The following is a 225,734-nucleotide window of genomic DNA, read 5'->3' on the forward strand; positions in this document are numbered from 1 at the left end:
CCTTCGGTGTTTCTTTTGTTCTTGCGTTTCCGACTCTATCAGACTCTTTCGTGTCCGATTTCCTCGGTGCCTTTCCGGTTCCCGCTCCGGCCTTTCGGCTTTCGCGTTTCCCTTTCCGGCGGTTCCGACTCTATCAGATCCTTTCGGGCCTGATTCCCAGTCAGCGGGGGTTGTCTTCGCGGCTGTTGGGCCGTTCCGACGAGTGAGACTTTAGCGGAATCCTGGCTCCCGACCTAATCGGGGGCGTCCTTTCGAACACCGATTCCTCATTTCGCAAATACGCATGGAAACGAGCCGAAGGCGGATCCCGTACGGGAACGCGACGTCGATCGCTTGAATGGTTCTTGCGGAATGGCCGCCCGGGGACCGACCAAGTGGTCGACGCTCACGTCGGGCAACTCGGAGAACACTACGTACGGCCCCCAGGTGTGTCAACTCCCTGCCGCGAGGGCCCCTGAGGAGTACTCTCTGCGGCATGACAACGCATGCGCACACCCAGCTGTGGTGGGCCGCCTGAGGGCGGCCGTACATACGCATGTACCCAACGGCCGCCGCCCAGGCGGCCGTTCTTGTTTCTCCCCCTGGAGGACCCGGAGCCCGGCCGTCGGGCCGGCGGTCCTGAGCAGGAGGCGGAGAGATGACAAGGATCTTCAGCGGGGTCAAGCCGACGGGGCACCTGACGCTCGGGAACTACCTGGGTGCCATCCGGCAGTGGGCCGAGGTCGACCAGCATCGCGCGGAGTCGCTGTTCAGCGTCGTCGATCTGCACGCGCTCACGGTGGACCACGATCCCGGCCGGGTGCGCAGACTCAGTAGGCAGGCGGCGACGCTGTTGCTCGCGTCTGGCATCGATCCCGAGCGGGCCACCGTCTTCGTACAGAGTCATGTGGACGAGCACGCCCGGCTCTCGTACCTGCTGGAGTGCGTCGCCACGGACGGCGAGATGCGGCGCATGATCCAGTACAAGGAGAAGGCCGCCCGCGAGCGGAGCCGCGGCGGAAGCGTGCGGCTGTCGTTGCTCACCTATCCCGCGCTGATGGCGGCCGACATCCTGGCGTACGGCGCCGACGAGGTGCCGGTGGGTGACGACCAGACGCAGCACGTCGAGCTCACGCGGGATCTGGCGGTGCGGTTCAACCAGCGGTACGGGCAGACGTTCATCGTGCCGCGGGCCACTCCTCCCAAGGTGGCGGCGCGGGTCATGGATCTTCAGGACCCGACGTCGAAGATGGGCAAGTCTCACGAGGCCGGGGCCGGGATCGTCTATCTGCTGGACGAGCCCGAGGTCGTACGGAAGAAGATCCTGCGTGCGGTCACCGACAGCGGCAGCGAGGTCGTCTACGACCGGGCTGCAAAGCCGGGGGTCTCGAATCTGCTGGAGATCCTCGCCGCTTGCCGAGGTGGGAACCCAGAAGCCCTGAGCGGTGTATACGAGTCGTACGGCGCACTGAAATCCGACACCGCCGATGCCGTGGTGGAGCTGCTCCGCCCCGTACAGGAGCGGCACAAGGAGCTGATGGCGGATCCCGCGTATGTAGAGGAGGTGTTGCGGCGGGGAGCTGAGCGGGCCAGGGGAATGGCCAAGCCGACGGTGGACGGCGCCTATCGGGCGATCGGCCTGCTGCCGCCGGTCAACGAGGCGCGGTAAGCACGGGGGCCGGGAGTGAGCGACGACGGCCCGCAGTCGCGAGCGCTCCTGAGGGGACGTGGGGGTATGTGCGCGCGGAGCACAGTGGAACCCCGTGACAGAACCGACGAGCACCCGGGCGCCCGCGCCAAGATGGCGAGCACGGACATACCCCCACGGCCCCGCCCCCCAGACGAACCCGAGGCGACCCCGGGGCGACCCCGAGGCGACCCCCGGCCCAGGCTCAGCTGTTGTTGCCGGAGGCCAGCTCGCGGCTGCGGTCGCGCGCGGCCTCCAGGGCGGCGATGAGCGCCGCCCGTACGCCGTGGTTCTCCAGTTCGCGGATGGCGTTGATCGTCGTACCGGCGGGAGAGGTGACGTTCTCGCGGAGCTTCACCGGGTGTTCGCCGCTGTCGCGGAGCATGACGGACGCGCCGACCGCCGCCTGGACGATCAGGTCGTGCGCCTTGTCGCGCGGCAGGCCGAGCAGGATGCCCGCGTCGGTCATGGCCTCGACGAGGAAGTAGAAGTAGGCCGGCCCCGAGCCGGACAGCGCCGTGCAGGCGTCCTGCTGGGTCTCGGGGACGCGGAGCGTCTTGCCGACCGCGCCGAAGATCGCCTCGGCGTGGGCGAGCGCGTCCGCGGTGGCGTGGCTGCCGGCCGAGATGACGGACATGCCCTCGTCGACGAGGACGGGGGTGTTCGGCATGACGCGGACGACGGGGGTCTTCTCGGCCAGGCGCTCTTCGATGAAGGAGGTGGTGATGCCAGCGGCGGCGCTGATGACGAGGCGGTCGGAGGTGACGTGCGGGGCGAGTTCGTCGAGCAGCCTCGCCATGTCCTGGGGCTTGCAGGCGAGGATGAGGGTGTCGGCCTGCTTGGCGGCGTCCGCGTTGCTGACGGGGGTGACGCCGTAGCGGGTGCGGAGTTCGTCGGCGCGTTCCTGGCGGCGGGTGGTGACGAGTAGGTCGGCGGGGGCCCAGCCGCCGCGGATCATGCCGCTGAGCAGGGCTTCACCGATCTTTCCGGTGCCGAGGACTGCGACTTTCTGGCTCGTGTTGCTGCTCATGAACGGGGCCTCCGGGGTTGCGTCGTCCGGCGGCCATCCTCGCATTGGGGGGCGCCGGACAGAGGGCGCGTCCGGTGGGCGGACGGGGCCCTCAGGCCTTGCGCTTCTTCCGCGAGGGGTTCCCCGTCCGCCGCGACGCGCGCTTCGCGTACTGCTCGCGGGCGCTCTCGTACTCCTCGCGGTGGAGCTGTTCGCCCGGGGCCTCCGTGAGGGAGCGGAAGAAGTGGGCGAGGAGTACGCCGACGAAGCCGATGGTCAGCAGGCCGCGCATCGAGGCCTGGGACGCCGGGTCGTGGCGCTTGGTGAACCCCTCCCACGTGCGGCGGAAGGCGATCGCGCTGCAGATCGCGAACATCACGACGACGAGGAGGTTGACGAACGTGCCGACGTTCGCGATGGACAGGCCTTCGTAGGCGAAGCGCAGTACGAAGCAGCCCGCGGCCGCCGCGAGGAGTGAGCCCACGGCGACACCGGCGCGGCGGATGCCGTAGCCGCCGTCGTGGGCGAGCCACGTCGTTCCGAAGAAGCGGATGGGCTCGGGCTGCGGGCCGGGAGTGGTGGGTTCTTCGCTCACCGTTTGATTATCGCCCGTCGGCGCCGTGCCCCGAGCGAACAACCGCCCGAGGCGTCACGAGGCGGCGCGCCCTATTCGTCCCCCTCCTTGTCCTCCCCTGTCACCCGGCAGCTAGTTTGGGCCGGGTAAGTCGTAGCGGGGGATCACGGGGAGGTCGGGACAGTGTCACTCCGTGGAGGAGATCCGAAGGAGATCGGCGGCTATCCGCTGGAGGCACGGCTCGGCTCCGGCGGCATGGGCACGGTCTTCCTGGCGCGTACGGCTTCGGGGCGCCCCGTGGCGATCAAGCTGATCCACCAGCAGTTCGCGGACGACGAGGAGTTCCGCATCCGCTTCCGGCAGGAGGTGGCGGCCGCCCGGCGGGTCAGCGGCGCGTTCACCGCCGCCGTGATCGACGCCGACCCCGAGGCCGCGCACCCGTGGATGGCCACGACGTACATCGAGGGCCACACGCTCGCCCAGCGCATCGCCAAGCAGGGCCCGATCGGCGGCGCCGAGCTGCGCACCCTGTCCATCGGCCTCACCGAGGCCCTGCGCGACATCCACCGCGCGGGGGTCGTGCACCGGGACCTCAAGCCGTCCAACGTGGTCCTCTCCCCCGAGGGGCCGCGGGTCATCGACTTCGGCATCTCGCGCGCGGCGGACCAGCAGACGCTGACGATGACGGGGCGGGTGATCGGCACGCCGCCGTTCATGTCGCCGGAGCAGTTGCAGGCGCCGCGCGGTGTCGGGCCGCGCTCGGACGTGTTCTCGCTGGGCACGCTGCTGGTCTACGCGGCGACGGGGCAGGGCCCCTTCGACGCGGACAGCCCGTATATGACGGCGTATCAAGTCGTGCACGAGCCGCCGTCGCTCGGTTCGGTCCCGGCCGCGCTGCGGGCGGTGGTCGAGCCGTGCCTGGCGAAGGATCCGAAGGACCGGCCCTCGGCGGACGAGCTGCTCGTACGGCTGCGGGACCTGCCCACGGATCTGGGCGGCGTGGCGGCCGAGGGCGGCGCGCGCTGCACACGTGAGACGGACACGCAGCACCACCTGTCCACGCAGGACACCCCACCGCCGAGCACGTCCGCCCCGCCGGACGCCACCCACACCAGTCCCGCCCCGCCGGACGCCTCCCCCGCGCCGAGCGGTCCCCCGCCCGTCGGCATCTCACCTCACGGCAAGAGCGAGGACGCCAAGAACAACAACCGCCGCCGCGTCCGCCGGGCGCTCGCCGCCGCCGTCGCCGTCGTCGCGATCGGCGGCGGTGTCACGCTGATGAACACCGGCGTCTCCGGTGATCCGGGCGGTACGGGCGGCTCAGGCAAGGAAGGCAAGGGAGGCCGCAACGTCGCGGCGACCGGGGCGCCCCTCCCCGACGGCTTCAAGCCGTGGCACAAGACCGTGCTCGGCGGCCGCGCGGACATCCCGGACGAGCTGCGCTGCGAGGCGCGCGGCGACGCCCTGTTCTGCGGGGGCGGCGGTGTCGTCGCGACCCGCATCAGGGCCTCTGACGGCTCCCGCGTCTGGACGGAGAAGAGCCCCGGCGTCCCCGTGCAGGGCATGCACCTGGTGGGCGTCACCGACGACACGGTGCTCGGTTACCGCTTCGCGGCCGAGGACGCGCCGGGCGATCCGCAGACCGAAGTGGTGGCCGTCGACGCGGACAAGGGCACCGAGCTGTGGTCCGTGCCGTCCGGCGCCCAGTCGACGGCCGTCACGGGCCGTACGCAGGACGCCGTGGTGCTGAACTCCACCGTGGTGACCGTCGACGCGTCCAACTCGCGGTTCGAGGCCCGGCGGGCGCACACCGGGAAGGTGCTCTGGCGGCGGCCGTTCCCCGAGGGCACGCAGTGCGCCCCGGTCCCTGCGGGCACGCGGCTGTACGCGATGTGCGCGCCGGACGCCGAACTGGCCGCGGGCGCGGTGCGCCACCCCGTCCTGTACGTCACCGACCTCGCTTCGGGAGATCTGGGCAAGGCCGTCGCCGTCAAGGGCCCCGTCCAGCCCGTCGGCACCGCCGACGACAGTCTCGTACTCCTCCACCAGCGCCAGGAGGGCCCGGCGACGGTCGGCTACGACGAGATCGTGCGGGTGGACCGGACCTCGCACAACATCATGTACGCCCGGCTGCCGAAGGTGTACGACGGGACGCCCGGCATGGCCGACGGCACCGTCTTCCTCAGCGGGCGGACGGGTCTCGTCACGGCGTTCGACCCGGCGACCGGCAGGAAGAAGTGGGCCCGGCAGACGGACGTCGAGGGCGCTTCGGGGCCGGTGCCGGGCGACGACGGGGCGCTGTACTTCAGCTCGGCCAGCGGCCGGGTCGCCGTGCTCTCCTCGCGCGAGGGCCGGCCGCTGCTGTCGACAGGGCCACGGGCCGACGGCGTGGCGGGCGAGACGAACGCCGAGCCGCGCGTCGTCGTCGCCGGCCGCATGGTCGTCGTGACGGCAGCCGAGAACACCGTGTTCGCCTTCGACGTGACGAAGCCACCGAAGACCGGCTGAGAAGCCGGGCCCTCGGTGGCCGGGTCGCGTGGGGTCAGCAGCGCGGCGCCACGTAGCCGTTGCTGCCCGTGCGGACGTAGGTGTCCGAGACGTAGCGGCCGCTGCCGATCCGGTCCCAGAGCTTCGAGGTGCCCGTCGGCCCCGTGACGGTCTCGCCCGGCTTCTGGCACTGGATGGTGACGCGGGTGCCGGCGCTCAGGCGGCCGACCTTGGAGTACGACGTGCCGGGCCCCGAGCGGACGTTGACGTCCGCGGCGATCGCGTACGTCCTGGCTGCCGCCGCCTCGGCCACGACGGCCTCGGCCACGACGGCCTCGGCCACGATGGTCTCGGCGCCCTCTGGTGTGATGACGTTCTCGCTCATGGTCTTCCCCCGTAACCGGCGGCGCGGGCCGCCCTTGGCGTGTTCCTCACACCAAGGACGCGCCCGCGCCGCAAAAGGTTTCCCGGGTTCAGCCGAGCTTCGACACGTCCCGCACCGCGCCCTTGTCGGCGCTCGTCGCCATCGCGGCGTACGCGCGCAGGGCCGCGGAGACCTTCCGCTCGCGGGCCTTCGGCTCGTACACGCCGCCCAGGGCCTCGCGGCGGACGGCCAGCTCCTCGTCGGACACGAGGAGCTCGATGGAGCGGCCAGGGATGTCGATGCGGATCCGGTCGCCGTCCTCGACCAGCGCGATCGTGCCGCCGGACGCCGCCTCGGGCGAGGCGTGGCCGATCGACAGGCCCGACGTACCGCCGGAGAAGCGGCCGTCGGTGACCAGGGCGCAGGCCTTGCCGAGGCCTCGGCCCTTGAGGAAGGACGTCGGGTAGAGCATCTCCTGCATGCCGGGGCCGCCCTTGGGGCCTTCGTAGCGGATGACGACGACGTCGCCTTCCTTGACCCCCTTGTTGAGGATCTTCTCGACGGCCTCTTCCTGCGAGTCGCAGACGACCGCGGGGCCCTCGAAGGTCCAGATCGACTCGTCGACACCCGCGGTCTTCACGACGCAGCCGTCCACGGCGATGTTGCCCTTGAGGACGCCGAGCCCGCCGTCCTTGGAGTAGGCGTGGGCGACATCGCGGATGCAGCCGTTCGCGGCGTCCGTGTCGAGGGTGTCCCAGCGCTCGGACTGGGAGAAGGCCTCGGCGGAGCGCTTGCAGCCGGGAGCCGCGTGCCACAGCTCCACGGCCTCCTCGGAGGCGGAGCCGGAACGGATGTCCCAGGCGTCCAGCCACTCCTTGATGGAGGGCGAGTGGACGGTGTGCACGTCCTCGTTGAGCAGCCCGCCGCGGTACAGCTCGCCGAGGAGCGCGGGGATGCCGCCGGCGCGGTGCACGTCCTCCATGTAGTACGTGGTGGTGGGCGCGGCGTTCGGGGCGACCTTGGCCAGGCACGGGACGCGGCGCGAGACGGCGTCGATGTCGGTCAGGTCGTAGTCGACCTCGGCCTCGCGGGCGGCGGCGAGCAGGTGCAGGATCGTGTTCGTGGAGCCGCCCATGGCGATGTCCAGGGCCATGGCGTTCTCGAAGGCGGCGTGGGTGGCGATGTTGCGCGGCAGGACGGAGTCGTCGTCGCCGTCGTAGTACCGCTTGGTGATGTCCACGACCGTGCGGCCCGCGCGCTCGTACAGCTCCTTGCGGGCGGTGTGCGTGGCGAGGACCGAGCCGTTGCCCGGCAGGGAGAGGCCGATGGCCTCGGTCAGGCAGTTCATGGAGTTGGCGGTGAACATGCCGGAACAGGAGCCGCAGGTCGGGCAGGCGTTCTCCTCGATGCGGAGGATGTCCTCGTCCGAGATGTTCTCGTTCACCGCGTCGCTGATCGCGTTGACCAGGTCGAGCTTGCGGACCGTGCCGTCGACCAGCGTGGCCTTGCCGGCCTCCATGGGGCCGCCGGAGACGAAGACCGTCGGGATGTTGAGGCGCAGGGCCGCCATCAGCATGCCGGGGGTGATCTTGTCGCAGTTGGAGATGCAGATCAGGGCGTCGGCGCAGTGGGCCTCGACCATGTACTCCACGGAGTCGGCGATCAGGTCGCGCGAGGGCAGGGAGTACAGCATGCCGCCGTGGCCCATCGCGATGCCGTCGTCCACCGCGATGGTGTTGAACTCGCGGGGGATGCCGCCGGCCTCGCGGATCGCCTCGGAGACGATCCGGCCGACCGGCTGGAGGTGGGTGTGGCCCGGCACGAACTCCGTGAAGGAGTTGGCCACGGCGATGATCGGCTTCCGCCCGATGTCGGCCCCGGGTACACCGGAGGCGCGCATAAGGGCGCGGGCGCCCGCCATGTTGCGGCCGTGGGTGACTGTGCGGGACCTGAGCTCGGGCATCGTCGCTCGCTCCTTCGTAAGAGATGGGGCTGCTGTCGAGCGTACGCCGCGGCTCCAGGATCTGGACAGGGTGTCCGGATGACGGGACGGGCGTCTCGGCGGACGAACGGGGTCGGTCGTACGCCGGTCAGCTGCCCCTGCGCCACGGGCACGATCCGTGCCACGATGCGGCGGGCCCCGAGGGCGCGCCGGAGGTCATGGGCGGGGCACCCGCACCGCCGACGCCAGATGCAGCCGCGTGAAGGCGAGCGCCTCGGCGAGGTCGGCCTCGCGTTCGGCGCTGGACATGGCGCGCCGGGTGTTGACCTCGATGACGACGTGCCCGTCGAAGCCGGTGGTCGCCAGGCGCTCCAGGAGCTCGGCGCACGGCTGCGTGCCGCGGCCGGGGACGAGGTGCTCGTCCTTGGCGGAGCCCCGGCCGTCGGCGAGGTGGACATGGCCGAGCCGGTCGCCCATGCGGTCGACCATCTCCATCGCTTCCGTGCGGGCGGTCGCGGTGTGCGAGAGGTCGACGGTGAAATGGCGGTAGTCGTCCTTGGTGACGTCCCAGTCGGGGGCGTACGCGAGCATCTCGCGGTCGCGGTAGCGCCAGGGGTACATGTTCTCGACGGCGAAACGCACGTCGGTCTCGTCGGCCATGCGCCAGATTCCGTCGACGAAGTCGCGCGCGTAGTTCCGCTGCCAACGGAAGGGCGGGTGCACGACGACCGTCGACGCGTCCAGCTTCTCGGCGGCGGCCTTCGCGCGCTGGAGCTTGACCCACGGGTCGGTCGACCAGACGCGCTGCGTGATCAGCAGGCACGGGGCGTGGACGGCCAGGATCGGGATCTGGTGGTAGTCGCTCAGTCTGCGCAGGGCCTCGATGTCCTGGCTGACGGGGTCGGTCCAGACCATGACCTCGACACCGTCGTAGCCCAGGCGTGCGGCGATCTCGAAGGCCGTCGCCGTCGACTCCGGATAGACCGAGGCCGTCGACAGGGCGACCTTCGCATCCGGGATGCGCACCACTGGTTCTGCCACGAAGGACAGGGTACGGGCCGCGCCCGGACGCCGGGGAGGTGGCCTCACCCCCCTCCGCTCAGGCGGCCGGGGGGAGGTGGTCGAGCCGCCGCAGGATCACGCCCTCACGCAGCGCCCACGGGCAGATCTCCACGGATTCGACCCCGAAGAGGTCCATCGCGCCCTCCGCGACGAGTGCCCCGGCGAGCAGCTGGCCGGCCCGCCCGTCGGAGACGCCGGGCAGCTCCGCGCGCTCGTGGGTGGTCATCGCGGCCAGCCGCGGCACCCAGTCCTCCAGGGACTTCCGCTTCAGTTCGCGCTGTACGTAGAGACCGTCCGCCGAGCGTGCGGCGCCCGCAAGGCGGGCGAGCTGCTTGAACGTCTTCGACGTCGCCACGATGTGGTCGGGGGCGCCGAAGCGGGCGAACTCCCCCACGGTGCGGGCGATCTGGGCGCGCACGTGCCGCCGCAGCGCCTTCACGTCGGAGGGGTCCGGCGGATCCTTCGGCAGCCAGGCCGCGGTGAGCCGGCCGGCGCCGAGCGGGAGGCTGACCGCGCAGTCCGGTTCCTCGTCCATGCCGTACGCGATCTCCAGCGAGCCACCGCCGATGTCGAGGACGAGCAGCTTGCCCGCGGACCAGCCGAACCAACGCCGGGCGGCGAGGAACGTGAGCTTGGCCTCCTCCTCGCCGGAGAGCACCTGGAGATCGACGCCGGTCTCCTCTCTCACCCGGGCCAGGACCTCGTCGGCGTTGGTCGCCTCGCGCACGGCGGAGGTGGCGAAGGGCAGCACTTCCTCCACGCCCTTGTCCTCGGCGGCCTCCATGGCTTCCCGCACGGTGGCGACCAGGCGGTCGACGCCGTCGGGGCCGATCGCCCCGGCCGGGTCCAGGAGTTGGGCCAGGCGCAGATCGGCCTTGTGCGAGTGCGCGGGCAGGGGGCGCGCGCCGGGGTGGGCGTCGACCACGAGCAGATGCACCGTGTTCGACCCCACGTCGAGGACACCGAGTCTCATGCACGGAACGCTACGCCGCATGGGGCGCCCGGCTGGCCCCGGGCGGCCCACCGCACGCATACCCTGGAGTTGTGCCAAAGACGAAAAAGACGAAGGCCGACAAATCGAAGTCGGGGAAGTCGTCGCCCAAGCCGCCCGGGTCCCAGGAGCCGACGAAGCAAGGGGAGCTGGAGAAGGTGGGAAGTCCGGGCAAAAACGAGAAGTCGGGCAAGCAGGCCGAACCAGGCACGTCGGGTAAGACAGAAAAGCCGGGTAAGGCGGATAAGCCGGGTAAGGCCGGGAATCCGGAGCGGGCCGCGAAGGCCGAGGAGTCGGAGAAGGCCTCGAAGCCGCAGCAGGCCGCGAAGCCCGGGCGGCCCGAGAAGGCCGAGGAGATCGGGAAGTCCGGCAAGCCGGCGCGGACCGGACTGGGCGAGCCGGACGAGAAGGGTCTGGACTTCGCTCGGGCCTGGGTGGAGTTTCCCGACCCCGCGGACGACGAGCAGATCTTCCGCTGTGACCTGACCTGGCTGACCTCCCGCTGGAACTGCATCTTCGGCAGCGGCTGCCAGGGCATCCAGGCGGGCCGCGCCGACGACGGCTGCTGCACGCTGGGCGCGCACTTCTCCGACGAGGACGACGAGAAGCGCGTCGCCGCGTACGTGGAGCGCCTCACGCCCGACATCTGGCAGCACCACGACGTGGGCCGGGAGACCGGCTGGGTCGCCACGGACGAGGACGGCGACCGCCAGACCCGTCCGTACAACGGCTCGTGCATCTTCCAGAACCGCCCCGGCTTCGCGGGCGGCGCGGGCTGCTCGCTGCACATCCTGGCGCTCCGGGAGGGCCGCGAGCCCCTGGAGACGAAGCCGGACGTCTGCTGGCAGCTGCCGGTGCGCCGGACGTACGAGTGGATCGACCGGCCCGACGACACGCGCGTCCTCCAGGTGTCCATCGGTGAGTACGACCGGCGCGGCTGGGGCCCTGGCGGCCACGACCTGCACTGGTGGTGCACGTCGGCGACCTCGGCGCACGGCGCGGGTGACCCGGTGTACGTCTCCTACCGCCCCGAGCTGATCGAGATGATGGGCAAGGAGGGCTACGACCGCCTGGTGGAGCTGTGCGAGGAGCGCCTCGGCGCCCAACTCCCCCTGCTGGCACCGCACCCGGCGGACCCCGCCGGGTAAGGCTCAGCCCTGGCTGGGCGTGCCCCCGCCCTCACCCGGCGGCGGCGATGAATCCCCCGGCCCCGGATCCGACGGCGTGGGCCGCGGGTCCGGCGGCTTCGGTGTGGGATCGGGGTCGGAGGGGCCGGGGTCGGAGGGACCCGGGTCCGAGGGCCCGGGATCGGAAGGGCCGGGGTCGGAGGGGCCGGGATCCGAGGGCCCCGGGTCGGACGGCCGGGGGTCGGTGGGCCGCGGCCCCGGACCCGGCGGCGTCGACGGGCGGCCGTCGCCGTACCCGTCGATCGAGATGACCGCGCCCGAGGGGGCGATGGCGACCCGGGCGCGCCAGTGGCCGGACGGCTCGCGGTTGTGGTCGACGTAGACCTGGATGGTGACGGACTCCCCCGGCGCGAGCGTTCCCGACGAGCGGCTGAGGTAGAGCCAGGACGCCTGCTCGCTCACCGACCAGCGGACCGGTGAACCTCCGGACGCCGTCAGCGTGATGAGCGTGGTGTCACCGCTCGGCTGCGCGTCGACGGTCAGGCGCCCGGGGCCCGTGGCCGACCCGGCCGCGGCCCCGCCGCTGATGACCTCCACGGAGACGTCGGACGAGCGGCCGCCCGCGGTGAAGCGGGGCCCGTCCTTCTTGCGGGCATTGCCCGCGTTCTCGTAGCCGCGTACGTCACCGCTGACGAGGCCGCCGGGGCCCCCGCCTTCGCTCGCGGTGACCGCGCCGCCGTCGTGGCCCTCTCCGGTGACCGGCGCTCCCCGGTAGGCGGCCCAGAGGGCGAGCACCGGGGCGGCCACCACGGTGGCGACGACGGTCGTCGTGACGGCACGCGCGCGTAGGCGGTCGCGGCGCGCGGCGTGGTCCTTGGGGTCGATCGGGAAACCGCGCCGGTCGTAGCGGGGGAGGGCGCCCCGCGCGCGGGGGCCGTGCGCCATGGCTGCGGGCAGGGCGTCCCGCGGGGCCTCGACCACGGGGAGGGCGGCCGGGCTGACGGCGGTGCCGGGCCAGGCGCCCGCTCCGGCGCGCTCGGCGGTGCGGCGGCAGCGCGGGCAGTCGTCGACGTGCCGGACGAGCTCGCGGCGCAGGGCCGTGCCGAGCAGCACCTGATTGTCGCCGGTCAGGCGGGCGACGATGGGGCAGCTGCCGGTCTCCACGACGGCGAGCGCGGCGCGGGTGCGCTCCACCTCGCAGGCGGCGGAGGCGAGCAGGCCGCGGGCCTTGGCGAGGTCCATGCCGAGGACGGCGGCGATCTCGGCGGGGGCGAGCTGGTGGCGCACGGCAAGCTCCAGGGCCTCGCGCTGCTCGGGGGTCGTGCCGGCGGCTTCCGGCCAGGCCAGCTGAGCCAGTTCGCGGTGGCGCCGCTGCTCGGTCTCGTCCGGGGCGTGCGGGGCGCCCGGCGGGGCGCCCGGGGCGGTCTTCGCGGCGCGGGCGGTGCCCGCGCCCCGGGCGGCGTGCGCGCCCTGGCGGTCGCGCTTGGCCTCGGCCAGCCGGCGCAGGCAGACCCAGCGCGCGAGGGCGTAGAGCCAGGGGCGCAGCTCGCGGCCGGCTTCGGGGCCGCGTGAGCCCCGCCGCTCCGCCAGGTGGAGCACATCGCCCAGCGCCGCGGTCGCCGCGTCGTGATCGCACAGGACGGACAGGCAGTACGTGAACAGGCCGTCCAGACACGGTTCGTAGCGCGCGGGCGGGGTCGTCCGGGGCGCCGTGCGGGGCGCCGTGCGCTTGCGCGCGTCACGGTGCGCCCGGTGTGCGCCGGTTGCGTTCGCGGGAGTTTCCGGCCTGCTGCTCATCACCCGTGCGAAGTTAGGCGGATGATGCAGGCCGCTTCCTCCCCCTCGCACACATTTAATCCTTACGGGTGAACAGATCCCTCAAAAGGGGACAGGAACCCACCATTCCGCAGTCTTGACTTGCGCGTGGAACCTGTCGGCGCGCTCTCGTGGAACCCGTTGTCAGTGGCCTCGGCTACGGTTCCGAGCATGGCTGCCCGTACGAAAACCGCTAAGGACAGGCCGTCCTACCGCTGCACCGAGTGCGGCTGGCAGACGGCCAAGTGGCTCGGCCGCTGCCCAGAGTGCCAGGCCTGGGGGACGGTCGAGGAGTACGGCGCGCCCGCGGTCCGCACCACCGCCCCCGGCCGCGTCACCTCCTCCGCCGTCCCGATCGGCGAGGTCGACGGCCGCCAGGCCACCGCCCGCTCCACCGGCGTGCCCGAGCTGGACCGGGTCCTTGGCGGTGGCCTGGTCCCCGGCGCCGTCGTGCTGCTCGCGGGCGAGCCGGGCGTCGGCAAGTCCACCCTGCTGCTCGACGTCTCGGCGAAGGCGGCCAGCGACGAGCACCGCACCCTCTATGTGACCGGCGAGGAGTCGGCGAGCCAGGTCCGGCTGCGCGCCGACCGCATCGGCGCCATCGACGACCACCTGTATCTGGCCGCGGAGACCGATCTGTCCGCCGTCCTCGGTCACTTGGACGCGGTCAAGCCCTCACTCCTGGTCCTGGACTCGGTGCAGACGGTCGCCTCGCCCGAGATCGACGGGGCGCCCGGCGGCATGGCACAGGTCCGCGAGGTCGCGGGCGCCCTGATCCGCGCCTCCAAGGAGCGCGGCATGTCCACCCTCCTGGTCGGCCACGTCACCAAGGACGGCGCCATCGCGGGCCCCCGCCTCCTGGAGCATCTCGTCGACGTGGTGCTCCAGTTCGAGGGCGACCGGCACGCGCGCCTGCGCCTGGTCCGCGGCGTCAAGAACCGGTACGGCACCACGGACGAGGTCGGCTGCTTCGAGCTGCACGACGAGGGCATCACCGGCCTCGCCGACCCCAGCGGACTCTTCCTGACCCGCCGTGCCGAGCCCGTCCCCGGCACCTGCCTCACCGTCACCCTGGAGGGCCGCCGCCCCCTGGTCGCCGAGGTCCAGGCGCTCACGGTCGACTCGCAGATCCCGAGCCCCCGGCGCACGACCTCCGGCCTGGAGACCTCCCGCGTCTCGATGATGCTGGCCGTCCTGGAGCAGCGCGGCCGGATCACGGCCCTCGGCAAGCGGGACATCTACAGCGCGACGGTCGGCGGCGTGAAGCTCTCCGAGCCCGCCGCGGACCTCGCCGTCGCCCTCGCGCTCGCCAGCGCGGCGAGCGACACCCCGCTCCCGAAGAATCTCGTGGCGATCGGGGAAGTGGGCCTGGCGGGCGAGGTCAGACGGGTCACGGGCGTCCAGCGCAGGCTGGCCGAGGCGCACCGGCTCGGCTTCACCCACGCCCTCGTACCGACCGATCCCGGCAGGGTCCCCGCCGGTATGAAGGTCATCGAAGTCGCCGACATGGGGGACGCCCTGCGCGTCCTTCCGCGATCCCGTCGCCGAGAGGCCCCACGGGAGGAGGAGGAGCGCCGGTAGACTTTGCCCTGGTCTCGCCCATCCGTACGAAGTCAGACGTACGCAAGAGGCTTGGACAACCTGCGACCGAGGGAGTGCAGTGGCAGCCAACGACCGGGCAGCGAACCCCGGCAAGTCCGGCGGTGGCTCGGCCGCCGATGTGCTGATGCGCGCCTCCCTGAGCGCCGTCGCGCCCGGCACGGCCCTGCGCGACGGCCTCGAACGCATCCTGCGCGGCAACACCGGCGGCCTGATCGTCCTCGGCTGGGACAAGACCGTCGAGTCGATGTGCACGGGCGGTTTCATCCTGGACGTCGAGTTCACGGCGACGCGTCTGCGCGAGCTGTGCAAGCTCGACGGCGGCATCGTCCTCGACAAGGACATCACCAAGATCCTGCGCGCCGGCGTGCAGCTGGTGCCGGACCCGACGATCCCCACCGAGGAGACCGGCACCCGCCACCGCACGGCCGACCGCGTCTCCAAGCAGGTCGGCTTCCCGGTCGTCTCCGTCTCGCAGTCCATGCGCCTGATCGCGCTGTACGTGGACGGGCAGCGCCGCGTCCTGGAGGACTCGGCGGCGATCCTCTCCCGCGCCAACCAGGCCCTCGCGACCCTGGAGCGGTACAAGCTCCGTCTCGACGAGGTCGCGGGCACGCTCTCCGCCCTGGAGATCGAGGACCTGGTGACGGTGCGGGACGTCACGGCGGTCGCCCAGCGCCTGGAGATGGTGCGCCGCATCGCCACGGAGATCGCCGAGTACGTGGTCGAGCTCGGCACGGACGGCCGCCTTCTCGCCCTCCAGCTGGACGAGTTGATCGCGGGCGTCGAGCCCGAGCGTGAGCTGGTCGTCAGGGACTACGTGCCCGAGCCGACCGCCAAGCGCTCCCGCACGGTCGACGAGGCGCTGTCCGAGCTGGACGCCCTCACCCACGCGGAGCTGCTGGAACTGTCCACCGTGGCCAAGGCCTTGGGCTACACCGGCTCACCCGAGGCCCTGGACTCCGCCGTCTCGCCGCGCGGCTTCCGACTGCTCGCCAAGGTTCCCCGGCTTCCCGGCGCCATCATCGACCGCCTCGTCGAGCACTTCGGCGGCCTCCAGAAGCTGCTGGCCGCCAGCGTGGACGACCTACAGACCGTGGACGGCGTGGGCGAGGCCCGTGCCCGCAGCGTCCGCGAGGGCCTCTCGCGCCTCGCGGAGTCGTCGATCCTGGAGCGGTACGTCTAGCCCCTGGCTCTCTCGCCGGCCGCCCTCGGCCCCTGACCCTTCTTCTAGTCCTTCTCCAGGACGAAGGAGGCACGGGCGGTGCCGAGGCCGGGGGCCTTCGCCTCGACCAAGTAGGTGCCCGCGGGTGCCGATGCCGGCGAGGGCGTCGCGCACTGCGGGGCGCCCGCGTGCCGGTCCCACTGCACGGTGTGCGTGACGCGGCCCTCGGCCGGCACGCGCACCAGCAGGCTGCCGCTCCCCGAGGGGCAGTCGTCGGAGGACCAGAACTCGTCCTCGCCGTCGGCCTGAGTGATCGTCAAGACCGTTCCCTTGCCGCCCAGATCGACCTTGCAGGCCTTGCCGCCGGTGTTCTCGGCGATCAGCTCGAACTTCGGCTTCTCGTCGATCCCGTACTCGTTCTGGACGCTGCGCACCTTCAATTTCACCGCGCCGCCGGTGCAGTTGGGCAGTTTCGTACCGGCCGGGAGGCGGTCGCCCGAGCCGGCGCCGCCCTTGGCGTCGTCCGGACCGCCACCCGCGGTGCCGTCCGAACCGCCGGAGCCACCGGAGCCGCCCGATCCGGAACCCGAACCCGAACCCGAACCGGAACCGGAGCCCGATCCATCGTCCGACTCGTCCCGCCCGCCCGGGTGTTCACTGATCGCGGGCCCGGAGCCGGATGGCCCGGGAGTGATCGACGTGGCGGGGCCGTTGCCGCCCGGCCCGTCGGCGCCGTTGTTTCCGCCGCCGCCCCCGGAGGTGGCGACCCAGACGGCGAGTAGCACCAGCAGGCCGAACACGGACAGCAGAACGGCCCTCCGACGCCAGTAGATGGTGGAGGGAAGCGGCCCGACCGGATTGCGCAGAGATCCCACGCCCAAACCTTACGAGAGATCCGACGCGTGTCCTGCCCCACCCGCCGTCCTGGGCAACAAAGTTTGCCGATCATCATCCCGGAACCGGCTCCCGGACCTGTCCATCGTCAGGGGGTCCCACGGGTCGATCGCCAGATGTGACGATTCGGACTCACTCCGTACCGTCCGTAATCATGGACACCATGGACGACGATCTCTACCGCGACATCACCGGCTTCGCCCACGACACTCCCTCGTGGTTCCAGCACCTCGCCGAGGTGTGGACGGAGCTCGGCCTGCTTCTCTTCGGCGTGCTCTTCATCATCGCCTGGTGGCGGGCCCGGCGTGGTGACCCCCGCGCCCTGGCCGTCGCGGTGCTCGCCCCGCTCGCCACGGCGGTGGCGTATGTGTGCAGCGAGCTGCTCAAGTCGGTGATCGACGAGGAGCGCCCCTGCCGGGCGGTGTCCGGCGCGCTGAAGCCGCTCGTCGAGTGCCCCGCCTACGGCGACTGGTCCTTCCCGAGCAACCACTCGACGATCGCGGGCGCCGCCGCCATCGGCCTCGCGCTCGCCTGGCCGCGCATCGCGGCCCTGACGGTCCCGATGGCCGTGCTCATGGCGTTCTCGCGGGTCTTCGTCGGCGTGCACTACCCGCACGACGTGGCGGTCGGCCTCGTCCTCGGCGCGGTGCTCGCGTTCGTGGTGGTACGGATCGCCACGCGTCCCGTGGCGCGGGTCGGGCAGGCGATGCGTGGCTCGTCGACGGGCATCGTGAAGTGGTTCGCGGGTCCGGGCCCCGCTCTCGCGCCGTCGCCCGCGGCGGATCCGGCGGCGTACGACTCCCCGACGATGACGTTCCGCCGTCACGACTCGCACCGCCACTGACGCCGACGCGCTACCGAAGCACTACCGACGCGCTGACGCGTTCGCGGGGCTCAGTCCGCTTCCGGGACGAGCCCCGCCTCGTACGCGACGATCGCCGCCTGGACGCGGTTCTTTACTTCGAGCCGTTCGAGGACCGCGCTCACATACGCCTTGACCGTGCCCTCCACGAGGTGCAGGCGGGCGGCGATCTCCGGGTTGGAAAGGCCCGCGCCGACCAGGCCGAGGACCTCGCGTTCGCGCGGGGTGAGGCTCTGGACGCGGGCGCGTGCGGCGGCGCCGCGGCCCATGCGCCGGGCGCCGAAGCCGTCGATGACGTGCCGGGCCACCTTCGGTGAGAGGAAGGCGGCGCCGCCCGCCACCGCCCGTACGCCCGCGATGAGTTCATGCGGGTCGCCGGACTTCAGCAGGAAGCCGGTGGCGCCGCCGCCCAGCGCCCGTGCCACGTACGCGTCTTCGGAGAACGTCGTCAGCATGGCGACGGCGGCCCCCGGCACGGTACGGACGATCTCCTCGCCCGCGGCGAGCCCGTCCAGGCGCGGCATGCGGATGTCGAGCAGCGCCACGTCGGGGCGGTGGGCCTGCGCCAGAGAGACGGCCTCGCGCCCGTCGGCGGCCTCGGCGACGACCTCGATGTCCCCGCCCGCGGCCAGGATGGCGCGCACGCCCGCGCGGATCATGGCCTCGTCGTCGGCCAGCAGGACCCGGATGGGCATCGTCTGGTTCACCGCGCACGCTCCTTTTCCATCTCACCTGCCGTGGGGATCACGGCCTTGTCCACGAGGCGGTTCCCGCTCTCGCCGCCGAAGCAGATCCTGAAGTAGGGGACGGCGGTGAAGAGTTCACCGCTCGCGCGGTAGTACGCGCAGTCGGCACCCTTTGGCGGCGGGGTCGGCGCGCGCTCCACGGGCGGGTCGGCGGCGGCCTGGTCGGGCAGGACGCGGGCCGCCTCGGCGCGGGGTGTACCGACGCGCAGCCGCGCGTAGTCGGCGGGGTCGAGGACCGAGTGGGTGCGTGAGTACGCGTACCAGGCGAAGGTCCCGCCGACGAGCAGTGCCCCCGTGGCGACGGCGCCGCCGAAGGCCAGGACCGTGCGGCGGCGCGCGTACGCGAGGTGGGCGCCGAAGCGGGGCGGCGCCGGGGCGCTCCCCTCGGCGGGAACGCGCGCGGTGACCCGGAAGCCGTCGCCGTGCGGCCCCGCGTCGAAGGTGCCGCCCAGGTCGGTGACGCGGGCGCGCAGACCACGTAGCCCGCTGCCACCCGCGGAGGCCGAAGCGGGCTCCTGGGGACGGCCGTTGGTGACGGTGACCGTCGTCGCGTCACGGCCACGCGCCACGGTGACGGTGACGTGGGCGCCGGGCGCGTGCTTGGCGGCGTTGGTCAGGGCTTCCTGGACGACGCGGTGGACGGTGCGGTCGGTGGGGGCTGCGTTGGTGGGGGGTGCGGGCTTGGCTTCGGGGGGCGCCGCGTCGGTCGCGGGCACCACCCCCGCTTCGACGACCCCCGCCGCCGACCCCCCTCCCCGCTCCTCCTCGTACACGATCCGCAGTCCCGACTCCGACGCGCGGGCGATGAGGTCCGCGACGGTCTCGCCGGTCGGGGAGAGGGGGGCCGGCTCATCGTCGGCCTCGCGGAGCAGGCCGATGATCGCGTGCAGGCGGTCCGTGGCCTGGGAGGCCGCCGCGCGGAGGTCGGCGGCGGCCTCGCGGTGCGGGGTCGGCAGGTCGGGGGCGACCTGGAGGGCGCCGGCGCGGACGGCGATCAGGCTCAGTTCGTGGCCCAGGGAGTCGTGCATGTCCTGGGCGATGCGGGCCCGTTCCCGCAGCCGGGCGCGGTCGGCGACGATGCGCTGCTCGCGCTCCAGCTGGTCGGCGCGGGCCCAGCCGGCGGCGGCCAGTTCGCGGCCCTGGCGCCAGTAGCGGCCGGTGAGCCACGGGAAGACCGTGCCGAACACGAGCGTGCCCATGAGGACCAGCCACTCGACGACGGGGTCGACGTCGCGCACGGCGATCTTGACCGTGCCGACCAGGGCGATGGCGCCGAAGGCGAGCAGGGCGGGGCGTGCGCGGTCCGCGCGGCGGCCGAGGAGCAGGGCGAAGACGGCGAGGGCGGGCCCGTAGGAGAGCGTGAAGAGGGACGAGCCGGTGGCGAGGCCGAGGGCGGCCGCCGCGAGGAAGGCGGGCAGCGGCCGGCCGCGGCGGATCGCGACGGCGGCGGCGAGGACGGCGAGCGAGGTGATCTGCTGCCAGGCCGGGCGGGGTTCGTTCATGCCGAGCCGGTCCACCGACACCACCGGGACGGCGAGCGCCGCCCACAGCAGCACGCTCCTCGTACGTCTCTCCACCGACCCGACGCTACGTGTCCGGTGGCACCCGCCGCCCCTGCCGATCGTCAGGTGCGAGCGGGGCCACACCTGACACACCCCGCCCCGAAGAGCCCGTGGATCCGTGGAACCGCCGGGGGCCGTGGCAGGATCGGTGGTGCCATGACTGCTCCCACGAAGCCCACGCCGAACAGCCCGGCCCCGGGGGACTCCCCCGAGCCCACCGGGGACGCCCTCCACACCCCCGTCATCGCCTGGTTCGACGCGCACGCCCGTGATCTGCCGTGGCGGCGCGAGGACGCCGGGCCGTGGGGCGTGATGGTCAGTGAGTTCATGCTCCAGCAGACGCCCGTCAGCCGGGTCCTGCCCGTGTACGAGCAGTGGCTGGCCCGCTGGCCCCGCCCCGCCGACCTCGCCAAGGAGGCGCCCGGTGAGGCCGTCCGCGCCTGGGGACGGCTCGGCTACCCGCGCCGCGCCCTGAGGCTGCACGGCGCGGCCGTCGCCATAACGGAACGGCACGGCGGCGACGTACCCACGCAGCACGCCCAGCTCCTCGCACTGCCCGGCATCGGGGAGTACACCGCGGCCGCCGTGGCGTCCTTCGCGTACGGGCAGCGGCACGCCGTCCTCGACACGAACGTCCGCCGGGTCTTCGCGCGGGCCGTGACCGGGGTGCAGTACCCGCCGAACGCGACCACCGCCGCCGAGCGCAGGCTCGCCCGCACCCTGCTGCCCGAGGACGAGCGCACCGCCTCGCGCTGGGCCGCCGCCTCGATGGAGCTCGGCGCCCTGGTGTGCACCGCGAAGAACGAGGACTGCGGACGCTGCCCGATCGCCGGCCGGTGCGCCTGGCGCGCGGCGGGCAAGCCCGCGCACGACGGCCCGGCCCGCCGCGGCCAGACGTACGCGGGTACGGACCGCCAGGTGCGGGGCAAACTGCTCGCGGTGCTCCGCGAGGCCCTGACACCGGTGCCGCAGGCGACGCTCGACCGGGTGTGGGACGAGCCGGTGCAGCGGGCCCGCGCGCTGGACGGCCTGGTCGCGGACGGTCTCGTCGAGCCGCTTCCCGACGGCCTCTACCGGCTGCCTCTGACCTGACGGCAAGGGCGCCCCGGGCCCTTACAAACGCAGGTATTTACGCTGGCCCTACTTCTGTTACACAACCTACGCACAGCCGTGCGCCCGCCGCTGGCTGCTCCGCACAACCCCGTGACACGGCCTCCGTAGCTTCTTGCCTGTACCGCACAGGCAAGGACCGCGGTCGGCACATGGGGACGGAACGGAGGCGGTTTGATATGGCGCACGGCGAGGTGCTCGAGTTCGAAGAGTACGTCCGCACTCGGCAGGATGCCCTGCTGCGCAGTGCCCGGCGCCTGGTCCCGGACCCCGTGGACGCCCAGGACCTGCTCCAGACCGCGCTCGTACGTACGTACGGCCGCTGGGAGGGCATAGCCGACAAGCGCCTCGCCGACGCCTATCTGCGCCGCGTCATGATCAACACGCGGACCGAGTGGTGGCGGGCGCGCAAGCTCGAAGAGGTGCCCACCGAGCAGCTGCCCGACGCCAGCGTGGAAGACTCCACCGAACAGCACGCCGACCGCGCTCTGCTCATGGACATCATGAAGGTGCTCGCACCCAAGCAGCGCAGCGTCGTCGTGCTGCGACACTGGGAGCAGATGTCCACAGAGGAGACGGCCGCCGCGCTCGGCATGTCGGCCGGAACGGTCAAGAGCACGCTGCACCGGGCGCTCGCCCGGCTCCGGCAGGAGCTGGAGAGCCGGGACCGCGAGGAACTGGTTGCCGGCGCGCTCGGACGTGAGGAGCGGGAGCGTTGCGCGGCCTAGGCCCTGAGGCCAAGTCAGGCGTGAAGGCGGTGGGCACGGCGGTGGCCGTGCTCACCGCCGTCGGCCTTTCCCTCTCCGCCTGCTCGACCGGCGGTTCCGGCGCGCGCGACGAGGGCCCGGCCCGCAGCGAGCCCGTGGTCTCCGCCTCGCCGTCCGGGTCGCCCTCGGTCTCCGTGCCGTCGGAGAAGATCGACGCCGTGCGGCTCGTGAAGAACGACCCGAAGGTCAGCCCGGCGGTCAAGCGGGACCTGAAGCCGTGCGCGGGCAAGACGTACCCGATCGACGTGTCGTACGGGGACCTGACCGGGGGCTCCGCCGCCGACGTCGTGGTCAACGTCCTGACCTGCGCGGACGCCGTCGGCATCGGCAGTTACGTGTACCGCGCCGAGAGGGGCGGGTACAAGAACGTCTTCACGGCCGAGGAGCCCGCGTCCGTCTACGCCGAGATCGACCGGGGCGACCTGGTCGTGACGAAGCAGCTGTACGAGAAGGGCGACTCGGTGGCGTACCCCTCCGGCGAGGAAGTGATCACGTACCGCTGGTCCTCGAACCACTTCACCGAGACCGAACGTACGCGCAGCGACTTCAGCAACGCGGTGGGCGGCGAGGAGCCCGCGCCCTCGGTGGAGTGACGGCGGCACGCCCCCCCTGCCCGCACAGAACGCACAGACGCACAGACGCACAGAGCACCGAGAAGGACTGAGAGCATCCGATGGCAGAGCAGACCCATGTCCTGTTCGTCGAGGACGACGACGTCATCCGCGAGGCCACCCAGCTCGCCCTGGAGCGCGACGGCTTCGCGGTGACGGCCATGCCCGACGGACTGGCGGGGCTCGAGGCGTTCCGCGCGAACCAGCCGGACATCGCGCTGCTCGACGTCATGGTGCCGGGCCTGGACGGCGTCTCGCTGTGCCGCCGCATCCGTGACGAGTCGACCGTCCCCGTGATTATGCTGTCGGCGCGCGCCGACTCCATCGACGTCGTGCTGGGCCTGGAGGCGGGCGCCGACGACTACGTGACCAAGCCGTTCGACGGAGCCGTCCTGGTCGCCCGTATCCGCGCCGTCCTGCGCCGCTTCGGGCACGCCAGCGGTTCTGGCTCGACGGCGGCCGCCGCGGACGCGGGGTCCTCGGCGGACGGCGGTGTGCTGCACTTCGGCGATCTGGAGATCGACACGGAAGGCATGGAGGTCCGCAGGGGCGGCACCCCGGTCGGGCTGACGCCGACCGAGATGCGCCTGCTCCTGGAGTTCTCGTCCGCGCCCGGCACGGTCCTGTCCCGCGACAAGCTCCTGGAGCGCGTCTGGGACTACGGCTGGGGCGGTGACACCCGCGTCGTCGACGTCCATGTGCAGCGGCTGCGCACGAAGGTGGGCCAGGACCGCATCGAGACGGTCCGCGGCTTCGGCTACAAGCTCAAGGCGTGAACGGACGCGTGACGAACGGCGCACGGTGGCGGCCCCCGGGGCCGCGGACTCAGGGGACGTACATGAACGGGGGCCAAAGGACGGTCGAGCGCGTCCGTGAGGCGCTCCGGCCCGGTGTGGGCACACGTCTGCGTGTCCGTGAGGCGCTCCGCTCCGGCCTCGGCACACGCCTGCGCGCCGGTCTGCGCACCGGTGTGCGCTGGAAGATCAGCGCGGCGATCGCGCTGGTCGGCGCGCTGGTCGCGGTGGCGCTGAGCCTGGTCGTGCACAACGCCGCGCGCGTCTCGATGCTGGACAACGCGCGAGACGTGCAGGACGAGCGCATCCAGTTCGCCCTGCGGCTCTACTCCGCCTCGCAGCGCCAGACCCTCCAGTTCGGTACGAAGGTCGACGACCCTGAGCTGCCCGGGGAGCTGCGGCAGAAGGTCCTCACGGGCCGCCGCGCCACCTTCGTCGAGGACAAGCCGGACGGCGTGCCGGACATCTGGGCCGCCGTGCCGCTCGCCGACGGGCACGTCCTGTCGCTGCACTCCCGCTTCACCGACCGCAGCGCCACCGTCATGAAGGACCTCGACCAGGCCCTGGTCATCGGCTCGATCGCGGTCGTCTTCGGCGGCTGCGCCCTCGGCGTGCTGATCGGGGGCCAGCTGTCGCGGCGCCTGCGCAAGGCGGCGACGGCGGCGAGCGAGGTCGCCCAGGGGCAGACCGACGTCAGCGTCCGCGAGGCGATCGGCGGTGTCGTCAAGGACGAGACCGACGACCTGGCGAGCGCCGTGGACGCGATGGCCGACGCCCTCAAGCAGCGCCTGGAGGCCGAGCGCCGGGTGACCGCGGACATCGCGCACGAGCTGCGCACCCCGGTGACCGGGCTGCTCACGGCCGCCGAGCTGCTGCCGCCGGGCCGCCCGAGCGAGCTGGTCAAGGACCGCGCCCAGGCCATGCGCACCCTCGTCGAGGACGTCCTCGAAGTCGCGCGCCTGGACTCCGCGGCCGAGCGGGCCGAGCTCCAGGACATCACGCTCGGCGAGTTCGTGGCGCGGCGGATGGCGTCCCTGACCACGGACGTGACGGTGACGGTGGTGCACGAGTCGGAGGTCACCACCGACCCGCGCCGTCTTGAGCGCATCCTCGGCAATCTCGTCGCCAACGCCGCCAAGCACGGCAAGCCGCCCATCGAGGTCAGCGTCGAGGGCCGCGTGGTCCGGGTGCGCGACCACGGGCCCGGCTTCCCCGAGGCCCTCCTGGACGAGGGGCCGAGCCGCTTCCGCACGGGCAGCACGGACCGGGCGGGGCACGGCCACGGCCTGGGCCTGACGATCGCGGCGGGGCAGGCGCGGGTGCTCGGGGCGCGGCTCACCTTCCGCAACGTACGCCCGGCGGGGGCCTCGCCCGAGGAGCCCTCGGAGGGCGCTGTCGCGGTGCTGTGGCTGCCGGAGCACGCGCCGACGAACACGGGGAGCTACCCGGTCCTTCAGCTGCCGGACAATCTCTGACAGGCGGCGATCAGGGGGTCAGCAGGACCAGTCCTTGTCGAGGTCGAGGCCGCCCTCGCGGCGCTGCGTGAACGAGAACCAGTTCCCGGAGTCGTCGCGGAAGAGCGCCTCGATGCCGTACGGGCGCTCCTGCGGCTCCTGGAGGAACTCGACGCCGCGCGCCTTGAGCTTCTCGTAGTCCCCGTGGACGTCGTCGGTGACGAGGACACCCGCGCCGAGGATGCCCTTGGCGACCAGCTTCTTCATGGCCTCGGCCGACTCGGGGTCCATGGCGGGCGAGCCCGGCACCATCAGCGTCAGCTCCACGTCGGGCTGGTCCTTGGCGCCGACCGTGAGCCAGCGCATGCCGCCGTCGCCCATCGTCATGTCCGTACGGACCTCCAGGCCCAGCTTCTCGGTGTAGAACTCCTTGGCCCGGTCCTGGTCGAGGACCCAGACGGTGGAGATGGCGAGTCCCTTGATCATGGCGTGCTCCAAGCGGGAGGGGTGCGCGGAGCGGGGTTCCGCCCTGCCCGGACACCGTAGGCAGCCCGGGCCTCAGCCCGCTTCTTCAGAATTGCGGCTCTCCTGGCGCCGTCCCGGCTCGGGGAAGCCGCCGGCCCAGAGCATCGCGTAACACCCGGGGATGAGGGCGGCGCCGCGGCCCACATGCCGCGCGCGGTACTCGCTGGGGGTCAGGCCGGTGCGGCGCTTGAAGGTGGACGAGAACGTGCCGAGGCTGCTGAAGCCGACGAGCACGCAGATCTCCGTGACGGACAGGTCGGCCGCGCGCAGCATGTCCTCGGCGCGCTCGATCCGCCGACGGGAGAGGTACTGGCCGGGCGGCTCGCCGTACACCTCCTTGAAGGCGCGGACGAAGTGGTAGCGGGAGTAGCCGGCGTGGGCCGCCACCGCGTCCAGGTCGAGGCGCGGGTCGGCCCAGTCGCGGTCCATGGCGTCCTTGGCCCGGCGCAGCAGCCGCAGTTTTTCCACGCCTCGATGCTGGCACGCGGCACTGACAACGGCCCCCGGCGCGAGGGCGCCGGGGGCCGTGGGACTGCCTGGAGGTGTGCGGCCGGGTCAGGCCGGACCCGAGCCGCGCAGCGGGGTCTCCTTCACGAAGAGCGAGGCGAGGAGCGCCGCGACGCCGACGGCGGCACCGAGCAGGAACGCCGCGTGCGTGCCGGAGGAGACCGCGAACTTGTACGCGTCGCTCACCTGCTCCGGCAGCTTCGCGAGGCTCGCCGCGTCGAGCTGCGCCGACTTCTCGGTGACCTTGCCGCCCAGTTCCCCGGCGCGCTCGGCCATCACGTGCTGGACGCGGTCGTTGAAGAGCGCGCCCATGATCGCGACGCCGAAGGAGGAGCCGAGCGTACGGAAGAGCGTGGCCGAGGACGAGGCGACGCCCATGTCCTTCATCTCGACGCTGTTCTGGGCGACCAGCATGGTGATCTGCATCAGGAAGCCCATGCCGGCGCCGAGCACCGCCATGTAGAGGCCCGAGGTGAGCCGCGAGGTCCCGGTGTCCATCTGCGCCAGCAGGAAGAAGCCGACGATCATCAGTACGGTGCCGACGACCGGGAAGGCCTTGTACTTGCCGGTGGCCGTGGTGAACCGGCCGGCGAACATCGAGACGACCATCATCGAGAGCAGCATCGGGAGCAGCAGCAGCCCCGAGTTGGTCGCCGACGCGCCCTGCACCGACTGCTGGTAGAGCGGCAGGAAGAGCATCGCGCCGAACATCACGAAACCGGTGATGAAGCCGATCACGGCCATCAGAGAGAAGTTGCGGCTGCGGAAGATGTGCAGCGGCATGATCGGCTCGGCGGCCTTCTTCTGTACGAAGACGAAGCCGACGAGGGAGGCGACGCCGATCGCGACGAGCTCCATGATCACGGCCGAGCTCCAGGCGTACTCCGTGCCGCCCCAGGTGGTGACGAGCACGAGCGCGCTGATGCCGACGGTGAGCAGGGCCGCACCGAGGTAGTCGATGCGCCCCTCCGCCTTCTTCTTGGGCAGGTGCAGGACGGCGGTCACCATGGCGAGCGCCACGGCGCCGAGCGGGAGGTTGATGTAGAAGGCCCAGCGCCAGCCGAGGTGGTCGGTGATGGTGCCGCCGACGAGCGGGCCGCCGATCATCGCGACCGCCATGACGCCGGTCATCATGCCCATGTACTTGCCGCGCTCACGCGGCGGCACGAGGTCGCCGATGATCGCCATGACGCCGACCATCAGCCCGCCCGCGCCGAGGCCCTGGATGGCCCGGAAGCCGATGAGCTGTCCCATGTCCTGCGCCATGCCGCTCAGCACGGAGCCGGCCAGGAAGATGACGATCGCGGTGAGGAAGGCGCCCTTGCGCCCGTACATGTCGCCGACCTTGCCCCAGATGGGGGTCGAGGCGGCGGTCGCGAGGGTGTACCCGGTCACGACCCACGACAGGTGTTCCAGGCCGCCGAGGTCGCCGACGATCGTCGGCATCGCGGGGCTCACGATCATGTTGTCGAACATCGCGAGCAGCATCGCGATCATCAGTGCCATCAGCACGACGCGCACGCTGCGCGGCTGCGGTCCGGCCTTCCCCCGTGGCTCGGTCTCCTGCTCCGGTTCGGCTTGCGCCGTGCTGTTGTCCACCATGATCCCCACTCCCCGCGCCTTCCAGGGCGCCCCTGACGCCCCCCTGAACCCACCCGACGCCTTACTTGCCGCCCGGCTAGTTGACTACACTGAGGGAAGGTAGACCCCTAACTAGCCGGGCGTCAAGTAAGTTAAGTGGAGCCGAGGAGCACCCGATGGGCACGGGCACAGGCAAGCAGCAGCGCCGCGGGGACACCCGCCAGCGCATCCAGGACGTGGCCCTCGGACTCTTCGCCGAGCAGGGGTACGAGAAGACGTCACTGCGCGAGATCGCGGAGCGCCTGGAGGTCACGAAGGCGGCGCTGTACTACCACTTCAAGACCAAGGAAGACATCCTGAACAGCATCTTCGAGGACCTCACCAGGCCCATCGACGAGCTGATCGAGTGGGGCCACCAGCAGCCGCAGCCGCCCTCCCTCGACATCAGGAAGCAGGTTCTGCGCCGCTACAGCGAGATCCTGGTCGACGCGGCGCCGCTCTTCCGCTTCATGCAGGAGAACCAGGCCACGGTGCGCGACCTGAAGACGGGCGAGAGCTTCAAGGACCGCATGATCAGGCTCTACGACATCCTCAAGGACCCGGGGGCGCCGATGGCGGACCAGGTGCGGTGCTTCAGCGCGCTCTTCACGATGCACGGCGGGATGTTCGTACTCAAGGACATCGAAGGCGACCCCGAGGAGAAGCGGAAGGCCATCCTCGAGGTCGCCATCGATCTGGTCACGCAGGCACACTCGGGCGACTGAGCCCGGCGCGCCCCGGCGGAAGCGGGACGGGGCGGACCTTCACGCCCGGCGCGCCCCGGCAGGAGCCGTACGGGTCAGACCTTCACGCCCACCGAGCGCAGGAAGGCGACCGGGTCCACGGCCGTGCCGTAGTTGGGGGTCGTACGGATCTCGAAGTGCAGGTGCGGACCGCTGGAGTTGCCGGTGTTGCCGGAGAGGGCGACACGCTGGCCGGTGGTGACGTTCTGGCCCACGCGGACATCGACCTGCGAGAGGTGCGCGTACTGGGAGTACGTGCCGTTGCTGTGCTTGATCACGACGGCGTTGCCGTACGCGGGGCCGTCGCCGGCGCCGTTGGGGCCGGCCTTGACGACGGTGCCGCCGTGCACGGCCGCGACCGGGGTGCCCACCGGGACGGCGAAGTCCTGGCCGGAGTGCTTGTGGGACCACATGCTGCCGCCGAGACCGAAGCTCGCGGAGAGCGTGTAGCGCTGGACCGGGTGGACCCAGGAGGCGGCGGCCGGGGCCTTCGGAGCCTTCTTGGCCGCCGCGGCCTTGGCCTTCGCGGCGGTCTTGGCCTTCTCGGCGGCCTTGGCCTGGGCGGCGGCCTGCGCGTGGACGGAGTTCACCGTGACGCCGGGCAGCGCGCCGCCGCTCTGGGCGCTGTCCGCAGCGACCGAGACCCCGGCCCCGAGAACCGCCGACATCCCGAGGCCCGCGGCGACGACGGCCGCCCGCGTACGGGAGAGGGACGGGCGGGGATGGTGGGACTTGGTGCGCTTCGACATGAGGACGTCCTTCGGAGCTTGGTGACGAGACAGGCGTGAGAGAACCCGGCGGGCGGAGAGCGGGTGAGGCCCCGCTGAGCACACTTCGCCGGGTCGGCCATCCCTTGGTAACCCGCCCTCGCCATACGCCCAAACCCCCCATCTACTACCTAAAGCCGTAGGAGACCGTCTGGATTTTGCCCTCTTGACACCATCAAATCCGGACAATTCCACCGATGCACGATCATGGGATTCCGCACCACCGCAGAGGTTTAAGCCCACGTAGGACCGCCCCGCCGCCCGCGTGCCCGCCCGGCTCCGGCCCCGGACCGGCCGACGCGGCAAAGGTCCCGGGGGTTGCGGGCCGAAGGTCCCGCGTCCCCCCGCACCCGGTCCCACTATTCCGGCTAGTACCGGACAAAACCCCTGTGCGGCATGTCACCGGCCGACAAGATCCACCCCACCGCGGATGTGACGCCCACTACGCTCACGCCCATGGATCCCGCGGTCATCGGCACCCGCCTGGCATCGAGCGTCATCGGCCCGCTGATCAAGAGACTGTTCGTCCGGGAAGGGCCGGGGGCGGGCCTCGCGGAGCGGCCCGTGCGGCTGGGCGGGCTCGTCTCCTTCCGGGGCGAGAAGCGCACGCTGACCGAGCCGGACGTGCGCCGCCTCGCGCAGCGCCTCGTGAACCGGTCCCTGGCCGCCCCCGGTGAGGCACCCTTCCCGTCCGACGAGGCCACCGCCGTCACGGACGCCCTGGCCCGCGTCCTCCTCGCCCTCGGCGACCTCGACATGGACGACGTCCAGGCGGTCCGCCTCGGCCACCAGAAGCTGGCCCGCGAGCTCATCCACAGCGCTTCGAAGGGCGGCTTCCCGGTCGCCGCGGGGCTGTCCGCGGACAGCGCCTCCTACCTGGACTCCGTCACCGAGTGGGCCTGCCTGCACATCCTCCAGTTCTTCACGCAGCGCTCCACGTTCGTGGCGGCGACGCTGGTCGCGCAGAGCCGCGGCCAGGACGAGCTGATCGCCAAGGTCGACGAACTGATCGCCCGCGACCCACGCCCCGGGGCGCTGGACACCGCCTTCGAACGCCGCTACCTCGCGTACGTGGCGAAGAAGCACGGCAAGCTGACGATCTTCGGCATCGACCTGACGGACACCCCGGGCAAGTGGCCGCTGGACGTGGCCTACCTGTCCCTTGAGGCGACGGCACCCGGACGCGTGACGACGGCCCGGTTCCTGTCCGGAGCGGAGTACCACGCGGAAGAGGTGGAGGTGGTCGAGCACACCGCCCCGCTCCCCGCCGACCAGGCCCTCGCCGCCCACGACCGCGTCCTGCTGCGCGGCGAGGCCGGCTCCGGCAAGACGACCCTCGTGCAGTGGCTCGCGGTGAGCGCCGCCCGCCAGGAACCGGCCGAGGGCCCCATGACGTACCTCTACGACCGCGTCCCCTACGTGCTGCCCCTGCGCGCCCTCACCCGCCACGGCGAGCGGCTGCCCGCCCCCGCGGACTTCCTCGCGTCGGTCGGCTGCCCGCTCGCCGGGACGCAGCCCGCGGGCTGGGAGGCGCGGGTCCTGTCGGCGGGCCGCGCCCTGGTCCTTGTCGACGGCATCGACGAGATCCCGGACGCCGAACGCGCCCGCACGCGCGCGTGGCTCACGGATCTCATCGACGCCTACCCCGGCAACCACTGGCTGGTGACCTCGCGCCCCTCGGCGGTCCGCACCGACTGGCTCGCCGAAGAGGGCTTCACGGAGCTGACGCTCCCCGCGATGAGCGAGCCGGAGGTGGCCGCGTTCATCGAGCGCTGGCACACGGCGGCGGCCACCGGCAACGCCGAGGAGGACGTGCTCCTCAAGGCGTACGAGAGCCAGCTCCTCGCGGCGGTGAAGTCCAAGCCGGACCTCGGCCTCCTGGCCACCAACCCCCTGATGTGCGGCCTGATCTGCGCCCTGCACCGGGACCGCCGGGGTTTCCTGCCGCTGGGCCGCAAGGACCTCTACACCGCCGCCCTCTCCATGCTCCTGGTCCGCAGGGACCGGGAACGCCACATGACCGTCCCCGAACTGCGCGAGGAGCCGCAGCTCCAGCTCCTGCAACGCCTCGCGTACTGGCTGATCCGCAACGGCCGCACGCAGATGGACCGTTCACGCGCGGAGTCGATCATCGCGGACGCCCTCCCGGCCGTCCCGGAACTGGCCGCGCTCGGCGACGCGGAGGCCGTCTACGGCCACTTCCTGCACCGCAGCGGCCTGCTGCGCGAACCGGGCCCCGGCACCGTCGAATTCGTCCACCGCACCTTCCAGGACTTCCTGGGCGCCCGCGCGGCCGTCGACGAGGGCGACTTCGGCGTCCTCGCCCGCCACGCGGCGGACGACCAGTGGGAGGACGTCATCCGCATGGCGGTGGCCCATGCGCGGCCACGGGAACGGACGGAGATCATCCAGAACCTGCTCGCGGCCGGTGACGCGCACCAGGAGGACCGCGGCCGGAAGCGGATCCACCTCCTGGCGGCCGCCTGCCTCGAACAGGCGGCGGAACTGTCCCCGGAGGTGCGGGCGGAGGTACAGCGGCGCACGGCCCAGCTGATCCCGCCGCAGAGCCGCCGCGAGGCACGCGAGCTGGGCGCGGTCGGCCCGATGGTGCTCGACCTGCTGCCGGGCCCCGACGGCCTCGACGACGAGGACGCCCGGGACGTGGCGATCACCCTGACGCACATCCGCTCGGACAGCGCGATCCCCCACCTCGCGCGCTTCGCCCGCCACCCCGCCCTCGCCGTACGCGCCCAGCTCATGTGGGGATGGAGCCGCTTCGAACGCCGGGCCTACGCCGAGCAGGTCATCGCGCGGCTGGACGACGGCACGACCCACTTCTCGATCCGCGACGACCAGCAGGTGGCGGAGCTGGAGCGCCTGGGGCTGCGCCCCAAGCACCTGGACATCCGCGAGACCGTGTCGCCCGAGGCCGCCTGCCGCCTGCTGGCCGCCACGGCCCCCGGCTACCTCTCACTCGGCATCTCCCCCGCCCGCCTCACCGACGCGGCACGCGCGGCCATACGCGGCGTGACGGAGCTGCGGCTGTGGAACATCCGCGAGCCCTACACCCTCGCCCCGCTGCCCCCACAGGCCCCGCTGCGCACCCTCGGGATCTACGACCCCGACCGCCGGCTGGGCGACCTGCACCACGTGGACCGCTGGCCGCACCTGGCGGGCCTGATGATCTCCCACGAGAGCGCCGCGCTCGACGGCCTGCCGTGGGACACCTTCGCGCGCCTGCCCCGCCTCACGATGATGACGCTCCCGTCCGGCTGCCTGACCGACGCGCCGCCCGGCGTGCGCCTGCCCGGGGTCACCGAGCTCACCCTCAACGTCGAGAGCGGCTGGGAGGCCGCCCATGCCCGGCTCGGCGAGCTCTTCCCCGGCGTGCGGCGCCTGCGCCTGGCCGTGCTCCCCGACCGGGAACCGATCGACATCGCCCCACTGCCCGCTCTCCTGCCGGACCTCGACCTGGTGAGCATCCCGGTCGTCCAGGCGTTCGGTTACGAAACCTTCCCCATGCACATCAAGGTCGACGCGTACGCCCTGCTGACCGACGACTGAGCCGCCGCCCATGCCGAAAGGGGCTGCCCCGGAACCGTACGGAACGGTCCGGGGCAGCCCCTTCAAGCGATCAGCTCGGTGCGAGCGTCACGCCTCCTTGCTCAGGTTCGGGCCCGCGCCGCCACCGGCGGCCGACTCGATCGGCGGCACGTCGGGCAGTGCCGCCTTCTCCTCGCCGCGGAAGGTGAAGGTCTTGTTCTCGCCCTCGCCCTCCGTGTCGACGACCACGATGTGGCCGGGGCGCAGCTCGCCGAAGAGGATCTTCTCGGAGAGGGTGTCCTCGACCTCGCGCTGGATCGTGCGCCGCAGCGGACGCGCGCCGAGCACCGGGTCGTAGCCCTTCTTCGCGAGCAGTTCCTTCGCGGACTGGGAGAGCTCCAGGCCCATGTCCCGGTCCTTGAGGCGCTCGTCCACCTTGGTGATCATCAGGTCGACGATCTGGAGGATGTCCTCCCGGCTGAGCTGCGGGAAGACGACGACGTCGTCCACGCGGTTCAGGAACTCCGGGCGGAAGTGCTGCTTCAGCTCGTCGCTGACCTTGTTCTTCATCCGCTCGTAGTTGGACTTCGTGTCGCCCTGGGCGGCGAAGCCCAGGTTGAAGCCCTTGGAGATGTCACGCGTTCCAAGGTTGGTCGTCATGATGATGACCGTGTTCTTGAAGTCCACGACGCGGCCCTGGGAGTCGGTCAGACGACCGTCCTCCAGGATCTGCAGGAGCGAGTTGAAGATGTCCGGGTGGGCCTTCTCGACCTCGTCGAAAAGCACGACGGAGAACGGCTTGCGGCGGACCTTCTCGGTCAGCTGACCACCCTCCTCGTAACCCACGTAACCGGGGGGCGAACCGAAGAGACGCGAGACCGTGTGCTTCTCGCTGAACTCCGACATGTCGAGGGAGATCAGCGCGTCCTCGTCACCGAAGAGGAATTCGGCGAGCGCCTTGGACAGCTCGGTCTTACCGACACCGGACGGACCGGCGAAGATGAACGAACCACCCGGACGCTTCGGGTCCTTCAGACCCGCACGCGTACGCCGGATCGCCTTCGAGAGCGCCTTGACGGCGTCCTTCTGGCCGATGACGCGCTTGTGGAGCTCGTCCTCCATGCGCAGCAGGCGGGAGGACTCCTCCTCCGTGAGCTTGAAGACGGGGATGCCGGTGGCCGTGGCCAGGACCTCGGCGATCAGCTCGCCGTCGACCTCGGCGACGACGTCCATGTCGCCGGCCTTCCACTCCTTCTCGCGCTTGGCCTTCGCGGCGAGCAGCTGCTTCTCCTTGTCGCGGAGAGACGCTGCCTTCTCGAAGTCCTGGGAGTCGATGGCCGACTCCTTGTCGCGACGGACGCCCGCGATCTTCTCGTCGAACTCGCGGAGGTCCGGCGGCGCGGTCATCCGGCGGATGCGCATCCGGGAACCGGCCTCGTCGATCAGGTCGATCGCCTTGTCCGGCAGGAAGCGGTCCGAGATGTACCGGTCGGCCAGGGTGGCGGCCTGGACCAGCGCCTCGTCGGTGATCGAGACGCGGTGGTGCGCCTCGTACCGATCGCGCAGGCCCTTGAGGATCTCGATGGTGTGCGGCAGCGACGGCTCCGCGACCTGGATGGGCTGGAAGCGGCGCTCAAGGGCCGCGTCCTTCTCCAGGTGCTTGCGGTACTCGTCGAGCGTGGTGGCGCCGATGGTCTGGAGCTCACCGCGGGCCAGCATCGGCTTCAGGATCGAGGCCGCGTCGATGGCGCCCTCGGCGGCACCCGCACCGACCAGCGTGTGCAGCTCGTCGATGAACAGGATGATGTCGCCGCGGGTGCGGATCTCCTTGAGGACCTTCTTCAGGCGCTCCTCGAAGTCACCGCGGTAGCGGGAACCGGCGACCAGCGCGCCGAGGTCGAGGGTGTAGAGGTGCTTGTCCTTGAGGGTCTCGGGCACCTCGCCCTTGACGATGGCCTGCGCGAGGCCCTCGACGACGGCGGTCTTGCCGACGCCGGGCTCACCGATCAGGACCGGGTTGTTCTTGGTCCGGCGGGACAGCACCTGCATGACCCGCTCGATCTCCTTCTCGCGCCCGATGACCGGGTCGAGCTTGGACTCACGAGCGGCCTGGGTCAGGTTCCGGCCGAACTGGTCGAGCACCAGGGACGTGGAGGGCGTGCCCTCGGCAGGACCGCCGGCGGTGGCGGTCTCCTTGCCCTGGTAACCGGAGAGCAGCTGGATGACCTGCTGCCGCACCCGGTTGAGATCGGCGCCCAGCTTGACCAGGACCTGGGCGGCGACGCCCTCGCCCTCACGGATCAGGCCGAGCAGGATGTGCTCCGTGCCGATGTAGTTGTGGCCCAGCTGAAGGGCCTCGCGGAGCGACAGCTCCAGGACCTTCTTGGCACGGGGGGTGAAGGGGATGTGCCCGGACGGAGCCTGCTGGCCCTGCCCGATGATCTCCTCCACCTGCTGGCGGACCGCCTCGAGCGAAATCCCGAGGCTCTCCAGGGCCTTAGCGGCGACACCCTCGCCCTCGTGGATCAAGCCCAGGAGGATGTGCTCGGTGCCGATGTAGTTGTGGTTGAGCATCCGGGCTTCTTCCTGAGCCAGGACGACAACCCGCCGCGCGCGGTCGGTGAACCTCTCGAACATCGTTAATCGCTCCTCAGAGCGGTCAGGCAGTAAGGGGTCGGTCCCCTCCCTGTCCTTCCGCAGCTTAGTCCCGCAAGCGGGGACCGCTCATTCCAACTGCCGACACCCGGCCCTCCTCTCGGAGGAACTCCTAGACCCCGAACGCCGACAACTGCCTCAACCCGATGGTGCGAGACGATGTTCCCGCAGGCCAGGCAGTTACCCCCACCACCACTACGCCGATGGCGAACGTGAGACGCCCGGAACTGCGTGTCGCCCCTCCCCACTAGGGATGTCTTACCCGTCAGGACCGACAGTCCATGCGGCGCGCACCGGTTCCCTCCGCTACGGGCGAACACTCTTGCGCCGCCGAACACGCCTTTACGCCCCCTTACCGGACACCGTACGCATCCGGACCGCGACGCTGCGTAACCCGGGCGGCCCTCGGACTGTTGCTCGTACATGGCCCCCACAGTTCCTCAGCCCCGGACCCCGGTCGAGCAGAGCGACCCGGTGCGGCAGTGGTACGAGAACGAGCTCGGCTGGGCGACCGCGCCCGGACCCGGTCCGGTACGTCTGGTGACGGGACTGCGCTTCGACGTCCTGGAGCTGCCCGCGGAGGCGGGCTTCGCGGCGCTGCGCCACCTCGGGCCGAAGGCTCCGGTGGCGCTGCGCGGGGAAACGATGCGCCTCTTGGTGGGCGCGGGAAGCGCGGACGAGCTGCCGGGACTGCTCGACTGGCTGGAGTGGGGGGACATCCCCCTCGACCTCACCGCCGTCGGAGCGGGCGGGCGCATCGACGCGCCCACGCCTCCGGGGTGGTCCGGCTCGCGGGGGGCCGCCGTCTGGCTGCGACCCCCGGAGCCCGGGTGCGAGGTGGAGCCGACGCTGCCGGCGCTGGTGTCCCTGCCCGCGGTGGGGGGAGGCGGGACCGCGCACCACAGCGACCCCGCCGTGGGCTCCGATCTCGTACGGCTCGTGGACACGGCGGCAACGCAGTGCCACCGGGTCCGGCTGCGACGTCGCAGCCGTCAGCCGTTGGCCTTCTCGTAGGCCTCGCGGATCGAGGCGGGAACACGGCCGCGGTCATTGACCTCGAAACCGTTCTCCTTCGCCCAGGCGCGGATCGCGGCGGTGTCCTGGCCACCGCTCGTCGACGCCGAACGCGCCTTGCCGCGGCCGCTCGAACCCCGGCCACCGGTACGCCGACCGGCCTTGACGAAGTCCTCCAGGGCGCCACGGAGCTTGTCCGCGTTGGCCGTGGTGAGGTCGATCTCGTAGGACTTGCCGTCCAACGCAAACGTCACGGTCTCGTCTGCCTCGCCGCCGTCGAGGTCATCGACAAGAAGGACCTGAACCTTCTGTGCCACCGGATTTCCTTTCATCGATAACTTCGAGGCCGGCCCGCACGGCGTACGCCGCCGATTCACCGGCCCCTGTTATATGCAGTACTGCAGTACGTCGGAAAGCAAACCGCTTTTGCACGAAAAACACAAACCCCTGGGAGAGACCGGAGACCCCGAGAGGCCTGGAAACATGCGCGTTTCGGACATAGGCCCCCAGGGCAGCGGGCCGCGCGGAATACCACGGCGGCGATCACAGATGCAGAAGCATCCGACTGTTGCCCAAGGTGTTCGGTTTCACTCGTTCGAGGCCGAGGAACTCGGCGACACCCTCGTCATAGGAACGCAGGAGCTCGCTGTAGACATCTGTGTCGACCGGAGTCTCGCCGATCTCCACGAAGCCGTGCTTCGCGAAGAAGTCGACTTCGAAGGTGAGACAGAAAACCTTCCGGACGCCGAGCCACCGGGCGGTCTGAAGCAACTTCCCGAGCAGCTGATGCCCCACTCCGGCGCCCTTGACCTCCGGATTCACCGCGAGGGTGCGTACTTCCGCGAGGTCTTCCCACATCACGTGCAGGGCCCCGCAGCCGACCAACTCGGCGTTGTCGTCCCGTTCCGCCACCCAGAACTCCTGGATGTCCTCGTAAAGCGTCACCGTCGCTTTGTCCAGGAGGATGCGCTCACGGACGTACGAGTCGAGGAGCCGGCGCACGGCCGGCACATCGGAGGTTCGCGCCCTGCGGACCGAGACCGCTTTTGCGCTGAGTTCGCTGAGTTCGGACCCCTCTGCTGCCATGAGCGGACGCTATCGCTCTGCGTCCGGCTCCGCGGCGCCGGGGTTCTCCGGGCCTTGGACGATACGCATGGCGTCGGTCAGGGCTTCGCGCTGTTCCGCCGACATCATCCCGAAGAAGGCGACGAGAGCGGCGGCGGGGTTGTCGCTCCGTGACCAGGCTTCGTTCATCAGTGCGGCTGCGTACGCGGCACGAGTGGAGACCGCCTCATATCGATAGGCGCGGCCTTCCGCTTCGCGGCGCACCCAGCCCTTCTGATGGAGATTGTCCAAAACGGTCATCACGGTGGTGTAGGCGATGGACCGTTCCTGCTGAAGGTCTTCCAGGACTTCTCGAACGGTCACGGGGCGGTTCCACTTCCACACCCGTGTCATGACGGCGTCTTCGAGTTCTCCCAATGGACGAGGCACAGCAGAACAATAGTGGGAGACGTCACTATTGGTGTGATGCGTACGGGACGTGGCGTAGGCCTAATCAGGCAACATTACGCAACAAAAAGGGCGTACGACTCGAAGGGGGGAACGAGTCGTACGCCGTCGTACGCCGTGGAGCGGGCGCGGTCGGGAGCCGGGCGGGATCACGCTCCGCCGGTCTTGGAGGCCTGGTGGAGGGCCTCGGAGCGGCTGATCGCGTCGGCCGCCGCGTCCTCCTTGGCCTTGTTGGCACCGCCCTGGGTCTTCACGATCGTCACGATGAGACCGCTGAAGAACACGGCCATCACTACGGGGGGCACGAGCGCGGAAACGTAGTCCATGCCCCCCAGAGTAGCTAGCCCGCGACGAGCTGCTGCGGCGGGCCCGCAGGGGGTGTGGGCGGCGTGGGGGATGCGGGAGGCGGGGGCGGTGGTGCGGATGGTGCCGGCGTCGGTGGTGCGGGGCGCCTGGGCGGGAAGACCTCGGCCGGGGTGGGGACCGGGCGGGCCGGTTCCTGCTCGGCGGCGCCGAGGCCGCCCGGCAGGGAGCGCAGGCGGGTGCGGGACGCGGGCACGGTGGGGCGTTCCTGGGCGGGCACCGGGAGGCGGCCTGCCAGGCGGGCGCGGACGGACCGTTCGGCGAGCGTCCGGCAGCGGTCGAGCAGGGCGGCGGCGAGGGGGTTGCCGCGTAGGGCGCGCAGGGCGGCGAGGTCGTCGGGGCCGGGCTGGTAGCCGGTCCCGAGTACGTCGCCCAGGAGGGCGAGGTAGCCGGTCGCGGTGCCGGGCAGCGCGGCCCGGTAGCGGGACAGGTCGGCCACGAGGAAGGCGCGGAGCCTCGCGCTCTCCCGCATGGCCTCGTCCACCGATTCGGCGAGGCGGAGACAGTCCTGGACGTCCTCGTCGGGGACAGGGCTGGGGTTCAGGGCGAGGGCCAGAGCGCGACGGAGCACACGCAGCTCCTCCGCGCTGAAGGCCATGCCGCCGCGGGATCCGTATGGCGTGGGCATGAGCTGACGATACGCGCCAAACGGACAAAATCGGCTTAACGCCAGTGTGTGTGGCGCGGCGGGGCGACGGGGGTTCGCCTGGGGGCGGGCGGGGCCGTGAGGCGCTTGGGGCGCGTCTTGAGGGCGGGGCCGTGGGGGTATGTCCGTGCTCGCCATCTTGGCGCGGGGCCTTGCTGCTTCGGCCCCCTCATGACCACCACTGTGCTCCGCGCGCACATACCCCCACGTCCCCTCAGGAGCGCGAGCGACTGCGGGCCGGCGCTGCTTCCTGCCTGTCCGTGTTCTGTCCGTGTTCTGTGCCGGGTAGCGGGCGTCCCCGCCCGCTACCGCCTTGAGGTCCCGCCCTGCTTCGAGGGGTCCGACGCCGAGTGACGGGCATCCCCGCAGAGATGGTCGGCGCGGAGCGGCGGGGTGGGGGGTGCCGCCGGGCACGGGGTCAGGGGCGGGAGACGTTGCGTTCGTAGACCAGGCGGAGCCCGATCAGCGTCAGCCACGGCTCGTGTTCGTCGATGACCGACGCCTCGCCCAGCACCATCGGCGCGAGGCCCCCCGTCGCGATCACCGTCACGTCGTCGGGGTCGCCGCCCGCCCCCACCAGCTCCCGCGCCATGCGGTTCACGACGCCGTCGACCTGGCCCGCGAAGCCGTACAGGATGCCCGCCTGCATGGCCTCCACGGTGTTCTTGCCGATGACACTCCGCGGGCGGGCCAGCTCGATCTTGCGGAGCTGCGCGCCCCGTACGCCCAGAGCCTCCACGGAGATCTCGATGCCGGGGGCGATGACGCCACCCGCGTACTCCCCGCGCGCGGAGACGGCGTCGAAGGTGGTGGCTGTGCCGAAGTCGACGACGATCGCCGGGCCGCCGTAGAGCTCGACGGCCGCTACCGCGTTGATGATGCGGTCGGCGCCGACCTCCTTGGGGTTGTCCATGAGGATCGGGACGCCGGTCTTGATGCCGGGTTCCACGAGGACGGCCGGCACGTCTCCGTAGTAGCGGCGCGTGACCTCGCGCAGCTCGTGCAGGACCGAGGGGACCGTCGAGCAGATCGCGATGCCGTCGATGCCGTCGCCGAGTTCCTCGCCGAGCAGCGGGTGCATGCCCATCAGGCCGTTGAGCAGCACGGCGAGTTCGTCGGCCGTGCGGCGGGCGTCGGTGGAGATGCGCCAGTGCTCGACGATCTCCTCGCCGTCGAAGAGGCCGAGGACGGTGTGGGTGTTCCCTACGTCGATCGTCAGCAGCATCAGTCGCGCACCGCTTCCCGCAGGTCCAGGCCGATGTCGAGGATCGGGGAGGAGTGGGTGAGGGCGCCCACCGCCAGGTAGTCGACGCCCGTGGCGGCGTACGCGCGGGCGTTCTCCAGGGTGAGGCGGCCCGAGGACTCCAGGAACGCGCGGCCGCCGACGATGGCGACGGCCTCCTCGGTCTCGCCCGGCGTGAAGTTGTCCAGGAGGATCAGGTCGGCGCCCGCGTCGACGACCTCGCGCAGCTGGTGGAGCGTGTCGACCTCGACCTCGATCGGTACGTCCGGGAACTGCTCGCGTACGGCCTTGAAGGCCTGCGCGACGCCGCCCGCCGCGACCACGTGGTTGTCCTTGACCAGGGCCGCGTCGGAGAGCGACATGCGGTGGTTGACGCCGCCGCCCATCCGTACGGCGTACTTCTCCAGGGCGCGGTAGCCGGGCGTCGTCTTGCGGGTGTCGCGGACCTTCGCCTTCGTGCCGTCGAGAACGTCCGCCCACGCGCGCGTGGCGCTCGCGATGCCGGAGAGGCGGCACAGGATGTTCAGGGCGCTGCGCTCGGCGGTGAGCAGGTCGCGGGTGCGGGTGGTGACGCTGAGCAGCACGTCACCCGCCTCGACGCGGTCGCCGTCCTCGACGTGCCGCTCGACCTCGAACTCCTCCTCGCACACCACGGAGACGACGGCCTCGGCGACGCGCAGGCCCGCGACCGTGCCCGCCTCGCGTGCGACGAAGTCGGCGGTGGCGACGGCGTCCTCGGGGATGGTGGCGACCGTCGTGACGTCCACGCCGCCCGCCAGGTCCTCCTCGATGGCCATGTGCGCGATGTCCTCGATCTGGAGGGGGTCAAGGCCCGCCTCGGCCAGGAGGCGCGCGAGAGCGGGGTCGAGGCCGCACTCCAGAGGGTCGAAGGCGTCCTCCCCGCCGCAGCCGCAGGCGTCGCCGCAGCCGCCGCCTGCTGCTGTGGGGGCGAGGGGGAGGTCGTCGGGGGTGCTCACGGTCACTGCTCCTGGGGACTGGGGCGGGTCGGGGGGAAGTCGTGGGTCTCGGTGGTGTGGGCGGCCAGGGTCCTGTCCGGGTTGAGGCGTACGACGATGTGGCGCCGCCAGGCCTCGTCGTCGCGGTCGGCGTGGTCCTCGCGCCAGTGGCAGCCTCGGGTCTCCTCGCGCCGCTGGGCGGCGGCCACCAGGACGCGGGCGACGCACAGGAGGTTGGTGGTCTCCCAGGTGTCGACGCCGGGCTCGGCCGTCTTGCCGTGCTCGGCGAGCGCCCCCGCGGCTTCGGCGTGGATGCGGGCCAGGCGGGCCGCCGCCTGAGTGAGGGAGTCGGCGGAGCGGAGCACTCCGGCGCCCTCGGTCATCACACGCTGGATGGCGAAGCGGGCCTCGGGCGGCAGCAGGGGGTGGGAAGGGGTCTCGGGGTGGGTGACGGGGTGCGGCACGCGCGTGTGGAGGGTGTTCCGCGCGTGTTCGGCCGTGATGTCCGCGGCGATGCGCTCGGCGTAGACCAGGCCTTCGAGGAGGGAGTTCGAGGCCAGGCGGTTGGCGCCGTGCACGCCGGTGCAGGCGACCTCCCCGCAGGCGTACAGACCCGGGACGGTGGTGCGGCCGTGCGGGTCGGTGCGGACGCCTCCGGAGGCGTAGTGCGCGGCCGGGGCGACGGGGATGGGCTCGGTGACCGGGTCGATGCCGTGGGCGCGGCAGGCGGCCAGGATCGTCGGGAAGCGGGTGGCCCACATGTCGGCGCCGAAGTGCCGGGCGTCGAGGTACATGTGATCGGTGCCCCGCTCCTGCATGCGGCGCGTGATGCCCTTGGCGACGATGTCGCGGGGTGCCAGCTCGGCCAGTTCGTGCTGGCCGACCATGAAGCGCACGCCGTCGGCGTCCACCAGGTGGGCGCCCTCGCCCCGCACCGCTTCGGAGACCAGCGGCTGCTGTCCCTCGGCGTCGGCGCCGAGGAAGAGCACGGTGGGGTGGAACTGCACGAATTCGAGGTCGGAGACCTCGGCGCCCGCGCGCAGGGCGAGCGCGACGCCGTCGCCCGTGGACACGGACGGGTTGGTGGTCGCCGAGAAGACCTGGCCCATGCCGCCGGTCGCGAGGACCACGGCGGGGGCGTGGACAGCGCCCACCCCGTCGTGCTGGCCCTCTCCCATGACATGCAGGGAGACACCGGCGGTGCGGCCCTCGGCGTCGGTGAGCAGGTCGAGGACCAGAGCGTTCTCGACGGTCGGTATGCCACGCGCGCGGACCGCCTCGACGAGGGCGCGGGAGACCTCCGCGCCGGTCGCGTCGCCGCCCGCGTGCGCGATGCGGCGGCGGTGGTGGCCGCCCTCACGGGTCAGCTCGATGGCTCCCCCGGGACCGGTGTCGAAGTGGGCGCCGGTCTCGATGAGGCGGCGTACGGCGCCGGGGCCCTCGGTGACGAGGGTGCGCACGGCCTCCTCGTCGCACAGGCCCACGCCCGCCACCAGCGTGTCGTCCAGGTGCTGTTCGGGGGTGTCGCCCTCGCCGAGCGCCGCGGCGATGCCGCCCTGCGCCCAGCGCGTGGAGCCGTCGTCCAGGCGGGCCTTGGTCACCACGACCGTGCGCAGGCCGGCGGCCGAGCAGCGCAGGGCGGCGGTCAGTCCGGCCACTCCGGAGCCGACGACCACGACGTCGGCGTCCAGGGACCAGCCGGGCGCGGGTGCGTGCAGCCGTATTCCGGTGGCACTCATACGGCGACTCCGAACGTCAGCGGGATGTTGTCGATCAGCCGTGTCGAGCCGACCTTGGCGGCCACGGCGAGGATGGCTTCTCCGGTGTGGCCGGGGCGTACGTCGGTGAAGTCGGCGGGGTCCACCAGCGCCACGTAGTCCAGCTCCAGCGGGGGGCGCAGGCGCGCGGCCTCGTCGAGGACGTGCCGGGCCGCCGCGACGACGGCGGCGGGTCCGCCGGGCGTCGAGGGCGCCGCGGACTGCGCCACGGCGTGGGCGTCGGCCGCCGCTCGGGACTCGCCCATCGCGCTGAGGGCGTCGGCCCGCGCGCGCGTGGCGGGCGCGCTGGCGGCACGCGCGCGCAGCGCCTCCTGCGCGGCATGCCGGTCGCGGCCCGCGAAGAGGGCCCGGGAGAGGGCGAGGGCGGTGCGCCGCTCGTCCGGCGAGAGGTAGCGGTTGCGGCTGGAGAGGGCCAGGCCGTCGTCCTCACGGACGGTGGGGACGCCGACGATCTCCACGGGGAAGTTGAGGTCGCGGACCATGCGGCGGATCAGGGCGAGCTGCTGGGCGTCCTTCTGCCCGAACAGCGCCACGTCCGGAGCGGTGAGGTGCAGCAGCTTGGCGACGACGGTGAGCATGCCGTCGAAGTGCCCGGGGCGGGTGGCGCCTTCGAGGACCGTGCCCATGGGGCCCGCGCCGACGCGGACCTGGGGCTCGCCGCCCGGGTAGACCTCGTCCACGGAGGGGGCGAACACGGCGTCCGCGCCCGCCTGCTCGGCGATCTTGACGTCGGCTTCGAGGGTGCGGGGATAGCGGTCCAGGTCCTCGCCCGCGCCGAACTGGAGGGGGTTCACGAAGACCGTGACGACGACCTCGCCGTCGGGGCCCGCGTCGCGGCGGGCGGCGCGGATCAGCGAGGCGTGCCCGTCGTGCAGGGCGCCCATGGTCATGACGACCGCGCGGCGGCCGCCTCGCGCGCGGGTGCGCAGGGACTCGGCGGTGTTCAGGAGGGTGGTGGGCGTGCTGTGCGTGCCGCTCATCGGGAGCCCCCTTCGGTCCCGGTTCCGCCGGCGCCGCCCGCGCCGTTGGCCAGCACACCGAGGAGGTCCTCGGCGAGCTCCGGCTTGAGCAGGCCGTGGGCGAGGGCCCGGTCGGCGGTGGCGCGGGCCATCGCGAGGTAGCCGGCGACGGTCTGGGGGGCGTGCTTGCGCAGCTCGGCGACGTGCGCGGCGACCGTGCCCGCGTCGCCGCGCGCGACGGGGCCGGTGAGCGCCGCGTCGCCCGAGCGCAGTGCGTTGTCCAGGGCGGCGCCGAGCAGCGGGCCGAGCATCCGGTCGGGGGCTTCGACGCCCGCGTCGCGCAGCAGGTCCATGGATTCGGCGACCAGGGTGACCAGGTGGTTCGCGCCGAGGGCGAGCGCCGCGTGGTAGAGCGGGCGGTTCTCCTCGGCGATCCACTCGGGCTCGCCGCCCATCTCGATGACCAGGGCCTCGGCGGCGAGCCGCAGCTCCTCGGGCGCCGTCACGCCGAACGAGCACCCGGCCAGGCGCTGCACGTCGACAGGGGTGCCGGTGAACGTCATGGCGGGGTGCAGCGCGAGCGGCAGGGCGCCGGCGCGCAGGGCGGGCTCGAGGACCTTGGTGCCGTACCGCCCGGAGGTGTGTACGAGGAGCTGGCCCGGGCGCACCGCGCCGGTCTCCGCGAGGCCTTCGACCAGGCCGGGCAGCGCGTCGTCGGGCACGGTGAGGAGCACCAGGTCGGCGCGTTCGAGAACCTCGGCCACCGGGACGAGGGGGACGTCGGGCAGCATGACGGCGGCCCGGCGCACTGAGGCGTCGGAAACCCCCGACGCGGCCACCGGGCGGTGCCCGGCGAGCTGGAGCGACGCGGCGAGCGCGGGGCCGACACGGCCCGCTCCCACGACTCCCACCGTGAGCCTCGCGGGGCGATCCCGCGGGTCCGGCTGATGCGATGCGTTCACGCGATGACGCCTTCCGTTCCAGTCCGCTCGGGGTACCGGACGATTTCTCGTCATGCTAACGCGATTGCCCGGCGCCGCGTCTTCCGCTGTCCACAGGCTGTGGTTATTCATATGACCGGTGGTGGCGGACGGGTCATCCTCGGGGGATGACTGCGAACGACGTGGACCAGACGCCCTCCGAGGACCGGCCGAGGGACGGTGAGCCCGACGGCCGGGCCAGGCACGTGGCGGCGGCGCGCGGCGCCGCCCGCACCCTGCACCGCTCCCCTCTCCACGTCCCCCTCACCGAACGTTTCTCGGCGCTGGCGGCGGCAGCCCCCGAGGTCGTCGGCGCGGACGAGGCCACGGATGTGTACGGGGACGGTGTCGTCGCCACGCTGGAGGACGAGGCCGCGCGTCTGCTCGGCAAGGAGGCTGCCGTCTTCTTCCCGACCGGCACGATGGCCCAGCAGGTCGCCCTGCGCTGCTGGGCGGGCCGCACCGGGAACGCGACCGTCGCGCTGCACCCCAAGGCGCACCCGGAAGTCCACGAAGGAGGCGCCTTCTCCGCCGTCAGCGGCCTGCGCACGGTGCACCTCACGGATGAGCCGCGGCTGCCCACGGCGGACGAAGTGCGGGACTTCCCCGAGCCCTTCGGGTCGCTGATGCTCGAACTGCCGCTCAGGGACGCCGGTTTCGTCCTGCCGACGTGGGAGGAGCTCAAGGCGGTCGTGGAGGCGGCGCGTGAACGGGACGCGGTCGTACATGTCGACGGCGCCCGCCTGTGGGAGTGCGCGCCGCACTTCGGCCGTCCCCTTCCCGAGATCGCGGGCCTGGCGGACACCGTGTACGTGTCGTTCTACAAGTCCCTCGGAGGGCTGAGCGGCGCCGCGCTGGCCGGGCCGCGCACGCTCGTCGAGGAGGCGAGGGTGTGGCGTCACCGGTACGGAGGGCAGCTGTTCCAGCACTTCCCGGCCGCGGTCTCCGCCCTGTTGGGTCTGAAGCACACGCTGCCGCGGCTGCCCGATTACGTCGCCCACGCGCGCGTGGTCGCCGAGGCGCTGAGCGACGGGTTCACGGCCGCCGGGGTCGCCTGGTCCCGCGTTCACCCGCGACGGCCGCACACCCACCAGTTCCAGGTCTGGCTGCCGTACGCGCCCGACGTGCTGGACGAGGCCTCGCTCGGGCAGGCCGAGGAGACCGGGACCCTGCTGTTCGGCCGCTGGTTCGCGGACGGGCCGCCCGGCCTCTCGGTCACGGAGGTCACCGTGACCGAGGAGGGCCTTGGCTGGACGGCCGACGACGTCAAGGAAGCGGTCGCGGACTTCGTGCGACGGATCCCCCGCTGAGGCGCCCGCCGCGGGCGAGCCGGGCCAGGGCGGCGCGGAGCCTGCCGTGGGCGGGGCGTTCCTCCATGACGGCACGGAAGCGGCCGTACTCGCGCACCTCGCGGACGGCCTGCCAGTCGTTCCGGCCCGGCGCGGGCGGCGTCGGGCCGCCCTGCTGGGCGGCGCGGTAGGTGTCGAGCAGGTACTGCTGGGTGACGCTCATGACGTTTCGCCTCTCGGGATAAATGTTATTTAACGGGCATCGCGGGGCCGTGGGATCCCCGTGCCGTGCGGACAGCTGAAGGGAGGGGGCCCGGAGACCTCGCGGCTCCGGTGATGACCACAGATTGCTCCCGCCGGCCCGTCCCCGTCGCGTCGATTGACGGCGCTCGTCAATCGACGGCGGCGCTGTCAGTGGCGCGGTGCACCATGGGGGCCATGAGCGTGAGCATCGACATCAGCGGCCTGTCGCGGGAGCGGATCCACGTCGTGCCCTCGCCCCTGGGCGAGCTCGGCATGGCGCTGCACGCACTGTCGGAGCCGGGCCACCACCCGGGGCTCCAGGGCTGGGCGACGGCCGTCTCGGCGCGCCTGGACCCCTGCCTGGCGGACCGCATGTGCGAGGCCGACTTCCTGTGGCGTACGACGTTCTCGGACGTGTTCGCGCCGTTCGCCGGCATCCAGGGAGCGAGGGCCCTGCCGGGCGCCACGCTCACCGAGGAGCTCGACCAGCTCGACCAGCTGACGGACGAGCAGTTCGTCGACGCCGCCCTTGAGTTCACCTGCCAGTCGACGTACTCGGACCCGGACCGCAATCTGTTGTCCGATCCCGCCGTGCAGCAGCGCGCGCTGGATCTGGCCGCCGCGCGCGGCCCTCACCAGGTGCGGTTCACCAAGCGCCTGCTGGACGACCCGCCGGTCGTCCGCGCGTGGCTCCGGGCGCTCCTGGAGGACTGCGACGAGGCGTTCTTCGCCGACACCTGGGCCCGTGTGAACCACCAACTGGCCGCGGACGCCCGGCACAAGACGGAGCTGCTGCGGCGCAAGGGCCTCGCGGAGGCCCTGAAGGCGATCTCCGGGGCGGTCTCCCTGGACGAGGACGCCCGGGTCATCACCGTCGACAAGATCAGCGAAGGGCGGACGACGTCGGGCACGGGCGGCCTGGTGCTCGTGCCGACGAGTCTCGGGTGGCCGCACCTCATGGTCCTGCACCGCAAGGGCTGGCAGGCCGCGATCACGTACCCGATCAGCACCTCGGGCCTCACCGCACCGCCGACCGTGGAGCAGCTGACCCGCCGCATGTCGGCGCTCGCCCACCCGGTGCGGATGCGGCTCTGCCGGCACCTCGCGCGCGGGTCGTACACCACGGGCGAGCTGGCGGACGCGCACGGCATGACCGCGCCGGAGATATCCCGGCACCTGACCGTCCTGAAGAAGGCGGGCCTGGTCACCACGCGCCGCCGCGGGCGCTATGTGCAGCATCAGCTGGACATCGGCGTGGTGTCCCGCCTCGGCAGCGACTTCATCGAGGGCGTGCTGCGCTAGGAAGCGCCCCCGGCCCGTACGAGGCCCGTCTCGTACGCGAGGACGACGACCTGCACCCGGTCGCGCAGGCCCAGCTTGGTCAGGATGCGGCCGACATGGGTCTTCACGGTGGCCTCCGAGAGCACCAGCCGGGCCGCGATCTCGCCGTTCGACAGGCCCTGCGCGACGAGCACCATCACCTCGCGCTCACGGCTCGTGAGGCGCTCCAGCTCCTGGTGCTGCGGCTGCCCGCCCGCGTTCGGCAGCATCGGCGCGAAACGGTCGAGCAGGCGCCGCGTGGTGGACGGCGCGACCACCGCGTCACCGCTGTGCACGGAGCGGATCGCGGCGAGCAGCTCCCCCGGGGGCACGTCCTTGAGCATGAACCCGGAGGCGCCCGCCTTCAGCCCCGAGAAGGCGTACTCGTCGAGGTCGAAGGTGGTCAGGATCAGCACCTTCGGCGGGTTCGCGTCCTGGCAGACGCGCCGGGTCGTCTCGACGCCGTCCAGTTTCGGCATGCGTACGTCCATCAGCACGACGTCGACCTTGGTCGAGCGCAGCACCTCAAGGGCCTCGACGCCGTCACCCGCCTCGGCGACGACCTCCATGTCCGGCTGCGCGGCGAGCACCATCCGGAATCCGGTGCGGAGCAGCACTTGGTCGTCGACGAGCATCACGCGGATCGACATCTTGGAGTCCCTTCGGGGGTCAATGCGGGGGGCCAGCACCGGTGACAGGTGTCATCGCCGGACATGCGAGATCAGTGTGCTGGTTTGAGGGGCAGCAGCGCGCTGATCCGGAAGCCTCCGCCAGGACGCGGCCCCGCGTCCAGCGTGCCGCCGACCATGCCGACGCGCTCACGCATGCCGATCAGACCGTGCCCCCTGCCGTCGGCGCCGCCGTCCTCGTACAGCTCGTGCGGGGCGCCCTTGCCGTCGTCCTCGACGAGCAGCCCCAGGCCGTCGTCGAAGTAGACCAGGCGCACGCTCGCGCCCGCGTTCTCGCCGCCGTGCTTGCGCGTGTTCGTCAGCGCCTCCTGCACGATGCGGTACGCGGTGAGCTCCACGCCGCTGGGCAGCGGGCGCGGGGTGCCCTCCACCTTGTAGTCGACGGGCAGACCGGCCGTGCGCACCTGTTCGATGAGCTCGTCGAGCTGCTCGACGTCGGGCTGCGGAACGTACTCGGAACCCTCCTCGGGCTCCCCGGTGCGCAGCACTCCGAGCAGGCGGCGCATCTCGGCGAGCGCCTGGCGGCCGGTCCCCGAAATGGTCTCCAGGGCCTTCTTGGCCTGGTCGGGCGCGGTGTCCAGGACGTACGCGGCGCCGTCGGCCTGGACGACCATCACCGAGACGTTGTGCGCGACGACATCGTGCAGTTCGCGCGCGATACGGGCCCGCTCGGCCGCCACCGCGACCTTCGACTGCGCCTCGCGCTCCTTCTCCAGCCGGTCGGCGCGCTCCTCCAGCTGCGCCAGGTAGGCGCGGCGGGTGCGGATGGAGTCGCCGAGGACCCAGGCGAGCGCGAAGGGGACGATCTGGAAGATCGTGAAGAGGACGCTGCCGAATACGGAGACGTTCCCCGCGGACCAGCGCATCATCGACAGCGGCGCCGCGCACAAGCCGCCCACCAGGGCGAACCGCGAGGCCCACTGCGCCCCGTCGGCCGCCGCGGTGTAGATGATCACGAGCATGGCGAAGTTCGCGGGCATCGTCTCCACGTCGAAGACGAGCTGGAAGACGCCGATGACCGCGACGAGGACCAGCATCGGCTCGGTCGCCCGCCGGCGCAGCGCGACCGCCAGGCAGAGTCCGAGGGCGACCGGGACCGCCAGGAGGGTCGGCTCGTGTCCGTTCCCGCCGGACATCGACACCAGACCGAGCCCGGAGATCCCGAGCAGGACGAAGGCCCAGAAGCCGTCGACCCATGTCGGGTGTCTGCGGAGGAAGTCATAGAGGCGCTGCACGTAACCCAGCGTAGGCAGGCCCGTGGCACCCCGGGGTCAACCGGAGGTGCGATCCGTATCGAGCGGGTGTACTCCCCAAGGTGGAGGTCCCCTTAGCCTGCGGTCTGTGACGAACGACGACCGCGCGCCGGGAACAGGCGCCCCGCGGGGCTGGCGCGAGGCCGCGGAGGCCGCCCTGTACGGCCCTGACGGCTTCTATCGCGGCCCCGGGGGACCCGCCGCGCACTTCCGCACCTCCGTCCATGCCTCGCCCCTTTACGCCGCCGCCGTGGCCCGCCTCCTGTGCCGGGTGGACGAGGCGCTGGGCCACCCGGAAGAGGTCTCCTTCGTGGACATGGGCGCGGGCCGCGGCGAGCTGACGACGGCCGTCCTGGCGGCGCTGCCCGCCGACGTGGCGGCACGCGTGCGTGCGTACGCGGTCGAGCGCGCGGAGCGCCCCGTGGGCCTCGACCCCCGTATCGCGTGGCTGCCCGCGCCGCCGGCCGGTGTGACGGGCCTGCTCTTCGCCAACGAGTGGCTGGACAACGTCCCCGTGGACGTCGCCGAGGTGGACGGCGACGGAACGGCGCGCCGTGTCCTCGTACGCGATGACGGCACCGAGGTGCTCGGCGGTCCCGTCGAGGGCCCGGACGCCGCGTGGCTGGCGCGCTGGTGGCCGCTGGACGCGGAGCCCGGACTGCGCGCGGAGATCGGCCGCCCCCGGGACGAGGCCTGGGCGGTGGCCGTGGCGACGCTCACGCGCGGCCTCGCGGTCGCCGTGGACTACGCCCACGACCGGGGGTCCCGCCCGCCCTTCGGGACGCTCACGGGCTTCAGGGCGGGCCGGGAGACGGCACCCGTGCCGGACGGCGGCTGCGACATCACCGCGCATGTGGCGCTGGACGCCTGCGCGGGTGAGGGCGCCGCACTGCTCACCCAGCGGGCGGCGCTCGGCGCGCTCGGGGTGAGCGGCGGCCGTCCCCCGCTGTCCCTGGCCTCCGAGGACCCGGCGGCGTACGTACGTGCTCTCACGCGCGCGGGAGAGGCCGCGGAACTCACCGCGCCCGGCGGGCTCGGGGATTTCCGGTGGCTGCTCCAGCCCGTCGGCGTCCCCGAAGGCACCGCGCTACTTGTCGATGTCGCCGACCACGAAGAAGAGTGACCCGAGGATCGCCACCATGTCCGCGACCAGCTGTCCGGGAAGCAGCTCGGCGAGGGCCTGGATGTTGTTGTAGGAGGCCGAACGCAGCTTCAGGCGGTACGGGGTCTTCTCGCCCTTGGAGACCAGGTAGTAGCCGTTGATCCCGAGGGGGTTCTCGGTCCACGCGTACGTGTGGCCCTCGGGGGCCTTGAGGACCTTCGGCAGCCGCTGGTTGATCGGTCCCTGCGGGAGCTCCGCGATCCGGTCCAGGCAGGCGTCGGCGAGGTCGAGGGCGTTGTGGGTCTGCTCCAGGAGGCACTCGAAGCGGGCCAGGCAGTCGCCCTCCTGGCGCGTGACGACCTTCAGGGTGTCCTGGAGTTCGGGGTACGCGAGGTAGGGCTCGTCGCGGCGCAGGTCGAAGTCGACGCCGGAGGCGCGGGCGATGGGACCGCTCACTCCGTAGGCGTGCGCCGCCTCGGGGGTGAGGACGCCGACGCCGCGCGTACGCCCCCGGAAGATCTCGTTGCCGAGCACCAGACGGTCGTACACGTCCATGCGCGAGCGCACCGACGCGACGGCCTCCCGCGCGCGGGAGGTCCATCCGGCGGGCAGGTCCTCCTTGAGGCCACCCACGCGGTTGAACATGTAGTGCATGCGGCCGCCGGAGATCTCCTCCATCACGTTCTGGAGCTCCTCGCGCTCACGGAACGCGTGGAACACCGGGGTGATCCCGCCCAGTTCCAGGGGGTAGGACCCGAGGAACATCAAGTGGTTGAGCACGCGGTTCAGCTCGGCGAGCAGCGTGCGCGTCCACACCGCGCGCTCGGGGACCTCCATGCCGAGCATCCGCTCGACGGCCAGCACCACGCCGAGTTCGTTCGAGAACGCGGACAGCCAGTCGTGGCGGTTGGCCAGCATCACGATCTGCCGGTAGTCCCGCGCCTCGAAGAGCTTCTCGGCGCCACGGTGCATGTAGCCGATGACCGGCTCCGCGTGCTGGATGCGCTCGCCGTCCAGGACGAGGCGCAGGCGGAGCACACCGTGCGTGGACGGGTGCTGAGGGCCGATGTTGAGCACCATGTCGGTGCTCTCGGCCGCGCCGCCGATGCCGAGCGTGGTCTGCGTGGTGGTCTCCGTCGTGGGACTCATGGACACAGTCTCTCGCACGCTCCCCGCGCGTACGCGACCGTCGGGCCCACGCGGCTGTCGGAGGGCGTACGTAGGCTGGGGGCATGGAAACGGGGACGGCAGGGACCGCTGGACCGGCGGGGGCGCGGGTCGAGCCGGTGTGGACGGGCCTGCCACGGGGTCTGCTGAAGATGCGGCGGCTGCTGCTGGTCGCCTGGCTGGTGCCGCTCGCGGCGGCGGTCGGCGTGCTGCTCGGCCTCTTCGCCGGCCCGGCGTGGGCGGCCTTCGCGCTGCTGCCGCTGGCCCTGGTGGCGTGGGGCTGGCCGATGCTGGGGCGCAACTGGCGCTCGTGGCGGTACGCCGAGCGCGACGACGACCTGCTCATCAGCCGGGGCGTGCTGTGGCGCGAGGAGACCGTGGTGCCCTACGGCCGGATGCAGCTCGTCGAGGTGACGTCGGGGCCCGTGGAGCGGCACTTCGGCCTGGCGAGCGTGCAGCTGCACACCGCTGCCGCCGCCACCGACGCACGTATCCCCGGGCTGCTCCCCGAAGAGGCCGAGCGGCTGCGCGACCGCCTCACGGAGCTCGGCGAAGCCCGATCGGCGGGCCTGTGAGCGGCGAGGGGCCGGTCCCGGGCGGCGGGGCCTCGGGCGGCGTGCGGGAGGCTTCGGACGGAGCGGTGGAGGCCGGGGCCGTGACCGAGCGGCGGCTGCATCCCGTGACGCCGCTGCGCCGCGCCTGGGCGCCCTTCGCGATCCTGGTGGGCTGGGCCGTCCACGACCCGAACGGCACGCAGCAACGCCTGTCCGCGCTGACGACCACCACCCTGCTCCTGGGCTGCGCGGCCGTGGTCCTCGGCGGCGCCGCGTACGGCTTTCTGAGCTGGTGGTTCACCCACTTCGCGGTCACCGACACCGAACTGCGCATCCGCACCGGCCTGTTCTTCCGGCGCACCGCCCACATCCGGCTCGACCGGCTCCAGGCCGTCGACGTGACGCGTCCGCTGCTCGCCCGCATCGCGGGGGTGGCCAAACTGAAGCTGGACGTCGTCGGCGCGGACAAGAAGGACGAACTTGCCTACCTCGGTGAGCGCGACGCCGCCGCGCTGCGGGCCGAACTCCTCGCGCGGGCGGCCGGTTTCGCCCCCGAGGAGGCGCGTGAGGTCGGTGAGGCGCCGGTGCGCGGCCTCCTTCACGTACAGCCACGCATGCTCGCCCTCTCCCTGATGCTGACCGGCGCGCCCTGGGCGATGCTCGTCGCCGCGGTCGCCGTGCCCGCCTTCCTCTGGTTCGCCACGCACAACCTGTGGACGGTCCTCGCCACCGGACTGCCCATGCTGGGCGGCGCGTTCGCGAGCAGTGGCGGCCGGTTCATCAAGGAGTACGACTGGACGGTGGGCGAGTCCCCGGACGGCCTGCGCATCGACCACGGTCTGCTCGACAAGGCGCACGAAACGGTGCCACCGGGGCGGGTGCAGACCGTGCATGTCGTACAGCCACTGCTGTGGCGGCGGCGCGGCTGGGTGCGGGTCGAGCTGGACGTGGCGGGCTCGGCCAACAGCGTGCTGGTGCCGGTCGCGCCGCGGGAGCTCGCCGAGGCGGTGATAGCACGGGTGCTGCCGGGCGCGCGCGTGCCGGATGCCGCCGAGCTGTCGCGGCCTCCCGCGCGCGCGGCGTGGTGCGTACCGCTCTGGTGGAAGGGTTACGGGCTCGCGGTCACGGACGCGGTCTTCGCGGCACGGCACGGCCTGCTCAAGCGCCGCCTGTCGCTGGTGCCGCACGCCAAGGTGCAGAGCGTGCGACTCTCGCAGGGGCCGTGGGAGCGGTACAGGGGTGTGGCCGACGTACGGGTGGACACGGGCGCCAACAAGACGGTGACGGCACGGCTGCGGCCGGCCGCGGAGGCGGCGGCCCTCCTCCAGTCCCAGGCGTCCCGCTCCCGCACGAGCCGCAAAGAGGCCCGCCCGGACCGCTGGATGACCAAGTAACCCGGCCCGCCAAAGCAGCGCCCCATCAGGGGCGCGGGGAACCGCGCGACCAGCCACACCCGACCCGCAGCCGACAACCCCACCCGCCGACCCCGGCCAAGGCCATCACCCCGCGGAACCCTCGGAGCACTACGCCCGGAGGGCCGTCCGCAGCACCCCCACGTCGATCTGCTCCGTCTCGTCATGCGCCGTCAGATCGATGACCTGCCCCACGCCCCGCGCCGCATCCCCCGCGGGCGCGTCCTTGAACTCCGCCTCGGTCTCCGCCTTGTGGACCGCGAGGGCCTCCTCACCCACCACATCGGCGAGGTCCGCGTTCTGCACGGACTCCAGCGCGGCCGGAGCCGCGCCCTTCGTGCCGAAGAAGTCGAATCCGCCCTGCGGCGCCTGGCGCCGGGCCTGAACAGGCGGCGCGACGGCGACCGCGCGCTCGTGCCCGCCGATTCCGTCGGCCGCCCCGGGCTTCCCCCGCGACTCGTCCTCCGCGTCCGGCCCGGCCTCCGGCTCCGACCGTGCCTGCGACCGCGGCTCGGGCGCCGTCCGGGAAGCCATGCGGTCGAGCGCCGCATTGGCCAGCACGAAGAGCGACGGCGTCGGGACCCCGTCCAGCCGCACGGAAGGCTCGGCGGCCTCCTCCGGGGACGGCGAAGCGGCGCGCTCCGCAGCCACCGCCGGACCCGAAGCCCGCACCGGCGCCCCCGCCCGCACAGCAGGCACCAGATCCGCGGCGCCACTACCGCCACCGGCAGCGGCACCGACGCCGGACGCCGGCAGCGCCGGTGCCGTGGACGACGCCTCTATGGCAAGCAGCCGCCGCCCCTCCAGGGCGCTGGCCCGCTCCGTCTCGGCGGTCGCGTACCGCCGCAGGAGCGCGGCGTGTTCGTTGCGCAGCGCGGCCAGCTCGGCCCGCTTGGCGCGCAGCTTCGTCTCCAGCTTGCCCCGCAGCTCGCGGGACTCCTCGAGGTCCGACTCGGCCTCGGCTATCCGTTCCTCGTAACGCCACTCGTCGCTCGCCCGCGCGCGCGTGAGCTCGGCGACGCGCTTGCCCGCCGCCTGGTCCCAGCGGCGCATGACGACCGAACCGACGACGGCAGCGGCGGCCGCGGCCGCGACGAGCCCGCGGAGCACGACCGGTTCCGCGAACATCCAGGCGCCGCCGGCGCAGAGAACGGAAACACCGGCGACCGCCGAAGGGGGAAGCAGCCTGTGCAGGGGTGGGGAATGGCGGTGACGTCCACGTGGCATGGCCAGAAACTTACCGCGCGTAGACGAAGTCTGGTGCCCTGCCCGCCAAAAAGCAGGTGCCACATCGGTAACTCGCCACAACTCCCCATCCTTCCTCCGCTTTGCCCGAGCGGCCGACTTCCGCTTCACCATCGGAGCCACCCGGGCGATTCCTTGATCAACTTCCGATCAGGCCCTTCGACTCCAGATACTCCCGCGCGACATCCGCTTCCTTCTGACGCTCCTCGTCGACCTTCCGGTTGAGTTCGATGAGGTCTTCCGTCGTGAGCGTCTTGGTCAGCTTCGCGAGCGCGTCGGCTATCTCCTTGCCGCCCGCTTCCTCGGCGTTGACGACGGGAAGGATGTTGTCCGCGTTCTGGAGCTTCTTGTCGTCCTCAAGGATCACGAGGTCGTAGTTCTTCAGCGTCGCGTCGGTCGTCGTGGTCAGCACCAGCTGGTCCGTGCCGTTCTTCACGGCCTGCTTGGACTGCGTGGTCCCGACGCCCTTGGGGTCGATTCCGGCGACATCGATCCCGTACTTCTTCTTCAGGCCGGGCGCGCAGAACGGCCGCGACTCGCATTCGTCGCCCGCCGCGATCGTGACCTCCTCGCCCGACCTGCCGAGATCCGACAGCGTCTTGAGCTTGTGCTTCTCGGCGTATTCCTTGGAGACCGCGAACGCGTTCTGGTCGACCGCCTCGCCCGCCGGGAGCACCTTCAAGCCCTGCGGCTTCGCGAGCTTCTCCAAGGCGCGCACCGTGGCGTCGAGATCACTGGAGGCGACGGCCTCGGCCTTCGGGCCGTTCTTCTCCAGGTTGAGGAATTCCGCGAGCGTCGCCGCGTATTCGGGCGCGACGTCGATGGAGCCCTTCCTCAGTTCGGGCTTGTAGATCTCGCGGTTCTGCACGGTCTTGACCTGCGTGTCATATCCGGCTTCCGCGAGAACGCCCGCGTACAGCTCGGCGAGGACCTTCTGCTCGGTGAAGCGCGCCGAACCCACCACGAGTGAGCCCTTCTTGCCGTCACCCACCTTGTCCGAGCCCTTGCCCTCGCTCTCCAGGCTCTCCCCGCCGCACGCGGCGAGCCCCGCGGTCAGCGCCACGACGGCCGCGGCCGCCCCTGCCATCCGTCGCGCGCGACGCGTTGTGCTGTTCATCGGTGAACCACCATTTCGAAAGAGAATGACGACAGAACTCACGGGGCCGGACGCGCACCTGGAAGACGACCAGGACTCACCGCACCGCACCGCCCGACCGCCGCATCGGGTCGAAGACGCGCCCCGCCACCACCAGGACCCCCTCCACCAGCAGGGCGAGCAGCGCGACCAGGAAGGCGCCCGCGACCACTTGGGGGGTGTTCTGGAGGTTGAACCCGGCGGTAATGATCCGGCCGAGACCGCCCTCGCCCGCCATCGCGGCGAGCGTGGCCGTCGCGACGACCTGCACCCCTGCGGACCGGACGCCGGTCATGATCAGCGGATACGCGAGTGGCAGCTCGACCCGCGCGAACAGCTGTCCGCCGCTCATGCCCATCCCGCGCGCGGCCTCCACCACCGCCCGGTCCACCTCGCGCATCCCCAGGTAGGCGTTGGTCAGCAGCGGCGGCACGGCGAAGAGGACCAGCGCGATCAGCGTCGGCGCGTCGCCGTGCTCACCGAGCGGGGTGAGCGTGAGCAGGATCAGCAGGGCCAGCGTGGGCACCGCCCGACCGACGTTGGAGATATTGACCGCGAGCGCCCCGCCCTTGCCGATGTGGCCGAGCCAGAGCGCGAGCGGCAGCGCGATCAGGCAGGCGACGGCGAGGCAGACCCCGCTGAAGTACAGGTGTTCGGCCAGGCGGTGCCACACCCCCTTCTCGCCCTGCCAGTTGGCGCCCGTGGTCAGCCAGTCGTACGCACCCGTGATCGCGTTCATACCGGCTCAGCCACCTTGGCCACGGCCGCCGCGCGCCCGGTGCGGCTCGTGCGTATGCGAGGGGCCCTCGTCCAGGGCGTCAGCCACCGCTGGAGGGCGAGCAGCAACAGGTCGGCGACGACGGCGAGCAGGACGCACAGCACGGATGCCGTGAGCACCTGGGCCTTGAAGGTCGTGTCGAGGCCGTCGAGGATCAGGGTGCCGAGGCCGCCGTAGTCCACGATGGCGCCGACCGTCGTCAGGGCGACCGTGGAGACCGTGGTGATGCGGACGCCGGCCAGCAAGGCCGGGAGCGCGAGCGGCAGTTCCACCTCCCACAGGAGCCTGAGCGGGCCGTACCCCATCCCCTTGGCGGCGTCCCTGGCCTCGTCGGGGACGGCCTGGAGCCCGGCCAGGATGTTCCGCACGAGGACCGTGAGGGAGTACAGCACCAGGCCCGTGACGACCAGCGAGGCGGAGAGTCCGAAGAACGGCAGGAGCAGCGAGAACATCGCGAGCGAGGGCACCGAGTACAGCACGGTCGTCACGCCGAGGATCGGTCCCGCCAGGAAGCGCCACCGCCGCGCGAGGAGCGCGAGCGACAGGGAGACGGCGAGGCCGATCGCCACCGAGGCGAGCGTGATCCCGATGTGCTGAAGGGTCGCGTCGGTCAACTCCTGGCTGCGCGTGCGGAGGTACTCCCCGCAGATCCAGTCGTTCGTCACCAGACAGTTCTGCTCGGCCACGCGGCCACACCTCCCCCGAATCCCCGGACGTATGCCGCACACACGTCCCCCCGTGTCTGGCGACCCTAACGCGCGGCACTGACAATCGCCGAGAGCCGTTGTACGGCCGCAACATGGCCGTGCACGGCCGCAACAGGGCCGTCACACGCGGCCCTCCACCGCCCACCGCCGTCCGTCACAATGGGGAAGCATGATCCGGTTCGAGCACGTGACCAAGCGCTACGCGGACGGCACCACGGCCGTCGACGACCTGTCCTTCGAGGTCGCCGAGGGTGAACTGGTCACCCTCGTCGGCCCGTCGGGATGCGGCAAGACGACCACGATGAAGATGGTGAACCGGCTCATCGAGCCGAGCGAGGGCCGGATATTCGTGGACGGCGACGACATAGCGGCGACCGACCCGGTCCAGCTGCGGCGCCGCATCGGCTACGTCATCCAGCAGGTCGGCCTCTTCCCGCACAAGACCGTCCTGGAGAACACGGCGACCGTCCCGCACCTCCTCGGTGTCAAGCGCGGCAAGGCCCGCGAGCGCGCCGCCGAACTCCTGGACCTGGTCGGCCTCGATCCGTCCGTCTTCGGCGACCGCTACCCCGAGCAGCTCTCGGGCGGCCAGCGCCAGCGCGTCGGCGTGGCCCGCGCCCTGGCGGCCGATCCGCCGGTGCTCCTCATGGACGAGCCGTTCGGCGCGGTCGACCCCGTGGTGCGCGAGCACCTCCAGAACGAGTTCCTGCGCCTCCAGCAGGCCGTGCGCAAGACCGTGTTGTTCGTCACGCACGACATCGAGGAGGCGGTCCGCCTCGGCGACCGCATCGCGGTCTACGGCCAGGGCCGCATCGAGCAGTTCGACACCCCCTCGACGGTCCTCGGCGCCCCCGCGAACGGGTACGTGGCCGACTTCGTCGGCGCGGACCGCGGCCTGAAGCGGCTCTCGGTGACCCCGATCGAGGAGGGCGACCTCGAACAGCCGCCGGTGGTGCACCTCGACGACACGCTGCCCAAGAAGCTCGACGCCCCCTGGGCCGTCGTCCTGGACGGCGAGAACAACCTGCACGGCTGGATCTCCGCCGAGCACGCGCGCGTGGGCGGCGGCACGGTCCGCGCGCACGCCCGCCGCATGGAGGCCTGGCTCCCGGTCGGGGCGAGCCTGAAGCAGGCGTTCGCGACGATGCTCCAGCACGACGCGGGCTGGATCGCGGTCATCGACAAGGACAGCGAGGGCCGCTTCCTGGGAGTGCTGACACCGGCCCGGCTGCACGAGGCGCTGCGCCGCTCGACGGCGGCGGACGCGCGGGACATCGCGCGGGCGGAGGTCGAACTGGAGACGGTCGCGGCCATCGGCTCCGACTGACAACCGGGCGGCCATCGGCTCGGGCTGACAACCGGGCGGTCATCGGCTCGGACTGACCCCGGCCGCATCCGCCGAAAAGAGCGGCTCAAAAGAAGCGGCTCAGTTGTCGTCGAGCCGCCCGCTCATCCACTGGAGGGTGGCGGGGATCTCCCTGCGCCAGGTGTTGAAGTTGTGCCCGCCGCTTTCCAGTGTGATCGACGACACGCGCGTGGGCTTCTTCACCTTGTCGATGAACTTCAGGGTGTCCTGGTAGTTGTCCTCGCCCTTCTTGCTGCTGGTGACCAGGAGGGAGGTCTTGGGCGCCGGCTTGTGGTCGAGGTACCACATCAGATCGGCCTCCCGCCGCAGCTGCTCGTCGCCGTGGAAGAGGTCGCCGGTGGTGACGTCGATGGGCGCCTTGTAGTACGCCGACAGGCCCGCCGCGGCGCCGTACTGACCGGGGTGGTGCAGGGCGAACTTCAGGGCGCAGTAGCCGCCCGTGGAGTCGCCGATGACGCCCCAGTTCCGGGCCTTGGTGCCTACCCGGTAGTGCTGCGAGATGGCGCCGGGCAGGTCCTTGGCGAAGAACGTCTCCGCCTGCGGGCCGTCGGGGACGTCCACGCACTCCGTGTCGCGCGGCGGCGCCACGGTCGGCCGCAGCATGATCAGGATCATCGGCTGCATCTTGCCCTCGGCGGACAGCCTGTGGGCGGTCTGCGGGTAGTGCAGCCCTTTGATGAGCGCCTCGGCGGTGCCCGGGTAGCCGGTGAGGACCACGGCCGCGGGGAAGGTGCGGTTGCGGTAGAACGACTGGAAGTACTCGGGCGGCAGGTAGACGTAGGCGGGTGAGCCTATGCGCGACTCCTTCCCGCCGATCTCGATCTTCTGGATCTGTCCGCCGGTGGCGGGACGGCCGCCACCGGGCACGTTCACGGTCTTGGTGTCGACGACCTTGACGGGCCCTGCTCCTTTGGCCGGATCGTGGTCCACCACGATGCCGGGGGTCGTCTCCTGGCCGAAGAGGTCGGCCCAGGTGGCGTAGAAGCCGAAGGCCTGGTTGGCCGCGAGGCCCACCGATGCGAAGATCGTCACCTGAGTGGCGAGGAGCAGGCCGACGCGGCCCGTGATCGCCTTCCAGGAGCGGCGGGCGAGCCGCGGCCAGAGCCAGATGGTGCCGAAGAAGAGCAGTACGGCCAGCAAGACCGCAAGGGCGAGGACCTTGTTGCTCGTGAGACCCATGGGGTTTTCCTGCCTGCGCTTTCTACTACCGTTGCCTCGGGCTTACCGCGGCGGGACCGGAACAGGGCTGTGACCTTGCCGGCACGTGCCGAAAGCCTTGCCTGCGCTTTTCCAGCGGTTTCCGGTCGGGAATGAACCCGTTTCCCCGAAGGACCGTCCTAGAGGACGCAATGGTGCCGGATGCCGTTTTGGCACCGGATTCAAGCTCTCTCGCAGAACTACGGGATGCGATGTCTGTCAGGATAGATGGCGAAATGTCGGGTGGGGTTCCGGGGAGTGAGGACCGCCACCGCGACGGCCGCCTCCACCGGATACTGCGCGGTCCGCGACCCGAGGCCGTGCCGACCCTCGTCGCCAGAGCCTGCACGCTCGTAGGTCTGCTGAACGTCGCGGCGGGTGTCTTCCCCCGCTTCCGCTACAGCCGCATGCACGCCATCGCCGAGGTGCTGCCCGGCGCGCTCGGCCCGTTCGCGGCCGCACTCGCGCTCAGCTCCGGCATCCTCCTGCTCCTGCTCGCGCACGGTCTGCGGCGCCACAAGCGGCGGGCCTGGCGGGCCGCCGTGGTGCTGCTGCCCGCAGGCGCTGTGGCGCAGTTCGCGTACCGTCACTCGGTGATCGGTGTCCTGATCTCGCTCGCGCTCCTCGCGCTGCTGCTGCGTCATCGTAGTGAGTTCACGGCCCTGCCCGATCCGCGCAGCCGCTGGCGGGCGCTGGCCAACTTCGTCCTCCTCGGTGCCGGATCGATCCTGCTGGGCCTCGTGATCGTCAGCGTCCACCCTGGCAAGGTCATCGGGGACCCCAGCATCACGGAGCGCCTGGAGCACGTCCTCTACGGCCTCTTCGGCTTCGAGGGCCCCGTCGCGTACTACGGGAACACGTCCTGGACCGTCGGTTTCTCCCTCGGCGCCCTCGGCATGCTCACCGCCCTCACCACGATCTACCTGGCCTTCCGCCCGGAGCACCCGGCCGCGCGCCTCACCGAGGACGACGAGACCAAGCTGCGCGCCCTGCTCGACAAACACGGCGCCCGCGACTCGCTCGGCCACTTCGCGCTCCGCCGCGACAAGGGCGTCGTCTTCTCCCCCAGCGGCAAGGCCGCCGTCACCTACCGCGTCGTCTCCGGAGTGATGCTCGCCAGCGGCGACCCGATCGGCGACGTCGAGGCCTGGCCCGGCGCCATCGAGCGCTTCATGGACGAGGCGAAGGCCCACTCCTGGACGCCCGCCGTCATGGGCTGCTCCGAGACAGGCGGCGAGGTCTGGACCCGCGAGACCGGCCTGGACGCCCTGGAGCTGGGCGACGAGGCGGTGGTGGACGTCGCGGATTTCTCCCTGTCCGGGCGTGCGATGCGCAACGTACGCCAGATGGTCAAGCGGATCGAGCGCAATGGCTACGAGACGCGCGTGCGGCGCATCCGTGACCTCGGTGAGCAGGAGCTGACCAGGATCCAGCGCGCCGCCGACGACTGGCGCGGCACCGACACCGAGCGCGGCTTCTCCATGGCGCTCGGCCGCATCGGTGACCCGAACGACGGCGACTGTCTGATCGCCACCGCCCACAAGGCCGACGAGGCCCCGGGGCCCTACGGCGACCTGAAGGCTGTCCTCCACTTCGTCCCGTGGGGCAAGGACGGCGTCTCCCTGGACCTCATGCGCCGCGACCGTTCCGCCGATCCCGGCATGAACGAACTGCTCATCGTGGCCGCCCTCCAGGCCGCCCCGAAGCTCGGCATCGCGCGCGTGTCCCTCAACTTCGCGATGTTCCGCGCGGCCCTCGCCCGCGGCGAGAAGATCGGCGCGGGCCCGGTGCTGCGCGCCTGGCGGGGCCTGCTGGTCTTCCTCTCCCGCTGGTTCCAGATCGAGTCCCTGTACAAGTTCAACGCGAAGTTCCGCCCCCGCTGGGAGCCCCGCTTCGTCGTCTACCGCTCCAGCAAGGACCTGCCGCGCATCGGCTTCGCCGCCATGCAGGCGGAGGGCTTCGTGACCCTCGCGCTGCCCCGCTTCCTGCGCAGGGGCACCCCGCAGCGCCGTCCCTGCCCGCACCGGACCACGGAACGCGAGATGCAGGCGGCGTAACCCGGCGCCGTCCGGGCCTACGCTGGAGGCATGAGTACGTTGAGCGGGCGGGGATCGGTCCAGGGGCTGCCGGAGTGGGACCGCTGCGCGGTCATGGGCGTCGTGAACGTCACGCCCGACTCCTTCTCCGACGGCGGCCGCTGGTTCGACACCACGGCTGCCGTGAAGCACGGCGTCGACCTGGTCGCCCAGGGCGCCGACCTGGTGGACGTCGGCGGCGAGTCGACCCGCCCCGGTGCCACCCGGGTGGACGAGGACGAGGAGCTCAAGCGCGTCGTCCCCGTGGTGCGGGGCCTGGCCTCCGAGGGCGTCACCGTCTCCGTGGACACCATGCGCGCCACTGTCGCCGAGCAGGCGCTCGCCGCGGGCGCCGTCCTCGTCAACGACGTCAGCGGCGGCCTCGCCGACCCCCGTATGGTCCCCGCGGTCGCCGCCGCCGGTGCCCCCTTCGTCGTCATGCACTGGCGGGGCTTCCTCACCGACATCCACGCCAAGCCCGTGTACGAGGACGTGGTCTCCGAAGTCGTCGGCGAGCTCCACGCGCGCGTGGCGGCCGCCATCGAGGGCGGCATCGCCCCCGAGCGCGTCATCGTCGACCCCGGCCTCGGCTTCTCCAAGGAGGCCGAGCACGACCTGGCGCTCCTGGCCCGCCTGGACCGGCTGCGCGAACTGGGCCACCCCGTGCTGGTCGCCGCCTCCCGCAAGCGGTTCCTCGGCCGGGTCCTCGCGGGCCCCGAGGGCGCCCCGCCGCCGGCCCGCGAACGCGACGCCGCCACCGCGGCGGTCTCGGCGATCGCCGCCCACCAGGGCGCCTGGGCGGTCCGTGTGCACGAGGTGCGGGCGACGGCTGACGCCGTGCGCGTCGCCCAGGCCGTGACGGACGCCGCGGGCGGCCACCGGTGACCGGGGCACGCACCGACGTCGAGCAGGTGGAACTCGCCAATACGGCCTTCTACGAAGCACTGGAGCGCGGTGACTTCGACGAGGTCTCCGACCTGTGGCTGGACTCCGAGGCCGACGAGGTCACCGGCGATGACGACGACCGCACGGACGAGAGTGTGGACGGGACCGCCGACGGAGACGCGATCTCCTGCGTCCACCCCGGCTGGCCGGTCCTCACCGGCCGCGGCGAGGTCCTCAGGTCGTACGCGCTGATCATGGCGAACACCGAGTACATCCAGTTCTTCCTGACCGACCTGAAGGTCGGCGTGGCCGGTGACACGGCCGTGGTGACGTGCACCGAGAACATCCTCAGCGGGGGTCCGCCCCCGGAGGGCGGCGGCGAGCTCGGCCCGCTCGTGGGCCAGCTCGTGGTCGCCACGAATGTGTTCCGCCGCACACCCGACGGCTGGAAGCTGTGGTCCCACCACGCCTCGCCCGTCCTGGCCGAAACCGACGACGACGAGGGTGACGAGACCCCCTCCTGAGTGGGTAGGGGGCGGAAGAAGAGCCGGATCGAGTGGGACCGCGGGGCCGCCGGGCCCCCTCGGAAGGCCCCGCGGGCGAGCACTGTCGGTGCTCGCAGGTAGATTCGATCGAGGCTGGTGTGCCGACCGCACTCGGTACAGGCCTGCCGATACCGACGATTGCAGGAGTGATTCGCGTGGATCGTGTCGCGCTGCGCGGCCTCAAGGCCCGCGGGCACCACGGTGTCTATCCGCGGGAGCGCGAAGAAGGCCAGACCTTCATCGTGGACCTGGTTCTCGGCCTGGACACGCGAGCGGCCGCGGCCGACGACGACCTGGCGAAGACCGTGCACTACGGCGTCGTGGCCGAAGAGGTCGTGGCCGTCGTCGAGGGCGAACCGGTCGATCTGATCGAGACCCTCGCCGAGCGCATCGCCCAGACGTGTCTGAAGCACGAGGGGGTCCTGGAGGTCGAGGTGTGCGTGCACAAGCCGGACGCCCCGATCACCGTGCCCTTCGACGACGTGACCGTCACCATCACCCGGAGCCGAGTATGACTGCGCCCTTCAAAGCGGGTCAGAGCGACCCCACCGTCCAGCCGGTGCCCACCTCCGTGGTCGAGCAGGTGGACGCCGCGGATACCACCCTGTCCAACCCCAAGCGGGCCGTGATCTCCCTCGGCAGCAACCTCGGCAACCGTCTGGAGACCCTCCAGGGCGCCATCGACGCCCTGGAGGACACGCCGGGCCTGCGGGTCAAGGCGGTCTCTCCGGTGTACGAGACCGAGCCGTGGGGCGTCGACCCCGGCACCCAGCCCTCGTACTTCAACGCCGTCGTGGTGGTGAAGACCACCCTGCCGCCCTCCTCCCTCCTGGAGCGCGCGCAGGCCGTCGAGGAGGCCTTCCACCGCGTCCGTGACGAGCGCTGGGGCCCGCGCACGATCGACGTGGACATCGTGGCGTACGCCGACGTGGTCTCCGACGACCCGGCGCTCACCCTGCCCCACCCGCGCGCGCACGAACGTGCCTTCGTCCTCGCCCCCTGGCACGACGTCGAGCCCGAGGCCGAGCTGGCCGGCCGCGGCGCGGTGGCCGAGCTGCTCGCCGCCGTCACCCGCGACGGCGTCGCGCCCCGCCCCGACCTGGAACTCCGGCTGCCCGAATAGTCGTTAGGGTCTAACGGGCCGGTACGAGGATGAGGGTGCCGCCGATCCGTACGAGGATGAAGGCAACGAAGGGTCACTCGTGAAGCAACTGCGCATCAGGACACTGGCCGGCCTCTTCGTCGTGGCCGGAGTGCTGTCCTGGTCGGGCGCCCGCCTGTGGGACTCCGTCGGCACGCTGCCCCGGGTCCCGCTGGCCGCGCCCATCGTGCTCGCGGTGATCGCCGTCGTGCTCCTGTCCACGGCGCTCTCGCTGCGCTCGCGCCTGCGGGCCCAGCGTGAGCGCCGGCCCGGCGCGAAGGGCGTCGATCCGATGATGGCCGCCCGCGCCGTCGTCTTCGGCCAGGCCAGCGCCCTGGTCGCGGCGCTCGTGGCGGGAATGTACGGCGGCGCGGGCGCCTTCCTGCTCGAATTCCTCGACATCCCCGGCCGCCGCGACCAGGCGATCTACGCCGGCCTATCGGTCCTGATGGGCATCGCGGTAGTAGCGGCCGCCCTCTTCCTCGAGCGGGTCTGCAAGCTCCCCGAGGACGACGACGAGGACGGCCAGGCGGCTCCGGCGTAGACGGTCACCACTGCTGCCGGGTCAGGTGACCGCTGATCAGGAAGCTGGGGCGGGGGTCGAGCTGAAACCCGTAGAGGGTGTAGGGCTTGTCCCCTGATGCGCGCCGGCGCACTTCGCGAACTTGAGTCCACGCCGACTCCCGTAGCTGTGCCGGGTGCTGCTCCGGCCTGAACGTCCCGCGTGCAGGCCAGTTATCGGTCACGATGAGCTTCGACGCCCTCCCATCCGTTCGAGGAGTGAATCTTGCCCCGACGATCTTGGCGAGTTCAGCGAGGAAGGGAACGTTGGCACTGATGAGCACGCGCCCGGCCCACCTGTTGATCGCGTAGCCGTCGCCGTCCATATAGCCGTCCAGGAAGCCCTGAAGGGTCTCCATGTCCCGTAACACCACGCGCGGGAACCCCTGCCGCATGTGGTGGGCGTCCCCGCCGACGTACTGCCTCATCAGATCCGCGAGGTACGACGAGACCACGCGGACCCGAAAGCCGGGAACTTCACGCCGTAAGTAGCCAGAGGGCCGCGACACCGACTCCAGCCGAGCTTGCAGGCCTGTGGCGGCGGCCAGGCAACGCAGATACCGCTCAGCGAACCCTTCATCGTTGACGACCAACGACACGTAGTTCGTACCGACAGTGCCATCCGAGCAGGTGGCGCCGATCATGTACCCGAACTCATAGCCCGGTCTGATCGTGAGGCGTGACCGGCACAACTTGCGAGCCGGAGTCCAGGCGAGCACCGTGCCTACGGCATCGCGTGCGTGAACCCACCCGTCGGGTGTCCCAAGCATCTGATCCGCCGCAGCAGTGAACGTCCCACCGTCCGTCACGACGTCAACGACGTCCCGGACCTTGACGGTGGCCACCCCAGTGACAGTCGTGTGCACAGTACGCTCGCCGTCCAGCGTCCAGAGCTTGGTTCCCACCTGAACGTCACACGCACGCCGCCGCCCGCCCACGGCATTCACTGGCTGCCTACTGGGCAGTCCGTACCCCATCATGAGCCCTTCGATCAGCCGTCGATCTCACTGATTCAGGACCGTAGAGGGAAGCACTGACAATCGGGCTAGCGGGCGATGATCAGACTCATCGCCTCATTGCGCGTCGCGGGATCGCGCAGCTGACCGCGGACCGCTGAGGTGATCGTCTTTGCGCCGGGCTTGCGGATGCCGCGCATCGACATGCACATGTGCTCGCACTCCACGACCACGATGACGCCGCGCGGTTCCAGGATCTCCATCAGCGAATCCGCTATCTGCGTCGTCATCCGCTCCTGCACCTGGGGACGCCGGGCATAAACATCCACAAGTCGGGCGAGCTTCGAGAGCCCCGTGATCTTTCCGCTGGTGGCAGGGATGTAACCCACGTGCGCGACACCCCGAAACGGGACCAGGTGATGTTCGCAGCATGAGGTGACCTCGATGTCCTTCACCAAGATCATCTCGTCGTGCCCGAGGTCGAACGTGGTCGTCAGCACGTCCTCCGGCTTCTGCCACAGCCCGGAGAATATTTCCCGGTACGCCCGCGCCACTCGTGCCGGAGTCTCCAGGAGGCCCTCCCGGTCGGGGTCCTCCCCCACGGCGATCAGTAGTTCACGCACGGCGTTCTCGGCCCGCTTCTCGTCGAACTCGCCGATCGAGCCCTCGCCGTCCAGGGTCACCGGGTCGGTCATGTTGTGCCTCGTTCCTGTGCGTCTCACGCGGGCGTACGAAAATGCCGCGCCCCCCAGGCTAAAACCAGGGGGACGCGGCAATCATTCCGGGCCTGCTGAGACGCGCGGTCAGCTCTCGGGGCGGTCCTCCGGGGCCACCTCGATGGGCTGCTCCGTGCTGCCGGCGGTCACCGCGGGGGTGGAGGCGCCGTTCGCACCGTTCGTCAGTGACAGCTCCTTGGGGGAGAGCACCGGCGGGCGGGTCGAGGGAGTGCGCCGCGAGGAGCCGGTCCACGCCGGGCGGGCCGGGCGCTTCACGATGCCGGCGAAGATCTCGGCGATCTGCTCCTTGCCGAGGGTCTCCTTCTCCAGGAGCTGGAGGACCAGGTTGTCGAGGATGTCGCGGTTCTCGACGAGGATCTCCCACGCCTCGTTGTGCGCGGTCTCGATGAGCTTCTTGACCTCTTCGTCGACCAGCGCGGCGACCTCTTCCGAGTAGTCCCGCTGGTGCGCCATCTCGCGCCCGAGGAACGGCTCGGTGTTGTCCCCGCCGAACTTGATCGCGCCGAGACGCTCGGTCATGCCGTACTGCGTGACCATCGCGCGCGCGGTGGCCGTGGCCTTCTCGATGTCGTTCGCCGCGCCCGTCGTCGGGTCGTGGAAGACGAGCTCCTCGGCCGCGCGCCCACCCAGCATGTACGCGAGCTGGTCGAGCATCTCGTTGCGCGTCGTGGAGTACTTGTCCTCTTCGGGCAGGACCATGGTGTAACCCAGGGCCCGGCCGCGGGACAGGATCGTGATCTTGTGGACCGGGTCCGAGTTCGGCGAGGCCGCCGCGACCAGGGCGTGTCCGCCCTCGTGGTACGCGGTGATCTTCTTTTCCTTGTCGGACATGATCCGGGTCCGCTTCTGCGGGCCCGCCACCACGCGGTCGATGGCCTCGTCCAGCGCGTGGTTGTCGATCAGCTTCTTGTCGCCGCGCGCCGTCAGGAGCGCCGCTTCGTTCAGCACGTTCGACAGGTCGGCGCCGGTGAAGCCGGGGGTCCGGCGGGCCACCGCGCCCAGGTCGACGTCCGGGGCGACCGGCTTGCCCTTCTGGTGGACCTTGAGGATCTCCAGACGGCCCTGCATGTCCGGGCGGTCGACGGCGATCTGCCGGTCGAAGCGGCCCGGGCGCAGGAGCGCCGGGTCGAGGATGTCGGGGCGGTTCGTGGCGGCGATCAGGATGACGCCGCCCTTCACGTCGAAGCCGTCCATCTCGACGAGCAGCTGGTTCAGCGTCTGCTCGCGCTCGTCGTGGCCACCGCCGAGGCCGGCGCCGCGGTGGCGGCCGACCGCGTCGATCTCGTCGACGAAGACGATCGCCGGGGCGTTCGCCTTGGCCTGCTCGAAGAGGTCACGGACACGGGAGGCACCGACACCGACGAACATCTCGACGAAGTCGGAACCGGAGATCGAGTAGAACGGCACCCCGGCCTCACCGGCGACGGCGCGCGCGAGGAGCGTCTTGCCGGTACCGGGCGGGCCGTAGAGGAGGACGCCCTTGGGGATCTTGGCGCCGACGGCCTGGAACTTCGCCGGCTCCTGGAGGAACTCCTTGATCTCGTGGAGCTCCTCGACGGCTTCGTCCGAACCCGCCACATCGGAGAAGGTCGTCTTCGGGGTGTCCTTGGTGATGAGCTTGGCCTTGGACTTCCCGAAGTTCATGACCCGGGAGCCGCCGCCCTGCATCTGATTCATCAGGAACAGGAAGACGACGACGATGAGGACGAAGGGGAGGAGGGAGAGCAGGATGCCGACGAAGGGGTTCTGCTTCGACGGGGAGACGGTGTAACCGTCCGGGATGTCCTTGCTCTCGTACTTGGTCTGCAGCGAATTGGCGAGGGCGACGCCCTGGTCGCCGATGTAGCTCGCCTGGATCTTGCTGCTGCCCTTGACCTTCTGGCCGTCCTTGAGCTCGACCTTGATGATCTGCTCGTCACCGGTGGTGAGCTTGGCGGACTCGACCTTGTCGTCGTTGATCGCCTGAACGACCTGACCGGTGTCAACCGTCTTGTAGCCACCGGACGAGCCGACGACCTGCATCAACACGACCACGGCAAGGACGGCCAGCACGATCCACATGACTGGCCCACGGAAGTATCGCTTCACGTCCATCCATACGGAGCGATGACGCCCCGTCCCTCCTGCCATAGTGAGTTTGATAAAGACTGTTCTTCGGACGGTACCCCAGCATTGTGACCCGAAGCCGCACGGGACGGCTGGCAAACCCGTCTTCGCAGGGTTCAACGGCGGGAAACGGGTGAGGGTTCCCCGCCGCCTCGGGCAGTCCTACGAAACGTCAGCCGCCGTAGACGTGCGGGGCCAGCGTTCCGACGAAGGGGAGGTTGCGGTACTTCTCCGCGAAGTCCAGGCCGTAGCCCACGACGAACTCGTTGGGGATGTCGAAGCCGATCCACTTCACGTCGATCGCGACCTTCGCCGCCTCCGGCTTGCGCAGCAGCGTGCACACCTCAAGGGAGGCGGGCTCGCGCGAGCCGAGGTTGGACAGCAGCCAGGACAGCGTCAGACCGGAGTCGATGATGTCCTCGACGATCAGGACGTGCTTGCCCTTGATGTCGGTGTCCAGGTCCTTGAGGATCCGGACCACGCCGGAGGACTGAGTGCCCGCGCCGTACGACGACACGGCCATCCAGTCCATCGTGACGGGGGTGGACAGCGCGCGCGCCAGGTCCGCCATGACCATCACGGCGCCCTTGAGGACACCGACGATCAGCAGGTCCTTGCCCGCGTACTCCGCGTCGACCTTCGCTGCCAGCTCGGCCAGCTTCGCGTCGATCTCTTCCTTGGTGATGAGCACCGACTTGAGGTCGGTGCCCATGTCTTTCGCGTCCACCCGCATCACTTTCGGTCGTCCCACCGGCCGACCGGCCCGCGATGAGCACGGGCCTCACGTCAGCCTTGCCGGATCACCAGTCTGCCACCCTGGCGCCGGGCCACGACTTTGCCCGGGAGATTGATGGCTCCCTGGCCGCGCCAACCGGTGATCAGACGGTCGACCTCTTCGATGTGCCGGGCGAAGAGCGACCCGGCGGGCGCCCCGGCCTCGATGGCGGCCCTGCGCACGATGCGGCGGCGTACGGCGGGCGGCAGGGCGTAGAGCTTGGCGCACTCCAGGAGGCCCGCGTCGTCCCGGACGGTGGCCTCGGCCCGGGCGGCCCATGCGTCGAGGGCGTCGGCGTCGTCACGGGAGAGCTGGGCCGTGCGGGCGAGGGCTTCGACGACGCCCTTGCCGAGGGCCTTCTCCAGGGCGGGCAGGCCCTCGTGGCGCAGCCGGGAGCGGGTGTAGGCGGGATCGGCGTTGTGCGGGTCGTCCCAGACCGGCAGCGACTGGACCATGCACGCCTTGCGGGCGGTCTGGCGGTCGATGCGCAGGAAGGGTCGGCGGTAACGGCCGGCGACCCCCGAGGTCGCGGCCATTCCGGACAGGGAGCGGATTCCGGAGCCACGGGCGAGGCCGAGCAGGACGGTCTCCGCCTGGTCGTCGCGGGTGTGGCCGAGCAGGACGGCGGCCGCCGAATGCCGTGCGGCGGCGGCATCCAGGGCTGCGTAGCGGGCGTCGCGGGCGGCGGCCTCCGGGCCGCCGGACCGGCCGACCCGGACGGCGACGGACTCGACCGGTTCGAGGCCGAGGGCGGTCATGCGGACGACGACCTCGGCGGCGCGCAGGTCGGATCCTGGCTGTAGTCCGTGGTCGACGGTGACACCGCCGGCGCGGATGCCGAGCCGGGGCGCTTCGAAGGCGAGGGCGGAGGCGAGCGCCATGGAGTCGGCGCCGCCGGAGCAGGCGACCAGCACGAGCGGCTGGGGGGGCTGCTCGTGTGGGCGGGGGGCGTTCTCGGAGCTGCGCTGTACGTCGGTCAGTACGTCGTGGAGTACGCGGCGGACCGCCAGGCGTATCGCCGCGACCGCAGGATGGGGACCCATGTCCGGTTCCCTTCATGAAGTTCGGGGGTGAGCCTCGGACCAATCACTCAGGACCCACTCCGGAGACCGAGTCTGGTCGACCGGACCAGACATCGATATCCCGAGCGTTTAGTCACTCAGAGTGTGTCGATGGTGACAGAACCGAGCCGTTCCCCGAGCATCGCACGCCTACCCCTCGCCCACGGTCCCTCGGACGGGTGATTGCTGGGGCGTTCTCCTGCCGTCGGCCGCATCCGGTCCCTCAGTCTCCCTTACGGTGCACCCTCGCGACCCAGTCCGCCGGTTTGGCGATCTCCGCCTTCGTGGGCAGCGTGTTCGGCGAAGTCCACACGCGGTTGAAGCCGTCCATCCCGACCTCCTGCACGACCGCGCGCACGAATCGCTCGCCGTCCCGGTATTGGCGCAATTTCGCGTCGAGCCCGAGGAGCTTGCGCAGCGCCTGGTCGAGGCGGCTGGCGCCGCGGGCCCTGCGCTCCTTGAACTTCTCGCGGATCTCCTCGACGGAGGGCACCACGTCGGGGCCGACGCCGTCCATCACGAAGTCCGCGTGGCCTTCCAGGAGGGACATCACGGCGGTGAGGCGGGCGAGGATCTCGCGCTGGGCGGGGGTCTGCACGAGCTCGACGATGGAGCGGCCTCCGTCGTCACCCTCCCCCTCCTCCCCTTCGGGGCGGCCACCGGCGAACGACTGGGCGGCCTCCCTGATGCGCTCAAGGACCGTCATCGGGTCGACCTCGGTCTCGCCGAGGAACGACTGGATCTCGCCTTCGAGGTGGTCGCGCAGCCAGGGGACGGCGGTGAACTGGGTGCGGTGCGTCTCCTCGTGGAGGCAGACCCAGAGGCGGAAGTCGTGGGGGTCCACGTCCAGTTCCCGCTCGACGTGCACGATGTTCGGGGCGACGAGGAGGAGCCTGCCGCCGCCGTTCGCCCCGGCGGGGAGGGCTCGGGTGGCCGGGGCGAAGGTCTCGTACTGGCCGAGGACGCGGGAGGCGAGGAACGACAGGAGCATGCCGAGCTCGACGCCGGTGACCTTGCCGCCGACCGCGCCGAGGACCGCGCCGCCGGGGCCGCCGCCGCGCTTGTCCTGCATCTTGTCCAGGAGGGGCTTGAGGATCTCCCGGAAGCCGGCCACGTTCGCCCGGATCCAGCCTGCTCTGTCGACGACGAGGACGGGGGTGTCGTGGGTGTCCTCCGTGCCCATGCCCGTGAAGGAGCGGACGTGTTCCTCCGAGGACTTGGCGTGTCGACGGAGCTCCGCGACGACGGCTCGCGCCTCGTCCTTGCTCACTTCTGGGCCCGGCCGCACGAGTCGGGTCGCGGTCGCCACCGCGAGATTCCAGTCGACCATCTCCGCACCACCGATGCTCGTCATGCGTCAACGGTACGTGCTCGGCCCCTCTGGTGGAGGGGGTTGACCCCCAGGTTGCCCTGGGGCGGCCCCTAGGGGGCGTGGCCTCGGTGACCGGGTGCGGGGCGTCTGTGGCTTGTCGCGCAGTTCCCCGCGCCCCTGACGGGGCGGGTCTCGGGTCTCGTCTGCGGGCCGTCCGTGGCTTGTCGCGCAGTTCCCCGCGCCCCTGACGGGGCGCCTCTTACGGGGGCGATCAGCGGCAGCCGCAGTTGGCCAGGGTGGAGGCCATGTGGTCCAGGGAGGACTGGGCCGCTCGGGGGTCCGTGGTGCCTGTGGTCATGAAGGCGAAGAGGAGGAGGCGGCCGTCGGCGTCGACCACCGTGCCGGCGAGGGTGTTCACGCCCGTGAGTGTGCCGGTCTTGGCGCGGACGACGCCCGTGCCCGGGGATTCCTTCGGGTAGCGGTCGACCAGCGTGCCGGTGAAGCCCGCGACGGGCAGGCCCGTCACCACGGGGCGCAGCTCGGGGTGGCCCGGGTCGGCGGCGCGGTCAAGGAGCGCGGCGAGCAGTTCGGCGGAGATCCGGTCGGCGCGGTCGAGGCCGCTGCCGTCGGCGATCTCGGCGTCCGAGACCGGCAGCTTCAGCTCGGCCAGCTCGGCGCGGACCGCGTCGCCCGCGCCGTCGAAGCTGGCGGGTTCCTTCGCCGCGAGGGCCGTCTGGCGGGCCAGGGCCTCGGCGATGTCGTTGTCGCTGTGGGTCAGCATCCGCTCGACCAGGGTGGACAGGGGCGGCGACTGGACCTCGGCGAGGGACGCGGCGCGGTCGGACGCCTTGGTCGGGCCGGGCTCGCCCTGCGTCGCGATGCCGTGGTCCTTGAGGAAGCCCGCGAACTTCTTCGCCGCGTCACCCGCCGGGTCGCCCGAGCGCGGCGCCGGCCCGCTGGTGGAGTCGTCGAGGCGGCCCTCGTCGGCCATCAGGGCGCTGACCGGGGTGATGTTCTCGTTCGGGCCGATGGGGTGCTGCGGCGGCCCGGAGTACAGCGAGGTGTCGTAGGAGAGCCGCACCTCGTCGATGTCGCGGTCCTTCAGCGCGCGGGCGGTGTCCTTCGCCAGGGTGCGCAGATTCGCGGCGGTGTCGGTGTAGCGGCCGTCCTTGCGGGCGGTCAGCGTGGGGTCACCGCCGCCGATCAGGACGAGGTCCTTCGAGTCCGGTTCCACGACCGTCCTGGTCGTGATGCGGTGGTCCGGGCCCGCCGCGGAGAGCGCGGCGACCGCCGTCGCGAGCTTGATGGTCGACGCGGGCGTCAGCTCCTCCCCCGCCCCCTTGTCGTAGACCCGCTTGCCGGAGACCGCGTCCAGCACGACCGCCGAGCGCTTCGGGCCGAGCGCCGGGTCCTTCAGGAGCGGATCCAGTACGTCCGCGAGAGCGCGGTCCGTGGGCCGCGGCGCCGTCCCCGCGGGCGCGCCGAGCCCGGCGAGCACCGCGGGGGCGCTCGGAGCCGCCTCTGGGCCCTGTCCCGACGTACGACCTTCGTGATCTGCGCCACCCCCGGCCTCCTGAGCGGCGGCCCACTCCCGCTCGGCCGTACGCTGACCGGAGGAGTCCCAAGGGCCGGCCGCGGCCACCGCCCCGGCCGAGATCACCAGGCCGAAGGCGGCGGCACCCGCCGTGAGCTGCCAGGTCTTGAGCTTCCCCGAGAACCGGGAAAGCTCGATGGCGGAAGGCTTTGCCAGCTGTCGCATCAGCTGTCGAGGCCGCTGCCAAGGTCTGAGCTCCGGCACGACGACCAGCCCCTTTCGCGATCACACATCTGCGTGAGGGACACTTAATCACCCGAAGTATGTGCTGATCATGGAGGAGCCACCCGTGGAGTTCGACGTCACCATCGAGATTCCGAAGGGTTCGCGGAACAAGTACGAGGTGGACCACGAGACCGGCCGGATCCGTCTGGACCGTCGCCTCTTCACTTCGACCAGCTACCCCGCGGACTACGGCTTCGTCGAGAACACCCTCGGCGAGGACGGTGACCCGCTGGACGCCCTGGTCATCCTGGACGAGCCGACCTTCCCCGGCTGCCTCATCAAGTGCCGCGCCATCGGCATGTTCCGCATGACCGACGAGGCGGGCGGCGACGACAAGCTGCTCTGCGTCCCGGCCTCGGACCCGCGTGTGGAGCACCTGCGTGACATCCACCACGTCTCCGAGTTCGACCGCCTGGAGATCCAGCACTTCTTCGAGGTCTACAAGGACCTTGAGCCCGGCAAGTCCGTCGAGGGCGCCGACTGGGTCGGCCGCGCGGACGCCGAGGCCGAGATCGAGAAGTCGTACAAGCGCTTCGAGGCGCAGGGCGGCCACTGAGCCTCCCGCCCCGTACGGGCCGCGCGATCCGGGACCCCCGGGCCGCGCGGCCCGTTCGTGTATTTGTGCCCATACTGGCCATACGGAGGGTGCGCACGAGTCGTATGAGAAGTGAGGGCAGTAGTGGCCGAGCATGAGGCCGAGGACCGAAAGCCTCAGTCGGACGAGGCCCGCAGCGCGTTCGCGCAGCCCAGCGGGGTGGCGCCGCAGCCGGCGGCTCCCGAGGACGAGTCACAGACCACCTCCGAGTTCGCCATCCCCGACGGTCTCGCCGCCCCGGCCCCGGCGACGGCGCAGGAGCCCGAGAAGTCGGCGTTCTCCACGCCGCACACCTACAGCGCCCGCAACGCCCCGCAGGCCTTCACGCCCGCGCACGGCGTCCCCCTGGTGAAGCTCACCAAGGAGGCGCCCTGGCAGGACCAGATGCGCACGATGCTGCGGATGCCGGTCACCGAGCGGCCCGCCACCGAGCCGGCGCAGAAGCACGAGGACGAGGCCGGGCCCGCCGTGCCGCGCGTGCTCGACCTGACGCTGCGTATCGGGGAGCTGCTGCTCGCGGGCGGTGAGGGCGCCGAGGACGTCGAGGCGGCGATGTTCGCCGTCTGCCGCTCCTACGGCCTCGACCGGTGCGAGCCGAACGTGACGTTCACGCTCCTGTCGATCTCCCATCAGCCGTCCCTGGTGGACGACCCCGTCACGGCCTCCCGGACGGTACGCCGCCGGGGCACCGACTACACCCGGCTCGCGGCGGTCTTCCACCTGGTGGACGACATCAGCGACCCGGAGATCGAGGTCTCCCTGGAGGAGGCCTACCGCCGCCTCGCGGGGATCCGCCGTAACCGTCACCCCTACCCGGGCTGGGCCCTCACGGCGGCCAGCGGACTCCTCGCGGGCTCCGCGTCCGTCCTGGTGGGCGGTGGCGCGCTGGTCTTCGTGGTGGCCGCTGTCGGCGCGATGCTCGGCGACCGGCTGGCGTGGCTGTGCGCGGGGCGCGGGCTGCCCGAGTTCTACCAGTTCGTGGGAGCCGCGATGCCGCCCGCCGCGATGGGCGTCGCGCTGAGCTTCGCGCACACCGAGGCGACGATGGCGTCCGCCGTCATCACCGGTGGGCTCTTCGCGCTGATCCCGGGGCGGGCCCTGGTGGCGGGCGTGCAGGACGGCCTGACCGGCTACTACATCACCGCGGCCGCGCGCCTGCTCGAAGTGATGTATCTGATCGTGGGCATCGTCTGCGGTGTGCTGCTGGTGCTCTCGCTCGGCGTCATGCTGGACGCGACGAACCTGACGCCGGAGACGGAGTTCGGGGTGTCGTCGACGCGTCCGGTCATCCAGATACTGGCGTCGATGGCGCTGAGTCTCGCCTTCGCGATACTGCTCCAGCAGGAGCGCAACACGGTCCTGATCGTGACGCTCAACGGCGGCATCGCCTGGGTGATGTTCGGCGCCCTGGCGCACACCCCGCTGGAGCTGTCGCCCGTCGCCGCGACGGCCGTGGCGGCCGGTCTCGTGGGGCTGTTCGGCCAGCTCTTCTCGCGCTACCGGTTCGCGTCCTCACTGCCGTACGTGACGGCGGCGATCGGGCCGCTGCTGCCCGGCAGCGCGACGTACTTCGGGCTGCTCGCCCTGGCGCAGAACGACCTCAACACCGGCATCAACTCGCTCACCAAGGCGGTCGCCACGGCGCTGGCCATCGCGATCGGCGTGAACCTGGGGAGCGAGGTCTCCCGACTGATCATGAAGGTGCCGGGCGCGGCCTCGGCGGCGAACCGCCGGGCGGCGAAGCGGACCAGAGGCTTCTGACCGCCCCTGGCCCCTCAGGTGGGCTACCGCTTGGCGTGGCGGCCGCGCGGCGCCGCGGGGGCGCCCTCGGCCAGTGCCGCCTTCTTGGACTTGCCGCGCGCCCGCAGGAACTCGATGGCGATCGGCACCACCGAGATGAGGACGATCAGGATCAGGATCGCCTCGATGTTCTTGTGGACGAAGTCGATGTTCCCGAGCCAGGCGCCGAGCAGGGTGACGCCCGCGCCCCACAGGATGCCGCCGATGATGTTGAACGTGATGAACGAGCGGTACCGCATGCCGGAGACGCCGGCGATGATCGGCGTGAACGTACGGACGATCGGGACGAAGCGGGCCAGGACCAGCGACTTGGGGCCGTACTTCTCGAAGAACTCGTGGGCCTTGACCACGTTCTCCTGCTTGAACAGCTTGGAGTCCGGGCGGTTGAACAGCGCCGGGCCGACCTTCTTGCCGAAGAGGTAGCCCGCCTGGTCGCCGAGGATCGCGGCGAGGCAGATCAGTACGCAGGCCAGCCACAGGGGCGTGTCCAGCTTGTGCGTGGTGATCAGCAGGCCCGTCGTGAACAGCAGCGAGTCACCGGGCAGGAAGAAACCGATCAGCAGGCCCGACTCGGCGAAGACGATCACCAGCAGGCCCCAGAGGCCGAACTGGTTGAGCAGGTAATCCGGATCCAGCCAGCTTGGTCCGAGCGCAAGCGTCGTCACGGTTCCGGGCTCCTGAGGGTGAGGGGGCGGTGCGGCGGCAGGTGCAGCCGACCAAAGTTATCAACGTGGGGCGGCACGGCCAGGTTCCACGGTCCAACTAGGCAGCATAGTAAGGGGCGCTCTCCCCCCGAGAACGCTGTGAACGCTGTGAACGCTGTGAACGCTCCTTACCGGCCCCCACCCCGTACTGATCAGCTGTTGCGCACCGCGTTCGCGAGGATCGCGTCCCGCATGAACACCGCGAGCCCGGGCCGGATGGCCTCGTAGAAGGCGGTGAACCGCTCGTCGGCGACGTACATCTCGCCGAGGCAGGTGTGCGTCTCGTACGCGCACTCGTAGTGGTGCCGGGAGATGAAGAGGCGGTGCTCCTCGGCGCCGTCCATCGCCTCCGGGGAGTCGGCCGCGCATCCCTGGGCGAGCAGGTCCCCCATGCGGGCGTGGACCGCCGCGAACTCGTCGTTGATCCGCTTCCAGTCGTCCTTGGTGTACGACGCGGACCTGCGCTGTGACTCGCGGTAGGCCTCGGTGTCGCCCCAGCGCCGCTCGACCTCCTCCGCGTACTGCTCGGGGTCGTGGTCCCCGAAGACCTCGAACTTCTCCTCGGGCGTGAGGTTGATGCCCATCTTCTTCGCCTCCATGGCGGTCTCGACGGCGGCGGCCATCTCCTGGAGCCGGGCGATCCGGGCGGTCAGCAGCTCGTGCTGGCGGCGCAGGTGCGCGCGCGGGTCCGCCTCCGGGTCGTCCAGGAGGGACGCCACCTCGTCGAGGGGGAAGCCGAGCTCTCGGTAGAACAGGATCTGCTGGAGCCGGTCGAGGTCGGCGTCGGTGTAGCGCCGGTGACCCGCGTGGCTGCGCTCGCCGGGCACGAGCAGGCCGATCTCGTCGTAGTGGTGCAGTGTGCGCACCGTCACTCCGGCGAAACCGGCGACCTGTCCCACGGAGTAGTTCATGGCTTCCGCCCTCCTTCTCGGTACGCGGATCAGCCTGCGTCCTCACGTCGCGTGAGGTGCAAGCCCGGACCGGGATCGCGGCTCAGCCTCGGTCGCCCGCGTGCGGCTCGCCCGCCGCGAAGGGGTTCTCCTCGCCGTCGGCGAGCACGCCGACGAACGGCTCGCCCTCGCCCGCGAAGGTGTAGGCGCCGCCCTCGATGCGCTCGATGAGGCCCCGCGCCCACTCCATGCCACCGTCGGCGGTGTGCACCCAGTAGTTCATGATCTCGCCGATGTGACCGAGCTGCCCGGGGCCCTCCTCGGGCGTGTAGTACTCCGTGACGGATGTGCGCCACGCCTCGATCGCCCGCACCCGCCCCTTGAGCAGCGCGACCGCCTCGTCTCGCGGCAGGTCCACGATGAAGCCGAGGGCGGACGTGAGCATGTCGGGCCGCTGGTCGTACGTGGCGAGGGCCTCGCGGAGCAGCGTGAAGAACTCCCCGGTGCCCTTCTCCGTGATCTCGTACTCGGTGCGCGGGGGCCCGCCCACGGTGGAGGGCGCGGTCTCGTGGGCGAGCAGGAAGCCCTGCTTGGCCAGCTGTTTCAGCGCGTGGTAGATCGAGCCGGGCTTGGCGTTGGACCACTCGTGGGCGCCCCAGTACTCCAGGTCGTTGCGGACCTGGTAGCCGTGGGCGCGGCCGTGCTGGCGCACGGCCCCGAGAACCAGTAGCCGGATCGCTGACATTTACCGCGCCCTTCCGCTAGCCCCCCAGTCATCAATTTTGACTAGGGTATCCCTGCTCCAGCGCCACGAGCTCGAAAGCCGTCTTTCCGTCCAGGGACTCCCGGATGATGTCGGCGTGGCCCGCGTGCCGCCCGATCTCCTCGACGAGGTGCAGCATCAGCCAGCGCATCGACACCTCCCCGTCCTTGGGGAACCAGGGCGCGTCGGGCAGCGGGAAGGTGTCGTCGAGGCTCGGCACGGCGCGGATGAACTCCTCGACCTCGCGGGCGACGCTGTCCCAGAAGGCCAGCGTCCCGGTGAGCGTCTCGCCCTCCACGAGGCGGAAGCTGTCGCCGTAGTTGTCCTGGGTACGCGCCCTCTCGTTCGGCTTCCGCTGGGCCATGCGCAGCCAGTTCAGCTCCATCTCGGCGACGTGCTTCACGAGGCCGGACAGGGAGAGCGCGCTGGCGCTCGGCCGCCGGGCGGCCTGCTCGTCGCTGAGGCCGAGCACCGCGCGGCGCAGGCCGCCACGCTGGGCCTCGACGAAGGCGAGGAGCGCGCCGCGCTCGTCGCCGCGGGCTTCGGCACTGACGTGGGTGACCATGGTGTCCGCCTTCTCTGGGGGCTCTGGGGGTGAGGGTCCGCCTGCTCCGGCTTCCCCCGACACCTCAAACGCTACGGACCCTTGCGGTCAGGTTCTGTCCGCAAGGGTCCGCGAGAACCGGCGAAGGGTGGAAGCCGGCGAAGGGTGGAAGAGGAAGTCAGAACGGGAAGCGGGAGCGCCCGTACTGCACCGAGATCCACTTCTGCGTGGTGAAGACGTCCACCGTCGACTCGCCGTTCAGCCTGCCGACGCCGGAGCTCTTCTCGCCGCCGAACGGCACGATCGCCTCGTCGTGGACCGTGCCGTCGTTGACGTGGATCATGCCGGTCCGCACGCGCTTGGCGATCCGCACACCACGCTCGATGTCGGCCGTGTGCACCGCGCCGCTCAGGCCGTACGGGGTGTCGTTGGCGATCCGCACCGCCTCGTCCTCGCCGTCGAAGGGCAGGATCAGGGCCACGGGGCCGAAGATCTCCTGGCCGAGGACCGGGGAGTCGGCGGGCAGGCCCGTCAGGACGGAGGGGGCGACGACGTTGCCCTCGGTGCTGCCGTGCAGGAGGGCGGTCGCTCCCGCGGCGACGGCCTGCTCGACGACGGCCGAGACGGCGTCCGCCTGCGAGGAGTTGATGAGCGGGCCGATGTGGGTGCCGGGCTCGGCCGGGTCGCCGACCTTGAGCGAGGCTGCCTTGGCGACGAACTTCTCGGTGAACTCCGCCTCCACCGACCGGTCGACGAGGATGCGGTTGGCGGCCATGCAGACCTGGCCCTGGTGCACGAAGCGGCTGAAGACCGCCGCGTCCACGGCGTAGTCGATGTCGGCGTCGTCCAGGACGATCAGCGCGCTGTTGCCGCCCAGTTCCAGGACCGAGCGCTTGAAGTGCGAGGCGCAGACGGTGGCGACGTGCCGGCCCACGCGGTCGGAGCCGGTGAAGGAGATGAGGCTCGGCACCGGGTGCTCGATCAGGGCGTCGCCTATCTCGGCTATGTCCGTGATGACCACGTTGAGCAGCCCGCCCGGCAGTCCGGCGTCCTCGAACACCTTGGCCACCAGGCTGCCGCCGAGCACCGGCGAGTTCTGGTGGGGCTTGAGGACGACCGCGTTGCCGAGGGCGAGGGCCGGGGCGACGGACTTGATCGACAGCAGGAACGGGAAGTTGAACGGGCTGATGACACCGACGACGCCCACGGGGACGCGGTACAGGCGGTTCTCCTTGCCGTCCTCCGGAGAGGGCAGGAGCCGCCCCTCGGCGCGCAGCGCGAGGTGCACGGCCTCGCGCAGGAACTCCTTGGTGAGGTGGATCTCGAAGGCCGCCTTGAGCCGGGTGCCGCCCAGCTCGGCGATGATCGCCTCGGTGATCTCCTCCTCACGGTCCTCGATGATCCGCAGGGCGCGCTCGAAGACGCCGCGCCGGGCGTAGGGGTTGGTGTCGGCCCACTCCCGCTGCGCGCGCTCGGCGGCGCGGTAGGCCTGGTCGACCTCGTCGGCGGTGGCGACGGTGATGGACGCCAGCTTCTCGCCGTTGTACGGGTTGAAGTCGATGATGTCCCAGGAGCCCGATCCGGCCTTCCACTCCCCGTCGATGTACTGGTGAGCCAGATCAGTGAAGAAGGACATGAGACGGACCCCTTGCCGTGACAGCGGACGGAAGCAGGCATCCGAACCGGTGGCAGACACCTGAGGTCACGTCATAGTACTGACGTTTCAGGTGAGTTGAAGGAGTCCACGCAGAAGGTCGCGGCTGTCCGCCGCATCCGGACTGTCCTTGTGCAGCTGCGTCGCCACCCGCTCGTACTGGGCGACCTCTTCCGCCTTGTCGAGATAGAGCGCGCCGGTGAGCTGCTCCACGTACACGACGTCGGAGAGATCGGACTCCGGGAAGCTCAGCATCGTGAAGGCGCCGCTCTCGCCCGCGTGGCCGCCGAAGCTGAACGGCATCACCTGGAGCGTGACGTTCGGCCGCTCGGAGATGTCGATCAGGTGCTGGATCTGACCGCGCATCACTTCCCGGTCGCCGTACGGGCGTCGGAGCGCCGCCTCGTCCAGGACGCAGTGGAAGCGGGGCGCGTGTTCGGAGGCGAGGAGCTTCTGCCGCTCCAGGCGCAGTGCGACGCGCCGGTCGATCTCGGCCTTGCTCGCGCCCTTCATGCCGCGCGCGACGACCGCGTGGGCATACGCCTCGGTCTGCAACAGGCCGTTGACGAACTGGACTTCATAGACGCGGATCAGCGATGCCGCGCCCTCCAGACCGATGTACGTCTGGAACCAGCCCGGCAGGACGTCGGAGTAACTGTGCCACCAGCCCGTGAGGTTGGCCTCCTTGGCGAGCGAGAGAAGTGCGCCGCGCTCGGCCTCGTCCGTGACGCCGTACAGCGTGAGTAGGTCCTCGACATCCCTGGACTTGAAGCTCACCCGTCCCAACTCCATGCGGCTGATCTTCGACTCGGAGGCGCGGATCGAGTAGCCGGCCGCTTCGCGGGTGATGCCCCGGGATTCCCTCAGGCGCCTCAGCTGCGAGCCGAGCAGGATGCGCCGTACCACCGAGCCACTCGACTCCCCTGCGGTCACTTCGCTCAATCCTCCCCATCGACTGGAAGCCAGCAGTCTGCCATTAAACGCTCCGGGCCGTACACGTCCGGTTACAGAAAGGGAAAGCCTCCGAAAGCCGTTCACAAGAAGTCTCAAGAAGTATGGGGAAGAAATGGGCAAGAAGTGGCACGGGAGCGGCCAAGTCCGGCGCGTGCACGTGCATCTGCCCTTGCATCTGCTGTGCGCATTCGGAACCATGGTCCGCGCGCCACTGCTGTACCGACCGTGTACCACCCGCACCATCGGCGACCGACCGCGCCACCGCTCCATCGCTATGTACCGCGAAACCGGGGAGTGCCTCGCATGGGGACGAATGGATCGACCATGCTCGAGCCGTTGAGGCAGGGGCTTCCTCCACTCGACCCCTCGGCGGTCTCCAGCGCGGCGTCCGTCGCTCTTCCCGCCCGCTACGAAGCGGTGGGCAGCGCACGGAAGTTCACCCGCAAGACGCTCGGGCAGTGGGATCTGGACGAGCGCTTCGACGACATAGCGCTGGTCGTCTCCGAACTCGTCACCAACGCCCTGCGGCACGCCCTGCCCGCCGACACCCCACGCGAGCAGCCGGAGCCGCCCGTGCGGCTCCATCTGATGCGCTGGGCGTCCCGTCTGGTGTGCGCGGTGCGCGACCCCAGCGACGAGAGCCCGGTCGCGCGCGACACCGACGACGACTTCTCCGCGGAGTCGGGCCGGGGCCTGTTCCTGGTGGAGTCCTTCAGCGACGGCTGGGGCTGGCACCCGCTCGCCGGCGCGGTACGCGGCAAGGTGGTCTGGGCGCTGTTCCAGCTGCGCTGAGCGGGGCAGGCAGGGCAGGCGGGGAGCAGAAGGCCTGGTGGGCGGGGGTGTACTAACCGCCTATGAGATGGTCGAACTCCCCGTCCTTCATCCCCAGCAGCATCGCCTCTATCTCGGCGCGCGTATAGACGAGCGCCGGGCCGTCAGGAAAGCGCGAATTGCGCACGGCGACGTCGCCGCCGGGCAGCTTCGCGAACTCCACGCAGGACCCCTGCGAGTTGCTGTGTCTGCTCTTCTGCCAGACCACCCCGTGAAGCTCCGTGGCCGCCATGCCGTTAAACGCGTGGTGCACAGATCGCTCCCCGGTGGTGCAGTGCCTGTAGTGGCTCTAGATGCAGTGGTCAACTGTCCCGGATCATAGCTGTGTTCACATGCCGATGCATGGGCAGATGCACGTGCACGCGGGGTGGTGCCTTGATTACAGCCTTGCCTAGACACAGACGCACACCGCGCCGGATGTGTTCCGTCCGGTGACGGAAAACAGCGGCGCGGTGTGCGGCGGGGGGAGGGGAATTCGCTGTGGACCGCGGCTCAGCGCGGAGAGCCGTACGGCAACAGCGCCATCTCGCGGGCATTCTTGATCGCGGCGGCGATCTGCCGCTGCTGCTGCGCCGTCACACGCGTCACGCGACGGCTGCGGATCTTGCCCCGGTCCGAGATGAACTTCCGGAGCAAATCGGTGTCCTTGTAGTCGATGTAGGTGATGCCTGCCTGGTCCAAGGGGTTGGGGCGGGGCTTCTGCGGGCGGGCGGTGGACTTGCGGGGGGACAAGGTCAGACCTCCAGGAGGGTGTCGAAGGCGGGCGGCAGGTTCTTCCAGGCGTCGCGCCCGGCGGCGTACTCCTCGTCGGTCAGCAGGCAGGACTCAAGCACCTCTTCGAGACCCGAGCGGTCCAGGCCGGGCGAGGTGAACACCAGGTGGTTGCAGCAGTCGCCGTGCTCCGGATGCCAGTCGAGGGCGGCGGCCGCGCGGCGCACCGGCGGCACCATCTCCCATGCGGCGTCCGGCAGCGAGGCCAGCCAGGGCCCGGCGGACTCCACGCAGAGCGCGCCGCCCGCCGCGTCCCAGCCGAGCAGGGTGTCCGGATGGTCGGCGAGCCAGAACCGGCCCCGGCTGCGGGCCGCCGCGCAGGTCAGGTCCTCCAGCGCGTCGTAGAGCCGCCCGGGGTGGAACGGCCGCTCCCGGTGCCATACGAAGGTGGAGACGCCCGAGGCGTCGGCCTCGACCGGCAGCAGCGCGCAGGACGGGTGCTGCGCCGCGGCGGCCGCCTCGACGTCGAACCCGGCCAGCACGGCGCCCGCCAGATCACCGTGGCCGATCGGGACCTGGCGGGCCGTCGGGTGGAGCTGGGCGAGCAGCGCGCGGTCCTCGTCGTCCGCCTCGGGGGAGTCGGCGACGGCGAGCACGGGGGCGTACTCGAGCTGGCGCGCCCAGGTGTCGGCGACGGTGCGCTGGTCGGTGGGGGCCGCGGCGAGCCCGGCCTCCATGAGGTCGTCGCCGTTGCCGAGGCAGGGCAGGAGCAGGGCGGGGTCCACCGCCGTGACCACACCGCTGAGCCTGAGGCCCTCGCCGCCGTGCGCGGCGATGACCTCGGCCATGGCCTTGGGCTCGACGGAGTCCCACAGCTCGACGATCGCGAGCCGGGTCAGGCCCCCGTCCGCGAGGCGCTCCAGCTCGGGCACGAGATCCTCGCGGAGCGCGCAGCACGCGCAGTCGTTGACGAGGGGGGCGTCGCCCGTGGAGAGCATGCCGGTGGTGTCGCGCACGGTGCGCACGACCGTGCCCCGCACCGCGGTCGACAGGTCGTGGTGGAGGGCGACGCTGTCGGGGACGGTGGCGAGGAGGTGCTCGACGGCCGCCCTGCGGGCGTCCGCGTGGAGCCCGCCGACGATCACGGTGTCCATCGGGCGGGCACCGTGATCGTCGTGGTTGTCGCGCTTGTCGTGCCGGTGGTCCATCAGCGCTTACCGAAGCGGCGCTCGAAGCGTTCGACGCGGCCCGCGGTGTCCATGACGCGCGCCGTCCCCGTGTAGAAGGGGTGGCTCGCGGACGACACCTCGACGTCGATGACCGGGTACGTGTGCCCGTCCTCCCACTCGACCGTCTTCGCGCTGGTGGTGGTGGAGCGGGTGAGGAAGGCGAAGCCCGCGGCCTTGTCGCGGAAGACGACGGGGGCGTACGGCGGGTGGATGTCCTTGCGCATGGCGGTCAGCGCTCCTCTCGGAAGTCGACGTGGCGGCCGGCCACGGGGTCGTACTTGCGCAGCGTGAGGCGGTCGGGGTCGTTACGGCGGTTCTTGCGGGTGACGTAGGTGTAGCCGGTTCCCGCCGTGGACCGGAGCTTGATGACGGGGCGGAGTTCGTTGCGGGCCATGTGGGTAGTATATGAAAACGACTCCCGTTTTCAATAGTGGGGGCCTCCCACCGACAGAGAGGTGCGTCACCTTGTCCGCCCACTGCCAGCTGACCGGCGCGAAGCCCGGTTTCGGCAACCACATCTCCCACTCCCACCGGCGGACCTCCCGCCGCTTCGACCCCAACGTCCAGCGCAAGCGGTACTGGCTCCCGAGCGAGGGCCGGCACGTGCGGCTGCGGCTGAGCACGAAGGGGATCAGGACCGTCGACTCCATCGGCATCGAGGCGGCCGTCGCCCGGATCCGCGCACGGGGCGGGAAGGTCTGACCGATGGCGAAGAAGAGCAAGATCGCGAAGAACGACAAGCGCCGCGAGATCGTCGCGCGGTACGCCGCGCGGCGGGCCGAGCTGAAGGAGATCATCCGCAGGCCCGGCACGAGCGACTCCGACCGGCTCGCCGCACAGCGGGAGTTGGCGCGCCAGCCACGCGACGCGAGCGCCACGCGCGTGCGCAACCGGGACAGTGTCGACGGGCGTCCGCGCGGCTACGTGGGCGCGTTCGGTCTGTCGAGGGTGAAGTTGCGTGAGCAAGCGCACGCCGGATTCCTCCCCGGTGTGCGCAAGTCCTCCTGGTAGCTTGGCGCGCGATTTCGCCGGAACCACCGGCGTGCGACAGCAGGCTCTCCAGGGGGACTTCACGTGCGTACGTACGTCCGTAAAACTCGTCGTGCCGGTCATGTCCAGCGCGTCCGGGCCGGAGCCGTCGCGGTCGGTCTGGTCGCGGCGCTCGCCGTGACCGGGTGCGGCGGTGACAGCGACGGCGGCGGCAGTGGCGATGGCGGCAGGAAGGACCGCGGTTCGTCCGGCGGGTCCGGCGGCTCGCAGGACGGCGGCTCCGGTGGCGGCGGCAGCCTGGAGGGCTCGTGGGTCTCCACGACCGGCGGGAAGCCGCTGGCTCTCGTGATCCACGAGAAGTCGGCGTCGCTGGTCGGCGAGGACGTGATGTGCAGCGGCACCGCGGGCGACGGCACGATCACTCTCAAGTGCCCGCAGGGGAACAGTGACCGCACGACCGGACGCGTCGAGTCCGTGGACGCCAAGTCGTTGAAGGTCGCCTGGGAGGGCGCCGGCAAGGACGAGTTCCTGAAGACGGACGGCGGCAAGCTGCCCGAGGGGCTGCCCACGGACATGCCGACGGATCTGCCGACGGATCTCCCCACCGATCTGCCCACGGACCTGTCCACGGATCTGCCGCAGCCCTGACGGCGCACCGCACCGCTTTGGCGGGAGTCAGCGGGCCGGGGGACCTTCTTGGTCGCCCGGCCCGTTCGACGTCTCGGAACCGTCCACGAGCATCGGGGGCGGCGCCGTGTCGAGAGCGTCGGTGAGTTCTTCGAGGGTGTCGAGGAGCAGCCCGGCCCCCCTGCGTACGACGCGGTCGGGGACGCCCTCGCCGTCCCACTCCGCCAGGGCCGTGCGGACCGCGTCCCACTGCGGCAGGCGGCGTTCACGCACCGCCTTCGCGCCCTGTTCCGTCGACTTGCGCAGCGCCTCGGCGAGGCGGGCCGCCGCGGGGACGGGGGTGGCGTCGCGCTCCGGCAGGTGCGCCTCCATCAGCATGGCCACGCGGCCCAGCTGGGCGAGGGCCCGCTCCGCGTCGGCGGCCGCGGCGCGGGACAGGCCGCGGTGGCGCACCGGCTCGTTCTTGGCACGGTCCGTCGCCTCGTGCCAGGCGACGCGGGCGTCCCGCGCGGCGAGCAGGGCCTGGCGGACGTCGGGGCAGGCCTTGCCCGCCGGGTGCGCGTAGTGGTCGACGACGGCGGCGGCGTAACGGCCGTCGGCGACCAGCCAGTCCGCGAGGCGGGTGCGCAGGCGCGGGGTCTCCCAGGCGGGGTACAGGGCGTACGCGATCATCGCGAGGACGCCGCCGAGGAGCGTGAGGATGACGCGTTCCGGGACGGTCTGCGTCCACTGCTGGCCGCTCATGCCGAGCAGGAACACGACGTACGCCGACACGCAGGCCTGGGCCGCGACCTGGCCGGTGCGCATGAGCAGGTACATCAGTCCGGCGCAGAGCACGGCGAGCGCGGCGGACAGGCCGGTGCCGGGGTGGGCCAGCTGGACCAGGGCCGTGGCGAGCGCGACGCCGACCAGGGTGCCGCCGAAGCGGGCCACGGCGCGGGAGTACGTCTGGGAGAAGTCCGGCCGCATGATCATGACCGCCGCCATGGGCGCCCAGTAGCCGTGCCCGAACGGCAGCCAGGTCCCGAGCAGATACCCGGCGGCGGCCACCGCCGTGACCCGGATCGCGTGCCGGGCGATGGGTGACTCGTGGCGCAGGGCGGCCCGCATGGCGCGCAGGGCGGAGGGGACGAGTGCGGGCAGGGAGGGCCGCAGGAGGGGGTTCTGCGGGACGTATGGCGTCGCCTTGTCGTGGGCCGGGGTGTCCTGGGTGCTGCCCGCCGTCTCCAGTACGTCGTGCAGGAGCGCGCCGAGGCGGGTCGCCGCGCGGTAGGCCGGGCCCGTCAGGACGGCGCCCGTGTCGGGGGTCTTGAGGGTGGCCATGGCCGCCGGCGGCACGCGCACCGGCTCGCCGTGGCGGATCGCGCGGGCGGCGGCGTCCAGGACCGCGCCCGCCGCCGCGAGGATCTCGCGCACCCGGTCGCGTTCCGTGCCCTCGGGTGGGACGCCGACCGCCGGGTCGGCGAGGGAGGCGAGGACCGGGCGGATGCGTTCGGCGATGCCCCGTGCGCCGTGCAGTTCGCGGGGGCGGCGGCGGGCCTGGCGCGGGGTGATCGTCGCCGCGGCGCGGGCCGCCATCAGGGGCTCGGGGTCGAAGGGGGCCACGGGGTCGTGGCGGAGCCTGCGGGCGTAGTCCGCCTCGGCGGCCAGGGCGTCGGCGAGGGCGTCGCGGTGGGCGCCCCATCTGCGGACCGGGAAGAGGATCACCAGGGCCGCCTGGACGCAGCCGCCGGCCACCATCATCGCCGCGTGGACCGCCGCGGCGGCGACCGAGGTCGGGATGGTGACCGTCACCAGCATGATCGCGACGTTGGACGAGGCGATGATGCCGACGGTCGGGCCCGCGGCCCAGCTCAGGCCCGACAGGAACGTCCACAGGGAGAGCAGGGCCAGGAAGAGCAGCAGGTGGGAGCCGGTGAGGTAGCCGAGGAAGGTGGAGAGGGCGAGGCTCGTGCCGGAGGCGAGCGCCAGCTCCGGGCGGGGCCGCCAGCTGCGCTGGAAGGTGGCGATGGCCGCCTGGAAGGCGCCGAAGGCCGAGCTCGCGGCCACCGCCGGGCCGAAGACGGTGAGGCTGACGCCGATGACGATGGCGAGGCCGGCGGCGCCGCGGGCGGCCACGAGGGGTTCGAGGCGTTTGCGTTCGACGGTCAGGCCTGAACGCGCTGTCACTTTCAGCGCTCGGAGCCAGGTCACTCTGTGATGATACGGGGGATCGTGTGATGGTACGGGGCGTTCTGTGCCGATACGGCGGGGTAGGAGGGCGGCATATCGGCACACGGGTCACGGCACGCTCAGCGCGACCGTGGGGTGCAGGCGGGCGGCGCGAACCGCCGGGTAGAGGCCCGCGGTCACGCCGATGAGCAGCGTCGCGCCGAAGCCCGCCGTCAGGGACCAGGGCGGGACCACCGGTGTCCAGCCCTGGGCGAGGGCGAAGCCGTAGGTCGCCGCCGTGCCGAGCACCGCGCCCGCCGCGCCGCCGAGCGCCGACAGGAGCAGGGACTCCGTCAGGAACTGGAGGCGGATCGCGTTCCTCGTGGCGCCCAGCGCGCGCCGCAGGCCGATCTCCGCGCGGCGTTCGAGTACCGAGATCACCATGGTGTTGGCGACGCCGACGCCGCCGACCAGGAGCGCCACCGCGCCGAGACCCAGCATCAGCGTCGTCAGGCCCTTGTCGGCCGCCGCGCTCGCGGCCAGCGCGTCCGAGGGACGGGAGACCTTCACGGAACCCTCGGAGCCGGGGCTGACCGTGCGGGCCAGGACCTCGCGTACGTCCTCGACGGCGGCGTCGGACGAGCGCTCGAAGACCGTGGTGGGGTGGCCGTCGAAGTCGAAGTACTTCTCCGCCGCCGGGAAGCCCACGAGCGCGACGCGGTCGAGGTTCGGGACCAGTTCGACGGGGTCCAGGATGCCCACGACGACCACGTACTCGTCGTCCATCATGATCTTCTCGCCCGGGACCGTGACGCCGAGGCGGTCCGCCGCGACCGCGCCGAGGACCGTCACGGGCAGCCGCTCACTGACCTCGGTGAGCCAACCGCCCCGGGCGACGCTCGCGTTCAGGGCCTCCAGCAGGTCGGTGCGGGCGGCCTGGGTCGTCACGCCTGCCGTCCGCTCCTCGGGGACCACGTCGCTGCGGCGGATGCGGGCGTCGACGTCCGCCGTCGCCGTGGCGTGCCGGACCGGCCCGATGCGCTCCACCATCGCCACCGCCTCCTTGGGGAGCCGGACCTCCTGGCCGAGGGGGTCCTTGCCGGCCTCGGCGGTCAGGAGGTTCGTGCCGAGCCGGTCGAGCTTCGCCCTCAGGTCGGATTTGCTGGACTGGGAGAGGCCGACGACGGCGACCATCGTGGCGATGCCGATCGCGATGCCGAGGGCGGACAGGACGACACGTGCGCGGCGGGCGAGCAGGCCGACGGCGCCGACGCGGAGGGTGTCCGCGAGGGAGAGCCGGGACGGCTTCAGGGTGGTGACTCCGTGGGCTCCGTGGGCGCTGTCGGTTACGTGGGTTCCGTCGGTTACGTTCATCTCGTCTCACCTGCCGTACGACGGTGTGTGCCGCTGTCGGCGGTGATCTCGCCGTCACGGAAGCGGACGCGGCGCGGCAGGGAAGCGGCTGTGTCGTGGTCGTGCGTGATCACGCAGATCGTCGTGCCCGTCCTGTTCAGCTCGTGCAGCAGGTCCATGACGACCTCCCCCGACGCCGTGTCCAGGGCGCCCGTCGGCTCGTCCGCGAGGAGCACGGACGGCTCCCCCACCAGCGCGCGGGCGATCGCCACGCGCTGCTTCTCGCCGCCGGAGAGTTCGCCCGGCCGGTGGCCGACGCGGTGCCCGAGGCGCACCCGCTCCAGGGCCTCGCGGGCGCGGGCACGGCGGGCCTTCGGGCCCACGCCCGCGTACAGCAGCCCGTCCGCGACGTTGTCGAGCGCGTCGCGGCCCGCCGCCAGGTGGAAGTGCTGGAAGACGAAGCCGATGTGGCGGGCGCGCAGGGCGGAGAGCCGGGCGTCCGACAGGGCGCCGACGTCGTGTCCCGCGACGCGGACCGTGCCCGAGGTGGGCTTGTCCAGCGTGCCGATGACGTTGAGCGCCGTCGACTTGCCGGAGCCCGACGGGCCGACGATCGCGAGGAGTTCGCCCGCGCGGACGGTGAGGGTCACCCCGCGCAGGGCGTGCACCCCGCCGGCGTACGACTTGGTGACGTCCCGCAGCTCGATGACGGGAGGTGGTGCGAGTGCGGGCGCGGCGGACTCGGTGGTCATGGGGCGGCCACCCCCACCTTCGTGCCCTCCGCGATTCCGGGGCCGCTGACCTCGATCCTGCCGTCGGCCGTCATGCCGGTCTCGACCCGGACCATGCGGGAGGTGCCGCCGCGTACGACCTGGAGGCCGTAGCCGCCGTCTTCGCCGCGCAGGGCCACCACCGCCTCCACCGGGACCGCGAGGACGCCCTTGCGGGCCTCGCTGACGAACTTCACGCTCGCCGTCGCCCGGGTGTCCTCGCCCTCGGCCGCCGTCCGGCCCGCGTCCAGGGTGACTTCGACGGTGATGGTGTCGCCGGGGCCGCTGTCCTCCCGCTCCCCGGCGGCGTCCGGCGCCGCCGTGCCGGTGACGCGGCCCGGCTCCGTCCTGCCACCGGCCAGGGTGACCTCGGCCTTCGTGCCCTTCGCGGTGAGCGAGACGTCGCCCTGGTCGAGTTCGGCGCGGACGACGGGCTTCGTGGAGGCGACCGTGAGGACCGGGTCGGCCGGGCCCACCTGGTCCGCGAGCGCCGCGTCCACCGCGGCGACCTTGACCTGGCCGGGCTGGAAGACGACGTCTCCCTTGCCGACCCGGCCCGTCGGCGTGCGGTTCAGGGACTTCTGCCACCGCTTGACGGCGGCCTCGGTCGTCCGGTCGAAGCGGGGATCCACGTACAGGCCTGCGCCATGGCCGAGGGCGACGAGGTTGCGTTCCAGCTGGAGGACGTCGCTGCCCCGGTCGCCGGCCCGCATCTCGCGGAAGGCCGGGACCGGGCCGTACAGCAGCGTCACGGGCTTGTCGTCCAGTTCGTAGAGCGCCTGGCCGCGCCGCACGGTGACGCCCTCCCGCGCGGCGACCGTGACCGTGCCCCCGACCGCCGCCTTCACCGGGCGGCGCCCCGCGAAGTCGACCTTCCCGTCGGCCGTCTTGGACCGCACGAGGTCGGTGCGGACGACGGTGGCGGTGGCGGGCGGCAGTCCGTCCGCCGCGCGTCCGGCGCCTTCGCCACCGCCGCCGATGGCGTACGCGCCGGCCCCGAGCGCCGCGACGGCCACCACGGCCGCGCCCGCCAGGAGTCCCGTACGACGGCTCATCACTGCATCCCGTCCAGGCCTTCGAGCAGCTTGTCCTCGCAGGCCTCGCGGGCTTCCTTGTACGCGGGCGAGTCGCGGTCCATCGTCGGATCGGTGGGGTCGGTCTCGCCGCCGGGCAGGACGTTGCCGCCGGACATCGTGGGGTTGCCGAACTTCGATACGCCGTTCTCCCGCATGCACTTGGCGTGCGCGAGCATCGACTCGTAGTCCTTCTGCGCGTCGCGCTCGGGCTCCAGGTTCATCGCGGCGCGCAGCTCGGGGACGCAGACGCCGTTCTTGCCGCCCTTGTACTCCTCGCCGCCGCCGTCCGGATCGACGAGCGCGTCGATCTTCGACCAGTCGAGGTAGCCGCTGAGCTTCGGGTCCGGGTAGTCCTTGAGCCCGGCCTTGCCGCGCATGCAGCGGACGTACTTCATCTGGGCGTCGAAGAAGGCGCTCTTGCCGGTGGCCGCGGGCTTCTTCTCGGCCCCGTCCTCGTTCCCGGGAGCCGACGCGACCTCGTCGGAGCTCCGCGCACCGCCCCCTCCGTCGTCCTGGCAGGCGACGGAGAGGGCGAGGACCGGGGCGGCGACGAGCGCGGCGATCCGCAGGCGGGCCGTGCCGCGCGGTGTGGTGTGGATGCTCATGGCATCACCGTCCGGCGCCCATATGGTGGCCGGTCCATGGCCACATGATGAGAACGTAACAATGCGCCGGGTCCGCCCGCCCGACGCTCCCGCCCGCCCTGATCCGCGCGGATCCTCGCCCATAATCGTCGCCATGCCCCGAGTGCCCCATGTGCTGCTGATCGAGGACGACGCGTCCGTGCGCGACGGAATGGAACTGGTGCTGCGCCGGCACGGGTACGGGGTCGACACCGCCGCCACGGGTGAGGCCGCCCTCGCCCTGCTCGCCGGGCCCGCGGGCCACACCGTCGAACTCGCCGTGCTCGACCTGATGCTGCCCGGCATGGACGGCTTCGAGGTCTGCCGGCGGATCCGCGCGAGGGGGTCGGCCGTCCCCGTCATCATGCTGACCGCGCGCGGCGACGACGGCGACATCGTGCGGGGCCTGGAGGCGGGCGCCGACGACTACGTGGTCAAGCCCGTGACCGCGCCCGTCCTGGAGGCGCGGATCCGGGCGGCGCTGCGGCGGGCCGAGCCGGTGCGGAGACGGCCCGACGAGGACACGTACGCGGGGCTCGTCATCGACCGCGCCGGGCTCACCGTCACCAAGCGCGGCACCGTCCTCGCGCTGCCGCCCACCGAACTGCGGGTCCTGCTCGAACTCTCCGCCTCACCGGGGCAGGTGTTCAGCCGCGAGCAGCTGCTGCGCTCCGTGTGGGAACACGACTTCCTCGGGGACTCGCGGCTGGTCGACGCGGCGGTCGGCCGCCTGCGCGCCAAGCTCGAGGACGTACCCGCCAAGCCGGTGTACATACAGACGGTACGGGGCTTCGGGTACCGGTTCGGGCCGGTATGAGGCTCCCGGGGGGCCGGTCCCCGCGGCCGTGGGTGCGGGGCGGTCTGCGGGTGCGGCTCGTTGTCGCCTTTGTGCTCGTCGCCCTGGTCAGCGCGGTCACGGCCACCGGGCTCGCCTACCGGGAGTCCCGCACCGCCGTTCTTGAGCGCAAACAGGACGCCGTGCGCACCGACTTCAAGAACCGTGTCGACCAGGTCGCCGCCGACCTCTCCATGCCGCCCGACGAGGTCTCCCTCACCCGCTTCGCCGTCAGCGTCGCCGACGGCCTCGGTGACGCGGTCGTCGTCGCCCGGTACCGCTCCCTGACGGTGTCCTCCGACGCCTCCGCCGACCGGTCGCTCATCACCTCCGCCCTGCGGAGGGCCGTACGCGAGCACAACCGCATGAGCCTCCAGCGGGTCGAGCGGCACGGCAGCCCCTACCTCGTGGCCGGCACGCCCGTCACCTTCGCCTCCGGGCCGCCGTCCGGCCTCGACGTCTTCGCCGTCACCTCGCTGCGCGCCGAGCAGGACGACACCGCCGCGATCCTCGACTCCGTACGGGACGGGCTCCTGCCCGTGGTGCTGCTCGCCACCGTGCTCGCGCTGCTCGCCGCGCGCACCGTGCTGCGGCCCGTACGCGAACTGGGGCGCGCCACCCGCAGACACGCCGCCGGGGACCTCGCCTCCCGGGTCGAGACGCCTCGGGGGCGGGACGAACTGGCCGAACTCGCGCGGGACTTCAACGCCACGGCGCAGGCGCTCGAAGCGTCCGTCACCGAACTGCGCGAACAGGAGGCGCGGGCACGGCGCTTCGTCGCCGACGTCTCGCACGAACTGCGTACGCCGCTCGCCGCGATGACGATGGTCGCAACCGTCCTCGACGAGGACGCCGAGCGGCTGCCGCCGGACGCGGCCCGGGCCGCCCGTACGGTCAGTGCCGAGACGGCGCGTCTGGCCCGGCTCGTCGACGACCTGATGGAGATGTCCCGCTTCGACTCGGGCGCGGCCCGCCTCACCCTCGGCGAGGTCGACCTCGCCGAGACCCTCCGGGGCACTCTCGCGCTGCGCGGCTGGACGGGGCAGGTGGAGTGCCGGCTGCCGGAGGGCGTACGGACCGTGGTCGACGCCCGGCGCATCGACGTGGTGGTCGCCAACCTCGTCGGCAACGCGCTGCGGCACGGCGCGCCGCCGGTCTCCCTCACCGCGCGGGCGGCCGGGGGCCAGGTGAGCGTCGAGGTCGCCGACCGGGGGCCCGGCCTGCCGCCCGAGGTGCTCCCCCACGTCTTCGACCGCTTCTACAAGGCGGACAGCGCCCGGACCCGGTCGGAGGGCAGCGGCCTGGGCACTGCCATCGCGCTGGAGAACGCGCGACTGCACGGCGGAACCATCGAGGTGGCGAACAGGGACGGGGGCGGGGCGGTGTTCACGTTGCGGATGCCGTGGCGGCGGGCGGGCGCGACGGACGGGGAGGCCGGGGCGTGAGGCGGGTGGTCGGGGCCGTGCTGTCCGTGCTGTCCGGGCTGTCCGTGCTCGTACTCGCCGGGTGCGGGGTGCGGCCCACCGGGGTGGTGGCCGCGGGGGATCCGGCGAGCGGGCTCACCAAGGGGCTGCGGCTGTACTTCGTCTCCGAGTCGGGCCGGCTGGAGGGCGCGCCCCGGCCGGGCCAGGAGATCCGGGAGCCTGCCCACGTCATCAAGCTGCTGATGAGCCCCTCCGACTCCGAGAAGCGTTCCGGTCTCACCACGCTGGTCTCGGGCGGGACGTGGGAGGTCACCGGCGCGGGCGACCGGCTCACGGTGCGGGTCCCCGACCGGGTGCTCGACCCGGCCTCCGTCCAGGACCGCAACCTCGCCGGGCAGTTGGTGTGCAGTCTGGCGCGGGCGCGGTCCGTCCTCGACGAGAGCGGGCGGACACGACCGGACGACGTACGGGTGACGGTGGTGTTCGTGGCGGGCGGCGGGAAGCTGGGGCCGCATGTGTGCTCGGACTTCTTGACGTAGCGCCCGGCAAGGAGGGGGTGGGGATCAAGGCAGGGCGGGGCCCCGGTCGCGGGGTGCGACGTGGGCGCGGTCGGCCGCCGCCGTGCCGTGCGCCCAGCCCTCGCCGTCCGTCGCGCCCCGCACGCGCGTGGTGGTCGTCTCGGGGAACATCCGCTCCGCGCGGTCGGTCACCGCGACATCGCGCGCCGCGAGCACGGGCAGCAGGGAGGCGGCGCTCCCCCCGGAGCCCTCGGCTGCTTCGGCAGCCTCGGCCGCTTCCCTGACCGCGTGTTCACCCGCCCGCGCCAGCCGTGCGCCGATGCGGTGCGCGTACGCCAGCAGGAAGGTCTGCCGGAACGTCTTCGTCCGCTTGCGGCCCGCCGCGCGCTGCCCCGCCTCCGCCTTCGTCATCGCCGCCGTGCCCTGCACGAGCAGGGAGGTGTAGAGCAGCTCCACGGCCTCCAGATCGGACTCGAAGCCGACGACGGTCGAGAAGCCGAACGCCTCGTTCCACACCGCCCGGCAGCGGTTCGCGGCCGCCACGGAGTCGAGCAGGATCGCCTTCGCCGTCTCGTACGGGGCGTCCACGCCGACGCGGCACGCCCCGGGGACGTCCTTCGCGTGCGTACGGGCGGCGAGCAGCGCCTCGTCGAGGGAGTGGCGCGCCATCAGCTCCTGCGCCTTCGCGGTGAGCGCCTCCGCCTCCTCCGGATAGCCGGTCGCCTCGGCCTTGGCGAGCAGCGCGCGGATGCGGGTGAGCGCGCGCGGCTCACCCTCGACGGGACCCGGCACGGTCTCACCGGGCGGCGGGCCCACCGGCTCGATGGGCGGGAGGCGCAGGAGCAGGCGGTAGAGCTGGAGGTGGGTGGTGGCGTACGAGAAGCGGTCGCGGGGCCGGGCCGGTTCCGAGCCGGCATCGAGGTCGGCGAGCTGGTCCGCCCAGCGGGGCGGCAGGTGCGCGTAGCCCCGCGTCTCGGCGAGGATCAGTTCGGCGGCCAGCCGTACGTGCGGCTCCGCCAGGTCGCGCCGGACGAGGCGTACGACGTCGGCGGGCTGCCAGCCGCCCCGCCACGCGCGGCGCAGGTACTCCTCACCCCGGCGGCGCAGCTCGGCGTCCGCGCCGGGCGCCGCCGCGAGGAGGGAGGCTCCGGTGTCCAGGCCCTCGTCGCCGTCGCCGTACAGCGCCGCCGCGAACGCGTCATCGATCACCGAATCCCTGGGGCACATGGAGCAAGGGTATGAGGCGCCGCGGACACCCCGGACGGCACGTGGGGGTAGGGCCGGCCCTACCCCCGGGACACCCCTCAGTGGTCGTGTGCGCGGGCGCGCCCGGCGGTTGGCTTGAGGGCATGAACGAGACCTCCTCTCCCGCCGTACGCCTCACCGCCCTCCGCCGCCTCCACGGTGACGTCGCCGCCCTCGACGGAGTCGGCCTGGAGGTGCCCGCCGGGACCTTCGTCGCGGTCATGGGACCCTCCGGCTCCGGCAAGTCCACGCTTCTCCAGTGCGCCGCCGGGCTTGACCGGCCGACGTCCGGGACGGTCGAGGTGGGCGGGACCGTGCTGACGGGGCTGAGCGAGCGCCGCCTCACGCTGTTGCGCAGGGAGCGGATCGGCTTCGTCTTCCAGGCCTTCAACCTCCTGCCCTCCCTGAGCGCCGCCCAGAACGTCGCCCTCCCGCTGCGTCTCGCGGGGCGCCGCCCCTCCCGTACGGAGATCCGCGACGCCCTCGACCGGGTGGGCCTCGCCGACAGGGCCCGGCACCGGCCGGGGGAGCTGTCCGGCGGCCAGCAGCAACGGGTCGCCCTCGCGCGGGCGCTGGTCAGCCGCCCCGCCGCGCTCTTCGGCGACGAGCCGACCGGCGCGCTCGACACGGTCACCAGCCGACAGGTGCTGGGGCTGTTGCGGGACCTCGTGGACCGGGAGGGGCAGACGACGGTGATGGTCACGCATGACCCGGTGGCCGCGGCGCACGCGGACCGCGTGGTGTTCTTGGTCGACGGCCGGGTGGCGGGTGAGCTGCGGGCGCCGGGTGCCGGGGCTGTGGCGGAGCGGATGGCGCTGCTGGAGGGCGGGGGTGCGGGTGGCGGGGCCGGGGTTGCCGGGGCCGGGGCTTCCAGTGCCGGGGGCGGGGCTTCTCGTGGCGGGGGCGGGGCTTCTCGTGGCGGGGCATCGGGCGTGGGTGCCGGGTGTGGGGGCCGTGTCCGTGTCGGCGAGAGGGACGGACTGTGATCATCTTCCTCGCTTCTCTCCGTGCCCGGTGGAGCAGCCTCCTCGGGGCCTTCGTCGCCGTCGCCCTCGGTGTCGGGCTCACCGCCGCCATGGGGCTCGGGCTCGACGCGAGCCTCGCGGGGCCGGACCGGCCGGTCGAGCGGTTCGCCGGGTCGCCCGTCGTCGTCATGGGGCAGGACCGGCTGACGGTGCCGGTCGAGCGGGGCCCGGGCACCACCCTCGTATCGAAGCCGCTCGCTCATCCACACCCTGTGGACACCGCGCTGCTGCGTGACCTGCGGCGGCTCGGGCCCGTCCGGGTGGACGGCGCCAAGCGGGACGCGGTCGGCATCGACGCGCCCGCCCGGGCGGTACGCGACGTGGTCGACGGACGGGCCCGCGTCCTCACCGGCGACGACCGCCGCCAGGCCGATCCCGCCACCGCTCGCGACGCCGAGGCGATGGTGGCCGTCAACTCCTTCCTCGGCACGGCGGGCGGGGTCGCCGCCTTCGTGTCGGTCTTCGTCACGGCGTCGACGTTCGCCTTCGTCGTCGCGCTGCGGCGGCGCGAGTTCGGTCTGCTGCGGATGGCGGGCGCGACGCCCGGCCAGGTGCGCGGGCAACTCCTCGGCGAGGCGCTCGCGGTGGGCGTCACCGCGTCCGTCGCGGGCTGCGCGCTCGGGGCGTGGGGCGGGCCGCGGCTCGGGGCGGCGCTGGTGGACGCCGGTATCGCGCCGGGGTGGTTCACCATCCCCGGCGCCTCCTTTCCGACCTCCGCGCCGCTCTCCTGGCCCTTCCAGCTCGCCTTCTGGACCGGCCTCTTCGTCGCCCTCTCAGGCGCCTGGGTCGCGTCCCGGCGGGCCGGCCGCATCACTCCGGCCGAGGCGCTGCGCGACGCGTCCGTGGACAGTGACGTCATGCCGTGGAGCCGCCGACTCGTGGGCGCCGCCCTGCTTGCCTGCGGGCTCGGGCTGCTCGTCTGGACGCTCGTCACCGACCCGTCCTCGCTGATGAAGCGCAAGACGTACACCGTCCAGCCGATGATCCTGATCACCGCTGCCGCCGCCCTCGCGCCCCTGCTCGTACGCCCCGTCGTCCGCGCCTTCCGGCTGCCCGGCGCCGTCGGACTCCTCGTCCGCGAGAACTCCGCCGCGTCCGTGCGCCGCACCGCCGCCGTCGCCGCGCCCGTCCTGGTCACCGTCGCCCTCGCGGGCAGTCTGCTGGGCTCCGCGCAGACCGTGAGCGAGGCGAAGGCGGCGGAGGCGCGGCAGCGGACGGTATCGCAACTGGTCGCCACGGGTGCGGACTTGGAGGTCGTGGCCCGCCGGGACATACCTGGGGCCGTCGCCGTCTCCGCGTCCGCCTCCACCGCCGTCTACGTCCGCGAGGAAGGCAGCGCGCTCGTCCGGTCCGACGCGCGCGCCGTACGCGACCCCGCCGCGCTGGCGGTGACGTCCCGGCTGCCGGTGGTCGCCGGTGACGTACGCGACCTGGACGACCGGTCGATCGTCGTCAACGAGGAGTGGGAGAAGCGGCGGGTCGGCGAGCACGTCGACGTCTGGCTGGGCGACGGGCGGCCCGCACGGCTGCGGATCGTGGCGGTGCTCGCACGGGGCAGCGGCGACAACGGCGCGTACGTGACCTCGGCCAACGCCTCCCTCGGGCGCGGCGGGGCCGCCGTCCCCGTGGACCGGGTCGACGTTCGGCTGACGGCGGGAGCGGATCCCGGCCGGGCCGCCGCCGCGCTGGCGGAGCGAGGCGGGGGCGAGGTGCGGTCGGCGGAGGCGTGGCTGGCCGCCACGCACCCCCGGACCAAGGCCCAGACGCGGCTCGGGCTGCTGATGCTGCTCGGCATCTCCCTCGTCTACACGGGGATCTCCCTGGCGAGCACGCTGCTGATGGCGGCGTCGGTCCGGGGGCCCGAGCTGCGGGCGCTGCGGCTGGCGGGGGCGACGCGGTGGCAGGTCCGTGCGGTGGTCGCCGGGGAGGCGCTGGTGGCGGTCACGGCGGGCGCGGTGCTCGGCCTCGCCGTGACGGCGGTCAACCTCGGCGGCCTCGCGGCCGGTCTGGCCCGGCTGTCGGTGCCGGCGGGGGTGGTGGTGCCGTGGGGTGTCGTGGGAATCGCGGTGGGGGTGTGCGCGGTGGTGGCGGTGGGGGCCGCGGGGGTGCGGGGGCGGTTCGGCGGGTGAGGGGTGGCGGTTACGGGGGCGCGTGTCGGGGCGTCCCGGGGCGCCCCTCAAGACGCGCCAAGGCGATGACGGCACCCACCGCACCTCAGGCCCGCTGTCAGTGCCTGGTGCGACACTCGCGGCATGAGTGATCGGTGGGCCATCGCCGCGGTCGAGGGAGCGGGAGCAGAGCTCGTACCCCTCGACGCCGCCGGTCTGCCCGCGGGCCCGGTCGTGCGGGAGCCCGACCTCGTCGAGGCCGTGCGGAAGCGGCCCGGCGTGGGCCGGTGGGTGTGGCGGTCGACCGCCGCCGTGTACCCCCGGCTGCTCGCCGCGGGCGTCCGCGTGGAGCGGTGCTACGACGTGGAGGCCGCCGAGCTCCTCCTCCTCGGTCACGAGGGCCGCCTGGGCGAGCCACGCTCCGCGGCCGCCGCCCTCGCCCGCCTCCACAACCGCCCCGTACCGCCCGACCCCCCGCCCCGCGCCGCCGAGCCCGGCTCGCAGGACTCCCTCTTCGAGCCCCGCCCCGGCGGCGCCCCCGTCACGCCGGCCGAGCTCGTCGAGGTCCATGCCGAGCAGCAGCGAAGACACGACGCCACGGCCCACCCCGGCCGCATGCGCCTGCTCACCGCCTCCGAGTCGGCGGGCATGCTCGTGGCCGCCGAGATGAACGCCGCGGGCCTGCCCTGGCGCGCCGACGTCCACCGCGAGCTGCTGACCGAACTGCTCGGCGAGCGGTACGCGGGCGGTGGCGAACCCCGCCGCCTCGCCGAGCTGGCCGACGAGGTGTCCGCCGCGTTCGGCCGCCGGGTTCGCCCGGATCTCGCCGCCGACGTGGTGAAGGCCTTCGCGCAGGCCGGCATCAGGGTGAAGTCGACGCGGCGCTGGGAGCTGGAGGAGATCGACCACCCGGCGGTGCGGCCCCTCATCGAGTACAAGAAGCTGTACCGCATCTGGACCGCCCACGGCTGGAGCTGGCTCCAGGACTGGGTCCGCGACGGCCGCTTCCGCCCCGAGTACACCCCCGGCGGTTCGGTCAGCGGACGCTGGACGACCAACGGCGGCGGTGCGCTCCAGATCCCGAAGGTGATCCGGCGGGCCGTGGTCGCCGACCCCGGCTGGCGGCTCGTCGTCGCCGACGCCGACCAGATGGAGCCGAGGGTGCTGGCCGCGATCTCCCGGGACCCGGGCCTCATGGAGGTGGCGGGGAGCGAGGAGGACCTCTACACCCGCCTCTCGGACCGCGCGTTCTCCGGCGACCGCGACCACGCGAAGATCGCGCTGCTCGGCGCGGTGTACGGCCAGACGTCGGGCGACGGCCTGAAGAACCTGGCCGCGCTGCGCCGCCGCTTCCCGCTGGCCGTCGCGTACGTCGACGACGCGGCGCGGGCCGGTGAGGAGGGGCGGCTCGTGCGGACCTGGCTGGGCCGGACGAGCCCGCCGGCGGCCGGGGCCGGGGACGCCGACGAGGCGGGCCTCCCTCAGGAGGACCCCACCGCTGCCTCCCCGGACGGCGAGTTCACCCCCGGGTACGCCTCGACCAACGCCCGGGCGCGCGGCCGGTTCACGCGCAACTTCGTCGTGCAGGGCAGCGCCGCCGACTGGGCCCTGCTGATGCTGGCCGCGCTGCGGCGGACGATCGCCGAGGCCGGCATGCGGGCCGAACTGGTCTTCTTCCAGCACGACGAGGTCATCGTGCACTGCCCCGCCGAGGAGGCGGCGGCCGTCGCGCTCGCCGTGCGGGAGGCGGGCGACCTCGCCGGCCGGATCGCCTTCGGGCAGACCCCGGTCCGCTTTCCGTTCACGACCGCCGTCGTGGAGTGCTACGCCGACGCGAAGTGATCCGGCGGCCCGTTCCCGGGGCCTGGCCGAGTACGGGTCTAGGGCCTGTCTGACAATTCGCGTCGTCGCCCGGAGGGCGGTCTCGCGGCGTCAGGTGCGTGCTCTCGGCGTGCCGGGCGTAGGGCCTCGTACTGGATGTACTTGGCTCTGCGCCCGGTGCGGCGAGAGTGCGTGCATGGCGTCGCGAGGCAGGCGGGAATTGTCAGACAGGCCCTAGGGGCCGGCCCCGGGCTCCGTCTCCCCCAGCAGGTCCCGCAGCTCGTCGGCCACCTTGCTGTCCGTGCCGTCCAGCGCCCGGAGCGCCGACCTCCACTGCTCGTACGCCGCCTCGGGGCGCCCCTCTGTCCGCAGGAGCAGCCCGCGCTGATGACGGACCAGGCCCGTCATGTGGGCGTCACCTCGGTGCTCGGCGCGGTCGAGGAGGGCGGTGCACTCGCGCGTCGCGTCCCCGGTGCGGTCCAGCCCTCGCAGCGCGCGCACCAGGCCGAGGCGGGCCTGGGACTCGCCGTGCCAGTCCTCGTACTCCCCGTGGATGCGCAGGCTCTCCTCGAAGTGCGCGAGAGCGGCGGCCGGTTCGCCGAGGGTGAGGTGGGCGTAGCCGATGTTGCAGTGGGCGGACTGGCGCACGACGGCGTGCCCGATCGCCTCGCCGATCGCGAGGCTGCGTTCGTGGTGGTCGATGGCGGCGCGGGCGTCCGTGTGCTCGTAGAGGTTCCCGAGGTGGCTGAGGGTGATCGCCTCGCTGAGCGGGTCGGCGAGCTCCTTGGCGAGCGCGAGGCTCTGCCGGAGGGACTCGGCGGACTCCTCGTGGCGGCCGAGCCCTTCGAGGAGCAGGCCGCGGTTGTTCAGGCCGCGCCGTACGCAGGACACGATGCCGAGGACCCGCCAGAGCGCGAGGGCCTGGTCGTTCAGTGCGAGCGCCTCGCCGCTGCGCCCCGACATGAAGTGCGTCCCGGCGAGATCGGTGAGGGCCTGCGCCTCGGCGGCGCTGTCGCCCTCGCGGCGGGCGGCGTCCAGGGCGAGCGTGCCGAGCCTGGCCAACTCCAGGAGGCGGCCCCGGCGTTGCAGGTACGGGAAGAGGCAGCGCACCAGTACCGGCAGCAGATCAGAGGTCCCGCTGTGCCGCTCCGCGAGGGTGACGATGTTCGCCAGCTCGGTGTCGCCCCAGGCGAAGGCCTCCTCCAGGGAGAGGGGAGGCGGATCGGGGTCACACTCACCTGACGTGCCCGGGGAGCCCGACCTGTTCGGCGAACGGGGCGGGACCGGGGAACGGGGCGGGACCGGAGAGCGGGGCGGGACCGGCCGCCGCTCGCACTGCTTCCTGCGGCGGGCGAGCCGGGGCTCCACACCGCGCAGCCGGTCCGCCTTGTCGAGGCCCTCCGGCATGATCGCCAGCAGGGTGCGGCGGGCGGACTCCGCGTACCAGAGCAGCGCCTGGTCGACGACGTCCTCAGCGCCGGGGCCCACGGCCGCCGTCTCCCTCGCGAAGTCGCGGACGAGGTCGTGCGGGGCGTAGCGGCCGTACGCCGTCTCGTCGAGGAGAGCGACGTCGACCAGGCGGTCGAGGGCCGCGCCCGCCCGCAGCTCGTCGACCCCCAACAGGCGCGCGAGCAGCGGCACTCCGTATCGGGGTAGTTGAGTTCGAGGTTGACCACGGTCGGGGCCGGACCGGAGCCCGGCGGCCGGACGTCCGATGGCGGCGGCATCCCCTCCGTCAGCGCCGCCCCGCCGGGATGCGGCGCCGCGGCCCTGACGAACGTGCCGCGCCCCACCTCGCCGACGACCAGGCCCCGCCGCGCCAGCTCGCCGTACACGCGGATGGCCGTGGAGCCGGCGATCCCCCGCCGCCGCGCGAAGGCCCGCTGCGTCGGCAGCCGTTCGCCGCCCCGCAGCGTCCCCGCCTCGATCTCCCGGGCCACCTCATCGGCCACCTCCCGGAAGTCCCGCCGCCTCCGCACGCCCCGCTCCCCGCTCTCCGCCACCTGTCCCGCCCCTCGCTCCCCGCTCCGACCGACTGCCTACTTACCTACCTACCTACCTGCCTGCCTGCCTGCGCACCTACGTGCCTGCCGACGTGCGCCGACGACCGACCGCGCTCACATTGCACCGAGAGCAAAGACCCTATTGCACCGACCAGTTGGCGCCACCTAGCCTCCCCTCATGGCAACCGCACAGCTCAACGGCGTCACCATCGGTTACGACGACACGGGCGACGCCGAGGCCGGCTCCGTCGCCCCGCCCCGCCCCACCCTCGTCCTCCTCCACGGCCACCCCTTCGACCGCTCCATGTGGGCCCCGCAGCGCGAGGCGTTCGCCGGGACGCACCGCGTCGTCACCCCGGACCTCCGCGGCTACGGCGAGTCGACCGTCGTCCCCGGCACCACGGCCTTCGCCACCTTCGCCGAGGACGTCGCCGCGCTCCTGGACCACCTGGGCGTACGGGAGTTCGCGCTCGGCGGCCTCTCGATGGGCGGGCAGCTCGTCATGGAGTGCCACCGCCTGTTCCCGGAACGCCTCACGGGCCTCCTCCTGGCCGACACCTTCCCCGCGGCGGAGACCCCGCAGGGCAAGGCCACCCGCAACGCCCAGGCGGACCGGCTCCTCGCCGAGGGCATGAAGGGGTACGCGGACGAGGTGCGGGACAAGATGGTGGCCCCGTACAACGCGGAGGCGTCCGCGTACGTCCACCGCATGATGCTGGCCGCCCCGCCCGAGGGAGCCGCCGCCGCCCTGCGCGGCCGGGCCGAACGCCCCGACTACCGCGCGACGCTGGCCCGCGTCGCCGTGCCGTCCCTCGTGGTCGTCGGCCGCGACGACACGTACACGCCGGTCTCCGACGCCGAGGCCATGCACGCCGTGCTGCCCGACTCCGCGCTGTGTGTCGTCGAGGGAGCAGCGCACCTGCCGAACCTGGAACGCCCCGCCGAATTCAACGCCGCGGTCCACACCTGGCTGACCCGCCTCCCGGCAACCGCGCCCCGCCTGGACCGCTGACGCCGGCCAGGGCGGCGGGCAAGGCGGAGACCACGGCAGAGACCAGGGCATCTGACGGTGCCCTACCAGGTGGGCCGCGCCCCCACCCCGCCGTCCACCACCAGGTCCGTACCCGTGATCCAGGACGCGGCGTCCGAGGCGAGGAACACGCACGCGTCGCCGATGTCCTCGGGCCGTCCGAGCCGCCCGAGCGGCGCGGCCCGCCCCCACCGCTCCACACCCTGCGGCCACTGTTCGGCGAGGCCCGGCCGGTCGATGAGGCCGGGCGAGACGCTGTTGACGCGGATGCCGCGCGGCCCGTACTCCAGGGCCGCCGAGCGGGCGAACATGATCAGGGCCGCCTTGGACGCGCTGTAGTGCGCGTGGCCGGGGGCGGGGTGCGAGCCCTCGATGGACGCGATGTGCGTGACCGTGCCGCCGCCGTCCTGCCGGGACATGAGGTCCGCGGCGGCCTGGGTGCAGCAGAAGGCGCTGGTCACGTTGGCGTCGGAGAGCTGCTGCCACTCCGCGGCCGTCAGGTCCGCGAGGTCCCGCAGGGGCTGGATCCCGGCGTTGTTGACGAGCGCGTCCAGGTGGCCCCGCCAGGCGTACGCGGCCTCGACGAGGCGGTGGCACTCTTCCTCCCTGGTCAGGTCCGCCCCCAGGGCGACGGCGTCACCGCCCGCCGTCCCGATCCGCTCGACCAGCTCCCGGGCCCGGGTCTCGCCCCGCCGGAAGTGCACCACGACCGCCGCCCCGGCCTGCGCGAACCGCCGGGCGATCCCGGCACCGATGCCTCCGCTGCCCCCGGTGACGAGAGCGACGCGCCCGTCCAACCGCGGCAGGCTCTCGTCCCACCACACCTCGCGCCCCCCTCCAACCGCCCCCGCGTCACGCATCGAAGCTCCCCTCCGCCCCTTCCCTTTCCATCCGCACCGGCTCCCCCGGCCTGCACAGCTCCCGGATGAGCCGCGCCCGTCCCGGATACCGCGCGGCCAGCTCGTCCGGGTCCCCGCCTTCGTAGTCCTCGGGCAGGAAACCGGGCGCCATCGTCGTCCCGAACAGCGACCACCCGTAGCGCCGACCGTCGTCCGGGCCGGGCGCCACCCTCGCCCCCATCCACGTCCCCGCCGGGACGACGAGCTGTACGCACCCGGCCCGCCCCAGCACGGCGAGGCGGTCCGTGCCGTCGGGTGCCAGGAGCAGCAGCTCCAGGGCGTCGCCCTCGTAGAAGTGCCAGACCTCGTCGGTGGGCAGGCGGTGCAGGGCGGAGAAGTCTCCGGGCGCGGTGGTCAGGAGGACGAGGATCGCGGAGCCGGCCGGGCGGCCGTCGGCGCCGGGCGGCCCCGCCCAGGTCCGCCGGAACAGGCCGCCCTCCACCGGCAGGGGCCGCAGCCCGTGCCGCGCGGCGACTTCGTCAGCTGTCTCGCCGCGCTCAGCTCGCTCGACTTTTTCGACCATGGTCGAGAAGTCCCCGGCAGCGGCACGTCTCATGCCCGCGCGACTGCCTATGCGGCCACGCAGCTGACAGACCGCGCGGCGGACAAAGCCCGTCGCGAAGGAATCCCCCGAAAAAGAATTCCCCTCTTCGACGAGATACCCGCGACGCGCGCCGCGGCCGTGGTGGCGCCCAGGGCTACCGCAAGGACTGCTCGGGCTTCGTCTCGATGGCGTGGGGCCTCGGCAGCAACCAGTGGACGGGCAGCCTCGCCGCATACAGCGTGCGGATCGGCAAGGGCCAGTTGAAGCCGGGCGACATGCTGCTCTGCCACAACTCGTCGAATCCCGGCACCGGTTCGCATCTACGCGCAGGCCCGCGCGGATTCAGGGCGTGAGCGACCGCCAGATCCGCTCCGGCAGAACGCGCGCGGCCCGCCCGAGGTCGACGTCGTCCAGACCGGAGAGCCGGCGGCGCGCGGTCGCGACGATCGGCCCCATGACGAGCGCCTCGACCATGGGCACGTCCAGCGACGCGATCTCGCCCGACTCCGTGTGCCGGCGCACCCACTCGGCCAGCGGCGACAGCCGGGCCTCCTGGGCGTCGCGCAGCTGCTTGGCGTGGGCCATCCCCACCCGGTCGGCATAGGAGGAGTGCAGGAGCCGCGAGGCATCCGGGTGCTCCTGGATGAACGCCAGATAGGTCCGTACGAGCGCGCGGACGCCACCGCGCGCCGTGCGGGAACGCTCGACGGCCGCGGCCAGCTCGCCGAGGAGACGTCCGAGCCAGCGCAGCAGCAGGGCGTTCATCAGGCCGTCGACGCTACCGAAGTGGTGGTAGAGACTGCCGAGGCTGACGCCGCTCGCCTTGGTGAGAGCGCTGACGGTGACGCCCTGCTCCCCGGAGTCGGCGTACACCTGAAGGGCGGCGTCCAGGAGGCGCTCGGCGGTTTCCGCGCCACGTTGTTGCTTGGGGCTCATGGTGCCCACCAGCGTAGACCCCCGCCCAGCAAGGCGGACCGAACGCCTCCGCTCCACCGGGACTGGAATACATTTCTAGAAAGATCTTCCAACCAGGACGATCGATGGTCCACACTGGTCACCGGTCGGCCCGGGCCGGTGTCCGTCCGTGCGGACGGGGGTGCGCACGGGAACGGCACGGGTCCGGCCGACGGCCGGTGAACGGGGAGACGGTGGACGGGGCAGGCGGACAGGACGGGTTCGACCTCACGGGCAGCGGCGCCGAGCCGCTGCGCGAGCGGGATCCGCGGCGGATCGGTTCGATCCCGCTGGTGGGACGCCTCGGGGTCGGCGGCATGGGACGGGTGTATCTCGGCGTCGTCGACGGGCGGTACGCCGCCGTCAAGCAGATGCTGGCGTCCGTCGTCGCCGAGGACGAGGGGTTCGTGCGCCGCTTCGGGCAGGAGATGGACAACCTCGCGCGCCTGCCGGCCGAGGCCACCGCCCCGCTCCTCGCGAGCGACCGCACCGCCGAACCGCCGTGGTTCGCCACCGCGTACGTCCCCGGGATCACCCTGGCCGAGGCCGTGGAACCGCACGGAGGGCCGTTGCCGGCCGACTCCCTGTGGCGGCTCCTGCGGGAGGTGGCCGCAGGCCTGGCCTCGGTCCACGCCCGCGACATGGTGCACCGGGACCTCAAGCCGTCGAACGTGATGCTGACCCTCGACGGCGTCACCCTCATCGACTTCGGCATCGCCCGCGCCGCCGAGCAGAGCCAGCTGACCCAGACCGGCCTCATCGTCGGCACGCCGGCGTACATGTCGCCCGAACAGGCCTCCGGAAAGAGGCGGTTGACCAGCGCCTCCGACATCTTCACGCTGGGCCTGCTGGTCGCCTACGCGGCGAGCGGCCGCTGGCCGTTCAAGGACGGCGCCGAGGGCAGCCCGCTCTACAGCATCGTCCACGACGCCCCCGACCTCGGCCCGCTGCGCGAGCTGGACCCGCGGCTGGCCGAGATCGTCGACACGTGCCTGGACAAGGACCCCGAGGGCCGCCCGACGGCGACGGAACTGCTCGACCTGGCCGCACAACACGGCCCCACCGCCCCGCCCCGCTGGCCGGCCCCGGTCACCGACCGCCTGGCGGGCCGCGCGGCCTTCGCGGGGAGAACGCCGCCCGCGCCGCCGGCACCCCTCCCGTCCCCGCCCGGCCACGCTCCCGCCCCGCAGCCACGGCCACAGCACGACCCGACGCCGGAGACCACCCCGGACGCGGCCGCCGCACCTGCCCGCCCCGAGCGCCGCCGCCGCACCCGCGTCCTGATGGCCGTGGTCCCCGTGGTGATCGCCACCGGCACGACACTGGCCATCCAGAACCTCCCGTACGTCAGCACTCCCGACCGCGCGGCGGGTTCGACGCCCTCCGTCTCGGCGACGGCCCCGTCGGACGACCAGAAGGCCTCGAAGAGCCCCAAGGAAGAGCCGGAGAAGAACCGAAAAGACCCGAAGGGCAAATCCAAGGACGAGGACAAGTCGTCGCACGACAAGCACGGCAAGACAGAAGACGGCGCCGCGAACGACGACAACTCGGGCCCCGGCGACGCGAAGAGCCCATCCAGGAACGACGACAAGGGAAGCAACGGGGACGCGAACCCCGACCGCGACGGCGACTCACCCCGGGACACCGGCTCCCCCGCCGACAACGGCGGCAGCGGCGACGACAGCGACGGCGATGCGCCGTCCACCCCCACCACGGGCCCCTTCCGCCTGAAGAACACCGACAACGGCGCCTGCCTGACCCAGGTCTACGGCGCCGCGGACCACGGCTCGTGCGGCGACCCCAGCGCCAACTGGAAGACCGTGAGCGCGGAGGACAACAGCTTCAAGGTGGTCAACAAGCAGTCCGGCCGGTGCCTGGTCGCCAACATGCTCGGCCAGGCGGTCTTCGTCGGCGACTGCACGCAGGGCGCCGCCCGCCTCTGGCGCTGGGGCCCGAGCGGCACCCTGAAGAGCACCTCGAACGGCGGCTGCCTGGACCTGGCCTACGGCGGCGGAGTAGCCGCCGCCACCTGCCAGTCCGGCAAGGCGTCGCAGCAGTGGTCCAGGTGACGCTCACGGCAGCGGCGGACAGAAACCGGGGCAGGCCGCGAGGTACGAGGCGACCGTCTCCCTGTCCCAGCCGCCGGCCGCCAGGAGCCCCGAGGCGAGAAGCCGTACGTAGGCGGGAGCCGGAGGAACCCACTCGACCTCGTCCATGCCCCAGGGAGCCGTGAAGGTCACAACGGGCAGCCGGTCGACCTGACCGGCGCACACCAGCGTTTCGTACCGGCCTTCTCCCAGCACGGCACGCCCCCGCGTGAGCGCCTCCGTCAGATCGAGATCCGAGCCCGGCTCCCGGTACATCTCCTGAGCGGCGATGTCCGCGAACTGCTCGGCAGTCACCAGATGAGCCCTGGCCAGAACCCGCCCGCTCACCTGGGGGTCATAAAAGGCCCTGCCCCCGCCCCACACAGGCGACCGGGTCGCGAAGTACATGGCTCCGGTCAGCTCCACCGGAATGGAGACAGCAGGCATGGCAGGATCACGGCACCCCGGATAGCGCCTCGCCGCACCCGGCGGACACCCGCCCTTGATATAGGCGGCAAGCCGATCAAGCTGCGTGTTGGACCCATAGGAGGTGTACCAGACCCACTCAGGACACCGACCCCCCGGCAACACCGGATCAACACGCACCGGATCAATACGCACCGGAACAACACCCCGCAAAGCATCCGTCACACCGCCGCCCTCCCCCGCACAACACAAAACCCCAGGCCACGGGGTACGTGACCTGCGGTTTCAACTGAGCCGCCTTCGGGATTCAAACCCGAGACCACGCATTACGAGCGCCTGCAAAATCATCCTGACCCTTGGGGTACCGCCGGACCTGTCGCCTCGCCCGCGGCGCACGCCCGTGGTGCGATGGAACCGGGGGCGGAGAGGAGAGCGATCATGCCCGCAGAAGAGCGACCGAGTGTCGCCGCCTCGGTGTCGGTCCGCCCGCTGGCTGAGCCGGACCTGGATCGGACCGACGAGATCTTCAGGATCGCCTTCGGGACCTTCCTCGGGGCTCCTGAGCCGGAGACGTTCTTCGGCACCGCCGACTATGTCCGCACCCGCTGGGCGGCAGATCCACACGCGGCCTTCGCAGCGACCGTGGAGGGCGAGGTCGTCGGATCGAACTTCGCCACCGACTGGGGCAGCGTCGGGTTCTTCGGCCCGCTGACCATACGTCCGGATCTGTGGGACCAGGGCATCGGCAGGCGCCTTATGGAACCGGTCATGGCCTGCTTCGACACCTGGGAGAACCGCCACCTCGGCCTGTTCACCTTCTCGCACAGTCCCAAGCATCTCGAGCTCTACCGCCGATACGGTTTCTGGCCCCGATTCCTTACAGCCATCATGAAGAAACGGGTCGCCGTCACTGCCACAGCCCCCGGGCGAGTGCTGTACGGCGAGCTGACCGCCGCTGAGCGGCCCGACGCGCTGAGCCTCAGCCGCGTACTGACGGGGGCCGTGTACGAGGGCCTGAGCTTGGAGCGCGAGATCACGGCCACACAGGCGCAGGGACTCGGTGACACCATCCTCCTGGAGGGCGCCGACTCTGACCTCGACGGTCTGGCTGTCTGCCACTGCGGAGCGGGGTCGGAGGCCGGTGAGGACGTGTGCTTCGTCAAATTCGGCGCCGTACGCCCTGGCCTGGGCGCCGCGGACCGGTTCGAACGACTGCTGAACGCGTGCGAGCAGCTGGCCGCCGAGAAGGGACTGGGGCAACTGGACGCCGGCATGAACCTGGCCCGCCAGGATGCCTACCAGCGCATGGTCGACCGCGGTTTCCGTACCTGGTTGCAAGGCGTGGCCATGCACAAGCCCAACGAACCCGGCTACAGCCACCCGGACGCCTACGTGATCGACGACTGGCGCTGAGCCCACCGCCATACCCGGCGTCAGGGAAAGACCAATGCCGTCGGCTTGAAGCCGCCGGCCGGAGCGCGGCCCGATCGCGGCGCCGTCGCCGGATCCGCTGACGTGGTGATCATGGCTCCGCCCAGGGTCACCGTCGCTGCCACACCCGCAGCCAATACGGCAGCCAATCCCTGATCCATGCCAAACATGATCGCGGCACTCGCCCGGCGGTTCCACCGGTACGACGAGGGACGCACCGTACCGGGACCAGAACTGAGACCACGGACAGCCAAGCCGCTCGCTCAGGGCTCCGACATCGCATACGCGCATGAAAAAGCCCCAGGTCACGGCGAGTGAGTCCTGGGGCTGATCCGAGCCGCCTTCGGGATTCGAACCCGAGACCTACGCATTACGAGTGCGTTGCTCTGGCCATCTGAGCTAAGGCGGCGCGCCGTCCGCACCATCGTGCGATCAGCAACGCGGCCAAGTCTACACAGTTTCCGGGGGTGCTCCGCACACCCCTCCCGGAGCCGGGCTCCGCCCCCGCGGAACCGCTACGAGCAGCGCTTTCCGTCCGCCGGCGCCGTGCCCTCCAGGAGGTACCTGTTGATCGCCGAGTCGACGCACTCACTGCCCCGGCCGTACGCCGTGTGGCCGTCGCCCTCGTACGTGAGGAGGCGGCCGGAGGAGAGCTGGGCGGCCAGGGCCTCGGCCCAGTGGTAGGGGGTCGCGGGGTCGCGGGTCGTGCCGACGACCACGATGGGGGCCGCGCCCTCCGCCTTGATGCGGTGCGGCTCACCCGTGGGCTTCACCGGCCAGTAGGCGCAGTTCAGCGAGGACCACGCGAGGCCCTCGCCGAAGACAGGGGAGGCCTTCTCGAAGTCGGGCACGGCCTCCTTGACCTCGTCCGGCGTGGTGAAGGCGGGCGGCAGGTCCAGGCAGTTCACGGCGGCGTTGGCGAACATCAGGTTCGCGTACGTGCCGTCGCTGTCCCGCTCGTAGTAGCTGTCGGAGAGGGCCAGCAGGGCCGAGCCGTCCTTGTTCCGCATCGCCGAGGTGAGCGCGTCCCGCAGCTGCGGCCAGGCGCCCTCGTCGTACATCGCGGCGATCACGCCCGTCGTCGCGAGCGCCTCGCCGAGTTCGCGGCCCGAGGAGTCGCCGGCCGGCAGAGGCGCGCGGTCCAGCCGGTCGAAGAAGCCCTTCAGCCGCTTGCCCGCCTCGCGGGGGCTCCGGGACCCGAGCGGACATTCACGGCCGAGCGCCACGCAGTCCTTCGCGAACGCCTGGAACGCCGTCTCGAAGCCGGCGGTCTGGTCGCGGTTCATGCGGCGCGCCGGCAGGGAGGGGTCCATCGCGCCGTCCAGCACAAGGCGGCCCACGCGCTTCGGGAAGAGCCCGGCATACGTCGCGCCGAGGAACGTCCCGTACGAAGCGCCGACGTACGACAGCTTCTCGTCGCCCAGCGCCGCCCTCAGGACGTCCATGTCCCGCGCCGCCTCGACCGTGGAGACATGCGGCAGGATCGCCCCGGACCGCTTCTCGCAGCCGGCCGCGAAGTCCTCGTAGGAGGTCCGCAGCCCGTCGGTCTCGCGCTGGTCGTCGGGGGTGATGTCGGTCTGCGTGTACGCGTCCATCTCCTTGCCGTCGAGGCAGGTGACGGGCTCGCTGCGGGCCACGCCGCGCGGGTCGACGGCGACCATGTCGTAGCGGGCGCGGACCGCTTCGGGGTAGCCGAGCGCCGCGTACGACTGGAGGTAGCCGACCGCCGAGCCGCCGGGCCCGCCCGGGTTGACCAGGAGCGAACCGAGCCGCCCCTTCCGCTTGGTGGCCTGTTTGCGGGCCACCGCCAGTTTGATGTCGCCCGCCGCGGGCTTGTCGTAGTCACGCGGGGCCTTCATCGAGGCGCACTCGAAGCCTGCGACGCCGCACTCTCGCCAGCTGAGTTTCTGGTCGTAGTACGGGGCGAGCTCCGCGGGTGTCGAGCGGGGCAGTGCGGCCATGGAGACGTCCACCGTCGGACCTCCGGAGGAGCAGCCCGAGACGAGCAGCCCGGCGGTCACGAGCAGCGTGCCGCAGGTACGGAAGGAAAGGCGGGGGTGGCGACGGCTGTGACGGCTGATGTCCATCACGCGAGGGTAACTCTCCGCACAGAGAAGGTCACAGGCCGTGCTCAGTCGATACTCGTACGGGTGACTTCGTCAACCGGCGGCCCCCGGAGGGCCGTTCAGCGCGTACGCGGCTCGGGGCGCCGTCACCCCGCCCGCAGCGCCACCGTCATCGCCTCCACCGCGAGCAGCGGCGCCACATTGCGGTCGAGAGCCGTGCGGCAGGCGCCGATCGCCTCGATGCGACGCAGTGTGGCCTCCGGCGAGGTGCCGAGGGCCATGCGCTCCAGCATGTCCTGCACCTCGGTGTTGGCGATGGCCACGCGGGAGCCCAACTGGAGGGCGAGGACGTCGCGGTAGAGCCCGGTCAGGTCGATGAGCGCGAGGTCCAGGCTGTCGCGCTGCGTACGCGTCCTGCGGCGCTTCTGCCGGTCCTCCAGCTCCTTCATGGCACCGGCGGTGCCGCGCGGCATCCGGCTGCCCTGCCCTCCGCCGAGCGCCGCCTTCAGATCCTCGGTCTCCTTGGTGTCGACATCCTCGGCCACCTGCTTCGCGTCGTCGGTCGCCGTGTCGATCAGCTCTTGCGCGGCCTTGAGGCAGCCGCCGATCTCGTGCACGCGCAGCGGCATCTTCAGGACGGCGGCCCTGCGCTCACGCGCGCGCGGGTCGGTGGCGAGCCGCCGGGCGCGGCCGATGTGGCCCTGCGTCGCGCGCGCCGCGGCCGCGGCGACGTCCGGCTCGATACCGTCTCTCCGTACGAGCACGTCTGCCACGGCGTCCACCGGAGGCGTACGCAGGGTCAGGTGCCGGCAGCGGGAGCGGATGGTCGGCAGCACGTCCTCCAGGGAGGGCGCACAGAGCAGCCACACGGTACGGGGTGCGGGCTCCTCCACGGCCTTCAGCAGGACGTTCCCCGCGCCCTCCGTGAGGCGGTCGGCGTCTTCCAGGACGATGACCTGCCAGCGGCCGACCGCAGGCGAGAGCTGCGCCCGCCGGACCAGGTCACGGGTCTCCTTGACACCGATGGACAGCAGGTCCGTACGCACCACTTCCACGTCGGCGTGCGTACCGATGAGGCTGGTGTGGCAGCCGTCGCAGAATCCGCAGCCCGGCGCGCCGCCGAGCGCGCGGTCCGGGCTCGTGCACTGCAAGGCGGCGGCGAAGGCCCGCGCGGCCGTGGAACGGCCCGAGCCGGGCGGGCCCGTGAACAGCCAGGCGTGCGTCATCTTCGACGAGTCCGGCACGGGCGTGTCGGCGGCGACCGCCGTCACCAGCGCGTCGGCGTCCCGAGCGGCTGCGCCCAGCTGCTCGCTCACCCGCTCCTGACCCACCAGGTCGTCCCACACGCTCATGGGGTCACCGCCTTACGCTGCGCACTGCTCTTGCCGGACTGCCCATTGTGGAACACGGCTCTGACAATCCGGCATTCGCGATCCGTCACGCACCGCCCGACACGGCGGTCAACGCCGGCGGCCGCCCCGACGCCCACGTCCCCCGCGGCCGTCGCCCTCGCCCTCGCCATCGACGCCGCCGTGGTCCGCGTCGGTGTCGGCGGCGTCGTCGTGCGAGCCCAGCAGTTCGTCCGCCAGCGTCGGCTGGTCGTCCGGCGGCGTCTCCTCGGCCCAGTCGGGCCGGGACCGCACCGGTACGCCCTGCTCGTCGATCTGGGGCAGCTCCCGGGTGCGTTCGTTGGCGCCCTCGGGAGTCGCCGGACGCTCGTCCCTGAAGTACCCCGGCGGCACCTTGTCCTCCAGGTCCGCACGGTTTTCACGGCCCTCACGGACGGCCGGCAGCACGGCGGTCTCGTCCATGGCCCCCGGAACGGGCGGCTGCGGCAGCACCGCGGTCTCCTCCGACCCCGGACCCTCGGGCCGCACCGGCGGCAACACGGCGGTCTCGTCGGCCGCCCCGGAGGGCGGCGCCACGACCGGCGTCGGCACGGTGGTCTCGTTGTCCGGCACGGCTGGCTCGGGCGACGCGGACCCCGCGGACGTGGACTTCCCCGAGGCCTTCGACCCGGATGCCTTCGACGCCCCGGCAGCCTTGGACGTCCCAGAGCCCGCAGCCGCCCCCTCCGGCTTCGAAGGCGCAGACGGCGCAGACGGCGCGACAGGCACGACCGGCACAGACGGCGCCGCAACAGACGGCGCCGCGGCCGCCTCCGCCGCGGCCGCCGCCATCCTCCGCGCCTCCTCCGCCCGCAGCAACGCCTCCTCGGCCTTCCGCTGCTTCTCCAGGCGACGCTCCTCCGCCTCGGCCCGCCGCCGCGCCTCTTCCTCGGCCTCCCGGCGGCGCCGCGCTTCCTCGGCCGCCCTGACCTTCTCCTCGGCGAGCAGCCTGGCCTTCTCCTCCTCGGCCTTGCGGCGCGCCTCCTCGGCCCGCTTCCTGGCCTCCTCGGCCTGCCGCTCGGCCTCGCGGCGCTGGGCCTCCTCCAGCTCGCGCCGCTTGCGCTCCTCCTCCTCGGCACGGAGCTTGGCGAGCTGCTCCTGGCGCTCACGCTCCAGGCGCTCCTCCTCGGCCTTGCGCGCGGCCTCTTCCTCGGCCTTGCGCCGCGCCTCCTCCTCGGCGGCCTTGCGGGCCTCTTCCTGGGCCTTCACCTCGGCCTCGGAGAGCGGCAGCACCTGGTCGAGCCGGTGCCGGATCACGGTCGTGACGGCCTCCGGCTCCTGCGAGGCGTCGACGACGAGGTAGCGGCCCGGGTCGGCGGCGGCGAGCGTGAGGAAACCGGACCGCACGCGCGCGTGGAACTCGGCGGGCTCCGACTCCAGCCGGTCGGGCGCCTCGGTGAACCGCTCGCGCGCGGCCTCGGGCGACACGTCGAGCAGGCAGGTCAGGTTCGGTACGAGACCCCCGGTGGCCCAGCGGTTGATGCGGGCGACCTCGGTCGGCGACAGGTCGCGGCCTGCGCCCTGGTAGGCGACGGACGAGTCGATGTACCGGTCGGAGATGACGATGGCGCCGCGCTCCAGGGCGGGCCGTACGACGGTGTCGACGTGCTCGGCGCGGTCGGCGGCGTACAGCAGCGCCTCGGCGCGGTGCGAGAGCCCGGCCGACGAGACGTCGAGCAGGATCGAGCGCAGCCGCTTGCCGACGGGCGTCGCGCCCGGCTCGCGGGTGACGACGACCTCGTGGCCCTTGGCGCGGATCCACTCGGCGAGCGCCTCGGCCTGGGTGGACTTCCCGGCGCCGTCACCGCCCTCCAGGGCGATGAAGAAGCCGGTGGCGCAGGTCGCCTGCACCGGGTCGTCACCGCCGCGCAGCGCGTCCCGCAGGTCGTGCCGCAGCGGTACGCCCTGCCGGTCGTCGGCCTTGGCGAGGACCAGCGCGGCCACCGGCAGCAGCAGCGCGCCGACCAGCATCAGCGTGAAGGCGGCGCCTCCGTGGTCGAAGACGAACTTGCCGTTGACCATGCGGTGCGGCCCGATCAGGGCGGCGACGACGGGGGCCACCAGCACGCCGAGCGCGACGACGAGGCGTACGACGGCCTGGAGGTGCTCCGTGGTGCGGGCCCTGCGGTAGTCCTCGACCTCCTGGTCGAGCAGCGCGTGGCCGATGTTGGCGGCGACGCCCGCGGCGACACCGGCGAGGGCCAGGAGCAGCAGGACGGTCGTCACGTCGGGCACGAGGCCCGCGGCGAGCAGCGCGACGCCGGTGAGGGCGATCGTGAGCGCGAGCAGCCGGCGGCGCGAGAGCGAGGTCAGCAGGGACGGCGCGGTACGGATGCCGACGACGGTGCCGCCGGTCAGCGCGAGGACGATCAGGCCGTACGTGACGGGCCCGCCGCCGAGGTCCTTGGCGTGCAGCACGGCGACGGCGACGGCCGCGGCGACGGCGGCCGCGACGGCGGCGCAGGCGGTGACGAACAGCGGGATGCCACCGGTGCGGCCCTTGTCGGGCCCGGCTCCGGTGCGGGGCCGGCGCAGCCCTTCGAGCGGGCTACGCGCGCGTGGCGTCTGCGTACCGGGAAACCGCAGGAGGTACACGATGGTGAGCGAACCGGCGTACAGCCCGGCCGCGACGAACGAGGCGAGTCCCGCCTGGTGCTCCGCGAACCAGTCGAGCCCGGCGCCCAGGAGGTTGCCGATGAGCGTGATCGCGATGAGCACGGCGGCCGCGAGGGGCAGCGCCACGAATCCCGTACGCAGCGACAGGCGCCGCAGTGCGTCCATGTGGTCCGGCAGCGGCCGCACCGTCGCGCCCTCCGGGGGCGGTGCGGGCAGCAGGGCGGGGGCGGCGCTCTCCCTGGAGACCGTCCAGAACCGCTCGGCGACGCCGACCACGAAGGAGGTCACCAGGAGCACCGCGAGGGCGTTGTCCGGGGTCCAGTCGATCCACAGCGGGGCGACGATCAGCAGGGCGGCGCGCACGCCGTCGGCACCGACCATGGTCCAGCGCCGGTCGAGGAGGCCGCCCGGTGAGGTGAGGGACGTCAGCGGGCCCAGCAGCACGGCTCCGAAGAGCAGCGTCGCGAGGACGCGTGCTCCGAAGACGGCGGTGACAGCGAAGGCCACGCCTCGATAGCCGCCTCCGAAGGCGCCTTCGGCGATGGCGGACTGGAGGGCGAGAATCACCAGGACGAGCAGGGCGAGCGCGTCGCCGACACTGCCGACGAGCTGTGCGCTCCACAACCGCTTCAACGGCGGTACGCGCAGCAAGGCGCGGACGGCACGCTCTCGGGAATCTGCGACCAGGGCTTCGTCGGGGGCCGGGTTTCCGGCCGTTGGCTGCTCGGCACGCGTCATCCGTCCAGCCTATCCGGACGCGCCACCTCCCAATCGTCCCGCCCGAACAAACGACCGCACCCGGGACGAGAGCCTTCGGGACGCGAGCCGTTCCCGTGAGCACACGGGGCGTCCCGATGCCGGGCGCCGATCGGTCAGGCACCCGGCAGGCGAAACGTCAGTCCTCCGAAGCAGCGGCCTTGTCCGAAGCCGCGGTCTTGGCCGTCGCCTTCTTGGCCGTGGTCTTCTTCGCCGCCGTGGTCTTCTTCGCCGTGGTCGTCTTCTTGGCCGCGGTCTTCTTGGCGGCGGTCTTCTTGGCGGGCGCCTTCTTCGCGGCCTTCTTGGCGGTCTTCTTCGCCGGCGCCTTCGCCCGCTTCTCGGCGAGCAGCTCGTAGCCGCGCTCGGGGGTGATGTCCTCCACGGAGTCCGCCGCCCGCAGCGTCGCGTTGGTCTCGCCGTCCGTGACGTACGCCCCGAAGCGGCCGTCCTTGACGACGACCGGCTTCCCGCTGACCGGGTCCTCGCCGAGCTCCTTCAGCGGCGGCTTCGCGGCGGCGCGGCCCCGCTGCTTCGGCTTGGAGTAGATCTCCAGGGCCTCTTCCAGCGTGATCGTGAAGAGCTGCTCCTCGCTCTCGATGGAGCGCGAGTCGGTGCCCTTCTTCAGATACGGGCCGTACCGGCCGTTCTGCGCGGTGATCTCGACGCCCTCGGCGTCGGTGCCGACGACGCGCGGCAGCGACATCAGCTTCAGCGCGTCCTCAAGGGTGACCGTGTCGAGCGACATGGACTTGAAGAGCGAGGCCGTGCGCGGCTTGACCGCGTTCTTCCCGGTCTTCGGGGTGCCCTCGGGGAGGATCTCGGTGACGTACGGGCCGTAGCGGCCGTCCTTGGCGACGATCTGGTGGCCGGAGGCCGGGTCGACGCCCAGTTCGAAGTCGCCGCTCGGCTTGGCGAGCAGCTCCTCCGCGTACTCGACGGTCAGCTCGTCCGGCGCCAGGTCCTCGGGCACGTCTGCCCGCTGGTGCTCCTCGGAGTCGCGCTCGCCGCGCTCGATGTAGGGGCCGTAGCGGCCCACGCGCAGCATGATGCCGTCGCCGACAGGGAAGGAGGACACCTCGCGGGCGTCGATGGCGCCGAGGTCGGTGACGAGTTCCTTGAGGCCGCCGAGGTGGTCGCCGTCGCCGTTGCCCGCGTCGGCGGCGCCTCCGGAGGGCTCGCCCTCACCGAAGTAGAAGCGCCGCAGCCACGGCACGGCCTGCGCCTCGCCGCGCGCGATGCGGTCGAGGTCGTCCTCCATCTTGGCGGTGAAGTCGTAGTCGACGAGCCGCCCGAAGTGCTTCTCCAGGAGGTTGACCACGGCGAAGCTCAGGAAGGAGGGCACGAGCGCCGTCCCCTTCTTGAAGACGTACCCGCGGTCGAGGATCGTGCCGAGGATCGACGCGTATGTCGACGGGCGGCCGATCTCGCGCTCTTCCAGCTCCTTGACCAGCGAGGCCTCGGTGTAGCGGGCCGGGGGCTTCGTCGCGTGGCCGTCCACCGACATCTCGTCGGCGGAGAGCGCGTCGCCCTCGCTGACCTGTGGGAGCCTGCGCTCGCGGTCGTCCAGCTCGGCGTTCGGGTCGTCGGCGCCCTCCACGTAGGCCTTGAGGAAGCCGTGGAAGGTGATGGTCTTGCCGGACGCGCTGAACTCGGCGTCCCGGCCGTCGCTCGCCCGGCCACCGATCTTGACGGTGACGGAGTTCCCGGTCGCGTCCTTCATCTGGGAGGCGACGGTCCGCTTCCAGATCAGCTCGTAGAGCCGGAACTGGTCACCGGTCAGGCCGGTCTCGGCGGGCGTACGGAAACGGTCGCCCGAGGGGCGGATCGCCTCGTGCGCCTCCTGCGCGTTCTTGACCTTGCCGGCGTACGTGCGCGGCTTGTCCGGCAGGTAGTCGCTGCCGTAGAGCTGGGTGACCTGTGCGCGGGCGGCCGTGACGGCCGTGTCGGACAGGGTCGTGGAGTCCGTACGCATGTAGGTGATGAAGCCGTTCTCGTACAGCTTCTGGGCCACCTGCATGGTCGCCTTGGCGCCGAAGCCGAGCTTGCGGCTCGCCTCCTGCTGCATCGTCGTCGTACGGAAGGGGGCGTACGGCGAGCGGCGGTAGGGCTTGGACTCGACGGAGCGTACGGAGAAGCTCGTGTCCTGGAGGGCCGCGGCCAGCGCCCGGGCATTGGCCTCGTCCAGGTGCAGGGTGCCGGCGCTGCCCGCCTTCAGCTGCCCGACGGAGTTGAAGTCACGGCCCTGCGCGATGCGCTTGCCGTCGACCGTGGTGAGACGGGCGACAAGCTGCGAGGGGTCGGAGGCGTCACCGGCGCGGCCGGTGCCGAAGGTGCCGGTCAGGTCCCAGTACTCGGCGGAGCGGAAGGCGATGCGCTCGCGCTCCCGCTCGACGACGAGGCGGGTGGCCACGGACTGCACGCGGCCGGCCGACAGGCGCGGCATGACCTTCTTCCACAGGACCGGCGAGACCTCGTAGCCGTAGAGGCGGTCGAGGATGCGGCGGGTCTCCTGGGCGTCGACCATGCGCTTGTTGAGCTCGCGCGGGTTGGCGACGGCGCTGCGGATCGCCTCCTTGGTGATCTCGTGGAAGACCATCCGGTGGACGGGGACCTTGGGCTTCAGGACCTCCAGGAGGTGCCACGCGATGGCTTCGCCCTCGCGGTCCTCATCGGTGGCGAGGAAGAGTTCGTCGGAGTCCTTCAGGAGGTCCTTGAGCTTCTTGACCTGCGCCTTCTTGTCGGCGTTGACGACATAGATGGGCGCGAAGTCATGCTCGACGTCCACGCCGAGGCGGCGCACCTCGCCGGTGTACTTCTCGGGCACCTCCGCGGCGCCGTTGGGGAGGTCGCGGATGTGCCCGACGCTGGCCTCGACTACGTAGCCGGGGCCGAGGTAGCTCTTGATCGTCTTCGCCTTGGCAGGCGACTCGACGATGACGAGTCGGCGGCCGCCCTGTGCGGTCTCGCTGGTCGGGGACAACTTCGCTCTTCTCTCCGGTCGACGCTCGGTGGCAGTGCGCGATGGCATTGCTCGTGGCAGTGCTCTTGGCCGTGCGGTGGCAGTGCTCGCATGGCTTGCGTTGCGCTGTCGCTGCGGAGTGTGACGGTACATCCCGCCCCCGTGTCAAACGGGAAAAGCCCGCAACGGCCACTCGAACGGTAACCCGACTACCGCCATTCCTGCCGCCCGGAGTGGCGACCTGCCGTTTCGGCGCCCTGCCCGTGGTGCGGCCCCGCCACACCGGCGCGATCACCGCGAAGGGCTCCCCGACCGTGCCGCGGCGGGCCCCCGACCGCCCCGGAACCATCCGCTCCGCCATACCCGGGCGCGGCTTGACCCCCTACCTCGGTACGACATCCCGCGCCACCCGAGTACGACCTGGTGGCCCATTGCGGTACGGCCGTCCGCCCGCCGGGGCGCGACGCTCCACCCCTGCCGGAATACGACGCTCCACCCCATCGGAAGGGGGTGGCCCACCGCCGCGGCCGGGCATCCTCACAGCCGCGTGAAGCACCACACGCCGAGCAGCAGCGCCCCGGATCCGGCGAGCGCGGCGAGCGTCGCCGATGCGACGGGGCTCACACCCTGGGCGACGGGCTCACGGTGCGCGACCCGCACTCCGGTCCACAGCAGCAGTGCGGCGCCGAACAGCGCGAACACCGTTCCGGCGAAAATCGCTGGTGCGCTCTCCATGGCCCTTGCCTCCCCGTACGGCGCTCCGCCCGGCGCTCCCCGCGCGGCCTTGGCCTGGAGGCTGGCACGCGAGGGAATCGGGCGGACGAAATCGGGGTGAACGTCGGGCGGCCCGCGCCGCCCTGCTCGGCCCGCCCCCCCCAAATCGCCGGACCCCTACGGGATCTTGGCCGGTTTCACCACCCCGCGCGGGGGCGGCGGCCCGAGCGCTACGCCTGGACGGGCAGCAGGAAGCCCTGCTCCACAAGGAGCCTGATCTGCGCGGGCGTCCGGTCCCGCAGCAACACGGGGTCCTCCCCCACCAGTTGCGCGATGGCGTCCAGGATGCGCCCGGCGCTCAGCGACCCGTCGCACACGCCGGCGAACCCGGCGCCCACCGTGTCCACCTTGGTGGCCCGCCGCATCCCCCGGTGCTGGCGCAGCACCACGTGCTCCGGGTCCTCGGCGCCCGGCAGCCCGACCTGCTCCTGCACGACCTCGTCCGCGAGCTTGAAGTGAGCGGCGAGCAGCGCCGCGTCATCGTGCGTACGCAGGTACTCCTGCCGGTCGAAGAACTCCCGCACCGTCTCGCCGAGAGGCTGCTCGACGGGGTGCGGCCACTCCTCGACGGTGATGGACGGCTCGGCGGCCCCCGTCTTCCTGAGCGTGATCCAGCCGAAGCCGACCGCCCGCGTGCCGCGCGCCTCGAACTCGTCCAGCCACGCCTCGTACCGCGCCGCGTACCGCGTGGGGTCCTCGCGGTGGTCCCCCGCGTCGCGCAGCCACAGCTCGGCGTACTGCGTGATGTCCTGCACCTCGCGCTGCACGATCCAGGCGTCGCAGCCGCGCGGCGCCCAGGAGCGCAGCCGGTCCTGCCACTCCTCGCCGTCCACGTGCTGCCAGTTGGCCAGGAAGTGCGCGTACCCCCCTTCGTTCAGCCGCGTCCCCGCCTCCTGAACGAGCGTCCGGCACAGATCGTCCCCGCCCATCCCGCCGTCCCGGTAGGTGAGCCGCGCGCCGGGCGAGATCACGAAGGGCGGGTTCGACACGATCAGGTCGTACGTCTCCTCGCCCACCGGCTCGAAGAGCGAGCCCTCGCGCAGGTCCGCCTCCGGGGCGCCGGACAGGCCCAGCGTGAGCCGGGTGAACTCCAGGGCCCGCGGGTTGAGGTCGGTCGCGGTCACGCGCGTGGCGTGCTGGGCCGCGTGCAGGGCCTGGATGCCGGAGCCGGTGCCGAGGTCGAGCGCGCTGTCGACAGGGGTGCGCACGGTGATCCCGGCGAGCGTCGTGGAGGCGCCGCCGACGCCGAGGACGACGCCCTCGTCATGGCTGCCGATGCCGCTGGCGCCGCCGACCGCGCAGCCGAGGTCGGAGACGATGAACCAGTCCTCGCCGTTCGGCCCGCCGTAGGGCCGCACGTCCACGGTGGCCCGCAGCTCTCCGTCCCGCTCGGCCAGCCAACCGCTCTCCAGGAGGGCGTCGAGCGGCAGAACGTCCGCCACGCGCGCGTGGGGCACGGTTTCCTGGAGCAGGAAGAGCCGTACGAGGGCCGCGAGGGCGCCGTCCCCGCGGGTGGCCCGCAGCGCGGGCACGGTCTCGCTGCGGGCGAGCGCGGCGTACGCGGAGGCGCCGAGCAGTTCGAGGAGCCCGTCGGCGGTGAAGTCGGCGCCGAGCAGGGCCCGGCGCAGGGAGGCCGCCACGTCGGCGCGGTCGGCTGAGGGCAGGGGGAGGCTGGCATTACTCACGCCCCCCATTGTGGCCCGGCGCCCATGACAGCGCCCCCGGCGCCACCATGGGCGCCGGGGGCGGGGAAGAACGTACGACCGGAGAGGAGGAACGTACGGCCAGAAGGTGGCAGGCCGTCAGCTCTTGGAGGGCGGCGTGGTGGACGCGCTCTTGCAGCTGTCCTGCTTGGCCATCGCCTTGCCGACGTCGCCCTCCTGGAGCTTCTCCAGCGCTTCGTTGCCGCTCTTGCTCAGCTTGTCCAGCTCGCCCGCGACGTCCTTGAGGCCGTCCGCGAAGTCCGCCTGGTTCTTGGTGTCCAGGCCGTCGACCTGCTTCTTCAGGTTCTCGTACGACTTGGAGATGGCGTTGAGTTCCTTGACGGCGTCGTCCGTCTTCTTCTGCCCGTCGTCCACCGGCGGCGCGCCCGCGCGCTTCACGGAGGCGCCCATCGCCTTGTAGGCGTCGGACATGTCCTGGAACGCCTTGGAGTCGGTCTTCTGGACGTCGGCCGGCGAGCTGTTGTCGGAGGTCTCCTTCTGGATCGCGGCGTTGGCGTCCGCGATCTTCTTCGACTGCGGCTGGACGGAGTCGCAGACCTTCTTGGCCCAGTCGTCCAGCTCCTTGTCGCCGTCGTCGCTGCCGCACCCTGACAAAGCGAGTACCAGTACCGCACCGCCGGACAGTGCGGCTGCAAGCTTCTTGTTCACCGGATTGGTCCCTTCCATGGCTCTCGGCCCCGGAACTTACACGCCAAACGAGCGACAATCGCATGCCGGGGGTCCGTTACAACCGCTATTGCAGCCATTTGCACCAAGGGAGGGCGGGCACGGAGTGCGAGAGAAGGCTCACGGCTCCCCGCGTGCGCCGCACGGCCCCGAGCCACCTGTACGGCATCGGGCGGACGGCGCGTCAAAACGCGCCGCCCGCCCGCGTGTTGGACGGTGATCCGGACCGGCTCTACGAAGCGACGGCCGGGTCGGCCGACTTGGCCGTCCGCTCGGCGTTGCCCTCGTCCCCGACGGCGATGCCCCGCCGCTTGGAGACGTAGACCGCGCCGATGATGACCGCGATGGAGAGCACAGCGATGACCACCCGCATGCCGACGCTGGCGTCTTCCCCGTAGCTGAACTTGATGACGGCGGGGGCGATGAGCAGCGCCACCAGGTTCATCACCTTCAGCAGGGGGTTGATCGCCGGGCCCGCGGTGTCCTTGAACGGGTCTCCCACGGTGTCGCCGATGACGACCGCGGCGTGGGCCTCGCTGCCCTTGCCGCCGTGATGGCCGTCCTCGACGAGCTTCTTCGCGTTGTCCCAGGCGCCGCCGGAGTTGGCGAGGAACACCGCCATCAGCGTGCCCGTGCCGATCGCGCCCGCCAGGAACGAGCCGAGCGCGCCGACGCCGAGCGAGAAGCCGACCGCGATCGGCGTGAGCACGGCGAGCAGACCCGGTGTGGCCAGCTCGCGCAGCGCGTCCTTGGTGCAGATGTCGACGACGCGCCCGTACTCCGGCTTCTCGGTGTAGTCCATGATCCCGGGACGCTCGCGGAACTGCCGCCGCACTTCGTAGACCACGGCCCCGGCCGACCGCGACACCGCGTTGATGGCCAGCCCCGAGAAGAGGAAGACGACCGCGGCGCCGAGGACCAGGCCGACCAGGTTGTTGGGCTGCGAGATGTCCATGACCAAGTTCATCGGAGCGCCGTCGCCGAGTTTCTCGCCGACGTCCTTGGCGGCAGTCGCGATGGCGTCGCGGTAGGACCCGAAGAGCGCCGCCGCCGCGAGGACGGCGGTCGCGATGGCGATGCCCTTGGTGATGGCCTTGGTGGTGTTGCCGACGGCGTCGAGGTCGGTGAGCACCTGCGCGCCCGCGCCCTGGACGTCGCCGGACATCTCCGCGATGCCCTGCGCGTTGTCGGAGACCGGCCCGAAGGTGTCCATGGCGACGATGACGCCGACGGTGGTCAGCAGCCCCGTACCGGCGAGGGCGACCGCGAAGAGGGCGAGCATGATCGACGTGCCGCCGAGCAGGAACGCCCCGTACACGCCGAGCCCGATCAGCAGCGCGGTGTAGACGGCCGATTCGAGGCCGATCGAGATGCCGGCCAGGACGACGGTCGCCGGGCCCGTCAGCGAGGTCTTGCCGATGTCCTTGACGGGACGCCGGGTGGTCTCGGTGAAGTAGCCGGTGAGCTGCTGGATCAGGGCGGCCAGCACGATGCCGATGGCGACGGCGGTGAGCGCGAGGACCCTCGGATCCCCGTCGTGTGCCTTGATCGCCGCGTCCGTGACGCCGTCCAGCTTCGCGTACGAGGACGGCAGATAGGCGAAGACGGCGCCGGCCACGAGCACCAGCGAGATGACCGCGGAGATGAAGAAGCCGCGGTTGATGGCGCTCATGCCACTGCGGTCGGCGCGGCGCGGCGCCACCGCGAAGATGCCGATCATCGCCGTCACGACACCGATGGCCGGGACGATCAGCGGGAAGGCGAGCCCGGAGTCGCCGAACGCCACCTTGCCGAGGATCAGCGCGGCGACGAGCGTCACGGCGTACGACTCGAAGAGGTCGGCGGCCATACCGGCGCAGTCGCCGACGTTGTCGCCCACGTTGTCGGCGATGGTCGCGGCATTGCGCGGATCGTCCTCCGGAATGCCCTGTTCGACCTTGCCGACCAGGTCGGCGCCGACGTCGGCGGCCTTGGTGAAGATGCCGCCGCCGACACGCATGAACATCGCGATCAGGGCGGCGCCGAGTCCGAATCCTTCGAGCACCTTCGGCGCGTCGGCGGCGTAGACGAGCACCACACAGGAGGCGCCCAGAAGACCGAGCCCCACCGTGAACATGCCGACGACGCCGCCCGTACGGAAAGCGATCTTCATGGCTTTGTGCGAGACGGCGGTGAGATCCTTTTCCGGCTCGCCTGGTGCCGGGGTGGCTTCTCGGGCGGCGGCGGCCACGCGCACATTGCTGCGCACGGCGAGCCACATACCGATATAGCCGGTGGTCGCCGAGAACGCCGCGCCGATCAGGAAGAAGATCGAACGACCGGCGCGCTGATTCCAGTCGTCCGCGGGCAGCAGCATGAGCAGGAAGAACACCACGACGGCGAATACGCCGAGGGTTCGCAGCTGCCGGCCGAGATAGGCGTTCGCACCTTCCTGGATCGCCGTGGCGATCTTCTTCATGCTGTCGGTGCCCTCGCCTGCCGCGAGTACCTGGCGGACCAGGATCCCGGCGACGACGAGCGCCGCGAGCGCGACGGCCGCGATGGCCATCACGATGAGGCGATTGTCATCTGTCAGGACTGCGGCTGCGAAGGTTGAGGGGTGGTCGATCTGATGAGGGGTAGAAAGCCCCGCCATTCGTCCTCCTTGACGCTTGGGCTGAGCTCAAGATGTGGACGGATTGTAGGGAGCGGAACCTGATCAAAACAGAGCACCACTAACGGAATTGACCTGAGATCGCTTCTCAGCAAATGATCGCGGTCAGAGAACGGCACCGAAAGCGGTAATGCCTCAAAACCGTTGACGAGAGATCGCCGGACTGTGTTACCGATCTACGTAATAAATGATCGGAATGAAAAATGCCCTGTTCACCGTGGTGGTGAACAGGGCCTGCGTGTGTGCGCGGGTCAGGGCAGAAGCGGCGCGGGGGTCGTCGGCCAGGTCATCCGGATCACGCCGCCGGACTCGCCGGCGGTGACCTCGACGTCGTCCACGAGCCCGCTGATGACGGCGAGACCCATCTCGTCCTCGCCCTCGGGCTCCGGCTCGCCGCCTTCGCCGCCCTGCGCGCCGGGTGCCCGGTCGCCGGGCGCCGCACGGGGGGCCTCGTCGCCGACCTCGATGGAGAACTGCTTCTCGTCCTCGGTCAGCGCGACCCGTACGGGGGCCGAGACGCCGTTGCTCTGGTGGAGTCCGACGGCGCGCGTGCAGGCCTCGCCGACCGCGAGCCTGACCTCGTCGAGAACGGCCTCGTCCACTCCGGCCCTTCGCGCGACCGCGGCCGCCACGAGACGGGCGGTCCTGACGTGCTCGGGCAGCGCGCTGAAGCGGAGTTCAACGGTGGCCATGCATCCCCCTCGGACGTACGCGCGTGCTGTCAGGGGGCCGGGCCGTCGGCCCGGCCCCCTGCTGTACTGCCGTCACGGGCCTCAGTCCGTGGCGGCCACTGCTTCCTCGACCGAGGTGTGAATGGGGAACACCTTGGTCAGGCCGGTGATGCGGAAGATCTTGAGAATGCGCTCCTGGTTGCAGACCAGGCGCAGCGAGCCCTCATGGGCACGCACGCGCTTCAGGCCGCCGACCAGCACGCCGAGTCCGGTGGAGTCGAGGAAGTCCACGCCCTCCATGTCGACGACCAGATGGAAACTGCCGTCGTTCACCAACTCGACCAACTGCTCGCGCAGCTTGGGCGCGGTATACACATCGATTTCGCCACCGACCTCGACGACCGTGCGATCGCCGACGGTACGGGTCGACAGGGACAGGTCCACGGATCCTCCAGCACCTTGCTATCGAGCGGTCATCCCTCGGGACACCTCGGCAGAGCCCCCAGGACGGATCGCCAGCCGCGATGGCATTCAATCACTTACCGGCAGGCGTGCACGACGCCTTCGGACCATTGTCCATCCCGCCAGTGACACACTCGATGCCGATGGCCAACATTTCTCCTCCCGGAGGACCCTCTGCGGGCGCCCCGGCACAGACGTCCCCGCAGGCGGTCCTGGACCGGCTCACGGCGGGGCCGAGCCGTGCATCGCGCGTCACTCATACGGAGCACTTGCCCCCACGTGCGGCCCGGTATGCAGTCTGGCCCGACCGCATCCGTCCGGAGGTCATATCCGCCGTCCGGGCGGCGGGCATCGAACACCCCTGGGCCCATCAGGCGCAGGCGGCCGAGCACGCCCTGGACGGCGAGTCCGTGGTCGTCGCGACCGGCACGGCCTCCGGAAAATCCCTCGCCTACCTCACGCCCGTCCTCACGGCCCTCCTCGACGGCTCCGAGGCGCCCAACGGCCGTGGCGCCACCGCCCTGTACCTGGCGCCCACGAAGGCCCTGGCGGCCGATCAGCGGCGCGCCGTCCGCGCGCTCGCGGCCCCGCTCGGCAACGCCGTACGCCCCGCCGTGTACGACGGCGACACCCCGGTGGAAGAACGCGAATGGGTGCGTCAGTACGCCAATTACGTGCTGACCAACCCGGACATGCTGCACCGCGGGATCCTCCCCTCCCACCCGCGCTGGTCCTCCTTCCTGCGCGCCCTGCGCTACGTGGTCATCGACGAGTGCCACACCTACCGCGGTGTCTTCGGCTCCCACGTCGCCCAGGTGCTGCGCAGGCTGCGCCGCCTGTGTGCCCGCTACGGCTCCGATCCGGTCTTCCTGCTGGCCTCGGCCACCTCCGCCGAGCCCGCGCTCTCCGCGGAGCGGCTGACGGGGCTGCCCGTGCGGGAGGTGGCCGACGACGCCTCGCCCCGGGGTGACCTCGTCTTCGCCCTCTGGGAGCCGCCGCTCACCGAGCTGCACGGCGAGAAGGGCGCGCCCGTGCGCCGTACCGCCACCGCAGAGACGGCGGACCTGCTGACCGACCTGACCGTGCAGGGCGTCCGCTCGGTCGCCTTCGTACGCTCCCGGCGTGGTGCCGAGCTGATCTCGGTGATCGCCCAGGAACGCCTCGCCGAGGTCGACCGCTCCCTCGCCCGCCGCGTCGCCGCCTACCGCGGCGGCTACCTCCCCGAGGAGCGCCGCGCCCTGGAGCGCGCCCTGCACTCCGGGGAACTCCTCGGCCTGGCCGCGACCACCGCCCTCGAACTCGGCGTGGACGTCTCGGGGCTGGACGCCGTCATCATCGCGGGCTACCCCGGTACGCGGGCCTCCCTCTGGCAGCAGGCGGGCCGCGCGGGGCGTGCGGGGCAGGGCGCCCTGGCCGTGCTGGTGGCCCGTGACGACCCGCTGGACACCTATCTCGTCCACCACCCCGAGGCCCTCTTCCGGCAGCCGGTGGAGTCCACCGTCCTCGACCCGGACAATCCGTACGTCCTGGCGCCCCACCTGTGCGCGGCCGCCGCGGAGCTGCCGCTGGTCGAGGAGGACCTCGCCCTCTTCGGCCCGGCCGCCGAGGAGCTGCTGCCGCAGCTGGAGGCCGCGAAGCTGCTGCGGCGCCGCACGAAGGCCTGGCACTGGACCCGCAGGGAGCGGGCCGCCGACCTCACGGACATCCGCGGCGAGGGCGGCAACCCCGTCCAGATCGTCGAGGAGGGCACGGGCCGGCTCCTCGGCACCGTGGACGCCTCCGCCGCGCACACGACCGTGCACGAGGGCGCGGTCCACCTCCACCAGGGCCGTACGTATCTCGTGCGCCACCTCGACCTGGAGGACTCGGTGGCGCTGGTCGAGGAGGCCGTGCCGCCGTACTCCACGACCGCGCGTGACACCACGGCGATCTCCATCCTGGAGACGGACGTGGAGGTTCCGTGGGGCGAGGGCCGCCTCTGCTACGGCTCCGTCGAGGTGACCAACCAGGTCGTCTCCTTCCTGCGCAGGAAGCTCATGACGGGCGAGGTCCTCGGCGAGACCAAGCTGGAGCTGCCTCCTCGTACGCTGCGGACGCGCGCCGTCTGGTGGACGGTCACCGAGGACCAACTGGACGCCGGCCGCGTCCATCCCGAGATCCTCGGCGGCGCCCTGCACGCCGCCGAGCACGCGTCCATCGGGATGCTGCCGCTGTTCGCGACGTGCGACCGCTGGGACATCGGCGGCGTCTCCGTGCCGCTGCATCCGGACACGCTCCTTCCCACGGTGTTCGTGTACGACGGCCATCCGGGTGGGGCGGGCTTCGCCGAGCGGGCCTTCCACACGGCACGGGAATGGCTGACGGCCACGCGCCAGGCGATCGCCTCCTGCGAGTGCGAGGCAGGCTGCCCTTCGTGCATCCAGTCCCCGAAGTGCGGCAACGGCAATGAGCCTTTGCACAAGCGGGGGGCTGTGCGGCTGCTTTCCGTGTTGTTGAGGGACGCGGAGCCGTCCGCCTAGGCCGTCCTCGCAGGGCCCTCCTGGGCTGTCCTCGCTGAGCCCTCCGGCCCCGCAGCGGTTGTCGGGCGGCCGGCGGGCGGCGGTGCCGTCACCCCGCCGGAGGCCGCGTGCCGGCATCCAGCAGGGCCAGGAAGGCGGAGGCCGCGGGCGACGGAGTGAAGCGGCTCCACACGAGGCGTTCCACCCGCACCGGCCCGTTGGTGACCGGCACGGTTCGCAGGCCGGGCAGTTCGGCGGCGAACGTCGCGGGCAGCAACGCGATGCCGAGCCCGTGGCGGACCATCCGGGCCATGAGCTCTACGCCGGACACCTCGAAGGCGACCTCGCGCCGCAGTCCGGCCGCCGCGAACGCCTCGTCCGACTGGGCACGGGCCGCGCTGCCCTCGGCGAAATCCACGAACGCCTCTTCGGCCAGACAGCCGAGGTCCACCTCCTTCTCCGTGGCCAGCGGGTGGCCCGGGGCGACCACGGCGACATGCTGCCCGTGGGCGAGTTCGCGGTCGTTGACGCCCTGCGGCCGGAAAGCGGGCTGCACGCCGAGGAACGCCGCGTCCAGCGTGCCGTCCCGCACCTGCTCCACGAGCCGCTCGCTGGAGCCGACCCGCAGGCTGATCCGGACCTGGGGATAGCGCAGGTGGTAGTCCCGCAGCACCGCCGGGAGGTCGACGGCCGCCACGGTCGGGATCGACCCGACGGCCAGCTTGCCCCGTATCTCCCCGGTGGCCGCCGACACCTCCGCCTTGGCCCGCTCGGCCGCTTCCAGTGCCTGCCGGGCGGCGGGCAGGAACGCCTCCCCGGCAGCGGTCAACCGCACCCTGCGACTGGTCCGCTCGAACAGTCGGGCCCCCAACTCCTTCTCCAGACGCGCCACTTGGTGGCTGAGCGCCGACTGGACGACATGACACCGCTCGGCGGCCCGGGTGAAGTTCTCCGTCTCCGCCACCGCGAGGACGTAACGCATCTGCTGGAGCTCCATTCGACGCATCGTGAATCACGATCGATCGGATGACAAACATGCGTTGGACCGATGGATCCGCGCTCGACGATGCTGGAGTCGACGCCGGGCCGGACCACTCGGCGCCCGGCCCCACCCCGGGACCGATGAGGCCCCGGGGCCACCATCGCCCCAACCGTCCCCACACTTGCCACCGGCGCCCGTGCGGCCCCGACTTCATGGAGACACTCATGCGCGTGATCGCCTTCGACCACCTCGTCCTGAACGTCACCGACATCGAGCGTTCGCTCGCCTTCTACACCGGCCCGCTGGGGCTGGAGCCGGTGCGGGTGGAGGAGTGGAGGGACGGCAAGGCCCCCTTCCCGTCCGTACGGGTGAGCCCCACCACCATCATCGACCTCGTCAAGGCTCCCGACGGGCCGCCCGAGGGCTCCAACGTCGACCACATCTGCCTCGTGGTCGAGCCGCTCGACTGGCGGCAGGTCATCGATTCCGGCGTCTTCACGGTGCTGGACGGTCCCGGCGAGCGCTTCGGCGCCCGAGGCACCGCCCTCTCGCTCTACGTGCGCGACCCGGACGGCAACACCGTGGAGCTGCGCTGGTATCCGCAGGACGCCTGAGGCTCCGGGTCCTGCCCCCTCGCGCCGAGCGGCGGGGGGGGCGTTACGGCTCCGGGGCAGCGGCAGTCCACTCGCATCCAGCTGCGAATATGGCCGGCCTCAGCCTCTCCCACCGAGCGGCGGCGGCGCTACGGCTCCGGGGGCCAGCGGCAGCCGACTGCGACCCGGCGGCGAACGTGGCCAGGCCCAGCCTCTCCCACCGAGCAACGAGAGCGCTACGACCCCCGGGGCAGCGGCAGCCGACTCTGACCCGGCGGCGAACGTCACCGGGCCCAGCCTCTCCCCCCCACCGAGCGACGGCGGGACTACGACCCCCGAGGCGACGGCAACCCACTCGCACCCGGCGGCGAGCGTGGCCAGGTCCAGCCTCTCGCGCAGAGCGACCAGGCCGCTACGATCCCCTGGGCGGCGGCAGCCCACTCACACCCGGCGGCGAATGTGCCGGGCCCGCGCGGGAGTTGACCCGGGCCGAGAAGGGCCCCGCGGAGGCCGATGCCGTGACTTCGGAGACCTCGCCCCGCACGACGCAGCGCACAAGTCTCGCCCCCTGCGCCGCCGCCACCCTCTCCGCCCCCGCGCACGCCTTCGACGTCCCCGCCGCCCAGTGGTCCGCCGCCGCCAGTGCCGCCAAGTCCGCCGCGCCGCCCGCCCGATGCCGGGCCACGACGGCCTGCCCCATGGCGAGCAACGCCCCGCAGAGCACACAGAGCACCGCCATCACCACCGCCGACCAGACCGTGGCGGCCCCTCGATCCCGCCCCGGGCCCCACCACCACGCCCCGCCTGTCATGAGCCCACCCCCGCCGCAAGCACCGTCTCCTCCGCCAAAGCCACCGCCTCCGACCGCAGCCGCAGGCCGAGCCCCAACGCTCCCGGACCCGGCGCGTCCGCGACGACCTCGACCCGCACCAGGTCACCGTCACGCCGCACCGACACGCTCGCCCCGCGCGGCGCCGCCTGCCTCGCCGCCGCCACGGCCGCCGCCTCCGGCTCCTGCCGGGCCGCCGCGCGGGCCCCCGCCCTGGCCGCGTCCACACACTGGATCTGCGCACACGCGGCCAGCAGCGTCCAGACCAGCGCCATGGCGAACAGGACCAGCGTCGGCAGCACCACCGCCGCCTCAGCCGTCACGAACCCCCGGTCCCAGCCCCCGCCCCTGGTGCGCGGCCTCGGGCCACGCTCAGAACGACGCATGGAGGGCCTTCTCCACCACGGCCTGCAGTGCAGCCCTGACCTGCCCGCTCGTCACCACCTTGTAGAGCAGTCCGGCGAACCCCACCGCCGCGATCAGCCCCATCGCGTACTCGGACGTGACCATCCCCGCGTCCTTGCCCGCCGCCGCGCGAGTCCGCCGAAGCAGCGTCCGCGTACCGTTGTGTCCACGCATCTCAACCCCCGTGAAAGTTCCGTTCGTTGCCTCTGTTGCCGAGGGCCTGATGGCCTCGGCAGTCATCGCCTCTGTCTTCATTCCGTCCGCAGCAGGCCCTCCGCGAGCCCGATCACCACCGGCAGCACTCCGACCGCGACGAACGCCGGCAGGAAGCACAGGCCCACGGGCGCCGTCATCAGCACCCCGGCCCTGCGCGCCTTGGCGGTTGCCGCCCGGCCCCGCGCGGCCCGGGCGTCCGCGGCGAGGCGGGCCACCGGTTCCGCGGCCGGCGCACCCGACTCACCGGCCCGCTCCAGCAGTCGGGCCAGCGGCGCGGCGCCCGGTATCGCCGCCAACTGACGCCAGGCCTGCGCTGGTTCACCACCCAGACGCACTTCCGCCGCCCCTCGCGCGAGCCGCTCCCCGACCGGGCCCCGCAACGACTCCCCGACGGCGCGGGCAGCCGAGACAGGGCTCGCCCCCGCGGTGACGCAAGCCGCCAACAGATCTGCCGCCAACGGCAGTTGCCGCGTCGCCTCCGCAGCATCAACGGCCCCGTCCGCTGCGCGAGGCGACGCCTGATTCCGCTGCCGACGCCATGCGCCGTAGCCGACAGCCGCTCCCGCCGCGAGCCCCCAGACCCCGCCCACCAGGGCGTAGGCCAGGCTCGCCGCGCCGACCACGACGGCCCAGCCGCGCACCTTGCCGTGCAGGCCCGGCCACTGATCCCGGCGGCGGACAGCCGGTCTCGCCACACCCAGCGCTTCCGCGGTCCGCCGCCGCAACGCCCTCTCGCGCCGAGCGGCCCACCCCGTCTGCGCCAGCCAGAGCACGGCCGTGAAACTCCACACGGCGACCCCCAGCCTGTGGACAGCACTCATCGCCCCTCCGCTCCTCGTACGATCCGCAGCGCCCACCACACCCCGGCGCCCTCCAGCACCCCGCCCGCCACCAGGCAGCCGAGGCCCGCTCCCGTGTGCAGCAGCACCCTCAGCGGCTCGGCCCCCAGCGCGCTGCCCATCAGCAGCCCCAGCACCGGCAGCCCCGCGAGCATTGCGGCGGTCGACCGCGCCCCGGCCAACTGGGCGTTCACGTCGGCCCGTTGGTCGCGCTCCACCCGCAGCGCGCCTTCCAGCCGTTCAAGTCCCGCCGCGAGCCCCGCGCCTCGGTCCACGGCCACCCGCCAGCAGGCCGCGAGCCCCAGCAACCCCTCCGCCCCCGGCTCCCGAGCCGCCTCCACCAAGGCCCCCGGCACATCCCCGCCGAACCGCGCCGCCGCCAGCACCGCACCGCGCCCCGCGCCGTCCCGCTCGCCAACGCCGCCCTTCCCCAAGCCGAACCCGCCGGCGCCGCCGCGCCCGAAGTCGAACCCGCCAGAGTTGCCCTCCTCGAAGTTGAGCCCACCGGAGCCGCCACCCCCAAGACCGAGCCCTCCAACACCCCCCTCCCCCAAAACCACCCGCAACGCCTCCCCCGGCTGCCGCCCCGCCCGCACCTCACCTGCCAGCGCCCCGCACAGCGCGATCACCGCGTCGCCGCGCCGATCCCGCTCCCGACGTGCTCCCCGGGCCCGGCGCACACGCGCCGCCACCGGCACTCCCGCCGCCCCCGCGACCACCGGCAGCAGCGACTCCCCAAGGATCGCCACCGCCACCCCGGCCACCAGGCACCACCACTCATGCCGCACCCGGCCGCGCCCGGCGGCGACAATCCGCCGCCAGGACCACCCGCCCGCCCCCTCCGGCGGCACCCCGACCCCCAGCACCGACCGAACCCGCCGAGCCATACCGCCCCGGCCACCCATCAGCCACGCCGCACTCCCCGCGCACACCACCGCCGCCCACGTCGACGTACTCACGCCGGATCACCCCGCTCCGCGCCCGTGAGGAGTGAGTCCAGCCGGTCCCACCCCGGGCCTTCGGCAAAGGCTTTCGTGCCCCACCGCAGCGCGGGCACGGTCGTCACCAGCCCCGACGTGGCCCGCTCCAGGACATGCACCTCGGCGATGCGGCGGCGGCCCGCCCGGTCGCGTACGAGGTGGACGACCACGGACAGCGCTGCCGCCAGTTGACTGTGCAGGGCTGCCCGGTCCAGCCCCGCAGCCGTCCCCAGGGCCTCCAGGCGGGCCGGCACGTCCCCCGCGGCGTTGGCATGCACCGTTCCGCAGCCGCCCTCGTGGCCGGTGTTGAGCGCGGCCAGCAGGTGCACCACCTCCGGGCCCCGCACCTCGCCGACGACCAGCCGGTCGGGCCGCATCCGCAAGGCCTGGCGCACGAGGTCGTCCAGGCCGACGAGACCGGCCCCCTCCTGGTTCGCCGGGCGGGATTCCAGGCGCACCACATGCGGATGCTCGGGCTTCAGCTCCGCGGAGTCCTCGGCCAGCACGATCCGCTCCTTGGGCCCGACCAGACCGAGCAGCGCGCTCAGCAAGGTCGTCTTGCCGCTGCCCGTGCCGCCGCTGATCAGGAAGGACAGGCGCGCGTCGAGCAGCGCCCGCAGCACGCGGTCACCGCCGGGCGGCACCGTGCCCGCCGCGACCAGTTCCGTGAGGGTGAAGGCCTTGGGCCGCACCACCCGCAGTGAGAGGCAGGTGCACCCCACGGCGACCGGGGGCAGCACTGCATGCAGCCGGGTGCCGTCCGGGAGGCGCGCGTCCACCCAGGGCCTCGCGTCGTCGAGGCGTCGCCCCGCCACGGCGGCGAGGCGTTGGGCGAGGCGGCGCACCGCCGCCGCGTCCCGGAACCTGACCGCCGTGAGCTCAAGGCCGCCGCCCCGATCCACCCACACCCGGTCGGGCGCGGAGACCAGTACGTCGGTCACGGAGGAGTCCGCGAGCAGCGGCTCCAGAGGTCCCGCGCCGACCAGTTCCGACCGCAACTGCGTGGCGGCACCCAGCACTTCCGTGTCCCCGAGGACCCGGCCCTGCGCCCGCAGCGCCTCGGCGACCCGCGCGGGGGTGGGCTCCGTGCCGTTCTCCGCGAGCCACTGGCGCACCCCGTCCAGCATCCGGGCCCCGACGACGGCGCTCATACGCCCCCTCCGGGGGCGTCGACCGGCATCCGGTCCCAGAAGGCGGTGCAGAACCGCGCCAGCGGGCCCCGCGCGGCCCCTCCGGGTGGCACGCCCGCCGTCTGCGCCGCCACCAGTTCCGCTTCCCAGGGCACCTCGCCGGCCAGCGGCAGGCCGAGCAGCCCTGCCACCTCCTCCGCTTCGAGTCCGCCGAGGCCTCGGGGGAACGCGGGGACCACCACCCGCAGGTCCCTCAGGACCAGTCCCGCCGCCGACGCCACCCGCCTTGACCCCGCCACCGCGCGCAGCTCGGGCGGCACCAGCAGGAGGCACAGGTCCAGCTGCTCCAGCGCCTCCGCGACCGTCTCGTCCACTCGGCGCGGCAGGTCCACGACGACCACGCCGCCGCGCCTGCGTGCCGCGGAGACGACCGCCCGCACCGCTTCCGGGGCGACCGCCACCGCGTCGCCCCTGTCCCAGCTCAGGACCCGCAGCGCGTGCAGCTCGGGCAGCGACTCCTCAAGCGCCTCCCCGCCGACCCTGCCCCGCGACGCGGCGAAGGCCGGCCAGCGCAGCCCCTCGGCCGTCTCGCCCCCGAGGAGGACGTCCAGGCCGCCGCCGAGCGGATCCGCGTCGACGAGCATCGTGCGCCGTCCGGCGCGGGCGGCCGTGACCGCGAGGGCGCAGGCGAGGGTGGAGGCCCCGGCCCCGCCGCGCCCTCCGATGACCCCGACGGTGAGCGCGGGCCGCCCCACGCCCTCGGCCACGTCGGCGATCCGGTCCACCAGCCACTGCTCGCCGTCGGGCAGGACCAGCACGTGATCGGCGCCGATCTCCACCGCCCGCCGCCAGACCCCGGAATCGTCCTGATCCCGCCCAACCAACACGACCCCACGCCGTCGCTTCGCCCCGCGCAGCCGGTCCGCCGCGTCGTCCCCGACCAGGACGAGCGGCGCCGCGTCCCAGGCCCCTGCGCGCTCGGGCCCACCGTGGTGCACCTCGGGCCGCGCCCCGGCCGCGGCGCACAGCCGCAGCAGGTCGTCGAGGAGTTCCACATCCTCCGTGACGATCAGCGGCCCGCCGCACCGCGCCTGTGACTGCCTCGACCCGCCCGGCGCGCCGTCCCGCGAACCGCCCCGTGCAATGACTCCACCCATGATCTCCGTCCCCCTCCACGCAAGCTCCTGTGAATGCCGCGCTCCGCATGGGCGAAGAACCGGCAAAGCAATCCGGCCATGAACTTCGCGAGCGGAACGGGCGGAATCAGCGTGCAGCGATCCGGGAAATCGTGTGGATCTTGGTCAATAACTGTGGACAAGGCGATGGCTGTGAATATCTCCGTCACCCAAACCGGTGACATGGCGTCGGCTTCAGGCCTGCTTCACGCCCACTTCTCACCGGCTCCGCGACGTCTTCCCGGCGGCTTCCCGGCGGCTTCCCGGCGGCTTCCCGGCGGCTTCCCGGCGGCTTCCCGGCGGCTTTCACAGCGCAGCCTTCCAACTACGTACAGTGACGATCCTTGGGCAGGCCTCGAAACCGCCGCGAGGGCGGATACAAGATCAAGAAGGCCGGAAGATGATCGACGGAGGGCTCAGAAACCCATCCGGACATGCGACGACCCCCGCCGGGGGGGAGAGCGGGGGTCGTCCCCACGGTCCGACTCGGGGGGGGAGGAGCCAGACCGGGTTAGCACGGTCGCGAACGATCCGTGACTTCCATGGTGTACCCGAGAGCCTTCTCAGGCAAACCCACGCGCCTCAGCTTACGCCGAATGGTGGGCGCCTATGCTCGGGCTCGTGGAAAACCACTCCTTGCCCCGCACCGCCGCCTTCTTTGACCTGGACAAGACGGTCATTGCGAAGTCGAGCACGCTCACCTTCAGCAAGTCGTTCTACCAAGGCGGCCTGATCAACCGCAGGGCCGTCCTGCGTACCGCGTACGCGCAGTTCGTCTTCCTCGCGGGCGGCGCCGACCATGACCAGATGGAGCGGATGCGCGAGTACCTCTCCGCCCTCTGCCGCGGCTGGAACGTGCGCCAGGTCCAGGAGATCGTCGCCGAGACCCTGCACGATCTGATCGACCCGATCATCTACGACGAAGCCGCCTCCCTCATCGAGGAGCACCACATCGCGGGCCGCGACGTCGTCATCGTCTCCACCTCGGGCGCCGAGGTCGTCGAGCCGATCGGGGAGCTCCTCGGCGCGGACCGGGTCGTGGCCACGCGCATGGTGGTCGGCGATGACGGCTGCTTCACCGGAGAGGTGGAGTACTACGCGTACGGTCCCACCAAAGCGGAGGCGATCAAGGAGCTGGCCCGCTCGGAGGGGTACGACCTCGACCGTTGCTACGCCTACAGCGACTCGGCGACAGACCTGCCGATGCTCCAGTCCGTCGGGCACCCCTTCGCCGTCAACCCCGACCGGGCGCTGCGCCGCGAGGCCCTCACGCGCGCGTGGCCGATCCTCGACTTCCACCGCCCCGTGCGGCTCAAGCAGCGCCTGCCCGCTCCGCCCCGACCGGCGCTCGTCGCGGCGGCCGCGGTGGGGGCGGCGGCGGCCACCGCGGGCCTGGTGTGGTTCGCCAGCCGCCGTCGCGCGGCGGCGATCTGACGACGGCCGGAATCCGCCGTGACACCCCAGGCGATCAGGGCGAACACCCATGCCCGGTTCGCACCTATTTGAAGGCAAAAGTAAAGAAGTCCGGCCAGGACTACCGCTTGCCCCAGGACTGGAGTACAAAGGAGTCAACGGCCCGCGAGACCAAGGACATCCGAGAGGATTACCTTAAAACGCAATCACGGCCCCACGGACCGAAGCATGAACACCAGGCACCCACGCGACGTCGACCCGTCGATTACGGGCCAGCCGCACCAGGTGACGGGCGAAGTTCCCGACCTGATGGGCAACCTTCGAGGACGCTTGGTAACCCGGTGAACATGCCAGCGGCGGTACGGATATCCGTACCGCCGCAACCCTTTTCGGGCCCCCTTGAGCCCGCTCCCCGCGGTCGCCCTACGCCGCTCCCCGCTGAAGGGCCTCGCAGACCGCCGTGGACTCCCTGACGCCGAGCTCAACCGCCCTGCCGCAGTGGGCGATCCAGGCGGCCATGCCGTCCGGCGTACCAGAGGCGTAGCCGTCGAGCGCCGCCACATAGGCCGCTCGGCCCAACTCCGCGTGGCCGGCCTCGGCGGGGCAGATCGACTTCGGGTCGAGGCCGCTGCCCACCAGGACGATGCGCTCGGCGGCCCGCGCGACCAGACCGTTGTGGGAGCCGAAGGGACGCAGGCTGAGCAGCTCCCCGTGGACCACGGCGGCCACCACCAGGGCAGGCGCCGAGCTGCCCGCGATGATCAGCCGCGACAGCCCCTCCAGGCGTCCCGCCACCTCGTCCGCGTCCGGCAGGGGAAGCTCGATCAGCGGCTCCTCGACGGGCCCCCCCGCGAGGCGCGGCCGCCCCGCGGCCTCGGCGGAGTCGGCCGCGGCGACCAGGTGCAGCCGCGCCAGGACCCGCAGCGGCGACTGCCGCCAGATGGACAGCAGTTGGCCCGCCTCGGCGGTCAGCCGCAGGGCCCCGCCGACGGTGCGCGCCTCGTCGTCGCCGCTGAAGTCGCTGCGTCGGCGCACTTCCTCAAGAGCCCATTCGGCCCCGGAGAGCGCGGCCGAACCGCGGGCGCCGCGCAGTGCCGCCTCGGAAGTGATCTCGTTGCTGCGGCGCCGCATGATCCGGTGTCCGTAGACCCGGTCCACGGCCTTGCGCACGGAGTCCACGGAGTCAGGCACGCCGGGCAGGGCCCCCAGGGCCGCGAGAGGATCGCCCCCGCCCGAGCCGGCTCGCGAGTTCGGGGGAGGGTCGGCTGTCGTACTCATGAGTACGAGCCTACGTACTACAGGGCTCACCCCCACGAAGGAGTGGTCTTCTTCACGCGAGCCGAGTACCCGGCGTTAAGTAGCCACTACGCTTCGTGGTTATGAAAATCGCTTTCGTGGGCAAGGGCGGCAGCGGCAAGACGACGCTGTCCTCGCTCTTCATCCGCCACCTCGCCGCCACCGGCGCCCCCGTCATCGCGGTGGACGCCGACATCAATCAGCATCTGGGCCCGGCGCTCGGCCTCGACGAGGCGGACGCCGCGCGGCTGCCCGCCCTGGGGGCGCACCTGCCCCTGATCAAGGACTATCTGCGCGGCTCCAACCCGCGGATCGCCTCCGCCGACACGATGATCAAGACGACGCCCCCCGGCGAGGGCTCGCGGCTGCTGCGGGTGCGCGAGGACAACCCCGTGTACGACGCGTGTGCCCGGCCGCTGGAACTCGACGGCGCCACCGTGCGTTTGATGGTCACCGGGCCGTTCACCGAAGCCGACCTCGGTGTCGCCTGCTACCACTCCAAGACCGGAGCGGTGGAGCTGTGCCTGAACCACCTGGTCGACGGCCGCGATGAGTACGCGGTCGTGGACATGACCGCCGGCTCGGACTCCTTCGCCTCCGGCATGTTCACCCGCTTCGACATGACGTTCCTGGTCGCCGAGCCGACGAGGAAGGGGGTCTCCGTCTATCGCCAGTACAGCGAGTACGCACGCGACTTCGGCGTCGACCTCAAGGTCGTGGGCAACAAGGTGCAGGGCCAGGACGACATCGACTTCCTGCGCGAGCAGGTCGGCGACGACCTCCTGGTGACCGTCGGACACTCCGACTGGGTGCGCGCCATGGAGAAGGGCCACCCGCCCCACTTCGCACGGCTGGAGGAGCTCAACCGCCGCTCCCTGCAGACACTTCAGGACGCCGTCGACGCCTCGTACGAGCGGCGGGACTGGGAGCGCTACACCCGCCAGATGGTCCACTTCCACCTGAAGAACGCGCAGAGCTGGGGCAACGAACGCACGGGGGCCGACCTGGCTGCCCAGGTCGACCCCGACTTCGTGCTCCGCGAGCAGCTGGTCACCCCCGCCTGAACAGGGCGGTGGGCGCTACGGCTTGACCGCCTCGGCGCCCGGGACGCCCTTCGGGGCCGGTGCGGGCTGGGCGGAGAGGAACGCCGCCCAGCCCTCCTTCGGTGCCTTGCCGACCCGCAGCTTGGTCAGCTTCGCCAGCACCTTCGGGTCCTGCGCGTCGAGCCAGTCCGCGAGCTGCCGGAAGGAGACGCAGCGCACCTGCGGTTTGGTGCATACCGTCTCGATCGTCTCCTCGATGGCGCGCATGTACGTGCCGCCGTTCCACGACTCGAAGTGGTTGCCGATGATCAGCGGAGCGCGGTTGCCCTTGTACGCGCGATTGAAGCCCTGGAGCAGCCCGTCACGCATCTGGTCACCCCAGTACTCGTGCTTTGCGGGGTCGCCCTGCGAGGTCGAACCGGACTGGTTGACCATGAAGTTGTAGTCCATGGTGAGCGTCTCGAAGTTGCGGCCGGGGACCGGAACGAGCTGCATCGACAGGTCCCAGAGGCCTTCCTTCTTCTTGGGCCAGACCTGGTCGTTCACGCCGCTGGTGTCGTAGCGGAAGCCCAGCTGCCGCGCCGCTCGCATGAAGTTCTTCTGCCCCTCCAGGCAGGGCGTTCTGGCCCCGATCAGCTCCTTGTCGTAGTCGAAGGGCAGGGGCTGCGCCTTCTTCATGCCCGTGTTCGTCTTCCAGGCCTTCACAAAGGACTTGGCCTGCTTGATCTCGCTCTTCCAGTCCGCGACGGACCACTCGCCGACCCCGCGGCCGGCGCCGCAGAAGTGGCCGTTGAAGTGGGTGCCGATCTCATTGCCCTCGAGCCAGGCGGCCCGGAGTTGCTCGACGGTGTTCCTGATCCCCTTGCGGTCGTTGAAGCCGATGTCCGAGCTGCCGACCAGGTGCTGCGGCGGCTTGTAGAGCGAGCGCTTCGACTCGGGGAGCATGTACACGCCGCTGAGGAAGTACGTCATCGTGGCGTTGTTCCGCTTGGCCACCTTGCGGAAGTGGGAGAACAGCCTCTGGCCGTCCTCGCCCGCGCCGTCCCAGGAGAAGACGACGAACTGGGGTGGCTTCTGGCCGGGCTTCAGGCGGGCCGGTCGCGGCAGGTTCGGCTGCTTGCCGGTGAAGGCCGTGGAGCCGTCCCCGATCAGACGGACCGGGCTCTTGGGCGCCTGGGCCCCGGACGCCTTCTTCGCGCCAGGGGCGCCTTCCTTCGTACCGGCGCCGGTGCCGGTGTCGCCCCCCGCGCAGCCGGCCAGTGCTGCCGCGCAGGCCACGAGGGCGGTGAGGCTCGCGGTGGTCCTCCGGGTGGCGGCCATCTTCCGCCCACCTCTTTCCGTGCAAGTCGGGACAGAACGGTCAGCAACTTCGCACGGGGGCCGGAATGGATTAGTACGACAAGCCGACAAAAGTTTTTATTCACTCATCAGAGTGGTCGATTGCCCCATTTGCACCATTAGTCCAGCCAAAGCCTTTACTCTGCATTACTGTTCGTTTACCGAGAGTTGAGGTATCCCGCCGCTGCAACGCCGTGACCCACGGCCGCGACCCGCCCTCCGGAGGCGTCCGGAGGACCCCCTGTTCCGCGACCGCGCCGCCCCGGAGGAGACGGGAAAAATGTCTGCCTGCGTCCCCACTCGCCCCACCGACCCGGCCCCCACGCCCGGCGCCCAGGAGCCCGAGGCCCCGCCGCGCCGCAAGAAGTTCCGCATCGCCGGCGCCGACGTCTCCGCGTCGATCGCCGTCTTCCTGATCGCCCTGCCCCTGTCCCTCGGCATCGCCCTCGCCACCGGAGCACCCCTCCAGGCGGGCCTCGTCGCCGCCGCCGTCGGCGGCATCGTCGCCGGGCGGTTCGGCGGATCACCGCTCCAGGTCAGCGGCCCCGCCGCAGGGCTCACGGTCGTCACGGCCGACCTCATCCAGCAGTACGGCTGGCGGACCACCTGCGCCATCACCGTCCTCGCGGGCCTCGCCCAACTCGGCCTCGGCTGCCTGCGCGTGGCCCGCACCGCGCTCGCCGTCAGCCCCGCCGTGGTGCACGGCATGCTGGCCGGCATCGGCGTCACCATCGCCATGGCCCAGCTGCACATCGTGCTCGGCGGCACCCCGCAGAGCGCCGTACTCGAAAACCTCCGCGCGCTGCCCGCCCAGCTGGCCGACCTGCATCCGGCCGCGCTGTCGATCAGCCTGCTCACCCTCGCCGTCCTGATGCTCTGGCCCCGGCTCCCCGGACGCGCCGGGCGCATGGCCCGTGCCGTGCCCGCCGCCCTGGTGTCGGTAGCCCTCGCGACGGGCGTGGCCTCGGCCGCCGGACTGCGGCTCGACCGGGTCGAGCTGCCCTCCTGGCGCAGCCACGCGCTGGTGGGGCTCCCCGAAGGGCCCGCGCTCGGGCTCGTCGCCGCCGTGCTCACCATCACGCTGGTGTGCAGCGTGCAGTCGCTGCTCGGCGCCGTGGCCGTCGACAAGCTCGTCTCCAAGCAGCCCGAGCTGCACGCGGGCGTGCGCCGCTCCGACCTCAACCGCGAACTGCTCGGCCAGGGCAGCGCCAACATCGTCTCGGGCGCCCTCGGCGGCCTGCCCGTCGCCGGGGTCGCGGTGCGCACCGTGGCCAATGTGCGCGCGGGCGCCGTCAGCCGGAACTCCACGATGCTGCACGGCGTTTGGGTAGTAGTGGCCGCGCTGCTCCTGGTGCCCGCCCTGGAGCTGATCCCCCTCGCGGCCCTCGCCGCACTCGTCATGGCCGTCGGCATCCAGATGGTCAGCCTCAACCACATCCGTACGATCACCCGCCACCGCGAGATCCTCGTCTACGCGGTGACCACCCTCGGCGTCGTCTTCCTCAACGTCCTCCAGGGCGTCGCCATCGGCATCGCCGTCGCCGTCGCCGTCGCCCTGCACCGCCTCGCCCGCACCCGGATCACCCACGAGGTCCGGGACGGCGTCCACCATGTGCGCGCCCGGGGCCAGTTGACGTTCCTCGCGGTGCCGCGGCTCAGCAGGACGCTGCATCTCGTGCCCCACGGCGAGGACGTCGTCGTGGAGCTTGACGGCTCCTTCATGGACCACGCGGCGTACGAGACGCTCCAGTGCTGGCAGGACGAGCACACCGCTCACGGCGCACGCGTCGAGATCACCGGCCGTGCCGGGACCCGCATCGCCGAGCCCGCCGGCGCCTCGCACTCCTGCTGCCGGCCGTGGACGCCCTGGCGCAACCACCACTGCGACCGGCCGCAGGAGAAGCAGGAGGCCGGCCGTCCCAGCAACCACCAACTGGCCAGCGGCATCAGCGCCTTCCAGCGGAACACCGCGCCGCATGTGCGGGAGGAGCTGGCCAGGCTGGCGCGTGAGGGGCAGCAGCCCGCGCAGCTTTTCCTGACGTGCGCGGACTCCCGGGTCGTCACGTCGATGATCACCTCCAGTGGCCCCGGCGACCTGTTCGTCGTACGCAACGTGGGCAATCTGGTGCCGCTGCCGGGTGCGGAGAGCGGGGACGACTCGGTGGGGGCCGCCATCGAGTACGCGGTCGATGTGCTCAAGGTGCGGTCCATCACCGTCTGCGGGCACTCCGGGTGCGGCGCGATGCAGGCGCTGCTCAATACCCCGCCCGGGGGCGCCCAGACGCCGCTGCGGCGGTGGCTGCGGCATGGCCTGCCGAGCCTGGAGCGCATGGGCGCGCAGGACAAGGCGTGGGCGCGGCTGTCGGGGCGGGCGCCCGCCGACGCGGTCGAGCAGCTCTGTCTCACCAATGTCGTCCAGCAGTTGGAGCACCTGAAGGCGCACGAGTCGGTGGCGCGTCGCCTTGCCGAGGGTGACCTCGAACTGCACGGTATGTACTTCCACGTCGGAGAGGCGCAGTCGTATCTGCTGACGGAGGGCAGCGACACCGAGCACCTTCCCGACGAGGTCTTCGACCAGGTGGTGCCCACAGCGCTGGTCGAGGGCCGGGGGTCCAAGACCCCACGGGCGACCGCCTGACAGGTAAAGGTCTAAACCAATTTTCGGCAGACCCTTGTCACCATGGGTTGCGTCTGATGAGCTGTGGCTTCGGACACAACGGTCGCCCCCGGCAAAGCAGCGCAAGGGAGATGTCGTGAGCAATGAAAGCCTGGCCAACCTCTTGAAGGAGGAGCGTCGCTTCGCGCCGCCCGCGGAGTTGGCGGCCGCCGCCAACGTCACCGCGGCGGCGTACGAACAGGCCAAGGCTGACCGGCTCGGCTTCTGGGCCGAGCAGGCCCGCCGGCTGACCTGGGCCACGGAACCGACCGAGACGCTCGACTGGTCGAACCCGCCGTTCGCCAAGTGGTTCGCCGACGGGAAGCTCAACGTCGCGTACAACTGCGTCGACCGCCACGTCGAGGCGGGCAACGGCGACCGCGTCGCGATCCACTTCGAGGGTGAGCCCGGCGACGGCCGGGCCATCACCTACGCCGAGCTCAAGGACGAGGTCAGCCGGGCGGCCAACGCCCTGACCGAGCTGGGCGTCCAGAAGGGCGACCGCGTCGCCGTCTATCTGCCGATGATCCCCGAGGCGGTCGTCGCGATGCTGGCCTGTGCCCGCATCGGCGCCACGCACTCGGTGGTCTTCGGCGGCTTCTCCGCGGACGCCATCGCCGCCCGCATCGAGGACGCCGACGCCAAGGTCGTCATCACGGCCGACGGCGGTTACCGCAGGGGCAAGCCCTCCGCGCTCAAGCCCGCCGTGGACGAGGCCGTCGGCCGCGTCGAGGGCGTGCGCCACGTCCTCGTGGTGCGCCGCACCGGCCAGGACGTGTCCTGGACCGAGGGTCGCGACGTGTGGTGGCACGAGATCACCCGGAAGCAGTCCGCCGAGCACACCCCCGAGGCGTTCGACGCCGAGCACCCGCTCTTCATCCTCTACACCTCGGGCACCACGGGTAAGCCGAAGGGCATCCTGCACACCTCCGGCGGCTATCTCACGCAGACGGCCTACACCCACCACGCCGTCTTCGACCTCAAGCCCTCGACCGACGTCTACTGGTGCACGGCCGACATCGGCTGGGTCACCGGCCACTCGTACATCACGTACGGCCCGCTGGCGAACGGCGCGACGCAGGTGATGTACGAGGGCACCCCCGACACCCCTCACCAGGGCCGCTTCTGGGAGATCGTCCAGAAGTACGGGGTCACGATCCTGTACACCGCCCCCACGGCGATCCGTACGTTCATGAAGTGGGGCGACGACATCCCCGCGAAGTTCGACCTCAGCAGCCTGCGGGTCCTCGGTTCGGTCGGCGAGCCGATCAACCCCGAGGCGTGGATGTGGTACCGGAAGAACATCGGCGGCGACAAGTGCCCCATCGTGGACACCTGGTGGCAGACCGAGACCGGCGCGATGATGATCTCGCCGCTGCCGGGCGTGACCGAGACGAAGCCGGGCAGCGCCCAGCGCGCGCTGCCGGGCATCAGCGCCACAGTCGTCGACGACGAGGCGAACGAAGTGCCGGACGGCGGCGGTGGCTACCTCGTCCTCACCGAGCCGTGGCCGTCGATGCTGCGCACCATCTGGGGCGACGACCAGCGGTTCCTCGACACGTACTGGTCGCGCTTCGAGGGCCGGTACTTCGCCGGTGACGGCGCGAAGAAGGACGAGGACGGCGACATCTGGCTGCTCGGCCGCGTGGACGACGTGATGCTCGTGTCCGGGCACAACATCTCCACCACCGAGGTCGAGTCCGCGCTCGTCTCGCACCCGTCGGTCGCCGAGGCGGCGGTCGTGGGCGCGGCGGACGAGACGACCGGCCAGGCCATCGTCGCGTTCGTCATCCTGCGCGGCACGGCGAACGCCGAGGACGAGGGCCTGGTGGCCGACCTGCGCAACCACGTGGGCACCACGCTCGGCCCGATCGCCAAGCCGAAGCGGGTCCTGCCGGTGGCGGAGCTGCCGAAGACGCGTTCGGGCAAGATCATGCGGCGCCTCCTGCGGGACGTGGCGGAGAACCGCGAGCTGGGTGACGTCACCACCCTCACGGACTCCTCCGTGATGGAGCTGATCCAGTCCAGGCTCCCGGCCGCGTCGAGCGAGGACTGAGGCCGCCCCCGGCTGACGTACGCGAGAAGGCACCCGGCAGCGCGCCGGGTGCCTTCTTTGTGCATAAAGTGAAGAACGCCGGATACGTCCAGGTGTGCGTTAGGTAAGCTAAGGATCACGTCAACATCGCGCCAAGAAGTCGTGATGAGATGTGCCGCGACATCGTGAAGAGAAGTACCCAGGTGCGCCGGGAAGTCTGGTCGGCAAGTGCTCAGCCCTGCCCACCGACCGGAGGTCGACTCACGTGACCGCGCCCGCCCCCCGCACCAACCGCAAGGTTCTCGGCCGCCTCTCGCTGCCCGAGCGGAATTTCGTCGCCAACGCCCTGCGTACCGAGACGGTCGGCGGAGTCCTGTTGCTCGTCGCCGCCGTCACCGCGCTGATCTGGGCGAACACGGCCGGGGGCTCCTACGAGTCGGTGCGCGGCTTCCACCTCGGGCCCTCTGCGCTCGGACTCGACCTCTCCATCCAGCACTGGGCGGCCGACGGCCTGCTCGCCGTCTTCTTCTTCGTGGCGGGCATCGAACTCAAGCGCGAGCTGGTCGCCGGTGACCTGCGCGATCCCAAGGCCGCCGCGCTGCCCGTCATCGCCGCGCTCTGCGGCATGGCGGCGCCCGCGCTCGTCTACGTCCTGACCAACGCCTTCGGCGGCGGCTCGATGGCGGGCTGGGCCGTGCCGACCGCCACCGACATCGCCTTCGCGCTCGCGGTGCTCGCCGTCATAGGCACGTCGTTGCCGTCCGCGCTGAGGGCCTTCCTGCTCACGCTCGCGGTCGTCGACGACCTCTTCGCGATCCTGATCATCGCCGTCTTCTTCACCAGCGACCTCGACTTCCCCGCGCTCGGTGGCGCCGTCCTCGGCCTGGCCGTCTTCTGGCTGCTGCTCAGGAAGCGGGTACGCGGCTGGTACATCTACGTGCCGCTGGCGCTCGCCATCTGGGGCCTGATGTACAACAGCGGCATCCACGCCACCATCGCGGGCGTCGCCATGGGCCTGATGCTGCGCTGCCACAAGGAGGACGAGAGCGAGCAGCACTCCCCCGGCGAGCACATCGAACATCTCGTACGCCCCCTCTCCGCGGGCCTGGCCGTGCCGCTGTTCGCCCTGTTCAGCGCCGGTGTCTCCGTCGCGGGCGGCGCGCTCGGCGACGTATTCACCCAGCCGGAGACGCTCGGCGTGGTCCTCGGCCTCGTGGTCGGCAAGGCGGTCGGCATCTTCGGCGGCACCTGGCTCGCGGCCCGCTTCACCAAGGCGGAGCTCAACGACGACCTGGCCTGGCCCGACGTGTTCGCGGTCGCGTCACTGGCCGGCATCGGCTTCACGGTGTCGCTGCTGATCGGCGAACTGGCGTTCACCGAGGACCCCCTGCTCACCGACGAGATCAAGGCCGCCGTGCTCACCGGGTCGCTCATCGCGGCCGTGCTCTCCGGAATCCTGCTGAAGGTACGGAACGCCAAGTACCGCAAGCTGTGGGAGGACGAGGAGCGCGACGAGGACCTCAGCGGCGTACCGGACATCTACGAGCTGGAGGACCCGGAGTACCACCGCCGAATGGCCGCCATCTACGAGAAGAAGGCCGCGGAACACCGCAGGCTTGCCGAAGTGTCGGGCGGGGAACGCGAGGATGGCAATGGTCCGGCATGATCTGAGCAGACATATCTCAGAAGTCTGAGCAGACATGACTCAGAAGAGACCAGAAGAGAAAAAGGGGAGAACGCGATGAGTTCACCCGACGGTCACGTCGGCGCCGAGCGCAGCCTCGGCCAGCTGGTCGCCACGGCGACCGGCGAGATGTCCGCGCTGGTGCACGACGAGATCGCGCTGGCCAAGGCCCAGCTGCGACAGGACGTCAAGCGCGGCGCGATCGGCGGTGGCGCGTTCGCCGCGGCCGGCACGGTCCTCATCTTCTCGCTGCCGATGCTGAGCTTCGCCCTCGCGTACGGCATCCGCACCTGGAGCGGCTGGAACCTCGCGGTCTGCTTCCTGCTGTCCTTCGCCGCCAATGTGCTGGTGGCCGGGGTGCTCGCGCTGATCGGCGTCGTCTTCGCCAAGAAGGCCAAGAAGGGCAAGGGCCCGCAGAAGGTCGCCGCTTCGGCCAAAGAGACGGCTGCCGTACTGGGAAACGTCAAACCGCATCCCCGTGCGGTGAGCCCGGCCGCCGCCCTGGACGTCCGAGTCGGTGAGACGGGGGCCACTGTGGCACGCTCGTCCTCATGACGGACCCCGCCCATCAGGACCACGCCCGCACCGGCGCCACCCAGTACGGCCCCACGCTCGGCGCCACCGCCCATTCGGCGCAACCGGCATCCGCCGTACGCATCGAAGGACCCTGGACCCACCGGGACGTGGCCGCCAACGGCGCGCGGTTCCACATCGCCGAAATGGGTGACGGGCCGCTGGTCCTGCTCCTGCACGGCTTCCCCCAGTTCTGGTGGGCGTGGCGGCACCAGATGGTGGCGCTCGCCGACGCGGGCTTCCGGGCCGTCGCGATGGACCTGCGGGGCGTGGGCGGCAGCGACCGCACCCCGCGCGGCTACGATCCGGCGAACCTCGCGCTCGACATCACCGGCGTCGTGCGCTCGCTCGGTGAGCCGGACGCCGCGCTCGTCGGGCACGACCTCGGCGGCTACCTCGCGTGGACGGCGGCCGTGATGCGCCCCAAGCTGGTGCGCCGCCTCGCGGTCTCCTCGATGCCGCATCCGCGCCGCTGGCGCTCGGCGATGCTCTCCGACAGGAAGCAGACCGCCGCGGGGTCCTATGTGTGGGGTTTCCAGCGGCCGTGGCTGCCGGAGCGTCAACTGGTCGCCGACGACGGCGCCCTGGTGGGGCGTCTGGTCCGGGACTGGTCGGGGCCCCGCCTGCCGGAGGACGAGGCGGTGGAGACGTATCAGCGCGCCATGTGCATCCCGTCGACGGCGCACTGCTCGATCGAGCCGTACCGCTGGATGGTGCGGTCGATGGCACGGCCCGACGGCATCCAGTTCAATCGCCGCATGAAGCGGCCGGTGCGGGTGCCGACACTGCATCTGCACGGTTCGCTCGATCCGGTGATGCGTACGAGGAGCGCGGCGGGGTCCGGTGAGTACGTCGAAGCGCCGTACCGCTGGCGGCTGTTCGACGGACTCGGACACTTCCCGCACGAGGAGGACCCGGCGGCGTTCTCCACGGAGCTGGTGAACTGGCTGAAGGACCCCGAGCCCGACCGCTGAGCCGGACCACACACGAACACATGTCCTACGAACGCCAATTGCCCGGCGCATAGGCCAATTGGGTTCCCTGCGCACGGTTACCGACCATGAGGCACGGGCACACGTCGGGGTATGGGCTGGACGCACGACTACAGTGACGTAGCACGCAATCGCCGCTCGGCCGCAGCGCTGAACAGCCAGAAGAGGGGCGGGGCACAGAATCCGGGCCGCCACGGCCCCCCTCAAGGCATGGGCATTCCCCGCATTCTCCGCCGCAGGGCCCGCTGGGTCTCCGCGCGGCTGCGGCATACGCGCGACTGACCCGGCCCACTGCCCACGGCTTCCCGGAAGACGCCTCCCTGGAAGCCGGCTCCCTAGGGCCTGTCTGACAATTCCCGCCTGCCTCGCGGGCGACGACGCGAATTGTCAGACAGGCCCTAGAGCGCGCAGCCCTGGCTGTCGACCTCTTGGCTGGCGGTGCGGCCGCGCTCGATGTCCCCGCGCACCTCGTCGACCGTCAGGGCGTAACCGGTGTCGGGGTCGTCGAGGGACTTGGCGAAGACCACGCCGTAGACCTTGCCGTCGGGCGTGAGCAGGGGGCCGCCGGAGTTGCCCTGGCGGACCGTCGCGTAGAGCGAGTAGACGTCGCGGCGCACGGTTCCCCGGTGGTAGATGTCGGGCCCCTTGGCCGAGATGCGGCCGCGCACGCGCGCGGGGCGGACGTCGTAGGGCCCGTCCTCGGGGAAGCCCGCGACGATGGCGCCGTCGCCGCCGGCCGCGTCCTTGGACGTGAACTGGAGCGGCGGCGCCTTCAGCGTGGGCACGTCCAGTACGGCGATGTCCCGCTCCCAGTCGTAGAGGACGACCTTCGCGTCGTACACCTGGCTCTGATCGCCTATCTGGACGGTCGGCTCGTCCACGCCGCCGACCACGTGCGCGTTCGTCATCACACGGCGGTCGGCGAAGACGAAGCCGGTGCCTTCGAGGACCTTGCCGCAGCTGCGGGCCTCACCGCGGACCTTCACGATGGAGCGCTTGGCGGTCGTGGCGACCTTGCTCTTGGCCAGCTTGGGGTCGGGGGGCTGGACCTCCGTGATCGGCTCGTTCGAGAACGGGCTGAAGACCTGCGGGAAGCCGTTCTGCGCGAGGACGGAGGAGAAGTCGTCGAACCACGTGTCGGCCTCGGCCGGCAGGGCGCGCGAGACGCCGAGGAGCACCTTGGAGTTGCGCACCTCCTTGCCGACCGTGGGCATCGTCGTCCTGGCGAGGAGGGAGCCGATCATCCAGGCGACCAGGAGCATCGCCACCACGTTCACCAGCGCGCCGCCCGTCGCGTCCAGGGCGCGGGCGGGCTGCCAGGTGATGTGTCTGCGCAGCTTGTTGCCGAGGTGGGTGGTGAAGGCCTGGCCGATCGAGGCGCAGACGATCACGATGACGACGGCGACCACCGCGGCGGTCGTACTCACCTGTGCCGCGTCGTCGTCCGTCAGGGCGTCCCAGATGACCGGCAGCAGGTAGACGGCGACGAGACCGCCGCCGAGGAACCCGATCACCGAGAGGATGCCGACCACAAAGCCCTGGCGGTAGCCCACGATCGCGAACCACACCGCGGCGAGCAGCAGCAGGACGTCCAGCACGTTCACCGATTCAATCCTCGCCTCGCATCGCGGTCGCCACTTCGCTGCAACCTTGTCATGCGCGCCAGTCGAGCGGGACCTGCTTACTGCGGTCCCAGGGGCGCTCCCAGCCCGCGAAGTGCAGAATCCTATCGATCACGCCCGCGGTGAAACCCCAGACCAGAGCGGACTCGACGAGGAACGCGGGCCCGCGGTGACCGCTCGGATGGATCGCCGTCACGCGGTTCGCCGGGTCCGTGAGATCTGCCACGGGCACCGTGAAGACGCGGGCGGTCTCGTTCGGATCGACGACACCGACCGGGCTCGGTTCGCGCCACCAGCCGAGCACGGGCGTCACGACGAAATCGCTCACGGGAATGAACAGGCGCGGCAGTACGGCGAAGAGCTGGACGCCCCCGGGGTCGAGGCCCGTCTCCTCCTCGGCCTCGCGCAGGGCGGCGTGGAGGGGGCCGTCGGTGCGCGGGTCGCCGTCCTCGGGGTCGAGGGAGCCGCCGGGGAAGGAGGGCTGCCCGGCATGGGAGCGGAGGGAGCCGGCGCGCTCCATCAGGAGCAGCTCGGGGCCACGCTCGCCCTCTCCGAAGAGGACGAGGACGGCGGACTGGCGGCCTGCGCCGCTCTCCGGAGGCAGGAAGCGGCTCAGCTGGAGCGGCTGGATGGTCCGGGCGGCGCGGGCGACGGGGGTCAGCCAGGAGGGCAGGGAGTCGGTGCTGAGGAGGTGGCTGGTGCCATCGTCGCCGCTGCCGCTGCCATTGCCGTTGCCCTTGCCCGCAGCCTTGAACCCGCTGTCGTCGTCCGTGGCGTTCGTCGTCTCGCTCGCGTGCGTCATCGGCACCCCCGTCCGTCTCTCGTCAACGCTCTTCGCCCCTGGGTTCGTTCCGTCCCGCCGCGCATTCACCCCGCCGTCAGCGGCGGCGCGGGCTTTCCGGGGTAGTCCGCCGGGGGCTTGAGCCGCTGGCCGGGGAATCCGCCCATCTCGTACTTCAGGAGCTTCTTCGCCTTCTCCGGGTCGGTCTCGCCCTCTCCGTACGACGGACAGAGCGGGGCGATCGGGCAGGCGCCGCAGGCGGGCTTGCGGGAGTGGCAGATACGGCGGCCGTGGAAGATGACGCGGTGCGAGAGCATCGTCCACTCGCTCTTCGGGAAGAGCGAGGCCACGGCGGCCTCGACCTTCTCCGGGTCCGTCTCCTCGGTCCACTTCCAGCGGCGTACGAGCCGGCCGAAGTGGGTGTCCACAGTGAGGCCGGGGACGCCGAACGCATTGCCCAAGACGACGAACGCGGTCTTGCGGCCCACGCCGGGCAGCTTGACCAGGTCGTCGAGGCGCCCCGGCACCTCGCCCCCGAAGTCGTCCCGCAGGGCCTTCGCCAGGCCCATGATCGACTTCGTCTTGGCGCGGAAGAACCCGGTGGGCCTGATCAGCTCCTCGACCTCCTCGGGGACGGCCGCGGCCAGGTCCTCCGGGGTCGGGTACTTGGCGAACAGACGCGGCGTCGTCTGGTTCACCCTCAGGTCGGTGGTCTGCGCGGAGAGCACCGTGGCGACCAGCAGCTCGAAGGGGTTCTCGAAGTCCAGCTCGGGGTGGGCGTACGAATACACCTCGGCGAGTTCGCGGTTGATCCGCCGGGCGCGGCGGACGAGCGCGGTGCGGGACTCGGGCGCGGCCTTCTTGGCGGGAGCTTGGGCGGCCTTCTTCGCGGGCGCTTCGGCGGCCTTCTTGGCGGAGGCGGCCGCGGCCGGCGTCTTCTTCGTCACTGGGGGTGCCTTCTTCGGGGAGGTCGGTCGCCGCGCGGGGGCCGGTCGCTTCTCGGGGGGCCGTGGGGACGGTTCTCTCATCGCCCCTACCCCCATCGTCGACGACCGTGCGCTCTCCGCCGACGGCGATGTGTCCTTCGAACGCACCACACCCGCCCGAATTGTCGGATTGTCCGACCCTCCGGACCACTGTTCGCCCACAGCGGAATCGCGGGGTGCGGCCACCTTCTCGGCCCCCTCGGCCTGTGTTCTCACCGGCTTTTTGGACACCCGGCCAGCCTAGAGCCCCCCACTGACATCCGACCCTGACCCCGGAGATCGGCCCCCAATTGGCCCCCTCCCCCACAGCACGCCGCGCAGGTGCGGCAGACTTGTGACTGATCACACTGTTTGGACCGTCCGGCAAAATGGGGAACACGGTCCCCTGATGCAGGTCGACAAGGAGAGAACTCGTGGACGACGTTCTGCGGCGCGCCCCGCTCTTCGCGGCGCTCGATGACGAGCAGGCCGCGGAGCTCCGCGCCTCCATGAGTGAGGTGACGCTCGCGCGCGGGGATGCGCTTTTCCATGAGGGCGACCCCGGAGACCGCCTGTACGTGGTCACCGAGGGCAAGGTGAAGCTCCACCGCACCTCGCCCGACGGCCGGGAGAACATGCTCGCGGTGCTCGGCCCCGGTGAGCTGATCGGTGAGCTGTCGCTCTTCGACCCCGGCCCGCGGACGGCCACGGCCTCCGCCCTCACCGAGGTGAAGCTGCTCGGCCTCGGCCACGGCGACCTCCAGCCCTGGCTGAACGCCCGGCCCGAGGTGGCCGCCGCGCTGCTGCGCGCCGTCGCCCGGCGCCTTCGCAAGACCAACGACCAGATGTCCGACCTGGTCTTCTCCGACGTGCCGGGCCGCGTGGCCCGCGCGCTGCTCGACCTGTCGCGCCGCTTCGGCGTGCAGTCCGAGGAGGGCATCCACGTCGTGCACGACCTCACGCAGGAAGAGCTCGCCCAGCTGGTCGGCGCCTCCCGCGAGACGGTCAACAAGGCCCTGGCGGACTTCGCGGGCCGCGGCTGGCTGCGTCTGGAGGCGCGCGCGGTGATCCTGCTGGACGTCGAGCGCCTCGCCAAGCGGTCGCGCTGACGCCGTCTCCGTACGCCGACGGGCCCCGCCTCTTCGGAGGCGGGGCCCGTCGCGTTCCCGCCCGGCCGCGGGACCGGGCACCGCTGCCCGCGCCCCGGTCAGATCGGGCTGGTCAGGTCGGGCTGGTCAGATCAGGCCGTGCTCGCGCAGGTAGTCCAGCTGCGCCCTGACCGACAGTTCCGCGGCCGGCCACAAGGAGCGGTCCACGTCCGCGTACACATGCGCGACGACGTCCGCGGCCTCCGTATGACCGTTCTCCACGGCCGTCTCGACCTGGGCCAGGCGGTTGGCCCGGTGGGCCAGGTAGAACTCGACGGCCCCCTGGGCGTCTTCCAGGACCGGCCCATGGCCCGGCAGGACCGTGTGGACGCCGTCGTCGACCGCCAGCGACCGCAGGCGGCGCAGGGAGTCCAGATAGTCGCCCAGGCGGCCGTCAGGGTGCGCCACCATCGTCGTACCGCGACCGAGGATGGTGTCACCCGTCAGGACGGCCCGGTCGGCCGGGAGATGGAAGCAGAGCGAGTCCGCGGTGTGGCCGGGGGTGGCCACCACGCGCATCTCAAGGCCGCCCGTGGTGATCACGTCGCCGGCCGCGAGGCCCTCCTCGCCCAGCCGCAGGGCGGGGTCGAGGGCGCGTACGTGAGTGCGGGTCAGCTCGGCGAAGCGGGCGGCGCCCTCCGCGTGGTCGGGGTGGCCGTGGGTCAGCAGGGTCAGGGCCACGCGCTTGCCCGCCTTCGCGGCCGTCTCGATGACGCGGCTCAGATGGGCGTCGTCGAGCGGACCCGGGTCGACGACCACCGCGAGGGGCGAGTCCGGCTCCGAGACGATCCAGGTGTTGGTGCCGTCCAGCGTCATGGCGGAGGGGTTGGGCGCCAGGACGTTGACCGCGCGGGCGGTCGCGGGACCGCTGAGGACTCCGCCACGGGGCTGTCCCGGGAGGGCGGCGGCTTCTGTCATGCGGGGGTGACTCCCGTCGGGGTCGGGGTGTGCGTGGGATGCGTACGGGCGCGGTCCGGGGTCACCTCGCGCCGTCCGGGGCGATCCGCTTGGTGAATTCGCCGTGGCCCGGCCAGGAAAGGACCAGCTCGCCGCCCTCCAGCCGCGCCTGGGCGAGCACCGGAGCCATGTCCTGGGCCCCGGCCGCGCCGAGCGCCTCGGAAGGCGCCCCGTACGCGCTCAGCGCCCGCAGCGTCGCGATGGTCGGCGGCATCATCAGCAGCTCGCCCTCGTCGTAGCGGGCGGCGGCCTCCGCCGGGCGGATCCACACGGTCCGGTCCGCCTCCGTGGAGGCGTTGCGCGTGCGCTGCCCCGCCGGAAGCGCCGCCACGAAGAAGAACGTGTCGTAGCGCTTGGGTTCGAACTCCGGGGTGATCCAGCGCGCCCAGGCCGCGAGCAGGTCGCTGCGCAGGAACAGCCCTCTGCGGCCCAGGAAGTCCGCGAAGGAGACGTCACGGGACACCAGTGCCTCGCGGTCCGCCTCCCAGTCCTCGCCCGTGGTGTCGCCGACGACGGTCTCCGGAGTGGGCCCGGCGAGCAGCACGCCCGCCTCCTCGTACGTCTCGCGGACCGCGGCGCAGACGATCGCCTGGGCCGCGGCCTCGTCGTCGACGCCCAGCCTGGCGGCCCACCACGCGCGCGTGGGCCCCGCCCAGCGCACCAGGTGGTCGTCGTCGCGCGGGTCGACGCCGCCGCCCGGATACGCGTACGCGCCTCCGGCGAAGGCCATGGAGGCGCGTCTGCGCAGCATGTGAACTTCCGGGCCGCTGCCACCGTCCCTGAGCAGCATGACGGTGGCGGCGCGGCGCGGGGTCGCCGGAGTCAGCTCGCCGCTCGCGAGGGCGCGGATGCGGTCGGGCCACTCCGGGGGGTACCACTGCCCATTTGCCATGGGCGGAGGCTATCCCCTGGTGGGCTGATGTTCGAGAGGCGGCAATCGGGGCCCCGTGAGGGCCCGGCCGGGCTCACGCCTCGGTCAGTTCCACCTGGAACTCGACCTCGACCGGCGCGTCCAGCGGCAGCACGGCGACACCCACGGCGCTGCGGGCGTGCACGCCCTTGTCGCCGAGCACCTCGCCGAGCAGCTCGCTCGCGCCGTTGATCACGCCGGGCTGGCCCGTGAAGTCCTGGGCGGAGGCCACGAAGCCGACGACCTTCACGACGCGCGCGATGCGGTCGAGGTCACCGGCGACGGACTTCACCGCGGCCAGGCCGTTCAGCGCGCAGGTACGGGCCAGGTCCTTGGCCTCCTCCGGGGTGACCTCGGCGCCGACCTTCCCGGTCACGGCGAGCTTGCCGTCCACCATCGGGAGCTGCCCCGCGGTGTAGACGTACACGCCGGACTGGACGGCCGGCTGGTACGAGGCCAGCGGCGGCACGACGGCGGGCAGCGTCAGGCCGAGCTCGGCGAGGCGCGCCTCGACGGCCCCGCTCACGCCTGCTTCTCCCGCTTCAGGTAGGCCACGAGCTGCTCGGGGTTGTTCGGCCCGGGCACGACCTGGACCAGCTCCCAGCCGTCCTCGCCCCAGGTGTCCAGAATCTGCTTCGTGGCGTGGACGAGCAGAGGCACGGTTGCGTATTCCCACTTGGTCATGTGGCCGACTGTAGTCGGTACGAGAGGATGCTCACGGTGGGCTCCTGCGTAGGCCCGGCGGCGACTGGTTAGGCTCACGAGTGTGAGCAGGCTCCAGGTCGTCAGTGGCAAGGGCGGTACCGGCAAGACCACGGTGGCCGCGGCCCTCGCGCTCGCCCTCGCGACGGAGGGGAAACGCACCCTTCTCGTCGAGGTCGAGGGCAGACAGGGCATCGCGCAGCTCTTCGAGACGGAGGCGCTGCCTTATGAGGAGCGGAAGATCGCCGTCGCTCCCGGGGGCGGGGAGGTGTACGCCCTCGCCATCGACCCCGAGCTGGCGCTGCTCGACTACCTCCAGATGTTCTACAAACTGGGGGGTGCGGGACGCGCCCTGAAGAAGCTGGGCGCCATCGACTTCGCGACCACCATCGCGCCGGGGCTGCGGGACGTCCTGCTGACCGGCAAGGCCTGCGAGGCGGTGCGCAGGAAGGACAAGAGCGGGCGGTACGCGTACGACTGCGTCGTCATGGACGCCCCGCCGACCGGGCGCATCACCCGCTTCCTGAACGTCAACGACGAGGTCGCCGGGCTCGCGAAGATCGGGCCCATACACAACCAGGCGCAGGCCGTGATGCGGGTCCTCAAGTCACCTGAGACGGCCGTGCACTTGGTCACCCTGCTGGAGGAGATGCCCGTCCAGGAGACCGCGGACGGCATCGCCGAGCTGCGGGCCGCGCGGCTGCCGGTGGGCCGGGTCATCGTGAACATGGTGCGTTCCGCCCTGCTCGACGAGGCCGAGCTGGAGCTGGGCCTGGAGCAGGCGCCTCGTACGGCCATCGCCAGGTCGCTCTCCGCCGCGGGGCTCGGCGGGGCCCGGCGGGGCGGCAACGCCGAGCGGCTGGTCGACCCGCTCCTGGAGCAGGCCGCGGAGTACGCCGAGCGGTACGCCCTAGAGCGCGACCAGCGGAACGTGCTGACGGAGTTCGGCCAGCCGCTGCACGAACTCCCGCTGCTGGCGGGCGGGATGGACCTCGCGGGCCTGTACGAGCTCGCCACGGCACTGCGGAAGCAAGGGATCGCATGACCCCGGAACCGGCACGGACCTCGGACCCGGCGGGCGCCTCGGGCCCCGCCCGGCCCCTCGACCCCGCCCGCGCCCTGGACGTCGACGCCCTGATCGACGACCCGAAGACCCGGATCGTGGTGTGCTGCGGCTCGGGTGGCGTCGGCAAGACGACCACGGCGGCGGCCATCGGTCTGCGCGCGGCCGAGCGGGGCCGCAAGGTCGTCGTACTCACCATCGACCCGGCGCGCAGGCTCGCGCAGTCCATGGGCATCGACCGGCTCGACAACGTGCCGCGGCGGGTCAAGGAAGTCGACGGCGACGGCGAACTGCACGCCATGATGCTCGACATGAAGCGGACGTTCGACGAGATCGTCGAGGCGCACGCGGACAAGGAGCGGGCCGCCGCGATCCTCGCCAACCCCTTCTACCAGTCGCTCTCGGCGGGCTTCGCGGGCACGCAGGAGTACATGGCGATGGAGAAGCTGGGGCAGCTGCGGTCGCGGGACGAGTGGGACCTGATCGTCGTCGACACGCCGCCCTCGCGCTCGGCCCTGGACTTTCTGGACGCGCCCAAGCGTCTCGGGTCCTTCCTGGACGGCAAGCTGATCCGGCTGCTCATGGCGCCGGCGAAGGTGGGCGGCCGGGCCGGGATGAAGTTCCTGAATGTCGGCATGTCGATGATGACGGGGGCGCTGGGCAAGCTGCTCGGCGGGCCGCTGCTGCGTGACGTACAGACGTTCGTGGCGGCGATGGACACCATGTTCGGCGGGTTCCGCACGCGGGCGGACGCCACGTACCGGCTGTTGCAGGCGCCGGGCACGGCGTTCATCGTGGTGGCCTCGCCGGAGCGGGACGCGCTGCGGGAGGCCGCGTACTTCGTGGAGCGCCTGGCTGCCGACGACATGCCGCTGGCCGGTCTGGTGCTGAACCGTGTGCACGGCAGCGGTGCCGCGCAGCTGTCGGCCGAGCGGGCGCTCGCCGCCGCGGAAAATCTTGAAGAGAGCGGCATTGTGGATCAGGGGGACGGGAAGGTTGGAGTGCGTAACTCCTCTGATAATCCCGCGACTTCGGAGATTCCCGCGACTCCCGAGAACCAGGCGCCCGCCGAGGCTCCCCACGAGTCCCCATCCGCACCATCCCAGTCCGAACCGGCTCGGCCGCCCCAGCCGTCCGAACCACCCGGCCCTTCCGGTCCGTCCGGCCCGTCCGACGCCTCTGTCGAGCGACTGACCGCCGGACTGCTGCGCCTGCACGCCGAACGCATGCAGTTGCTGGCGCGCGAACAGCGCACACGTGACCGCTTCACCGCGCTCCACCCCGAGGTGGCGGTGGCGGAAGTGGCCGCGCTGCCGGGCGATGTGCACGACCTCGCGGGACTCCGGGCCATCGGGGACCGGCTGGCAGGCTGATCACCGCGCCATGCGAGCGGCCGCGTTATGCGAGCGGACCGGTGGCGCCATGCGGGGCTGGCTGCCGAACCACGCGGGCGTACCGGGGCGCTACGCGAGCGACCGAGGCGTCACCCCACCGCGGCGTAGCTCTCGTACGTCTCCTCGTCCTCCAAGTCCACGGGCAGCAGGCCCGCACCGCGCTCGTACTCGGAGCGCGCTGTCTCCAGGAGCCTGCGCCATGAGGTGACGGTGGGGCGCCTGCGCAGCAGTGCGCGGCGCTCACGCTCCGTCATGCCACCCCACACGCCGAACTCGACGCGGTTGTCGAGCGCGTCGGCCAGGCACTCAGTCCGCACCGGGCATCCGGTGCACACCGCCTTGGCCCTGTTCTGCGCTGCTCCTTGAACGAACAGTTCATCTGGATCGGTAGTGCGGCAGGCCGCCTGCGCACTCCAGTCGGTTACCCAGCCCATACCGGCGCCGTCCTCTCCCGAATCGAGGCTCCCCCACGGCGGCAGCGGCATATTCACCGCCGCCAGTTGAGGACGTTACGGAAGGTGGGCACAGCGCAACACCCCCTTCGGGCCCAATCTTGAATGGCCCGAACGGACTATGCGTAAGCGGCAGATCACCCGACGGAGTGAGCTGGCGACATATGTGAGGTACCCGGCAAAGCGGGGCAGTTCAGTTGCGCCACAACGGACATCCAACGCCACATGCGGCGAAGTCGGACATAAATCCATGCGGTCCGGGAGTGACGGAGGGCTTGTCGCCGCACCGCACTGCTGTGACAGTTGGCAGCAGCTTAGGCCAAGGCATTGAGGCCTGTCCGGCGATTCGGAACGCCGACGCGACCGCTTCGGGTGGCCCCGGATGTCACGATCCTGCACTCGAACATTCCGATGATCACTCGGTCCCTCGGAACGCCCTTGACTACGGATTAGGGTGCCCCCATGGGAAAGAAGCGCTCGGGCGGTGGTCTGTCACCTACTCAACAGGCCGCGAAGTTCCTCGGTGTCAGCGTGCTGGCGGGTGCGGTGCTGGCCGGGATCGCCCTGCCCGCGGCCGGCGCGCTGGGCCTGGCGGCCAAGGGTTCGGTCGAGGGGTTCGACGAGATCCCCTCCAACCTCAAACAACCGCCGCTGAGCCAGCGCACCAGCATCCTGGACAGCAAGGGCGGCCACATCGCCACGGTCTACTCGCGTGACCGCACGGTGGTGCCCCTGAAGGACATCTCGCCGTACATGCAGAAGGCGATCGTCGCGATCGAGGACGCCCGCTTCTACGAGCACGGCGCGATCGACCTCAAGGGCATCCTGCGCGCCCTCAACCAGAACGCGCAGAGCGGCGGCGTCTCACAGGGCGCGTCGACGCTCACACAGCAGTACGTGAAGAACGTCTTCGTCGAGGAGGCGGGCGACGACCCGACGAAGGTCGCCGAGGCCACGCAGCAGACGCTGGGCCGCAAGATCCGCGAACTGAAGTACGCGATCCAGGTCGAGGACAAGCTCGGCAAGAAGCGCATCCTCAAGAACTACCTGAACATCACCTACTTCGGTCAGCAGGCGTACGGCGTCGAGGCCGCGTCCCAGCGCTACTTCTCCAAGCCCGCCAAGGACCTCGAGCTCCAGGAGGCCGCGCTCCTCGCCGGCATCGTGCAGTCGCCCAGCCGGTACGACCCGGTCAACGACGCGACGGAGGCCACCCAGCGGCGCAACGTGGTGTTGCAGCGCATGGCCGACACGCACGACATCTCGCAGCAGGAGGCCGACAAGGCCAAGAAGACGGACCTGGGCCTGAAGGTGAGCCGCCCCAAGAACGGCTGCATCACCGCGGTCAGCGGCGCCGGGTTCTTCTGCGACTACGTACGCGAGGTCTTCCTCAACGACCCGGTCTTCGGCAAGACGAAGGAACAGCGGGCCAAGATCTGGAACCGCGGCGGCCTGAAGATCCGTACGACGCTCGACCCGCAGACGCAGGAGTCGGTGCAGGCGTCGATCAAGGACCACGTGAACAAGAGCGACGAGGTGGCGACCGCCGCCACCATCGTCGAGCCGGGCACGGGCAAGATCCTCGGGATGGGCCAGTCGCGGCCCTACGGCTTCCAGAAGAACGAGACCACGATCAACCTCTCCGTGGACGACGACATGGGCGGCGGGGCGGGCTACCAGCCGGGCTCGACGTTCAAGCCGATCGTCGCGGCGGCGGCCCTGGAGGGCGGCAAGTCGCCGAGCCAGAGCTACTCGTCCCCGTACGAGATGCCGTACCCGCAGCGGGTCTCGACCTGTGGCGGCAAGGACTGGGTGAACGTCAACAACGAGACGCTCACCAACGAGAACGAGTCCGAGGTCGGCCCGTACGGCATGAAGGAAGCGACCGCCAAGTCGGTCAACACCTACTACGTGCAGCTGATCGGCGACGTCGGCATCTGCCCGGTGACGAAGCTGGCCGCCAAGATGGGCGTCGAGCGGGCCGACGGCGAGGAGCTGGCGCAGGCGCCGTCGATCGCGCTGGGCACGCAGGAGATGTCGCCGCTGACGATGGCGTCGGCGTACGCCACCTTCGCCTCGCGCGGCACGTACTGCTCGCCGATCGCCATCGAGTCGATCACGACGCTCGGCGGCAAGTCGTTGCAGGTGCCGAAGACGACGTGCTCGCGCGCGATGTCGGAGAAGACCGCGGACACGATGAACACGCTGCTGCGGGGCGTGGTCGAGGACGGCACGGGCAAGCAAGCCGGCCTCGGCTCGCGGCCGAGCGCGGGCAAAACGGGTACGACCGACTACCGCTACGCCGCCTGGTTCGTGGGCTACACCCCGAACATGTCGGGCGCGGTCTGGGTCGGCGACCCGCAGCACAAGCGGCGGATGGTCGGCATCACCATCGGCGGCGTCCCGTACGGCAAGGTCTACGGTGGCGAGGTGCCGGGGCCGATCTGGCGCGACGCGATGAGCGGCGCGCTCGCGGGCAAGCCGGCGCCCGGTTTCAACTCCGTGCATATCCCTGGCGGGGGCAAGGACAAGGGCAAGGGCAGGGACGGCGGCGGCAACCACCGTGACAACAAGCCGGACGGTGGCGGCGGCGGTGGCGGCGACCACGACGGTGGTGCCGGCGGCGGTGGCAATCCGTGGCCGGGGATCTCCATTCCGCGGGACATGCTGGGCGGTGCCGGGAACGGGGGCGGCAACGGTGGCGGCAACGGCGGTGGGCATGGCAATGGCGGCGGGTTCGGCGGGATCGGCGGGGGCTGGCGCCGGTAGGCGGGCCCGCGGCGGCGGGGGTGTGACTTCCCCGCGGGGGTGTGACTTCCGCGGGGATGTGACTTCCGCGTAGGCATGGCTTCTACGTAGGCACGGCTCCCCCGTGGCCGCGTGCCCCGGTGCCCCGGTGCCCCCGTATCCGCGTAGAACGGCGATGAGGGCGCCCCCGGCTGCGGGGGCGCCCTCATTCGCGCGTGGCGGTTGCGTGTGGCGGTGTGCGGGACGGTGGGGCGTGCCCGCTCTCAGCCCGCGAGGTGTTTCTTGACCGTGGCGGCGACGCGGCCGCCCTCGGCCAGGCCCGCGACCTTCGGGTTCACGATCTTCATGACCTGGCCCATGGCGCGCGGCCCCTCGGCGCCGGCGGCCCTGGCCTCCTCGACGGCCTGGGCGACGATCGCCTGGAGCTCGTCGTCGGAGAGCGGCTTCGGCAGGTACTCGGCGAGGATCTCGCCCTCCGCCTTCTCCCTCTCGGCCTGCTCGGTGCGCCCGGCCTGCCCGAAGGCCTCGGCGGCCTCACGGCGCTTCTTCGCCTCACGGGCGATCACCTTCTGCACGTCCTCGTCGGAGAGCTCGCGTGCCTGCGTGCCCGCGACCTCCTCCTTCGTGATGGCGGTGAGGGTCAGCCGGAGCGTCGAGGAGCGCAGCTCGTCACGCCCCCGGATCGCGGCCGTGAGGTCTTCCTGAAGCTTCGACTTGAGCGTGGTCATGGGTTGATTGTGGCAGGTGCGGACGGTTTTCCGCCCGCCGATTTCCCCCGGGTGCGGGCCGGTTGCCCGTGGCCGCCCTCCCGTTTCGGGCCGGGCGGCGTCTGAGACGATGGGAGGATGCGCGCGCGATACGCAGTACCCCTGGGCATCACGGCGACGGCCGCGGCCGGCCTCGCCTACTCGGTGGGCTTCGAGGCCCGTTCCTTCCGGCTGAGGCGGGTCACGGTGCCCGTACTGCCGCCGGGAATGCGCCCCCTGCGGGTCCTCCAGGTCTCCGACATCCACATGGTGTCCGGTCAGCGCAAGAAGCAGCGGTGGCTGCAGTCGCTCGCGGGACTGCGTCCCGACTTCGTGATCAACACGGGCGACAACCTCTCCGACCCCGAGGGCGTACCGGAGACGCTGGACGCGCTCGGCCCGCTGATGGGGTTCCCCGGGGCGTACGTCTTCGGCTCGAACGACTACTACGGGCCGAAGCCGCGCAACCCCGCCCGCTACCTGGTCGAGAAGGTCCAGGGCAAGCACGGCCTGAACGGCAACGCCCCCGCGGTCGGCGTCATCCACAACCCGTGGGAGGACCTGCGTGACGGCTTCGACGCCGCGGGCTGGGTGAACCTCACGAACACGCGGGGCTCGCTGAAGATCGACGGCTACGAGATCGGGCTCACGGGAGTGGACGACCCGCACATCAAACGCGACCGGTACGCGCGCGTGGCGGGCGGTCCGGACTCCGGCGCCGACTTCTCGATGGGCATCGTGCACGCGCCGTACCTGCGCTCCCTGGACGCGTTCACGGCGGACGGCTACCCGCTGATCCTGGCCGGCCACACGCATGGCGGGCAGGTGTGCATCCCCTTCTACGGAGCCCTTGTCACCAACTGCGACCTGGACACGGACCGCGTCAAGGGCCTCTCCAGGCACCGGGCCGAGGGCAAGACGTCGTTCATGCACGTCTCGGCGGGCTGCGGGGCGAACCGCTACACGCCGATGCGGTTCGCCTGCCCGCCGGAGGCGACGCTGCTTACGTTGGTGGAGCGGCGGGTGTCGTAGGGCTGGGCCGGGGTCAGGGGGCGGCGAGACCGGAGCCCGGGCTGGTGACGGCGACACTGCTCACGTCGGTGGCCCTACCGTGGAGAACATGATCGATCCGACTGCCTCAGGCATATCCAGCGCCTCAGGGGTCCCGGCGGAGGCGGTCGTGCCACGCGTACGCCGTCCCGTCGTGGCCGCCCTGCGCGCGCTGATCGCCCTCGCCGCGGTGACCGGAGTCACGATCGACCTGGTCACCGGCAGCCCGCTACGCGTCCTCAGCTACTTCACCGTCCAGAGCAACCTGCTGGTGGCGGTGGTCCTCGGCCTCTCCGCGCGGCGGGCCTGGCGAGGCCACCGCCCGCTGCCGCCATGGGTGACCGGCGGCACGCTCCTCTTCATCGCGACGACGGGCCTCGTCTACCACCTGGTCCTGGCGAACGGCCCCGGCGGCTTCTCCATGACAGGGGACGCGACGTCCATGGCCGGCTGGCATTCGTACGCCAACCAGCTCCTGCACACCGTGACGCCGCTCGGGATGGCCCTCGACTGGCTGCTGCTCACCAGGCCGGGCGGCCTGCGCCCCCGCCACGCGGCCCTCTGGCTGCTCTACCCCGTCGCCTACCTGGCCTTCGCCCTCACCCGCGGCGCCCTCATGCCGCCGGCCTCCCCGGCCCGCTATCCATACCCGTTCCTTGACGTCGACGCCCACGGCTACGCGGGCGTCCTGACCAACGCGCTCACCTTCGGCGCGGCCTTCTACGCCCTGGCTCTCCTGACCATCACCCTGGACCGCGTCCGCCCCGAGCCCCGGGGCCCCGAAAACCGGATTTCGTCTCAGGCCGCCGGTCCGCTAAAGTAATCGATGTCGCCACGGGCCTGCAGCAATGCGGGGCGGTGGAGCAACGACATCGGGGTGTAGCGCAGCTTGGCAGCGCGCTTCGTTCGGGACGAAGAGGTCGTGGGTTCAAATCCCGCCACCCCGACAGCTGAAACACCAGGTCAGGGGCCTGATCCGCTTAGCGGATCAAGCCCCTGAGTGGTTTCTCCGGTCGCCTTGGGAGCCATTTGGGAGCCAGTCACCAGATCCGGCTCCCAAATCTCCCGGCAATCAAGCAGCCATCTCCGACACCGGGGAAGTTCCCTCCGGCGGGTCGAGAAGCGTGAACGCACAGTCCCCCGGGCGCCGCCCCAAACGTTGGACCATCAGTGCGCCCAGAAGCGCGGCTCCAGGTCCGCGCACCGGCCCTGCCTCGGTACCTACGAAGATCAGGCCGTTCTCGTCCGGCTCCCAGCTCTCGTACTCGGATCCAGCAAACGACGCGAGGCAGAAACCGAGAAGGTCGGCCTGTAGCCCGGTGGGCAGGTCCCCGCGGAGGAAGACCAGCGGATGCGCCATCCCCTCGTCGTCGTAGCCAGCTGCCACGACGGCACCGAGGCCCTCAGGCAACGGGTACATGTCTTCGGGGATGTCCTCCACGACGCCCTTGAGATGAAGGACTCCGACCTCTTTCAACTCCGCGAGGACCTCCTCATCGCACCGCCAGCCGTCCTTCGGCGCCCAGTTGCCGTCGCTGTAGAGATCCAGGACGTCTGCGGTCACCTCCGGTGGAGCTGCCGGCATCGAAGCCGGCAGGTCATCCACTTCCTCCACCCGCCCGCCCTGCCCATCCGACGCCGGCCAGAACGCCAAGACCGGGTAAGGCCGGTGGATGTAGTGGGCCAGGAGAGACCGGACAGCGATCGCGACTCGCGTATCGCTCAGCCCGGGACGCACGAGCAGCCAGAGCCGCCCAGTGATGACGCCCAACGCCGCCTGCATGTTCTGTTCCCCCAGGTCGAACTCGACCGCCCGTGCGTTCATCGTGTCCAACAGCACGGGGAGCTCCAGCGCCCAGGCGTCATGCGCCCGAATCCTGCCCGGCGCCTTGTTCTGGTCCCGAGGGTCCTCTGATACGCATTGCATTGCTCGCGCTTGCATGAGTTGTCCTTCCGCTGTTTGAACCAGGTCACCCACTCTCGGCCCGGTTCATTCGGCGGAAGGCGTAAAGTCAGGAAATGCCCTCTCGTGCGGGCGGCGCCAGCCAAACTCAGCAGCACGGAGTCGCGGTCGACGCCTCTGTCCGCTGCACTCCTCCTCAAGCAGCGAGGGGCAATCACCGCATACGGCTTGTGCCGCGATGGTCGCAGACAGTACGACCAGCCTCATGCACCCCTGGTCTCCGTTCAACGACCGCCAAGTCGACCTCCTGACCCGCATCGAGGCGGGATCAGACCCCCGTTACCTCGGACAGCCCCGAGCTCGCCGTCACCGCCGGGGCGCTCAAGAGCCGCGGGCTGATCACCATGCCGAGGCAGAGCGGCAATTGGCAGGCCGAGATCACGGACGCGGGGCGCTTCTATCTGGAGCATGGGCACCACCCGGACCGCCCCGAGTCGACGCCGCGTCGCAAGCCACTCCCGGTCGCAGCCGCTGGCCGGTAGAGGTTAGGAGATCGCGCGGCCCTCCCAACGGTCCATAGAGGCATCTTCGAGAACCCGCCGCAACGCCTCGTCGTCCCTTGCCGGGTGTGTGTCGAGGAGTGGCCTGGGCTTCATTGCTTCCCGCCCTCGACCGCGATCCGCAGCCTGCATGGCCCCGGCGCCCGTCCCCACGCGACGCGACTCGATATCTCCATCAGGAGGGCCGCACTTCCCGTCCAAGGACTGCGTTGACAGCTCGCTGGTGTACGAGGCCCGTGCGTACGAGCTTGGCCTCCGGGGTGAAGCAGTCCACGATCGTCATGTGGTTGGCCGCAGGGCAGACCCCTCCGTCGACGACGACGGACACCGTGAGGCCGGAGGCTGCGAGGAAGGTGTGAACCTCGTCGAGGGTGACGGCGGGACCGCGGTCATCCGGTCCGGCGTCACCGGAGATGTTGGCCGTCGTCGCGGCTACAGGGACCTTGGCCCGTGCAGCCAGTTCGCCGAGGAACCCGGGCGCCATGGTGGTGAGCGCCGGCGAGCCGACAGCGGCATGGCATGCGGCGTCCTCGGGGTCCCGCCACGGCAGGAGGAGTGCGAGGTCGCCGGGCCAGAACTGTTGGGCGAGTCTCCGTGCCTCGGCTCCGAGTTGGAAATGCTGTTCACAGACAGTCAGCGAGGGAGTGACGTAGGCGAGGGATTTGCCGGTCGGGCGCCGCTTCCCCTCGAAGATGCTGCCGGCGGCGTCTGCGTTGCTGGCGTCGGCGCAGATCATGTACCAGCGGTTGGTGGGGACGATGACGAGCCCTCCGGCCTCGATGGCGCCGGCAGCGGTATCGAGTTCGCCGGGGTAGACGATGCGCATGGTGCTACTCCTGGAAAGTAGGCGCGGGCATATCCGCGAGGGGCGGGTAGTCGAGCCAGGGGTCACGGAGAGCTTGGAGGCGGCGGCCTGCGTGATGCGGGTGGGAGACGCGGAAGTACGCCATCACTCTGGGGAATGGCATGAAGTTCTGGGCCACCGTGTGGGGAACGAGGTGGTGCATCAGCAGGACGTCTCCGGGGAGGCCGAGAAACGGGGTGCCTCGCTCGCGGTCGATCTCTGGCGGAACCTGCTCTGTCATTCCGAGTGACCACTCCTCGGCGAACCAGCGGGCCATGGCGAGGTGCCCGCCGGGCAGGTAGTGCAGCGCTCCGCACCGCGGGTCGCTGACGTCGGAGAGGATCACGCCGACCAGCAGGGAGAACGTACGCAGCTCGCGCGGGTCCAGGTGAGGGCAGGAGACCCCGTCGACATGCATGGCCTTTACCGGTTGCATGCCTGGGAACTCGCTTTCGGGCACGCGTATCTGGATCTGCGCGGTCGTGACCGGTGCGGCGGCGCCGAGCAGGTCGCCGACGAGCTCGGCCGCGTCTGTCTCCGTGTATAAGGCGAGCAGTTCTGCGCTGTCCCCCAGTTTTGGGGCGAAGGTGCGCCGGGAGTATGCGGATATGTCGTCCGGAGTCATTTCCTTGCGGTACGACACGTCGATCAGGGATACGGCTCGCTTCACCTGGTCGGGGTCGGCCAAGCCGCGTCGTATGAGGACGCCGTCCCGTTTGAAGGTCACCTTCTCCTCAGCTGTGAGACGCATGGGGCCCCCGTACGCCGGTCGGTTCGTGGGATGTGGGTGGGACGAGCCGGTCCAGCACGTCCACACACGCCTCCAGGGCGGCGGTGACGAGGGCCTGGCCGTGATCGGCGGTGGCCTGCCGCGGGTCGCCACCGATGACTCCGTGCGCGGAGATCGCGGGGTCGTCCGACGACCAGGGCCATGTGGTGCCCCGGCCGAATACGAGGCGCTGGATCTCCTCCCGTCGGGCGGGATCGTGAATGGGCTCACTCGGGAGGAGGTCCATCCGTACGTCGTCGGGTGCGAGGGCGAGCATCAGGGAGGTCTCCCGGATGCCGGCGTGCACCTCGGGGAACTCGCCGTCGTCCTGGAGCCGGCCGGCGGCGAGAGAGCCGGGATTGACCACGCAGGTTGCCGCATCGTGCGTGCGCTGGAGTTGGTGCACGAGGGCCTCAAGGACGCCCTTATTGCCTCCGTGGCCGTTGATGATGAGGACCGTACGCGCGGGCGTGGCCCCGATGTACTCCCCCACCAGCGTCTCGATCAAGGCGGTGTAGAGCGAGACATTCAGGGTGATGGTGCCGGGTGACCAGGCGTGCTCCGGAGAGAGCCCATAGGGGACAGGGGGCACGACCCAAAGGTTGTGACGGTCCGCGACGTGCACGGCCAGGCGCGAGGCGAAGCGCTCGGCGATGAGGCTGTCCGTGTTCAGCGGCAGGTGCGGGCCGTGCTGCTCAAGAGACCCGACCGGCAGGCAGAGGACCGACCGCTCGCTCAGCTCGGACGTGAGGCGCGGGGCCGTCAGCCTGCCGTAGGACAGCCCCTCGCCAGCAAGTGTCATTTCTTGCCCCGCCGTCCGAGGCGGATGAGGAATTCGTTCTCCTCGGGGAAGGTGTCGTTGTCGCTGAAGTCGGCCAGCCGGTGTTTCAGCGCTCCCTCGAACTCCTTCAGCCGGTCACCGAAGAGGTGAGGAGCGGCGAAGGACGTGGAGTAGAGGTAACCGAGGATGCTCTCCGCGGCCCAGGTGCGCTGGACGGGTACGCGGACTTCCTCGACCTCATTGAAGGGCGACTCCTCCATGATCTCGCTGTAGGGGCGGTTGTGGTGCTGGAAAGTGCCGGATCCCGCCCGCCGCTGCTCTCCGAGGAAGCTCTTCACCACATCCCGGACGGCTTCCTTCCAGGGGCTCCCAGCGGCCCAGAAGCTGTTGTCTCCGAAGATGGCGACCACGCCGTCCGGAGCGACCTGCTCGTCCAGGAGAGTCAGGACGGCGGCTTGGTCGAGCCAGTGGAACGCGCGGCAGATGGTGACGAGTTCGGCCTGCCAGCCAGCGGGTGGCGTGAAGTCCTCGGCCGTGCTTTGGACGAGGGACAGGTTGAAGCCCTCGGGGAGCTTCGGCCGCAGTGCCGACTCGGCCGCGGCAAGCATGTCGGCGTCGTTGTCGACGGCGATGATGTCGCCGAAGCGGTCGAGGAGAGCCTCGGCCACGAGCCCGGTTCCCGTACCGATGTCCAGGAGTCGGCGGTGGCCATCGGGGCGTGCCGGGGCAGCGCGGTCGAGTACCGATGCCACATCGTCGGGGATGCCGGGGCGGAATTGGCGGTAATACGTGGTGGTTCCGGCGAAGAGGCTCATGTGACGCTCCCTGCTGCGAGATGTTCGATGTGCGTGGCGGCCGCCGTCAGGTCGGCGACGACGCGTACGCCGTGGTCAACGACCAAGTTTTCATCGGGAACTTGGCGCCTGCGGGATATCCAGACGGCCCTGATGCCTGATTCGACGGCCCCCACGATGTCGCAGGCCCAGTCGTCGCCGACGTGGATCACGCGATCGGGGACGGCACCGAGTTGGTCGATGACGGTGTGGAAGGCGCGGGAGTCCGGTTTGGTGTGTCCGATGCGGCAGGAGGGGAAGTAGTCGCTCACCCAGGGGGAGAGCAGGCCGCGCAGTCCCTCGGTGTCGGCGTCGACGCACGTGACGTTGGACAGCGTGACCACGGTCGCGACGCCACTGATCCGGCGCAGAGCCTCCGTCGTGCCAGGGAAGAGACGGAACGGGGCCGGGGAAAGATCACGGGGGAATGACTCTGGTGGTACCCCCAATGCCTCGCAGACCCCGGCTGCCACGGCGTCGGTGATCTCCGGTTGGGTGTGGAGGCTGGCCCGCATGACCGCCCGGGCCTGAGCCGCGGGTAGCGGGGAGGCTTCCGTCAGCCGCATCGTCAGGCCCGGGCCATCGGCGGTGCCGAGGGTTCCGCCGACGTCGACCATGACCAGGAGTGAGGGATCGGTGGTCATTGGGGCCTCCCGGTGATCGCCGGCAGGGCGGAGACGATGGCCTCGACGCGCGCCTGTCTGATGGTGGTGGTCGTGGACTCGGACAGGTAGGTCAGGACGTAGCGCAGCTCCGCCTCGTCCAGCGCCTCCAGGGCGCGCCCTTCCTTCGCGGCTGCCTGCTCAAGGTCCGGCGGCACGGTGCGTGGACGTAACCCATGCGGAAGGTGGAGCGTTCCGTCCCACTCCGTTCCCACGGCAGGGACGGCGGAGTGCCCCGCCGGGCGTAACACGGTGACGTCGTCCAGGGTGAGGATGCGCACGAAGATCCTTTTTCCTCCCGTCTCCAGGCTCCCCTTGAGGAAGGTGTCGTGGCCGTCGAGCCGCTCGGAGAGCACCAGGAACGGCCCATCAGGTCCCTGGACGACCGTGCCGTGGACAGCGACGGTCATCGATGTGCTGGGCATGCCGTGCTCCTCGGGGCCGTGCCGAGACCTGGGGTGGCCGGCAGACGAATACGTCCGTGCTCCACATGAAGTGGGGTGTCGTAGAGGAGTTGCCGTCGCGGCTCCCACTGGAGCCGGTACTCCACGGCCGGTACGGCGTCGTGATGGGCGGCCGCGAGGTGGAGGCCGGGGACGAGCGAGCGCCCGTGCGGGTAGACGGGGACGGCCTGGGCGCGGGCCACCTCGAGGATCTGAAGTGCACGGGTAAGACCGCCGCAACCGACGACGTCGAGGGTCAGAGCGCTGGGGCTGACGTACTGGATCAGCCCGGCCGGGTCCTCGTCGACGTACGCGCGCTCCCCAACGGCCAGCGGCAAGTGCGTGGCCGCGAGGAGTGCATAGGTGTCCAGGTCGTGACGCGGCAGCGGGTCCTCCAGCCAGCGGAGGCTGCCGCCATCCACACTCTGGGCGAAGGCCATGGCCACAGCTGGAGTCCAGGTACCCACCGCGTCGACGGCAAGCGGGGCACCGACGGCCTGGGCACTGCGCTCCACGGCTCTCGCCATGCGCACGGCGGCGAGATCGGGTGCGTCGGCCGACGCTCGACGCAGTCCCCACTTGGTGAAGGACCAGCCGCCCGACGCGACCCTGCCAAGTACGTCCAAGTCGTCGACGGCGGCCAGGTCCTGGGAAAGCCAGGAGGCGTAGGCCGATACGTCTGACCGTGGCGCATCGGTGCCCAGGAGGGCGGCGACGGGACAGGAGGCGAGCCGGCCGTGCAGATCCCAGACGGCACAGTCGATCGCACCGACCGCCCACGACGCGCTCTCCGACGGGGCTCGACGCGACGCCGTACGCAGCCGCTCCAGGAGCCGGACGTGATCCAGGGCGTCGGCGCCAGGCACGACGGATGCCAACGCATCCCTCACATAGCTGCCGATCCGCTGACTGACCGGACCGTAGGTGCCGATAGCACCCGCGCCGTGGATCATGATGAAGATCGCGTCGTCGCCCGGGGCCGTGTTCTCCCGCACTTCGGTGATCTCCAGGCGCTCGATGGTCGCCGGGTTCATCGGACCACCTCGCGGGAGGCCAGCAGAAGGCCGGCGGATCGCTCCACGCCCGGCCGATCCATGCGGAGGGCGTGGGCGAGGGAACGCTGGGGCATGGGGCCGGGCGGCTCCTGCCAGCCGATGACGTCAACGGGGCGACGGAGCCGCCCGGCCAGCAGCACCCAGACAGCTGCGGAGTGGCCAAGGGTGAGGACGAGCACGGGAGCGTGGGTGCCGAGGTAGTGGTCGACCTCCCCGTCGTCGAGGCCGCGAGGCCACCGCGACGAGTCGCCGAGAACGGTCAGGTCGAGAAGGTTCACCACACGAACGCGGCACCCATACCGATGGCGGATGGCGTCCACGGCCTCGGTGGCGACGGCGGCCGGGATGTCTCCAGCCGTCACGATCGTGAGATCGGGCTCACCGTCGTCGCTGAGGTGCGGCCAGATCGCTAAGCCATGCTCACGCTCCTCGTCGAGCGTGGCGACGGGGTGCCCGGTGCAGGCGTGTTTTCCGGCGATCACGAGGTTGACGCCATCGACGGAGTCGAAGACCTCGTCCAGGACGACCGCGGTGCGTACCGGGTCCGCCGGTGTCAGCACGCGCACCCGCGGATCGGCCAGGGCGAGGAGTGCACTGGCCAGAGACGGATCACCGTGGGTGTAGACGTTGTGCCACCCATAAGACGTGAGCAGAAGGTTGAGGCTGGGCAGGCCCATCGCGCCGGCCAAGCGCCGCTGCTTGATGTGACTCACCAAGCCGCTGGTGAGCAGCGGTGCGAACGCCTCGTACGAGACCATCACCCCTCGGCGCCCACTGGCGGTCCAACCGGCGAGCCACTCCAGCAACACCTCCTCCGCAAGGAGTTCGTGTGCCCAGGGCTCGCCGACCAGGCCCGGGAGCCGGTTGGACGACAGCTCGTCCGGGCTGAGGACGCGGAAATCTCCACGTGTGGCGTGCCGCTTCATGACCTCGGTGACCGCTTCACCGAACGTGTCCACCTGTCGGAGGACCGAGATCCGTCCTGCTGCTCCCGGGCGCTCGGCTGGAGCGAAGGAGCACCAGCGAGCCATGGCCACCGCCTCGGCTAGTTCCTCGCGGGGGCGTCCGTCCGGGTCGAAGAGATCTGCGGGCCGGTAGGAGGCGAGCCAGTGGGCCAGCTCGGTGAGTTGTTCCTGATCGGTGTGCGGGTTGACCAGCGGTGTCTTGTGCAGGGCGGAGGTGTCCAGCAGGGGGCGGCCTCCGAGCGATGGGGGGCCGCCCCAGCCCTTCATACAGCGCAGGATCAGTACCGTGTGCCGCCCGGTAAGCGTCTCCTCCAGTGCTTTCCGTAACGCCGCGTGGAAGGCACGGTGCTCCTGCGGAGATCCCGTCACTACATGGACCACCGAGCCCGTCCAGCCCAGGCCGCCGAAGTATGCGCGGAGCTCGTCGTCGTTCATCGCACCGAGCAGCGACTGCTGCCCCATGCGGAAGCCGTTGACGTGCACGATGGGCAGTACCGAGGCGCTGGGAAGGGCTCTCTGCCCCAGCCAGCTAGCTGCGGTCGTAGGGGTCTCACACTCGCCGTCCCCGATGATGGGCACGACAACCCTGTCCGGCGCGTCGAGGGCGACTCCCTGCGCGAACGGAAGACAGCCGCCGAGCCGCCCGCCGAGAAAGCCACCAGCCGGGAGAGAGGGCGAGACCTCTGCCCCGAGGCCCTCCACGTCCGGGAACGCCTGCGCCAGCCGCCGCAAACCATCCGCATCCGAGCCGAACCGCGACCGCACCTTCGCTAGCTCACCCGTCACCCAGGACGCGGCGAGCTGGACGACACCAGCGTGCCCCGCGCCGAGGAACGGCACCACATCCACTCGCCGGTCCAGGTGCCCGGCAGCGAGCACCACGTGGGACAACGCCCACGCAGTGCCAGGCACAGTGCCCCAGTGGCCGGAGGGACGCTCCTTCACATGCTCGGCGACCAGCGGCTCCGCAAGCAGAACGTTGTCCCGCAAGTGCAGCTGACAGACCGAGACGTAGACGGTCGCCCGCCACAGAGCATCGGCCAGAACGGCGGTCTCGGTCACCGCGCACCGACCAGGGGCTCTTCAGCGAAGGTGAAGTACCACAGGGGCCGGTAGCACTCCCATGCGGCGGGCCGCAGCCCAGTGGGACCCATGATGTCCTCGATCACCACGCGGGCCTGCAAGTAGTGCTCCAGGTCCTGGGCCCCGGGGGTTCGCAGGCCGGCCATGACTGAGTTGTGGGCCTGGTAGACCTGGAAGTTGGGGAACTCGGAGACGTATGGAGCCAGCGCACCGACGCCCGCATGTAGGGCCTCAAGCCCGTCCAACCCCACGATGTAGGTGAACGAGGTGCCGTGACCGGCTTCCAACGCGCGCCGGAGCACTCCCGGCATCTGCGATGCGACGAGTACAGCCTTACTGGCCTTCAGCAGCAGATCCCGGCGAGTGAAGCACTCAGCAGTGAGCCGCAGAACGAAGGGTGCCACGTCGCGGGCGAGTTGATCAAAGGCGTACTTGGATCCCAGCACTGAGGTCAGGAAGCCGATTCGCGCTTTGACACCGTGTTCGTCGAGCACGGCCCGCAGAGTGCGAAGGTGATGCACCGCCGCCGCCTCGCGTTCGAAGCAACCCGTTGAGACGGTCACCTCATGCAGTTCCATCAGGTCTCGGCGCGGGTGCTGCTCCCGCAGAGCGGAGAGGAGCTCCTGCAGGTCCCGCTCCTCCGAGAGCCGAGGGTCAGCGGCAGCTTCAAGGGTGTTCGGGCAGAAGGCGCACCCCACACAACGGCTTCGCGCGTTCGGGTTGAGGGTGAGAGCCGCGCCGCCGTCGCGGAAGTACCCGCCGACCGCCTCGTCCGCATCGATGCGTTCGACGATCCCGACCGGCGCGCCGCCCAGCGTGAGGTGCTCGCCCCTGAGCCGGAACGGGGAGTTCATGACGTTCAGGGGGACTATGAGCTGCCAGGGCACCGATGGCGCGCTCAGCAGTCGGACCTGGACGCGGGCCCGGTGGCGCGGCAGATCGGAGTCGATGCCGTGCAGATTGACCGCGATGAGCAGCGCGTCCTCGACGGGCACGCGGTACTTGACTGCGAGCCGTTCCACCGCTCTGAGCGTGGAGGTCGTGCTGGTCTGTCCACTGAGTAGTGCCGTCATGCGCGTGCTCCGTCCAGTCAGCCGGAGGGGGTGATGCGCCGGCGGCCCGTAAGGGTTCAGCTGCCGACGACACGCAGAGACTGTCGTGGAACACGAGGACGCCGAACGCCGTCCTGGGACCTCTCGGGGACGTCCTGGGACGTTTTCAGTCGCTGACCTCGGCCAGCGAGCGCAGATGACTCACCAGAGCGGCGACACCCCGCAGATCAGAGAGAACCACCCCTGCCCCGGCGGCCCGCAGCTCGTCGACGCTGTGGATGCCAGACGCCACGGCGACGACATGAGCCTCGGAGTCGAGGGCGGCCTGGACGTCGCGAGGGGTGTCACCGATCAGCACGACGGGCGTGTCGTGCGGAAGGCCATGGGTCTGCTGAATGTGCTCTCGTGCCACCTTGACGAGGGCGGCACGATCCTCTGAGTGTTCTCCGTAAGCACCGCACTCCATGTCCAGGAGCACATCGAGCCCAAAGGCACGCAGCTTCACCCGGGCGTTGGCGGCAATATTTCCTGTGAGCACCGAGGAGATCATGTCCGGTTCCGCAGCCACTGCCGCGAGTGCCTCCCGCACACCGGGAAGAGCAGCGCCGCGCGCCGAGAGCTCCGCTTCGCGCCTCGCGCCCGCGGCCTCCAGGGCGAGCGCGATCCGCTCCCAGGCTGGTGGTTCCAACCCGTGATCCCGGAACATGTCGGCGAGGATCAAGCGGTCCGTCCGCCCTTCCGTACGGGCAGGACGGTCAGGCGCGCGGCCAGCGACCGTCGCGAAAGCCGCCGCGTAGATTTCCTTGCTGACGCCCGAGTTTTCGATGAGCGTGTGGTCGATGTCCCAAAGCACGATGAGTGGCACACCACCAGCGTAGGCAGACGTGCAGCTCCCGCCTTTCCCCCAGTGATGTCGGAAGATGCTCTTGCCGCAGGCAGTGCGGTCCGGTTGGCTTACCTGAGTGAATGAGCGACTTCGTTCCGCACTCGTGCAACGCAGCCTCACCGTGGATGAGGTGGCCGAAGCCTGCTCCGTCGACCCCAAGACGGCCAGCCGCTGGGTCAGCGGCCGGGTCCCCCACCGTCGACACCGCTGGGCCGTCGCCAACCTGTTGCGGGTGGATGAGACGTACCTGTGGCCCGAGGCAGGCGAGAAGACATCTCGCTTCGGTGCCGCGCAGTCCGAGATCGCGGACACGTTCCCAAACCGTGCGAGCGTCCCCCGCGATGTCTGGATCTCCCTGCTGCTAGGGGCCATGAAGCAGATCGACGTCCTGGTCTTCTCCGGCACCTTCTTCGCACAGAGCAACCCTCATATCGCTCGCATGCTCCAGGAACGCGCCCAGGCCGGCGTGCGTGTGCGGCTGTGCTTCGGCGATCCAGCAGGAGAAGCGGTACGCATCCGCGGCCACGAGGAAGGTATCGGCGACACCCTGGCCGCCAAGGTCAGGGCTTCGCTCACCTACTACCGCACCCTCGTCGGCCACCCGGGCTGCGAGGTACGACTGCACGACACGACGCTGTACAACTCCCTCTTCCGTTACGACGACCATCTTCTGGTCAACACCCACATCTGGGGCCAGCCGGCCAGCGCTAACCCGCTCTTCCAGCTCCGCCGCACCGCCAACGCAGAATGGTTCGACCGGTACGACGAGAGCTTCGAAGCGGTCTGGAAGACAGCGCGCCCCTGGGCGCCCGACAGGCAGGAGCACCACCGCAGTGGGCAGGACTGAGTACTACTACGACCCCAAGGCCCCCAAGGCCAACACTCTGATCCCCGCCAGCAACCTGCTCGTCGTGAACGACGACGGGGAGATCCTCCTGCAGCGACGCCGTGACACCGGCCAGTGGGCCCTGCCCGGAGGCGCCCAGGACATCGGCGAGAGCCCTGCCCAGTGCGCGGTACGCGAATGCCAGGAGGAGACCGGCATCGTCGCGGAGGTCACCGGCTTCCTCGGCGTCTACTCGAATCCGTCACACATCGTCGCGTACACCGACGGCGAGATCCGCCAGCAGTTCGAGGTCGCGTACATCGGGCGTCCCGTCGGCGGTAAGCCGACGATCAACGAGGAGGCAGACGACGTACGTTGGGTGCACCCGGACGAGCTCGAAGCCCTCGACATCCACCCGAGCATGCACGAACAGATCGGCCACTATCTGGCCGGCACCTACCCCTACCTCGGATAACGGTTCAGGGCGCGAGGCCCGCTTCATCCGCCAAGGCCCGCACCCGCCCGACACTGACGTGGATCTCAGGCGCGGCCCGGCGGATGAACCGTCCGACGATGCTGTCCGCGCCGTAGCGGCCCAGGATCTCCCCGACTCGCTCCTCGGACGTCGTACGTCCGCCGTCCGGCGTCGTCGTCATGTCGCAGTACACCAGGGCGTCGACGAGCAACGGGTCGTCGAGCAAGGGGAACTCGTCCGCCAGCTCCGTCCGAAGTCCGCGTTCTTCGGCCTCCAGGAGGGCGAAGGAGTGGTTCGCCACCAGGCGGACAACTCGATCGCCGACGGCGTCGAGCGTCCGCAGGTGGCGAGCACCGTCGAGCGGGTGGAAGCCGGTATCGACGAGGGGCGGTGCGTAGCCGATGTCGTGCAACACAGCCGCCGCCTCCAGGTCTTCAGCCCTGTCTCCTATGACGGGCGCCAGCCTTCTAGCGCAGGACGCCACCCCCTGCGTATGCGCCCAACGCCGCGGCAGGCTCTCACCCAACAGCGATTCCGCTAACTCGTACGCGTACCCGACCGTCGTCACGCTCGTGAGCATACGACTGCGGGCATGGCGGGGATGCGCGAACAACAACGACGAACGTGACGACCTCGCTGCCCGCGGAGCCACGATTCGAAGCGGTCAACCGCGCGCACCGGTACCTGTATTGGTCCGTCGCTCCTGCCGTGCTACATCCGGCGAACTTGGACCATTCCCGTCTGGGGTGCACCCTCCTCCCGGAGACGGCGAACCCAGCCCGTCAGACCGTCGCGGTCACATTGGCCGAGTCCCGACGGTGCGCTGTTTGTCCCACTCGGGGCAGGCCCTCGAGTACGCGACGAGCGCTTGGCGAACCCGCAGCAAGTGGTCGGTCTTCAACTGCGGGTTGTCTTTGAACACGAACAGGCGGACAGGGCTGAACCAGTCCACCCTGTCGGGCCTGGCATGTTCGGAGCTCTCGGCGAGAGGGTCCTCGGCGCGGCGGAACAAGCGCAGGGCTGCCCGCGGATCTCCGCAGCGGGCCTCGCGTTCGGCCTCTACGACATCCAGCCATGCTCAGAGCTCCGCCGATGCGTACTCGCGACGGGCATGGGCTGAGCCTGGCACTATTAGAAGCCGGGCATCCCGGCCTGGGGCTGCGCGGGAGGTTGTACGGCTGTTTTCCTGAGTCGTCGGCGGCCGCATCGCAGACCCTTATCGTGGCTGCAGCGGGATGCCCTATCCGAGGACCTCTCGGGTCCCCCTCCTCCGCCGTGCCGCCGACCACAGTGCAACGAACGGAGCTACGGTCAAGCTCACGGGATGTCGAGGTCAAGGTAGCTGTCGATGGTGGGGTGAGGCCACGGCAGCCTGTCGTAGTCGAGCACTTGCCGGGCGATGTGAGCCTCGGCCTCCGCGACCAGCTTCTCGATGTCATGTATGACGCCACCGTGAGTGCGCCGACGCCCATCGTGCACTGTGTCCCACTTACTCTTCTTGCTCTGGCGGGTCGTCGCCCCCTGCTCTTTGCTGCCGAAGCCCTTCAGCTTGCTGTTCCAGACCGGCGTGTATCCGACGCGCAGCGCGTTCTCTCCCAGATCGGCGTGCACGTCGGGCAGGAGGAGGGCCCGGAACCGGAAGTCGGCGATCGGGAGGCCACCTTCCATGATCGACACACGGTGTTGCTTGAGCCTGCTATGGAGCGGATACCGCTCCCGGACCCTCTCCCCGGTGGCGGTGTTGCTGGAAAGGGCCTGCCCCGCGTAAACGGGGATCTGAAGGCTGGCGAGCGGAAGGTATAGGTCAACGTTCGCGCCACGGTAGTAGAGGGCGTAGAGCCCGGAACCCTCGAACCTCGGAATCTCGTGAGTCATGGAGACCAGGGGTTGCCGCTCAAAGGTCTCACAGATGGTGTTCGCGATCTGCACGGTCGATAGAGGGTCGAACGACGCGGGGACGTACTCGGCGGGCATAGGTTCCTGACCGGTGATCGAGGGTCTGCGGGGGGAGGTTCCGCTGGGACGAGCAATGTTCGACTTCTGCGCTTCCTGGTCACTCGCCAGTGTCGAAGAGATCGTCCTGAGTGACCTCCTCGGGCGAAGCCTCGGGCTCGGTCTCGATCACTCTGCCAGACCGGTAGTACCGCCAGGCGCTTTTGTACTCGTTAGGGGAGTCCGCGTACATGATCACGTACCCCATGAGGGCAGCGATCTGCCACGCTTCCGGAACCACCTCGGATACCATATGGAATGCCTCGTCGGCGGACAGACCGGCCTGAGGCACAGTCAAGAAGATCGCCTTCGAGCGCGGCGGCTCGGTGTACCGGAAGTTGTAGGGCAGTCCGTTTTTAAGCGCCTTGAGAAAGGTGCTCAGCGCGATCTGCCCGGACGTCAGTCCCTCTACGGGCCGACCCAAGTCGATCGGGTAGACGACGTCGAAATGGTTCTTCTTTAGGATCGTGCTGTCACGCTGACGCCCTGGATCCTTATTGCCGAAACCATTGTTGTTCCAAGGTATGTTGCCCATTTCCTTGTGGTGGCTTATGAGCAGCTGCTCGGGAGCCAGTGCGGAGAAGTCCTCGTCGACGTACAGGCAGGAGAACGAAACGTCGCGGAGGTCGATGTTGCGTCGACCCGAGAGCTTCCGCAGGTGGTTGGCCAGTCGACTGGGCAAGGACTTATCAGCCTTGCCCACATAGACGAACTCGCCGTGAAGGTATAGCTGGTAGACGCCGGGCCGCTCGTCGAGGCTGGCGAGGTACCGCTCGGCGAGCGGGGCTCGACCCAGGTGCGTCAGCGCCTGAGCCAGTTGATCACCAAGGGCCTTGGTGATGCTTAGCCGAAAGTCGTCGTGGTAGGTGCCACGATCGTCCGACCTGGCCGCCTGCGTCATTCCCTGCAGTCCCTTCTGCCGCGTTGATCACCACGGATCCTATGGCCTTGCTCACTTATAGGCGCCCCGTTCGAGTGAAAACCCGTCATGATCGCTAACTCCGCGGTATGGTTCCCCCATGGTTGACCTGCCCGAAGAAGTAAAGAATCCGCGAACCAGCGTTGAACTGTTCGCGGGCGGGGGCGGCCTTGCCATGGCAGTCCACCAAGCCGGCTTCCGCCCACTCCTGTTCAACGAGTTCAACAACCGGGCCTGCGAGACACTCATCGCGAGCGCGCGGAAGACCCTCGGCGTGGACGGCCTGGAGCGCACCGAGGAGAAGAACCCCAAGCCGCCACAACCGGGGCAGCCAGCTCCCCTCTACCCGGGGGACGTGCGCGATCTAGACCTGAGTGCCCTGCAGGGTGAGGTCGACGTCCTCGCCGGGGGCCCTCCGTGCCAGCCATTCAGCGCTGGCGGGGCCGCCAAGGGCGACGAGGACAAGCGCAACATGTTCCCCGCCATGTTCAAGGCCGTGCGAGAGATGCGCCCGAAGGCAGTTATCTGCGAAAACGTCCGCGGACTGCTGCGACCGTCATTCGCTGATTACTTCCAGTACATCCAGAACGAGCTGCGCCTTCCGTTCGAGAAGCGCGACGATGAGGTCAAGTGGCAGGAGCACAATGCGCACCTGACTCGCATTCTCGACCAACTATCCGACGAAGACAGCGACCCGGATCACTACAAAGTCGTGATGGTGCGGGTCAACGCCGCCAACTACGGAGTCCCGCAGGTACGCAACCGCGTCGTGATTGTGGCCTTCCGGGCTGACCTCGGCGTGGACGTCGACGCCTTCGAAAAATACGTCAAGACGGAGAGATTCTCTGCGGATGCCTTGTTCCGTTCCATGCGCGATGAGGACGGACCTTACTGGAAGCGCCACTCAAATGTAGAAGACCACGTTCGCGAGCGAGTGCGAAAGCACCTCCCGAAGGTGATCAAAGAAGACGACTGCCAGCCATGGCGTACGTTGCGCGATGCCATCCAGGGCTACGGCACGGACGTGAAGCTCCCGGCGCTACCCTCTGTCAATCTGGAGCGGCTCCACGAGAAGTTCGACTTCGGTCAGGAGATCGACGTCGTCGGTCACATCGGCTGGCCGGGAGCCCGCATCTACAAGGGGCACACCCCGAACGAACTCGACCGTCCCGCGAAGACCGTCAAGGCCGGCGTTCACGGCGTGCCGGGTGGTGAGTCCGTGATGCTCCTGGACAAGCGGGTGCGCGACTCATCGTCACCGGACGGCTGGGCCTACTTGCATCGTTACATGACCGTGCGCGAGACCGCCCGAGTAATGACATTCCCCGACGAGTGGCACGGTTCTGGCCCCCGCGGCGAGCAAATGCGGCAGTTGGGTAATGCTGTTCCGGTTGTCCTCGGTGAGTTCTTCGCCAAGGCCGTCGCCGACGCCCTGTCTGCGGCGGGACACTAGCGTCATGCCGCAGACAGGGGTCGGGGAGCACTGGAAGGACAGGCTGCCCCCGGAGCGCGCGTATAGGCGCCGAGCCGGCGCGGCCGCGCCGGCGGTTGAGCAAGACCGCGCCGCTGGCGGCCGCAATCGACGCAACGTCGACCTGGGTGACGGGCGCCTCGCCCGCGCCTCGATTACGCTTCGCTTGTACCGGAGAACACGACGCATTCGCGCCTATCTCCGCTGGTCACAGGACGGCAAGACCGTGGAGAGGTACGTCTGCGAGGTCGAGTTCGCCTCACGCAAGCAGAACTTGGCCGAGGCATGGCGACAAGCACGAGCGAAGGGGCTTCTGGCGGAAGAGACACTGCCGCCCGAGTCGACCGCGTCGTCGCTTGAGGTGCGGGCCTCGATGCGCGGAAACCGCGGCAAGAACACCAGGCCGGAGCTGCTACTCCGCAGTCTGCTCCATCGTCGCGGCATGCGCTATAGGGTCGACAGCCAGCCGATCGCCGACGTCCGGCGGAGAGCCGACCTCGTCTTCCCCGGCGACCGCATCGCGGTATTCGTGGACGGCTGCTTCTGGCATGGTTGCCCGGACCACTACCGGCCTGCCACGAAGAACGCGGACTTCTGGCGAGAGAAGATCAACGGCAACAGGGCAAGAGACGCGGAGACCAACGACACGCTGGCCCGAGCCGACTGGACAGTCATCCGCGTTTGGGAGCACGACGATCTCGACCAGGCGGCGACTCGAATCGAGAACGCCGTCCGGCGAAAGCGCGGCTCGGCGCGCCTCGTCGCTACAGCTGGCGACCACTGATCAGGTCGCTGACAGCGTCATGCAAACGACGCAGGACGATCCTCCCGTATCCATCGCTGTGAGCCAGCGATGTCTCACCGGGGTTAATGCCAGCCTCAGCCGAGATGCTCATGGGCAGGACAACTGTGCCGTCGGCGCCGAAGGTGACTTCGGTTGGGCTTCGAATCACCACCCCAGTCTTTCATGCGTGGTGGAGGTGGGATCGGGCCAAAGGGGCACTGCGGCAAGTGAGACGGCTTGCCGTGTGGTCTGAAACACCGACGCGGGTGCAGACAACTGGGCGTGATCGTCCTTCAATACGCGGCAACGGAGACAAGGACAGGGTACCGGAGTCGGCCCTCCAGTCGCTGCTGCACGGGCGAGGGAACACGAAGGCCCTGAAGCTGCTGCGGAACGCGTCGCAAACCTGGCGCGTGAGAAGACCGCGGCTGCGACGGCCACGCGCTCCCCTCATCATCCCTGACTGGATCATCCCTGTTCACGAGAGTTCAACACTTTCATCCCCGCCCCGGTAGCCACACGATTCGCCGGGGTTCGCAAACTCCGGCCGAATTGTCGGCGGTCGCCTCTACCCTCGGGTTCGAACGCTCGACTCATGAGAGTCGGGCGGCTTCGCCGTGCCCACGCACGCCGCAGCCGTCGCGACAGCGTCCCCACCCGTCAGGAGGGTTCCGCCGGAGTGAAGATCACCCCTTCCGCCCGCGTGCTCAGCATGCTGGGCGAGATCGATTTCGACGAGTGGCAGTGTGTGGCCGAACTCGTCGACAACCCCTTCGACGACTTCCTCGACGTCCTCCGTTCGAGGGTGGAGTGGCCTGACGGCTTCACGGTCAGCGTGACCCTGCCGTCGTCCCCGAAGGGAGTCCTGGAAGTCCGCGACACCGGGCGGGGCATGTCGTACGACCGGCTGGCGCGCGCGGTGCGGGCCGGCTGGTCCGGGAACGACATGCACGACAAGCTCGGTCTGTTCGGCATGGGCTTCAACATCTCGACCGCCCGCCTCGGCAGGCGCACCCGTGTCCTGACTACCCGCGCCGGCGACACGGAGTGGATCGGCGTCGAGATCGACCTCGACCAGATCAAGGACGACTTCGAAGCGAAGGACATCACCGAGCCGAAGGACAACCCGTCCCACCACGGCACGAGAATCATCGTCGACCGCCTGCAGCCAGCGCGCGCCGAGTGGCTGCGCCGCAACGGCGCCTCGCTCCGCAACACCCTGGGCTCGGTGTACTCGTGGATGCTGACTGAGCACCCCTTCGAACTCTACGTCGGCGGGACCCAGGTCAAGCCGGTCCGCCACTGCCGCTGGGGCGACGACCGTTACGTGCTCTACAACGGCAAGGAGCGGGTCCCCGCCTACATCACGATCGACGAGAAACTCGAGGACGGGATCGCCTGCCGGGACTGTGGGGAGTGGCAGATCGGTTCGGGTGAGGTCTGCTCTGTCTGCGGTAGCGGCAACCTGGCCGTGCGCGAGCGCCGGATCCACGGCTGGCTCGGCGTTCAGCGCTACCTCGACAAGACCGAGTACGGGATCGACTTCCTGCGCAACGGCCGGAAGATTTTGCGCTGGGATAAGCAGCTCTTCACCTGGAACAATCCCGACGGCGTCGCAGGGAACGAAGAGCCCGAGTACCCGGTCGAGCTCGCCCACCAGGGCGGCCGCCTCATCGGCGAGATCCATCTCGACCACGTCCCCGTCATCTACCAAAAGGACGCCTTCGAGTACGGGGACCGCAGCTGGCTCACCGCCGTGGAACTGCTGCGCGGCGTGGCACCACTCCAGCCCCAGCGCGCCGGCAAGCTCGGCTACCCGGAGAACGAGAGCCCGCTGGCCCTGCTGTTCAAGGGCTTCCGTCGCAATGACGCGGGCCTGCGCTGCCTCGTCCCGGGCGACGGCCACAAGCCGATCCACGCGGATACTCGGGACTGGGGTCGGAAGTTCCGGGCAGGTATCTCTGAGTTCCAGACAGACGAGCACTGGTGGCAGGCAGTCCTGCGGCACGAGGAGATCAAGAAGCGGGGCAAGGAAGCCAAGACGGCGGCCAGTGTGCCGACCCAGCCCGACGAACAGGCCGTCCTGGGCGCTCTCGGCCTCCCCGCCGATATCCCCGCCTCCGGCGCCGCCCAGCCCGAGACCAGCTCCAAGGCTGCCTCCATCGTGCTCGCTCAGGCCGCCGTGGCGGTCAAGGAAAAGACGGAGACCCGCAGCGAGCGCCTGGGCCGGTACGAGAGCGCGGCGTCGCCGCACGCCTACCTGAGTCGGTCGTTCGGCCATCCCGAGCTCGGCTACGTGAAGGTGCGGACCCTGCTGCTGAAGTCGGACGAGCGACTCCTCGACGACAACGGCCTGCGCGTCCCGGTCCTCCTTGACCAGCGATCCGGCAACGAGCTCACCGCCCTCGTCGACCCCGAGCATGCCGCGTTCCAGCGGTTCGGCGCTGACTACGCTGATCTCCTCCTGGTCGAACTGGCCGCCGTCCTGAAAGTTCGGGCGCGCTCCGACTGGAGCCCATCCCAGCTCGTCGCCGCAATCCGCGCCGAGTCCTTGCAGGACAGCGCGCTCGACGGCACCACCGTCGGCGCGGAGGCCCGCGACCTCCTAGCGGAGATCCGCGAACGTGTGGCCGAGGTCCTCGACCGGAGCGGCGGCGACTGCACAACCGCCTACGGTCACCTCTCCGACGAGGAAAAGATCGCGACTGAGGAGGCGACGATCGCCGCCGGACGTGTCGGCCTCGTCAGCCGTCTCGGCCTGGACTCCGGATTCGTCCATCACGTCCCCGCGTTGGCCTTGGTCCGGCTCGTCGAGGCAATGCCAGCCTCATTCATGGACGGAGCCGTCTTCCGTGGCCCGTACGCCGGGGTGTCCTCGCCGTCCGGGAAGGCCCTGAGCCTGGCCCGGGTCACGGGCTGCCTCGCGGACGTCGCGACGCTCGGCACCTTCGCCGGTGAGGCCACCGCGCCGCAGCTGCGGCGCGCCCGCCTGAGCATCGCCCTTCTGCGCGACGAACTGGCGGGTGAGTAGTGAGTGCCGCGTTCCTGGCGGCCGCCGAACTGCGCGACGGCGGCCCGGAGGGGCTGACCAAGGCGCTCGAACGGACTCTGTGGCACCTGGGTTTCCACGACGTCCGCGTCATAGACGGCGCCCACGACCATGGCGCCGACTTGCTCGCGGTCCGCGACCGCGAGCAGTGGGTGTTCCAAAGCAAGTGGAAGGCGCACGGGACGGCTGATCACGCGGGCGTCGATGACCTCGAACGCGCCCGCACCCACTACCGCGCCGACAAGGCCGTGTTGGTGACCAACACGAACATCACCGCGTCGGCCGAGGCACGGCGCCGGGCACTGGCGGGTATCGGCGTCGACATCACCCTGTGGCACGGAGCCACTCTGGACGCTATCGGCCAGAGAATGTCTGACTACGTGCCCGCCCCCTACGCCCTGCGGCCGTACCAGGAGCAGGCCGTGGCCGCGATCGAGAGGGACCTCGACGCCGAAGGGACAGCGCTGCTGGTGCTGGCGACGGGGCTGGGTAAGACGGTCGTCGGTGGCGAAGTCATCGGCAATCTCCTTGTCTCGCGTCCAGACGCCCGCGTCATGGTCGTCGCGCACATGCGCGACCTGGTCGGCCAGCTGGAGAAGGCGCTGTGGCGGCACCTCCCGAAGAGCGTTCCAACCCGTCTCCTCACCGGCGAGAGCAAGCCCCGGGCCCTCGACGGCGTCGTCGTCGCGACCGTCGAGTCGGCACTGTCCGCCGTGCGCGCGGGTTACGAACCTGACCTCATCATGATCGACGAGACTCATCACGTGGCCGAGACCGGCAGGTTTGCGGAACTCCTCGATCTGTGCGGGAGTGCGGGACGATTCGGAGTCACCGCCACCCCTTGGCGTGGCGACAAGTTCGACATCACCGCCCGCTTCGGTCACCCCAGCTTCAAAATGGGCATCGCCGAAGGCATGGCAGCGGGCTATCTGTCAGCCGTCGACTACAAGCTGTACGCGGATGGTGTCGACTGGGACGCTGTCCAGGACATCAGCCGTCACGGCTACTCCATCAAGGACCTGAACCGGCGCCTATTCCTCCCCCAGCGGGACGAGGAGATCGTCGAGCACCTGCGGACGGCCTGGCGGGAGACCGCCGAGCCCCGCGCCATCGTCTTCTGCCAGACCATTGAGCACGCCGAGCACATTGCGGATCTTTTCGCCGTCGCGGATCCGGCATGGGCCAACGCCTCCCACCTGCACAGCGGTCTGCCGAAGCGGCAACGTGACGTCCTGCTCAACGAGTTCCGTCTCGGCCGCGTCCCGGTAATCACTTGCGTTGACGTGTTCAACGAAGGCGTCGATGTGCCCGACGTGAACCTGATCGCCTTCCTGCGCGTCACCCACAGCCGAAGGATCTTCGTGCAGCAGCTCGGCCGCGGGCTACGCCTGAGCCCCGGCAAGAAGGCTCTGAAGGTCCTCGACTTCGTGACCGACATCCGTCGCGCCGCGGCGGTGCTTAACCTGCGCCGGACTCTGGAGGCCGAGGAGACCGAGCACCTGGAACTCCCGCATGTCTCCCGGATCGAGTTCCAGGACGAGACGGTCGGCTCCCTGATGGACATGTGGATCCAGGACGCCGCCGACCTAGAAACCGCTGCGGACGAGGTACGTCTCCAGTTCCCCCTGCCGAAAGGAATCCTGTGACCGACTACAAGATCCCGCCCGCCGTCGAGAAGGCCGTGGTCACACGGATCTACACCCAGGCCGACGAGGCCCGGTGGCCACACCTCCAGGATGCGGACCGCACCCGCCTCTACCGGGAGTGGACGGAGGACCCTGAGATCGGCGGCCGCCTTCTCGACTTCGTGGGGCAGCGGGCGAACATCCGCCCATGGCTGAAGGACTGTCCTATGAAGGAGTACGAGCGGGCGCGGCGAGGGGAAGGCAAGTACGCCAAGTACGTGACGCGGCCGGCCGCGACGCTCGAGCAGATGGTGGCGGCGGCCCTCGGCCCCGACTGGGAAGTCATCCCGGGGACCACCCAGCAGAAGCCGATGCGCGCGAGGATCCGCGAGGTCGGGATGGAGGAAGAGGAGCGGCACTTCGTGGCCGGCACGGCGGCGAACCTCAAGCACCTCGTGTGGCCGGCCATCCTCGATCGGTCCACCGGGGAGACCTGGCCCTGGATGATCTGCGTCGTCGATCCGTTCCGCGCCCCCGTGTCGCCCGAGAAGAAGGAGGAGCACCGGCGCATGGCCGAGTTCCTCGGCGTGCGGTTCGTCTATTTCAACGAGATGTAGGGGGAACGATGGGGGACGAGTGGTCGATGGGCGAGTGGCTGGTGAGGGCGTGGGAGACCGGGGTCTTCGACGAGCGTGAACAGGCCGTCGTCACAGGCCGAGCCGAGGGTCGGACGCTGGACGAGGTCGGGATGACGCTCGAGCTGAGCCGCGAGCGTGTGCGCCAAATCCAGAACCGGGTTCGGAAACGGCTCGCGGACATGGCGGACGTCGTCCAGGACGGCTGGCGGGAGACGGCCCGCGCCGCAGGAGCGGGCCCGGCCGCCCCGCGAGAAACCTTCGCCGCCGCGCTCGGGGTAGTCGACCATGTGGCGCTGGGGGAGCTGCTGGCTGCGGCGGGGCTGGAGTCGCCGCAGACGTGGGCAGGGCCCCTGCGCGGCTGGTGGAGTGCCGACCCCGGCGCGCTGGGCTGCGCCCTGCGCCGTCTTGTCGACACCGCTCCCTTCCGGGGCGACGACCTCAGTCGGGCTGCCTCCGAGGCCGGACTACCCGCAAGTCTCCCCCTGGACTGGCTCCTGAGCCGCTCCGGGTCGAGGCTCGCCCTGAGCCTCGACGGGCACTGGGTCCGCCGCAAGGCGCGGGGGCGCGACGCCGCGTACCTGTGGCTGCTGGAGGCCGGGCGTCCTTGCCAGCCCGACGAGCTGCTCGCCCCCATGGCCGCGACCACCACCGCGGCGGTGCGGGAAGCGCTGCGCCGTGACGACCGGTTCCGGCAGATCCGCCCCGAGGGCACCTGGGCCCTGACCGAGTGGACACACCTACGCGCTTCTCCGTACGCCACGGCGGTGGAGGCGATGGTCGCAGTGGTCACCGAGTCGGGGCCCCTCTCCCGCGCACAGCTCTTCGCCCGGGTGACGGAGCTGTACCCGGTCACCCCATGGCGTCTGACGCAGTGCCTGATCAGCGATCAGCTGGGCGAGACTCCCGACGGCCTTATCGACCTCGTCTCCCGCGGCGCCCGTCCCATTGAGGAGGAGGAACCGGCCCAGCCTGACTCAATGGCCATCGAGGGCGACGTCCTAGGGGCGCGGATCCCCGTCACCCAAGACGTCCTGCGCGGCAGCGGCATCAACGTAAACACCTGGCTGACCTGGCGACTCGGGCTCCGTCAGGCTCCCACGAGCCGCACGTTCACGACGGCCGGTGAACACCCGCCCCTCATCGTCCGCCGCCGCACCAGCAGCGCCCAGCTGTCCAGCCTCCGCCTCCACGCGCTCGAACTCGAGGTCGTCAACGGCTGCGTACTCGCCGTCCTCCTCCGCCTCGACGACGACACCGCGCGCGTCGGTCACGGCTGCGCGACGGACGCCTGCCCGGCGCGGCGGCCCCCGTCCACCACGCCGCCAACGGCGCGTATCTGACTTATGTAATGGCCTCTGTAATCGGTCTACGGGAAGAATCAACGCCACTGTCACCTAGCGGCGAGGTTGTTGAGTGGCACTCTTACAACAGGTCAGGATTCTTCCCGAGAGTCCCATCGAGGAAACTCATAAGAACTTTTACCCGATAACCGAGCGCTGATCCGTCGTTCGGACTCTGCGCGTAGCGATCAAACTCGATCAGCTCGTACTGAGCCTCCGAAAGATCAGACTCAGCTCTCGCACGGTTCTGCTTCCTCGCATCCTCGAATTCCTCGAATTTGACACGCGAAGGGAATTTCCCATCGCCCGCCTGGTAGATTTCTTGGAAGAGGAGGTAGTAGACGGATACCATGCCGACCTGAGAGAGAAGCTTGTCACCTTTCCCGAAACACTTAGCCATCGCATCGAGAATGCCCGCTACTGACACTTTCTCTTCCGCTACCCGCTTGACCCCTGCCTCATTTTTCTTCTTCACATCTTTCACGAAGGAATCGAGGTGAAATTTCTTCACGTCGACCACCCTGCCCATATGCCACCAGTAGAGGAACTTAACAGCCAAATCCCAGTGGCGATAACGCCTGTTGGTGAACGTGAGATTGTCGGTGAAGAATGAGTGTAGAGAGAGCTCTCGGATAGCGGGCGGGACGGGTCCACCCAATGCATTCCGCTTCTCCGCAGCATTGAGTGGAACAGCTTCGTTCAGTCGAGAAAACATCTCCTCGATGATCTCAAGGTCGTCTGTCCTGATGGTGATGATATCTAGACTGGTCGCATTGAAGTATGCGGCGATTTCTGGGTGCTTTTCCGAGAGTTGCTGATAGGTTAGGCTTCCTGCCTTAATGTCAGGATCCTCAAAGTAAGTGAAGTCTTCCGCGAGTGCATACTTTCCTTCGAGGAACTCCCAGATGGCTTGGAGGCGCTGCTTCCCATCGATGATGGCGTACCGAAGTCGCTTCCCATCTACCACCTTCCGGGCAGCAAACTCGTGGAAGTAGATCTTCGGTACGTCAAAGCCGTTAATTAGCGAGTCGATCAGTAGTTGCTGCTTCTCAACGGACCAAATACCGCCCTGACGTTGATAAACGGGATCCATTTCGATCTGCGGCTTTTGCTGATGAATGTACGCTACCGAGCTGTTACGCAACGGCGCAATAGAAAACTCTTCCATCAGAACTCGCTCTTCACGTATTCGGCCAAGTGGGTTAGATCTGGATAGACCGTCATTGCGTTTATTCCAAGCACTTTCAACTGTTCGCGAATGAACGCTTTTCGCGCCAGAGGGATTGAATGACTTTCCAGGTAGGTGCCTTCGTGCATATTTTCAAGCGGTTCGAACGACCTATGGCAAATCGTAAAGGTGCCACTCTGCGCTACAATTCTACCAAAGGAGCGCGCAGCCACAGCTGCCACTGGCGGCTGAATCGGGCTTGGACTTCTCGCCTCTTCTGGAAGATAGTTGTCAAGAATCCTATCGTGCCCGAAGAGCAGGATACCCGGTGATCCGGGACTGCTTTTCTCGTTTAGATCATTCGGTCGAAGAATCCAGAAACGGCCATCCGCGCCCGCATCATACTCACATGCAAAATATAGACCGATGAGGGGGTTCTCGCTCCAGTCAAGAAGTCGGGTCGGAAGACCGTGATGCTGTGCAAGGAAGAGCCAGTCCCACTCGCTGCCAAGCGGGGCGGCGATACGAGGGATCGCATTCTGCTTGAACTTCTTCAGCAGTAGAATCTCAGACTCGATCCATTCCCGCTTGCGCGCGAGAGACGGGATCAATGTCCACGAGACGTCCGCATGGCCTCTATACCACCGGGTTTCCGGACCTCCTTCCGACGCCAAGACCTTCATTAGGTCTTCAACGCTCCCGATTTCCCCGATTGGTTCGCTCATTGGCCGTTGGCTGCTCTCACTCCGTCATCCCCATCCCTGATGGGGAGATCATTGCACAGCCACTCAGGTGAGCGCGGCGAATCACCAAGAAATGGCACTGCGGATCGCGCTCCCTGACTCAAGCCATATACGCGATCTTGAAGCCTGCCACGTGGCCGCGTACGCGGACGGGACCGAGGTCTACGGCACAGAGTGGGTCGTCTGAGCATGGCGCAGGTACCGGTGTCCCCATGTGGTGGGCGGGGACCATCGTCATCCACGGCTCAGGGGCGGCGGTTGCGCGTTGGCGCACCTCTACACGCCGCCACCCATCGCTCGGTCGCCGCTCGCTCAGTTGAACAGCACTCACCATATGCGGCGTCCTGCGGCTGGCTGGTGACTTGCACGGGCTTTTGTGACAGAAGCAGACCGTGTCCATGCCAGGTGGTCGATGACGCGATTGGCCGGAGGTCCCTGAGTCGCCGCTTGCCCCGGCGCCCCGCAAGCGGCCTTGGTCGCGCTCAGACCGCAAGCTGGGAGCCATCGGGGAGCCAACCAGCTCCCCCAGCCCCTGCGAGACCGCCTCACACCGATCAAGGCCATCCCTCTGACCTGCGGAAATCTCATCAGGCCAGGCGCCAGAACCGACCGACCCTCATTCGGGACGAAGAGGTCGTGGGTTCAAATCCCGCCACCCCGACAGCTGAAACACCAGGTCCCCGACCTACTCACGTGAATAGGTCGGGAACCTGGGTTGGTCAGCACACGCCAAGGCCAGGGGCGGCCCCGGGCCGCACGCATCGAAAGCAGCGGGAAGACCATGCCGACGCCGCACCCAGGCGGGCCCTTACCGCATAGAGCTGCGGATCAGAAGGACGAGCAGCCCGAGCCTCGGCGGGCCGTCGTAGGGCCACCGACGCTCGGCGAAGAGCGCTCGACGACGCCGGAGGATGCCACAAACCTCGGGCTCGTGGGCCGAAACAGCGAAAGGCCGTTGAGGCATCAGCGACCTGCGGTAGCTTCGCGGCAATCTCAGGTGCGCCTCCGGGGGCACCTGTCCGCTCCCTGGGCGGCCCGGCTTCGCGCTGGGGTGCCAGGAAGAGCAGACGCCTGCAGGAGCAGTGGCCGGCACCACTCCCTGTTGGGCCCTGCCGGCTCTCTGAGAGCCACCCTTCAGCGGTAACCGCAGTACCCAACGTGGGGCCGTAGCCCCGAACTGCATCTTGTGCCGGCGGGAAGCCAGTTCGACCATCCCAGAAATGGTCGGACTGCTCCCGCTGGGAGCTCCGACCGCTCTCAGAGAGGCCGGAGCCTTGGGCGACAGCTTGATCCTCGTCATCCTGACGATCTCCAGCGTGATCACCGCGACGCTGATCACCATCAAAGGCATGCTGGATCAACTACCTGACGTCCTCAACTCGTGGCATCGCGCTGTCCAGGCGGTGCGCGAGACTGCGGAGCGTCGTCGAGGGCAAGATGAAGATGAGCCTTCGAACCGCACTGACCAAGACACCCCCGGGCAGTAGAGGCAACCTGCCGGCGAGGTAACCGACTGAGTGTCTGACCGCGTGACCACCGCAACGCACGACCGCGAACAACCGTGGCAGTCAGCGGACCATCCGCGCAGGTGACAGGCGCCGCAGCCCAAGCACAACGGCCACCCGAGTTGCTTCGGGGCGAAGAGGTCGTGGGTCCGAATGTCGCCGCTCCGACGGCTGTAGCAACAGGTCAGTCCCGGTACTGAGAGATCAGTACCGGGACTGATTCGGGTGTGCCGTGCGCGGCTGTTCACGCGGCCTTGGTCAGGGTGGGGTGGTCCTTGCTCGGGGCGAGGTGGGTGAGTGTCGTCGCGCTGGTCGGGGGTCGTCGTCCGTCGTGGTGTGGCCACAGGAGGAGGGCGCCGATCGTTCCCGCCCCGGCGAGGGCCGCGAGGACGGACCAGGTGAGGGTGAAGCCGGCGGTCGTGCCGAGCCAGCCCGCTATGGGGTAGGTGATCAACCAGGCCAGGTGCGAGAGGGAGAACTGGGCCGCGAATGCCTCGGGGATCGCGTTCCGTCCGGCGGAGGCGCGCAGGACCTTGCCGGTCGGCGTGATGATCAGTGCCATGCCGATGCCGATGCCGGCCCAGATGACCGCCGTACCGGTCCATGTGGCGAGTCCCGCCACGGTGAGCGTCGCCGCGGTGGTCGTGGCGGCGACGAGGACTCCGGCGCCGGTCAGCATGACGGTGCGGGCGGCCAGCCGGTCGAGGACGCGGGGCAGTACGAGAGCGGCCAGGAGGGTTCCCGTGCCGGAGGCGGCGAGCATCCAGGCGACGTGTGTCTGCGAGCCGCCGAGTTCGTCACGGACGTGGTTGACGGTGTTGACGACGACGATCGACCCCGCCGCCGCGACCACGAGGTTGAGCGCCATGATGCCGCGCAGTCGTGGGGTCCTGAAGAAGGTCCTGATGCCCGATGCCGCGCGGTCCCAGGCGCCGGTGCGGGTACTGGGGCGGGCGTCCGGGATACGTGTCGAAAGGACCAGCAGGGCGGAGACGAGGAATCCGGCGGAGGTGCCGAGGAAGAGCCGGTCGAAGCTCAGGAAGGTCAGGGCGACGGCTGCCAGCACGGGGCTGAGCAGGCTCTCCATGGTGGAAGCGATCTGGGAGGCGGACAGCGCCCGCGTGTAGGCGGACTCGTCGGTGACGATGTCGGGGATGACGGCCTGGAACGTCGGGGTGAACGCCGCGGAGGCGGCCTGGAGCAGGCCGATCAGGATGTAGATGTGCCAGATTTCGGTGACCAGCGGCAGGGCGAGGACCACCACGCCGCGGACCGCGTCGAGCACGAACAGGAAGGTTCTGCGGGGAAGCCGGTCGACGTACGCCGCAGCCAGGGGGGCTATGAGTACGTACATGACCATCTTGATCGTCAGGGCGGTGCCGAGGACTGTTCCGGCGCGCGGTCCGGCGAGGTCGTAGGCGAGCAGTCCGAGGGCCACGGTGGTCAAACCCGTTCCGAACAGGGCGATGACCTGGGCGCTGAAGAGGTGGCGGTAGTCGCGGACGGCGAACAGGCGCATGGCGGGTTCCTTCCGTATCCATGTCCATGCGGCGGGGCTCGGTCCCGGGGTGGAGGCCGTGCCCCGCGCGTGCGGGCGGGGTGTGTACAGGCGGGGCGTGTGCACGCGGGGGTGTCTTCGCTACGCACCGGTGTCGCTCCCCTCGCTCCCGGGGGTGAGGCCGGCCAGCAGGTTGAAGGCGCCGGCGAGGAGGTCGCGCGAGGCGCCGACCGCCGTGTCGGGGGTGAGGGGGGTCAGGCGGGGCATGACGCTCCTTCCGGTACTTCCGGTACGGGGATGTGCGCGGTCGTGCGGTGGGGCGTTCGTGTCAGTGGTGTGCGTGGGTGCCGTGCTGGTGGTGGGCGTGGGTGCCGTGCTGGTGGTGGGCGCTGTGGTCGGGGGCGGCGTGCGGGCGGGGCGTGGGCGCGGCGGTCCGTACCGTGAACTCGGCGGTCCGTACGACGCCTTCGTGCTGGAAGTCCAGGAAGAGGCGGTAGGTGCCCGCGGTGGGCGCGACCGCCATGAAGGCGATCTCGGGCCCCGGCGCGGTGATCCCGTCGCCCGGTTCGCCCTCCGGGTGGACGTGGAGGTAGCCCAGGTCGCCGACCCGCAGCGCCACCAGGTGTCCGTACGCGGCCAGGTAGGGCTGCAAGTCGGTGACGGGGCTGCCGTTTCGGCTGACGGTGAGGGTCAGTTCGCTCGCCTCGCCGGGCACGAGTTCGCCGTCGAGCGCGACGGTGTACTCGCCGATCCGGGCGCTGCCTGTGGGCTCGGGGAGCGGTCGCGGGTCGTACGGTCCGGCGACCGCGACGTCGATCCCCAGCGTCATGGTCCCGTCGTGGGCGGCCGGGTGGATGTCGGCGAAGAGTCTCCAGTCCCCCGGTTCCAGGGCCAGTTCGGTGTGCCAGGTGCCCTTCTCGTCCCTCACCGGGTGCACGTGCTGGAAGCCGGCGGTGTCCCGTCGGACGGCTATGAAGTGCAGTTCCTTCTCGTGTTCGGCCACGAACTCGGTCACCGCCCGCCCGTCGGGGCCGGTCACCTTGAAGCTGACCGGTTGCACACCGGCGGTGAGGATCGTCGAGGGGAGTTCGAGGGTGTAGCCGTTCCGGGAGACCGACAAGCCGCCGGGTTGGGCTCCAGCGCCGTGGCCGCCGTGGCCGCCGTGACCGCTGTGGCCGCCGTGACTGCTGTGAGTGCCGTGGTCCGTCTGGGCGTGGCCGGAGTGGTTCCGCATGGCTTCTCTCCCTGGGCGTGGTGCGGTTTCTGGGTCGTCCGGTCGGGGCGACGTCAGGAAACATATACCCCCCGGGGGTATCTGTGAAGCCCCCGGGTGCGGGGGCGTCGCGATGCGCATGGGGCGGCCGCGGCCGCCGCTCTTCCAAAAACATCGCACTCCGGTACGTCAATGTCTGCGTCGGCGAAGGGAGAGTTTAATGAGCCTCGCGGGAAGGGTTTTTGGCGTAACGGGCAGCGTGGAATTATTCCGCGCCCACCGCCCGCCATGACGTGCTACTGTCGTTTCAGTTGCAGTTGTGGTTCCCGAAACTTCAAGTGCTCCTGGACGCATACTGCGACCGGAGCGCTTTTGTATTACCGGTCATTTCCGGGCGGGGTAATCATCGCGGCGACACGGTTTCCGCACAGTGTGGATCCCGATGTACTGCCCCAAAGGAGATTTGACATGGCTACTGGTACCGTGAAGTGGTTCAACGCGGAAAAGGGCTTCGGCTTCATCGAGCAGGACGGTGGCGGCGCCGACGTGTTCGCCCACTACTCGAACATCGCCGCCCAGGGCTTCCGTGAGCTGCTCGAAGGCCAGAAGGTGAGCTTCGACATCGCTCAGGGCCAGAAGGGCCCGACGGCCGAGAACATCGTTCCCGCCTGACGCTTACGCGCACTTGCAGCTGGGGCCCGCATCCTTCAGGGGTGCGGGCCCCAGCTGCATGCATTTCCCGCAGCGATTTCGCCCGCGGCGCCTCAGCTCCGCCGATGTCCGCATCGATTATTCGACCGGCCGGATTCGCTGCCGCTTCGCTTTCATTTTCGCACTTGCTTTCACTTTTACCATCGGTCCATTCTTGTGATTCTCTGCGCTGCTCAACGCTGCGGGAATTCCTTGATATGCGCCGCATCGAGGAAGGTTCCCGCATGAACCGCACGCGTACGAACGACCGTTTCCCCCGCAGCCGCAACGGCGGCGCCGACGCCGGAAAGGGCAACAGCCGCTTCGGCTCGTCGGCCCCGCGCCGCTCCGGAAGCTCCGGCGGTTACGGCCGTCGGCCCGCCGCCCCGCAGGGTGAGTTCGCTCTCCCCAAGACCGTCACCCCGGCCCTTCCCGCCGTGGAGGCCTTCGCCGACCTCGGCATGCCGGCACCGCTGCTGGCCGAGCTCGGCAGGCAGGGCGTGGCCGTCCCCTTCCCGATCCAGGGAGCGACGCTGCCGAACTCCCTCGCGGGCCGTGACGTCCTCGGCCGCGGGCGCACCGGCTCCGGCAAGACGCTCGCCTTCGGCCTCGCCCTGCTCTCCCGTACGGCCGGGCAGCGTGCCGAGCCCCGTCAGCCGCTGGGGCTGATCCTCGTACCCACCCGCGAGCTCGCGCAGCAGGTGACCGACGCGCTCACCCCGTACGCCCGTTCCGTACGTCTTCGGCTGGCCACGGTCGTGGGCGGGATGTCGATCGGCAGGCAGGCCAACGCGCTGCGGGGCGGGGCCGAGGTCGTCGTCGCGACGCCCGGCCGGCTCAAGGACCTCATCGACCGTGGCGACTGCCGCCTGAACCAGGTGGGCATCACCGTGCTGGACGAGGCCGACCAGATGGCGGACATGGGGTTCATGCCGCAGGTCACCGCGCTCCTCGACCAGGTACGTCCCGAGGGCCAGCGGATGCTCTTCTCCGCCACCCTGGACCGCAACGTCGACCTGCTGGTGCGCCGTTACCTGACGGACCCCGTCGTTCACTCCGTCGACCCCTCGGCCGGCGCGGTCACGACGATGGAGCACCACGTCCTGCACGTCCAGGGCGCCGACAAGCACACGGCCACCACGGAGATCGCCGCCCGCGACGGGCGCGTGATCATGTTCCTGGACACCAAGCACGCCGTCGACCGGTTGACGCAGGACCTGCTCAACAGCGGCGTACGGGCCGCCGCGCTGCACGGCGGGAAGTCGCAGCCCCAGCGCAACCGCACCCTGACGCAGTTCAAGTCCGGCCACGTCACCGTGCTCGTCGCCACGAACGTCGCCGCCCGCGGCATCCACGTCGACAACCTCGACCTCGTCGTCAACGTCGACCCGCCGACCGACCACAAGGACTACCTGCACCGCGGCGGTCGTACCGCGCGCGCCGGCGAGTCCGGCAGCGTCGTCACGCTGGTGACCCCCAACCAGCGCCGCGGCATGGTCCGGCTCATGGCGGACGCCGGGATCAGCCCGCAGGTCACGCAGGTCCGCTCCGGCGAGGAGGCGCTCACCCGGATCACCGGCGCCCAGGCGCCCTCCGGAGTCCCGGTCGTCATCACCGCGCCGGTGACCGAACGCCCCAAGCGCGGCGGCACGTCACGCGGCCGTCGCCGCCCCGCTTCCGCGACGCGGCGTGCGTCGTCCGTACCGCGGCAGACCGCTGTCGACGCGGCGGCCTAGAGCCGTTGTGACCGCAAGCTGCACCGCTGAACCGCTGACCCACCCCTGCGCAGGAGGCACCTTTGACGTTGGTCCAGGCACTGGCTCGGACGCCGGTCCAGACGGCGGTCCGGACCGCGGTGGCCGGCACCGCGGAGGAGGCCGGCCCCCGGGTCTGGGCCGACATGACCGTCGAGGTCGCCCTGTGTGTCATGGCCGGCGCCCGCGTCAGGCACCTGGTCGTCTGCGACGACGACGACAAGCGCACCGATCTGGTGACCCGGTCCGGGCTCACCGCCATCCGTGACGGATCCGGATACACGGACCGGATCCGCCTGCGCGACATCATCGACGGCAGCGGACACGTCACCTCGCCGCCGACGCCATGACCAGCGCTGGTGCCGGGGCCGTACCCGGTGCCGGCGCCGGCCGCTGAATCAGCTCACCGCGGTCGGCTCACCCCGGTCGCCCCTTCTCCCTGCGAGGTCCCATGCGCTGTGTCATCGCTCGTTTCCCGTTCGACCTGACCAAGAGCGGCGTGCTCGAAACGATGAAGGGCGTCAAGCCCGAACCCGTCACCGGGCAGTCCGTGATCATCGGGCGGCGCCACTACCCCGTCAAGCAGGTCGGCGAGGTCATCACCCGCCAGGACCGCCGTGACTTCAGCGCGGGCGAGGTCCTCAGGTCCATGGCCCAGCTCGGCTTCACCTGCCGTACGGTTCCCGCTCCCGCCCCCGTGGCCGCACCCTCGGCAGGGCTCAGCCCGGTCCAGCGAGCCGCCGCCATGCTGGGCACGCCCCTGACCGCCTGAGCCCCTGACCGCCAGACCGCCTGACCGCCTGACCGCCTGACCGCCGGGAAACGCAGTAGTAGGCCGGTGTGCCTCTATGCCGCCGCTCCGGTCACTATGCCCAGCAGCGTGAGTGCGAAGAAGGCTGTGCCCCAGACCAGCGCATGGCGTATGCAGCGGTACTTGGTCCAGGCGATCCGGGACAGGGTCAGCAATTGGCTCAGGTCCCGGGACACGAGGTCGGTGTGGCGGATCCTCCGCTCCAGGTGCGCGACCGATCTCGCGAGCCTCGCGTCGCCGAAGTAATGGCTGCGGCGGTAGTGGGGATGCCCGAGCCGGGGGGTTATGGCGAGGCCCAGCAGGACGAGTGCCGGTACGCAGGAGGCGCAGCCCGCCCAGAGCAGGATCTGCGGAACGACGGCGTATTGCCGTGGGGCGATATCGCCGCTGCCGATCGCCCCGAGCATGGCGGTCAGCGCCGCGCCCAGCGACGCCAGCATGAGGCCGGCCTTGTTGTCGGCCTTCATGACCTCCTCGCGGACCTCGGACAGCAGGACCCTGGCGAGCTCCGCGCCGCGGTCGGCCGTGGTGCGGGCATCCGGGACAGTGCCCGGGTCGCCTCCATGTGTGGTCACGCTTCCCCTCCGTGGCGTCGATGTCAGGCGGCCGCCCCGGTGTGCGGGGCGGCCGTGGTGCTGTTTTCCGGTGCAGGCGGCAGGTCAGACCGTCGATGAGCGGCGGATCTCGTCCTCCAGCGCGTTCACCGCCTGCCGGACCCGGATGTTCATCGCCGCCGTGTGCTCCCGGAACGCCGCCTCCGACTCGGCACGGTGCCGCCGGACCTCCTGCTCGATGGCGTCCTGGGCGATCTCGATGTCCGCCATGGCCCGGTGCTCGGCGAGCCGGACCTCGGCGTCGTGGACCTTGACCCCGCTGTTGCTCGCGCTGGTGAGCATCCGGTCGTACGCGGACTCGCCGCTCAGGTACTTCACCAGCACGGGGAGTATGTCGAGGAGGATGAACAGCAGGCGCACCAGCCAGATGCCCACGAACAACACCGGGTTACCGGTGGCGAGTTGTTCGAGCGCCCGCATCCGCTCCAGGACCCCGATCTCCTTCTGCTTGGCGCGCTCCTCCTCCAGACGCCGCTCGACACCCTCGGCCCGGGCCTTGAGGAAGGCACCGCGCGACGTGGTCTGCTTGGCCTCGGTCTTCGAGATGCGGCTGTTCATACGGGCCAGTCGCCGCTCGTTCGCGTCGGTACGGTGGATCTTCCGGTAGTCCCGTGCCTTCTCCCGCAGGCGCAGGCATTCGGACGTCCGCTGGTACAGGCCGGTGGCGGCCATGCGGATCAGCTGACGGCACTCGTCCCGTACCTGGGAGTCGATGGCCTCCAGCCTGGTGGTGTCCCGATCCACCCGCTTCTGTAGAGCGGCGGCGTCCGAGCGCAGGGCGGCCAGTTCGTCGGCTCGTTCGCCGGGCGTCCTTCCGAAGGAGAGGACGTACGACGTTTCGCAGCCCTTGGGGGTGACGGCCCGCGTCGTGGACGGTACGGGATTGCAGCGCACCAGGTTCGTGCGCAACCGGTCGATCTCATCCGTACGCTCGTCGGCGACGCGTTCCTCGATGGCCGTCTGGAAGATGCGCAGCACCAGGGGCTCAGCGATCACCGCTCCCAGCAGCAGGGCGATCAGCATGCGCATGAGGAGGGGGCCGACCCGCCGCCGCGCGTTCGGCTGGGGCGTGACCAGCCAGCGGTCGAGGTTGAGCACGAACAGCATCCAGATGCAGGTCGGGACGATGGCCACGAGGGAGACCCTGCCGAGCGCCTCGGTGGCGAAGTTCCACATGGAGAAAGCCGCGATGACGGAGGTGCCGAGCACCACCCCGCCGAGGGCCGTGTACTTGCTCCGCTCGTATTTGACCCTCTCCAGCAGCTCCTCGTCGACGCCGGTCAGGGTGCGCAGCCGTCGTGCGGCGTCGAAGTGGAAGGGGCGGTGGGCCGTACGGGCCAGGGCCGCGTCACCGGTGGTGCGGGCAGCGGGCCCGTGCTCCGCGGCGCGGACGGTGGGCCGACCCTGCGCAGGACGCGCGCCGGCATCACCGCTGCCTTGGCTCTCCCCCACACCGGGAGCCGCCACAGGGTTCGTCGAGATGTCAGTCAATGAGATCGTCCTCGTCCCTGACGTAACCACCCTGCGGGCCGCGCGAGCCGTCCCGGGCCGCCTCGGTGAGGCGGGGGCCTGCCGGTCCCGGCTCGACCATGCGGGCGCTGTCGACGGTGGCTCCGATGCCGGCCACGGCCTGGCCGCCCCTGCCCGTCTCCCGCAGGACTTGTTCCAGGACCTGGTGATAGTCGACGTACTCGCTGCCGCCCATCTGCCGCAGCAACGTCAGCAGCATGTCCCTGCGCATCTGCGCCTCCGCCGTCTCCCGCGCCTGGGCGTGGGCCCGGTCCGACGTCTGTGCCGCGTGGCGGCGGGCCGACTCCCCTTCCGTGCTCCGATGGATGCGGGCCGCGGCCTCGGTGACGTCGATCTCCTTCCTGGCGATACCGAAGGCGTCCACGTGGTCGGATCCCTGGGAGAGCAGTTCCGCGATCCGGAGCGCGTCCTGGGTCTCGAAGTCCCGCTGCCCGCGCTGGAGTTCCCAGGAGCGCCGCTCGTCACGCAGCTTCTGCTCCCAGTCCCGCAGGTCGTCCGACGCGTGCACCTCCGCGCTGACGAATTCCACGCTCATGCCGGCGACTCGCGGCGGCACGATCGCGCTGTACGCGGTCATGCGATGACTGACCTCGGTCCGCACCGCGTTGACCTCCTCCACGCGGTGCCCGGCGCTCGCCCTCGGCAGGTCGCCGTCGCCCATCAGATAGGCGCGCAGCGGAACGGTGACGTCGATGATGCCCTGCCGGGCGATGACGGTCGGGTCGGTCACCTGGCAGGTGAAGGACGCCCGTACCGTGAAGTTGTCCGCCTCGCTCACCGACGGGAGCGTGCGCTCCACCTCGACCAGGCGCGCGCGGGTGTCGACCAGGCTGACCGAGGAGGCGTCGAGCACGTCGGGGTGGGCCGGGTCGAACACCATGCCCTCGGGGAATGTGCGGTAGTTCCCGCCGACCCTGAAGACGTAGACCGCTCCGGGCGGCAGCTGCGGCACGTCGTCGCGTTGGCGGCGCCGAGACCACCAGGTGCCCTGGACGGTGGCCAGGATGTGCTCGGCGATGACCGGGTAGTTCACTTGCTTCGGCCTCCTTGGGCGGGAGCGGGGCGAGAGATCGGTATGAGGGACGAGGTGGCGCGCCGGGGGTCCGCCGGCGGTCGTCCGCGCAGTGATCCGAGGAGCACCTGCGCCAATTGGTGGGCGCCGGGGATCGCGTAGTCGGGATGCTTCAGGGCGATGGACAGGTGGTGGCGCAGCGCGACCCACTGGCGTCCGCTCATGGCGTTCCGCATGGCCTCGCCGAGTTCCTGCACGGCGCCGGTGACGGAGGCGTCGTTCCGTAGCTCCACCAGCGTCCGGCACAGCGCACTGACCGCCCTGCTCCGGTTGCCGCTGTGCAGGACGTCCGCCCACAGGGACCCGAGGTGACGGGCGCTGTCCGGGACGCAGCGCAGGAGTTCGGCGGTGACGGGTTCGGGGCTCTCCGACCGGGTGGCCTCCAGCAGCTGCACGGCGGTGCGCAGGGCGATCGACCGCTCCCTGGAGCCTCGGGGTGTCCTGGTGATCACGGTCCGTACGTACCGGAGGATGACCAGCGCGCGTTCCCGGTCCTGTTCGGCGGCGGCCTGTAGCAGCAGAACCATGGAACGGTGGGCCGCGGAAGCGATCCGTTCCCCGCGCAGCGTCAGGAACCAGAGCGACTTGAGCGCCTCCATGCGGTAGAGGGAGCCCAGGCGGCCCGTGAGCGCCATGGCCGCCGTGACGGCCCTGCCCTGACCGCTGTTGTCCGTCCAGCTCAGAACGGTGTTCAGGGCCTGCGGCGCGAGATGTTCGACGTCGCACATGAACTGCAGCGTCAGCGCGGCGGTCACCCGTTGACTGGCGAGTCCGTCGGACCACACCTTCAACATGTTCTCGTCGACCTCTACGAGCGCGTGCCGAGCCAGGAGCGCGACTCCCCGGGCCACCTCGGTACGGGTGTCCAGGTCGCCCAGCAGGGCCAGCTCGCCCAGCCACTGGCGCAGCGGGTACCAGAGCTCGTAGCCGTACAGGTCGTGCAGCTCCTTGATGACGAGCTCTCGGATACGCGGCGAGGTGAACACCAGACGACGCTCGCTGCGCCCGGCGCACCGACCCGAGTCGGCGCGGCGCTCGGTCGTCACGAGCCCCGCCGCCCGCTCCTTCCACCGGGCCCGGGACTGCTGGGCCACCTCACCGCGCAAGGCTGCCCCGGCCTCGTCGCCCCGCTCCGCCACCGGCGTCTCGCCGCTCTGCTCCCAGTTGCGCACGTGGGCGGTGAGCGCGGCGCACTCCTTCTCGAACGTCCGCTCGGGGATGCCCTCCAGGAAGGCCAGGGCCGCGAGCGGAATCAGGTCGTCCGCGGGCGGCCGCTTGCGGAACAGCTCCTGCACCAGCTCCCGGTGGCAGTCCCGCAGACTGTCCAGCGCCTTCTGTACACCCTCGCGGGAAAGGATCGCGGCCGCGGCGACGACATCCGCCGGCCGCCGCTGTTCACCGACCCGCTCCAGCAGCTCCTTCTCGGTGTCCGGCTCCAGGGCGGCGTGCGGCAGTTTCTCCCGGCAGCGCTCGAACAGCTCTACGGGGTCCAGGGCCTGCCAGGGCACGCAGTGGTCCCGCAGCGCCAGCCGTCGGCGGGTGGTGCCACCCGCCGTGATCACCAGGTACGACCCCTTCCGGCGCAGCTCCTCGCTCAGCCGTCCGATCGCGTACGCCTGTACGGCCTCGACATGCAGCTCGCCGACGTAGTCGAGGATGACGTATCCCTGTCCCGGCCTGAGGTCCCGCGACGCCGCCAGCTCGGCCAGGGCGTTGGCGGGCGACAGGCTGCGCAGCGCGGCCTGTTCGCCCAGGATCTCTCGGAGCAGGGCGAGGGAACTCGCGCCCCGGCCGCAGTGGTCCTCGCCGGTCAGCACCACGAGGGCGTTCTTGCGCAGTTTGCCGAGCGCCTCGTCGAAGCAGGGCTGCGGCGGCTCATAGAACCGCAGGGCCCGGTCGGCGTCCTCGGGCTCGATGGTGCCGGGTGCGAGACCGAGGGGCGAAGCGGCGCCGAAGCCGAAGGCCGCTCCGGAGGCGTCGACGACCCCGTAGAAGTTGTTGTTGACGAGCTGGTGGACGCGGCTCAGTTCGCTGTAGCCCCGTTCGTCCTCCGCACACTCGTCCGGCTCCTTGCGTCCGCCGAGGGGAACGTCCTGCCCGGCTCCGGGACCGCGGGCGTCCTCAGCTGCCTCCTGGGCACCGTCGGCGCCCTCCGGCGGGGGCGGCAAGATGTCCGCGTCGGGTGCGGACTCGGGCGGGACCACCGCCACGACGTCCGGTTCCGCATCGTCAGCCACCGGCGCTCCCGAAACCGAAGACAGCGCCTCTGGCGTCCACGGGGCCGGCGATGTTGGTGACGTTGACGTTGTCGGCCCGGTAGTCGTTGCTGAACCGCGTCCCGCTGTCGGCTCCGCCCGCGGCGGCCGGTTCCGTCCGGTCCGCCGCGGGCTCCCCCGTGGCAGGGGCCGCGGGCTTCCCCCTCTCCGCGGCCCCGGGTCCGTGTGAGGCGGCGGCCGGCACACCGAGCGCGGGCACGCACAGCCAGGCCGTGGCGTCGAACTCCTTCACCTGGACGGCGACGCGACTGAAGTCGCCGGTGGACAGGGTCGTGTGGCCGCCCGCCACGGTGGACCGGAAGACGTCGTCGGACAGCAGCAGAGCCAGGTCGGCCTCGGGGTGCGCGGCCAAGGCGTCATAGAGCGGGCGCGAGTTCAGCAGGCGTGCCGTGGCCACCACGGCCGTGCCGGCGAAGCCGTTGTCGGCCAGCTCCACCAGCCCCTGGTGGATGACGGCCCGCAACCGCATGCGGGCCTCGGGGACTCGCTGAGCGTTGTGGTCGCGTAGCTCGGCGACGAGATGGCGGACGTAGTCGTCGACCAGACGCGGTTCCTTGCCGTCGACCGGCCGCACCGCCAGTTGCTCGTCGCCCTTGGGCTGGATCTGCCACTGCGAGCGGTCCAGGCCGGCGCGCCTGGCGGCGCGGTCGAGGAGCCGCGGCAGATCGTGCTGGATCTCGGACTGCCTACGGTCGTTGTTGCTCCCGTATGCCTGTGCGTCCACGGCTATGCAGGTGCAGGGATAAAAGTCAGGCCACGCAGCCACCCGATCATTTCCTCTCTGGGCAGGCGATGGGCAGACACTGCCCACGAAGTGCTGCCCGAGAGGCTAGGAGACGGTGCGCGGAGTGATCCCGTATCAGTACGGGTTGTCAGCGAAGACTTTGGCGAATTCAAGCAACTTCGGTACGTCACAGATGGTTATGTTTCGGTAATGACGCTCCACCAGTCCCTGGGCTGTCAGCAGGGCCAGGTTCTTTTCCGCCGTGTTGAGCTTCAGACCGGCCAGTGACGCGAGCTCCCTCTGCGTCAGCGTCACGCCGAGGTCGCACCGCTTGCCGTCGCTGTCCGGCTCGGGCCGGGCATAGGCCTGGCACAACTCCGCGAGCACCCGGGCCAGTCGGGTCAGCGAGTCATAGGCCTGGAAATCGACCCGGCGCCGGTTGGCCCAGCGCAACCGGGCACAGAGCATGTGGAGGATGGCTCGCATGGCGTCCGGGTGGCGGGTGAGGAAGGCCTCCAGCGTCCGCATCTGGATGATGCGCGCGGTCACGTCACTGCACGCGATCACCGTGCCGGACCGGGGGCGCTCCTCGAAGGCCGCCATCTCACCGACCAGGTCGCCCGCTATACGCACGGCGAGCAGCATGTCGTAACCGCTCTCGGCGCTGGCCACCACCTTCACGACGCCACTCGTGAGCAGCAGGACATGGCGGCTCTCGTCGCCCTGTTGCAGCAGGGCACGATGCGACGGATAGGCGATCGGGGTGCCCTCGGCCAGGAGCTCTTCCCGTGTCGCGTTCCGCAGCCGACCGAGAAAGGTGGACGGCGGCCATGCCTGATTCACCAACACCCCCGCGAGTTCACTTCGCGGCGCGACGCGCCCCTCAAGTGCCTGACCATGCTGCCGCCGAGCCGTGGACCGGCAAGCGGAAAGGAAGGGATGTGGCCTGTTCTCTCGCTTCGTCTCCAAAATTGACCGAAGGCGCGGCTCGGGGCGCCCGCGTCAACGCCTCTCGTACGCCCGGGCCAGTATCTCCACGGTCTCGGCCATGGTCCGGCGGAGTTCGGGTGGGGCGAGGGCCTCCACGTCCGCGCCGAGGCGCAGCAGTTCGCCTCGGGCGTGGTCGGTGCTCTCGATCGGGATGACCGCCTCGACCCACCCCTCGGTGCCGACGGCGGTCGCGGTGGCGTCGACCGCACGGACCACGTCGGGCGGGACGTTGTCGGGCAGGCGGCGGCGTCCCTGAGGGGACAGACGGATGGTCGCCGTGCCGGTGTAGCGGCGCTCACGGAAGTCGTCGAGGTAGGACGCCCAGTACGCGCCCAGGTCGAAGCCGGGCGGTCTGTCGGACAGTTCGTCGGTCAGGGCCGCGTCGAGGACGTGGGCGACGCGGTAGGTCGCGGGACCCTTCTCACCGGCCGCCACCAGGTACCACGTACCTGATTTGAGCACCAGGCCGTAGGGGCGCAGACGGCGGTCGACCTCCTGCGGGGCGCGCCAGCGGCGGTAGCGCACGTCCACCGCCCGCCCGGTGAGCAACGCCTCGACGAGCAGGGGCAGATGCGGTGTCCGCTCGGGGTCCCGGTACCAGCCGGGGGCGTCCAGATGGAGCACCGCCGCGATACGTGCCGCCTCCTCGCGCAGCCCCGCCGGCAGCGCGGCGAGCAGCTTCAGCCGCACCGCGATCACCTCGGCCGCGATGCCCAAGTCGGCCGCCGGGCCGGGCAGTCCGGCGAAGAACAGTGCCCGCGCCTCGCCTTCGCTCATCCCGGTGAGGCGGGTGCGGTAGCCGTCGAGCAGCTGGTAGCCACCCCCGCGGCCCGGCTCCGCGTAGACCGGGACCCCGGCGGCTTGCAGGCGCGCCACGTCCCGGTAGGCGGTGCGCACGGAGACGTGCAGCTCGTCGGCGATCGCTCGCGCGGACATCCGGCCCCGCGCTTGCAGCAACAGCAGCACCGAGAGCAGTCGACTGGCAGGCATGCGCGCATTTTCCCCGGAAACCCTGACAGCCCCTGTCACGCGGTTCTCCTACCGTCGGCTTCGCGGCGGCCGGCCCGCCCGGCGAAAGAGGCCGCCCAGCCCGGAGAACGTCGAACAGGAGTCCTGCCGTGCGAACCACCGGCCCCGTTGCCCCGCCCGCCGTGATCGAGCTGCGCCAGTACACGCTGCGCCCCGGCCGCCGCGACGAGCTCATCGAGCTGTTCGACCGGGAGTTCGTCGAGCCCCAGGAAGCGGTGGGGGCTGCCGTGCTCGGCCAGTTCCGGGACCTGGACGACCCGGACCGTTTCGTCTGGCTGCGCGGTTTCCCGGACATGGCGACTCGCCACCGCGCGCTCACGGACTTCTACGGCGGCCCCGTATGGGCCGAGCACGGGCCCCAGGCGAACGACACCATGCGCGACTCCGACGACGTACTCCTTCTGCGCCCCGAACCACGCCCCGAACCGCGCCCAGAGCCGCACTCCGGACTGCGCTCCGAACCCGTCGGCAGCGGCTTCACCGCCTCCCCCTGCGCACGGCCCCCCGTCGGCGCTCCGGCGCCCGACCGCTTCGTGGCCGCCACCGTGTGGTCCTTTCCCCCGGCGTACGACGGCGTCGCGCTGATCCGGGACGGCCTGCTGCCCGTGCTCCGCGACACGGGCCCCGCGCCCTTCGCCCTCCTGGCGACCGAGCCCGCGCGCAACACGTTCCCCAGGCTGCCGGTCCGCACCGGCGAGAACGTCGCCGCGCTCTTCACCTCGTACGCCGATGAGGCCGCGCACCGGCGACACCTCGCCCGGGTCCGGGCCCATCCCGCCGCCCGCGCCGAGGTCCTGCCGGGCATCGAGCGGGCCCAGGCGGCGGCGCCCCAGCGGCTGCGGCTGGCACCCACCGGCCGGTCGCTCTCCTGACCGACCGCGCCGATGGATCAGTCGTGCCGCTGGACCGGTCGGATGCCGGGCCGGGCGCCTCGGCGGTAGAACTTCCGCTGCCACCCCTGGAGGAAATCTGCCTCAGCGAAGGTAGACATTGCTCAGTCCCGGGGTTAGTGTTTTCTTGTTCTCAACGAGTCGTAGAGGGCGCGGCAGAGACGAACTGCCGCGCACGGAAGACGGAACGGCAGCGGAGTGGCGGGGCCGGACAAGGTGGGTCCCGCCACTGGTTGCCGGGCCGGGGCGGCCCCAGGGGCCGCGGGCAGTTCCCGCAGTTCAGCAGTACAACGCAGGAAGCAGTACACCGAAGTATCAGTACATCGCAGGAGGTAGGAGCAGACGCCATCAGGATCGCCCGGGCGAGCAGTACGGCTCGGGTACCGCAGACCCCGGATTGGAAGGTGGTCCCCGGTCACGCAACCGCGATCCCCGCGGCTCCGCTCTCCCAGTCGGACCCGCGGAACATGAAGGCCGGCGCGTTCAGCCGGCAGATGGTGTGAAAGCTCGGGGCCCGGATGCCGGTACGGCATCCGGGCCCCTCGACGTTCCGCCACCCCGCGATCACCAGCGCGAAAAGCCCAAACGGTTTCTGTTCCCCGGATTTCCAAAGCCGATGCCCCCTTGCGTCCCGATTCCCCCATTCGAGAAACAGGGCCTGCCAGCAAGTGGGTGAAAAGCCGCCCCGGAGGCTGACCGGGTCGTTCCGGCAGCCATTTGTACGTCGTTGAGTCCGACATGGCGGTTTTTGACGACGAACTCCCCGGCACGACGCGCTGGCCGGTCGGCCCCGACGCGGGTCTCGACTACTGCGAGTGGTGCGCGCAGTTGCGGCAGGCGGACGGCCTCGCCGAGTTGTCCGCCCACGTGGAAGCGGCGAGGAGAAACGATTCCGTCCCCATGCGGGGCGTGTGGGTCGGCCTGTGGCGCGGACGCGGACGCTTCGTCCTGCTGTCCGCCGCGACCGCCGCGGTGCTCTCGGGCTTCCTGGCCGTCGCCCTGGTCTGACACCCCGCCCCGGCCCACACGCCGCCGGGCGGACAGGCAGGCGGCAGGCGCGATCAGCCTCGCCGGAACAGGTCCTGCGGGTCCGCACGCACCCGGTCCAGGCACACCGCCGCCGGATGCGGGACCTCCCGGCGCTGGGCATGCCACTGACGTACGAGCGCGTCGTAGATGGGCGTCGGCGAGACGGACGACGACCCGCCTTCGGGCGTGGCGGCGACCGTACGGACCTGCCGAGCCGGAAGAACGTTTCTTCTCACGTCGTTCATGCCCTGCCCAACGACGCACCCGCGCTCGCGGCTACGCGCGACGCCGACGGTGCCTACAGGGCATCATCCGTTCGGTTCGGCCCGACAGGCCGGTGATCCGCTCCGGTGATAGACACGGACGCAGGAGCGGGTGCCGCTGCGAGAGCCCCGCTCGTGGGGGTTCAGCCGCCCGCCGCCACAGCCGGCGCGGGCCCCAGCGAGTGGAGGACCACTCATGTCCCAGGGCATAACCCTTTCCGTGAATTTCACCCAAGGGCTCAACGACGCCTGGTCGAAGGTCGCCCAGTTCGTCCCCAAGCTCGTCGGGTTCCTGGTCATCCTGGTCATCGGCTGGATGGTCTCGAAGCTGATCACCAGGGTTCTCGACCGGGTGATGAGAAAGCTCGGCTCGGAGAAGCTCGCCGAGCGGGCCGGGGCGTCCCGGATGCTCGCCGGCTCGAAGTACGACATGACAGGGATCATCTGCAAGATCGTCTATGCCGCGCTCCTCCTGATCACCCTTCAGCTCGGCTTCGGCGTCTTCGGCCCGAACCCGGTCAGCGCCATGATCGACGGCATCGTCGCCTGGCTGCCGCGCGGCATCGTCGCGGTCGTCCTGATCGTGGTCGCCATGGCCGTCGCGAACCTGGTGCGGGACATCGTCACCAACACCCTGGCCTCCCTCTCGTACGGCAAGACGATCGGCACGATGGTCTGGGTCTGCATCGTCGCGCTCGGCGCCATCGCCGCCCTGGGCCAGGCCGGTATCGCCACCGCGGTCACCCAGCCCGTCCTGTACGCGGTGCTCGCCTCCGTCGCCGGTGTCCTGATCGTCGGCGTGGGCGGTGGTCTCATCGGCCCGATGCGGGAGCGCTGGGAGCGCTGGCTGCACACGGCGGAGCAGGAGACGGCCAAGGCCCGTACGAGTGTCAGCGCCTACCAGGCGGGACGTGACGACGCGCTCGCCAACCAGCCGGTGCGGGACCGCGAACCCACCGATCCCTTCTGATCCGTCCCTCGCCCCGATCCGTCCCTCCAGCCGATCCGTCTCTCGACGGGCGGGCCCTCAGAGCAGGTCGTGCCGTCTCACCAGCCAGGAAATGGCGGTGAGGCGGCACACCGCGTAGTCGTGCCCGACCGGCTCGCGCCAGTCCGACTCGGCCAGCGCGTCGAGGAAACCGAGGGCGTAGTCGGTCAGCGCTTCCGGGTCGGGCGCCTCGGGGACCAGTCCGGGGCTGGTCGCCTCCAGGCGGTCCCTGAGATGGGCCACATGCTGATCCACCGCGGCGGTGAACGCCGCTTCGAAGGCGAATTCCGCGAACCGCGGGGTGTAGGACGCGGTGATGCGGGCGAGCGGTGACATCCCTCAAAGCTAAGACAGTCCGACCGCACCGAAGGGGGCCCTCCGTCATGCCGTTGGTCACACAGACGCGAGCAGACGACGTACGAGCACACGAGCGGAGGGAAGCACTCCGAGGAGTGCTTCCCTCCGTGGCCTGCCGGCCTCCCGGCCTGCCGACCCGCTGACGTCAGTGGCGCGGGCCCTGCTTCCGGTCGCGCCACGACTCGCCCTTCATGCCGCCGCGCTCGCCCTTGACGCCCTTGACGTCGTCGTCGAACTCGATCTGCTCCTTGCGGACGGTGTCCGAGACCTCGCGGGTCTCCGTGACCTTCTCCGTCTCCAGGTGTACGCGTTCGACGGGCACGGTCTCCTTGCTCACCACGGGCCGCTCGGCGTGCAGGGTCACCTCGGTCTCGGCCTCGCCGATGTCGCCGCGCACCCGCTCGCCCTCACGGATCGGCTCCCGTACGACACGGACCTCCTCGTGGGAGACCGGGACGGACGTCGTGACGTCCTCGTTCACGACCGTCTTCCGCAGCCGCGCGTGCCCGACCTCTTGCTCCTCCGTGCCGATCCGCAGCCGCTCCTCGGAGCGCACCAGCTCTTCCTGGGCCTTCTCGTCCTTGCCCATCCCGGCGCGGGTGGCGAACTCCCGCTTGCCCGCACCGGCGCCCACTCCGGTCCCGGCCGCTCCGGCCGCCCCGGTGAGCGGGTGCTCCTGGGTGCCCGCCGTCCCGGTGCCGGTGCCGGTCGGCGCCATGCCGGGCGTGGTCCCGGGCCGGGCAAGGCCGTAGTGGGCGTAGAGCTCATGCTCCTGCCCAGGGTCGAGGTGCTGGTCGGCATCCACCCGCGGGGCCTCCTTCACGGCCTCCTTGGTGGCCGTGACATGCAGGTCGTCTCCCCGCAGGCGCGCTCCCGCCAGTGGCACGAAGCTCTCCTTCATGCCGAAGAGGCCGGTTTTCACGGTCACCCACTCGGGGCGGCCGCTGCGGTCGTCGAGGTAGACCCGTTCGATGCTGCCGATCTTCTCGCCGGTCCGGTCGTAGGCTGTCAGGCCCTTGAGCGCATCGGGGTTGGTGAAGGCCTCGCCCTGCGTCATGGGTGATCACTCCCTTGGAGCATGCGACGGGCAGAAACCAATCCGCCACGGGACGACGCACGCCTCATGTCCATCGCGCGCCGACGGGGCCCGGCCCGCAAGGCGAGGAATCACGGAGCGGAATCACGGGGCGTACGGGGAACACCCGGCAGGGCTTTGGCCGTGCCGGGCCCGGCGGCGGTCCGGCCGCCCGCATCCGCCGGGCACCGATAGGGCCATTCGGGTGAACGCGTGGCCAGTACACCCACCCGGGATCCCGCTCAGGCCGGAGGACGCCGGCTCTGGAGGGCGCGGGCCAGGCGGGGCCCGAGGCTCTGCTTGAGCCGGCGCAGGGAGGGGAGCCGGCCGACGGTCTGGTCCAGGTGGTAGTAGAGCTGGGGCGGCACATAGGGCAGCAGCGGGGAGTGGCGCTGGCCGAGCAGCGCGAACATCTGGCGGGGCTCCAGGCCGATGTACCGGGGCAAGTTCTCGTACCACTGGGCGCTGTGCCGGGCCGCGCTCTGCACCGAGAGCAGGGCCTGCTTGCGTTCGCGTTCGTAGCGCGCGAGAGCGGCCGGGAGGTCGGCCGGGCCGGTGGATCCCAGCGTCCGGGACAGACAGACGGCGTCCCGCAGGGCGAGGCTCGTACCGGCCCCGATCGAGTAGTGCGTGGTGTGCGCGGCGTCGCCGATCAGCGCGAGGTTGCCGTGGGACCAGGCTTCGTTGGTGACGGTCGGGAAGGCCTGCCACTGGGCGTGGCTCTCGATGTCGGTGCGGCCGAGGAGCACATGGCCGTCGAGCATCTCGGCGAAGAGGCTCTCCAGCAGGCGCAGGGCGTCGCCGTGGTCGAGCCGGTGCAGGCCGAGGCCGGTCCAGGTGGTCTCGGAGCATTCCACCACGCAGGTGCTGTGCTCGCCGCTGTAGCCGTACGCGTAGCACCAGATCCAGCCGTGCGCGGTCTCCACGAAGGCGAAGGTGAACGCCGTGAAGACGCGGGTCGTGCCGAGCCAGACGAAGCGGTTCGCGCCGGTGGTCACGCGCGTCCCGAAGTGGGCGGCGCTCTGCGTGCGGAGCCTGCTGTGCGCGCCGTCGCCCGCGACGACGAGGTCCGCGTCCGGCAGCTCCCCGCGGCCGCCGATCTCGACGCCGTACTCCAGGCGGACGCCCAGCTCCCGGGCGCGGTCGGCGAGGATGGTCCGCAGGCGGTGGCGTCCGATGGCGTGGCCCACGTCGCCGTCGTGGGCGGTGGTCCTGTCGCCCACGTACGCGAAGCCGCCGCGCCAGCTCACGGAGTGCTCGGCGATGGCGCGCGCGGACTCGGGGTCGTGGCCGCGGAGCTCCTCCAGGAGATCCGGCCAGTACGTGACGCCCCAGCCGTAGTCGGCGCCGGCCGCGTGCCTCTCGTGGACGGTGACCTCGTGGGCCGGTTCCCGCAGCTTGACGAGGATGGCCAGGTACAGGGAGGCGGGGCCTCCACCGACGCAATCGATCTTCACGTCGACCAACGTAGGCGCCGCCCGCCGCATTACAGCTGAACGGTGGCGCTGTGTCGCCCCCTGCCGACGCCCGCCTCCCCCACTCAGGTGAGCGACCGCTCCTGTCACCCTCCGCGACTGAATAGCGATCATGGGTGACATCTGGGCAGGATCATCCCGTCTCGGGATACGACGATCACGAGGAGAACGGACGTGTCGGTTCACCTCAGACTGCTGCTGTCGCTGGTCCTGGCCCTCGTCCCACTGCTGGCGTTCAGCCCCGCCGCCGCCGCGCCCACGGGTCCGGGCGGCACGCCCCGCAACGTCGTCCACCAGATCGAGTGCGACTGGAAGTACGGCAGGTCCTGCGTCGTGGGCGGCGGCATGTCCTTCATGTGACGGCCGGCCGCCACACGCACCGCACGGAATACGTATCCGATTGCGCCGCCTGGCGTAGTCGGAGCGGCCACGGGATGCGTGCCGGGCCCGCCACTAGTGAGGTGGCGGACATGGACCACGACATAGAGAAGGCGCCTTCCGCGCCTCCCACGCGTCGCGACGCCCTGCGCGTCGCCGCCGGACTCCTGGCCGTCGGAGCGGTCCCGCTGACCGCGCACGGGGCCGCCGCGTACCCGGGTGACATCGACGTCTGCACGGGCGGGTACGACGCCGAGTACGAGGCGGACCTCGCCATGGCGGAGGCCCTGTTCGAGGCCGAGGAGCACCGGGCCTTCGCCCCCGAGCGGCCGCCCGGCCGGTACACCCTCCCGCTGCGCCGCGGTTTCCGGGTCTCCGCGCGCTACGGCATCCGCGGCGACTGGCTCGCCGGGCACCACACGGGCATCGACCTGGCGGTGCCGACCGGGACGCCCGTGTACGCCGTGAGCGCGGGCGTCGTCGTACTGGCGCGCCGGTCGGGGCAGTACGGCAAGGCGGTGACGGTACGGATGCGCGACGGCCACTACGCCGTCTTCGCCCATCTGTCCCGCATCAAGGTCCGCCAGGGCGCCCGGATCCGCGCGGGGGCGCGTATCGGGAGCAGCGGGGCGACGGGGCGGGCCACCGGGCCCCATCTGCACCTGGAGATACGGGCGCGGCGCGGCTACGGCTCGGACATCGACCCGGTCCGCTATCTGGCCAGAAGAGGGGCGCCCCTCCTTTGACCGCCGACCGCTGATCTCACGCTCAGCTGGTCCAGAAGTCCCACCAGCGCGTCAGCACGAGCATTCCGATCGTGCCCAGGTGCAGCACCGGAAGCGCCCACGTGAACTCGTTCAGGAAGGCGCGCACTCCGCGCGGGGCGGGCAGGAATCCGCGTCGCACGTTGTGAGACGTCACGTACCAGAACAGGACAGTGGTGGCGGCCCAGGCAAGGCAGCACCACAGGCAGAGCGAATTGATGCGGTACAGGGACTGGAACTGCAGCCACGTGCAGAAGGCGACGCCAAAAAGCGCGCCCGTGTTGAACGTCAGCCAGTACCAGCGCGGGAAGCGGGCGCCCGCCAGCACGCTCACCCCGGCGACGATCACGACGGCGTAGGCGGCGAGGCCCAGCATGGGGTTGGGGAATCCGAACGCCGACGCCTGGGCGCTCTTCATGATGTTCCCGCACGCCACCACCGGGTTCATGCTGCACCCCGGCGTGTAGTCCGGGTCCTGGAGGAGCTTGAACTTGTCGAGCGTGATGACCCACGCCGCCAGCAGTCCCGCCGCGCCGGTGGCGACCAGGAGAAAACCGAACCACCGGCCCCCCTCGGGCCGGTGGTCGCGTTCCGGTGGCGTCGCGCCGTCCGCGCGGTGCGCCCCGGCTGCCTGGCGCGGAACGCGGCGCGGCAGGTCGGTGGTGCTCATCAGCGCGGTTCCGTTCCGGGCGCGGTCGCATCGGAGGGGTGCTGTTCACCGGCTGCTGAGGTCATGGAGGGAACGGTATAGACGCCGCGGGGCCGGTCCGGCTCCGTTGTCACCCATGTGGCCGATCCCGGGCCCGTCATCACACGATGGGGTCACACCGGGCGGGCCGGACACGCCCGCTGGTCGAACTGGCCTTCGTACGCTCCGTGTTGGCGTACGGACGGGGACACGCGCAAGGGCCGGCCTGTGGAAGAGGTGACCGGCCCTTGCGTCGCCCGGCCGCGGAGGGCCGGACGATGGCACGCGGATCGTTCTCCCCTTTCCGGCCGGGGCGATACACCGGGGAAAGGGAATGGCCGCGGGTTACGAGGCGGCGGGAAGTCCGCCGATGAGCTTCGTGGGGCCGCCAGTGGTGTTCATGCGGCCCGCCGCGTCCGAGACGGTGTTGACGACGGACGCGCCCTTCTTGGTGTCGATCAGGTTCGTGTCGCCCGGCTTGGGGTCCAGCAGGGGCTGGGTGGCGAGGGACTCGACTTCGCTGGTCAGGCGGGTGGGCGTCAGGTCGCCGGCGAAGGCGGGCGCGGCGGAACCGGCGATGGCGATCGAACCGGCAAGGACGGCAGCAGCCTTCAGGGCCTTCATCATGTTCCTTTCTTCGGCAACGCGTGTCGCCTATGGGGGCACCGTTCAGGCATCGATTGCCTGGCGTCTCACTTCACCGGGCCCAACGAGCACGGGCGAGTACGGAAACCCCCGGGTCCACAAACTTCCGCCGACCCCACTCGAATGAAGAAAACGACGAACACGTCCCATTCTCATATCAGCTGCCCGCCGAGAAAGGCCCTTTCCCTCGCTCCACGTCGGCCGGGTCAGGGTTTGGCGGCCTCGGGCACGGCCGGGGTCTGCGGCAGGGTTGTGGTCGGCAGGCCCTGGGACTCGGGTGCCTTCGGCAGTGGCGGCAGACCCGCCAGGTCGGGTGCGGGCATGTCGCCGACGAGCAGGGTGGCGGCGGTCATGTTGACGATGCCGGTGATGACCTTGGGTGCCTGCGCCCGGACGGCCGCGGCGTCGCCCGCCCCGGCGGCCCTGAGCAGCTTGGCGTCCGCCTTCTGGAGCGCGGCCAGGGCGCTCGCCCTGGGATCGGCCGGCGCCTTGGTGTCGCGGGGGACGCTGCCGGCGGGCTGCTCGGGCAGCTGGACGACGGCGGGGTCGGCCGGGGCCATGGGCGTCTTCGTACGGGCGGCGGCCACCGCCCGCTTCATGGCCTCCCTGTGCTTCCTGACGTCCTCGGGGGAGAGCTTGTTGCCCGGTGCCTTGAGCACCGCGGTGAGCAGTTCCGTGGCCGGGGTGATGACCCCCGCGGCGTCGTGGAGCTGCTTGGCCTGGGCCAGCATCGTCTCCGGGGCCGGGGCGGGCGCACGGTGCTCGGTCAGGGTCTCGTCGTCGCGGGGTGTGTCGTCGCCGGAGAGGGCGATGGCGGTGCCGGCCGTGCCGAGGAGCAGCGTCGCGCACAGGGCGGAGGTCGCGATACGCCGTACGGGCAGAGCGCGCATAGGTGAGTCCCTTTCGGTGATGTGTCGGATCTTGTGATCACCGTGGAAGCGGTGCACGCGACCCGCAACCGAAGGACTCCGGTACGTGCTGCACGGCTCCGGGGCCGGGGCGCGTCCACGCAGGTGGGCACCGGGATGTGACGGGTGGTCGGCCGCTCGCGCCCCGGCCCCCATTCGGGGCACCGGGAGGCCTGTCACCGCCCCCGAACACGCCGAACGGCCGCCCCCGCCGAGGCGGGGACGGCCGTTCGGCGACGACCTGTCAGACGTTGGCGCAGGCGTTGCCGAACGCCGGGTTCAGCAGAGCGATGACGTTCACGGTGTTGCCGCAGACGTTCGTGGGCACGTGGACCGGCACCTGGATGACGTTGCCGGAGACCACGCCGGGGGAGTGGGCGGCGGTGCCCTGCGCGCCGGCGTCGGCGGTGGCGACGCCCGCGCCCGCGGCCATCGCGGCGGCGGCGACGGCGGACAGGGCGAGGGCCTTGGTGGTACGCGACATGGAGTAGTGCTCCTTGTGAGGGTGTGCCGTACGGGCCGTGTGCCCGTACGTGGGATCAACTGCCGATCGGCACGGCGAGTTGTGCGCCCGGACGAGTGATGTGCGGCGGCTCGGATTGCCGTGACGGCAGCGCTGGTTGACGCGCCGACGGGGCGTCGCACCAGCTCACGGGGGCGCCTGCCGCGCTCACGGCCGCCGGGCCGTCCCCGCCCTTCACGAATCCGACACACGTACGCGGGTTGACGGAGTGGCACCGCACAGCCGTTACAGTTGCCCTCCTGAAACCGGCATTTCAGTCATATGTGTCGGAACATCGCATTCAATGCGAACCTCTCATCTCCGCTGTGGTCAGAGCTCTTCACACTTCGGAAGGCCAACGCCGTCATGCGCCACTCCCCGGGCCCGCGTCGCGTGTTCGTCACCGACTCCAGGGAGGTGCGCATGCCCCTGCCGCCAACACCCCTCTCGCCACGGATCCTGCACGTCAGCCAGCCCGTGGACGGCGGTGTGGCACGGGTCGTCGTCGATCTCGCCCGCGCTCAGGCGGCGGCGGGCATGGACGTCCACGTGGCCTGCCCGCACGAGGGCTTCCTGCCCCGGGCGGTGAGCGACGCCCCCGGCGGCGTGCGGGGCCACCCCTGGTCGGCGTCGCGCTCCCCCGGGCCCCGCCTGCGCGGCGAGGTCCGGGAGCTGAGCCGCGTCATCGACGCCGTACGGCCGACACTTGTCCACGCCCACAGCGCCAAGGCCGGGCTCGCCGCCCGGCTCGCCCTGCGCGGGCGGATCCCGACCGTCTTCCAGCCGCACGCCTGGTCCTTCGAGGCGGTCGGCGGGGCCACCGCTCTCCTGGCCCGGCTCTGGGAGCGGCGCGCGGCCGGCTGGGCGACGCGCATCGTCTGCGTCAGCGAGGCCGAACGGCTCACCGGCGTCCGCGCGGGCGTCGACGGCTCCTTCTCGGTGGTCCCCAACGGCGTGGACGTCGACCGCTTCGGGCCCGGCGCGCCGCACGCGGCCCGCGCACGGCTGCTGCCCGCATCCTTCGCGGGCGTCCCCCTCGTGGTGTGCGTCGGCAGGCTGTGCCGGCAGAAGGGGCAGGACGTCCTGCTGCGCGCCTGGGCCTCGGTGACCGAGCGGGTGCCCGGCGCCCGCCTGGTGCTCGTGGGGGACGGGCCCGACGCCGCCAGGCTGCGCGCGGCGGCGGACCCGTCCGTGGTGTTCGCCGGGGCCGCGCGGGATGCCGCCGACTGGTACCGGGCGGCCGACGTGGTGGTGCTGCCCTCCCGGTGGGAGGGCATGGCGCTGGCCCCGCTGGAGGCCATGGCCTGCGCCCGGCCGGTCGTCGTCGCCGATGTGGACGGCGCCCGGGAGAGCCTGCCGCGGGACGGCCGCGCGCACGCGCTCGTACCGCCGGAGGACCCCGCCGCGCTGGGCCGGGCCCTGGTCGCGCTGCTGCGGGACGGGGAGCTGCGCGACGCGCTCGGCCGCCGAGGCCGCCGGCATGTCCTGGACCACCACGACGCGCGGCACGCCTCGGCCTCGATCGGCGTGGTGTACCGCGAGCTTCTGGGAGCGGAGCCCACCGAGGCCGCCGAGGCTCCCGACGCCCCCGACTACAGGGAGTGCACCACCCCGTGAGTGCGGAACGAACCGTCGCCTCCTCGTCAGGTCAGTCCCGGCAGGACACCCAGGCCCCGCCCGGCTCCTTCGTCGTCGCCCCCCGTGGAGCGGTGGGCGCGCGCGCCGACGCCCGGCCGCGACCCCCCTCCCGCCGTCGGCGCCCGGTCGCCGCCCTGGTGGCCGCCGACTGCGCGGGGGTGCTGCTCGCGCCGCTCCTCCTCGACGATCCGGGGGCGTACGTGGCGCTGGCGCCGCTGCTGCTCGCCGTCGTCCTCGCCCTGAACGCGCAGGGGCGGCTGTACGCGTACACCGCGCTGCCCGCCACGCTCGACGAGGTGCCTTCGCTCGCCGGGCGGGTCGCGCTCGGCTGGGCCCTCACCGCCGTCCTCGCCCCGGCCCTGCCCGCCCCGGTGCCGCCGCTCCCCCTGTCCACGCTGGCCACGCTCGGCGCGGCCCAGTGTCTGCTGGCCGTCGCCGGGCGCGCCCTGGTGCACTGGCGGCGGCGGGCCGGCGCCGCGCGAAGACCCCGGCCGGTGCTGGTGCTCGGGCCGGGCGGTGAGGCGCGGGCCGTGGCGGCCGCGCTGCTGCGGCGTCCCCGCTGCGGGATGCGGCCGGTGGGCGTGGTGAGCGAGGCCGAGCGGCGAACCGACCACGAGACGGCCGGGGCGGCGGAGGCCGAAGCGGCGGGTGACGCCGCGGAGCCGCCCGACGGGTCCGCCCCCGAACTGCCCGTGCTCGGCACCGAGGACGAACTCCACCGGGCCGTCATCCAGAACGACGTACGCACTGTGCTGCTGCTCACCGGCCGCGGCCCCGCGCTCGCGGGCATGGTGCCGGTGCTCGGCGGCCTCGGCTGCGACCTGTGGGAGATCGACCCGCGCCCCGCCGAGGCCCTGCCACGGCAGGACGCCAGGCAGCGCGTCGCCGGGTTCGCCTGCCGTCCGCTGGCGTTCGCGGGGCACCGCGGGACGAGCTTCGCCAAGCGGCTGCTGGACGTCACGGTGGCGGGGGTGCTGCTCCTCGCGGCCGCCCCGGTGCTGCTGGTCTGCGCGCTGGTGCTGCGGACCGTGGAAGGGCCCGGCGTGATCTTCCGGCAGGAACGCGTCGGCAAGGACGGGCGGCTTTTCACCCTGCTGAAGTTCCGCACCCACCGGCCCGCCGACTCCCAGGAGGCGGCCACCCGGTGGAGCGTCGCGGACGAGCATCACATGAACGCCTTCTGCCGCTTCCTGCGCAGCACCTCGCTGGACGAGCTGCCGCAGCTGTGGAACGTCCTGCGCGGCGACATGAGCCTCGTCGGACCGCGCCCTGAACGCCCCTTCTTCGTCGAGCGGTTCAGCCAGACCTATCCGGACTACGCGCGACGGCACCGGATGCCGACCGGTATCACCGGGCTCGCCCAGATCCACGGGCTGCGCGGGGACACCTCCATCGAGGACCGGTGCCGCTTCGACAACGCCTACATCGACAGCTGGACCTTCTGGCAGGACATGTGCATCCTGCTGCGCACCCTCGGCTGTCTCGTCCGCCGCACGGGGAGCTGAGCGCGGTGACCCCACGCGACGTCGTCCTGCGCGAGCTCGGGCGCAGCGCCCCGGTCCTGCCGGTGGTCCTGGTGATCGCGCTGCTCGCGCTGCCCGTGCCGGAATCCGGTGGCGAGGCGTCGGGCGGCGGCGGGACCGGGACGGTGGCCGACGCGGCCTCGGCCCTCCTCGTCGGCCTCTGCGCCGTCCATCTCGCACGCACCCGGCGGCGCCCGCTGAGCCGGACGGCCGCCGTACTCCTCGGACTTCCGGTCGTCGGCATCACCGTGGCCGCCTGCGGGGCCGCCTCCGCCGCGACCGGCGTCGCCGGGGCCGCGCGCTACCTCCAGATCTTCGTGCTGGTACCCGCGGCCGTGCTCGTCCTGATCCGCGACGCGCGCCACTTCCGTCTGATCGCCTGGGCGTTCGTGGCGCTGGCGCTGTGGCAGGGCACCATCGGCGTCCACCAGAACCTGACCGGTACCGGGGCCTCGTACATGGGCGAGGACATCCGCGCCGTCGGGACGTTCGGCTCCACGGACGTCATGGGGATGGCCACCGTCGTCTCCTACGGGATCGTCTGCGCCCTCGCGCTGGCCTTCCGCCCGCACGCGCCGCGCCAGCGGTGTGCGGCGGCGGTGTGCGCGGCCCTGCTGACCGTGCCGCTCGCCCTGTCCTTCAGCCGCGGCGCGTGGATCGCGACGGCGGCGGCCTGCCTCGGTGTCCTGCTGCTCGCGGGGGCGCGCCGGGCGGGCCGGGTCCTGCTGGCCGGGGGCGCGGCGGCCGTGGTCCTGGTCGCGGGGCTCGGCGTGGGCTCGGCCATGCTCCAGCAACGGCTCAGCAGCATCACCCAGGTCACCGGGGCGCCCGACCAGTCCGTCACCGACCGGTACACGATGTGGGCGGCGTCGGCCGACATGTGGCGTGAGCGGCCGGTGACCGGCGTCGGCCTCAAGGGCTTCCCCGACCACCGCGACGCTCACGCCTCGCTCGCCCTGTCCTCCGGCAGCGACACCGCCGGGGCGGGCAGCGGCTTCGTACGCCAGCCATTGCTGTCCCCGCACAACATGTACCTGCTCGTGCTCGGCGAGCAGGGGCTGCTCGGTCTCGTCACGCTGGCCGGCGGCTGGGTGGCGCTGCTCGTGTGCGGGCTGCGGCGGTGGAAGCGCCGGTGCGCCCGGCCGGACGGGCCCGGCGGTCCTGAGCTGGACTGCGCGCTGCTGGCCTGCGGACTGCTGATCTGGCAGCTCGTCGACTTCGTGTACGCCGATATCGGCGGGCCCTCGACCGTGCTGACGGCCGTCGCGTTCGGCGTCGCGGCGTGGTGGGCGGTCGCCTCGCGCGCCCGGCCGCAGGAGCGCTCGCAGGCGGCGGCAGGCCCGCGCGGGCTGCCGGGGGAGGCGGGCGCGCGATGACGACCGTGCCGCCCTCGGTGGCCGCGGAGCAGGCGCCGCCCCCACCCGGGACGGGGAAACCGGCCGCGAAGAGCGGCGGGTCGTTCCTCGCCAAGGCCTGGCTGGTCACCGCCGCGCTGTCGGTGGCCGGTTCGCTCCTCGGCCTCGTGCGGGACCAGACGCTGGCGCACTTCTTCGGCGCCGGGACCGACACCGACGCCTTCCTCGTCGCGTGGACGATCCCGGAACTGGCGGCGACGCTGCTCATCGAGGACGGCCTGGCCTTCTTCCTCGTACCGGCGTTCAGCCTGGCGCTCGCCCGCCGCGCGGACGCCGCCGCCGGGGACCCGGTCCGGGCGCTCGTGCGGGCGTCGCTGCCTCGGATGTCGCTGTGGTTCGCCGCCGCGTCGCTGGTGCTCATGGCGGCGGCGCCGTACGTGGTGGCGCTGCTGGCGCCGGGGCTGCCCGACCGGCAGGCCGCCGTGGACTGTACGCGGCTGACCGCCACCTGTGCCTTCACCTTCGGGCTCACCGGTTATTGCAGCGCGGCGCTGCGGGCACACCACCGGTTCGTCACGCCCGCGACCGTGTACGTCGCCTACAACGCGGCCATCATCACCGCCCTGTTCGTGCTGGCGGCGCCCTGGGGTGTGCGGGCCGCGGCGGCGGGGGTCGCGGTGGGCGGCGCGCTGATGGTGGTCGTACAAGCGCCCTCTCTGTGGCGGGAGTTGAGGCGCGGCCCCGCCGCCGCCCCGGCCACCGAGGGGCCGGTGGCGGCCGCGACGCTCCAGACCGCGATCATCTGGACGGTCCTGCTCTTCGCGCTCTGCCGCCAGTCGCAGGTCCTCATCGAACGCTTCCTGGCCTCGTCGCTGCCCGCCGGGGCCATCTCGCATCTGAACTACGCGCAGAAGGTCGCGCAGATGCCGATGGTCCTCTCCCTGATGCTGTGCACCGTCACCTTCCCGGTGGTCGCCCGCGCGCTGGCGGCCGGGGAGACGGAGCGGGCCAGGGACCGCGTGGAGCGCGACGTCGTCCTCGCGGGCTGCGTGGTGCTGCTCGGCACCGCCGCGGTCATCGCCTCCGCGCCCGCCCTGATCGAACTGCTCTTCCAGCGCGGTGCGTTCACCGCGCGGGACACCGCCGTCACCGCGTCCGTCATGCGCGTCTACGCCCTCGGCCTGCTCGGGCACACGCTGGTGGGCGCGCTCGCCCGCGCCCACTTCTCCCTCGCCAGGACCACCTGGATCCCCTGCTACACGATGTTCACCGGCATCGTCACCACCGCGGGCATCGGCTTCCTCACCGTCGGCACCTGGGGCGTCCACGGCATCGCCGCGGCCAACGCCACCGGCATCTGCGTCAGCGCGCTGCTCCTGCTGCGCGGCATGGGCCCGGACACCGTGCCCATCAGGACGCAAAGGCTCGCCGGGCAGCTGGGGCGCCTCGTGGCCGCCGCCGGGGGTGCCACGGCACTGGGGGCACTGTGCGCGGAGCGGGTGGGGCAGCCCGCCCTCGCCGTCCTGGCCTCCGGCGCGGTGGTCACCGTCTCCTTCGTGCTGCTCGGCCTGCTCCTGCGCGCCCAGCCCTGGCCGTCCGCCCTCCGCTCCGTCACAGGAAAGCTGCGTCATGCCCGTTGACCTCACCCCGCCCGCCCCTTCCGCCGAGCCCCTCCCGCGGACCGGGCCGCCCCGGCCGTCCGCGTGGATCGCGATGTACCACTCCGTCGGGGACCCCACCGACGATCCGTACCGCGTCACCGTCTCCCCCGACCGCCTCGCCGCCCAGCTGCGCTGGCTGCGCCGCCAGGGCCTGCGCGGGGTGTCGATGCGCCACCTCATGGACGCCTGCGCGCGGGGCGAGGAACACGGCCTGGTGGGGCTCACCTTCGACGACGGCTACCGCGACTTCGTCGACCTCGCCCTGCCGCTGCTGCGGCACCACGACTGCACGGCCACCCTGTTCGTGCTGCCGGGCCGCCTCGACGGCGACAACGCCTGGGACCCGCTGGGCCCACGCAAGCCGCTCCTGGGCGCCGACGGCATCCGGCACGCCGCCGCGAGCGGCGTCGAGGTCGCCTCGCACGGGCTGACCCACGTCGACCTCACCACCGCCGACGAGGAGACCCTGCGCCGCGAGGTCAGCGGCAGCCGGGCGGCGCTGACCGGCCTGACCGGCACCGAGGTGGGGGGCTTCTGCTATCCGTACGGCCACGTCGACGAGCGGGTGATCACCGCCGTACGGAACGCCGGGTACCGCTACGCCTGCGCCATCGCGCCCGGCCCGCTCACCGGTCCGTACGCGCTGCCCCGCGTGCACATCGGCCAGAACGACTCGGCCTCGCGCCTGCGGCTGAAGCTGTGGACGAACCGGCTCCGGCACCGCGCCCTGGACCGCTCGGCGGTCACCGGATGAAGGTCCTGCACGTCATCACCGGCCTCGGCGTCGGCGGCGCCGAACAGCAACTGCGCCTGCTGCTGCGCCACCTGCCGGTGCGGTGCGACGTCGTGACGCTGACCGACGCGGGCGCCGTGGCGCGCGGGATCACGGCCGACGGCACGCGCGTGACCGACCTCGGCATGTCCGGCAACCGCGACGTGGCGGCGCTGCCCCGGCTGGCCCGCGTCATCAGGGCAGGCCGGTACGACGCGGTCCACACCCACCTCTACCGCGCCTGCCTGTACGGGCGACTCGCGGCCCGCCTGGCCGGGGTGCGCGCGGTGGTGGCCACCGAACACTCCCTCGGCGACTCGCAGATGGAAGGCCGGCCGCTCACCGCGGGCGTCCGCGCGCTGTACCTCGCGGGGGAGCGGCTGGGGCGGATGACGGTCGCCGTCTCCCCCGCCGTGGGACAGCGGCTGCACCGCTGGGGCGTGCCCCGGCGGCGCATCCGGGTGGTGCCGAACGGCATCGACGTGGACCGCTTCCGGTTCGACCCGGCGGCCCGGGTCCGCACCCGGCGGTGGCTGCGTCTGCCCGACTCCGCGTTCGTCATCGGGGGCGTGGGCCGCCTCACCGGCGGCAAGCGTTTCGACGTACTCCTGCACGCGGCGGCCCAACTGCCCGAGGACGTCGCCGTGCTGCTCGTCGGCGCGGGCCCCAAGGAGCAGGAGCTGCGGCAGCTGGCCCACCGCCTCGGCCTCGCCGACCGGGTGCGGTTCGCGGGCGAGGCCGCCCACGACGAGAGCGAGACCGGCGGGAACGGCGCCCCCGCCCTGCCCTCGCTCCTGTCCGCCATGGACGCGCTGGCCTCCCCCTCCCCCGAGGAGGCCTTCGGGCTCGCACTCGTGGAGGGCCTGGCCTGCGGGCTCCCCGTGCTCTACGCCTCGTGCCCCGCCCTCGACGACCTGCCCGCCGACGCGCGGACCAACGCCTCGTACCGCCCGAGCGACCCGGACTCCTTCGCGCAGGCCCTCTACGGCCTGCGCGGCGCCCGCCCCCCGCGCCGCTCGGCACCCGCCTCGGTGGGGCACTACAGCATCACCCGAAGCGCCGACCAGCTGATGCGCGTCTACGCGTCGGTTGTCTCCGGCCCGACCCTGGAGGTGAATCCTCGATGAGCGACTCCGTGAACGAGCGGTCGCGCGCCGACGCCCTGCGCGCCCGCCTGGCCCGGCTGCCCCGCTGGTGGCCCCTGCCGGCCTGCGCGGCGGCCGGCATCCTGGTGGGCGGCGGGTACGGCGTGTTCCAGACGCCGCAGTACACCGCCACCAGTTACGTCGTCGCCGTACCGCAGGCCAAGGCGGATCCGGCCACGGCGCTGGGGTTCGCCCAGGCGTACGGCCGTGTGGCCGCCCAGGTGGCCGTGCTGGGCGACGCGCAGGTGGAGGCGGGCATGACGGCCGCGGAGCTGCGGGACAGCGTGCAGGTGGCCACCTCCCCCGACGCGCCGATGATCTCGATCTCCGCACGGTCGGGGAAGCCGTCGGCGGCCGCCGTGACCGCGAACGCGGTGGCCAGGTCGCTCGCCACGAACGCCAACCACGCCAAGGACAGCACGCAGGTCAAACTGCTCACGTTCTCCCGGGCCCTTGAGCCCACCGAGCCGTCCTCGCTCTCCGCCGGGGTGACGACCCTGGTCGGCGGCTGCGCGGGCGGCCTGCTCGGCGGGCTCGCCCTCCTGGTACGCCCCCGGGGCCGTACGGAGGCGCCCGCCGCCGCCTCGGTCCCCGGACCGGCGTGGGCCCTGGCCCGGAGCGCCACATGAGCACGGCGACGAGCACGGGCACGGCCACGGGTACGACCACCGGTACGGCCACCGGCAGGGGTCTCCTCGT

The 225,734-nt window shown here is 71.1% G+C and carries 211 protein-coding genes, 2 tRNA genes and 2 pseudogenes (1 of these 215 running past the window's edge); 85 read left to right on the forward strand and 130 right to left on the reverse strand.

The annotated features are described in order from the left end of the window. Both ACF062_RS21240 and trpS read left to right on the forward strand, forming a co-directional pair. The coding region (locus ACF062_RS21240; RefSeq protein WP_392140287.1) for a hypothetical protein at positions 1-206 on the forward strand (206 nt) is incomplete at its 5' end. 431 nt (positions 207-637) lie between these two features. Further along, positions 638-1,648 (forward strand): tryptophan--tRNA ligase, encoded by a 1,011-nt coding sequence (trpS, locus tag ACF062_RS21245; protein WP_392140289.1) that lies wholly within the window; start codon positions 638-640, stop codon positions 1,646-1,648. A gap of 223 nt (positions 1,649-1,871) precedes the next feature. Here the strand turns inward: trpS and proC are convergent, their stop codons facing one another. Both proC and ACF062_RS21255 read right to left on the reverse strand, forming a co-directional pair. Beyond that, positions 1,872-2,696, reverse strand: a complete 825-nt coding sequence (gene proC / locus ACF062_RS21250) for a pyrroline-5-carboxylate reductase (protein ID WP_392140291.1) — start codon at positions 2,694-2,696, stop codon at positions 1,872-1,874. A gap of 91 nt (positions 2,697-2,787) precedes the next feature. Next, positions 2,788-3,270: an EamA/RhaT family transporter gene (locus ACF062_RS21255; RefSeq protein ID WP_392140293.1), complete on the reverse strand. Its 483-nt coding sequence runs from the start codon at positions 3,268-3,270 to the stop codon at positions 2,788-2,790. 162 nt (positions 3,271-3,432) lie between these two features. On the opposite strand from ACF062_RS21255, the gene ACF062_RS21260 reads away from it, so the two are divergent. After that, the gene (locus ACF062_RS21260) at positions 3,433-5,757 is read left to right on the forward strand and encodes a protein kinase (RefSeq protein WP_392140294.1); all 2,325 of its coding nucleotides are present in this window, start codon (positions 3,433-3,435) and stop codon (positions 5,755-5,757) included. A 34-nt stretch (positions 5,758-5,791) separates the two neighbouring features. Here ACF062_RS21260 and ACF062_RS21265 read toward each other — a convergent pair whose 3' ends face one another. The 4 genes from ACF062_RS21265 to ACF062_RS21280 all read right to left on the reverse strand — a co-directional run bounded on the left by ACF062_RS21265 (position 5,792) and on the right by ACF062_RS21280 (position 10,077). Continuing rightward, positions 5,792-6,121: an SH3 domain-containing protein gene (locus tag ACF062_RS21265; protein ID WP_392140296.1), complete on the reverse strand. Its 330-nt coding sequence runs from the start codon at positions 6,119-6,121 to the stop codon at positions 5,792-5,794. 88 nt (positions 6,122-6,209) lie between these two features. Continuing rightward, a complete protein-coding gene (gene ilvD / locus ACF062_RS21270) occupies positions 6,210-8,063 on the reverse strand; it encodes a dihydroxy-acid dehydratase (protein WP_392140298.1) in 1,854 nt (617 codons plus the stop codon). Positions 8,064-8,258: 195 nt separating this feature from the next. After that, complete coding sequence (locus ACF062_RS21275; protein WP_223776023.1) at positions 8,259-9,083, reverse strand: sugar phosphate isomerase/epimerase; 825 nt, start codon at positions 9,081-9,083, stop codon at positions 8,259-8,261. A 58-nt stretch (positions 9,084-9,141) separates the two neighbouring features. After that, positions 9,142-10,077: a Ppx/GppA family phosphatase gene (locus ACF062_RS21280; protein ID WP_392140300.1), complete on the reverse strand. Its 936-nt coding sequence runs from the start codon at positions 10,075-10,077 to the stop codon at positions 9,142-9,144. Between the two features lie 374 nt (positions 10,078-10,451). Here ACF062_RS21280 and ACF062_RS21285 point away from each other — a divergent pair, with 374 nt between their 5' ends. Next, entirely contained in the window at positions 10,452-11,243 is a 792-nt protein-coding gene (locus ACF062_RS21285; RefSeq protein WP_392141172.1) for a hypothetical protein, read from the forward strand. Positions 11,244-11,246: 3 nt separating this feature from the next. Here ACF062_RS21285 and ACF062_RS21290 read toward each other — a convergent pair whose 3' ends face one another. Then, complete coding sequence (locus ACF062_RS21290; RefSeq protein WP_392140302.1) at positions 11,247-13,019, reverse strand: hypothetical protein; 1,773 nt, start codon at positions 13,017-13,019, stop codon at positions 11,247-11,249. A gap of 189 nt (positions 13,020-13,208) precedes the next feature. Between ACF062_RS21290 and radA the strand changes: the two genes are divergently transcribed. Together radA and disA are read left to right on the forward strand one after the other, a co-directional pair. Next, positions 13,209-14,618 carry a DNA repair protein RadA gene (gene radA, locus ACF062_RS21295; RefSeq protein WP_356582542.1) on the forward strand — a complete coding sequence of 470 codons (1,410 nt, stop codon included), beginning with the start codon at positions 13,209-13,211 and terminating at the stop codon, positions 14,616-14,618. Between the two features lie 79 nt (positions 14,619-14,697). Next, entirely contained in the window at positions 14,698-15,822 is a 1,125-nt protein-coding gene (gene disA / locus ACF062_RS21300) for a DNA integrity scanning diadenylate cyclase DisA (protein ID WP_223776020.1), read from the forward strand. Between the two features lie 44 nt (positions 15,823-15,866). On the opposite strand, the gene ACF062_RS21305 is transcribed toward disA, so the two are convergent. Further along, entirely contained in the window at positions 15,867-16,676 is an 810-nt protein-coding gene (locus ACF062_RS21305) for a hypothetical protein (protein WP_392140305.1), read from the reverse strand. A 173-nt stretch (positions 16,677-16,849) separates the two neighbouring features. On the opposite strand from ACF062_RS21305, the gene ACF062_RS21310 reads away from it, so the two are divergent. After that, positions 16,850-17,539 carry a phosphatase PAP2 family protein gene (locus ACF062_RS21310; RefSeq protein WP_392140307.1) on the forward strand — a complete coding sequence of 230 codons (690 nt, stop codon included), beginning with the start codon at positions 16,850-16,852 and terminating at the stop codon, positions 17,537-17,539. Positions 17,540-17,589: 50 nt separating this feature from the next. On the opposite strand, the gene ACF062_RS21315 is transcribed toward ACF062_RS21310, so the two are convergent. Then, positions 17,590-18,252, reverse strand: a complete 663-nt coding sequence (locus tag ACF062_RS21315) for a response regulator (protein ID WP_392141174.1) — start codon at positions 18,250-18,252, stop codon at positions 17,590-17,592. 8 nt (positions 18,253-18,260) lie between these two features. Then, a complete protein-coding gene (locus tag ACF062_RS21320; protein WP_392140309.1) occupies positions 18,261-19,880 on the reverse strand; it encodes a sensor histidine kinase in 1,620 nt (539 codons plus the stop codon). A gap of 141 nt (positions 19,881-20,021) precedes the next feature. Between ACF062_RS21320 and ACF062_RS21325 the strand changes: the two genes are divergently transcribed. The 5 genes from ACF062_RS21325 (at position 20,022) to cseC (ending at position 24,622) form a co-directional block, all read left to right on the forward strand. Further along, positions 20,022-20,957, forward strand: coding sequence for an A/G-specific adenine glycosylase (locus ACF062_RS21325; RefSeq protein ID WP_392140310.1), 936 nt, complete (start codon positions 20,022-20,024; stop codon positions 20,955-20,957). 197 nt (positions 20,958-21,154) lie between these two features. Next, on the forward strand, positions 21,155-21,703 hold the full coding sequence (locus ACF062_RS21330) for a SigE family RNA polymerase sigma factor (RefSeq protein ID WP_223776015.1): 549 nt from the start codon (positions 21,155-21,157) through the stop codon (positions 21,701-21,703). Then, positions 21,691-22,335 (forward strand): hypothetical protein, encoded by a 645-nt coding sequence (locus ACF062_RS21335; protein ID WP_392140312.1) that lies wholly within the window; start codon positions 21,691-21,693, stop codon positions 22,333-22,335. Before ACF062_RS21330 ends, ACF062_RS21335 begins: the two co-directional genes overlap by 13 nt. Positions 22,336-22,415: 80 nt before the next feature. Next, a complete protein-coding gene (gene cseB, locus ACF062_RS21340) occupies positions 22,416-23,129 on the forward strand; it encodes a two-component system response regulator CseB (RefSeq protein ID WP_223776013.1) in 714 nt (237 codons plus the stop codon). 62 nt (positions 23,130-23,191) lie between these two features. Next, positions 23,192-24,622, forward strand: coding sequence for a two-component system sensor histidine kinase CseC (gene cseC, locus ACF062_RS21345; RefSeq protein ID WP_392140314.1), 1,431 nt, complete (start codon positions 23,192-23,194; stop codon positions 24,620-24,622). 18 nt (positions 24,623-24,640) lie between these two features. On the opposite strand, the gene ACF062_RS21350 is transcribed toward cseC, so the two are convergent. From ACF062_RS21350 to ACF062_RS21360, 3 genes are all read right to left on the reverse strand, one after another. Beyond that, entirely contained in the window at positions 24,641-25,087 is a 447-nt protein-coding gene (locus ACF062_RS21350) for a VOC family protein (protein WP_392140316.1), read from the reverse strand. 72 nt (positions 25,088-25,159) lie between these two features. Beyond that, positions 25,160-25,585, reverse strand: coding sequence for a helix-turn-helix transcriptional regulator (locus ACF062_RS21355; RefSeq protein ID WP_392141176.1), 426 nt, complete (start codon positions 25,583-25,585; stop codon positions 25,160-25,162). Positions 25,586-25,681: 96 nt separating this feature from the next. Then, a complete protein-coding gene (locus tag ACF062_RS21360; protein ID WP_392141178.1) occupies positions 25,682-27,139 on the reverse strand; it encodes an MDR family MFS transporter in 1,458 nt (485 codons plus the stop codon). Between the two features lie 251 nt (positions 27,140-27,390). Between ACF062_RS21360 and ACF062_RS21365 the strand changes: the two genes are divergently transcribed. Continuing rightward, a complete protein-coding gene (locus tag ACF062_RS21365) occupies positions 27,391-27,978 on the forward strand; it encodes a TetR/AcrR family transcriptional regulator (RefSeq protein ID WP_223776011.1) in 588 nt (195 codons plus the stop codon). A 74-nt stretch (positions 27,979-28,052) separates the two neighbouring features. On the opposite strand, the gene ACF062_RS21370 is transcribed toward ACF062_RS21365, so the two are convergent. Beyond that, entirely contained in the window at positions 28,053-28,745 is a 693-nt protein-coding gene (locus ACF062_RS21370; RefSeq protein WP_392140318.1) for a M23 family metallopeptidase, read from the reverse strand. A gap of 474 nt (positions 28,746-29,219) precedes the next feature. On the opposite strand from ACF062_RS21370, the gene ACF062_RS21375 reads away from it, so the two are divergent. After that, positions 29,220-32,327, forward strand: coding sequence for an NACHT domain-containing protein (locus ACF062_RS21375; RefSeq protein WP_392140320.1), 3,108 nt, complete (start codon positions 29,220-29,222; stop codon positions 32,325-32,327). Positions 32,328-32,414: 87 nt separating this feature from the next. Here the strand turns inward: ACF062_RS21375 and ACF062_RS21380 are convergent, their stop codons facing one another. Next, positions 32,415-34,943 carry an ATP-dependent Clp protease ATP-binding subunit gene (locus tag ACF062_RS21380; protein WP_223776008.1) on the reverse strand — a complete coding sequence of 843 codons (2,529 nt, stop codon included), beginning with the start codon at positions 34,941-34,943 and terminating at the stop codon, positions 32,415-32,417. A gap of 441 nt (positions 34,944-35,384) precedes the next feature. Between ACF062_RS21380 and ACF062_RS21385 the strand changes: the two genes are divergently transcribed. Next, positions 35,385-35,975, forward strand: coding sequence for an SCO3374 family protein (locus tag ACF062_RS21385; RefSeq protein WP_223776007.1), 591 nt, complete (start codon positions 35,385-35,387; stop codon positions 35,973-35,975). Here ACF062_RS21385 and ACF062_RS21390 read toward each other — a convergent pair. From ACF062_RS21390 to ACF062_RS21435, 10 genes are all read right to left on the reverse strand, one after another. Further along, positions 35,954-36,292: an Lsr2 family protein gene (locus ACF062_RS21390; protein ID WP_392140323.1), complete on the reverse strand. Its 339-nt coding sequence runs from the start codon at positions 36,290-36,292 to the stop codon at positions 35,954-35,956. The two genes, ACF062_RS21385 and ACF062_RS21390, sit on opposite strands and share 22 nt — an antisense overlap. A gap of 226 nt (positions 36,293-36,518) precedes the next feature. Then, positions 36,519-37,061: an amino-acid N-acetyltransferase gene (locus tag ACF062_RS21395; protein ID WP_223776005.1), complete on the reverse strand. Its 543-nt coding sequence runs from the start codon at positions 37,059-37,061 to the stop codon at positions 36,519-36,521. A 9-nt stretch (positions 37,062-37,070) separates the two neighbouring features. After that, entirely contained in the window at positions 37,071-37,469 is a 399-nt protein-coding gene (locus ACF062_RS21400; RefSeq protein ID WP_356582520.1) for a BlaI/MecI/CopY family transcriptional regulator, read from the reverse strand. Between the two features lie 167 nt (positions 37,470-37,636). Continuing rightward, positions 37,637-37,813 (reverse strand): hypothetical protein, encoded by a 177-nt coding sequence (locus ACF062_RS21405; RefSeq protein WP_392140325.1) that lies wholly within the window; start codon positions 37,811-37,813, stop codon positions 37,637-37,639. A gap of 14 nt (positions 37,814-37,827) precedes the next feature. Then, entirely contained in the window at positions 37,828-38,478 is a 651-nt protein-coding gene (locus tag ACF062_RS21410) for a hypothetical protein (protein ID WP_392140327.1), read from the reverse strand. 436 nt (positions 38,479-38,914) lie between these two features. Beyond that, positions 38,915-39,721, reverse strand: a complete 807-nt coding sequence (locus ACF062_RS21415) for a type III pantothenate kinase (protein ID WP_230902134.1) — start codon at positions 39,719-39,721, stop codon at positions 38,915-38,917. Continuing rightward, on the reverse strand, positions 39,721-40,716 hold the full coding sequence (nadC, locus tag ACF062_RS21420) for a carboxylating nicotinate-nucleotide diphosphorylase (protein ID WP_392140329.1): 996 nt from the start codon (positions 40,714-40,716) through the stop codon (positions 39,721-39,723). Before nadC ends, ACF062_RS21415 begins: the two co-directional genes overlap by 1 nt. 2 nt (positions 40,717-40,718) lie before the next feature. Continuing rightward, the gene (locus tag ACF062_RS21425; RefSeq protein ID WP_392140331.1) at positions 40,719-42,434 is read right to left on the reverse strand and encodes an L-aspartate oxidase; all 1,716 of its coding nucleotides are present in this window, start codon (positions 42,432-42,434) and stop codon (positions 40,719-40,721) included. Then, complete coding sequence (gene panC, locus ACF062_RS21430; RefSeq protein WP_392140333.1) at positions 42,431-43,453, reverse strand: pantoate--beta-alanine ligase; 1,023 nt, start codon at positions 43,451-43,453, stop codon at positions 42,431-42,433. Before panC ends, ACF062_RS21425 begins: the two co-directional genes overlap by 4 nt. Further along, positions 43,450-44,448 (reverse strand): Rossmann-like and DUF2520 domain-containing protein, encoded by a 999-nt coding sequence (locus ACF062_RS21435; RefSeq protein ID WP_392140335.1) that lies wholly within the window; start codon positions 44,446-44,448, stop codon positions 43,450-43,452. Before ACF062_RS21435 ends, panC begins: the two co-directional genes overlap by 4 nt. Positions 44,449-44,540: 92 nt before the next feature. Between ACF062_RS21435 and ACF062_RS21440 the strand changes: the two genes are divergently transcribed. Beyond that, positions 44,541-45,722, forward strand: coding sequence for a threonine aldolase family protein (locus ACF062_RS21440; RefSeq protein WP_392140337.1), 1,182 nt, complete (start codon positions 44,541-44,543; stop codon positions 45,720-45,722). Here the strand turns inward: ACF062_RS21440 and ACF062_RS21445 are convergent. Next, positions 45,679-45,924 (reverse strand): hypothetical protein, encoded by a 246-nt coding sequence (locus ACF062_RS21445; protein ID WP_320590297.1) that lies wholly within the window; start codon positions 45,922-45,924, stop codon positions 45,679-45,681. The genes ACF062_RS21440 and ACF062_RS21445 overlap by 44 nt on opposite strands. 215 nt (positions 45,925-46,139) lie before the next feature. Between ACF062_RS21445 and ACF062_RS21450 the strand changes: the two genes are divergently transcribed. Next, positions 46,140-47,246 carry a DUF5937 family protein gene (locus ACF062_RS21450; RefSeq protein WP_392140339.1) on the forward strand — a complete coding sequence of 369 codons (1,107 nt, stop codon included), beginning with the start codon at positions 46,140-46,142 and terminating at the stop codon, positions 47,244-47,246. Here the strand turns inward: ACF062_RS21450 and ACF062_RS21455 are convergent. Continuing rightward, positions 47,243-47,914, reverse strand: coding sequence for a response regulator transcription factor (locus tag ACF062_RS21455; protein WP_223775994.1), 672 nt, complete (start codon positions 47,912-47,914; stop codon positions 47,243-47,245). The two genes, ACF062_RS21450 and ACF062_RS21455, sit on opposite strands and share 4 nt — an antisense overlap. A gap of 71 nt (positions 47,915-47,985) precedes the next feature. Next, entirely contained in the window at positions 47,986-49,188 is a 1,203-nt protein-coding gene (locus tag ACF062_RS21460) for a sensor histidine kinase (protein WP_356580902.1), read from the reverse strand. Between the two features lie 106 nt (positions 49,189-49,294). On the opposite strand from ACF062_RS21460, the gene ACF062_RS21465 reads away from it, so the two are divergent. After that, complete coding sequence (locus ACF062_RS21465) at positions 49,295-50,329, forward strand: SAM-dependent methyltransferase (RefSeq protein WP_392140342.1); 1,035 nt, start codon at positions 49,295-49,297, stop codon at positions 50,327-50,329. Here ACF062_RS21465 and ACF062_RS21470 read toward each other — a convergent pair. Next, a complete protein-coding gene (locus ACF062_RS21470; RefSeq protein WP_392140344.1) occupies positions 50,294-51,457 on the reverse strand; it encodes an NADH-quinone oxidoreductase subunit D in 1,164 nt (387 codons plus the stop codon). The genes ACF062_RS21465 and ACF062_RS21470 overlap by 36 nt on opposite strands. An 83-nt stretch (positions 51,458-51,540) precedes the next feature. Between ACF062_RS21470 and ACF062_RS21475 the strand changes: the two genes are divergently transcribed. After that, positions 51,541-52,050 carry a PH domain-containing protein gene (locus tag ACF062_RS21475; protein ID WP_392140346.1) on the forward strand — a complete coding sequence of 170 codons (510 nt, stop codon included), beginning with the start codon at positions 51,541-51,543 and terminating at the stop codon, positions 52,048-52,050. 41 nt (positions 52,051-52,091) lie between these two features. Then, positions 52,092-53,423 (forward strand): PH domain-containing protein, encoded by a 1,332-nt coding sequence (locus ACF062_RS21480; protein ID WP_392141180.1) that lies wholly within the window; start codon positions 52,092-52,094, stop codon positions 53,421-53,423. Between the two features lie 129 nt (positions 53,424-53,552). Here ACF062_RS21480 and ACF062_RS21485 read toward each other — a convergent pair whose 3' ends face one another. From ACF062_RS21485 to ACF062_RS21500, 4 genes are all read right to left on the reverse strand, one after another. Then, complete coding sequence (locus ACF062_RS21485; RefSeq protein ID WP_392140348.1) at positions 53,553-54,668, reverse strand: hypothetical protein; 1,116 nt, start codon at positions 54,666-54,668, stop codon at positions 53,553-53,555. Between the two features lie 157 nt (positions 54,669-54,825). Next, positions 54,826-55,803, reverse strand: a complete 978-nt coding sequence (locus ACF062_RS21490) for an ABC transporter substrate-binding protein (protein WP_392140349.1) — start codon at positions 55,801-55,803, stop codon at positions 54,826-54,828. A 76-nt stretch (positions 55,804-55,879) separates the two neighbouring features. Next, a complete protein-coding gene (locus tag ACF062_RS21495; RefSeq protein WP_392140351.1) occupies positions 55,880-56,560 on the reverse strand; it encodes an ABC transporter permease in 681 nt (226 codons plus the stop codon). Next, on the reverse strand, positions 56,557-57,285 hold the full coding sequence (locus ACF062_RS21500) for an ABC transporter permease (RefSeq protein WP_392140353.1): 729 nt from the start codon (positions 57,283-57,285) through the stop codon (positions 56,557-56,559). The genes ACF062_RS21495 and ACF062_RS21500 overlap by 4 nt, the downstream gene beginning before the upstream one ends. Before the next feature lie 190 nt (positions 57,286-57,475). On the opposite strand from ACF062_RS21500, the gene ACF062_RS21505 reads away from it, so the two are divergent. Continuing rightward, the gene (locus tag ACF062_RS21505; RefSeq protein WP_223775985.1) at positions 57,476-58,633 is read left to right on the forward strand and encodes an ABC transporter ATP-binding protein; all 1,158 of its coding nucleotides are present in this window, start codon (positions 57,476-57,478) and stop codon (positions 58,631-58,633) included. Between the two features lie 99 nt (positions 58,634-58,732). Here ACF062_RS21505 and ACF062_RS21510 read toward each other — a convergent pair whose 3' ends face one another. Continuing rightward, positions 58,733-59,851 (reverse strand): alpha/beta hydrolase, encoded by a 1,119-nt coding sequence (locus tag ACF062_RS21510; RefSeq protein WP_392140356.1) that lies wholly within the window; start codon positions 59,849-59,851, stop codon positions 58,733-58,735. 254 nt (positions 59,852-60,105) lie between these two features. Here ACF062_RS21510 and ACF062_RS21515 point away from each other — a divergent pair, with 254 nt between their 5' ends. From ACF062_RS21515 to ACF062_RS21540, 6 genes are all read left to right on the forward strand, one after another. Continuing rightward, positions 60,106-61,926, forward strand: a complete 1,821-nt coding sequence (locus ACF062_RS21515) for a phosphatidylglycerol lysyltransferase domain-containing protein (RefSeq protein ID WP_392140358.1) — start codon at positions 60,106-60,108, stop codon at positions 61,924-61,926. A gap of 30 nt (positions 61,927-61,956) precedes the next feature. Next, positions 61,957-62,829 (forward strand): dihydropteroate synthase, encoded by an 873-nt coding sequence (gene folP / locus ACF062_RS21520; protein WP_392140360.1) that lies wholly within the window; start codon positions 61,957-61,959, stop codon positions 62,827-62,829. After that, positions 62,826-63,353, forward strand: coding sequence for a nuclear transport factor 2 family protein (locus tag ACF062_RS21525; RefSeq protein WP_392140362.1), 528 nt, complete (start codon positions 62,826-62,828; stop codon positions 63,351-63,353). The genes folP and ACF062_RS21525 overlap by 4 nt, the downstream gene beginning before the upstream one ends. A 176-nt stretch (positions 63,354-63,529) precedes the next feature. Further along, positions 63,530-63,889, forward strand: coding sequence for a dihydroneopterin aldolase (folB, locus tag ACF062_RS21530; protein ID WP_223775980.1), 360 nt, complete (start codon positions 63,530-63,532; stop codon positions 63,887-63,889). Beyond that, positions 63,886-64,497 carry a 2-amino-4-hydroxy-6-hydroxymethyldihydropteridine diphosphokinase gene (folK, locus tag ACF062_RS21535; RefSeq protein WP_392140363.1) on the forward strand — a complete coding sequence of 204 codons (612 nt, stop codon included), beginning with the start codon at positions 63,886-63,888 and terminating at the stop codon, positions 64,495-64,497. The genes folB and folK overlap by 4 nt, the downstream gene beginning before the upstream one ends. A gap of 79 nt (positions 64,498-64,576) precedes the next feature. Continuing rightward, positions 64,577-65,059: a DUF3180 domain-containing protein gene (locus ACF062_RS21540; RefSeq protein ID WP_392140365.1), complete on the forward strand. Its 483-nt coding sequence runs from the start codon at positions 64,577-64,579 to the stop codon at positions 65,057-65,059. 4 nt (positions 65,060-65,063) lie between these two features. Here ACF062_RS21540 and ACF062_RS21545 read toward each other — a convergent pair whose 3' ends face one another. The 7 genes from ACF062_RS21545 to dacB all read right to left on the reverse strand — a co-directional run bounded on the left by ACF062_RS21545 (position 65,064) and on the right by dacB (position 73,782). Beyond that, positions 65,064-65,921: a hypothetical protein gene (locus ACF062_RS21545; RefSeq protein ID WP_392140367.1), complete on the reverse strand. Its 858-nt coding sequence runs from the start codon at positions 65,919-65,921 to the stop codon at positions 65,064-65,066. Between the two features lie 200 nt (positions 65,922-66,121). Continuing rightward, positions 66,122-66,727 carry a GTP cyclohydrolase I FolE gene (gene folE / locus ACF062_RS21550; RefSeq protein ID WP_223775977.1) on the reverse strand — a complete coding sequence of 202 codons (606 nt, stop codon included), beginning with the start codon at positions 66,725-66,727 and terminating at the stop codon, positions 66,122-66,124. Positions 66,728-66,835: 108 nt separating this feature from the next. Continuing rightward, the gene (gene ftsH / locus ACF062_RS21555; protein ID WP_223775976.1) at positions 66,836-68,863 is read right to left on the reverse strand and encodes an ATP-dependent zinc metalloprotease FtsH; all 2,028 of its coding nucleotides are present in this window, start codon (positions 68,861-68,863) and stop codon (positions 66,836-66,838) included. A 184-nt stretch (positions 68,864-69,047) separates the two neighbouring features. After that, positions 69,048-69,608, reverse strand: a complete 561-nt coding sequence (gene hpt / locus ACF062_RS21560) for a hypoxanthine phosphoribosyltransferase (protein ID WP_055565725.1) — start codon at positions 69,606-69,608, stop codon at positions 69,048-69,050. A gap of 53 nt (positions 69,609-69,661) precedes the next feature. Further along, entirely contained in the window at positions 69,662-70,693 is a 1,032-nt protein-coding gene (tilS, locus tag ACF062_RS21565; protein ID WP_392140370.1) for a tRNA lysidine(34) synthetase TilS, read from the reverse strand. 241 nt (positions 70,694-70,934) lie between these two features. Continuing rightward, positions 70,935-72,065 carry a zinc-dependent metalloprotease gene (locus ACF062_RS21570; RefSeq protein WP_223775974.1) on the reverse strand — a complete coding sequence of 377 codons (1,131 nt, stop codon included), beginning with the start codon at positions 72,063-72,065 and terminating at the stop codon, positions 70,935-70,937. Positions 72,066-72,294: 229 nt separating this feature from the next. Beyond that, complete coding sequence (dacB, locus tag ACF062_RS21575; protein WP_392140372.1) at positions 72,295-73,782, reverse strand: D-alanyl-D-alanine carboxypeptidase/D-alanyl-D-alanine-endopeptidase; 1,488 nt, start codon at positions 73,780-73,782, stop codon at positions 72,295-72,297. 124 nt (positions 73,783-73,906) lie between these two features. Here dacB and ACF062_RS21580 point away from each other — a divergent pair, with 124 nt between their 5' ends. Beyond that, on the forward strand, positions 73,907-74,398 hold the full coding sequence (locus ACF062_RS21580; protein WP_030785786.1) for an inorganic diphosphatase: 492 nt from the start codon (positions 73,907-73,909) through the stop codon (positions 74,396-74,398). Positions 74,399-74,521: 123 nt separating this feature from the next. Next, a complete protein-coding gene (locus tag ACF062_RS21585; RefSeq protein WP_392140373.1) occupies positions 74,522-76,198 on the forward strand; it encodes a threonine/serine exporter family protein in 1,677 nt (558 codons plus the stop codon). A 23-nt stretch (positions 76,199-76,221) separates the two neighbouring features. On the opposite strand, the gene ACF062_RS21590 is transcribed toward ACF062_RS21585, so the two are convergent. The 6 genes from ACF062_RS21590 to ACF062_RS21615 form a co-directional block, all read right to left on the reverse strand. After that, positions 76,222-76,902, reverse strand: a complete 681-nt coding sequence (locus ACF062_RS21590; protein WP_392140374.1) for a DedA family protein — start codon at positions 76,900-76,902, stop codon at positions 76,222-76,224. Positions 76,903-77,093: 191 nt separating this feature from the next. Further along, on the reverse strand, positions 77,094-77,852 hold the full coding sequence (locus ACF062_RS21595; RefSeq protein WP_392140376.1) for a MerR family transcriptional regulator: 759 nt from the start codon (positions 77,850-77,852) through the stop codon (positions 77,094-77,096). An 82-nt stretch (positions 77,853-77,934) separates the two neighbouring features. Further along, a complete protein-coding gene (locus ACF062_RS21600) occupies positions 77,935-78,576 on the reverse strand; it encodes a PadR family transcriptional regulator (protein WP_392140378.1) in 642 nt (213 codons plus the stop codon). 31 nt (positions 78,577-78,607) lie between these two features. Continuing rightward, entirely contained in the window at positions 78,608-79,159 is a 552-nt protein-coding gene (locus ACF062_RS21605) for a DinB family protein (protein ID WP_392140379.1), read from the reverse strand. 157 nt (positions 79,160-79,316) lie between these two features. Continuing rightward, positions 79,317-80,774, reverse strand: coding sequence for an aldehyde dehydrogenase family protein (locus tag ACF062_RS21610; RefSeq protein ID WP_392140381.1), 1,458 nt, complete (start codon positions 80,772-80,774; stop codon positions 79,317-79,319). Between the two features lie 87 nt (positions 80,775-80,861). Then, complete coding sequence (locus ACF062_RS21615) at positions 80,862-81,725, reverse strand: helix-turn-helix transcriptional regulator (RefSeq protein ID WP_223775966.1); 864 nt, start codon at positions 81,723-81,725, stop codon at positions 80,862-80,864. A 324-nt stretch (positions 81,726-82,049) separates the two neighbouring features. On the opposite strand from ACF062_RS21615, the gene ACF062_RS21620 reads away from it, so the two are divergent. Next, positions 82,050-82,538, forward strand: coding sequence for an ATP-binding protein (locus ACF062_RS21620; RefSeq protein ID WP_392140383.1), 489 nt, complete (start codon positions 82,050-82,052; stop codon positions 82,536-82,538). Positions 82,539-82,590: 52 nt separating this feature from the next. On the opposite strand, the gene ACF062_RS21625 is transcribed toward ACF062_RS21620, so the two are convergent. From ACF062_RS21625 to rpmG, 5 genes are all read right to left on the reverse strand, one after another. Then, entirely contained in the window at positions 82,591-82,830 is a 240-nt protein-coding gene (locus ACF062_RS21625) for a DUF397 domain-containing protein (protein WP_223775964.1), read from the reverse strand. A gap of 239 nt (positions 82,831-83,069) precedes the next feature. Beyond that, positions 83,070-83,309 carry a 30S ribosomal protein S18 gene (gene rpsR / locus ACF062_RS21630; RefSeq protein WP_223775963.1) on the reverse strand — a complete coding sequence of 80 codons (240 nt, stop codon included), beginning with the start codon at positions 83,307-83,309 and terminating at the stop codon, positions 83,070-83,072. Positions 83,310-83,311: 2 nt separating this feature from the next. Next, positions 83,312-84,442, reverse strand: a complete 1,131-nt coding sequence (locus tag ACF062_RS21635) for a CobW family GTP-binding protein (RefSeq protein WP_392141182.1) — start codon at positions 84,440-84,442, stop codon at positions 83,312-83,314. Between the two features lie 53 nt (positions 84,443-84,495). Then, positions 84,496-84,741, reverse strand: a complete 246-nt coding sequence (locus ACF062_RS21640; RefSeq protein ID WP_392140385.1) for a type B 50S ribosomal protein L31 — start codon at positions 84,739-84,741, stop codon at positions 84,496-84,498. Positions 84,742-84,746: 5 nt separating this feature from the next. Further along, entirely contained in the window at positions 84,747-84,911 is a 165-nt protein-coding gene (gene rpmG, locus ACF062_RS21645; protein WP_030361075.1) for a 50S ribosomal protein L33, read from the reverse strand. A 71-nt stretch (positions 84,912-84,982) separates the two neighbouring features. On the opposite strand from rpmG, the gene rpmB reads away from it, so the two are divergent. The 3 genes from rpmB (at position 84,983) to ACF062_RS21660 (ending at position 86,155) form a co-directional block, all read left to right on the forward strand. After that, a complete protein-coding gene (rpmB, locus tag ACF062_RS21650; RefSeq protein WP_223775961.1) occupies positions 84,983-85,219 on the forward strand; it encodes a 50S ribosomal protein L28 in 237 nt (78 codons plus the stop codon). Between the two features lie 3 nt (positions 85,220-85,222). Beyond that, positions 85,223-85,528, forward strand: a complete 306-nt coding sequence (gene rpsN / locus ACF062_RS21655) for a 30S ribosomal protein S14 (RefSeq protein ID WP_392140388.1) — start codon at positions 85,223-85,225, stop codon at positions 85,526-85,528. Between the two features lie 63 nt (positions 85,529-85,591). After that, positions 85,592-86,155, forward strand: coding sequence for a hypothetical protein (locus tag ACF062_RS21660; protein ID WP_392140390.1), 564 nt, complete (start codon positions 85,592-85,594; stop codon positions 86,153-86,155). 27 nt (positions 86,156-86,182) lie between these two features. Here ACF062_RS21660 and ACF062_RS21665 read toward each other — a convergent pair whose 3' ends face one another. The 5 genes from ACF062_RS21665 to ACF062_RS21685 all read right to left on the reverse strand — a co-directional run bounded on the left by ACF062_RS21665 (position 86,183) and on the right by ACF062_RS21685 (position 92,089). Then, entirely contained in the window at positions 86,183-88,327 is a 2,145-nt protein-coding gene (locus ACF062_RS21665) for an FUSC family protein (protein WP_392140392.1), read from the reverse strand. A gap of 87 nt (positions 88,328-88,414) precedes the next feature. Next, positions 88,415-89,659, reverse strand: a complete 1,245-nt coding sequence (locus ACF062_RS21670; RefSeq protein ID WP_392140393.1) for an ABC transporter permease — start codon at positions 89,657-89,659, stop codon at positions 88,415-88,417. Continuing rightward, entirely contained in the window at positions 89,656-90,390 is a 735-nt protein-coding gene (locus ACF062_RS21675) for an ABC transporter ATP-binding protein (RefSeq protein WP_392140395.1), read from the reverse strand. Before ACF062_RS21675 ends, ACF062_RS21670 begins: the two co-directional genes overlap by 4 nt. Continuing rightward, positions 90,387-91,463, reverse strand: coding sequence for an efflux RND transporter periplasmic adaptor subunit (locus ACF062_RS21680; protein ID WP_392140397.1), 1,077 nt, complete (start codon positions 91,461-91,463; stop codon positions 90,387-90,389). The genes ACF062_RS21675 and ACF062_RS21680 overlap by 4 nt, the downstream gene beginning before the upstream one ends. Further along, the gene (locus ACF062_RS21685; RefSeq protein WP_392140399.1) at positions 91,463-92,089 is read right to left on the reverse strand and encodes a hypothetical protein; all 627 of its coding nucleotides are present in this window, start codon (positions 92,087-92,089) and stop codon (positions 91,463-91,465) included. The genes ACF062_RS21680 and ACF062_RS21685 overlap by 1 nt, the downstream gene beginning before the upstream one ends. A gap of 142 nt (positions 92,090-92,231) precedes the next feature. Here ACF062_RS21685 and ACF062_RS21690 point away from each other — a divergent pair, with 142 nt between their 5' ends. From ACF062_RS21690 to ACF062_RS21700, 3 genes are read left to right on the forward strand one after another with little or no spacing between them, the layout of a single operon-like run. Next, on the forward strand, positions 92,232-92,924 hold the full coding sequence (locus ACF062_RS21690) for a response regulator (protein WP_392141183.1): 693 nt from the start codon (positions 92,232-92,234) through the stop codon (positions 92,922-92,924). Next, positions 92,921-94,387: an ATP-binding protein gene (locus ACF062_RS21695; RefSeq protein ID WP_392140400.1), complete on the forward strand. Its 1,467-nt coding sequence runs from the start codon at positions 92,921-92,923 to the stop codon at positions 94,385-94,387. Before ACF062_RS21690 ends, ACF062_RS21695 begins: the two co-directional genes overlap by 4 nt. Next, positions 94,384-94,905 (forward strand): hypothetical protein, encoded by a 522-nt coding sequence (locus tag ACF062_RS21700; RefSeq protein ID WP_392140402.1) that lies wholly within the window; start codon positions 94,384-94,386, stop codon positions 94,903-94,905. The genes ACF062_RS21695 and ACF062_RS21700 overlap by 4 nt, the downstream gene beginning before the upstream one ends. A 24-nt stretch (positions 94,906-94,929) precedes the next feature. On the opposite strand, the gene ACF062_RS21705 is transcribed toward ACF062_RS21700, so the two are convergent. Further along, complete coding sequence (locus ACF062_RS21705) at positions 94,930-96,111, reverse strand: DUF2786 domain-containing protein (RefSeq protein WP_392140403.1); 1,182 nt, start codon at positions 96,109-96,111, stop codon at positions 94,930-94,932. Between the two features lie 122 nt (positions 96,112-96,233). Between ACF062_RS21705 and ACF062_RS21710 the strand changes: the two genes are divergently transcribed. From ACF062_RS21710 to ACF062_RS21720, 3 genes are all read left to right on the forward strand, one after another. Beyond that, a complete protein-coding gene (locus tag ACF062_RS21710) occupies positions 96,234-97,115 on the forward strand; it encodes an ABC transporter ATP-binding protein (protein ID WP_392140405.1) in 882 nt (293 codons plus the stop codon). Beyond that, entirely contained in the window at positions 97,115-99,283 is a 2,169-nt protein-coding gene (locus ACF062_RS21715; protein WP_392141185.1) for an FtsX-like permease family protein, read from the forward strand. Before ACF062_RS21710 ends, ACF062_RS21715 begins: the two co-directional genes overlap by 1 nt. Positions 99,284-99,406: 123 nt before the next feature. After that, positions 99,407-101,104, forward strand: a complete 1,698-nt coding sequence (locus ACF062_RS21720; protein WP_392140407.1) for a bifunctional 3'-5' exonuclease/DNA polymerase — start codon at positions 99,407-99,409, stop codon at positions 101,102-101,104. Positions 101,105-101,317: 213 nt separating this feature from the next. Here the strand turns inward: ACF062_RS21720 and ACF062_RS21725 are convergent. Then, a pseudogene (locus ACF062_RS21725) lies at positions 101,318-102,739 on the reverse strand (tetratricopeptide repeat protein); the annotation flags it as partial. Continuing rightward, positions 102,733-103,062, reverse strand: a pseudogene (locus tag ACF062_RS21730) (GntR family transcriptional regulator); the annotation flags it as partial. The pseudogenes ACF062_RS21725 and ACF062_RS21730, both read right to left, overlap by 7 nt. 202 nt (positions 103,063-103,264) lie before the next feature. Here ACF062_RS21730 and ACF062_RS21735 point away from each other — a divergent pair. Continuing rightward, complete coding sequence (locus tag ACF062_RS21735) at positions 103,265-104,098, forward strand: alpha/beta fold hydrolase (RefSeq protein WP_392140409.1); 834 nt, start codon at positions 103,265-103,267, stop codon at positions 104,096-104,098. A gap of 62 nt (positions 104,099-104,160) precedes the next feature. Here ACF062_RS21735 and ACF062_RS21740 read toward each other — a convergent pair whose 3' ends face one another. The 4 genes from ACF062_RS21740 to ACF062_RS21755 all read right to left on the reverse strand — a co-directional run bounded on the left by ACF062_RS21740 (position 104,161) and on the right by ACF062_RS21755 (position 106,495). Next, positions 104,161-104,976 carry an SDR family NAD(P)-dependent oxidoreductase gene (locus ACF062_RS21740; protein WP_392140411.1) on the reverse strand — a complete coding sequence of 272 codons (816 nt, stop codon included), beginning with the start codon at positions 104,974-104,976 and terminating at the stop codon, positions 104,161-104,163. Beyond that, positions 104,969-105,538 carry a cupin domain-containing protein gene (locus ACF062_RS21745; RefSeq protein ID WP_392141187.1) on the reverse strand — a complete coding sequence of 190 codons (570 nt, stop codon included), beginning with the start codon at positions 105,536-105,538 and terminating at the stop codon, positions 104,969-104,971. Before ACF062_RS21745 ends, ACF062_RS21740 begins: the two co-directional genes overlap by 8 nt. A 175-nt stretch (positions 105,539-105,713) precedes the next feature. Further along, the gene (locus tag ACF062_RS21750; RefSeq protein WP_392140413.1) at positions 105,714-105,869 is read right to left on the reverse strand and encodes a hypothetical protein; all 156 of its coding nucleotides are present in this window, start codon (positions 105,867-105,869) and stop codon (positions 105,714-105,716) included. A gap of 32 nt (positions 105,870-105,901) precedes the next feature. Then, positions 105,902-106,495 (reverse strand): TetR/AcrR family transcriptional regulator, encoded by a 594-nt coding sequence (locus ACF062_RS21755; RefSeq protein ID WP_392140414.1) that lies wholly within the window; start codon positions 106,493-106,495, stop codon positions 105,902-105,904. Positions 106,496-106,707: 212 nt separating this feature from the next. On the opposite strand from ACF062_RS21755, the gene ACF062_RS21760 reads away from it, so the two are divergent. After that, complete coding sequence (locus ACF062_RS21760; RefSeq protein ID WP_392140416.1) at positions 106,708-108,582, forward strand: protein kinase; 1,875 nt, start codon at positions 106,708-106,710, stop codon at positions 108,580-108,582. 3 nt (positions 108,583-108,585) lie between these two features. Here the strand turns inward: ACF062_RS21760 and ACF062_RS21765 are convergent, their stop codons facing one another. Then, positions 108,586-108,915, reverse strand: a complete 330-nt coding sequence (locus ACF062_RS21765) for a hypothetical protein (protein ID WP_392140418.1) — start codon at positions 108,913-108,915, stop codon at positions 108,586-108,588. Positions 108,916-109,464: 549 nt separating this feature from the next. Between ACF062_RS21765 and ACF062_RS21770 the strand changes: the two genes are divergently transcribed. Then, positions 109,465-110,439, forward strand: a complete 975-nt coding sequence (locus tag ACF062_RS21770) for a GNAT family N-acetyltransferase (RefSeq protein ID WP_392140420.1) — start codon at positions 109,465-109,467, stop codon at positions 110,437-110,439. A gap of 20 nt (positions 110,440-110,459) precedes the next feature. Here the strand turns inward: ACF062_RS21770 and ACF062_RS21775 are convergent, their stop codons facing one another. The 12 genes from ACF062_RS21775 to bldG form a co-directional block, all read right to left on the reverse strand. Further along, entirely contained in the window at positions 110,460-110,618 is a 159-nt protein-coding gene (locus ACF062_RS21775; RefSeq protein ID WP_392140422.1) for a hypothetical protein, read from the reverse strand. Positions 110,619-110,792: 174 nt separating this feature from the next. Then, positions 110,793-110,866 (reverse strand) — tRNA-Thr (locus tag ACF062_RS21780). 106 nt (positions 110,867-110,972) lie between these two features. Further along, the gene (locus ACF062_RS21785) at positions 110,973-112,544 is read right to left on the reverse strand and encodes an alpha/beta hydrolase (protein ID WP_392140424.1); all 1,572 of its coding nucleotides are present in this window, start codon (positions 112,542-112,544) and stop codon (positions 110,973-110,975) included. 125 nt (positions 112,545-112,669) lie between these two features. Next, entirely contained in the window at positions 112,670-113,875 is a 1,206-nt protein-coding gene (locus tag ACF062_RS21790) for a DNA polymerase III subunit delta' (protein ID WP_392140426.1), read from the reverse strand. Positions 113,876-113,983: 108 nt separating this feature from the next. After that, positions 113,984-117,265 (reverse strand): dTMP kinase, encoded by a 3,282-nt coding sequence (gene tmk, locus ACF062_RS21795; RefSeq protein WP_392140427.1) that lies wholly within the window; start codon positions 117,263-117,265, stop codon positions 113,984-113,986. Between the two features lie 157 nt (positions 117,266-117,422). Continuing rightward, a complete protein-coding gene (topA, locus tag ACF062_RS21800; RefSeq protein ID WP_392140429.1) occupies positions 117,423-120,263 on the reverse strand; it encodes a type I DNA topoisomerase in 2,841 nt (946 codons plus the stop codon). Between the two features lie 516 nt (positions 120,264-120,779). Continuing rightward, positions 120,780-120,977, reverse strand: a complete 198-nt coding sequence (locus tag ACF062_RS21805; RefSeq protein ID WP_223775937.1) for a hypothetical protein — start codon at positions 120,975-120,977, stop codon at positions 120,780-120,782. 209 nt (positions 120,978-121,186) lie between these two features. Continuing rightward, positions 121,187-122,710, reverse strand: coding sequence for a methyltransferase (locus ACF062_RS21810; RefSeq protein ID WP_392140431.1), 1,524 nt, complete (start codon positions 122,708-122,710; stop codon positions 121,187-121,189). 108 nt (positions 122,711-122,818) lie between these two features. After that, positions 122,819-123,406 carry a small secreted protein gene (locus tag ACF062_RS21815; protein WP_392140433.1) on the reverse strand — a complete coding sequence of 196 codons (588 nt, stop codon included), beginning with the start codon at positions 123,404-123,406 and terminating at the stop codon, positions 122,819-122,821. 232 nt (positions 123,407-123,638) lie between these two features. Further along, complete coding sequence (locus tag ACF062_RS21820; RefSeq protein ID WP_392140435.1) at positions 123,639-126,041, reverse strand: sodium-translocating pyrophosphatase; 2,403 nt, start codon at positions 126,039-126,041, stop codon at positions 123,639-123,641. A 269-nt stretch (positions 126,042-126,310) separates the two neighbouring features. Next, complete coding sequence (locus tag ACF062_RS21825; RefSeq protein WP_392140436.1) at positions 126,311-126,751, reverse strand: ATP-binding protein; 441 nt, start codon at positions 126,749-126,751, stop codon at positions 126,311-126,313. Between the two features lie 81 nt (positions 126,752-126,832). Next, positions 126,833-127,174, reverse strand: coding sequence for an anti-sigma factor antagonist BldG (gene bldG / locus ACF062_RS21830; protein ID WP_003975386.1), 342 nt, complete (start codon positions 127,172-127,174; stop codon positions 126,833-126,835). Between the two features lie 80 nt (positions 127,175-127,254). Between bldG and ACF062_RS21835 the strand changes: the two genes are divergently transcribed. Further along, positions 127,255-129,711 carry a DEAD/DEAH box helicase gene (locus ACF062_RS21835; RefSeq protein WP_392140438.1) on the forward strand — a complete coding sequence of 819 codons (2,457 nt, stop codon included), beginning with the start codon at positions 127,255-127,257 and terminating at the stop codon, positions 129,709-129,711. A gap of 88 nt (positions 129,712-129,799) precedes the next feature. On the opposite strand, the gene ACF062_RS21840 is transcribed toward ACF062_RS21835, so the two are convergent. Beyond that, on the reverse strand, positions 129,800-130,687 hold the full coding sequence (locus ACF062_RS21840; RefSeq protein ID WP_392140440.1) for a LysR family transcriptional regulator: 888 nt from the start codon (positions 130,685-130,687) through the stop codon (positions 129,800-129,802). A gap of 209 nt (positions 130,688-130,896) precedes the next feature. Here ACF062_RS21840 and ACF062_RS21845 point away from each other — a divergent pair, with 209 nt between their 5' ends. After that, positions 130,897-131,286 carry a VOC family protein gene (locus tag ACF062_RS21845; protein ID WP_392140442.1) on the forward strand — a complete coding sequence of 130 codons (390 nt, stop codon included), beginning with the start codon at positions 130,897-130,899 and terminating at the stop codon, positions 131,284-131,286. Positions 131,287-131,677: 391 nt separating this feature from the next. Here the strand turns inward: ACF062_RS21845 and ACF062_RS21850 are convergent, their stop codons facing one another. From ACF062_RS21850 to ssd, 7 genes are all read right to left on the reverse strand, one after another. Then, complete coding sequence (locus ACF062_RS21850; RefSeq protein ID WP_392140443.1) at positions 131,678-132,076, reverse strand: Rv3654c family TadE-like protein; 399 nt, start codon at positions 132,074-132,076, stop codon at positions 131,678-131,680. Further along, a complete protein-coding gene (locus ACF062_RS21855; RefSeq protein WP_392140445.1) occupies positions 132,073-132,480 on the reverse strand; it encodes a TadE family type IV pilus minor pilin in 408 nt (135 codons plus the stop codon). The genes ACF062_RS21850 and ACF062_RS21855 overlap by 4 nt, the downstream gene beginning before the upstream one ends. After that, positions 132,467-132,673, reverse strand: a complete 207-nt coding sequence (locus tag ACF062_RS21860) for a DUF4244 domain-containing protein (protein ID WP_223775927.1) — start codon at positions 132,671-132,673, stop codon at positions 132,467-132,469. Before ACF062_RS21860 ends, ACF062_RS21855 begins: the two co-directional genes overlap by 14 nt. A gap of 77 nt (positions 132,674-132,750) precedes the next feature. Further along, positions 132,751-133,536: a type II secretion system F family protein gene (locus tag ACF062_RS21865; RefSeq protein ID WP_392140447.1), complete on the reverse strand. Its 786-nt coding sequence runs from the start codon at positions 133,534-133,536 to the stop codon at positions 132,751-132,753. Then, positions 133,533-134,441: a type II secretion system F family protein gene (locus tag ACF062_RS21870; RefSeq protein WP_392141189.1), complete on the reverse strand. Its 909-nt coding sequence runs from the start codon at positions 134,439-134,441 to the stop codon at positions 133,533-133,535. Before ACF062_RS21870 ends, ACF062_RS21865 begins: the two co-directional genes overlap by 4 nt. Positions 134,442-134,509: 68 nt before the next feature. Beyond that, positions 134,510-135,685 (reverse strand): TadA family conjugal transfer-associated ATPase, encoded by a 1,176-nt coding sequence (locus ACF062_RS21875; RefSeq protein WP_392140449.1) that lies wholly within the window; start codon positions 135,683-135,685, stop codon positions 134,510-134,512. Further along, positions 135,682-136,821: a septum site-determining protein Ssd gene (gene ssd / locus ACF062_RS21880; protein WP_392140451.1), complete on the reverse strand. Its 1,140-nt coding sequence runs from the start codon at positions 136,819-136,821 to the stop codon at positions 135,682-135,684. The genes ACF062_RS21875 and ssd overlap by 4 nt, the downstream gene beginning before the upstream one ends. Before the next feature lie 627 nt (positions 136,822-137,448). Between ssd and ACF062_RS21885 the strand changes: the two genes are divergently transcribed. Beyond that, complete coding sequence (locus tag ACF062_RS21885) at positions 137,449-138,273, forward strand: HAD family hydrolase (protein ID WP_392140453.1); 825 nt, start codon at positions 137,449-137,451, stop codon at positions 138,271-138,273. A 402-nt stretch (positions 138,274-138,675) separates the two neighbouring features. Here the strand turns inward: ACF062_RS21885 and ACF062_RS21890 are convergent, their stop codons facing one another. Further along, the gene (locus ACF062_RS21890) at positions 138,676-139,530 is read right to left on the reverse strand and encodes an oxidoreductase (RefSeq protein ID WP_392140455.1); all 855 of its coding nucleotides are present in this window, start codon (positions 139,528-139,530) and stop codon (positions 138,676-138,678) included. A 101-nt stretch (positions 139,531-139,631) separates the two neighbouring features. Here ACF062_RS21890 and ACF062_RS21895 point away from each other — a divergent pair, with 101 nt between their 5' ends. Continuing rightward, positions 139,632-140,612 carry an ATP-binding protein gene (locus tag ACF062_RS21895; RefSeq protein ID WP_392140457.1) on the forward strand — a complete coding sequence of 327 codons (981 nt, stop codon included), beginning with the start codon at positions 139,632-139,634 and terminating at the stop codon, positions 140,610-140,612. Between the two features lie 15 nt (positions 140,613-140,627). On the opposite strand, the gene ACF062_RS21900 is transcribed toward ACF062_RS21895, so the two are convergent. Further along, complete coding sequence (locus ACF062_RS21900; protein WP_392140459.1) at positions 140,628-141,911, reverse strand: hypothetical protein; 1,284 nt, start codon at positions 141,909-141,911, stop codon at positions 140,628-140,630. A gap of 298 nt (positions 141,912-142,209) precedes the next feature. On the opposite strand from ACF062_RS21900, the gene ACF062_RS21905 reads away from it, so the two are divergent. From ACF062_RS21905 to ACF062_RS21930, 6 genes are all read left to right on the forward strand, one after another. Beyond that, a complete protein-coding gene (locus ACF062_RS21905) occupies positions 142,210-144,567 on the forward strand; it encodes a bifunctional SulP family inorganic anion transporter/carbonic anhydrase (protein ID WP_392140461.1) in 2,358 nt (785 codons plus the stop codon). 115 nt (positions 144,568-144,682) lie between these two features. After that, positions 144,683-146,641 (forward strand): acetate--CoA ligase, encoded by a 1,959-nt coding sequence (gene acs / locus ACF062_RS21910; RefSeq protein WP_392140463.1) that lies wholly within the window; start codon positions 144,683-144,685, stop codon positions 146,639-146,641. A gap of 244 nt (positions 146,642-146,885) precedes the next feature. Then, positions 146,886-148,286 carry a Na+/H+ antiporter NhaA gene (gene nhaA, locus ACF062_RS21915; protein ID WP_392140465.1) on the forward strand — a complete coding sequence of 467 codons (1,401 nt, stop codon included), beginning with the start codon at positions 146,886-146,888 and terminating at the stop codon, positions 148,284-148,286. Positions 148,287-148,361: 75 nt separating this feature from the next. Then, entirely contained in the window at positions 148,362-148,859 is a 498-nt protein-coding gene (locus ACF062_RS21920; protein ID WP_392140466.1) for a phage holin family protein, read from the forward strand. Next, positions 148,856-149,851 carry an alpha/beta fold hydrolase gene (locus ACF062_RS21925; RefSeq protein ID WP_392140467.1) on the forward strand — a complete coding sequence of 332 codons (996 nt, stop codon included), beginning with the start codon at positions 148,856-148,858 and terminating at the stop codon, positions 149,849-149,851. The genes ACF062_RS21920 and ACF062_RS21925 overlap by 4 nt, the downstream gene beginning before the upstream one ends. A 111-nt stretch (positions 149,852-149,962) precedes the next feature. Next, a complete protein-coding gene (locus ACF062_RS21930) occupies positions 149,963-150,151 on the forward strand; it encodes a hypothetical protein (protein ID WP_223775915.1) in 189 nt (62 codons plus the stop codon). A 116-nt stretch (positions 150,152-150,267) separates the two neighbouring features. On the opposite strand, the gene ACF062_RS21935 is transcribed toward ACF062_RS21930, so the two are convergent. The 3 genes from ACF062_RS21935 to nth form a co-directional block, all read right to left on the reverse strand. Next, positions 150,268-151,473: a MarP family serine protease gene (locus tag ACF062_RS21935; protein ID WP_392140468.1), complete on the reverse strand. Its 1,206-nt coding sequence runs from the start codon at positions 151,471-151,473 to the stop codon at positions 150,268-150,270. Positions 151,474-151,522: 49 nt separating this feature from the next. Continuing rightward, entirely contained in the window at positions 151,523-152,293 is a 771-nt protein-coding gene (locus ACF062_RS21940) for an NUDIX hydrolase (RefSeq protein WP_392140469.1), read from the reverse strand. A 65-nt stretch (positions 152,294-152,358) separates the two neighbouring features. After that, positions 152,359-153,300, reverse strand: coding sequence for an endonuclease III (gene nth / locus ACF062_RS21945; protein WP_392140470.1), 942 nt, complete (start codon positions 153,298-153,300; stop codon positions 152,359-152,361). Positions 153,301-153,671: 371 nt separating this feature from the next. Between nth and ACF062_RS21950 the strand changes: the two genes are divergently transcribed. Next, a complete protein-coding gene (locus ACF062_RS21950) occupies positions 153,672-154,346 on the forward strand; it encodes a Crp/Fnr family transcriptional regulator (protein ID WP_016642758.1) in 675 nt (224 codons plus the stop codon). Positions 154,347-154,472: 126 nt separating this feature from the next. Here ACF062_RS21950 and ACF062_RS21955 read toward each other — a convergent pair whose 3' ends face one another. The 4 genes from ACF062_RS21955 to ACF062_RS21970 form a co-directional block, all read right to left on the reverse strand. After that, positions 154,473-155,303 carry an MBL fold metallo-hydrolase gene (locus tag ACF062_RS21955; protein WP_392140472.1) on the reverse strand — a complete coding sequence of 277 codons (831 nt, stop codon included), beginning with the start codon at positions 155,301-155,303 and terminating at the stop codon, positions 154,473-154,475. Between the two features lie 61 nt (positions 155,304-155,364). After that, positions 155,365-156,234 carry an NUDIX hydrolase gene (locus ACF062_RS21960; protein WP_392140474.1) on the reverse strand — a complete coding sequence of 290 codons (870 nt, stop codon included), beginning with the start codon at positions 156,232-156,234 and terminating at the stop codon, positions 155,365-155,367. Positions 156,235-156,307: 73 nt separating this feature from the next. After that, positions 156,308-156,778 carry a RidA family protein gene (locus tag ACF062_RS21965; RefSeq protein WP_205034974.1) on the reverse strand — a complete coding sequence of 157 codons (471 nt, stop codon included), beginning with the start codon at positions 156,776-156,778 and terminating at the stop codon, positions 156,308-156,310. After that, on the reverse strand, positions 156,775-156,936 hold the full coding sequence (locus ACF062_RS21970; RefSeq protein ID WP_003975360.1) for a DUF4177 domain-containing protein: 162 nt from the start codon (positions 156,934-156,936) through the stop codon (positions 156,775-156,777). Before ACF062_RS21970 ends, ACF062_RS21965 begins: the two co-directional genes overlap by 4 nt. A gap of 82 nt (positions 156,937-157,018) precedes the next feature. Here ACF062_RS21970 and ACF062_RS21975 point away from each other — a divergent pair, with 82 nt between their 5' ends. Both ACF062_RS21975 and ACF062_RS21980 read left to right on the forward strand, forming a co-directional pair. Next, complete coding sequence (locus tag ACF062_RS21975) at positions 157,019-157,999, forward strand: ArsA-related P-loop ATPase (protein ID WP_223775909.1); 981 nt, start codon at positions 157,019-157,021, stop codon at positions 157,997-157,999. Further along, positions 157,996-159,390: an ArsA family ATPase gene (locus ACF062_RS21980; RefSeq protein WP_392140476.1), complete on the forward strand. Its 1,395-nt coding sequence runs from the start codon at positions 157,996-157,998 to the stop codon at positions 159,388-159,390. Before ACF062_RS21975 ends, ACF062_RS21980 begins: the two co-directional genes overlap by 4 nt. 110 nt (positions 159,391-159,500) lie before the next feature. Here ACF062_RS21980 and ACF062_RS21985 read toward each other — a convergent pair whose 3' ends face one another. Then, positions 159,501-159,845 (reverse strand): WhiB family transcriptional regulator, encoded by a 345-nt coding sequence (locus tag ACF062_RS21985; RefSeq protein WP_030782081.1) that lies wholly within the window; start codon positions 159,843-159,845, stop codon positions 159,501-159,503. A 480-nt stretch (positions 159,846-160,325) separates the two neighbouring features. On the opposite strand from ACF062_RS21985, the gene ACF062_RS21990 reads away from it, so the two are divergent. Continuing rightward, positions 160,326-162,632 carry a transglycosylase domain-containing protein gene (locus ACF062_RS21990; RefSeq protein WP_392140478.1) on the forward strand — a complete coding sequence of 769 codons (2,307 nt, stop codon included), beginning with the start codon at positions 160,326-160,328 and terminating at the stop codon, positions 162,630-162,632. Positions 162,633-162,874: 242 nt separating this feature from the next. Here the strand turns inward: ACF062_RS21990 and ACF062_RS21995 are convergent, their stop codons facing one another. Further along, positions 162,875-163,339 (reverse strand): GatB/YqeY domain-containing protein, encoded by a 465-nt coding sequence (locus ACF062_RS21995; RefSeq protein ID WP_392140480.1) that lies wholly within the window; start codon positions 163,337-163,339, stop codon positions 162,875-162,877. A gap of 117 nt (positions 163,340-163,456) precedes the next feature. Here ACF062_RS21995 and ACF062_RS22000 point away from each other — a divergent pair, with 117 nt between their 5' ends. From ACF062_RS22000 to ACF062_RS22010, 3 genes are all read left to right on the forward strand, one after another. Beyond that, positions 163,457-164,389: a metallophosphoesterase gene (locus ACF062_RS22000; RefSeq protein WP_223775905.1), complete on the forward strand. Its 933-nt coding sequence runs from the start codon at positions 163,457-163,459 to the stop codon at positions 164,387-164,389. 88 nt (positions 164,390-164,477) lie between these two features. Further along, positions 164,478-165,230 carry a Pr6Pr family membrane protein gene (locus tag ACF062_RS22005; RefSeq protein WP_392140482.1) on the forward strand — a complete coding sequence of 251 codons (753 nt, stop codon included), beginning with the start codon at positions 164,478-164,480 and terminating at the stop codon, positions 165,228-165,230. Between the two features lie 50 nt (positions 165,231-165,280). Further along, positions 165,281-165,354 (forward strand) — tRNA-Pro (locus tag ACF062_RS22010). Between the two features lie 125 nt (positions 165,355-165,479). On the opposite strand, the gene ACF062_RS22015 is transcribed toward ACF062_RS22010, so the two are convergent. The 11 genes from ACF062_RS22015 to ACF062_RS22065 all read right to left on the reverse strand — a co-directional run bounded on the left by ACF062_RS22015 (position 165,480) and on the right by ACF062_RS22065 (position 176,222). Further along, positions 165,480-166,247 (reverse strand): hypothetical protein, encoded by a 768-nt coding sequence (locus ACF062_RS22015; protein ID WP_392140484.1) that lies wholly within the window; start codon positions 166,245-166,247, stop codon positions 165,480-165,482. Between the two features lie 798 nt (positions 166,248-167,045). Beyond that, positions 167,046-167,696 (reverse strand): L-threonylcarbamoyladenylate synthase, encoded by a 651-nt coding sequence (locus ACF062_RS22020; protein ID WP_392140486.1) that lies wholly within the window; start codon positions 167,694-167,696, stop codon positions 167,046-167,048. Between the two features lie 4 nt (positions 167,697-167,700). After that, positions 167,701-168,465, reverse strand: coding sequence for a phytanoyl-CoA dioxygenase family protein (locus ACF062_RS22025; RefSeq protein ID WP_392140488.1), 765 nt, complete (start codon positions 168,463-168,465; stop codon positions 167,701-167,703). Then, positions 168,449-169,285 carry a creatininase family protein gene (locus ACF062_RS22030; protein ID WP_392140490.1) on the reverse strand — a complete coding sequence of 279 codons (837 nt, stop codon included), beginning with the start codon at positions 169,283-169,285 and terminating at the stop codon, positions 168,449-168,451. The genes ACF062_RS22025 and ACF062_RS22030 overlap by 17 nt, the downstream gene beginning before the upstream one ends. Next, on the reverse strand, positions 169,282-170,079 hold the full coding sequence (locus ACF062_RS22035) for a class I SAM-dependent methyltransferase (RefSeq protein WP_392140492.1): 798 nt from the start codon (positions 170,077-170,079) through the stop codon (positions 169,282-169,284). Before ACF062_RS22035 ends, ACF062_RS22030 begins: the two co-directional genes overlap by 4 nt. Then, positions 170,076-170,741, reverse strand: a complete 666-nt coding sequence (locus tag ACF062_RS22040) for an HAD family hydrolase (protein WP_392140493.1) — start codon at positions 170,739-170,741, stop codon at positions 170,076-170,078. Before ACF062_RS22040 ends, ACF062_RS22035 begins: the two co-directional genes overlap by 4 nt. After that, on the reverse strand, positions 170,738-171,184 hold the full coding sequence (locus tag ACF062_RS22045) for a hypothetical protein (RefSeq protein WP_392140495.1): 447 nt from the start codon (positions 171,182-171,184) through the stop codon (positions 170,738-170,740). Before ACF062_RS22045 ends, ACF062_RS22040 begins: the two co-directional genes overlap by 4 nt. Further along, complete coding sequence (locus ACF062_RS22050; protein ID WP_392140497.1) at positions 171,166-172,236, reverse strand: enolase C-terminal domain-like protein; 1,071 nt, start codon at positions 172,234-172,236, stop codon at positions 171,166-171,168. The genes ACF062_RS22045 and ACF062_RS22050 overlap by 19 nt, the downstream gene beginning before the upstream one ends. Beyond that, positions 172,233-174,284: a hypothetical protein gene (locus tag ACF062_RS22055; protein WP_392140499.1), complete on the reverse strand. Its 2,052-nt coding sequence runs from the start codon at positions 174,282-174,284 to the stop codon at positions 172,233-172,235. Before ACF062_RS22055 ends, ACF062_RS22050 begins: the two co-directional genes overlap by 4 nt. Further along, positions 174,281-175,378: a hypothetical protein gene (locus ACF062_RS22060; RefSeq protein WP_392140501.1), complete on the reverse strand. Its 1,098-nt coding sequence runs from the start codon at positions 175,376-175,378 to the stop codon at positions 174,281-174,283. Before ACF062_RS22060 ends, ACF062_RS22055 begins: the two co-directional genes overlap by 4 nt. 145 nt (positions 175,379-175,523) lie before the next feature. After that, on the reverse strand, positions 175,524-176,222 hold the full coding sequence (locus ACF062_RS22065) for a haloacid dehalogenase-like hydrolase (RefSeq protein WP_392140503.1): 699 nt from the start codon (positions 176,220-176,222) through the stop codon (positions 175,524-175,526). A gap of 97 nt (positions 176,223-176,319) precedes the next feature. Here ACF062_RS22065 and ACF062_RS22070 point away from each other — a divergent pair, with 97 nt between their 5' ends. Next, complete coding sequence (locus ACF062_RS22070; RefSeq protein ID WP_392140505.1) at positions 176,320-177,090, forward strand: XRE family transcriptional regulator; 771 nt, start codon at positions 176,320-176,322, stop codon at positions 177,088-177,090. Continuing rightward, on the forward strand, positions 177,077-177,544 hold the full coding sequence (locus ACF062_RS22075; protein ID WP_392140507.1) for an NUDIX hydrolase: 468 nt from the start codon (positions 177,077-177,079) through the stop codon (positions 177,542-177,544). The genes ACF062_RS22070 and ACF062_RS22075 overlap by 14 nt, the downstream gene beginning before the upstream one ends. Positions 177,545-177,548: 4 nt before the next feature. Here the strand turns inward: ACF062_RS22075 and ACF062_RS22080 are convergent, their stop codons facing one another. The 3 genes from ACF062_RS22080 to ACF062_RS22090 all read right to left on the reverse strand — a co-directional run bounded on the left by ACF062_RS22080 (position 177,549) and on the right by ACF062_RS22090 (position 180,437). Next, positions 177,549-178,124 carry an HD domain-containing protein gene (locus ACF062_RS22080; protein WP_392141191.1) on the reverse strand — a complete coding sequence of 192 codons (576 nt, stop codon included), beginning with the start codon at positions 178,122-178,124 and terminating at the stop codon, positions 177,549-177,551. Between the two features lie 737 nt (positions 178,125-178,861). Then, the gene (locus ACF062_RS22085) at positions 178,862-179,518 is read right to left on the reverse strand and encodes an Eco29kI family restriction endonuclease (protein ID WP_392140508.1); all 657 of its coding nucleotides are present in this window, start codon (positions 179,516-179,518) and stop codon (positions 178,862-178,864) included. 79 nt (positions 179,519-179,597) lie between these two features. Further along, positions 179,598-180,437, reverse strand: coding sequence for an Eco29kI family restriction endonuclease (locus tag ACF062_RS22090; protein WP_392140510.1), 840 nt, complete (start codon positions 180,435-180,437; stop codon positions 179,598-179,600). A 118-nt stretch (positions 180,438-180,555) separates the two neighbouring features. On the opposite strand from ACF062_RS22090, the gene ACF062_RS22095 reads away from it, so the two are divergent. The 6 genes from ACF062_RS22095 (at position 180,556) to ACF062_RS22120 (ending at position 189,362) form a co-directional block, all read left to right on the forward strand. After that, positions 180,556-181,908, forward strand: coding sequence for a DNA cytosine methyltransferase (locus ACF062_RS22095; protein ID WP_392140512.1), 1,353 nt, complete (start codon positions 180,556-180,558; stop codon positions 181,906-181,908). A gap of 4 nt (positions 181,909-181,912) precedes the next feature. Beyond that, positions 181,913-182,710 carry a very short patch repair endonuclease gene (locus tag ACF062_RS22100; RefSeq protein WP_392140513.1) on the forward strand — a complete coding sequence of 266 codons (798 nt, stop codon included), beginning with the start codon at positions 181,913-181,915 and terminating at the stop codon, positions 182,708-182,710. A gap of 679 nt (positions 182,711-183,389) precedes the next feature. After that, on the forward strand, positions 183,390-185,741 hold the full coding sequence (locus tag ACF062_RS22105) for an ATP-binding protein (protein WP_392140514.1): 2,352 nt from the start codon (positions 183,390-183,392) through the stop codon (positions 185,739-185,741). Beyond that, a complete protein-coding gene (locus ACF062_RS22110; protein ID WP_392140516.1) occupies positions 185,741-187,405 on the forward strand; it encodes a DEAD/DEAH box helicase family protein in 1,665 nt (554 codons plus the stop codon). The genes ACF062_RS22105 and ACF062_RS22110 overlap by 1 nt, the downstream gene beginning before the upstream one ends. Next, on the forward strand, positions 187,402-188,001 hold the full coding sequence (locus ACF062_RS22115) for a hypothetical protein (RefSeq protein ID WP_392140518.1): 600 nt from the start codon (positions 187,402-187,404) through the stop codon (positions 187,999-188,001). The genes ACF062_RS22110 and ACF062_RS22115 overlap by 4 nt, the downstream gene beginning before the upstream one ends. 8 nt (positions 188,002-188,009) lie before the next feature. Beyond that, entirely contained in the window at positions 188,010-189,362 is a 1,353-nt protein-coding gene (locus tag ACF062_RS22120; protein ID WP_392140520.1) for a sigma factor-like helix-turn-helix DNA-binding protein, read from the forward strand. Between the two features lie 82 nt (positions 189,363-189,444). On the opposite strand, the gene ACF062_RS22125 is transcribed toward ACF062_RS22120, so the two are convergent. Beyond that, positions 189,445-190,530 (reverse strand): DUF262 domain-containing protein, encoded by a 1,086-nt coding sequence (locus tag ACF062_RS22125; protein ID WP_392140522.1) that lies wholly within the window; start codon positions 190,528-190,530, stop codon positions 189,445-189,447. Further along, positions 190,530-191,255 carry an FRG domain-containing protein gene (locus ACF062_RS22130; protein WP_392140524.1) on the reverse strand — a complete coding sequence of 242 codons (726 nt, stop codon included), beginning with the start codon at positions 191,253-191,255 and terminating at the stop codon, positions 190,530-190,532. The genes ACF062_RS22125 and ACF062_RS22130 overlap by 1 nt, the downstream gene beginning before the upstream one ends. 1,238 nt (positions 191,256-192,493) lie before the next feature. Between ACF062_RS22130 and ACF062_RS22135 the strand changes: the two genes are divergently transcribed. After that, positions 192,494-192,760 carry a hypothetical protein gene (locus ACF062_RS22135; RefSeq protein WP_392140526.1) on the forward strand — a complete coding sequence of 89 codons (267 nt, stop codon included), beginning with the start codon at positions 192,494-192,496 and terminating at the stop codon, positions 192,758-192,760. Between the two features lie 262 nt (positions 192,761-193,022). Here ACF062_RS22135 and ACF062_RS22140 read toward each other — a convergent pair whose 3' ends face one another. From ACF062_RS22140 to ACF062_RS22150, 3 genes are all read right to left on the reverse strand, one after another. Next, positions 193,023-194,297, reverse strand: coding sequence for an MFS transporter (locus ACF062_RS22140; protein ID WP_392140528.1), 1,275 nt, complete (start codon positions 194,295-194,297; stop codon positions 193,023-193,025). Positions 194,298-194,417: 120 nt separating this feature from the next. Then, entirely contained in the window at positions 194,418-194,543 is a 126-nt protein-coding gene (locus ACF062_RS22145) for a hypothetical protein (protein WP_392140530.1), read from the reverse strand. Between the two features lie 61 nt (positions 194,544-194,604). Beyond that, positions 194,605-195,510 (reverse strand): hypothetical protein, encoded by a 906-nt coding sequence (locus tag ACF062_RS22150; RefSeq protein WP_392140532.1) that lies wholly within the window; start codon positions 195,508-195,510, stop codon positions 194,605-194,607. Positions 195,511-195,957: 447 nt separating this feature from the next. On the opposite strand from ACF062_RS22150, the gene ACF062_RS22155 reads away from it, so the two are divergent. The 4 genes from ACF062_RS22155 to ACF062_RS22170 all read left to right on the forward strand — a co-directional run bounded on the left by ACF062_RS22155 (position 195,958) and on the right by ACF062_RS22170 (position 198,705). Continuing rightward, positions 195,958-196,161, forward strand: coding sequence for a cold-shock protein (locus tag ACF062_RS22155; RefSeq protein WP_004986771.1), 204 nt, complete (start codon positions 195,958-195,960; stop codon positions 196,159-196,161). Between the two features lie 263 nt (positions 196,162-196,424). Further along, complete coding sequence (locus ACF062_RS22160) at positions 196,425-197,915, forward strand: DEAD/DEAH box helicase (protein ID WP_392140534.1); 1,491 nt, start codon at positions 196,425-196,427, stop codon at positions 197,913-197,915. A gap of 62 nt (positions 197,916-197,977) precedes the next feature. Continuing rightward, a complete protein-coding gene (locus ACF062_RS22165) occupies positions 197,978-198,283 on the forward strand; it encodes a CBS domain-containing protein (RefSeq protein ID WP_392140536.1) in 306 nt (101 codons plus the stop codon). Between the two features lie 101 nt (positions 198,284-198,384). Then, positions 198,385-198,705, forward strand: coding sequence for an SCO5918 family protein (locus tag ACF062_RS22170; RefSeq protein ID WP_392140538.1), 321 nt, complete (start codon positions 198,385-198,387; stop codon positions 198,703-198,705). 74 nt (positions 198,706-198,779) lie between these two features. Here ACF062_RS22170 and ACF062_RS22175 read toward each other — a convergent pair whose 3' ends face one another. From ACF062_RS22175 to ACF062_RS22205, 7 genes are all read right to left on the reverse strand, one after another. Continuing rightward, entirely contained in the window at positions 198,780-199,319 is a 540-nt protein-coding gene (locus tag ACF062_RS22175) for a Pycsar system effector family protein (RefSeq protein ID WP_392140539.1), read from the reverse strand. A gap of 84 nt (positions 199,320-199,403) precedes the next feature. Continuing rightward, positions 199,404-200,849 (reverse strand): DUF4407 domain-containing protein, encoded by a 1,446-nt coding sequence (locus ACF062_RS22180; protein ID WP_392140541.1) that lies wholly within the window; start codon positions 200,847-200,849, stop codon positions 199,404-199,406. Continuing rightward, on the reverse strand, positions 200,842-201,921 hold the full coding sequence (locus tag ACF062_RS22185) for a hypothetical protein (protein ID WP_392140543.1): 1,080 nt from the start codon (positions 201,919-201,921) through the stop codon (positions 200,842-200,844). The genes ACF062_RS22180 and ACF062_RS22185 overlap by 8 nt, the downstream gene beginning before the upstream one ends. Continuing rightward, entirely contained in the window at positions 201,918-204,197 is a 2,280-nt protein-coding gene (locus ACF062_RS22190) for a hypothetical protein (protein ID WP_392140545.1), read from the reverse strand. Before ACF062_RS22190 ends, ACF062_RS22185 begins: the two co-directional genes overlap by 4 nt. After that, the gene (locus ACF062_RS22195; protein ID WP_392140546.1) at positions 204,190-204,960 is read right to left on the reverse strand and encodes a hypothetical protein; all 771 of its coding nucleotides are present in this window, start codon (positions 204,958-204,960) and stop codon (positions 204,190-204,192) included. The genes ACF062_RS22190 and ACF062_RS22195 overlap by 8 nt, the downstream gene beginning before the upstream one ends. A 135-nt stretch (positions 204,961-205,095) precedes the next feature. Next, positions 205,096-205,803, reverse strand: a complete 708-nt coding sequence (locus tag ACF062_RS22200; RefSeq protein ID WP_223775892.1) for a Crp/Fnr family transcriptional regulator — start codon at positions 205,801-205,803, stop codon at positions 205,096-205,098. 159 nt (positions 205,804-205,962) lie between these two features. After that, positions 205,963-206,940: a helix-turn-helix transcriptional regulator gene (locus ACF062_RS22205; protein WP_392140548.1), complete on the reverse strand. Its 978-nt coding sequence runs from the start codon at positions 206,938-206,940 to the stop codon at positions 205,963-205,965. Positions 206,941-207,068: 128 nt separating this feature from the next. On the opposite strand from ACF062_RS22205, the gene ACF062_RS22210 reads away from it, so the two are divergent. Then, complete coding sequence (locus ACF062_RS22210; RefSeq protein ID WP_392140550.1) at positions 207,069-207,851, forward strand: NIPSNAP family protein; 783 nt, start codon at positions 207,069-207,071, stop codon at positions 207,849-207,851. A 756-nt stretch (positions 207,852-208,607) separates the two neighbouring features. Further along, entirely contained in the window at positions 208,608-208,877 is a 270-nt protein-coding gene (locus tag ACF062_RS22215; protein WP_392140552.1) for a hypothetical protein, read from the forward strand. A 53-nt stretch (positions 208,878-208,930) separates the two neighbouring features. Here ACF062_RS22215 and ACF062_RS22220 read toward each other — a convergent pair whose 3' ends face one another. Beyond that, positions 208,931-209,134, reverse strand: coding sequence for a hypothetical protein (locus tag ACF062_RS22220; RefSeq protein WP_392140554.1), 204 nt, complete (start codon positions 209,132-209,134; stop codon positions 208,931-208,933). 223 nt (positions 209,135-209,357) lie between these two features. Here ACF062_RS22220 and ACF062_RS22225 point away from each other — a divergent pair, with 223 nt between their 5' ends. Beyond that, positions 209,358-210,131 carry a hypothetical protein gene (locus ACF062_RS22225; RefSeq protein WP_223775887.1) on the forward strand — a complete coding sequence of 258 codons (774 nt, stop codon included), beginning with the start codon at positions 209,358-209,360 and terminating at the stop codon, positions 210,129-210,131. 57 nt (positions 210,132-210,188) lie between these two features. On the opposite strand, the gene ACF062_RS22230 is transcribed toward ACF062_RS22225, so the two are convergent. The 3 genes from ACF062_RS22230 to ACF062_RS22240 all read right to left on the reverse strand — a co-directional run bounded on the left by ACF062_RS22230 (position 210,189) and on the right by ACF062_RS22240 (position 213,038). Then, positions 210,189-210,485 carry a DUF6401 family natural product biosynthesis protein gene (locus ACF062_RS22230; protein ID WP_392140556.1) on the reverse strand — a complete coding sequence of 99 codons (297 nt, stop codon included), beginning with the start codon at positions 210,483-210,485 and terminating at the stop codon, positions 210,189-210,191. Positions 210,486-210,651: 166 nt separating this feature from the next. Next, entirely contained in the window at positions 210,652-211,563 is a 912-nt protein-coding gene (locus tag ACF062_RS22235; protein WP_392140557.1) for a DUF2382 domain-containing protein, read from the reverse strand. 260 nt (positions 211,564-211,823) lie between these two features. After that, positions 211,824-213,038 (reverse strand): FAD-dependent monooxygenase, encoded by a 1,215-nt coding sequence (locus ACF062_RS22240; protein WP_392140559.1) that lies wholly within the window; start codon positions 213,036-213,038, stop codon positions 211,824-211,826. A gap of 192 nt (positions 213,039-213,230) precedes the next feature. On the opposite strand from ACF062_RS22240, the gene ACF062_RS22245 reads away from it, so the two are divergent. Together ACF062_RS22245 and ACF062_RS22250 are read left to right on the forward strand one after the other, a co-directional pair. Continuing rightward, on the forward strand, positions 213,231-213,416 hold the full coding sequence (locus ACF062_RS22245; RefSeq protein WP_392140561.1) for a hypothetical protein: 186 nt from the start codon (positions 213,231-213,233) through the stop codon (positions 213,414-213,416). A gap of 110 nt (positions 213,417-213,526) precedes the next feature. Continuing rightward, entirely contained in the window at positions 213,527-214,180 is a 654-nt protein-coding gene (locus tag ACF062_RS22250) for a M23 family metallopeptidase (RefSeq protein WP_392140563.1), read from the forward strand. Positions 214,181-214,202: 22 nt separating this feature from the next. Here ACF062_RS22250 and ACF062_RS22255 read toward each other — a convergent pair whose 3' ends face one another. From ACF062_RS22255 to ACF062_RS22270, 4 genes are all read right to left on the reverse strand, one after another. Next, entirely contained in the window at positions 214,203-214,868 is a 666-nt protein-coding gene (locus ACF062_RS22255; protein WP_392140565.1) for a vitamin K epoxide reductase family protein, read from the reverse strand. Positions 214,869-215,231: 363 nt separating this feature from the next. Next, positions 215,232-215,513 carry a hypothetical protein gene (locus tag ACF062_RS22260; RefSeq protein ID WP_320590372.1) on the reverse strand — a complete coding sequence of 94 codons (282 nt, stop codon included), beginning with the start codon at positions 215,511-215,513 and terminating at the stop codon, positions 215,232-215,234. Between the two features lie 224 nt (positions 215,514-215,737). Beyond that, the gene (locus tag ACF062_RS22265) at positions 215,738-216,421 is read right to left on the reverse strand and encodes a hypothetical protein (protein ID WP_392140567.1); all 684 of its coding nucleotides are present in this window, start codon (positions 216,419-216,421) and stop codon (positions 215,738-215,740) included. A gap of 262 nt (positions 216,422-216,683) precedes the next feature. Then, entirely contained in the window at positions 216,684-216,923 is a 240-nt protein-coding gene (locus ACF062_RS22270) for a chaplin (RefSeq protein ID WP_392140568.1), read from the reverse strand. Positions 216,924-217,364: 441 nt separating this feature from the next. On the opposite strand from ACF062_RS22270, the gene ACF062_RS22275 reads away from it, so the two are divergent. The 8 genes in view from ACF062_RS22275 to ACF062_RS22310 are tightly spaced (at most 5 nt apart) and all read left to right on the forward strand, a layout consistent with a single transcriptional unit that may run on beyond the window. Continuing rightward, positions 217,365-218,558 carry a glycosyltransferase gene (locus tag ACF062_RS22275; RefSeq protein WP_392140570.1) on the forward strand — a complete coding sequence of 398 codons (1,194 nt, stop codon included), beginning with the start codon at positions 217,365-217,367 and terminating at the stop codon, positions 218,556-218,558. Continuing rightward, on the forward strand, positions 218,555-220,084 hold the full coding sequence (locus ACF062_RS22280; protein ID WP_392140572.1) for an exopolysaccharide biosynthesis polyprenyl glycosylphosphotransferase: 1,530 nt from the start codon (positions 218,555-218,557) through the stop codon (positions 220,082-220,084). Before ACF062_RS22275 ends, ACF062_RS22280 begins: the two co-directional genes overlap by 4 nt. A gap of 5 nt (positions 220,085-220,089) precedes the next feature. Further along, positions 220,090-221,478, forward strand: coding sequence for an O-antigen ligase family protein (locus ACF062_RS22285; RefSeq protein ID WP_392140574.1), 1,389 nt, complete (start codon positions 220,090-220,092; stop codon positions 221,476-221,478). After that, the gene (locus ACF062_RS22290) at positions 221,475-223,097 is read left to right on the forward strand and encodes a lipid II flippase MurJ (protein ID WP_392140576.1); all 1,623 of its coding nucleotides are present in this window, start codon (positions 221,475-221,477) and stop codon (positions 223,095-223,097) included. Before ACF062_RS22285 ends, ACF062_RS22290 begins: the two co-directional genes overlap by 4 nt. Further along, entirely contained in the window at positions 223,087-223,872 is a 786-nt protein-coding gene (locus ACF062_RS22295; protein ID WP_392140578.1) for a polysaccharide deacetylase family protein, read from the forward strand. Before ACF062_RS22290 ends, ACF062_RS22295 begins: the two co-directional genes overlap by 11 nt. Then, the gene (locus tag ACF062_RS22300; protein ID WP_392140580.1) at positions 223,869-225,017 is read left to right on the forward strand and encodes a glycosyltransferase; all 1,149 of its coding nucleotides are present in this window, start codon (positions 223,869-223,871) and stop codon (positions 225,015-225,017) included. The genes ACF062_RS22295 and ACF062_RS22300 overlap by 4 nt, the downstream gene beginning before the upstream one ends. After that, positions 225,014-225,664, forward strand: a complete 651-nt coding sequence (locus ACF062_RS22305; RefSeq protein WP_392140581.1) for a lipopolysaccharide biosynthesis protein — start codon at positions 225,014-225,016, stop codon at positions 225,662-225,664. Before ACF062_RS22300 ends, ACF062_RS22305 begins: the two co-directional genes overlap by 4 nt. Next, a protein-coding gene (locus ACF062_RS22310) for a GNAT family N-acetyltransferase (RefSeq protein WP_392140583.1) crosses the window boundary here: on the forward strand, positions 225,661-225,734 show its 5' portion. 1,111 nt of this gene lie beyond the right edge of the window; only the first 74 of its 1,185 coding nucleotides appear in the window; the start codon lies at positions 225,661-225,663; the stop codon falls past the right edge of the window. The genes ACF062_RS22305 and ACF062_RS22310 overlap by 4 nt, the downstream gene beginning before the upstream one ends.

The organism is Streptomyces sp. NPDC015345, assembly GCF_043078805.1.
Taxonomy (GTDB): Bacteria; Actinomycetota; Actinomycetes; order Streptomycetales; family Streptomycetaceae; genus Streptomyces.

Excerpts from the sequence above, each read along its gene's own strand:
- trpS (WP_392140289.1), top strand. The coding sequence starts at position 638 with ATGACAAGGATCTTCAGCGGGGTCAAGCCGACGGGGCACCTGACGCTC.
- proC (WP_392140291.1), bottom strand. The coding sequence starts at position 2,696 with ATGAGCAGCAACACGAGCCAGAAAGTCGCAGTCCTCGGCACCGGAAAG.
- ACF062_RS21265 (WP_392140296.1), bottom strand. The coding sequence starts at position 6,121 with ATGAGCGAGAACGTCATCACACCAGAGGGCGCCGAGACCATCGTGGCC.
- ilvD (WP_392140298.1), bottom strand. The coding sequence starts at position 8,063 with ATGCCCGAGCTCAGGTCCCGCACAGTCACCCACGGCCGCAACATGGCG.
- ACF062_RS21280 (WP_392140300.1), bottom strand. The coding sequence starts at position 10,077 with ATGAGACTCGGTGTCCTCGACGTGGGGTCGAACACGGTGCATCTGCTC.
- ACF062_RS21290 (WP_392140302.1), bottom strand. The coding sequence starts at position 13,019 with ATGAGCAGCAGGCCGGAAACTCCCGCGAACGCAACCGGCGCACACCGG.
- radA (WP_356582542.1), top strand. The coding sequence starts at position 13,209 with ATGGCTGCCCGTACGAAAACCGCTAAGGACAGGCCGTCCTACCGCTGC.
- ACF062_RS21310 (WP_392140307.1), top strand. The coding sequence starts at position 16,850 with ATGGACACCATGGACGACGATCTCTACCGCGACATCACCGGCTTCGCC.
- ACF062_RS21315 (WP_392141174.1), bottom strand. The coding sequence starts at position 18,252 with ATGCCCATCCGGGTCCTGCTGGCCGACGACGAGGCCATGATCCGCGCG.
- ACF062_RS21325 (WP_392140310.1), top strand. The coding sequence starts at position 20,022 with ATGACTGCTCCCACGAAGCCCACGCCGAACAGCCCGGCCCCGGGGGAC.
- ACF062_RS21330 (WP_223776015.1), top strand. The coding sequence starts at position 21,155 with ATGGCGCACGGCGAGGTGCTCGAGTTCGAAGAGTACGTCCGCACTCGG.
- cseB (WP_223776013.1), top strand. The coding sequence starts at position 22,416 with ATGGCAGAGCAGACCCATGTCCTGTTCGTCGAGGACGACGACGTCATC.
- cseC (WP_392140314.1), top strand. The coding sequence starts at position 23,192 with ATGAACGGGGGCCAAAGGACGGTCGAGCGCGTCCGTGAGGCGCTCCGG.
- ACF062_RS21350 (WP_392140316.1), bottom strand. The coding sequence starts at position 25,087 with ATGATCAAGGGACTCGCCATCTCCACCGTCTGGGTCCTCGACCAGGAC.
- ACF062_RS21360 (WP_392141178.1), bottom strand. The coding sequence starts at position 27,139 with ATGGCACTGATGATCGCGATGCTGCTCGCGATGTTCGACAACATGATC.
- ACF062_RS21365 (WP_223776011.1), top strand. The coding sequence starts at position 27,391 with ATGGGCACGGGCACAGGCAAGCAGCAGCGCCGCGGGGACACCCGCCAG.
- ACF062_RS21370 (WP_392140318.1), bottom strand. The coding sequence starts at position 28,745 with ATGTCGAAGCGCACCAAGTCCCACCATCCCCGCCCGTCCCTCTCCCGT.
- ACF062_RS21375 (WP_392140320.1), top strand. The coding sequence starts at position 29,220 with ATGGATCCCGCGGTCATCGGCACCCGCCTGGCATCGAGCGTCATCGGC.
- ACF062_RS21380 (WP_223776008.1), bottom strand. The coding sequence starts at position 34,943 with ATGTTCGAGAGGTTCACCGACCGCGCGCGGCGGGTTGTCGTCCTGGCT.
- ACF062_RS21385 (WP_223776007.1), top strand. The coding sequence starts at position 35,385 with ATGGCCCCCACAGTTCCTCAGCCCCGGACCCCGGTCGAGCAGAGCGAC.
- ACF062_RS21395 (WP_223776005.1), bottom strand. The coding sequence starts at position 37,061 with ATGGCAGCAGAGGGGTCCGAACTCAGCGAACTCAGCGCAAAAGCGGTC.
- ACF062_RS21405 (WP_392140325.1), bottom strand. The coding sequence starts at position 37,813 with ATGGACTACGTTTCCGCGCTCGTGCCCCCCGTAGTGATGGCCGTGTTC.
- ACF062_RS21410 (WP_392140327.1), bottom strand. The coding sequence starts at position 38,478 with ATGCCCACGCCATACGGATCCCGCGGCGGCATGGCCTTCAGCGCGGAG.
- ACF062_RS21415 (WP_230902134.1), bottom strand. The coding sequence starts at position 39,721 with ATGCTGCTGACGATCGACGTAGGGAACACCCACACCGTCCTCGGCCTC.
- ACF062_RS21425 (WP_392140331.1), bottom strand. The coding sequence starts at position 42,434 with ATGAGTGCCACCGGAATACGGCTGCACGCACCCGCGCCCGGCTGGTCC.
- panC (WP_392140333.1), bottom strand. The coding sequence starts at position 43,453 with ATGAGCGGCACGCACAGCACGCCCACCACCCTCCTGAACACCGCCGAG.
- ACF062_RS21435 (WP_392140335.1), bottom strand. The coding sequence starts at position 44,448 with ATGACGAGAAATCGTCCGGTACCCCGAGCGGACTGGAACGGAAGGCGT.
- ACF062_RS21440 (WP_392140337.1), top strand. The coding sequence starts at position 44,541 with ATGACTGCGAACGACGTGGACCAGACGCCCTCCGAGGACCGGCCGAGG.
- ACF062_RS21445 (WP_320590297.1), bottom strand. The coding sequence starts at position 45,924 with ATGAGCGTCACCCAGCAGTACCTGCTCGACACCTACCGCGCCGCCCAG.
- ACF062_RS21450 (WP_392140339.1), top strand. The coding sequence starts at position 46,140 with ATGAGCGTGAGCATCGACATCAGCGGCCTGTCGCGGGAGCGGATCCAC.
- ACF062_RS21455 (WP_223775994.1), bottom strand. The coding sequence starts at position 47,914 with ATGTCGATCCGCGTGATGCTCGTCGACGACCAAGTGCTGCTCCGCACC.
- ACF062_RS21470 (WP_392140344.1), bottom strand. The coding sequence starts at position 51,457 with ATGAGTCCCACGACGGAGACCACCACGCAGACCACGCTCGGCATCGGC.
- ACF062_RS21475 (WP_392140346.1), top strand. The coding sequence starts at position 51,541 with ATGGAAACGGGGACGGCAGGGACCGCTGGACCGGCGGGGGCGCGGGTC.
- ACF062_RS21485 (WP_392140348.1), bottom strand. The coding sequence starts at position 54,668 with ATGCCACGTGGACGTCACCGCCATTCCCCACCCCTGCACAGGCTGCTT.
- ACF062_RS21490 (WP_392140349.1), bottom strand. The coding sequence starts at position 55,803 with ATGAACAGCACAACGCGTCGCGCGCGACGGATGGCAGGGGCGGCCGCG.
- ACF062_RS21495 (WP_392140351.1), bottom strand. The coding sequence starts at position 56,560 with ATGAACGCGATCACGGGTGCGTACGACTGGCTGACCACGGGCGCCAAC.
- ACF062_RS21505 (WP_223775985.1), top strand. The coding sequence starts at position 57,476 with ATGATCCGGTTCGAGCACGTGACCAAGCGCTACGCGGACGGCACCACG.
- ACF062_RS21510 (WP_392140356.1), bottom strand. The coding sequence starts at position 59,851 with ATGGGTCTCACGAGCAACAAGGTCCTCGCCCTTGCGGTCTTGCTGGCC.
- ACF062_RS21515 (WP_392140358.1), top strand. The coding sequence starts at position 60,106 with ATGTCGGGTGGGGTTCCGGGGAGTGAGGACCGCCACCGCGACGGCCGC.
- folP (WP_392140360.1), top strand. The coding sequence starts at position 61,957 with ATGAGTACGTTGAGCGGGCGGGGATCGGTCCAGGGGCTGCCGGAGTGG.
- folK (WP_392140363.1), top strand. The coding sequence starts at position 63,886 with ATGACTGCGCCCTTCAAAGCGGGTCAGAGCGACCCCACCGTCCAGCCG.
- folE (WP_223775977.1), bottom strand. The coding sequence starts at position 66,727 with ATGACCGACCCGGTGACCCTGGACGGCGAGGGCTCGATCGGCGAGTTC.
- ftsH (WP_223775976.1), bottom strand. The coding sequence starts at position 68,863 with ATGGACGTGAAGCGATACTTCCGTGGGCCAGTCATGTGGATCGTGCTG.
- hpt (WP_055565725.1), bottom strand. The coding sequence starts at position 69,608 with ATGCGGGTGGACGCGAAAGACATGGGCACCGACCTCAAGTCGGTGCTC.
- tilS (WP_392140370.1), bottom strand. The coding sequence starts at position 70,693 with ATGGGTCCCCATCCTGCGGTCGCGGCGATACGCCTGGCGGTCCGCCGC.
- ACF062_RS21570 (WP_223775974.1), bottom strand. The coding sequence starts at position 72,065 with ATGACGAGCATCGGTGGTGCGGAGATGGTCGACTGGAATCTCGCGGTG.
- dacB (WP_392140372.1), bottom strand. The coding sequence starts at position 73,782 with ATGCGACAGCTGGCAAAGCCTTCCGCCATCGAGCTTTCCCGGTTCTCG.
- ACF062_RS21595 (WP_392140376.1), bottom strand. The coding sequence starts at position 77,852 with ATGAACTACTCCGTGGGACAGGTCGCCGGTTTCGCCGGAGTGACGGTG.
- ACF062_RS21600 (WP_392140378.1), bottom strand. The coding sequence starts at position 78,576 with ATGTCAGCGATCCGGCTACTGGTTCTCGGGGCCGTGCGCCAGCACGGC.
- ACF062_RS21605 (WP_392140379.1), bottom strand. The coding sequence starts at position 79,159 with ATGGTCACCCACGTCAGTGCCGAAGCCCGCGGCGACGAGCGCGGCGCG.
- ACF062_RS21610 (WP_392140381.1), bottom strand. The coding sequence starts at position 80,774 with ATGTCCTTCTTCACTGATCTGGCTCACCAGTACATCGACGGGGAGTGG.
- ACF062_RS21620 (WP_392140383.1), top strand. The coding sequence starts at position 82,050 with ATGGGGACGAATGGATCGACCATGCTCGAGCCGTTGAGGCAGGGGCTT.
- ACF062_RS21635 (WP_392141182.1), bottom strand. The coding sequence starts at position 84,442 with ATGGACACCGTGATCGTCGGCGGGCTCCACGCGGACGCCCGCAGGGCG.
- ACF062_RS21640 (WP_392140385.1), bottom strand. The coding sequence starts at position 84,741 with ATGCGCAAGGACATCCACCCGCCGTACGCCCCCGTCGTCTTCCGCGAC.
- rpmG (WP_030361075.1), bottom strand. The coding sequence starts at position 84,911 with ATGGCCCGCAACGAACTCCGCCCCGTCATCAAGCTCCGGTCCACGGCG.
- rpsN (WP_392140388.1), top strand. The coding sequence starts at position 85,223 with ATGGCGAAGAAGAGCAAGATCGCGAAGAACGACAAGCGCCGCGAGATC.
- ACF062_RS21670 (WP_392140393.1), bottom strand. The coding sequence starts at position 89,659 with ATGAACGTAACCGACGGAACCCACGTAACCGACAGCGCCCACGGAGCC.
- ACF062_RS21675 (WP_392140395.1), bottom strand. The coding sequence starts at position 90,390 with ATGACCACCGAGTCCGCCGCGCCCGCACTCGCACCACCTCCCGTCATC.
- ACF062_RS21680 (WP_392140397.1), bottom strand. The coding sequence starts at position 91,463 with ATGAGCCGTCGTACGGGACTCCTGGCGGGCGCGGCCGTGGTGGCCGTC.
- ACF062_RS21685 (WP_392140399.1), bottom strand. The coding sequence starts at position 92,089 with ATGAGCATCCACACCACACCGCGCGGCACGGCCCGCCTGCGGATCGCC.
- ACF062_RS21695 (WP_392140400.1), top strand. The coding sequence starts at position 92,921 with ATGAGGCTCCCGGGGGGCCGGTCCCCGCGGCCGTGGGTGCGGGGCGGT.
- ACF062_RS21705 (WP_392140403.1), bottom strand. The coding sequence starts at position 96,111 with ATGTGCCCCAGGGATTCGGTGATCGATGACGCGTTCGCGGCGGCGCTG.
- ACF062_RS21710 (WP_392140405.1), top strand. The coding sequence starts at position 96,234 with ATGAACGAGACCTCCTCTCCCGCCGTACGCCTCACCGCCCTCCGCCGC.
- ACF062_RS21720 (WP_392140407.1), top strand. The coding sequence starts at position 99,407 with ATGAGTGATCGGTGGGCCATCGCCGCGGTCGAGGGAGCGGGAGCAGAG.
- ACF062_RS21735 (WP_392140409.1), top strand. The coding sequence starts at position 103,265 with ATGGCAACCGCACAGCTCAACGGCGTCACCATCGGTTACGACGACACG.
- ACF062_RS21740 (WP_392140411.1), bottom strand. The coding sequence starts at position 104,976 with ATGCGTGACGCGGGGGCGGTTGGAGGGGGGCGCGAGGTGTGGTGGGAC.
- ACF062_RS21745 (WP_392141187.1), bottom strand. The coding sequence starts at position 105,538 with ATGGTCGAAAAAGTCGAGCGAGCTGAGCGCGGCGAGACAGCTGACGAA.
- ACF062_RS21755 (WP_392140414.1), bottom strand. The coding sequence starts at position 106,495 with ATGAGCCCCAAGCAACAACGTGGCGCGGAAACCGCCGAGCGCCTCCTG.
- ACF062_RS21770 (WP_392140420.1), top strand. The coding sequence starts at position 109,465 with ATGCCCGCAGAAGAGCGACCGAGTGTCGCCGCCTCGGTGTCGGTCCGC.
- ACF062_RS21775 (WP_392140422.1), bottom strand. The coding sequence starts at position 110,618 with ATGGATCAGGGATTGGCTGCCGTATTGGCTGCGGGTGTGGCAGCGACG.
- ACF062_RS21785 (WP_392140424.1), bottom strand. The coding sequence starts at position 112,544 with ATGGACATCAGCCGTCACAGCCGTCGCCACCCCCGCCTTTCCTTCCGT.
- ACF062_RS21790 (WP_392140426.1), bottom strand. The coding sequence starts at position 113,875 with ATGAGCGTGTGGGACGACCTGGTGGGTCAGGAGCGGGTGAGCGAGCAG.
- tmk (WP_392140427.1), bottom strand. The coding sequence starts at position 117,265 with ATGACGCGTGCCGAGCAGCCAACGGCCGGAAACCCGGCCCCCGACGAA.
- ACF062_RS21805 (WP_223775937.1), bottom strand. The coding sequence starts at position 120,977 with ATGGAGAGCGCACCAGCGATTTTCGCCGGAACGGTGTTCGCGCTGTTC.
- ACF062_RS21810 (WP_392140431.1), bottom strand. The coding sequence starts at position 122,710 with ATGGGGGGCGTGAGTAATGCCAGCCTCCCCCTGCCCTCAGCCGACCGC.
- ACF062_RS21815 (WP_392140433.1), bottom strand. The coding sequence starts at position 123,406 with ATGGAAGGGACCAATCCGGTGAACAAGAAGCTTGCAGCCGCACTGTCC.
- ACF062_RS21820 (WP_392140435.1), bottom strand. The coding sequence starts at position 126,041 with ATGGCGGGGCTTTCTACCCCTCATCAGATCGACCACCCCTCAACCTTC.
- ACF062_RS21825 (WP_392140436.1), bottom strand. The coding sequence starts at position 126,751 with ATGGCCACCGTTGAACTCCGCTTCAGCGCGCTGCCCGAGCACGTCAGG.
- ACF062_RS21835 (WP_392140438.1), top strand. The coding sequence starts at position 127,255 with ATGGCATTCAATCACTTACCGGCAGGCGTGCACGACGCCTTCGGACCA.
- ACF062_RS21840 (WP_392140440.1), bottom strand. The coding sequence starts at position 130,687 with ATGGAGCTCCAGCAGATGCGTTACGTCCTCGCGGTGGCGGAGACGGAG.
- ACF062_RS21845 (WP_392140442.1), top strand. The coding sequence starts at position 130,897 with ATGCGCGTGATCGCCTTCGACCACCTCGTCCTGAACGTCACCGACATC.
- ACF062_RS21850 (WP_392140443.1), bottom strand. The coding sequence starts at position 132,076 with ATGACAGGCGGGGCGTGGTGGTGGGGCCCGGGGCGGGATCGAGGGGCC.
- ACF062_RS21855 (WP_392140445.1), bottom strand. The coding sequence starts at position 132,480 with ATGCGTCGTTCTGAGCGTGGCCCGAGGCCGCGCACCAGGGGCGGGGGC.
- ACF062_RS21860 (WP_223775927.1), bottom strand. The coding sequence starts at position 132,673 with ATGCGTGGACACAACGGTACGCGGACGCTGCTTCGGCGGACTCGCGCG.
- ACF062_RS21865 (WP_392140447.1), bottom strand. The coding sequence starts at position 133,536 with ATGAGTGCTGTCCACAGGCTGGGGGTCGCCGTGTGGAGTTTCACGGCC.
- ACF062_RS21870 (WP_392141189.1), bottom strand. The coding sequence starts at position 134,441 with ATGGCTCGGCGGGTTCGGTCGGTGCTGGGGGTCGGGGTGCCGCCGGAG.
- ACF062_RS21875 (WP_392140449.1), bottom strand. The coding sequence starts at position 135,685 with ATGAGCGCCGTCGTCGGGGCCCGGATGCTGGACGGGGTGCGCCAGTGG.
- ssd (WP_392140451.1), bottom strand. The coding sequence starts at position 136,821 with ATGGGTGGAGTCATTGCACGGGGCGGTTCGCGGGACGGCGCGCCGGGC.
- ACF062_RS21885 (WP_392140453.1), top strand. The coding sequence starts at position 137,449 with ATGCTCGGGCTCGTGGAAAACCACTCCTTGCCCCGCACCGCCGCCTTC.
- ACF062_RS21890 (WP_392140455.1), bottom strand. The coding sequence starts at position 139,530 with ATGAGTACGACAGCCGACCCTCCCCCGAACTCGCGAGCCGGCTCGGGC.
- ACF062_RS21895 (WP_392140457.1), top strand. The coding sequence starts at position 139,632 with ATGAAAATCGCTTTCGTGGGCAAGGGCGGCAGCGGCAAGACGACGCTG.
- ACF062_RS21900 (WP_392140459.1), bottom strand. The coding sequence starts at position 141,911 with ATGGCCGCCACCCGGAGGACCACCGCGAGCCTCACCGCCCTCGTGGCC.
- ACF062_RS21905 (WP_392140461.1), top strand. The coding sequence starts at position 142,210 with ATGTCTGCCTGCGTCCCCACTCGCCCCACCGACCCGGCCCCCACGCCC.
- ACF062_RS21920 (WP_392140466.1), top strand. The coding sequence starts at position 148,362 with ATGAGTTCACCCGACGGTCACGTCGGCGCCGAGCGCAGCCTCGGCCAG.
- ACF062_RS21925 (WP_392140467.1), top strand. The coding sequence starts at position 148,856 with ATGACGGACCCCGCCCATCAGGACCACGCCCGCACCGGCGCCACCCAG.
- ACF062_RS21930 (WP_223775915.1), top strand. The coding sequence starts at position 149,963 with ATGGGCTGGACGCACGACTACAGTGACGTAGCACGCAATCGCCGCTCG.
- ACF062_RS21940 (WP_392140469.1), bottom strand. The coding sequence starts at position 152,293 with ATGACGCACGCGAGCGAGACGACGAACGCCACGGACGACGACAGCGGG.
- nth (WP_392140470.1), bottom strand. The coding sequence starts at position 153,300 with ATGAGAGAACCGTCCCCACGGCCCCCCGAGAAGCGACCGGCCCCCGCG.
- ACF062_RS21955 (WP_392140472.1), bottom strand. The coding sequence starts at position 155,303 with ATGACAGAAGCCGCCGCCCTCCCGGGACAGCCCCGTGGCGGAGTCCTC.
- ACF062_RS21960 (WP_392140474.1), bottom strand. The coding sequence starts at position 156,234 with ATGGCAAATGGGCAGTGGTACCCCCCGGAGTGGCCCGACCGCATCCGC.
- ACF062_RS21970 (WP_003975360.1), bottom strand. The coding sequence starts at position 156,936 with ATGACCAAGTGGGAATACGCAACCGTGCCTCTGCTCGTCCACGCCACG.
- ACF062_RS21980 (WP_392140476.1), top strand. The coding sequence starts at position 157,996 with ATGACCCCGGAACCGGCACGGACCTCGGACCCGGCGGGCGCCTCGGGC.
- ACF062_RS21985 (WP_030782081.1), bottom strand. The coding sequence starts at position 159,845 with ATGGGCTGGGTAACCGACTGGAGTGCGCAGGCGGCCTGCCGCACTACC.
- ACF062_RS21990 (WP_392140478.1), top strand. The coding sequence starts at position 160,326 with ATGGGAAAGAAGCGCTCGGGCGGTGGTCTGTCACCTACTCAACAGGCC.
- ACF062_RS21995 (WP_392140480.1), bottom strand. The coding sequence starts at position 163,339 with ATGACCACGCTCAAGTCGAAGCTTCAGGAAGACCTCACGGCCGCGATC.
- ACF062_RS22000 (WP_223775905.1), top strand. The coding sequence starts at position 163,457 with ATGCGCGCGCGATACGCAGTACCCCTGGGCATCACGGCGACGGCCGCG.
- ACF062_RS22005 (WP_392140482.1), top strand. The coding sequence starts at position 164,478 with ATGATCGATCCGACTGCCTCAGGCATATCCAGCGCCTCAGGGGTCCCG.
- ACF062_RS22020 (WP_392140486.1), bottom strand. The coding sequence starts at position 167,696 with ATGCGCATCGTCTACCCCGGCGAACTCGATACCGCTGCCGGCGCCATC.
- ACF062_RS22025 (WP_392140488.1), bottom strand. The coding sequence starts at position 168,465 with ATGCGTCTCACAGCTGAGGAGAAGGTGACCTTCAAACGGGACGGCGTC.
- ACF062_RS22030 (WP_392140490.1), bottom strand. The coding sequence starts at position 169,285 with ATGACACTTGCTGGCGAGGGGCTGTCCTACGGCAGGCTGACGGCCCCG.
- ACF062_RS22035 (WP_392140492.1), bottom strand. The coding sequence starts at position 170,079 with ATGAGCCTCTTCGCCGGAACCACCACGTATTACCGCCAATTCCGCCCC.
- ACF062_RS22040 (WP_392140493.1), bottom strand. The coding sequence starts at position 170,741 with ATGACCACCGATCCCTCACTCCTGGTCATGGTCGACGTCGGCGGAACC.
- ACF062_RS22045 (WP_392140495.1), bottom strand. The coding sequence starts at position 171,184 with ATGCCCAGCACATCGATGACCGTCGCTGTCCACGGCACGGTCGTCCAG.
- ACF062_RS22050 (WP_392140497.1), bottom strand. The coding sequence starts at position 172,236 with ATGAACCCGGCGACCATCGAGCGCCTGGAGATCACCGAAGTGCGGGAG.
- ACF062_RS22060 (WP_392140501.1), bottom strand. The coding sequence starts at position 175,378 with ATGACGGCACTACTCAGTGGACAGACCAGCACGACCTCCACGCTCAGA.
- ACF062_RS22080 (WP_392141191.1), bottom strand. The coding sequence starts at position 178,124 with ATGCTCACGAGCGTGACGACGGTCGGGTACGCGTACGAGTTAGCGGAA.
- ACF062_RS22085 (WP_392140508.1), bottom strand. The coding sequence starts at position 179,518 with ATGCCCGCCGAGTACGTCCCCGCGTCGTTCGACCCTCTATCGACCGTG.
- ACF062_RS22090 (WP_392140510.1), bottom strand. The coding sequence starts at position 180,437 with ATGACGCAGGCGGCCAGGTCGGACGATCGTGGCACCTACCACGACGAC.
- ACF062_RS22095 (WP_392140512.1), top strand. The coding sequence starts at position 180,556 with ATGGTTGACCTGCCCGAAGAAGTAAAGAATCCGCGAACCAGCGTTGAA.
- ACF062_RS22100 (WP_392140513.1), top strand. The coding sequence starts at position 181,913 with ATGCCGCAGACAGGGGTCGGGGAGCACTGGAAGGACAGGCTGCCCCCG.
- ACF062_RS22120 (WP_392140520.1), top strand. The coding sequence starts at position 188,010 with ATGGGGGACGAGTGGTCGATGGGCGAGTGGCTGGTGAGGGCGTGGGAG.
- ACF062_RS22125 (WP_392140522.1), bottom strand. The coding sequence starts at position 190,530 with ATGGAAGAGTTTTCTATTGCGCCGTTGCGTAACAGCTCGGTAGCGTAC.
- ACF062_RS22130 (WP_392140524.1), bottom strand. The coding sequence starts at position 191,255 with ATGAGCGAACCAATCGGGGAAATCGGGAGCGTTGAAGACCTAATGAAG.
- ACF062_RS22135 (WP_392140526.1), top strand. The coding sequence starts at position 192,494 with ATGGTCGGACTGCTCCCGCTGGGAGCTCCGACCGCTCTCAGAGAGGCC.
- ACF062_RS22140 (WP_392140528.1), bottom strand. The coding sequence starts at position 194,297 with ATGCGCCTGTTCGCCGTCCGCGACTACCGCCACCTCTTCAGCGCCCAG.
- ACF062_RS22145 (WP_392140530.1), bottom strand. The coding sequence starts at position 194,543 with ATGCCCCGCCTGACCCCCCTCACCCCCGACACGGCGGTCGGCGCCTCG.
- ACF062_RS22150 (WP_392140532.1), bottom strand. The coding sequence starts at position 195,510 with ATGCGGAACCACTCCGGCCACGCCCAGACGGACCACGGCACTCACAGC.
- ACF062_RS22155 (WP_004986771.1), top strand. The coding sequence starts at position 195,958 with ATGGCTACTGGTACCGTGAAGTGGTTCAACGCGGAAAAGGGCTTCGGC.
- ACF062_RS22160 (WP_392140534.1), top strand. The coding sequence starts at position 196,425 with ATGAACCGCACGCGTACGAACGACCGTTTCCCCCGCAGCCGCAACGGC.
- ACF062_RS22170 (WP_392140538.1), top strand. The coding sequence starts at position 198,385 with ATGCGCTGTGTCATCGCTCGTTTCCCGTTCGACCTGACCAAGAGCGGC.
- ACF062_RS22205 (WP_392140548.1), bottom strand. The coding sequence starts at position 206,940 with ATGCCTGCCAGTCGACTGCTCTCGGTGCTGCTGTTGCTGCAAGCGCGG.
- ACF062_RS22215 (WP_392140552.1), top strand. The coding sequence starts at position 208,608 with ATGGCGGTTTTTGACGACGAACTCCCCGGCACGACGCGCTGGCCGGTC.
- ACF062_RS22225 (WP_223775887.1), top strand. The coding sequence starts at position 209,358 with ATGTCCCAGGGCATAACCCTTTCCGTGAATTTCACCCAAGGGCTCAAC.
- ACF062_RS22230 (WP_392140556.1), bottom strand. The coding sequence starts at position 210,485 with ATGTCACCGCTCGCCCGCATCACCGCGTCCTACACCCCGCGGTTCGCG.
- ACF062_RS22235 (WP_392140557.1), bottom strand. The coding sequence starts at position 211,563 with ATGACGCAGGGCGAGGCCTTCACCAACCCCGATGCGCTCAAGGGCCTG.
- ACF062_RS22250 (WP_392140563.1), top strand. The coding sequence starts at position 213,527 with ATGGACCACGACATAGAGAAGGCGCCTTCCGCGCCTCCCACGCGTCGC.
- ACF062_RS22255 (WP_392140565.1), bottom strand. The coding sequence starts at position 214,868 with ATGAGCACCACCGACCTGCCGCGCCGCGTTCCGCGCCAGGCAGCCGGG.
- ACF062_RS22260 (WP_320590372.1), bottom strand. The coding sequence starts at position 215,513 with ATGATGAAGGCCCTGAAGGCTGCTGCCGTCCTTGCCGGTTCGATCGCC.
- ACF062_RS22265 (WP_392140567.1), bottom strand. The coding sequence starts at position 216,421 with ATGCGCGCTCTGCCCGTACGGCGTATCGCGACCTCCGCCCTGTGCGCG.
- ACF062_RS22270 (WP_392140568.1), bottom strand. The coding sequence starts at position 216,923 with ATGTCGCGTACCACCAAGGCCCTCGCCCTGTCCGCCGTCGCCGCCGCC.
- ACF062_RS22275 (WP_392140570.1), top strand. The coding sequence starts at position 217,365 with ATGCCCCTGCCGCCAACACCCCTCTCGCCACGGATCCTGCACGTCAGC.
- ACF062_RS22290 (WP_392140576.1), top strand. The coding sequence starts at position 221,475 with ATGACGACCGTGCCGCCCTCGGTGGCCGCGGAGCAGGCGCCGCCCCCA.
- ACF062_RS22295 (WP_392140578.1), top strand. The coding sequence starts at position 223,087 with ATGCCCGTTGACCTCACCCCGCCCGCCCCTTCCGCCGAGCCCCTCCCG.
- ACF062_RS22300 (WP_392140580.1), top strand. The coding sequence starts at position 223,869 with ATGAAGGTCCTGCACGTCATCACCGGCCTCGGCGTCGGCGGCGCCGAA.
- ACF062_RS22305 (WP_392140581.1), top strand. The coding sequence starts at position 225,014 with ATGAGCGACTCCGTGAACGAGCGGTCGCGCGCCGACGCCCTGCGCGCC.